This window comes from Pseudodesulfovibrio sp. JC047 (assembly GCF_010468615.1).
Lineage (GTDB): Bacteria > Desulfobacterota > Desulfovibrionia > Desulfovibrionales > Desulfovibrionaceae > Pseudodesulfovibrio.
Genome location: NZ_WUEH01000006.1, coordinates 1 through 184,496, shown reverse-complemented (window position 1 = coordinate 184,496; position 184,496 = coordinate 1). Strand labels below are relative to the sequence as shown.

162 protein-coding genes, 2 tRNA genes, 1 other RNA gene and 1 riboswitch are annotated in these 184,496 nt (G+C 52.3%); of the genes, 82 read left to right on the top strand and 83 right to left on the bottom strand.

Translation table 11 applies throughout. The features are described from left to right. On the top strand, window positions 1–498 hold a 498-nt coding region (locus GO013_RS05890), incomplete at its 5' end, for an IS30 family transposase (RefSeq protein ID WP_163809148.1). Window positions 499–675: 177 nt separating this feature from the next. Here the strand turns inward: GO013_RS05890 and GO013_RS05885 are convergent. Together GO013_RS05885 and GO013_RS05880 are read right to left on the bottom strand one after the other, a co-directional pair. Beyond that, entirely contained in the window at window positions 676–3,096 is a 2,421-nt protein-coding gene (locus tag GO013_RS05885; protein WP_343219532.1) for an acetate--CoA ligase family protein, read from the bottom strand. Window positions 3,097–3,254: 158 nt separating this feature from the next. Next, window positions 3,255–4,073, bottom strand: a complete 819-nt coding sequence (locus GO013_RS05880) for a nitroreductase family protein (RefSeq protein WP_163809146.1) — start codon at window positions 4,071–4,073, stop codon at window positions 3,255–3,257. A 152-nt stretch (window positions 4,074–4,225) separates the two neighbouring features. Between GO013_RS05880 and GO013_RS17370 the strand changes: the two genes are divergently transcribed. The 10 genes from GO013_RS17370 (at window position 4,226) to GO013_RS05835 (ending at window position 15,869) form a co-directional block, all read left to right on the top strand. Continuing rightward, window positions 4,226–4,354: a hypothetical protein gene (locus GO013_RS17370; RefSeq protein ID WP_275406326.1), complete on the top strand. Its 129-nt coding sequence runs from the start codon at window positions 4,226–4,228 to the stop codon at window positions 4,352–4,354. A gap of 6 nt (window positions 4,355–4,360) precedes the next feature. After that, window positions 4,361–5,017 carry a transporter substrate-binding domain-containing protein gene (locus tag GO013_RS05875; protein ID WP_163809144.1) on the top strand — a complete coding sequence of 219 codons (657 nt, stop codon included), beginning with the start codon at window positions 4,361–4,363 and terminating at the stop codon, window positions 5,015–5,017. A 147-nt stretch (window positions 5,018–5,164) separates the two neighbouring features. Next, window positions 5,165–6,940, top strand: a complete 1,776-nt coding sequence (locus GO013_RS05870) for a glutamine--tRNA ligase/YqeY domain fusion protein (protein ID WP_163809142.1) — start codon at window positions 5,165–5,167, stop codon at window positions 6,938–6,940. A 240-nt stretch (window positions 6,941–7,180) separates the two neighbouring features. Continuing rightward, the gene (locus GO013_RS05865) at window positions 7,181–7,771 is read left to right on the top strand and encodes a TetR/AcrR family transcriptional regulator (protein ID WP_163809140.1); all 591 of its coding nucleotides are present in this window, start codon (window positions 7,181–7,183) and stop codon (window positions 7,769–7,771) included. A gap of 563 nt (window positions 7,772–8,334) precedes the next feature. Continuing rightward, complete coding sequence (locus GO013_RS05860; protein WP_163809138.1) at window positions 8,335–8,583, top strand: phage regulatory CII family protein; 249 nt, start codon at window positions 8,335–8,337, stop codon at window positions 8,581–8,583. A gap of 290 nt (window positions 8,584–8,873) precedes the next feature. After that, the gene (locus tag GO013_RS05855; RefSeq protein WP_163809136.1) at window positions 8,874–10,892 is read left to right on the top strand and encodes an ATP-binding protein; all 2,019 of its coding nucleotides are present in this window, start codon (window positions 8,874–8,876) and stop codon (window positions 10,890–10,892) included. Window positions 10,893–10,993: 101 nt separating this feature from the next. Next, the gene (locus tag GO013_RS05850) at window positions 10,994–11,995 is read left to right on the top strand and encodes an ABC transporter substrate-binding protein (RefSeq protein ID WP_163809134.1); all 1,002 of its coding nucleotides are present in this window, start codon (window positions 10,994–10,996) and stop codon (window positions 11,993–11,995) included. Further along, window positions 11,992–13,926 carry a SpoIIE family protein phosphatase gene (locus tag GO013_RS05845; RefSeq protein WP_163809132.1) on the top strand — a complete coding sequence of 645 codons (1,935 nt, stop codon included), beginning with the start codon at window positions 11,992–11,994 and terminating at the stop codon, window positions 13,924–13,926. Before GO013_RS05850 ends, GO013_RS05845 begins: the two co-directional genes overlap by 4 nt. Before the next feature lie 215 nt (window positions 13,927–14,141). Further along, a complete protein-coding gene (locus GO013_RS05840) occupies window positions 14,142–14,447 on the top strand; it encodes a phage regulatory CII family protein (RefSeq protein WP_163809130.1) in 306 nt (101 codons plus the stop codon). A gap of 156 nt (window positions 14,448–14,603) precedes the next feature. Then, window positions 14,604–15,869, top strand: coding sequence for a class II fructose-bisphosphate aldolase (locus GO013_RS05835; RefSeq protein WP_163809128.1), 1,266 nt, complete (start codon window positions 14,604–14,606; stop codon window positions 15,867–15,869). A 61-nt stretch (window positions 15,870–15,930) separates the two neighbouring features. Here GO013_RS05835 and GO013_RS05830 read toward each other — a convergent pair whose 3' ends face one another. From GO013_RS05830 to GO013_RS05810, 5 genes are all read right to left on the bottom strand, one after another. Next, entirely contained in the window at window positions 15,931–16,713 is a 783-nt protein-coding gene (locus GO013_RS05830; RefSeq protein ID WP_163809126.1) for a transporter substrate-binding domain-containing protein, read from the bottom strand. A gap of 233 nt (window positions 16,714–16,946) precedes the next feature. Then, a complete protein-coding gene (gene ychF, locus GO013_RS05825) occupies window positions 16,947–18,044 on the bottom strand; it encodes a redox-regulated ATPase YchF (protein WP_163809124.1) in 1,098 nt (365 codons plus the stop codon). Window positions 18,045–18,220: 176 nt separating this feature from the next. After that, on the bottom strand, window positions 18,221–21,397 hold the full coding sequence (locus tag GO013_RS05820) for a beta-phosphoglucomutase family hydrolase (protein WP_163809123.1): 3,177 nt from the start codon (window positions 21,395–21,397) through the stop codon (window positions 18,221–18,223). 27 nt (window positions 21,398–21,424) lie between these two features. Next, the gene (locus tag GO013_RS05815; RefSeq protein ID WP_163809121.1) at window positions 21,425–22,636 is read right to left on the bottom strand and encodes a trehalose 6-phosphate synthase; all 1,212 of its coding nucleotides are present in this window, start codon (window positions 22,634–22,636) and stop codon (window positions 21,425–21,427) included. Window positions 22,637–22,648: 12 nt separating this feature from the next. Continuing rightward, window positions 22,649–23,965: a DUF4139 domain-containing protein gene (locus tag GO013_RS05810; protein ID WP_239057757.1), complete on the bottom strand. Its 1,317-nt coding sequence runs from the start codon at window positions 23,963–23,965 to the stop codon at window positions 22,649–22,651. A gap of 328 nt (window positions 23,966–24,293) precedes the next feature. Between GO013_RS05810 and GO013_RS05805 the strand changes: the two genes are divergently transcribed. Further along, window positions 24,294–25,259, top strand: a complete 966-nt coding sequence (locus tag GO013_RS05805) for a diguanylate cyclase (protein WP_163809116.1) — start codon at window positions 24,294–24,296, stop codon at window positions 25,257–25,259. Window positions 25,260–25,508: 249 nt separating this feature from the next. Here the strand turns inward: GO013_RS05805 and GO013_RS16975 are convergent, their stop codons facing one another. From GO013_RS16975 to GO013_RS05760, 10 genes are all read right to left on the bottom strand, one after another. Beyond that, complete coding sequence (locus GO013_RS16975) at window positions 25,509–25,673, bottom strand: hypothetical protein (RefSeq protein ID WP_203529399.1); 165 nt, start codon at window positions 25,671–25,673, stop codon at window positions 25,509–25,511. 228 nt (window positions 25,674–25,901) lie between these two features. Beyond that, entirely contained in the window at window positions 25,902–26,564 is a 663-nt protein-coding gene (locus GO013_RS05800; protein ID WP_163809113.1) for a helix-turn-helix transcriptional regulator, read from the bottom strand. 119 nt (window positions 26,565–26,683) lie between these two features. Further along, complete coding sequence (gene rnr / locus GO013_RS05795) at window positions 26,684–28,879, bottom strand: ribonuclease R (RefSeq protein ID WP_163809112.1); 2,196 nt, start codon at window positions 28,877–28,879, stop codon at window positions 26,684–26,686. Between the two features lie 9 nt (window positions 28,880–28,888). Continuing rightward, entirely contained in the window at window positions 28,889–29,983 is a 1,095-nt protein-coding gene (gene lpxK, locus GO013_RS05790; protein ID WP_163809111.1) for a tetraacyldisaccharide 4'-kinase, read from the bottom strand. A 177-nt stretch (window positions 29,984–30,160) separates the two neighbouring features. After that, window positions 30,161–30,892 (bottom strand): Bax inhibitor-1/YccA family protein, encoded by a 732-nt coding sequence (locus GO013_RS05785; protein WP_163809110.1) that lies wholly within the window; start codon window positions 30,890–30,892, stop codon window positions 30,161–30,163. A gap of 118 nt (window positions 30,893–31,010) precedes the next feature. Then, window positions 31,011–31,442 (bottom strand): YccF domain-containing protein, encoded by a 432-nt coding sequence (locus GO013_RS05780; protein WP_163809109.1) that lies wholly within the window; start codon window positions 31,440–31,442, stop codon window positions 31,011–31,013. 64 nt (window positions 31,443–31,506) lie between these two features. Further along, entirely contained in the window at window positions 31,507–32,649 is a 1,143-nt protein-coding gene (locus GO013_RS05775; RefSeq protein ID WP_163809108.1) for a YibE/F family protein, read from the bottom strand. Between the two features lie 64 nt (window positions 32,650–32,713). Continuing rightward, a complete protein-coding gene (locus tag GO013_RS05770) occupies window positions 32,714–34,204 on the bottom strand; it encodes an alkaline phosphatase (protein WP_163809107.1) in 1,491 nt (496 codons plus the stop codon). Between the two features lie 622 nt (window positions 34,205–34,826). After that, window positions 34,827–35,756, bottom strand: coding sequence for a calcium/sodium antiporter (locus GO013_RS05765; RefSeq protein WP_163809106.1), 930 nt, complete (start codon window positions 35,754–35,756; stop codon window positions 34,827–34,829). A gap of 36 nt (window positions 35,757–35,792) precedes the next feature. Continuing rightward, the gene (locus tag GO013_RS05760; RefSeq protein WP_163809159.1) at window positions 35,793–36,857 is read right to left on the bottom strand and encodes a tRNA(5-methylaminomethyl-2-thiouridylate) methyltransferase; all 1,065 of its coding nucleotides are present in this window, start codon (window positions 36,855–36,857) and stop codon (window positions 35,793–35,795) included. Between the two features lie 254 nt (window positions 36,858–37,111). On the opposite strand from GO013_RS05760, the gene recA reads away from it, so the two are divergent. From recA to GO013_RS05730, 6 genes are all read left to right on the top strand, one after another. Further along, the gene (gene recA / locus GO013_RS05755; RefSeq protein ID WP_163809105.1) at window positions 37,112–38,158 is read left to right on the top strand and encodes a recombinase RecA; all 1,047 of its coding nucleotides are present in this window, start codon (window positions 37,112–37,114) and stop codon (window positions 38,156–38,158) included. 85 nt (window positions 38,159–38,243) lie between these two features. Then, entirely contained in the window at window positions 38,244–40,883 is a 2,640-nt protein-coding gene (gene alaS, locus GO013_RS05750; RefSeq protein WP_163809104.1) for an alanine--tRNA ligase, read from the top strand. 342 nt (window positions 40,884–41,225) lie between these two features. Then, the gene (gene rplM / locus GO013_RS05745) at window positions 41,226–41,654 is read left to right on the top strand and encodes a 50S ribosomal protein L13 (RefSeq protein ID WP_163809103.1); all 429 of its coding nucleotides are present in this window, start codon (window positions 41,226–41,228) and stop codon (window positions 41,652–41,654) included. A 9-nt stretch (window positions 41,655–41,663) separates the two neighbouring features. Continuing rightward, window positions 41,664–42,056, top strand: a complete 393-nt coding sequence (gene rpsI, locus GO013_RS05740; RefSeq protein WP_229596931.1) for a 30S ribosomal protein S9 — start codon at window positions 41,664–41,666, stop codon at window positions 42,054–42,056. Between the two features lie 164 nt (window positions 42,057–42,220). Next, window positions 42,221–44,368, top strand: coding sequence for an adenylate/guanylate cyclase domain-containing protein (locus GO013_RS05735; RefSeq protein ID WP_163809101.1), 2,148 nt, complete (start codon window positions 42,221–42,223; stop codon window positions 44,366–44,368). A gap of 221 nt (window positions 44,369–44,589) precedes the next feature. Then, window positions 44,590–45,852, top strand: coding sequence for a radical SAM protein (locus GO013_RS05730; protein ID WP_163809100.1), 1,263 nt, complete (start codon window positions 44,590–44,592; stop codon window positions 45,850–45,852). 416 nt (window positions 45,853–46,268) lie between these two features. On the opposite strand, the gene GO013_RS05720 is transcribed toward GO013_RS05730, so the two are convergent. Further along, window positions 46,269–46,667 carry a rhodanese-related (seleno)protein gene (locus GO013_RS05720; protein ID WP_263577269.1) on the bottom strand — a complete coding sequence of 133 codons (399 nt, stop codon included), beginning with the start codon at window positions 46,665–46,667 and terminating at the stop codon, window positions 46,269–46,271. 957 nt (window positions 46,668–47,624) lie between these two features. Then, window positions 47,625–48,686, bottom strand: a complete 1,062-nt coding sequence (gene purM, locus GO013_RS05715; RefSeq protein ID WP_163809097.1) for a phosphoribosylformylglycinamidine cyclo-ligase — start codon at window positions 48,684–48,686, stop codon at window positions 47,625–47,627. Between the two features lie 157 nt (window positions 48,687–48,843). Here purM and GO013_RS05710 point away from each other — a divergent pair, with 157 nt between their 5' ends. The 7 genes from GO013_RS05710 (at window position 48,844) to GO013_RS05680 (ending at window position 54,131) form a co-directional block, all read left to right on the top strand. Continuing rightward, window positions 48,844–49,221: a hypothetical protein gene (locus GO013_RS05710; protein ID WP_163809096.1), complete on the top strand. Its 378-nt coding sequence runs from the start codon at window positions 48,844–48,846 to the stop codon at window positions 49,219–49,221. A 68-nt stretch (window positions 49,222–49,289) separates the two neighbouring features. Continuing rightward, window positions 49,290–50,309 carry an AmmeMemoRadiSam system radical SAM enzyme gene (amrS, locus tag GO013_RS05705; RefSeq protein ID WP_163809095.1) on the top strand — a complete coding sequence of 340 codons (1,020 nt, stop codon included), beginning with the start codon at window positions 49,290–49,292 and terminating at the stop codon, window positions 50,307–50,309. A 386-nt stretch (window positions 50,310–50,695) separates the two neighbouring features. Then, a tRNA-Pro gene (locus tag GO013_RS05700) sits at window positions 50,696–50,772 on the top strand. A gap of 222 nt (window positions 50,773–50,994) precedes the next feature. Next, window positions 50,995–51,720, top strand: coding sequence for a thioredoxin-dependent peroxiredoxin (gene prxU / locus GO013_RS05695; RefSeq protein ID WP_163809094.1), 726 nt, complete (start codon window positions 50,995–50,997; stop codon window positions 51,718–51,720). An 81-nt stretch (window positions 51,721–51,801) separates the two neighbouring features. Continuing rightward, a complete protein-coding gene (locus GO013_RS05690; RefSeq protein WP_163809093.1) occupies window positions 51,802–52,143 on the top strand; it encodes a DsrE family protein in 342 nt (113 codons plus the stop codon). Between the two features lie 392 nt (window positions 52,144–52,535). Continuing rightward, window positions 52,536–54,020 (top strand): sodium-dependent transporter, encoded by a 1,485-nt coding sequence (locus tag GO013_RS05685; protein ID WP_163809092.1) that lies wholly within the window; start codon window positions 52,536–52,538, stop codon window positions 54,018–54,020. Window positions 54,021–54,029: 9 nt separating this feature from the next. After that, complete coding sequence (locus GO013_RS05680; RefSeq protein WP_163809091.1) at window positions 54,030–54,131, top strand: MetS family NSS transporter small subunit; 102 nt, start codon at window positions 54,030–54,032, stop codon at window positions 54,129–54,131. 1,012 nt (window positions 54,132–55,143) lie between these two features. Here the strand turns inward: GO013_RS05680 and GO013_RS05675 are convergent. The 6 genes from GO013_RS05675 to rlmD all read right to left on the bottom strand — a co-directional run bounded on the left by GO013_RS05675 (window position 55,144) and on the right by rlmD (window position 60,574). Beyond that, window positions 55,144–55,785 (bottom strand): hemolysin III family protein, encoded by a 642-nt coding sequence (locus tag GO013_RS05675; RefSeq protein WP_163809090.1) that lies wholly within the window; start codon window positions 55,783–55,785, stop codon window positions 55,144–55,146. A gap of 105 nt (window positions 55,786–55,890) precedes the next feature. Next, window positions 55,891–56,346: an Rrf2 family transcriptional regulator gene (locus tag GO013_RS05670; protein ID WP_163809089.1), complete on the bottom strand. Its 456-nt coding sequence runs from the start codon at window positions 56,344–56,346 to the stop codon at window positions 55,891–55,893. Window positions 56,347–56,478: 132 nt separating this feature from the next. Then, a complete protein-coding gene (locus GO013_RS05665; protein ID WP_163809088.1) occupies window positions 56,479–57,054 on the bottom strand; it encodes a hypothetical protein in 576 nt (191 codons plus the stop codon). After that, window positions 57,051–57,647 carry a cobalt transporter CbiM gene (gene cbiM, locus GO013_RS05660; RefSeq protein ID WP_163809087.1) on the bottom strand — a complete coding sequence of 199 codons (597 nt, stop codon included), beginning with the start codon at window positions 57,645–57,647 and terminating at the stop codon, window positions 57,051–57,053. The genes GO013_RS05665 and cbiM overlap by 4 nt, the downstream gene beginning before the upstream one ends. Before the next feature lie 144 nt (window positions 57,648–57,791). Beyond that, a complete protein-coding gene (locus GO013_RS05655; protein ID WP_163809086.1) occupies window positions 57,792–59,039 on the bottom strand; it encodes an HD domain-containing protein in 1,248 nt (415 codons plus the stop codon). 164 nt (window positions 59,040–59,203) lie between these two features. Continuing rightward, the gene (gene rlmD / locus GO013_RS05650) at window positions 59,204–60,574 is read right to left on the bottom strand and encodes a 23S rRNA (uracil(1939)-C(5))-methyltransferase RlmD (protein ID WP_163809085.1); all 1,371 of its coding nucleotides are present in this window, start codon (window positions 60,572–60,574) and stop codon (window positions 59,204–59,206) included. Window positions 60,575–60,642: 68 nt separating this feature from the next. Between rlmD and GO013_RS05645 the strand changes: the two genes are divergently transcribed. Together GO013_RS05645 and GO013_RS05640 are read left to right on the top strand one after the other, a co-directional pair. After that, on the top strand, window positions 60,643–60,948 hold the full coding sequence (locus GO013_RS05645; protein ID WP_163809084.1) for a hypothetical protein: 306 nt from the start codon (window positions 60,643–60,645) through the stop codon (window positions 60,946–60,948). Continuing rightward, window positions 60,945–61,214 carry a hypothetical protein gene (locus GO013_RS05640; RefSeq protein ID WP_163809083.1) on the top strand — a complete coding sequence of 90 codons (270 nt, stop codon included), beginning with the start codon at window positions 60,945–60,947 and terminating at the stop codon, window positions 61,212–61,214. Before GO013_RS05645 ends, GO013_RS05640 begins: the two co-directional genes overlap by 4 nt. Here GO013_RS05640 and GO013_RS05635 read toward each other — a convergent pair. Next, window positions 61,211–62,548 (bottom strand): ATP-binding protein, encoded by a 1,338-nt coding sequence (locus GO013_RS05635; protein ID WP_163809082.1) that lies wholly within the window; start codon window positions 62,546–62,548, stop codon window positions 61,211–61,213. The two genes, GO013_RS05640 and GO013_RS05635, sit on opposite strands and share 4 nt — an antisense overlap. Window positions 62,549–62,799: 251 nt before the next feature. Beyond that, window positions 62,800–63,582: a DUF3108 domain-containing protein gene (locus tag GO013_RS05630; protein ID WP_163809081.1), complete on the bottom strand. Its 783-nt coding sequence runs from the start codon at window positions 63,580–63,582 to the stop codon at window positions 62,800–62,802. 146 nt (window positions 63,583–63,728) lie between these two features. On the opposite strand from GO013_RS05630, the gene GO013_RS05625 reads away from it, so the two are divergent. Then, window positions 63,729–64,217: a CBS domain-containing protein gene (locus GO013_RS05625; RefSeq protein ID WP_163809080.1), complete on the top strand. Its 489-nt coding sequence runs from the start codon at window positions 63,729–63,731 to the stop codon at window positions 64,215–64,217. Window positions 64,218–64,772: 555 nt separating this feature from the next. On the opposite strand, the gene GO013_RS05620 is transcribed toward GO013_RS05625, so the two are convergent. Together GO013_RS05620 and pyk are read right to left on the bottom strand one after the other, a co-directional pair. Continuing rightward, entirely contained in the window at window positions 64,773–65,786 is a 1,014-nt protein-coding gene (locus tag GO013_RS05620; RefSeq protein ID WP_163809079.1) for an HD domain-containing phosphohydrolase, read from the bottom strand. Next, entirely contained in the window at window positions 65,786–67,228 is a 1,443-nt protein-coding gene (gene pyk / locus GO013_RS05615) for a pyruvate kinase (protein WP_163809078.1), read from the bottom strand. Before pyk ends, GO013_RS05620 begins: the two co-directional genes overlap by 1 nt. Before the next feature lie 281 nt (window positions 67,229–67,509). Between pyk and GO013_RS05610 the strand changes: the two genes are divergently transcribed. From GO013_RS05610 to GO013_RS05530, 17 genes are all read left to right on the top strand, one after another. Continuing rightward, complete coding sequence (locus tag GO013_RS05610) at window positions 67,510–67,956, top strand: division/cell wall cluster transcriptional repressor MraZ (protein WP_163809077.1); 447 nt, start codon at window positions 67,510–67,512, stop codon at window positions 67,954–67,956. Further along, window positions 67,956–68,936 carry a 16S rRNA (cytosine(1402)-N(4))-methyltransferase RsmH gene (rsmH, locus tag GO013_RS05605; protein ID WP_163809076.1) on the top strand — a complete coding sequence of 327 codons (981 nt, stop codon included), beginning with the start codon at window positions 67,956–67,958 and terminating at the stop codon, window positions 68,934–68,936. Before GO013_RS05610 ends, rsmH begins: the two co-directional genes overlap by 1 nt. Next, window positions 68,933–69,217 (top strand): hypothetical protein, encoded by a 285-nt coding sequence (locus GO013_RS05600; RefSeq protein WP_163809075.1) that lies wholly within the window; start codon window positions 68,933–68,935, stop codon window positions 69,215–69,217. The genes rsmH and GO013_RS05600 overlap by 4 nt, the downstream gene beginning before the upstream one ends. A 51-nt stretch (window positions 69,218–69,268) precedes the next feature. Next, complete coding sequence (locus GO013_RS05595) at window positions 69,269–71,230, top strand: penicillin-binding transpeptidase domain-containing protein (protein WP_163809074.1); 1,962 nt, start codon at window positions 69,269–69,271, stop codon at window positions 71,228–71,230. Then, the gene (locus GO013_RS05590) at window positions 71,202–72,734 is read left to right on the top strand and encodes a UDP-N-acetylmuramoyl-L-alanyl-D-glutamate--2,6-diaminopimelate ligase (protein ID WP_239057756.1); all 1,533 of its coding nucleotides are present in this window, start codon (window positions 71,202–71,204) and stop codon (window positions 72,732–72,734) included. The genes GO013_RS05595 and GO013_RS05590 overlap by 29 nt, the downstream gene beginning before the upstream one ends. Continuing rightward, complete coding sequence (gene murF / locus GO013_RS05585) at window positions 72,731–74,119, top strand: UDP-N-acetylmuramoyl-tripeptide--D-alanyl-D-alanine ligase (protein WP_163809073.1); 1,389 nt, start codon at window positions 72,731–72,733, stop codon at window positions 74,117–74,119. Before GO013_RS05590 ends, murF begins: the two co-directional genes overlap by 4 nt. After that, entirely contained in the window at window positions 74,116–75,192 is a 1,077-nt protein-coding gene (gene mraY / locus GO013_RS05580) for a phospho-N-acetylmuramoyl-pentapeptide-transferase (RefSeq protein WP_163809072.1), read from the top strand. The genes murF and mraY overlap by 4 nt, the downstream gene beginning before the upstream one ends. A 13-nt stretch (window positions 75,193–75,205) precedes the next feature. Beyond that, window positions 75,206–76,510, top strand: a complete 1,305-nt coding sequence (gene murD / locus GO013_RS05575; RefSeq protein ID WP_163809071.1) for a UDP-N-acetylmuramoyl-L-alanine--D-glutamate ligase — start codon at window positions 75,206–75,208, stop codon at window positions 76,508–76,510. After that, complete coding sequence (gene ftsW / locus GO013_RS05570; protein WP_163809070.1) at window positions 76,503–77,627, top strand: putative lipid II flippase FtsW; 1,125 nt, start codon at window positions 76,503–76,505, stop codon at window positions 77,625–77,627. Before murD ends, ftsW begins: the two co-directional genes overlap by 8 nt. Then, complete coding sequence (gene murG, locus GO013_RS05565) at window positions 77,624–78,703, top strand: undecaprenyldiphospho-muramoylpentapeptide beta-N-acetylglucosaminyltransferase (RefSeq protein ID WP_163809069.1); 1,080 nt, start codon at window positions 77,624–77,626, stop codon at window positions 78,701–78,703. Before ftsW ends, murG begins: the two co-directional genes overlap by 4 nt. 61 nt (window positions 78,704–78,764) lie before the next feature. Beyond that, window positions 78,765–80,153, top strand: a complete 1,389-nt coding sequence (gene murC, locus GO013_RS05560; protein ID WP_163809155.1) for a UDP-N-acetylmuramate--L-alanine ligase — start codon at window positions 78,765–78,767, stop codon at window positions 80,151–80,153. 9 nt (window positions 80,154–80,162) lie between these two features. Continuing rightward, on the top strand, window positions 80,163–81,044 hold the full coding sequence (murB, locus tag GO013_RS05555) for a UDP-N-acetylmuramate dehydrogenase (protein ID WP_163809068.1): 882 nt from the start codon (window positions 80,163–80,165) through the stop codon (window positions 81,042–81,044). Continuing rightward, window positions 81,041–81,907: an FtsQ-type POTRA domain-containing protein gene (locus GO013_RS05550; protein WP_163809067.1), complete on the top strand. Its 867-nt coding sequence runs from the start codon at window positions 81,041–81,043 to the stop codon at window positions 81,905–81,907. Before murB ends, GO013_RS05550 begins: the two co-directional genes overlap by 4 nt. A 46-nt stretch (window positions 81,908–81,953) precedes the next feature. Beyond that, on the top strand, window positions 81,954–83,189 hold the full coding sequence (gene ftsA, locus GO013_RS05545) for a cell division protein FtsA (RefSeq protein WP_163809066.1): 1,236 nt from the start codon (window positions 81,954–81,956) through the stop codon (window positions 83,187–83,189). 64 nt (window positions 83,190–83,253) lie between these two features. Beyond that, a complete protein-coding gene (gene ftsZ / locus GO013_RS05540; RefSeq protein ID WP_163809065.1) occupies window positions 83,254–84,513 on the top strand; it encodes a cell division protein FtsZ in 1,260 nt (419 codons plus the stop codon). Between the two features lie 31 nt (window positions 84,514–84,544). Then, window positions 84,545–86,206, top strand: coding sequence for a radical SAM protein (locus GO013_RS05535; protein ID WP_163809154.1), 1,662 nt, complete (start codon window positions 84,545–84,547; stop codon window positions 86,204–86,206). Window positions 86,207–86,431: 225 nt separating this feature from the next. Then, a complete protein-coding gene (locus tag GO013_RS05530; protein WP_163809064.1) occupies window positions 86,432–87,223 on the top strand; it encodes a transporter substrate-binding domain-containing protein in 792 nt (263 codons plus the stop codon). A gap of 62 nt (window positions 87,224–87,285) precedes the next feature. Here GO013_RS05530 and glyA read toward each other — a convergent pair whose 3' ends face one another. From glyA to GO013_RS05490, 8 genes are all read right to left on the bottom strand, one after another. Then, a complete protein-coding gene (gene glyA / locus GO013_RS05525) occupies window positions 87,286–88,524 on the bottom strand; it encodes a serine hydroxymethyltransferase (RefSeq protein WP_163809063.1) in 1,239 nt (412 codons plus the stop codon). 307 nt (window positions 88,525–88,831) lie between these two features. Beyond that, the gene (gene fabF / locus GO013_RS05520; RefSeq protein WP_163809062.1) at window positions 88,832–90,070 is read right to left on the bottom strand and encodes a beta-ketoacyl-ACP synthase II; all 1,239 of its coding nucleotides are present in this window, start codon (window positions 90,068–90,070) and stop codon (window positions 88,832–88,834) included. Window positions 90,071–90,172: 102 nt separating this feature from the next. Next, the gene (locus GO013_RS05515; protein WP_163809061.1) at window positions 90,173–90,406 is read right to left on the bottom strand and encodes an acyl carrier protein; all 234 of its coding nucleotides are present in this window, start codon (window positions 90,404–90,406) and stop codon (window positions 90,173–90,175) included. A gap of 31 nt (window positions 90,407–90,437) precedes the next feature. Next, window positions 90,438–91,181 (bottom strand): 3-oxoacyl-[acyl-carrier-protein] reductase, encoded by a 744-nt coding sequence (gene fabG, locus GO013_RS05510; RefSeq protein ID WP_163809060.1) that lies wholly within the window; start codon window positions 91,179–91,181, stop codon window positions 90,438–90,440. Between the two features lie 138 nt (window positions 91,182–91,319). Next, entirely contained in the window at window positions 91,320–92,306 is a 987-nt protein-coding gene (locus GO013_RS05505; RefSeq protein WP_163809059.1) for a beta-ketoacyl-ACP synthase III, read from the bottom strand. Between the two features lie 79 nt (window positions 92,307–92,385). Next, entirely contained in the window at window positions 92,386–93,426 is a 1,041-nt protein-coding gene (plsX, locus tag GO013_RS05500) for a phosphate acyltransferase PlsX (RefSeq protein WP_343219533.1), read from the bottom strand. Between the two features lie 10 nt (window positions 93,427–93,436). Further along, window positions 93,437–93,616: a 50S ribosomal protein L32 gene (gene rpmF, locus GO013_RS05495; protein WP_163809057.1), complete on the bottom strand. Its 180-nt coding sequence runs from the start codon at window positions 93,614–93,616 to the stop codon at window positions 93,437–93,439. Between the two features lie 73 nt (window positions 93,617–93,689). Next, on the bottom strand, window positions 93,690–94,208 hold the full coding sequence (locus tag GO013_RS05490) for a DUF177 domain-containing protein (RefSeq protein ID WP_163809056.1): 519 nt from the start codon (window positions 94,206–94,208) through the stop codon (window positions 93,690–93,692). Window positions 94,209–94,417: 209 nt separating this feature from the next. Between GO013_RS05490 and rpmB the strand changes: the two genes are divergently transcribed. Continuing rightward, window positions 94,418–94,633, top strand: a complete 216-nt coding sequence (gene rpmB / locus GO013_RS05485) for a 50S ribosomal protein L28 (protein ID WP_163809055.1) — start codon at window positions 94,418–94,420, stop codon at window positions 94,631–94,633. A 263-nt stretch (window positions 94,634–94,896) separates the two neighbouring features. After that, complete coding sequence (locus GO013_RS05480; RefSeq protein WP_163809054.1) at window positions 94,897–95,166, top strand: SHOCT domain-containing protein; 270 nt, start codon at window positions 94,897–94,899, stop codon at window positions 95,164–95,166. A gap of 132 nt (window positions 95,167–95,298) precedes the next feature. Here the strand turns inward: GO013_RS05480 and cysS are convergent, their stop codons facing one another. The 16 genes from cysS to GO013_RS05400 form a co-directional block, all read right to left on the bottom strand. Beyond that, a complete protein-coding gene (gene cysS / locus GO013_RS05475; protein ID WP_163809053.1) occupies window positions 95,299–96,756 on the bottom strand; it encodes a cysteine--tRNA ligase in 1,458 nt (485 codons plus the stop codon). A 43-nt stretch (window positions 96,757–96,799) separates the two neighbouring features. Further along, the gene (locus GO013_RS05470) at window positions 96,800–97,681 is read right to left on the bottom strand and encodes a hypothetical protein (protein WP_163809052.1); all 882 of its coding nucleotides are present in this window, start codon (window positions 97,679–97,681) and stop codon (window positions 96,800–96,802) included. A gap of 2 nt (window positions 97,682–97,683) precedes the next feature. Continuing rightward, window positions 97,684–98,880 carry a 2-C-methyl-D-erythritol 4-phosphate cytidylyltransferase gene (gene ispD, locus GO013_RS05465; RefSeq protein ID WP_163809051.1) on the bottom strand — a complete coding sequence of 399 codons (1,197 nt, stop codon included), beginning with the start codon at window positions 98,878–98,880 and terminating at the stop codon, window positions 97,684–97,686. 75 nt (window positions 98,881–98,955) lie between these two features. Then, window positions 98,956–99,313, bottom strand: an RNA gene (rnpB, locus tag GO013_RS05460) — RNase P RNA component class A. A gap of 52 nt (window positions 99,314–99,365) precedes the next feature. Further along, complete coding sequence (locus GO013_RS05455) at window positions 99,366–100,091, bottom strand: C4-type zinc ribbon domain-containing protein (protein ID WP_163809050.1); 726 nt, start codon at window positions 100,089–100,091, stop codon at window positions 99,366–99,368. A 57-nt stretch (window positions 100,092–100,148) separates the two neighbouring features. Beyond that, window positions 100,149–101,147, bottom strand: a complete 999-nt coding sequence (locus tag GO013_RS05450; RefSeq protein ID WP_163809049.1) for a Nif3-like dinuclear metal center hexameric protein — start codon at window positions 101,145–101,147, stop codon at window positions 100,149–100,151. 175 nt (window positions 101,148–101,322) lie between these two features. Next, window positions 101,323–101,398, bottom strand: a tRNA-Ile gene (locus GO013_RS05445). 123 nt (window positions 101,399–101,521) lie between these two features. Beyond that, window positions 101,522–102,919, bottom strand: coding sequence for a glutamate--tRNA ligase (gene gltX, locus GO013_RS05440; protein WP_163809048.1), 1,398 nt, complete (start codon window positions 102,917–102,919; stop codon window positions 101,522–101,524). 234 nt (window positions 102,920–103,153) lie between these two features. Next, the gene (locus GO013_RS05435; protein ID WP_163809047.1) at window positions 103,154–103,375 is read right to left on the bottom strand and encodes a NifU family protein; all 222 of its coding nucleotides are present in this window, start codon (window positions 103,373–103,375) and stop codon (window positions 103,154–103,156) included. Window positions 103,376–103,475: 100 nt separating this feature from the next. Beyond that, window positions 103,476–104,543 (bottom strand): HDOD domain-containing protein, encoded by a 1,068-nt coding sequence (locus GO013_RS05430; RefSeq protein WP_163809046.1) that lies wholly within the window; start codon window positions 104,541–104,543, stop codon window positions 103,476–103,478. A gap of 125 nt (window positions 104,544–104,668) precedes the next feature. Next, complete coding sequence (locus tag GO013_RS05425; RefSeq protein ID WP_163809045.1) at window positions 104,669–105,910, bottom strand: OprD family outer membrane porin; 1,242 nt, start codon at window positions 105,908–105,910, stop codon at window positions 104,669–104,671. 202 nt (window positions 105,911–106,112) lie between these two features. Continuing rightward, the gene (locus tag GO013_RS05420; protein ID WP_163809044.1) at window positions 106,113–106,739 is read right to left on the bottom strand and encodes an MBL fold metallo-hydrolase; all 627 of its coding nucleotides are present in this window, start codon (window positions 106,737–106,739) and stop codon (window positions 106,113–106,115) included. Between the two features lie 157 nt (window positions 106,740–106,896). Next, complete coding sequence (locus GO013_RS05415; RefSeq protein ID WP_163809043.1) at window positions 106,897–108,288, bottom strand: sigma-54 dependent transcriptional regulator; 1,392 nt, start codon at window positions 108,286–108,288, stop codon at window positions 106,897–106,899. A gap of 11 nt (window positions 108,289–108,299) precedes the next feature. Beyond that, window positions 108,300–110,111 carry an ATP-binding protein gene (locus GO013_RS05410; RefSeq protein ID WP_163809042.1) on the bottom strand — a complete coding sequence of 604 codons (1,812 nt, stop codon included), beginning with the start codon at window positions 110,109–110,111 and terminating at the stop codon, window positions 108,300–108,302. A gap of 4 nt (window positions 110,112–110,115) precedes the next feature. Continuing rightward, window positions 110,116–110,934 carry a DUF4405 domain-containing protein gene (locus GO013_RS05405; RefSeq protein WP_163809041.1) on the bottom strand — a complete coding sequence of 273 codons (819 nt, stop codon included), beginning with the start codon at window positions 110,932–110,934 and terminating at the stop codon, window positions 110,116–110,118. A 147-nt stretch (window positions 110,935–111,081) separates the two neighbouring features. Then, window positions 111,082–111,594, bottom strand: a complete 513-nt coding sequence (locus GO013_RS05400; RefSeq protein ID WP_163809040.1) for a periplasmic heavy metal sensor — start codon at window positions 111,592–111,594, stop codon at window positions 111,082–111,084. 272 nt (window positions 111,595–111,866) lie between these two features. On the opposite strand from GO013_RS05400, the gene GO013_RS05395 reads away from it, so the two are divergent. From GO013_RS05395 to GO013_RS05375, 5 genes are all read left to right on the top strand, one after another. Next, the gene (locus GO013_RS05395) at window positions 111,867–112,070 is read left to right on the top strand and encodes a zinc ribbon domain-containing protein (protein ID WP_163809039.1); all 204 of its coding nucleotides are present in this window, start codon (window positions 111,867–111,869) and stop codon (window positions 112,068–112,070) included. A gap of 166 nt (window positions 112,071–112,236) precedes the next feature. Beyond that, complete coding sequence (locus GO013_RS05390; RefSeq protein ID WP_163809038.1) at window positions 112,237–112,695, top strand: cytidine/deoxycytidylate deaminase family protein; 459 nt, start codon at window positions 112,237–112,239, stop codon at window positions 112,693–112,695. After that, window positions 112,667–113,803, top strand: a complete 1,137-nt coding sequence (gene ribD / locus GO013_RS05385) for a bifunctional diaminohydroxyphosphoribosylaminopyrimidine deaminase/5-amino-6-(5-phosphoribosylamino)uracil reductase RibD (protein ID WP_163809037.1) — start codon at window positions 112,667–112,669, stop codon at window positions 113,801–113,803. Before GO013_RS05390 ends, ribD begins: the two co-directional genes overlap by 29 nt. Before the next feature lie 96 nt (window positions 113,804–113,899). After that, window positions 113,900–114,469, top strand: a complete 570-nt coding sequence (locus GO013_RS05380; protein WP_163809036.1) for a class I SAM-dependent methyltransferase — start codon at window positions 113,900–113,902, stop codon at window positions 114,467–114,469. Window positions 114,470–114,496: 27 nt separating this feature from the next. Beyond that, complete coding sequence (locus GO013_RS05375) at window positions 114,497–115,192, top strand: TetR/AcrR family transcriptional regulator (protein ID WP_163809035.1); 696 nt, start codon at window positions 114,497–114,499, stop codon at window positions 115,190–115,192. Between the two features lie 698 nt (window positions 115,193–115,890). On the opposite strand, the gene GO013_RS05370 is transcribed toward GO013_RS05375, so the two are convergent. The 4 genes from GO013_RS05370 to GO013_RS05355 form a co-directional block, all read right to left on the bottom strand. Beyond that, complete coding sequence (locus GO013_RS05370) at window positions 115,891–116,547, bottom strand: CBS domain-containing protein (RefSeq protein WP_163809034.1); 657 nt, start codon at window positions 116,545–116,547, stop codon at window positions 115,891–115,893. A gap of 295 nt (window positions 116,548–116,842) precedes the next feature. After that, window positions 116,843–117,565, bottom strand: coding sequence for a pentapeptide repeat-containing protein (locus tag GO013_RS05365; protein ID WP_163809033.1), 723 nt, complete (start codon window positions 117,563–117,565; stop codon window positions 116,843–116,845). A 101-nt stretch (window positions 117,566–117,666) separates the two neighbouring features. Then, entirely contained in the window at window positions 117,667–120,360 is a 2,694-nt protein-coding gene (locus GO013_RS05360; protein WP_163809032.1) for a cobyric acid synthase, read from the bottom strand. 154 nt (window positions 120,361–120,514) lie between these two features. Next, window positions 120,515–121,480, bottom strand: coding sequence for an MBL fold metallo-hydrolase (locus GO013_RS05355; protein ID WP_163809031.1), 966 nt, complete (start codon window positions 121,478–121,480; stop codon window positions 120,515–120,517). 247 nt (window positions 121,481–121,727) lie between these two features. Between GO013_RS05355 and GO013_RS17515 the strand changes: the two genes are divergently transcribed. Next, entirely contained in the window at window positions 121,728–122,753 is a 1,026-nt protein-coding gene (locus GO013_RS17515; protein WP_163809030.1) for a D-alanyl-lipoteichoic acid biosynthesis protein DltD, read from the top strand. Window positions 122,754–122,859: 106 nt separating this feature from the next. Here GO013_RS17515 and lepB read toward each other — a convergent pair whose 3' ends face one another. From lepB to GO013_RS05335, 3 genes are all read right to left on the bottom strand, one after another. Further along, on the bottom strand, window positions 122,860–123,480 hold the full coding sequence (gene lepB / locus GO013_RS05345; RefSeq protein WP_163809029.1) for a signal peptidase I: 621 nt from the start codon (window positions 123,478–123,480) through the stop codon (window positions 122,860–122,862). Between the two features lie 147 nt (window positions 123,481–123,627). After that, the gene (gene lepA, locus GO013_RS05340) at window positions 123,628–125,433 is read right to left on the bottom strand and encodes a translation elongation factor 4 (RefSeq protein WP_163809028.1); all 1,806 of its coding nucleotides are present in this window, start codon (window positions 125,431–125,433) and stop codon (window positions 123,628–123,630) included. Between the two features lie 534 nt (window positions 125,434–125,967). After that, window positions 125,968–126,459 (bottom strand): PocR ligand-binding domain-containing protein, encoded by a 492-nt coding sequence (locus GO013_RS05335; RefSeq protein ID WP_163809027.1) that lies wholly within the window; start codon window positions 126,457–126,459, stop codon window positions 125,968–125,970. Window positions 126,460–126,618: 159 nt separating this feature from the next. Here GO013_RS05335 and GO013_RS05330 point away from each other — a divergent pair, with 159 nt between their 5' ends. Genes GO013_RS05330 through GO013_RS05320 form a run of 3 tightly spaced genes read left to right on the top strand, consistent with a single transcriptional unit; the run spans window position 126,619 to window position 129,050 of the window. Beyond that, window positions 126,619–127,494: a YitT family protein gene (locus tag GO013_RS05330; RefSeq protein ID WP_163809026.1), complete on the top strand. Its 876-nt coding sequence runs from the start codon at window positions 126,619–126,621 to the stop codon at window positions 127,492–127,494. Between the two features lie 3 nt (window positions 127,495–127,497). Further along, the gene (locus GO013_RS05325; protein ID WP_163809025.1) at window positions 127,498–128,316 is read left to right on the top strand and encodes an SAM-dependent chlorinase/fluorinase; all 819 of its coding nucleotides are present in this window, start codon (window positions 127,498–127,500) and stop codon (window positions 128,314–128,316) included. 2 nt (window positions 128,317–128,318) lie between these two features. After that, window positions 128,319–129,050: an adenosylcobinamide-GDP ribazoletransferase gene (locus tag GO013_RS05320; protein ID WP_163809024.1), complete on the top strand. Its 732-nt coding sequence runs from the start codon at window positions 128,319–128,321 to the stop codon at window positions 129,048–129,050. 80 nt (window positions 129,051–129,130) lie between these two features. Here GO013_RS05320 and serS read toward each other — a convergent pair whose 3' ends face one another. From serS to GO013_RS05300, 4 genes are all read right to left on the bottom strand, one after another. Further along, entirely contained in the window at window positions 129,131–130,408 is a 1,278-nt protein-coding gene (serS, locus tag GO013_RS05315) for a serine--tRNA ligase (RefSeq protein ID WP_163809023.1), read from the bottom strand. A 31-nt stretch (window positions 130,409–130,439) separates the two neighbouring features. Continuing rightward, window positions 130,440–131,099 (bottom strand): (d)CMP kinase, encoded by a 660-nt coding sequence (gene cmk, locus GO013_RS05310; RefSeq protein ID WP_163809022.1) that lies wholly within the window; start codon window positions 131,097–131,099, stop codon window positions 130,440–130,442. Then, window positions 131,092–132,192: a histidinol-phosphate transaminase gene (gene hisC, locus GO013_RS05305; protein ID WP_163809021.1), complete on the bottom strand. Its 1,101-nt coding sequence runs from the start codon at window positions 132,190–132,192 to the stop codon at window positions 131,092–131,094. Before hisC ends, cmk begins: the two co-directional genes overlap by 8 nt. 78 nt (window positions 132,193–132,270) lie before the next feature. Next, window positions 132,271–132,711, bottom strand: coding sequence for a universal stress protein (locus GO013_RS05300; RefSeq protein WP_163809020.1), 441 nt, complete (start codon window positions 132,709–132,711; stop codon window positions 132,271–132,273). A gap of 276 nt (window positions 132,712–132,987) precedes the next feature. Here GO013_RS05300 and GO013_RS05295 point away from each other — a divergent pair, with 276 nt between their 5' ends. Continuing rightward, the gene (locus tag GO013_RS05295; protein WP_163809019.1) at window positions 132,988–133,452 is read left to right on the top strand and encodes a hypothetical protein; all 465 of its coding nucleotides are present in this window, start codon (window positions 132,988–132,990) and stop codon (window positions 133,450–133,452) included. 145 nt (window positions 133,453–133,597) lie between these two features. Here the strand turns inward: GO013_RS05295 and rimO are convergent, their stop codons facing one another. Beyond that, window positions 133,598–134,926, bottom strand: coding sequence for a 30S ribosomal protein S12 methylthiotransferase RimO (gene rimO / locus GO013_RS05290; RefSeq protein ID WP_163809018.1), 1,329 nt, complete (start codon window positions 134,924–134,926; stop codon window positions 133,598–133,600). 97 nt (window positions 134,927–135,023) lie between these two features. Between rimO and GO013_RS05285 the strand changes: the two genes are divergently transcribed. Then, window positions 135,024–136,505, top strand: a complete 1,482-nt coding sequence (locus GO013_RS05285) for an ATP-binding protein (RefSeq protein WP_239057755.1) — start codon at window positions 135,024–135,026, stop codon at window positions 136,503–136,505. 80 nt (window positions 136,506–136,585) lie between these two features. After that, the gene (gene rdgB / locus GO013_RS05280; protein WP_163809017.1) at window positions 136,586–137,194 is read left to right on the top strand and encodes an RdgB/HAM1 family non-canonical purine NTP pyrophosphatase; all 609 of its coding nucleotides are present in this window, start codon (window positions 136,586–136,588) and stop codon (window positions 137,192–137,194) included. A gap of 65 nt (window positions 137,195–137,259) precedes the next feature. On the opposite strand, the gene GO013_RS05275 is transcribed toward rdgB, so the two are convergent. Next, window positions 137,260–138,429 carry an aminoacetone oxidase family FAD-binding enzyme gene (locus GO013_RS05275; RefSeq protein WP_163809016.1) on the bottom strand — a complete coding sequence of 390 codons (1,170 nt, stop codon included), beginning with the start codon at window positions 138,427–138,429 and terminating at the stop codon, window positions 137,260–137,262. Window positions 138,430–139,116: 687 nt separating this feature from the next. Between GO013_RS05275 and GO013_RS05270 the strand changes: the two genes are divergently transcribed. Further along, entirely contained in the window at window positions 139,117–139,884 is a 768-nt protein-coding gene (locus tag GO013_RS05270) for an exodeoxyribonuclease III (protein WP_163809015.1), read from the top strand. A 93-nt stretch (window positions 139,885–139,977) separates the two neighbouring features. Here GO013_RS05270 and GO013_RS05265 read toward each other — a convergent pair whose 3' ends face one another. Both GO013_RS05265 and GO013_RS05260 read right to left on the bottom strand, forming a co-directional pair. Further along, window positions 139,978–140,157, bottom strand: coding sequence for a hypothetical protein (locus GO013_RS05265; RefSeq protein WP_163809014.1), 180 nt, complete (start codon window positions 140,155–140,157; stop codon window positions 139,978–139,980). A 101-nt stretch (window positions 140,158–140,258) separates the two neighbouring features. After that, window positions 140,259–141,578, bottom strand: a complete 1,320-nt coding sequence (locus tag GO013_RS05260) for a malic enzyme-like NAD(P)-binding protein (protein WP_163809013.1) — start codon at window positions 141,576–141,578, stop codon at window positions 140,259–140,261. A 305-nt stretch (window positions 141,579–141,883) separates the two neighbouring features. On the opposite strand from GO013_RS05260, the gene GO013_RS05255 reads away from it, so the two are divergent. The 5 genes from GO013_RS05255 (at window position 141,884) to GO013_RS05230 (ending at window position 146,779) form a co-directional block, all read left to right on the top strand. Further along, entirely contained in the window at window positions 141,884–142,639 is a 756-nt protein-coding gene (locus GO013_RS05255; protein WP_163809012.1) for an RNA methyltransferase, read from the top strand. A gap of 193 nt (window positions 142,640–142,832) precedes the next feature. Further along, window positions 142,833–145,241, top strand: coding sequence for an ATP-binding protein (locus GO013_RS05245; RefSeq protein ID WP_163809010.1), 2,409 nt, complete (start codon window positions 142,833–142,835; stop codon window positions 145,239–145,241). Between the two features lie 133 nt (window positions 145,242–145,374). Beyond that, window positions 145,375–146,034: a metallophosphoesterase gene (locus GO013_RS05240; RefSeq protein ID WP_163809009.1), complete on the top strand. Its 660-nt coding sequence runs from the start codon at window positions 145,375–145,377 to the stop codon at window positions 146,032–146,034. After that, entirely contained in the window at window positions 146,031–146,501 is a 471-nt protein-coding gene (locus GO013_RS05235) for a 23S rRNA (pseudouridine(1915)-N(3))-methyltransferase RlmH (protein ID WP_163809008.1), read from the top strand. Before GO013_RS05240 ends, GO013_RS05235 begins: the two co-directional genes overlap by 4 nt. Before the next feature lie 14 nt (window positions 146,502–146,515). Then, window positions 146,516–146,779: a hypothetical protein gene (locus GO013_RS05230; protein ID WP_163809007.1), complete on the top strand. Its 264-nt coding sequence runs from the start codon at window positions 146,516–146,518 to the stop codon at window positions 146,777–146,779. 402 nt (window positions 146,780–147,181) lie between these two features. On the opposite strand, the gene GO013_RS05225 is transcribed toward GO013_RS05230, so the two are convergent. After that, entirely contained in the window at window positions 147,182–147,865 is a 684-nt protein-coding gene (locus tag GO013_RS05225) for an RsmG family class I SAM-dependent methyltransferase (RefSeq protein WP_163809006.1), read from the bottom strand. Window positions 147,866–148,032: 167 nt separating this feature from the next. Next, window positions 148,033–150,444, bottom strand: a complete 2,412-nt coding sequence (gene topA / locus GO013_RS05220; protein WP_163809005.1) for a type I DNA topoisomerase — start codon at window positions 150,442–150,444, stop codon at window positions 148,033–148,035. A gap of 554 nt (window positions 150,445–150,998) precedes the next feature. On the opposite strand from topA, the gene GO013_RS05215 reads away from it, so the two are divergent. The 9 genes from GO013_RS05215 (at window position 150,999) to fliQ (ending at window position 156,736) form a co-directional block, all read left to right on the top strand. Then, entirely contained in the window at window positions 150,999–151,706 is a 708-nt protein-coding gene (locus tag GO013_RS05215) for a YggS family pyridoxal phosphate-dependent enzyme (RefSeq protein ID WP_163809004.1), read from the top strand. Window positions 151,707–151,728: 22 nt separating this feature from the next. Then, window positions 151,729–152,490, top strand: a complete 762-nt coding sequence (locus GO013_RS05210) for a MotA/TolQ/ExbB proton channel family protein (protein ID WP_163809003.1) — start codon at window positions 151,729–151,731, stop codon at window positions 152,488–152,490. A 32-nt stretch (window positions 152,491–152,522) separates the two neighbouring features. Continuing rightward, on the top strand, window positions 152,523–153,344 hold the full coding sequence (locus GO013_RS05205) for a flagellar motor protein MotB (RefSeq protein WP_163809002.1): 822 nt from the start codon (window positions 152,523–152,525) through the stop codon (window positions 153,342–153,344). 2 nt (window positions 153,345–153,346) lie between these two features. After that, window positions 153,347–154,075, top strand: a complete 729-nt coding sequence (locus tag GO013_RS05200; RefSeq protein WP_163809001.1) for an OmpA family protein — start codon at window positions 153,347–153,349, stop codon at window positions 154,073–154,075. Window positions 154,076–154,149: 74 nt separating this feature from the next. Continuing rightward, window positions 154,150–154,647: a flagellar basal body-associated FliL family protein gene (locus GO013_RS05195; RefSeq protein WP_163809000.1), complete on the top strand. Its 498-nt coding sequence runs from the start codon at window positions 154,150–154,152 to the stop codon at window positions 154,645–154,647. 84 nt (window positions 154,648–154,731) lie between these two features. Next, window positions 154,732–155,295: a flagellar motor switch protein FliN gene (gene fliN / locus GO013_RS05190; RefSeq protein WP_163808999.1), complete on the top strand. Its 564-nt coding sequence runs from the start codon at window positions 154,732–154,734 to the stop codon at window positions 155,293–155,295. Beyond that, window positions 155,288–155,665, top strand: coding sequence for a flagellar biosynthetic protein FliO (gene fliO / locus GO013_RS05185; protein ID WP_239057753.1), 378 nt, complete (start codon window positions 155,288–155,290; stop codon window positions 155,663–155,665). The genes fliN and fliO overlap by 8 nt, the downstream gene beginning before the upstream one ends. After that, the gene (gene fliP / locus GO013_RS05180) at window positions 155,662–156,429 is read left to right on the top strand and encodes a flagellar type III secretion system pore protein FliP (protein ID WP_163808998.1); all 768 of its coding nucleotides are present in this window, start codon (window positions 155,662–155,664) and stop codon (window positions 156,427–156,429) included. Before fliO ends, fliP begins: the two co-directional genes overlap by 4 nt. Before the next feature lie 37 nt (window positions 156,430–156,466). Then, a complete protein-coding gene (gene fliQ, locus GO013_RS05175; RefSeq protein ID WP_163808997.1) occupies window positions 156,467–156,736 on the top strand; it encodes a flagellar biosynthesis protein FliQ in 270 nt (89 codons plus the stop codon). 507 nt (window positions 156,737–157,243) lie between these two features. Here fliQ and GO013_RS05170 read toward each other — a convergent pair. The 3 genes from GO013_RS05170 to GO013_RS05160 all read right to left on the bottom strand — a co-directional run bounded on the left by GO013_RS05170 (window position 157,244) and on the right by GO013_RS05160 (window position 161,873). After that, window positions 157,244–158,002 carry a transporter substrate-binding domain-containing protein gene (locus GO013_RS05170; protein WP_163808996.1) on the bottom strand — a complete coding sequence of 253 codons (759 nt, stop codon included), beginning with the start codon at window positions 158,000–158,002 and terminating at the stop codon, window positions 157,244–157,246. A 156-nt stretch (window positions 158,003–158,158) separates the two neighbouring features. Then, window positions 158,159–159,820 carry a dihydroxy-acid dehydratase gene (gene ilvD, locus GO013_RS05165; protein WP_163808995.1) on the bottom strand — a complete coding sequence of 554 codons (1,662 nt, stop codon included), beginning with the start codon at window positions 159,818–159,820 and terminating at the stop codon, window positions 158,159–158,161. 679 nt (window positions 159,821–160,499) lie between these two features. Further along, entirely contained in the window at window positions 160,500–161,873 is a 1,374-nt protein-coding gene (locus GO013_RS05160) for a M48 family metalloprotease (RefSeq protein WP_163808994.1), read from the bottom strand. A 111-nt stretch (window positions 161,874–161,984) separates the two neighbouring features. Between GO013_RS05160 and GO013_RS05155 the strand changes: the two genes are divergently transcribed. Beyond that, window positions 161,985–162,377, top strand: coding sequence for a 3D domain-containing protein (locus GO013_RS05155; protein ID WP_163808993.1), 393 nt, complete (start codon window positions 161,985–161,987; stop codon window positions 162,375–162,377). 87 nt (window positions 162,378–162,464) lie between these two features. Here the strand turns inward: GO013_RS05155 and GO013_RS05150 are convergent, their stop codons facing one another. From GO013_RS05150 to GO013_RS05115, 8 genes are all read right to left on the bottom strand, one after another. Continuing rightward, window positions 162,465–162,980: an AAA family ATPase gene (locus GO013_RS05150; protein WP_203529401.1), complete on the bottom strand. Its 516-nt coding sequence runs from the start codon at window positions 162,978–162,980 to the stop codon at window positions 162,465–162,467. Between the two features lie 169 nt (window positions 162,981–163,149). Further along, on the bottom strand, window positions 163,150–164,718 hold the full coding sequence (locus tag GO013_RS05145) for an AMP-binding protein (RefSeq protein WP_163808991.1): 1,569 nt from the start codon (window positions 164,716–164,718) through the stop codon (window positions 163,150–163,152). Between the two features lie 122 nt (window positions 164,719–164,840). Next, window positions 164,841–165,755 carry an electron transfer flavoprotein subunit alpha/FixB family protein gene (locus tag GO013_RS05140; protein WP_163808990.1) on the bottom strand — a complete coding sequence of 305 codons (915 nt, stop codon included), beginning with the start codon at window positions 165,753–165,755 and terminating at the stop codon, window positions 164,841–164,843. Window positions 165,756–165,908: 153 nt separating this feature from the next. Next, window positions 165,909–166,658 carry a putative electron transfer flavoprotein FixA gene (fixA, locus tag GO013_RS05135; RefSeq protein ID WP_163808989.1) on the bottom strand — a complete coding sequence of 250 codons (750 nt, stop codon included), beginning with the start codon at window positions 166,656–166,658 and terminating at the stop codon, window positions 165,909–165,911. Window positions 166,659–166,908: 250 nt separating this feature from the next. Continuing rightward, window positions 166,909–167,334, bottom strand: a complete 426-nt coding sequence (locus GO013_RS05130) for a MaoC family dehydratase (RefSeq protein WP_163808988.1) — start codon at window positions 167,332–167,334, stop codon at window positions 166,909–166,911. A gap of 77 nt (window positions 167,335–167,411) precedes the next feature. Then, window positions 167,412–168,029, bottom strand: a complete 618-nt coding sequence (locus GO013_RS05125) for an MBL fold metallo-hydrolase (protein WP_163808987.1) — start codon at window positions 168,027–168,029, stop codon at window positions 167,412–167,414. Window positions 168,030–168,107: 78 nt separating this feature from the next. Beyond that, entirely contained in the window at window positions 168,108–169,634 is a 1,527-nt protein-coding gene (locus tag GO013_RS05120) for a BCCT family transporter (protein ID WP_163808986.1), read from the bottom strand. A 571-nt stretch (window positions 169,635–170,205) separates the two neighbouring features. Beyond that, a complete protein-coding gene (locus GO013_RS05115; RefSeq protein ID WP_163808985.1) occupies window positions 170,206–171,756 on the bottom strand; it encodes a BCCT family transporter in 1,551 nt (516 codons plus the stop codon). A 1,211-nt stretch (window positions 171,757–172,967) separates the two neighbouring features. Between GO013_RS05115 and GO013_RS05110 the strand changes: the two genes are divergently transcribed. The 5 genes from GO013_RS05110 to GO013_RS05090 all read left to right on the top strand — a co-directional run bounded on the left by GO013_RS05110 (window position 172,968) and on the right by GO013_RS05090 (window position 177,952). Then, window positions 172,968–174,107: an acyl-CoA dehydrogenase family protein gene (locus tag GO013_RS05110; RefSeq protein WP_163808984.1), complete on the top strand. Its 1,140-nt coding sequence runs from the start codon at window positions 172,968–172,970 to the stop codon at window positions 174,105–174,107. Window positions 174,108–174,260: 153 nt separating this feature from the next. Then, window positions 174,261–175,514: an L-carnitine CoA-transferase gene (caiB, locus tag GO013_RS05105; protein WP_163808983.1), complete on the top strand. Its 1,254-nt coding sequence runs from the start codon at window positions 174,261–174,263 to the stop codon at window positions 175,512–175,514. Between the two features lie 9 nt (window positions 175,515–175,523). Beyond that, window positions 175,524–176,309 carry an enoyl-CoA hydratase-related protein gene (locus tag GO013_RS05100; protein WP_163808982.1) on the top strand — a complete coding sequence of 262 codons (786 nt, stop codon included), beginning with the start codon at window positions 175,524–175,526 and terminating at the stop codon, window positions 176,307–176,309. A gap of 72 nt (window positions 176,310–176,381) precedes the next feature. After that, entirely contained in the window at window positions 176,382–177,668 is a 1,287-nt protein-coding gene (locus GO013_RS05095; RefSeq protein WP_163808981.1) for an FAD-dependent oxidoreductase, read from the top strand. Next, the gene (locus tag GO013_RS05090; RefSeq protein WP_163808980.1) at window positions 177,665–177,952 is read left to right on the top strand and encodes a 4Fe-4S dicluster domain-containing protein; all 288 of its coding nucleotides are present in this window, start codon (window positions 177,665–177,667) and stop codon (window positions 177,950–177,952) included. Before GO013_RS05095 ends, GO013_RS05090 begins: the two co-directional genes overlap by 4 nt. Before the next feature lie 52 nt (window positions 177,953–178,004). On the opposite strand, the gene GO013_RS05085 is transcribed toward GO013_RS05090, so the two are convergent. Next, on the bottom strand, window positions 178,005–179,477 hold the full coding sequence (locus GO013_RS05085) for a sigma 54-interacting transcriptional regulator (protein WP_163808979.1): 1,473 nt from the start codon (window positions 179,475–179,477) through the stop codon (window positions 178,005–178,007). A 343-nt stretch (window positions 179,478–179,820) separates the two neighbouring features. Next, entirely contained in the window at window positions 179,821–182,586 is a 2,766-nt protein-coding gene (gene uvrA / locus GO013_RS05080; RefSeq protein ID WP_163808978.1) for an excinuclease ABC subunit UvrA, read from the bottom strand. A gap of 162 nt (window positions 182,587–182,748) precedes the next feature. Then, a riboswitch (cyclic di-GMP riboswitch) is annotated at window positions 182,749–182,823 on the top strand. 73 nt (window positions 182,824–182,896) lie between these two features. Here uvrA and GO013_RS05075 point away from each other — a divergent pair. After that, on the top strand, window positions 182,897–183,904 hold the full coding sequence (locus GO013_RS05075; RefSeq protein ID WP_163808977.1) for an HD domain-containing phosphohydrolase: 1,008 nt from the start codon (window positions 182,897–182,899) through the stop codon (window positions 183,902–183,904). A gap of 41 nt (window positions 183,905–183,945) precedes the next feature. Further along, window positions 183,946–184,245, top strand: coding sequence for a DUF4911 domain-containing protein (locus GO013_RS05070; RefSeq protein WP_163808976.1), 300 nt, complete (start codon window positions 183,946–183,948; stop codon window positions 184,243–184,245). Window positions 184,246–184,496 lie beyond the last annotated feature (251 nt).

The following is a 184,496-nucleotide window of genomic DNA, read 5'->3' as shown; positions in this document are numbered from 1 at the left end:
ATTGCAGAAAAGAAAATTGAGTTTGGACATTGGGAAGGCGACTTGGTCCTTGGGTATAAGGGCATTGATAATGCTCTGACTCTGGTAGAAATGTCTACAGGTTTTTTGCTTGCAACAAACTGTAAAAACAGGAAGATGGACACTGTTTCCAAGGCAATCAATACAACTTTTCGCCGATTACCCAAAGAGCTAATCAAAACGCTGACACTTGATCGCGGATCAGAATTTTCAGGCTATAAAGCGGTGCAAAAGAGCTTGGGTTGCAAGGTGTATTTTTGCCATCCGCAGACCCCAAACGAAAGAGCGCTAAACGAACAAACAAACGGTCTGTTGAGGCAATTTTATCCCAAACGCAAACGGTCCGTCTTTTCAGATCCTGAGCGACTGGCCTCGTCCGTTGACCTCATAAACCATCGACCAAGGAAGAAATTCGGATACAGGACAACCTGGGAAATCATTGAGGAGCAGGGACTTGCCGGGGTGTTAAGTTTGGTTTGACAATTTGCCCCAACAAAAAAGGCCCCCGCCGGGAGGGCATGGAAGTGGTTCGGGTGCGCAGCACCCACCCTGGCTCTGCGCCAAGGGCGCATTCTTCCTCTTCCTCTTACTCTTCTCTTTTTCTTTTTCTTTTCTTCTCTTTACTCCCAAAAAGCACCGCCGCTGCAAGCGGCATCCTCACTTCTTCAAAAAAGACTCTCGCAAAAAATGACTATTCAACCGCCCTTCAATATATTGGGCGAGCGTCGCAACCGCCTGATCCGACGTCCGAAACGTACACAACCCCGAGGCCTTGAGCCGATCGGCAAGCGGATCGTATTGCCGCCCCCCATCCACAACACCAATCACCGGCGTCTCAAGCGTGGGTAACACATCCGCCAGCAAAGAGGCAATGGACCGCTCGTCGTCCATGGTCAACGGCGTGTCCGGATCGGCCAAAGTCCGCATCACCGGCGACATGGGGTCCAGTCCGGCAACCACGGCATCCACGTTATCCCCTTCCGCCAAAAGACGAATGGCCTTGACGTGAACCTGATCGTTCGCTCCGGGCGTGATATCAAGCGGATTGGTCACCGAAACCAGGGCATCCAACCCGTTGGCCACAAAAAGCGTTTCCAAAGCCTGTGTCGTTTTCGTCGATAACGGTGCCAATTCCATCCGATAGTCGTCTGATTGAATGGAATCAGCCATGCCCACGGCCTCGAATCCGGCCCCGGACATGGCGGCCAGCCGATTGCCTCGAATCACCTTGCCCTGCAACCGTTCCGCCACCATGAAAAGATTCTGGAACTGGGTAAACGATTGGGCCACAATCGCCCCAGCCTGACGCACACAGGACTCGCAAACCGGGTACTCTCCGGCCAACGACGCGGTATGCCCACTGGTCGCAGACTTGCCTTCTGGGGTCCGCCCTGCCTTGTAAAAAATCACATCCTTCCCGGCCAAGATGGCCCGACGAACAGACTGACAAAAGACCAATCCATCCATATTGTTAAACCCTTCAGCATAAACCGCGATCACATCAACGGTCTCGGAATCGGCAAAATGAGCCACCATATCCCCAAGAGTCAGATCAGTCTGATTGCCCATGGACACCATGTATGACGGATTCAACTCGGGGCACTGGGATAATCGGGTCAACATGAAGGCCCCGGACTGGGAAATGAATGCGGACCGATGTGGGTCGCCAGACAATTCAGGCAGTTTTTCTTCAGGAATGAACCAGGTGTCATATCTGCCGGGCCGGGACACGACGCCCATGCAGTTACCACCGAGAAAAACCGGGCCGGTTCCTCGGGCATGAGCCGCACGAATCTTTGCCACCACTTCAGCGGCTCGCTCCTTGCTGTCTTCGGTTTCACCCAAACCACCCGGAATGAGCATCACTCCCTTGGCCGCGTCCAGCTCCACCAAACTATCCACAAGAGCCGGGACCTGCTGCGCTCCCACCGCCACCACAAACAAATCGAGCGGACAATCAAGAGATGCGAGATCAGGCACACAGGCGACCCCGTCGATACTCGTTTCACCAGCCCGAATAATACGCACATTTTCAGACGGAAAACCCGCTCCAAGAATGTTGCGCACAATAATCCGACCGAAATTCATCCGTGAAGCAGAAACCCCTATGATGCCGATGGTCTTCGGATGCAACAGCGCGTCGATCTGGTCAACAGGCCGAGAGACAGGCACTGATCCGGGCCGGGAAAAACGGCACATCCCGTCCAACGGCACCATCAGATAGTCCGCGTAGGCAAAGGGATTGATTTCCAATTCCTCAATATGAAACGGAGCGTCCGGGTTGAGCGGTGAATAATAATTGGCCATGTCGATGAACGAGGAAAAACACTCGATCAACTGCTCATCGGTCACGATACGCCGTTGGCCGCGCGTCAACCCGGCCAATTTCTTATATGACAGGGTTCTCTTGAAAAGTTCGAAAAACTGCGCTCCATCGGTCATGGCCGTGGAACACAACGTGACAGCCTGCCCCTTCCTGAACCGTTCAGCATAAATTTCGGTGTCGGTTCCGCCGAGTCCCGCCCCCAAGACCATGCCAAACTCACGGGTCTTTCTGATGCCGACAATCAGTTCATTGCCGAACTCCTTTGAATCCGGCTCCATGAACTCCACGAGCAACACCCCACGAATATCCCGGGCAATGGCCTCCTTGAGAGCGTCACCGTCAAGGTCTTGATAGGGAAGTGGTGCAGCTTCGGGATTTTTTTCCAGAAAAGCCGCGTAGTTTTCCGGGACATCGTAGAGCATCCGTCGCCAGGCCGATCGAATGGCGTCAGGGGTATTGCGTGCCACCCGCACACCGCCAACATCCGACTTGTGGACAATGGTCGGCGAAACAATCTTGAGCACGACCGAATCTCCGGGAAAACTCGACAAAACCGCGTCATCAGGCCGTGTTCCCCGCTCCAACAGCATGCAGGTCGGCGGCGTTTCCGCTCCCGATTCCCTCAGCAAATCATAGACTTCAAATTCGAAAAGTGTTGCTCGACCTTGGCTGTCCGCCCGGGTCAACAACGCGGTGATCGCGTCATAATTGATCGACACCTGCACAGATCCGAAAGCAAAATGCGTCTGCACCGTTCTCCTCCCTGAAATCCATTGAGGGCCATTGGCTGAACCAAATCATTTCACACACTATCCCGCCCCGGACAGGGACGCAGTGCCTTGTCCGGGACAAAAAGCCGCTCCGCCCGTTCAGACGAGAGCAGCCGAAACGTCATATCCATACTCCAGAATTACAACCACCGCACCCCTGGCTCGGCACGGGGCGGCACTGCCGGATATGCCCTGACCGGCCAGCCCAGCAGAATCGAACCGTACACCATTTGATCGTCCGACACCCCAAACATGGCTCGCAATTCGGGATCGTGCATGGCTGCGGTCGTCACATATCCGCACCAGCATCCGCCAAGCCCGGCAGCCGTTGCCGCCAAATCCAGATAGGAAACCGCAAGCACCCCATCTTCACGCGGGGTAATGCCTTTTTTCGGTCCAAAGGCCACGGCCAGAGCCGGTGCATTTCGACACACCAGATCCCGCCCCGAATCCCACACCCGAACAATACCGGGCAAGTGAAGCGAGCGTGCCAAATCAGTCTCCTGTTCGGCTTCCCGACGCATCCACTGCACCACGATATTCGCCACACGGTTCACCGCTTCGGAAGAATCAGCCACGGCCCACCGGGTCTTTCTGGCATTGTGCCCGGACGGCGCATATTCAGCGGTTTGCAGCAGGGACGCCAGCGTTTCACGCGGTATCGGTTTGTCACGAAATGTACGCACCGACCGGCGTGACCGCAAGAACTGCTCACCCTGGGCATTCGATACCCGCAAGGCCGTCTCCTTGCGCACACCCGGTTCAGGCAACGCATTCAACGTAATTGCCCCAGAAGGACACACGGCCACGCAATGCCCACATTGCAGACAATACGCCTGTTTTTTTTCATGCGGGACCGGGATTTTCCCGGCTTCAAAAACAAGACACCCCACCGGGCAGTCCGCAGCACACGCTCCATCCTTGAGACACTTCTTCGAATCTATTGAAAATAATGACATATACTCTCCTTAAATATGACATGACGTACGCGATATCATGACAACCATGAAGCCCTGATCGTATCGAAACATTTTTAAACATCGTTGAAATGCGTTTTTGCACACGAACACGCACCCTTTACAACAAATATTTTTTTCAGGTACTATTCACCATGAAACAGTGTATCTGGTGCGTCCTCATCGGCTTCATGCTTCTGTGTCCCCCCTCGGTGTGTCTGGCCGAAGAGCCTGCCACCGATCCGAGGGAGGCTGTGGTTGTGGCCGACCATTATCCACCCTGAAAGATCGTGGATGGCACATCCATTGACGGGATAGACATCCGACTCGTGACCGCCTTGTTACAGGAAATCGGATACACCCCCCGCTTTGTCCCATGCCCCTGGATACGAGGTGTTGCCATGATCGAAACCGGTGACGCTGATATCATTAGCGGCATCCTCAAACGGCAGGATCGAGAAAACACCATGATTTTTCTTGAACCGCCGTACAAGACACGATCCGCCAAGGTTTTTTATCTCCGCAACAACACACCAGATATCATCCACTATACTGACCTGTCACATCGTTCCATCGGCACGCAGCGAGGTGCACAATATTTCGAACAGTTCGATTCGGACACGTCATTGAACAAACAGCCAATTCACAACAACGCATTAAATTTCAAAAAACTTATTTCAGGTCGAATCAATACGATTATCGTCACCGAAAGTATTGGAGACTATCTGATCGCGGAATTGCACATCGCCGACAAAGTGAAAAAAGCGACATTCAGATATGACAGTGTCATCCCGGTTTACTTCGCCTTGTCCAAAAAATCTTCATTGGTCCAATGCCTGCCGCAATTATTGAAAGCGAACAGACTCCTCAAGGAATCCGGTGCATTCGATCGAATTATCGACACATTTTTCGAAAGGCTGCACCAACCGGCCACGCCCGATCAATAATACGGTAAAATCCACCCCACGCCGGAGCGTTGACCACCCTGACGATTTCCCGTATTTCCAGAATCCGTCAGGATAATTACTGACAATTCCGTTCAGCATACGATATATATTCCGATTACGGATCACGCTATACAACGAGGATTTTTCATGAGCACTAAGCCCGATGCCCCGGAAAAAGGCAAAGACTTCATTCGTCAGATCATCGACAAGGACAACGAAACCGACAAATACGGCCAGCGGGTCCATACGCGGTTTCCCCCAGAACCCAACGGCTATCTGCACATAGGACATGCCAAATCCATCTGCCTGAACTTTGGACTGGCACGCGAATACGGCGGCAAATGCAACCTCCGTTTCGATGACACCAATCCAGTGAAGGAAGAGATGGAATACGTGGACTCCATTCGTCAAGATGTGGAGTGGCTCGGCTTTGAGTGGGATGCCAATCCCTTTGCTTCAAATTACTTTGAACGCCTGTATTTCATCGCCGAACTTTTCATCAAAATGGGCATGGCATATGTGGACCATCAGTCTGCGGACAAAATCCGCGAAAACCGTGGCACGCTCAAAGAACCCGGTATCAATTCGCCCTACCGTGATCGGACTGTGGACGAAAACCTCTCCCTCTTCCGCGCCATGAAAGCCGGAGAAATGGCTGACGGCGAATGTATCCTGCGTGGCAAGATCGACATGACAGCCCCCAACCTGATGCTTCGTGACCCGGCCCTGTATCGCATCAAACACGCGACCCATCACCGCACTGGCGATACATGGTGCATCTATCCCATGTACGATTTCACCCATGGGCTGTCCGATGCCATGGAAGGCATCACCCATTCGATCTGCACCATGGAATTCGAAAACAACCGTCCTGTCTACGACTGGTGCGTCAACACCCTCATGAAAGGACTGAAACAGCCCGAACTCTTCGGTGAAAACGCAACCATCTATGAAGAATTGGCCGCCCTGCCCGGATTCAACCAACGCCCCTGGCAGTATGAATTCGCCCGACTGAACATCACCGGCACGGTCCTGTCCAAACGCAAGCTGATTCAGCTCGTGCAGGAAGGACATGTTTCGGGCTGGGATGACCCCCGGATGCCGACCATTTCCGGTTTTCGCCGCCGTGGCTTCACCCCGGAATCCATTCGTGACTTCTGCGACCGTATTGGCGTGGCAAAGGCCGCCTCCACCGTGGAATATGCCCTGCTTGAACACTGCGTGCGCCAGGACTTGAACGATCGGGCAGCGCGGTACATGGGCGTTGTTGATCCAGTCAAACTGGTTATCGAAAATTACCCGGACGATCAGGTGGACGAATTCGAAATGGCCCTGCACCCCGAATATGAATCCTACGGCACCCGCACCGTTCCTTTCACCAAGGAACTCTGGATCGAACGCGCGGACTTCATGGAAAATCCGCCGAAAAAATTCTTCCGCATGGGACCGGACAGAGAAGTCCGGCTGCGTGGCGCATATTATGTTTTGTGTACTGGCTACGACACAGACGAAAACGGTACCATTACCGAAATCCGTGCAACCTATGACCCCGAAACCAAGGGCGGCTGGCTCGAAGGTGGACGCAAGGTCAAAGGCACCATGCACTGGGTCTCCGCAACCAAGGGAATCAAGGCGGAAGTCCGCAATTACACCAACCTGTTCAGTATCGACAATCCCAATGCACCGGAAGAAGGCAAGACCTTCGTGGATTATATCGATCCCAATTCTCAGGAAATCCTGACAGAATGCTATGTCGAACCAGCCCTCGCCACCATGGCACCGGGCACCAACTTCCAGTTCGAACGGACCGGCTATTTCTGCGCGGACTCAAAAGACCACAAGCCGGGCGAAAAATTGGTCTTCAACCGAACCGCAACCCTCCGCGATTCTTGGGCCAAAATTCAAAAACAGATGAAAAAATAAGGAACCATCGTTTCCTTTACGCCGATGGTCAAAACCTCGGCTCAAAAAAAATAAAGCCCCGATCCTGGGGCTTTTTTATGAGCAATTTCAGATTCTTATCTTTTTTTGTTCCACTAAAACCCATCTGATTTCATAAAATCATGCACTGATATATCCGAATCTGCTTGACTTTGATTGCACAATCAATCTATATCTCTTTCAGACACTGATTGCACAATCAATCGATACAGAGAAAACCACATGTCAAAAAAAGAAGCCATACTCAAAGCCGCCCAGGAAGCCTTTGCACAAAAAGGATTCAGCGGAGCAACCGTCAAAGACGTTGCCAATCGGGCCGATGTCTCTTTCGGACTGGTTTCTCATTATTTCGGCAGCAAACAGGATTTATTCCTGGCCGCTGGATTTGACATGGCAGACAGACTGATTGTGCAACTGGCCGAAGCAACCGCCCATGAGACCAATGGCCTTGAAGCGATTAGCCGGTACATGACTGCCTATTTCGATTTTACCGAAGAGCACAGAAACCGTTTTTCCATCCTGCTGCGGTGTTCCCCGTTCAGCCACATGGAAACCGGACTCGATGCCGAAAAAGTGGCGGAAAAATTCAGCGTCTTCATTGACGAACTCAAACGGTGCGTGTCTCTGGGGATCGCCGACGGTTCAATCCGGAACCTCCCCCTCGAAGAAACCGCATTGATTATTTACGGAAACATTGTTGGCTCAGTTCGGACCAGTCTGCTGACCCCGTATGAATCCGGCAACATTTTTACTGAAACAATCAAACACGTCATGCGCAGTCTCAAATACAATCCGAAATCGGACAACCAATAAAGCAACTCGGCAGCACGACACGCCCCCGCATCTGACATGGAGGCAACTGACATTTTTTACGGAGAAAATACATGCTTTCCAAACTCGCATCGACCAAACGCATAAAGAACATGACTGAAAGCCGAAATTGGCTTCAGGATATGATTCCCATGCGAACCTGGACGAAAGAACGGAAGCACATACATAATTCTTAGTCCCGAACGAATCACCTCCTATGGGCATCGGAATGGACCGCAACCCACACCTGAAAGCCTGATAGATACGTTTCGGACCCTCGGTTTAACCGGGGAATTCAGGGAGTCGCCTTGGCGACTCCCTTTTTTTGTGCACGATTCACACCCGAAAACGTCGCATTGCGACAGTTTTTGCTGCTAAATGTCGCATATGTCGCAAAAGTGCCACTCGTGCGACACACTTCTTACCGTCGGCCAAGCAGGAATAATTACTCTAACCCATAGAAATTTTATGATATAATGTGAAATATATTTGCATGGCACGGCTGTTGCTACATGTATTCCACTAGGGGAGAACGTAAACGACATACAAACATGTGGGAGGGATCTATGTTCGAAAAAAATGTGACCAAAGTCGTGCAGGATTGCATTCTCGACAGTGGCATTCAAGCCAAGGTCGTGGCGCAAAAAATCAACAAGCCTTACTCCACGCTCATGCGTGAAATCAATCCCTTTGACGTGAGTGCAAAACTCGGGGCAGAAACGTTATTGGATATCATGAAGGTCACGCATGACGTTCGACCACTCAAATACATGGCCGTTGAAATGGGGTATAATCTGGACAGCTGCACCGCGTGATCCATATTTTCAATTTTTCCAGGGCTGGACACGCTGTCCGGCCTTTTTTTGTCTGCTATCCGTCCCCTACACCTGTTCCTTCTGAAGACCTGAGACAACACGCAGACCGCACCCTCAACTGTCCCAACCCAAACGACCAACAAGGGCTTTCCCAATATCAACACGCCGTCGACACGATACGATTCGCGTTTTCTCAACGAGTCTCCACATAAATCGATCTGTCATCTTGCGAAAATATCGTGAACATCATATGGATTCCGTGATGTGAACACATAAAAAGAGACTGATAGATGACCCCGGACACACGCACGTTGACCAAAGCATATTCTCTCAGCCGTCGATCCGCTCTCCTGCAAATGGGATTGATCGGTATTATTGTGCTGTGTTTTTCTGCGGCGATCATCGGTTTCAATGCCTACCGTCTCAAATTGCATCTTGGTGAACACACCGACAACCTTTCACACTTAGCCAGAATCAGTCTGGCTTCCGCCGTGTGGCAGGTGGACCACGCCTCTGCCAAAGATTTCATTGACGCGGTTTTTCAGGATGAAGCAGTCGTATTCGCGGAAGTCGTGACCGGCCGGGAAGTCATGGCCGTCAAAGTTCGCCCACACTATGCGGACAAGCCATACTCCTTTTTTCAAAACAATCGCCATTTCCTGACCAAATCCGTTGAAATCAAAAAATACGGTGACTGGATCGGAACCTTCAGGGTAGCGATCACCACGGAAAAATTTCATGAAGAAATCGGCCTGTACGCCGTTGCAACCTTAATTCTCGCCGTCCTGCTTATCGCAGCGATATCCTTGTCGGCCTTTCTATTTACCCGAAAAAAGTTCTTTGCCCCACTCAAACAACTTGAAACGTCGGCCTCCTTCATCGCAGACGGGAATCTCGATGCCGCCATCGACACTTCTGCCCCCAACGAACTTGGCAACCTTGCCCGAGCCATTGACGACATGCGAGAATCCGTCCGCCATCTCATTGATGACCTTCAAGAGGCCAACTCCAAACTCCAGAACCATCAGAACATACTTGAAATGACGGTCAAGGAACGGACCGAGGAACTGGAGGCCAAAAACCAATCCCTCAACACCGCCCTTCAAGAACTCAGCACATCCAAAAAGGCCGCAGAAGTGGCAAATAAGGCAAAAAGCAATTTTCTGGCGAGCATGAGCCATGAGATCCGCACTCCAATGAATGCCATTCTCGGCATGGCCGACATTCTCTGGGAAACAGACCTTTCAAAAGCGCAAGCTAAGTACGTCAGTGTCTTTCGCACAGCCGGAGAAAGTCTGCTGGAAATTCTGGATGACATTCTGGACCTGTCAAAAATCGAAGCCGGGCACCTCACACTTGAATCAACCTGGTTTTCCCTGAAAAAACTCACCGAAAAAATCTGCACCATCATCGAGACAAAAAGCGATCAAAAGGGGTTGGAGCTGACCTATTCGGTCTCCTCGCAGATTCCGGACCGCCTTCAGGGTGACCCGACCCGACTGCAACAAATACTCCTCAACCTGCTGGGCAATGCCGTCAAATTCACCGACTCCGGTTCTGTGGACATGACGGTTCAGCCGACACCAGGACCGGCCGGGAAAATTACCATTCAATTTTCCATCACAGACACGGGTGTGGGGATATCCGGCGACAAACTCTCTACAATTTTCGATTCATTCACCCAGGCCGACAGCTCCACCACCCGGGAATTCGGCGGCACCGGACTGGGACTGGCGATCAGCAAACAACTCACCCAACTCATGAATGGTCGTATCTGGGCGGAAAGCACGCCGGGACGCGGCAGTACATTCCATTTCACAGCCAGTTTCAACGCGGATACCAACACGAAAACTCCATCCGGCGAAGGCCGTGTTTCAAAAGAGGAAAAACCGCTGCCCAAAGCGTCCATCCTGATGATGGAAGATTCCAAATACAACGCATTTGTCATTCAAACCTATCTTAAGGGGACTCCGTGCTCCCTCACCGTTATCGAAAACGGTCTCGAAGGTGTCGAGGTCTTCAAACAGGGCGGCTGGGACCTGATTCTCATGGACATTCAAATGCCACTCATGGACGGCTACTCTGCGATACAGGCCATCCGTTCATGGGAGGCAACACACGATCTCGCACGGACACCGATAGCGGCGATGACAGCCCATGCACTGGATGAAGACGCCAAACGGTGTCTCAAGGCGGGAGCCGATATACACATCCCCAAACCCGTCAAGAAAAGCACACTTTTCAACACCATTCGACACATGACCGACACGGCCTTTTCCCACAAGAACACGGAACCGGATCACACCTGATGCGGCGGAAAGCTCTCCCCTGTACCGATGAACATTCTCACCTGAGACAGCCACGTCAGACCCAAAAGGCGTGCCAACCGTCACTTGGACGAAGGAAATCAATGCCTTTATTGCAAAAAAAACCATGGAAAGTCTGGTGGAACCAGAGTCACCGGGCACTCCTTGCCCTGGTCATTATCGGTGTATTGGTACCGACACAGGCCCACTCAATGGACTCGGTTCGGCTGGCGTTGCAATGGGTGCCACAAGCCCAGTTTGCCGGATATATTGTTGCCAAGGAAAAAGGATTCTATGCGGCCGAAGGGATTGATCTCACGCTACTCCCGGGTGGTCCCGATGTACTGGCCAGCGAACAACTGGCGACTGGCAACGCGGAATTCGCCACCTTGTTTCTCACAACAGGACTGCAACGACGAACAACGCTCCCCGTCGTAAACATTGGTCAATTCGTTCAACAGTCCGCACTCCTGCTCATTGCCAAAACCTCTTCGGGAATACGCGCTTTCTCGGACCTGGATGGCAAGCGAGTCGGGTTGTGGAATAATGAATTCCAGATTCAAGCCCGCGCGCTTTTTCACCAAATGGGCCTTGATGTCACCGTCATCCCCCAGTCTTCGTCGCTGGACCTTTTCCTCAGAGACGGTGTGCAAGCGGCATCAGGCATGTGGTATAACGAATATCACACACTCTTGTCCTATGGGCTGGACACCGAGGATCTACAACCGCTTTTCTTCAGTGAAATCGGACTCAACTTTCCGGAGGACGGCATCTATTGTCTGGAAGAAACCGCAACACACCACCCGGAGCTCTGCCGCAAACTGGTCAAGGCCACCATCAGAGGGTGGCAATACGCCTTTGCCCACACAGACGAAACTCTGGATATCATTTTACGACACATGCAGGCCGCCAAAGTCCCGGCCAACCGGCCGCACCAACGTTGGATGTTAAAACGTATGGAAGACATCATCATAGCTGACACAACCACCCCGCTCGGCGTTCTTCGGGAAGAAGATTTCAAACGCGTCTGCCAGGTCCTGCTGGAGACAGGGTTTCTCAAGAACGCACCAACATTCACTGAATTTTACAAGGGAGCAGCCCGATGAAGCGGTGGCCCATCACATTCAAACTCACCTTTTTCATCTTGTCTTGCGCTTTTATCATCGTAGGAGCCATTGTTGGATACAACGCCTATTATTCCAGCGACATCATCCTGCGCCAGACCCGGGAAAACTCCCGTCTTCTGGCTCGAGAAACAGCGGGCAGCATCGACGCAACCCTGTATAACGTCCAAAAAGTAGTGGAAAACATCGCCTTTTCACTCGAAGATGCCACATTGTCTTCAGAGGAAATATTGGAGCTGAACCGCCGAGTTCTGGCCAACAATCCTGAGATCTACGGTATGGCCATTGCTTTTGAACCCTATTCGATCAAACCCGATACCCTCTATTTTTCACCCTATTATTACCGATCCGGCGGCCGCATCGGTTTCACCATGCTCGGCAACGCCAAATATCGATATTTCTTCATGGACTGGTATCAAATTCCCAAGGAATTAGGCCGCCCGATCTGGACTGAACCCTATTTTGATGACGGTGGCGGCGGCGTGGTCATGGCGACCTATGCGGTACCTTTTTTCCAAAAAAGGAATGGACAAACGACCTTCACCGGCGTTGTCACTGCCGATATTTCCCTGACAAAACTTCAGGAAAAAGTGGCGAAAATACATATTTTCGATTCAGGATACGCGTTTCTGCTATCCAGACATGGGACATTCATCACGCATCCGGACAAACGGCTCATCATGAACCAGACTATTTTCTCACTGGCCGAAGAACGTGGTTCTGACACCATGCGCACCCTGGGCAAGACCATGATGTCTGGAAAACCCTCGTTCAAGGCAGTGGGCACAGCCCTCAGTGATACAGACAGCTATCTGTATTCCAAAGGCCTCGAATATGGTGGTTGGTCGCTGGGCATTCTCTTTCCCAAGGCGGAAATGCTGGCCGATGTCAAAAATCTTTCGATAACCATGGCCTTGATCGGACTGACGGGATTCATCATTTTGGCAGGTATCACGATCGGCATTGCCAGACGCATCACCCACCCGCTCCGCCAACTGTCCGGGGCCGCACGAAATATCGCTTCGGGCGATTTGGACAGTCAGCTTCCGGCAATCACCAGCCGCGACGAAGTAGGGGACCTCGCTCACTCTTTCGAATACATGAAAACCTCACTCAAGAAATTCATTCAGGATTTGACGACCACCACGGCGGCCAAAGAACGGATAGAATCGGAACTCCGCATCGCGAGGGATATCCAAATGGGCATCCTGCCCAAGCTGTTCCCGGCCTTTCCTGATCGAAAGGAATTCGAGATATTCGCCTCCATTGAACCGGCCAAGGAGGTCGGAGGCGATCTCTATGATTTCTTCTTTATCGATGAGAAACATTTCTGTTTTCTCGTGGGCGATGTCTCTGGTAAAGGCGTTCCAGCGGCCTTTTTCATGGCCGTGACCAAAACGCTCCTCAAAGTCGTCTCTGAAAAAGGGATTTCACCCGGTGACGTCCTGACCAAGGTCAACGCCGACCTTTCGACAGACAATGAGTCCTGCATGTTCGTCACCCTGTTCCTTGCAGTGATGAATATCGAGACCGGCGACATCGAATACGCCAACGCAGGGCACAATCCCCCGATCTTCATGCCGTGCGGCGGTACTCCGGAATGGATTCCGCCACTGGGTGAACCCGTGGCAGGTATTCTGGACACCATGGAGTACTCCACGAAGACCATGCACATGAACGCCGGAGACATCATATTCATGTACACCGACGGCGTGACCGAAGCCATGAACCCTGAAAAAGAACTCTACTCCGATGACCGGCTCATGGACCTGCTATCGGCCATGAAAGAACCGTTCGCCCCCCACCTCGTGCGGGATGTCAACGACTCCATCAAGGCCTTCACCCTCGGAGCAAAGCGGTCTGACGATATCACCATGCTGGCCATGCAATTCACTGGTAAGTGTGAAAAATAAAAGACTATCCGCCTCTCATCCTCGTCACAAACGGCTCCCTCTTCTTTTGCAAAAAAGGAGAGGGAGTAACATATTGACGTTACTTCACAAAAAATCAATTTCCGTGCCAATTTTTCAAAAAGTTCCCCCTTTTTTTATTTTTCGTTAGCACAAAACCCCAAAATGAAGTAACATTCAAAACAAGGCAGAAAAATCCAACATGTGGGGGGTTAAGCATGTTCGAGAAGAATCTGACCAAAAAAATGCAGGATGTTGTTCTTGAAGGACGCATTCCTGCAAAGGACGTGTCTCGGGCCATCTCAAAGCCCTATTCAACACTGCTTCGAGAGTTGAACCCGTTTGACACACACGCCAAACTCGGCGCCGAAACCATGTTCGAGATCGTGAAGGCGACGCACAACGTCGCCATCCTCGAATTCATGGCTCGGGAAATGGGGTATACGCTCATGCCTTTGGAAGGCGTGGTCAAGGAAAAGCCCCGAACGAGCAACCGTATGCGCGGTCGGGAAGCGACCATGTAGCACCCGCCATGCACATCTCCGAGTGCCCTGGGGTGTCATCGCATTCCAGGGCTTCGGTGTGTGCGCTCCTCTCGACGACCTGCCGTTTCATTTTGACTTTATGATTCGTTTGGTTTTAACTGGCTGTTGTACACAAACGCTCCAAGGAGGAAGGGCATGTCCCAGGATACTTTCAAAAAAGCACTCGCCGTCGGTCGTCCGCCGAACGTCGTTCAAAATTTTCCCGGCTCACAGGCGCTGCTCGTCAGCGGTAAGGTGATTGACCGGGCCATGACCGCCAAAGGCGGTGCCATGACCATCGCGGCCAACGGCCGCAACATCTTCATCATCGAGGGTGCGCTCAAGGCAGCCCAACGAGCCAACGCGGCCATCATCATCGAAATCGCGCGCTCGGAATCGACGTACTGCCCCACCACCGTGTGGAACATTGCGCGCCGGGTCGATTATCTCTGCAACAAGCTCGGCATCACCGTGCCGGTCGCTGTTCATGCAGACCATTATTTCATCAAGTCATGGGACGGTGTGGCCGAAGCCAAGGCAGAGATTCCCTCTCTGTTCGACACTGGTGTCACGTCCATCGCCATTGACGCCTCGCACATGACCGACGATCTCAACCTGCTGGCCAACCTCGCCGTGGCATCTGCCATTCCGAACTGGGCTGGATATGAAACAGAAATCGGTGAAATCAAGGGTGAATTCGGCCTGTCCAGCCCGGTAGAGGCAAAATTCCTCTGTCAGGGTCTCAACGCTCACAACCTGTGCCCGGACTGGATCGCGCTTAACAACGGCACCACACACGGCATCGAGGCTTCCGGTGAAGGCATTCAGGTTGACCTGACTGCTGAGATTCACGAAGCCCTCAAGCCCTACGGTACCTCCGGCGCACAGCACGGCACATCCGGCAACGATTCTGATCGACTTCGCGCCATTGCAGCCAAGACCGCCACGACCAAAGCCAATGTGGCCACCGCCCTGCAAATGGTCGGCTGGGGTGTCAAAGTCAATGACTTCGGCAACGCCATCATGGACGGAGACCACTTTGCCAAAGTGCCGGACACCGGCGTGGACGATGCTCTGTGGGAAGAAATGGTCGCGTATGCTGACGAAAACGGCATTTCCGGCGGCAATTACAAGAAGCTCAACCTGGTCTTTGAACGCCGTTGGCAGGGCCAGGCCCAATCAATCCGTCAACGCATGGCAGACAATGTAGAGACGTTTGTTTACGACCTGCTCGTCAATGTCTTCAACGCACAAGACACCGCGCCCATCGCCTACGACCTGATCCTCGAAGCCGGTTCGTATGACCTTGGTCCCAAGGCCGAACAATTCGAAGATCCCGCAGAATGGACCGAAGACAAAATCAAGGCCATGGCAGCTGCCATGGATACGGACAAAGGGCCTGAAGGCGACTTTGACGACTAGAAGCAATCACACGAAAAAGCCCGCATCATACAAACGATGCGGGCTTTTTTTATCTGAAAATTCAGCGAAGACAACTTTGAGAAGCTGAAGGACGAACTCTCTCCCAGGAAGGGATATTATACGACTTCAAAATTTCTTCATACGCCGGACTCTCAAAAAACATTTTCAAAGCTACAGAAAATCTGTCAGCCAAATCCTTATGCCCAGGTTTCCGACTCAAAGCGATATAAAAATATTTCGGCAAAACGGGATGAGAAGGGACAACCTTTTCTTCAAATCCCAACTCTTTGACATGTTCAAATGTTGCTTCGAAAGAATTTCCGAAAGCGTCAATTCTACCCATCAAAAGACTTTGCAACGCCGCTTCGAACGTTTTAAACCGGACAACTGTCGGCACTCCATTATTGGCAAAACAAGTACTCCAATCATCAGCGTGCATCAAACCAAGCCGCAAGGACTTGTCCCAGTGCCCTTTATATGAAAAATCACTTTCTTGTTTCACCCAAAACACAACAGTATCCTGACTCAATGGAGTTCGCACAAAATGCATATGGGACTCCCGCTGTGGAGTTAGAACAAGATCGAAGACCCCATCCAACTGTTGATCTTCAACCATCATGGTTACTCGTTTCCACGGCAGAGGTACAAACTCGATTTCATAACCAGCCTCACTTGCAACAGTCCGAAAAATATCTGCATCAATCCCCACGAGAGTCCCGTCAATCCATTGATAATGCCCCGGCCAATCTCTATCCTCCACCCCAATGGCAAGCAATCTTTCCGCACAAGCTGTCCCAATCATTAAAAAAAAAGCAAAACAGGTATAGAGAAAACAGTTCATCATTTGAAAATCCTTTGACAGCATTCAGTCATTTTTTATGGTGAAATCCCCTGTGTTCTCGAAAAAGATGGCCTCCGGCACGCAGCCAAAAAGTCCTATATTTGGTCTCAATAAATTCAACAGCTCATACACAAAAACAATATACTATGCTATAAAAAAATAAAAAAATTGCACCCAAAAAGGCCCCTCCGAAAACGGAGGGGCCTTAAAAAAAACCGTCAAAAGACTCTGCAAAATTAAACGTTAAACAGGAAGTGTGTGACGTCGCCATCCTTCATTACGTAATCCTTGCCTTCAACCCGCAGCACGCCTTCACTCCGACATTTTGATTCAGAACCAAATTTTACATAGTGGTCATAACTGATGATCTCGGCCCGAATGAATCCGCGTTCAAAATCCGTGTGAATGACACCAGCGGCCTGAGGAGCCTTATCCCCGTCATGAATGGTCCAAGCTCGGACTTCCTGAACACCTGCCGTAAAATAACTAATCAGACCGAGGGAATGAAATCCTGTCCGAATGATCTGGTGCAGTCCGGACTCCTTGATCCCGTAGGATTCAAGAAATTCCTGATATTCCTCGTCTTCAAGGCCCACCAGTTCCTCTTCCATCCGTGCTGAAATCTTGACGAACTCAGCACCACGTTCTTTAGCCAAAGCCTGGACTGACTGGATATACGCGTTATCCGCAACCAATCCTTCTTCATCCACATTGGCGCAGTAAATGACATTCTTGGCCGTTATCAACCGCAATTCCGTCAACAACTCATCGAGAACCGTGCTTTCTTCCGCAAAAGTGCTGGCCGGTTGCCCCTGATCCATATGTGCCATAAGGCTCTTGGCCATGGCGATTTTCGGGGCCAATCCTTTGTCTCCCTTGAGCTGCTTTTCCATCCGCTCAAGGCGATTTTCCAGCACCTGCACATCAGCCAAAATCAGTTCGGTTTCGATCACTTCGATATCCCGAAGCGGATCGACGGAATTAGCCACATGAATGACATCGTCGTTGTCAAAGCATCGGACGACATGCAAAATGGCCTGTGTTTCCCGAATGTTGCCAAGAAATTTATTACCCAGGCCCTCGCCTTTGCTCGCGCCAGCCACCAGACCGGCGATATCCACAAAATCCACCGTGGAACTCTGGACCCTTTCCGGGTTCACCAAATCTGCGAGAACGTCAAGACGACTGTCCGGGACCGGAACAACCGCCTTATTCGGTTCAATGGTACAAAACGCATAGTTTGCGCTTTCCGCGTTCTGCGCTTTGGTCAAGGCATTAAACAAGGTAGATTTGCCAACGTTTGGCAGGCCAACGATTCCGATACTGACTGACATGGACGCTCCTGAAAAAAAAAATTGCCGAAAACACTCTCGGCGCCGGACTCACTACCTTTCTTCTTTCCCGGATGCAAGCGGATTCGCTCGGCACACCGCAAAACGCCCCACCAGATACAGGAAACCCGCTTTTCAGCGGGCTTCCGGGGTCTTCCAAAACACCAGTATCCAGAGAATTATCGGGACTCGCCAGACCGCCTGGCCTCCACGGTCATCCCGGGCTTGAGCTTATACAGCTTGCCAAAAATTTCCACAGGCACAACCTTGTCGCCCTTGTGGTAGGCGGTCATGTTGACCCGATCAGGTTCGATCACCAAATCAAACCAGATTGATCGCCAAATGAAACTGAACCGCATTTCTCCCCAATGCGGGGGCAGATCTGGATCAACCCGCATGGGAGAACTCGACATGTTCAATCCGGCGAAGTCCTGTTTGAGCACTTCCAATGTCCCGGCCATGACCCCGGTATGCACCCCTTCAATCGTGGTGCCTCCCTGGGTATCCCGGATATCACTTTCCATGGCTTCCATGAACCAATCCCAAGATATTTCACTTGAATAAATGTACCGAGAAATAACCGCGTGAACCACTTTCGACAGGGTGGAACCATGGCTGGTCCGTTGCTCGTAGAAATCGTAATTGTCTTTGAGCAGCTTCATGGGATCGTCCACGGAATGCCCGAGTTGTTGCAGGATACGAACCACTTCTTCGGGTTCAAGCAGGTACCACGTCATCAAGGTATCGGCCTGTTTGGCGACCTTGTAATGATCCGGGTTATCCCCTTCCGCTTTCAGGATACGGTCCATCCGATGAATGGAATAAAACCGTTTGCGGTAACTGTCCCAATCCAATTCATCCAAATCCATATACCCGTCGAACTGACTGATAATGCCATCTTCCGTCAAAATGACGTTGAGTTGCGTGGTCATGGCCCGCCATTTGTCAATCTCTTCCGGGGTCAAACCGATTTTCCCAACCAGTGTATCCCGTGTCTTTTGCGGCAACGTCTCCAATATCTCAAGGGACTTCTCAAGCAGCCACACAACCATGATATTGGTATAGGCGTTGTCCCGGACCCCCGGAGAATCGTTGCCGGGCAAGGCTTCATGAAATTCATCAGGTCCCATGATTCCGTCGATATGATATTTACCCGTACTTTCTTCATAGGAAGCGATGCCGCCCCAGAACCGGGCGATATCAAGCATCATCTCCGCACCATACTCCGCGAGGAATCGTCGATCACCCGTGCAGTACACGTACCGCCAGGCATTGACGAACACGGCAATGGACACATGTCGTTGCCGCCGGGACAAATCCGGTCCCCATTTCTTGGATTCGGGATTGTAATGGACTTCCTGCGTTTCCTCGGACCCATCGTCTGCGGTCTGCCATGGATACATGGCCCCGATATACCCGTTTTCCCGAGCATACTCACGGGCAGCGTCCAATCGGTTGTACCGATACATGAGCAACGCCTTGGAAATCTCCGGGAAATTGGTGTCGTAAAATGGCTGAATATAGACTTCATCCCAGAAAATATGTCCTCGATACGCTTCACCGTGCAGTCCTCTGGCCGGCATCCCGGCATCCCGATTCACATTGTGCGGGCTGGCCGTGACCAAAAGATGATAGAGGTGTAATCGAAGCACCCGTTGCACAAACCGATCCCCAGTGACTCGAATGTCCGCCTTCTGCCAGAGGGCCTTCCAACTCTTGGCATGAGGACCGAACACGCCCTTGAACGTTTTCACGCTCTTCAAACCATCAAGGCACATCTCCTTGAGATTGCCGGGTTCCCGATCAAGCGAGGTCCGGACATAGACGAATTTCTCCAATGAATACCGGTGATTTTCATGGACATATATCTGCATTTCTTCGGATATTTTGGAACGATCCTGAAGAATGTCCTTACGCACATCCAACAATTTACCGTCTTCCATGACCTTGGATTTGGCGGCCATGACGATTTGATACCGTGAGTGGGATGTTTCAGTATGCAGGAAAATGCCGTCCCCGGCCTTGCCCCCGGCGACCCGATTCAGATGCAGGGTGTTCAGACTCGAATACCTGGCCACACCGTCATTCTTGACATTCCCGTTCAACGAACATCGAACCGTGGCCTTGGCCGAATAGTTCAACGGGGTAAAATCGAATTTTAACGCCAACAAATGCGGATCGGCCATGGACGCGACCCGTCGGGAAGAAATCCGTGAAATACGGCCCACCTGATCCTTGACCACCAAGTGCCGTTCCATCACGCCTTCACGCATATTCAACCGATGGGAGTAACTCAACATTTCCATGGACAACGGACTGACAAACTCGCCGGCTCCGATCTTGAAGGAAACCGGGAGCCAGTTGGGACAATTGACAAAATCATTATTCCAAATTTCGCGCCCCTGCACCTCGCTCGGCGTCTTGTTGAACACACCTGATATGTAGGTTCCCGGATAAAAATAATAGGATGAGCATTCGCACTCGTAGGCACCACGCGTGCCCAAATAGCCGTTACCTACCGTGGTCAGGGTCTCACGCAATTTCTCGTCGCCCGGATCAAACCCGTTGTAGCTGAGATACCACTCATCCGTGGCCATCCCGCTTTCAAACCACTCCATCAGGTCGTCTACCGTGATCTCGCCAAGATCGGAAACCACCCAATCCGCGCCAAACCGTTTAAGCATTTCACCCTGAACGTTCCGCGCCACACCAAGCGTCATGCCAAAATTGCCTGCGCATCCGGCCTGAACGCCTGAAATAGCATCTTCGACCACCACGCACTCGCCAGGATGCAATCCCATATTTTTGGCTGCCGTGACAAAAATATCCGGCTCCGGCTTTCCTTTCAATTCCATTTCCGCAGAAACAATACCGTCCACAATGGTCTCGAAAACACCTTCCAAACCAGCCAATTCAAGAACCAATTGTCCATTGCGGCTGGAGGTGGCAAGTCCCACCCGAATGCCCTGCTGCTTGAGTTCTCCGATCAAATCAACAGACGACTGAAAGACCTCAGGGCCTTCTTCCTGAAGAATGCTTTGAAACAATTCATTCTTTCGATTGCCGATGCCGCACACCGAATCCAAACTCGGAGGGTCTTCGGGATCGCCCGGTGCGATGCGGATATTCCTCGATTTGAGAAAACTCATCACCCCTTCGAATCGGGGTTTTCCATCAACATAATTGTGATAATCACCAGTTCGATCGAACGGTTCGAAGGGGATATTTGTTTCTTCCGCATGGTGTTTCAAAAACTCGTTGAATGCGGTCTCCCATGCCTCGCCATGAACCCGTGCGGTTCTGGTGATAACTCCATCCAAATCAAACACGACACCTTTAAGAGTGATAGCAGACACAAATCGCTCCTTCAAAGCTGAGTTTTCTTAACGCATAGTAGTATTCAACGTCCCCAAAATCGTCACCAACATATCCGGCTCAGGCACGATCAACGCGTGATCGGTCAGGTCGGTCACCCGCTTTGCCAGCCCATCATCCCGGGTCACATAAATGGCCCGAACATCTGGCGTCAGTTCCAGGGCCACTTCGAGCATCGGCACATCCGACCCAGTATCGCCGCAAATCAGATGCGGTCCCCGAGCCATGTCCAGATCGAGTTCGGTATTCAGGAACCGAACCCCGTCACCCTTGTCAAAATCCTTCAACCCACTGTCGGATGTCGCAACGGTCAAGATGATCTCCACATCCAACCCGGTATCCTCAATACGGAAGTGGCGTGCATCCGGGTCCAATTCCGTGACCAAAGTCTCAAGCGTCGCGAGCAACGCCGTTGATTCATCAGGATCAATGGACCGCCCGATATCCTGCCGGGCGATGGTGGACTGCCCGAATTTGAATTGAAGACCGGACCCGATAAAAGTGAATTTCTCGTATTCGGGCCGACTGGTCAGGGCCGTCAACCTCGCATTGAGCCGATCCATGGCCGCCTGTTTTTCCGCAGAAATTGGTAAACGACGGATGCGCTTTTCCAAATCCAGACATTCACGCCCCTTGGACGCCGCATAATACATTTCGTTTTCCGGATTCACGCTGATCGTCATCAGGCCATCCAGCGGCGCGGACGTCAAGATGACGGGTTTACGAACCGCTCCCTGCGCAAAACGCGTCAGGAAAACCGCGTTGTAAATGGACTGGATGGACGTCAGGTACCGGGCGCAGTAATTGTTGATCGTGCCATCCCGGTCCGTGATGAAGCTGTTGAATTTCACCCCGTCCAGCAGATCGTGTCCGGCCCGTACCGCTGCTTCAAAACCGGGATGATAGTCGTCCAGAAGCTCCAGAAAGGTTGTTTCGCCCTCTTCCAGGTAGAAGATATCCTTCCGAAGTTCATTCATCTCGTAGTCCATGTCTAAAGCGATGGTTCGAGAACCATCAAGAGACAGCACCTTCTTGCCGTCCGTTTCCGGCACCCCCTCCAGAGACTCCAACGCCCGGGCCAACAAGAACACGGTTTCCCGGTCCACAGTATCTCCATCAAGAATTTGAGCAACAGCCTTGAAACGGACCGCCCGAGTCGAGGCCATCAGATCATAAAAATCCTTGAGTGTTTCCAATGAAACAGGCGTGATATCAGGCATGAACCAGCTCCTTTAGTAGTCGATACGCACCGTGTAGTTGATGGATTTTCCTTCAGTTCCCTGCATCGGCGCCACCGAGGTCAACGAGAATTCGATGGTCCCCGCATCCACGTCGGTGTACTCGGCATCAGCGGACAGAAGTGTCCATGATCCGGGAAAGGATTCGCGAAGAGCGATATCCTGCGGAGCGGATGAACCGTTTTTGACCGTCACTTTCCATCCGATTTCATAGCTTTTCTTGCCCACCTTCTTGAACGCTGTCTGCGTCCGCTCAACCGTCACATCAAATGACCGGCCAAGCGTGAGATCGAGGGCATTCCCGACAGCGGTGTGATTGATTCGCGTTTCCCCGGCCAAAAGCTGCGCTCCATCCGCAGAAGGCATGAATATCCGCACCAGTCCGGCTGGCATGGGCTGTCCCAGTTTGGCCGATTCCGTATTTTCAAAGACCACCGCCAATTCAACGGGTTGAGAAATTGTCCCCTGCCGATGCCCGGACCCGCTTCTATACCGGCTGGTCAATGTCTGTTTCACGGGAATGGCTTTTGCGGAAAACAGGCCGACCTGTTTGGAGCCGCGAGCAGGCAGGGATATGGGACGACCTATCGAATAGACGTGATACTGGGAAAAGGGTGTTTCTGAAGCAGTGGCACTGACACTTTCCGCTCCTGCGTCCATGGCAACCATGGCCATGTTCCGCATCATCTTGGGAGCCTGAACACGCTGCACGTCTCCAGCAACCAGTCGAAGGTCCGCATTCTTGAAAGCGTGCCCGGCGTTGTTCGTTACCGTGGCCCAGGAGTCCAGATCCGCCGTGGTCCCGGATTTCCCCAAGGTTAGGGTATAGTCTGCCTGCCAATTGATCCCGCCCATGAGATAACTCAACGAGACATCTTTTTTCCCTTGATCCACACAATTGGTGGTCAGGGTCAATGTTGGCTCTGTGTCGAAATCCTGAGGCATTTTCGGCAGCATGACCGCTTCGAAATTACCGATATACACTTCGTCACCCACCATAAAAACGGGCTGGCCGACGTTGGACAGCAAGGTGGCCTTACGCACAATCCGCGAATTGCCATCAGCCGGGTCCGGCAAAATGACAGACACCTCTGTGCCTACAGCAGCATCAAGCAGGCTGCCCGAAGTGATTTGCTGAAAACTGTATTCCACATCCAGAACCGTCATGCCATCGGCGGCGGCCCGGACAGACGTGGGTTCCACCGTGTTCGGAATATCCGAAAAAACAACTGCCGCAGGACCGGCCGGAAGGGTGACGACACGCGTATCCCGAACAAGAGCCTGTCCGGAATTGTACACCGCTAAGAACAAGCCGCTCCCGTTGGCTTGTCCATTTATAGGAAAAAAGAACAAAGAACATACAAAAACACCAAAAAGAACTGTCAGTTTCAACCGGGTCATGAGGCCTCCGCGCAGACGAATATATTTCACAGTATACGTATCTTTTCGCCTATAGAGATACACCGCCATATCGTTTTTTGCAAAATATTAACAAAGATTCTCTGGTCTGAATACTTGGGGATTGCTAAAATACATAAAAGTTATTATTACTATGGGCAACAAATTCACAACTCGTCATAAAAATCAAGGACTTTTCTCTTCAACGCTTTGACTTGCTCTATGAGAATCTAAACATCGCATGAAAATTCTTCTTATTGACGACTCGGCCGACTTTATCAAAAAAATCAGCACACTGCTGGATGGGGCTGGCCACAGTGACCTTGTCGCCGCGCCCTGTTTACTGGATGCCGAACACGCACTGCTCGATGCGACCTCAACAAAAAACCCCATTGATCTGATTCTTCTTGATCTGGATATTGCCGAATCAAACGGCATTGAAGCTATCCGATTTCTTAAGGGTCGCAACGAATTCAAAGATATTCCGCTTATTGCAATTACCAGTGACGTCAGTCCGATCAACCTTGACCGGGCTTTTGCCGCAGGCGCTTTCGATTATCTGACGAAACCACTGGGAGTAACAGAATTGCGGGCACGCGTTCGCACGGCATTACACCTTCGCCGAGAAATGTTGCAACGCATGATGCGAGAACAGGAATTGCAATGTCTGGCCCGTAAGCTGGAACGCATGTCCAATCAGGACGGACTGACAGGACTGGCCAACCGGCGATGTTTTGACAACACTCTGGTGTGCGAATGGATGCGCAATGGCCGGGAAGACAGTCCTCTATCCCTCTTGATGATTGATATCGACCACTTCAAACGCTATAATGACGCACTCGGTCATCTCCGTGGTGACGAATGCCTCTGTTCCGTGGGACATATCCTGTCACGATCAGCACGCCGCCCGAGTGATCTTGTCGCTCGATTCGGGGGTGAAGAATTCGTCATCGTCCTGCCGAACACCGGCTCTCTCGGGGCCAAAAAAGTGGCAGACACCATCCACGACACTCTTGCCCGCAGGCACCTCGATCATCCGAATTCCACCGTCAGGCCATGGGTCACGGTTTCCATCGGCATTGCAGCAAGCATACCGACCTGTACCAATGCGCCCGAGGCACTCCTTCAAGCCGCAGACACCGCACTGTATTCGGCCAAGAAAGCGGGCCGAAACAGAACATCTGTCATCCAATTTTCCTGTTCCTAAAAAATCACCGCCCCACACTTCATTCATTTTATTGAATACAAATCCCACCTTGAGGCTCACGCCGCCGTGCTGGTGGGAAAAAAGAGACCAAGACAGCTTCCTGCCATTTCATCGCACAACGTCCACCAAGGCACACTTCGAACAAACCATACAGAACGAGGGCCACACGCTCCGGGGAGTCGCACATGGCCCTCATTCAACAGGGATTGAAGCCAGAGGCCGCACACTTCGGCTCACTGACAAGAAATATTATCGAAGGAAATGAATGGAGAGATAGCTCCCGCAACAGGGGCAGACCTTGACCGGGATCACAACTGCCTCATCATCGACGATGACAGCCTCCCAGGGAAGAAAACCATCAAGAGAATATTGAACCATCAGCCTGTGCCCACACTTGCAATACCGTTCCTGCATGTCGCGCTCCTTGAACCATATCGCCCTTCCGCGAATGGTGTTCTTTTTGACTCAACGTGATTCTTTAATAAACAACCCCCACTCTTTTTGTCAACTATTTATTTACATTTTGTATAGCTTTATAACACAAAACAAATTCGCATTATCTTGTCCAATAATTCCAAGCTAATAAAAAACCCCGCACTGAAATTTCAGTACGGGGAACTCTTTTTTCAACGCGTGATCGGTTCAACGATATTCTCTAGAAGCCCACAAGACCTGACCGATAACCCGGACATTATTCAATTCGTCGCCAGATAAATGAATCGGCGAATAATCCACATTGTCACTTCTGAGAACCAAGGTGCCGGGCAGACGTTCCACCCGCTTGACCATCACGGTATCCTCGACGCCCACAGCATAGATCCCCCCGGACAAGACATCGGACCGCGCCTGATCGATAAGCACCATGTCCCCTTCCTTGATCTCTGGCTCCATGGAATTGCCAACCACTTCCATCAGCACCATATTCGCCGGATTTCCACGACTTTTCAGCCAATCGGCCCGAAAGGAGTAATATCCTTCAACCATGCCGTCGGTCTCGAATGACCCTCCACCAGCGCACAGTCTAGCCCGAACCTTGGGGACCTCTTCATACAAAACGCCGTCTTCTTCCGCTGCTGCGATGGCTGCTTCAGGCCGAGGAAGTCCCCTGCCCATTTCCAGCCATAATGGATTCAAACCGAACCGGGCCGACAGATCGAGAATCCATCGGGCCGGAACATTTTCCTTCTTTTTGGCAAGGGAAACAGCCGCTCGCCCAACGCCGAGTTCACGGGCGAGTTGCGATTGATTTTTGACATCGGTTTCCGAACAGAGTCGGCCAAAAAAAGCTTCGAATCCGTGACTCATACTGGCGCCTTGGGGTGAAAATGTTGATCTTTGTCAATTTTGTTTACACAAAATAAACTATTTTGTCAACAAAGACACACCGTCCGGCACCGAAAGCCACCACCACAAGAAACCACGGCCTATTCAATCAAATCCTTGTAATCCATGGCGGAGTCGGCCACCGATTTGAGGCTGAAGTTCAGCTCCAGCCGTTCCAGACGCACGTCATCAAGCACCACTTCCACAGCCTGGCCCAGTGTAAAGGCGCGTCCGGTTCGTTCTCCAACCAACATTTCCCGTTGGGGCCAATAGGTATAGTAGTCATCATCCATGGATGAGAGGCGCACCATTCCTTCGGCCATGACGCTCTTCAATTCCACGTAAAAGCCGAAGTCCGTGATATGCGAAATCACTCCGTCAAACGTCTGGCCGACCTTATCTCGCAGGAACAGGACCATCACCCGTTTGAGAATTTCCCGTTCCGCGACCATGGCGATCCGTTCCCGACTGGAGATATGGTTGGCGATCGTCTGCAATCGTTCCTTGCCCGGCACGGCCCCGCGTTTTGCCCCATCATCCTTGGCCAGGGTCTTTTTGAGCAATCGATGCACCACCAGATCGGCATATCGACGAATGGGCGAGGTGAAATGCGCATACGCTTCACTGGCCAGCCCGAAATGGCCTTCGTTATCCGGCGAATATTTGGCCTGCTTCATGGACCGAAGCAACATCCGATTGACCACGTATTCCTTGTCCGTCCCTCGCATGGAGGCCACCAGCATCTGCAATTTCTTGGGCGTCATTTCCTTGGGCATGACAATGGATTTGTCTGTGCGGGACAGCATTCTGAACAAATTTTTCAGTTTGTCCTCATCTGCCGGTGGATGGATGCGGAACAGGCAGGGCATGTCCTGCTCAATAAGATATTCCGCCACCGCCTCGTTGGCTGCGACCATGAATTCCTCAATGAGCTGATTGGCAAAGGTCCGCTGCTTGGGTCGGATATCAACCACGGTCCCCGCATCGTCGAAAACCACTTCCGGTTCCGGCAACTCGAACTCAAGGGACCCGCGACGGCTTCGCAAGGTGTTGATCTTCCTGGCCAGTTCTTCCGCGACTTCAAGCATGGGCACCACCGAAACAATCTCCTGTCGGGTCGCTTCGTCATGATCCAACAAAGCACGCTTCACCTGCGAATAGGTCAACCGGGCCTGACTCTTGATAACGGCCTGATAAAATGCGGTGGATCGCGTCACACCGGAGGCGTCCGTATCCATACGCACGACCATGGTCAGCCGTTTCACATCAGGATTCAACGAACACAATCCATTTGACAGCCGTTCGGGAAACATGGGCACCACGGATTGCGGGAAATAGTAGGAATTGCCGCGTTCAAGCGCTTCCTTGTCAAGCGGGGTACCCTCGCCCACATAGTGGGCCACGTCGGCGATGGCGACCCACAGGCGATACCCAATTCCCTTGCGCTCGACCAGAATGGCGTCGTCAAAATCCTTGGCCGTGGAACCGTCGATGGTCACGAACTGTTTGTCCGTCAGATCGCGCCGCCCCACAAAATCCTTGGCCGAAGGTTCGCGAGGCAGGGCCTCTGCCTGATGCGTCGAACCGGACGGGAACCGGGTACGGATACTGTGATTTGACTGAACCAAAGTCTCCTGCACGGAAATGTCACTTTCCAGCCCGAGGCGTTCGATGATCTCCCCCTGCCACATGGTCGGGTCCATCTTTTCACCGGGCACACAGATGGCAATATCACCGGGTTTCAATGCGATCGACGCATCCTTGAGCGTGGCGATAATGCCAAAAGCCAACTTGGGATCGCTCGGCCGACACAGCCATTCATCCCCCATTTTCTTGAAAATTTTCACGGGCAGGGTTTTCCGACCTCGTTCCAGAACTCGAACGATACGGCCCTCGGCATTCCGTCCCTTTTTCGCTTCACCCACAATGGACACGACCACCCGATCCCCATGCCAAGCCTCACCGATGTCCCGCTGATTGATGAAGACATCATTGCCGCTGGCATCTTCCGGAATCACGAAACCGAATCCCTGCCGTTGTATTTCCAGTCGTCCGGTCAGACAATGCATGGATTCTGCCAGACCGTATCCCCGTCGGATACGGATAAGTTTTCCCTTCTGAACCAGCTCTTTGAGCATATCCTTGACCCGGTATTTATCTTTTTTCTTGAGCTTGAGATACCGGATCACCTCGGCTCGGGACAAAGGACGTTGTACATCCTTAAATAGTGCGAGCAGTTCCCCTACGGAAAGCGGCGGAGTGCTTGAACGCGGTTGTTTTCGTTTTTTCTGGGCCATGACAGCCTCCTATGAGTGGGCCTTGTTCACAAGGCGTGTTGAAATATCATTGAACTGCCGGGTCCACCATGCTTCGAAATCGACACCGTCAGTGAACAGCGACGGACCAAATGCCAGCTGAAGATCGAATTCCCAGAATGCTTCAGAACAGAGTGGCCCGAGTTTGACCGCATCCTTGGGCGTACACAGCACGGCCTCGCACCCGGCCTTTCGGGCCGAATCGGCAATGGCCAGCGCATCCTTTTGCGAATACGGATGGTGATCCTTGAAGATCATGTGTTCCGTGGGCGGATACCCTAAATATCGCGTGGCGGTTTCTTTGACCTGAGCAGGATCGCCCACCCCGGACACGAGCAGGTATGAGGCCGAATCAAAATCAGGGACAGCCTCTCCACCACGCACGGGACGCACCCCGGTCGGCTTGATCTGAAAACTGAACACCGGCTTTCCGAACGCGCCAAGCCGCTGACGCAGGGCTGGTGTCAGTGTCTCGAATTCCGACGGGCTGATCTTGAGCATGAACGCATCGGCACGGGCCAGAGCGGACGCTGGCTCACGCCATGAACCGGCAGGAATGAGCTGATTCCACCCGCTTCCCACATCCTCGGGTTTCAAAAGCACAAGATTGCAATGCCGAGCCACGGCCATATGCTGAAACCCGTCATCCAAAATCATCACATCCGGAGAGAATCGTTTCATGGCGAGTTTTCCGGCCCGAATACGTTGCGGGTCCACCAGAATATGTGCCCGGGCATGAGACCGGGCCAGCATGAGCGGTTCATCACCGGCTGATTCAGCCAGGGATTCCGGCCGCACCAGATACGGCACGGATGGAGGATGCGCGCCATACCCTCGTGTCAACAAAACGCTTTTCAGCCGATGGATTTCAGCCCACCCAAGCAGCCAGTCGGCCACCGGGGTCTTGCCGGTCCCGCCCCAACCAATATTTCCCACAGACACCGTGGGTACAGGCGGCTCCCAGTGACGCAGCATCCCGCGAGCATACATTGCTTCGCGCACCCGCATGACACGCCCGTACACACTCGCGGCCGGTTTGAGCACAGGGGCACATTTCTTTTGTATATCAATGACAGATTCAGACATGGTCCTCCAAAGGGAAAAAGCAGAGTGAATCATACGTCTGACAGCCGCTCGTGACAAGACGCAACTCCCTGCCCCAAAAAAGTTCACCCATTTGTGACACTGGAATCATCCCAAAAAAATGGCCGCATCCGACGTTTCGGATACGGCCAGTGACAGATGGTTTCAATTCCCGCGAAATTATTCGCGGTTCCCCAGCAACCGAAGCAGCATGAGGAAAAGGTTGATGAAATCAAGGTACAGGGTGAGCGCACCCAGAATGGTTCCACGGCGAATGGCGGCGGAATCGTTCATGGGAACGGATTCTCCCATAGTCTTGAGCTTCTGCGTGTCATAGGCTGTCAGACCGAGGAAAATGATCACACCGATCACCGAGATGGCAAAGGCCATTGCGGAACTTTGCAGAAAGATATTCACGACCATGGCGATGATGATACCGATCAGGCCCATGAACAGCAGGCTGCCCCAACTGGTCAGGTCCTTTTTGGTGAGCAGTCCGTAAATGGACATGGTCCCGAACATTCCCGCAGTGATGACAAAGGTCGAAGCCACGGATTCAGCGGTATACGCCAAAAGGATCGGGGTCAGGGTCAGGCCGTTCAGCCCGGAATAGAGCATGAACAAAGCCGTTGCCGTGGACGGTGCCATGGTCCTGATTTTCGCACTCAGGTAGAAAACGATACCCAACTCAGCGAAAAGCAGGATGAAAACCAATGTGGACATACCCACTGCGCCAGTGGCCGGGTCCACGACAAAAAACATCTGCAACAATGTCTGGGACTGGGTCACGGCAAAGGCAATCAGAGCGGTCAGCCCGAGGCCCGCGCTCATCCAGCCATACACGCCGCGCATAAAGGCATTGACAACATCGGCACGCGAGCCGGTCTGTTGCATACTAGGATATTGAGCCATTGAAATTCCTCCGAATTACTCCCAAATATTCGCCGAGGTTATCCCGGCTGTTCCTGTGTATGTAAGCAGGATTTCCCCCTCTGGCAAGAGGCGTGCACGCTTTTGCACAATTCTCATACTACGGTCTGACGCCGTACACTCTTTCCGCCTCTTCCACGGTCACGGACGTCATGCCAATGGGGGCCAGGGTGGCTCCGGCCAGCTTGAGATGCTGCCATCCCCACGGAATGCCGATAATGGTGATGAAGCAACCGAGCGAGGCCATGATATGTCCCACGCACAGCCACCATCCTGCAAAAATGAACCAGATGATATTGCCCACGATACCCCAGTCCGATGTTCCGACGTCTTTTTGCCCTGTCAGGACATCCCGTCGAATCAAGGTGCGACCAAAAGGAATCAGAGCGAATTTGGCGATGACAAACGCAGACCGCGCCCAAGGCAGGCCGATAATCGAGATGGCCATCAGGCATCCCGCCAAGAACCATCCCAAAGCCATGAACAACCCACCGATAACCCACCAAATGATATTTCCGAGCACTGACAACATTGCGACTCCTTGCACTGTAAGATTCATTCATGGTGTGGCCTATACCGCGTCATTCGTCAATGCTTCAGTGCCCTGCATCAGGGCTTTTTTTCACCAGCAAGACGCCGCCCACGATGGCGGTGAACGGTGCGACCATGACCAATCCGAAACTGCCGATCAGGGTTTTGAGTACCTCGGCGGCTACGTAAATGAAATTGAACGTGGACCCCAGCGGGATACCCTGTGCCATGAAGGCCATGAGCAGCGTCACATACCCCCCGGAATAGGCGAGCAACAACGTGGTGGTCATGGTTCCGACCACGGCACGTCCCACGCGAATCCCGGACCACACGGCCTCCACCCTGGTGATATCGGGTTTCTTGGCAACGACTTCACCCATGGATGCCGCCACGTCCATGGACAAATCCATGACCGCGCCGCTGGATGCCAGAAACACCCCGGCCATGAAGATCCGCGTCAGATCCAGATGGCCGTATCCGGCATACAACAGGGTTTCGGCAAAGGGCATGACCGCACCGTGCACATGAAATTTTTCGGTAAAGAACACGGCCAAGACACAACTGGAAATCACGCCCAAAAACGCGCCGAGAAAGGCGGTCAGACCAAGACGATTGATCCCGGCGACCATGAAGATAATGACCGCACTGAGCAAAGCGACCACGCACAGCGCAAGCCAGACCGGGTCCGCCCCCTTGAGGAGCAACGGAACCAGGACCTTCCACAGTGCCATGCCGGTAAACACAAAAGACAACAGGGCCTTCAGTCCTGTCATTCCGCCAAAAAGAATAAGCAATCCCGCGAACAACCCGAGTAAAAGCAATTCCAGCCCCAATCGATAATGGGCCTGCGGATTCACGAAAATGACTTCGCCCCCCTCCCCGATGGTCAGCACCACATAGGCGGTATCCCCGACCCGAAATTCCTTGTCCCGGTCCATCTGACCGAGCAACTGGTTGTGTCCATCATGCACCTGCCCGGCGTATGGACCGTCCAACAACTTGAGGGTCACCGCCTGTTCCCCGGTCCGAATCATGCCGAGTTCCTGAAGATTCGCATTGTCCACGGCCATGACTTCAGCCGTACACCGAACCGCTTCCGTATCCGTATGCGTCTCGAATCCCGTTGGGACACAATACAAGGCAATGGCAAGCAGGGTAAAAAGGGAGACAAGCAACCAATCACGCGATTTTCTCTGAGGTGAATCCATGGACTTTCCTTGAAAAACGGGCGAACCGGTCACCCGATTCGCCCGAGAATGACAGATAATTGATCTAGTTGACAGCGAGACGCACAGCCCCCGAATCCACATATTTGGCTTCGGGTTTCAGTCCCATGATCTTCATGAGTTTGGTGGCGATATCGATATTGTCATAGCTGCCGTTAAACGCAGCAGCCCTCACACCAATGGCGGATGTGGACACCGGCACCCCCGTGTGTTTGTACGAAGTCCATCCCAAACCGGCCTTCTGATTGAGCACATGGGTAATGGCGACAGACACCGGCTCATATTCACCGTACATCAGGTATTCGGACGCGTTGAGCTTTTCGCTTCCCTGCATGGACCGTTCAAACGCGGCCCGAATTTCAGTCTGCTGAAAATCAGCCAGAACCAGCGCGTCCTTTTTGGGGTTCCCGGAAAATTTCAAGCCAAAATTTTCGGTGACAACCGGCTTGAACGCCTCAAAACCGCCGCCCGTCTTTTTGAACTCAGCAAAGATTTCATCCGTGAATTTTTGGAACGAAACTTTCTGCTGGCTGAGAATATCGAAATGTGACCCGTATTTGGTCCCGGCGAAGCCAAGTGTCAGTCCGCCACACTCATGGTCACCTGTCACCACGATCACGGTTTCATCAGGATGCTTTTCATAAAAAGCCAATGCCTGTTGCACAGAGGCATCAAACGCAATGGTGTTCAAGATCGATGCGGTGGCATCATTGGCGTGACACGCCCAGTCGATTTTACCGCCCTCGACCATCAGGAAAAACCCATCATCATTGTCCAGCATTTCAATGGCTTTGCCCGTGAACTCGGCCAACGTGATATCTGCATCCGTCATATCCATGGCATAGGGAAGGGCCTTGCCGTCCTGCAACCATTCATTCCAGGCCAAGACCTTTCCATCGCCCGGCTTGAGAGCCATGAAATCCTTTTTCGTGTTCACAATGGTATACCCGTTCTCCCGGGCCATATTCAGAGCATTGCCCAACGGCTTCTTGGACTTCACTCCAGCAGGGTCCTTGAGTCCGCCACCAGCAAAGAAATCAAACCCGGATTGCGCCAAAGCCACATCAATTTCATGGTACATTTTACGGGTCTTGACGTGTGCATAAAAAGCCGCTGGCGTAGCATGGTCAATGGACACCGACGACACAATGCCGACTTTCCTACCTTGATCACGCGCCATCTCAGCGATGGTCTTGACCGGCTTGAAATCAGGATCAACCCCGATATAGTTGATATTGGTCTTGATACCCGACGCCAAGGCCGTTGCAGATGCCGCAGATCCGGTGATGAACCGATCGGCTGCAAAAGTCGTGGTGATTCCCTGTGCGGGCATGGCATCAATGGCAAGCTGTTTCCCGGTATAGGCCGAAGTCGCCGCCCGTTGCGGCAATCCCATGCCGTCACCAATGAAAAGGAACACATATTTGGCGGTTATCTCGCCAGCCTCGGCCTTTGCCAGCCCTCCACCAACCACGCACGCCATGGCGAGCAGCAGTGTACAAACACCTTTCATCCATTTTTTTCCAAAATCCATCATCACTTCGACCTCCTTAAGGACGGTATTTCTTTCTGATGGATTCATTTCTACGCCCTCAATGTGACACTCCCGTGCTGCCATGCGAAGACCAGGTGACCAAACGCCACCAACTCTGTGACAACACAGGCAGATGATTCGAGGTATGGAATGTCTCCGACGGCCAGAGGGGAACCTCTTGGAAGAGGTTCCCCTCTGGACTCCCCTCCAGAACTTTTTGTCGCGCCTTCGGCGAGGGCATTCGTTCTCGATTGAGTGGGATTGAAGACGTCAGAGTAATAAAAGAGGGATTAGCTTAAGAAATGAGAAAATTTCGCAAAAAGAATGCGTTTTAAGTTTTTTACAACGCTTTTCCCAAAAGCCGCACGAACAGTTGCTGCCGACAGCTTCGAACGAAGTGAGCGACACAAAGTTTAGGAAAGTCCAGAGAACCCTTCTCAAAGGGTTCTTTGGTCGCCGAAGGCATTCCCAAACGCCTTTCTTTCCCAAGACCCGCACAACCGCACGCTGCCGACAGCTTCGAACGAAGCGAGCGACACAAAGTTTTGGAGAGTCCAGAGAACCTTTTTCAAAAGGTTCTCTGGTGGGTCCGGGCAAAGCCCGGGTATAAAAGACTCACACCCATCTAGGCCATGAAATCATGTGTCCAACGAATGAGGTTGATGGCGATAAGCAACGCGCCTTCCCAGCGGGAAACACGCCAGCCGGTGCGCAGCAGGATCAAGACCAGACCGACCATCCCAACCAGAACAATCAATCCGCTTGAGGCCTCGGGCGAGACGGGCAGCGGTTTGAGCAGACAAGTCAGACCAAGGACTCCGGCGAAGTTGAAGAAATCCGACCCGATCAGGTTGCCGAGGAGCATTTCGTTCTTGCCTTTGACCGATGCGGCCAGACAGGTCACCAATTCGGGCAAACTGGTACCGGCGGCAACAACAGTCACCCCGATCACCCAGGATGAAACACCCAACGAGGTCGCGATGGACGTAGCGGCAGAAACCATGAGATGCCCACCAGCGGCAATAGACACGAATCCGCCGAGAAGCAGCACCACATCCAACCATGAAAAGGTCTTTCCCTTGAGTTCTTCCAGCTCGTCTTCACCGGGAGATTCACGCTTCATGCCGAGATAGATGAGATAGCCGATAAGCAGAGACATCAGCCCGGCACCGAACCATCGACCGAGTTCACCCACAAAGGACACGGCCAGAATACCGGCGGTGGTGAGGAACAGGAGCAGACCGTCCCGATAGACAATGGTCCGATTGGAAACCAATGGTTTGATAATGGCCATCAGCCCGAGAATAAACCCGAGGTTGAAAATATTCGAACCGACCACGTTGGACAGGGAAATGTCGTTGTGGCCACGAAAGGCGGCATTGACCGTCACCAGAAATTCCGGGGCCGACGTGCCGAGAGCCACGATGGTCAACCCGATAACCAGTTCGGAAACATTGAATTTACGGGCGATAAGCGCAGCCGAAGTCACAATCCAGTTGGCACCGAACCACAGCAGAACCGCAGCAGCGCAAAAGGTGATAATATCGATAGTCATTGTATATGTATATGCTATGTGAAAAGAGGGAGCAAGTTAGGCTTCAGATTCGATCTGTAACTTTTTCCATTCCTTCACGAGTTCAGGCTTGGGTTCTGTCCAGGCAAAAACAGTTTCACGGGTCGGAATGACCCTGAGAGTTTCAGTGGAAGTGCCTCGATCGACTGTGACCTCGACCTTTTCCCCCGTGGCTTGAAAATGCTTTCGGGCCTTGCCGGAATAAGACGCCATGAGCGCGGCCGCATCCTGAAGGGCCTCGGGACTCCACTCCCCGGCAACAGGCCGTCCCACGGCCAGCGGTCCCGGGAAATTCGCCACTTTGAAGATATAATCAGTCGACTCCACGCACGATTCGATCTGCTGATTGTCCTCCGCAGTTCGACCAAAGGTCAACCAATGGGACCCGGCCCAGTATTGACGACCGGCCCGCGCCAAGGAAAAATCCGTGGCCGTCGGGCGTGGACGGTGAATCAAGACCTGAACAAATCGGGCGGCACCAGAGGCTTCGGTCAAGCAACAGCCACCGCCAGGGGTGGGAATTTCGGTAAAACCATAGGCTTCTGCCAAAGCGTATTGCGGCTTGCGTCCCCGTCCCGACCAATCGAGAAGCTGGTCACGATCCACCAACCCCGATGTTTCCATGGGCGTCGGTTTCAAATTCTTGGCACTGAGTGGGCGAAGCAACACGTCCCGGACATGCGCCCGCTTCGTGATAAGGTTCAAGGCATCGGCCCGCTGACTCATTGGCCGCTGGCCCACGACTTCACCGGAAACAAGAAATTTCGCCCCGTATTCCGGCAAAAGTTTCACCGCGTGCGAAAGCATGGTGATCTTGCAGTCGATACAGGGATTGAGCCACTTGCCAAACCCCTGCGAGGGACCGTCCAACATCATATCAACATACTGTTGTCGAATGTCCACGGCCACCGCTTCGATACCATAGTGCTCCCGCCAGAACGGGATCAGATGCGGTTTGCCAAAAAAGGGCGTGACAAAGTGCAAACCGAGCACCGTCAATCCCTGGTCCATCACAGTCCGTATGGCCAGAATCGAATCCAGACCACCGGACAACAACGCAAGCGCGTCATAGTTCTTTTTCATATCCACCATGGGGCGACCACTATGTCAGTTCGCGGACAAGGGCAAGAATTTTGCAGCCTCTCACCCCGAGCAACAAAAAACAGAAAAAGAAATATCACGCGCCACAACAGAGGACGAATGCCTTTAAATACAATAACTCACTGCATACACACAGCATTTTATCTCTCCATATGAGTGTTGCCCACCTCTCGTGTATCTGGTATTTGAACATGTTGCTCAAGTATTGCAGCTCGTAAATCCCGGAGGATGAATATATGGCACGAAAAGCCGTTGACCCCAAGACACTGCGCAAAGAGGCGCTTGGTACCGCTCTCACCACCATTGAACGCAAATTCGGCAAAGGCTCGATCATGCGTATGGATGACGAAGCGTCCCATTCCATACCCGCCATTCCGACTGGCTCGATCGGTCTGGACATTGCGCTGGGCATTGGCGGGGTCCCCCGAGGCCGCGTCATCGAAATTTATGGACCAGAATCATCTGGTAAGACCACCCTGGCCCTGCACATCATTGCCCAGGCTCAAAAAGCTGGTGGCAACGCCGCCTTCATCGACGCGGAACACGCACTTGATCCAGGCTATGCGAAACGGTTGGGCGTCAAGACTGACGACCTACTCATTTCTCAGCCTGACTACGGTGAACAGGCGCTGGAAATCGCGGACTTGCTCGTTCGTTCCGGCGCACTGGACGTTGTGGTTATCGACTCGGTCGCCGCACTGATCCCCCAGGCCGAACTCGAAGGGCAGATGGGCGAGACCCAGGTTGGCGGTCAGGCCCGACTCATGTCCCACGCGCTCAGGAAATTGACCGGCACCATCCACAAATCCCATTGCGTGGTCATCTTCATCAACCAGATCCGCATGAAGATCGGCATGACCGGGTATGGCAATCCGGAAACCACGTCTGGCGGTAACGCCCTCAAATTCTACGCATCCTGCCGTCTCGATATCCGCCGTATCCAGACATTGAAAGACAAGGATGAGGCCTACGGCATTCGCGCCCGTATCAAGGTGGTCAAAAACAAGGTCGCCCCGCCCTTCCGTCAGGCATTGGTTGATGTACTGTACGGACAAGGTATCAGTCGCATGGGAGAACTCATCGACATGGGAGTGGAGCACGGCATTATCGAAAAATCCGGTTCCTGGTTCGCTTATGGGTCTGAAAAACTGGGCCAGGGCAAGGAAAATGTCCGCCAGCTTTTGCAGGACAACCCGGACATGGCCAATTCCATCGAAGAAAAACTGATGACACATCTCGGATTCCGAGACGAGGCCGACCCAGCCGCAGATGCTGAAAAGTAGTAAATTTTAAGCCCGGATACAACGCCTCGGGACATGGACCCGGGGCGTTTTTGTCTGGAAATCATCTTTTTGGAGAACTTGCACAATGAAAGCCAATGAAATCCGTCAACGGTTCCTTGAATACTTTCAGAAGAACGGCCACACCATTGTGGATTCTTCGCCGTTGACCCCCAAGGACGATCCGACCCTGCTCTTTACCAACGCGGGCATGGTTCAATTCAAGAAACTTTTCCTGGGACAGGAAAAACGGGACTATATCCGCGCTACCACGTCACAAAAATGTCTGCGGGTGGGCGGCAAGCACAACGATTTGGAAAACGTGGGGCGCACCGCACGGCACCATACCTTTTTCGAAATGCTCGGCAACTTCTCCTTTGGCGACTACTTCAAGGAAGACGCCATCCGATTCTGTTGGGGATTCCTGACCGAAGAATTGAAACTCGACAAGGAACGTCTTTATATTACTATATATAAAGATGACGACGAAGCCGGTGAATTGTGGAAGAAAATCGCTGGCGTTCCCGAAGAACGAATTTACAGACTGGGTGAAAAGGACAACTTCTGGTCCATGGGTGATACCGGCCCTTGCGGTCCCTGCTCCGAAGTCCACTTCGACCAGGGCGAAGAAGTCGGCTGCGGCCCGAACTGCGGCATCGGCAAATGTGACTGTGATCGCTATCTGGAAATCTGGAACCTCGTGTTCATGCAGTATGACCAGGCCGAAGACGGCACCCGCACCGACCTGCCCCGTCCGTCCATTGACACGGGCATGGGACTCGAACGCATCGCCGCCGTTTCTCAAGGTGTGGCCTCCAACTACGAAACCGACCTGTTTCAATCCATCATCCAGTACACCGCTGAACTGGCCGGGGTCCAATACCGTCAGTCCGAAGAAATCGACACCGCACTTCAGGTCATTGCCGACCACTCCCGCGCCATCGCATTTCTGATCCCGGATCAGGTACTCCCCTCCAACGAAGGCCGTGGTTACATCCTGCGCCGCCTCATCCGTCGGGCCTATCGTTTCGGCAAGCTCATGGGCCTTGAAGGCTCATTCCTGTGGAAAACCGCATCCAAGGTCATTGATGACATGGGCGGCCATTACAAGGAATTGGAAGAGACCCGCGACTTCATGATCGAAGTCGTCAAAGGTGAAGAAGAAGGGTTTGCCAAGACGCTGGACAAAGGTCTTGAGATGCTCGAACAGGAACTCGCCGAGCTTGAAAAAGCCAAGGCCACCATTGTTCCGGGCGAAACCACCTTTACTCTGTACGACACATATGGATTTCCCATCGACATCGTGCGGGACGTGGCCGAACAGCGCGGCATGGGTGTTGACGAAACCGAATTCGACAAATGTATGCAGGAACAGAAGCAACGCTCCAAGGCCGCATGGAAAGGCTCTGGCGAAAAAGATATCGCCTCCACCTTCCAGACCCTGCTCGAACACGACGTGATCTCTGAATTTACCGGCTATGAATCCATGGCCGACCAGTCGGACATCGCATATCTGCTCACCCCTGAAGGCACCGTCATTGACTCTCTGCCCGAAGGCGCATCCGGATGGATCGTGGCCACTTCGACCCCGTTTTACGGAGAATCCGGCGGACAGACCGGCGACACTGGCACCATCGCCGCATCCGGCGGCAAGGCCAACGTGTTGGACACGGTCAAACCCTCGCAAAAACTGACCGCTCACAAGGTCACGGTCACCGAAGGGTCCTTCTCCACCGGCGATTCTGCATTCTTCAATGTTGATCGGTCCAGACGACTGGCCACCATGCGCAATCATACCGTGACTCACCTGTTGCACGCCGCCTTGCAAAAAGTGCTGGGCGATCATGCCAAACAGGCCGGTTCCCTAGTCGGACCCGACCGGCTGCGGTTCGATTTTACGCACATCAAGGGACTGTCCGACGACGAGCTGGCTCAGGTCGAAGCCATCGTCAACCAGAATATTCTCGACGCCATTCCCGTAACCCGGGAAGTGATGTCCATCACCGACGCACAGTCCAAGGGCGCAACCGCCCTGTTCGGAGAAAAATACGGCGACACGGTCTCAGTCATCGAGGTTCCCGGCGTTTCCATGGAATTCTGCGGCGGCATTCATTTGGACAATACCGGCATTGCCGGAGCCTTTGTCATTACCTCGGAAGCCGGTGTTGCTGCCGGTATCCGGCGTATCGAAGCCGCGACCGGACACAATGCCGTGGCGTATCTCAATGAACGTCGCAACGCCGTGGCCGAGGCCGGGGCCATGCTCAAGGCCACACCAGCCGAACTGCCCAAGAAGGTCAAAGATCTTCAAAAGCAGGTCAAGGACATGGCCAAGGAGATGAAATCCCTCCAGACCAAACTGGCATCCGGCGCCGGACGCGACATGATGAACGACATTGAGGAAATCAACGGCGTCAAGGTGCTGGCCACCGAGCTAGAAGCCCCGAACATGGGTGTGATGCTGGAACAAATGGACGCCCTGCGCCCCAAAATGAAATCCGGAATCATCTGCCTGATCGCCAAACACGACGGTGACAAGGTTTCCGTAGCCCTGGCCGTGACCAAAGACCTGCACCAGACCTTCAAGGCCGGAGACCTCATCAAATCGGTTGCCGGAGAAGTCGGTGGTGGTGGAGGCGGACGTCCCGACCTGGCCCGAGCCGGAGGTTCGAACCCAGCCGGAATCCCGAACGCCCTTGCAAAACTCAAGGAATTGATTGCGGGATAACGAATCCGACATCGCCAATTCGATACCACACACGCCTCGAAAGTCATGACTTTTGAGGCGTGTCTTTTTTCTCCATGGCCTGTCGAATGTTCCGAAACGTCGCATTGGCCCGATTTCACCGTCCCACAGCCAAAAAAACCTTGTCACCTGTCGAGATCTGTGGCACAAGCATCCTCCCGGTTAGAAGAATCGGCGTTCTCCGTGACTCCCCCGTTACACTTGTCACGGTCCACGCATCACCTTCTGATCGCGCGATTATAAATTATACGTTGCATGAGGGTTGACATGCGTATTTCATATGCGTAGAAGTCCCCCTCTCAGTTTGCGCAAGGAGCAATTTTTATGAAGACATATAGCCCGAAGCCGGAAGACGCGAACCGCGAATGGTTCATCGTCGACGCCACGGACAAAATCCTGGGCCGTCTGTGCACAGAGATCACCAATCGTCTGCGCGGAAAGCACAAGCCGGAATTCTCCCATCATATGGATATGGGCGATTTCGTGATTGTCATCAACGCCGACAAGATCAAAGTCACCGGTCAGAAGCTGGACAAGAAGATGTACTACAAGCACACCAACCATCCCGGTGGTCTGAAAGAAAAGACCCTCCGCGAAATGTTGGCCCTCAAGCCTGAGAACGTCATCACCGCCGCTGTCAAAGGTATGCTGCCCAAGAACCGCATTGCCGCTCAGCAGATCAAGAAGCTGAAAGTCTATGCAGGTTCCGAGCATCCGCACGCAGCCCAGGCTCCCAAAACTTTGGATATTTAATCGGGGATTATCATGAGCGATTTCACTTACAGCACTGGTAAAAGAAAAAACGCCATCTCCCGTACCCGCCTGTATGCCGGTACCGGGCAGATCACCGTTAATGGTCGTCCTTTCGAGGACTACTTCCCCCGCAAGACCCTGCAAATGGTCGTGCAGCAGCCCCTGAAGCTGGTCAAGATGCTCGATAAATTCGACATCAAGGCCAACTGCTCCGGCGGCGGCGTATCCGGTCAGGCCGAGGCTCTGCGCCACGGCATTTCCCGCGCCCTCTGCGAAATCGACCCTGAATTGCGCGCCGTTCTGAAGCCCGCCGGTCTCCTGACCCGCGATGCTCGTAAGAAAGAGCGTAAAAAATACGGTCTTCGCGGTGCACGCGCCAGCTTCCAGTTCTCCAAGCGTTAAGCCGAGAATCGGAACACAGAAGATATCAAGGATCGGTACCCATTGGGTGCCGATCTTTTTTTGGATTCATCCCCCGCCATCCCCTTTCTTCCCGCTCTTCCTAGCCCCTCTCAACGAGACTCTTTTGTGGCGCACAGGCCCTATTGTATGCTATGCGCTTTTTTATGAAGAAAGAAAGCATATCCACCAAGCGGTACACGTTGGTCTTTACCATCCAGTCCCTCTTTCTTTTCATCTGTATCCTTCTGGCCGGACTGCTTATTACGTTCAACTTTGTCAAAGGCCGGGAGTCAGCGGTTTCCAACGCAAAAAAACTCCTCGAAGAAATCAGTCATAAAAGTGTCATCGAATTGCGGGATACGCTTGATAGACCTGCCCGCATCGTCAAATTCCTTCCGTCTGTCGATCACCTGCGCGACAAGCCGAACGGGTTGGAACACCCGGTCAGAACGCTTTTCTCCACCCTGCTCAACAACAACGACAAAATCCACTCCATCTACATCGGCTGGGATGATGGCGACATGTATCAGATGATTCGTCTCGTCAAAGGTGAATCATTCACTCAGGAGCTCGGCGCTCCCGAAGGAGCCGAATACTATCTCCGATACGTCCACGAACGTCAGGGACACCGAACCACCTTGTACGGTTTTTTCAACAAAGATCATGTCCAACTCGCTCCGGCGCGCACAAAACCATCGACATACGATCCGAGGACCCGGCCTTGGTACATTGAAGCCCGCCAGTTCCCCGACGCCATTCACACCCTTTTTCTGTACAGATTCAACACGCCAGCCGTCCTTGGCACAACGTTCATGAGCGCCTTTGACACCGGCGTTGTCGGTGTGGACATTCGACTGGATACGCTTGTCCAATTTCTCGAAGAACACGCCCCCGGCTCCGAAGGACGACTGATTGTCTATGATACCAACGGGGTAGTCACTGCCCACGACGAAATCGATCCTGAATCACTCAAACCCGGTTCAAACCCGTCGAATACCACCTTCAAAGCACTCGCTTCCGCAACAGCGGATACACCACTCTTTTCCACGATATTTGCCCAGTTCACCAAGCTCAACACCCCGGGCAAGGCATTTACGTTCGAATTTGACACGACGAGGTACATCGCCAGTGTGAGTGTCGAATCACTTATCGATGAGGAAAAAATCGTGGCTGTTGTTGCCCCGGAAGAATATTTTACCCAAGAAATACGAAAACTGCGGATGCACAATCTGCTCTATACCGGCACCATTTTTTGTCTTTCACTCTTCATGGTCATTCTCATTTCTCGGCGAATTGCCAAACCACTCAACACGCTTGCCCATAAAGCCGATGAAATCAAAAATTTCAATCTGGACACGCCCATCGACATCCATTCACGGATCAAAGAGGTCGCGGATCTCTCACTGGCCATTTCAAACATGAAACAAGGTATCCAGACCTTTTCTCAATATATTCCCAGCGACCTCGTGCGACGCTACATCGCATCAGGAGCATCCCCGGTCATCGGCGGCGATCGCCGAACCCTAACCGTCCTCTTTTCAGATATCGCAGATTTCACCACAACAGCCGAAACCCTCCCGCCCGAGGCGGTCATCTTCATGCTCTCCGACTATTTCAGCCAACTGGGACAGGAAGTCACGGCTCAGGGGGGAACCATCGACAAATACATCGGCGATGCCTTGATGGCCTTCTGGAATGCCCCCAAACAGACCACGAACCATACCCTCTCAGCCTGTGAAGCAACACTCCGGTGCGCGCGATCAGTCAAAGGATACACCCACTCCATGCCCCACAATCGAACCATCCATCTGCACACCCGATTCGGACTGCATCGAGGCGAGGCCGTGGTCGGCAATATGGGATCATCCGATCGTCTGAATTTCACCGCACTCGGCTCCACCATCAATATCGCCTCACGAATCGAAGGTCTCAACAAGCACTATGGGACAACCATACTGGCCAGTGACCCCGTCCAGGCACACAGCAAGGCCTACTTCGTCTTCCGATCAGTGGACACAGTCCTGCCAAAAGGCGCACGGACGCCATTTCGAATCCATGAACTCATCGGTGCCCGTCCAGAAAGCGGATTGACCGATTTGGTCCCATCTCCCGAGACCATGGGCTGTCTCGACATCTGGGAAAAGGCGTACACAGCTTACCACGCCCGGAAATGGCAAACTGCGCTGGAGCTGCTCCAATCCATTGAATCTCCGGATGCGCTTGCGACCCTGTACATCAAACGGACACAGGCCAATCTGGACAACAATCCGCCGGAAGACTGGGACGGCATTGAACGATTCACAGAAAAATAGCGATGTTTCGCCCTATACGATCGGCTTTACTTCATGCTATCGCCACGCAGTCGTTTTCAATTTTCCTACACAGGAATTTTCATCGGCGCGCCAATCGTACACACGTTTTCACGAGTGTTTGAACAAACGCTCTCTGCAATCAGTCAATGAAGGATTCCCAAATTATAATGTATAATAGCCCCTTGCCCAACACCGGTCTTTCCCTTTAGGATACACACATTATGTCATCGAAAAAGAAACCCCAGCCAAGAATGCTTTTTTCCAACGCGGAAGGTGAAATCTTCGACCATCCGGACTTGCTTCTCATGGTCCGTCGCGGCGAAGAATTCGGCCTGCCACGACCAGATGAAATCACCCCCCTGCCTGCCGAATCAGAATTTTTCATGCTCCCTGGCAGACATGCCATGGGCTACAATCCGGAAACCGGCCAGGCCGAAGTCATGGAAGATTTGGCCGTTGCCGCCTTTGCCTGTCCCGGCCACACTGTCACCGGCATCGCCGCCTACGAACAAGACGACGATGCACAGGTGCTTCCCCTGCTTTCATACGGTGCTATCGGATTTGCCGACGGCAAATTCTGGGTCTGTGCCAAAAAAGTGGATGAAGACAAACGACAGGTTTTCAAGCACATCCCGCCCGACCGGGTTGAGGCCGGAGCGCATCAGCTCCTTTCGGAAATGCCCAACAACCGGCTCGTCAACCATTTGGCAGGCTGTGCCCTGACCAGTGGATGTCCCGCTGCCAAAAATCTCGCACTGGGACGTTTTGAATGTCCTCTGCCCACAGCACAGGCGTGCAACGCCCAATGCGTCGGCTGCATTTCCCACCAGCCCGAAGAGTCCGGTTTCCCGTCTCCTCAATGCCGCATCAGTTTTACCCCCACGGTCGAAGAGATCGTTCAGGTCATGCGTCGGCACGAATCCCGTGAACGCCGTCCCATCTTCTCTTTCGGCCAAGGTTGCGAAGGAGAACCGCTCACCGAAGCCGAGCTGATTTGTGATGCCATCAAGGAATATCGCTCCGACGGCGGATCCGGAACGGTCAATATAAACACCAACGGTTCCCGACACATGGTCATCCCCGCACTCAAAGTCGCCGGGGTCAACTCCATTCGTGTCAGTCTGAACTCGGCTCGCAAAGGCCCATACGAAGCCTATTATCGACCCAAGAGCTACACCTTTGAAGACGTTCGCGAGACCATTGCCAAGGCCCACGAGGTCGGCATGTTCGTCTCCCTCAACCTGCTCTTCTTCCCCGGCATCACCGACACCGAAGAAGAATTCGCCGCACTCGTCGAACTCGGCGAATGCTGCAAGTACGATTTCATCCAATTACGCAATCTCAATCTCGATCCCGCCCTGTACATGAAACTCATGGAACCCTTTGGGCATTCCCCGTGCATGGGATTCATGAATTTCAAGAAACGGCTCAAAAAAGCCCTGCCCTGGATCGATTACGGCTACTTCAACCCGTATCTCGGATAACAACGCACTCAGCCGCCTTCCATCTACGGAAGGCGGCTTTTTTTTGGCCATATTTCATCGAGAACGAGAAAGACTCCGGCGGCCCCTCGCCGGGGTGGCGTCTTCGACGACCAAAGACCCCTTTGAAAAGGGGTCTCTGGACTCTCCTAAACTTTTTGGGTCGCTTCGCGAAGGCTGTCGGTAGCAAAAGTTCGTGCGACTCTTGAAAAAACGTTGTCAAAAATTGTATTTTTACAGACTCTATGGGAAAAATGTAAAACAGGGTTTTTCTGTAAAGCACTCTTACTTTTTCAACCCCACTCAATAGATATCGCAGGGCCTCGCCGAAAGCGCGACAAAAAGTTCTGGAAAGGGAGTCCAAAGAGAAAACCTCTTCCAAAAGGTTTTCCCTCTGGCCGTCGGAGACATTCTTTATTTTATTTATTTTGTGTTGGGTAGCCCATTTTTTTCCAGGCAGCCCAGCCGCCTTCCAATGCGTAGACGTTTTCATGACCGGCCTTCATCAATGCCTGTGCCGCACGGGCACTGGTATATTCATTGTGTCAGGCGCAATACACGACAATGGTCTTGTCTTTTGGAACCACCGCCATCCATGCATCGTCATCATATGGTTTACGGACAGCATTTTTTATCATGCTTTCCGATCCTTCCCAGTCCCTGCTCCGTCGAACATCAACCACCATGACATTATCAGAATCGATCATCTCAACCAATTCACCGACCTGCATACGGGGCACAGAATCCCCGGCACATGCCACCAGAGTCGTCCCGGCAACACATAAAAGACCTACGACAAAAGCCACTACAATCCGCATCATTCCTCGCTCAATCATGGTCCCTTCCTTGTTGACTGTCATCGATCTCAAGCACAAAGACACCCGTCCACTATAAAAAACACACACCCAAACTCAAGACAAACACCACATCTCTAACGTCACAAACAACCATTTTTCTGCCCTTTGACAATTTTACACGATGTCTCCGACGGCCAGAGGGGAACCTCTTGAAAGAGGTTCCCCTCTGGCCTCCCCTCCAGAACTTTTTAGCGCGCCTTCGGCGAGGCTCCACGACATTTATTGAGTGAGATTGAAGAAATAGAAGAGGATGAGTAAAAAAAGAGAGACCCTTGCAGAAAAAACCCCTTGTATTATTTTCCAAAAAAGTCTGTAAAAGTATGATTTTACATCGTTCTCTCAAAATCGCACGAACTCGCGCTGCCGACAGCTTTCGCGAAGCGACCCAAAAAGTTTAGGAAAGTCCAGAGAACCCTTTTCAAAGGGTTCTTTGGCAGGTCCAGGACAGCGTCCTGGTCTCGCTGAAGGCGACGCGGGGAATGTCTCCGACGGCCAGAGGGGAACCTCTTGAAAGAGGTTCCCCTCTGGACTCCCCTCCAGAACTTTTTAGCGCGCCTTCGGCGAGGCTCCACGACATCCATTGAGTGAGATTGAAGAAATAGAAGAGGATGAGTAAAAAAAGAGAGACCCTTGCAGAAAACACCCCTTGTATAATTTTACATCGTTCTCTCAAAATCGCACGTACTCGCGCTACCGACAGCTTTCGCGAAGCGACCCAAAAAGTTTAGGAAAGTCCAGAGACCCCTTTTCAAAGGGTTCTTTGGCAGGTCCAGGACAGCGTCCTGGTCCCGCTGAAGGCGACCCCCGGTAGGGCTGGTCTCGCTGAAGGCGACCCCTGGTAGGGCTGGTCACGCTGGGTAGAAAGGGCAAAAAAAAGGCCGCTTTGGAAAGCGGCCTTGGGAGGGGCATTTTTATGAACTAGGGAAAGGTTATTTCCACTTGTTCGTCAGCACCTTGGCGTTCGATTATTTCTCCAATGCGGTAGGCGTTGACGTCGTCACGAGCATCGAGCATTTCCATGGCCTTGTCGGCACTTACCGGGTCAAGGATGAGGATATAGCCGATCCCGCAGTTGAAAATCTGGAGCATTTCGGGCCAAGAGAGTCCGCCTTGATTTTTGAGCCAGTCAAAAATTGGCAACATATCCCATGAACCAAATTCAATGGCAGCAGTCACATTTTCTGGCAAAACGCGAGGAATGTTGTCGTAAAAACCACCGCCAGTGACATGAACCATACCTTTCACGGTCAAGGATTCAAGCACTTCGAGAACGGACTTGACGTAAATTTTTGTCGGCTCGATCAAAACATCGGCGACGGTCTTGTCTGTTCCGGGGAACGTGTCATCTTTTTTGAGACCGGATTCAGCGAGGATTTTACGAATAAGCGACCAGCCGTTGGAATGGGCACCAGTTGAACCAAGTCCGATGAGCACATCACCGGGCTGAACGGTTTTGCCGGTCACGACCTTGGGCGTATCGACCATGCCGACGGCAAAGCCGGACAAATCATATTCGCCATCGGGATAGAATCCTGGCATTTCGGCAGTTTCACCGCCAAGCAACGCACAACCGGACTGACGACAGCCTTCGCAGACGCCGGAAACGACCTGGGCTGCAACACCGGGTTCGAGTGTGCCGGTTGCAAAATAATCGAGGAAAAAGAGCGGGGTTGCACCCTGAACAAGCACATCATTGACCGACATGGCCACGAGGTCGATCCCCACGGTGTCATGCTTGTCAAACATGAAGGCCAACTTGAGCTTGGTGCCGACACCGTCAGTTCCGGCAACAAGCATGGGGGCTTCCATGCCGGAAATCTCAGGCTTGAATAATCCTCCAAACCCCCCGATGTCCGTTGCCACACCGGGCGTAAAGGTTGATTTCACCATATCCTTGATCCGGCCGACAAATTCGTTGCCTGCCTCAATATTCACACCGGCTGCGGTGTATGCCTGGGAACGTTTCGCGCTGTCGCTCATGTATATCTCCTAACAAGCGTTCAAGATGGAGCTTGTATAGATGGTTGCTCGCCCAAGTTCAAGGGGAGAATGACCGGCTCGGCAATTGCATTGCAAGACACAGTATCTCAGCGTATGAATAAAAAACGAATATCCAGTTTATATCACGGAGGAAACCATGCGTCATTTCAACACCATCGTCGTCGCTTTAGCGACCGTCTTTGTTTTGACAGTGACCCCGGGCTTTGCCGAAAACACCTTCAAAAATGAAGATACGGCGAAAAATCGGCAGGATAGCAGCTTCGGTACCCGTTCGGTAGAAGACGAAGCAGCCACGACGTCGTTCGAGACCAACAAGGATGGTGATAGCACCATCAGCTCCAAACCTCCGAAGAAGGAACAAAAGGATTGGTATGATCGGGAAACCGTCATTTCACCATGGGGAGTGTCATCCAAACCGGCCAATTCAAACACAACAACCACAACGACAGAAGAGTTCATAGACAAGGACGGCAAGAAAACTAAAAAAACCACAACAACGGAAACAAAAAATTGATTGTCCCCCTTGTAGAACAATGACGAACCTGCACCCTTCTGGTAGTGTCCGTTCAGGAGGTTTTTTCAATGATTGAAGCAAGACTGTGGGAACCGGTCGAAAATGGGGCTATATCCTGCCGACTCTGTAACCATTCCTGTACCATAGAGCCTGGTCAAAGAGGCCAATGCGGAGTCCGCGAAAACAGGGATGGGACGCTTTATTCCCTGAATTACGACAAGGTTGCCGCCCACCATCTGGACCCAATAGAAAAGAAACCACTCTATCACTTTCAACCGGGAACGCAAACGTATTCGATAGCAACGATGGGATGCAATCTCCGATGCACATTCTGTCAAAACTGGTCGCTTTCCCAAACACCACATGAAAAAGGAAATATCGAGGGGCAGAAAGTCACACCGACACAATTGGTCGATGAAGCCATTCGACTGGGGGCCACCTCCATTTCCTATACGTATTCCGAACCAACCATTTTCTTTGAACTCATTCAGGACACTGCAACACTCGCCAAGGAACGCGGCCTGAAAAACGTTCTGGTCTCCAATGGATTCATGAGCACTGAATGTCTCGATACCCTGAGACCGCTCATCGATGCCATCAACGTGGATTTGAAATGTTTTAATGAAGATTTCTACAAGGAAATTTCCTGCGCACATCTCAAGCCCGTGCTGGCGAATCTCAAAAAGATCAAACATGACCTCAAATGGTGGCTTGAAATCACGACCCTGCTCATCCCGGGCCGTAACGATTCGCAGGAAGACATCCAGAAATTGACGGAATTCATTGCCCGAGAGTTGGGCACGGACACCCCGTGGCACATTTCCCGTTTTCATCCAGATTACAAAATGGTTGATTCCGGGGTCACACCGGCCGAAGCATTGCAAGAAACGTATGCCATCGGCAAAGCCCAAGGGCTGAAATATGTGTATGTCGGCAACATGCCTGATTTGAACCGACAAAACACCTTCTGCCCTGGATGCGGAACCAAACTCATTGATCGATCTGGTTTCTCGATCAAAATCCTGGGGATTGAAAATGGACATTGCTCGGAATGTGGTGAAGCCATTCAAGGCATCGACATGAATTAAGAGGCTTGCCAAGAGCAAACTTTTGCAGTAGGTATGCATCCCTTCAAGACGACATTGCCACATGAAGAGAACAAGTCCACCGCGTCAACCCGATGCACAGACCAACACTCTTCAAGAAGCAATGAGCCAAAAGCTCAAGCGACGTGTCAAATTCACAAATGAATTTCTGACATGCCGCACGAAGAGAACAAGTCTTTCGCGTACAGAGTACGCACAGACCAATACTCTTCAAGGAGCAATGAGCCAAAAGCTCAAGCGACTTGTCAGATTCGTGAGGTTTTTCTCTGACAAGGCGCAAGAAGATGACAGGGCCGCCGCGTAGTCCTCTACGCAAGGATCGGTCATCTTCGCAGCAACGAAGCCAGAGGGAAACCTCACGAATCTGACGGGGCGTGGCGCAGTCTGGTAGCGCGCCTGCTTTGGGAGCAGGATGCCGGGAGTTCAAATCTCTTCGCCCCGACCAGCTTATATCAAGGCTCCGAGTCATTGACTCGGAGCCTTTTTTATTTCCCTTATGTCAGCCTCACCCCCCCTCTCAGCTTTCTTCATGATCGAATTCCATAGAATTCCACATTTTTTTTGTAAAATGCCCCTTGCATTTATAAAAGTAGTAGATATTATTAGTTTCATCGAATATACCAATACTCGATGAAAAAATTTCACTCATAAACCAATGGAGACTGCCATGCCTACACAGCAAGCAGCAGGGTGCAACCGACCCGGCCCCAAGGTCGAGGCAGTTGAACAGCCCGACGACACCATCACTTCGCACAAAGCGAACATCACCCAAGGAGGTTCCATGATTCGCGTCGGCCAAAAAGCTCCCAATTTCACTGCTTCCGCCTATATCGACGGCGGATTTGATTCCGTCACACTGTCCGACTATCTGGGACAGTGGGTCGTTCTCTGCTTCTACCCCGGTGACTTCACCTTTGTCTGAGCAACCGAAATTTCTGCGGTCGCAGAAAAAAACGAAGAATTTGAAAAGCTCGGCGTTCAGGTCCTGTCCATGTCCACGGATTCCATGTTTGTCCACAAGATGTGGGAGCAAACCGAACTCTCAAAAATGGTCACCAAGGGCAAAATCCCCTTCCCCATGCTGTCTGATGGCGGCGGTGCTGTCGGGTCCACCTATGGCGTGTACGACGAAGACGGTGGCGTGGATGTTCGAGGCCGTTTCCTCATCGACCCGGACGGCAATGTCCAGGCATTTGAAGTGCTGACACCACCTGTTGGACGCAACGTGTCGGAAACACTGCGCCAGATTCAAGCATTCCAACTCGTACGAAAAACCGGAGGCGCGGAGGTCACCCCCTCAGGATGGCGACCGGGCAAACCCGTGTTGAATCCAGGCCCCGACCTTGTGGGCAAAGTCTGGGAAGCCTGGAAAGTCGAACAGGCTTTCGACTAATCACGACAAGCCCTGCTTCACAGGCCCTTTGATCTGCGTCGAAGGGCCTTTTTCATACACACGAACCACGGAGTTTTTTTCATGAATTGCCTCTTTGCTTTCAATGGTGATCCCATGTGCTTTGTCCACGTCCTCCTGAACGCGCTGGATATGGAAAAGAAAGGCCACGATCCCATCATCGTCTTCGAAGGCTCGTCCGTCACGCTGATCCCGAAATTGGAAAAAAAGGAACATCCTTTCCACAGCCTGTACATCACCGCCAAAGAAGCAGGATTGATCGAAGGAGCCTGCCAGGCTTGTTCTTCAAAACTGGGCGTCCTGAATGCCATAAAAACAGCAAATATTCCGCTTATTGGGGACATGGCAGGGCATCCCGCAATCGCCAATTATCAGGCAAAAGGATATACTGTTATCACATTTTGACCCAATCATTGATCATGCCCTGAAAAAATTCTGCTTTTCAGGGCGTTTACCTTTTTTGTTAAAGCAATAGAATTTAGCTCTCAAGGACTGTCTAGATTTTAACAAAAATATTTTCTCCCCAACTTGCTCCTCTTAAAAAGCCATATTCTTTGGCAAATTCGACACATCACCGATTTTTATTCGTCCATAAGCAATTTTTATCAGTGGACAGTCTGCATATTATACCATATTTGAATGGAGCTTTTTCGGAGAAAAGCACCGAAAACGACCTCGGGCCGTACTGTACGTGTCCGGGTTTGCTTTCGTTTCAGGACAAGGACGTACATGCCCATCAGCTTTTCTCCAACCCGCCAGAGGGGCGGGAGAGAATCTCAAACTTTATAGGTGATCACATGGCTCAACGTGAACAATGGGGCTCCCGTGCCGGTTTTGTACTGGCAGCGGTCGGTTCCGCAATCGGTCTGGGAAACATCTGGCGTTTTCCCTACATGGCGTATGAGAATGGCGGCGGCGCATTCATCATCCCCTACATCTTCGCTCTTCTCACAGCCGGTATTCCTTTCATGATTCTGGAATTCGGCATGGGACACAAATATCGCGGCTCCGCACCCAAGGTATTCCGGTCCATCAGTGAAAAATGGGAATTCCTCGGCTGGATGCAGGTTCTGATCGCCTTTGTCATTTCAGTGTATTATATTGCAGTCATCGGCTGGAGCATCAACTACACTGGCTTTGCCCTGAATCAATCCTGGGGATCAGATCCCAAAGGATTCTTCTTTGGCGAATATCTCGGTCTGTCCGGCTCTCCGTTTGAATTGAACGGCATCCGCTGGCAAATTCTCGGGGCATGTACCCTGGCATGGGGCATCACCTGGCTCGCCATCACATCCGGCGTTCGCAAGGGTATTGAGCGCGCCTGCAAGATCCTCATCCCACTGCTCTTCTTCCTGGTCCTCGTCCTGATTGCCCGCGTTGTGACCCTGCCCGGCGCTATGACCGGCCTGAGCTATCTGTTCACTCCGGACTTTTCCAGGCTGACCGATTTCTCGGTCTGGGCTGATGCCTATGGTCAGATTTTCTTCTCCCTGTCCATCGCCTTTGCCATCATGTTGGCATACTCCAGCTATCTGCCAAAAAAATCCGACATCAACAACAACGCGGCCATGACCGTCTTCATCAACTGTGGATTCTCCATGCTTGCCGGTGTCATGATTTTTGGCGTTCTCGGGCACATGGCAGAAGCCACGGGCCAAAGCGTCACTGACGTGGCTGGCGCTGGCGTTGGATTGGCTTTTGTCACCATCCCGGCTGCTATCAACACCATGCCGGCAGCAACCTTCATCGGTACCCTGTTCTTCCTGTGTCTGACCATGGCAGGAATCAGTTCGCACATTTCCATCGTGGAAGCAGTGTCCTCCTCCTTCATCGACAAGTTCGGTTGGAGCCGGAGAAAAACCGCGTCCACCATCTGTGCAATCGGTTTCGGTCTGACCGTGGTCTTCACCACGGGCGGCGGCCTGCTTATCCTCGACATCGTGGACCACTTCATCAACAACCTCTGCATCCTCGGAGTTGCGTTGGTCGAAATCATTCTGATGAGCTACATCATCGGTCTGGATGAAATTCAAAAGCATGTAAACAGGACTTCCGATTTCAGCGTCGGCAACGCTTGGAGATTCTGTCTCAAGATCGTCACGGTCGTCGTGCTCGGATATTCCTTCATCATGATCGTGTACACCGATATGGGCACACCCTACGGCGGATACGCCAACAAGGACCTGATCCTGCTCGGTTGGGCATTGCTCCCCGCAACCTTCATTCTGGGGCTGATCCTCAACATGCAGAAGGCTGCCCGCAGCTTCTTGAACAACGACTAGGAGAACACAATGAACACTTCCGCGATTATCATGATGATTGTCGGTCTCGGCGTGACTTGGGGAGGGGCTGCATACTGTATGTGCCTCGCCATGCGTACAAAAAAAGACTAAATATCACACCATACTCAAACAAGGGTGCCATCAACCGATGGCACCCTCTTTTTTTGACCAAAATTCATACCGTTGTCTTCGCCGCGACCAGCCCTACCGGGTGGCGCTTTCAGCGAGACCAGGACGCTGTCCTGGACCTGCCAAAGCCCCCTTTGAAAAGGGGGCTCTGGACTCTCCTAAACTTTTTGGGTCGCTTCGCGAAGGCTGCCGGCAGCATTTGTTCGTGCGGCTCTGACAAAAATCAAAATTCATGAATGCCTTCGGCGACCAAAGACCCCTTTGAAAAGGGGGCTCTGGACTCTCCTAAACCTTTTGGGTCGCTTCGCGAAGGCTGCCGGCAGCATTTGTTCGTGCAGCTCTGGCAAAAATCAAAATTCATGAATGCCTTCGGCGACCAAAGACCCCTTTGAAAAGGGGGCTTTGGACTCTCCTAAACCTTTTGGGTCGCTTCGCGAAGGCTGCCGGCAGCATTTGTTCGTGCGGCTCTGGCAAAAATCAAAATTCATGAATGCCTTCGGCGACCAAAGCCCCCTTTGAAAAGGGGTCTCTGGACTCTCCTAAACTTTTTAGGTCGCTTCGCGAGAGCTGCCGGCAGCATTTGTTCGTGTGGCTCTTGAAAAGACGTTGTAAAGATTGCTTTTTTTTACAAACTCTTTTGAAAAATTTGGACAAGAATATTTTCTGCAAGGGCCTTTTATTTCTTTACCCATCCCCTTTTTTATCCCTCATATTTCTTCAATCCCACTCAATGAATGTCGTGAGGCCTCGCCGAAGGCGCGATAAAAAGTTCTGGAGGGGAGTCCAGAGGGGAACCTCTTCCAAGAGGTTCCCCTCTGGCCGTCGGAGACATCCCCCAACATGACCCAGCATCACGCGGACGTATACACCTGCCGAAGACACATAAAAAATTTAGGAAAAAAGAGGAGATGGGGGCCTGAGAAAAGAGGAGAGAAAAGCCCTTTTCAAAGGATTTTTCTCTCCTCTTCCCCCAGCCGCCCGAGGCATTTGCACATCAAATATACCAATACATCACCACGAAATGACAGGCACTCCCGCCAATGACGAAAAGATGGAATATTTCATGGAAACCAAAAATAGTGGGAATAGGATCAGGCCATTTCACGGCATAAACAACGGCACCGATGGAATACACCAGACCGCCAGCCACGAGCCAGGCCAAGGCCGGACCGGAAAGGGACTGATAGAGCGGATAAATCCCCACCAAGACCAGCCAACCCATGGCGAGATAGATTCCGGTAGAGAGCCAACGCGGGGCGGTCAGCCAAAAGATCTTCATGACAATACCAGCCACGGCCAGTCCCCAAATCACGCCAAAAAGGGACCATCCCCATGGACCTCTGAGCGGGATGAGACAAATTGGCGTGTAGGTCGCGGCGATATAAAAAAAGATCATGGAATGATCCACTCGCCGTAAAAATCGAATCCAATATTCGGAAACAGGCAGCCAGTGGTATAAGGTACTGGCCGTATACAAGAGAATCATGCCTCCGCCAAAGATGGAAAAGGTCACGATATGCCATGGCATGGCAGGGTTCACCGATCGCAAAATAAGCAAAACGGTTCCCAATACGGCCAAGAAGGCCGCAATACAATGGGTCAATCCACTGAGAGGATCACGCAACGAACAGCTCACATTTCACACTCCATGAAAGAGGGTTGTCAGATATACTGACTACACCACTTCCAGTGCGCAAACAAGTGTTTGAAAGGGAACAGACGTATTCCCCCTCTCTCTGCATTAACTGGCGTGCCGCATATCCAAAGGATTCAACTGCGGCTGAGCGCATTCGTCGGCATCCCGAAGCAAATCCGCCAGGGTCACTGTGTTGAGATGATTGTACATGGCATCCGCGGCTTCCTGCCACAAGCGACGAGTCAAACAGATATCCATACGGTGACATTCTTCCTTACCGGACCGACATTCCACAAGAGATCCGTCACCTTCCAAGGCATGAACCACTTCACCAATAGGAATCTTATGCGCAGGCACAGCCAAAGAATGACCGCCTCGAGGTCCCCGCTTAGATTTCACGAACCCGACTTCCTTGAGTTTTCGGATCAATTTTTCAAGATACTTTGCCGATACGCCTTGCCGTTCGGCGATATCCTGAATTCGGACAGGGCCATCCTGGCAGTTCTGTGCGATGTCAAGCATCATCCGCGTTCCGTAACGACTCCGTGTTGTCAGTTTCATTGCTGGTTCCTTGTGTGAGTTATCAGTAGCTTGGAATAATCAGATATGTTTCATGCGGGAATTATCATAAAAAAAAAGCCACGACAATGGAATCGCGACCTTTGTAGTCTGTTTCAAACCAAAAAATAGACATTATTTTCGACTTTTCATGTACGCGACCACACCGAATAGTCCAAAAATATAGCCGATGCCCCCCAGAATTTCGGTCACAGACGGTCCAGCGTCGTGCATTTCGGCCAGCATTCGTTTGATCGGTTCCAACTCTCGCCGCAGCAGCGTCTCCACATCCTGCGAAGACGAACTGGTTACTTGAACGGCCGTATGTACGTGATCGGACGTTGTGTCGGAAAATATGCCCGGTGTATGGCTGAATTCGGCATAGGTAACGGTCCATTCGGCCTGATGTCCGGCCCCGGCCTTGAGCAACAATCGCAGATCAGCCTGATTTTCCCGAACCTCGGCGGGAATCTCGAAATCAAACCGCCCGGTCGTATCGGTCGTGCCCGAGAGCAACAACTTCCCGGTCGAACCGTCTCGAACCTCGACCACACCACCCTGCACCCTCTTAGACCGACTGTAGCCACTGTCCGTGACCACGGTATTTCCTTCAACATACGCAAAAATATTGACTTTGTGCGCCTCGGAAACAGCGGCCAAAAACAGTGTGGCGACCATGGCCAGACAGACAGAAAGAAGAAGACGGGTCATGCAGCAAGCACCTCCGGTTTGACTTTGGCAAGAAAAGTATAGGCAAATCCGGTGATCACCCCTTCGATGACCATAATCGGCAAATGCGCATAAAACAGCAGCGATGCAGCTTCTTTGAAGGCATCACCAGACACAGCCAACGCCGAAGCTGTCAAAATGGTACTGAGAAGCATGGCTGAAAAACCGCACATGAAAGCGGCGGCAAAACGACTGCCAGTCCCCTTAATAAGTAAGGGCCGAAACACATAAAAACTCAACACGGCTGGTGCGGCCATGGTGAATGTATTCACACCGAGCACGGTCAGCCCGCCGAATTGGAACAACACAGCCTGAAGGACCAGTGCCACGAGAATGGACGGAAAGGCCGCCCAGCCAAGAACCACACCAAGAAGGCCATTCAAAATCAGATGGCCGTTTGCCGGGCCGATCGGAACATGAATAAGTGATGCAATGAAAAATGCCGCTGACAAAATGGCCACCGGCATGATCTCGTCATAATCAATCTTCTTCAACCCAATGGCCGTGCCGACAAAAGCCAGCCCGGCCCCGCTCAAAAGCACGGGAGCAGAAAGAACGCCTTCGGAAATGTGCATGGAATCCGCCTTGATTCATACTGCCACAACAAGCTTGAATACTTGCTGAATCAACAGATCGTGTTAACAAATTAAAATTTGTATACACCCTGTACCTCATCATATCAAGCGGTGTTTGCCCATGACAGGAGAAAAAGGACACGCTCAATCAAAATCTGCAAGCAACGCACTGACCTGGACTCCGGCAATAACGGGACGCTCAGTGTAGGTCTGCTGAATACGGTAGAGGGCGTGATGCAACTGTCCGGAAGAAATACCATTTTTCAAAGCAGTATGGGCCTCGATGTACGCGGCCAAGGAATCCGAAACCTTGAGGAGCGGTCCATCTTTTGGGTCCAAGATATCGAGATTATATTCCCCGGCGAGATCTGCGTCCGAGGCTTCCTCGACAACCCCATCCCGACGGATGGTGGCCTTGAATTCAGACCCGACTTCAAGCCCGAGAAAGTATTCCAACCGGTCCGCAATATCCTTGTATCCGCCATCCTTCAGCGGTTTCAGAACCACCCGATCCAATTCGAGCGTCTCATAATCATGAATCAGATCCCCGATCTCCTGCGACGCTCCCTTGACCGGAGAAATGATATCCCTGGTCAGCAACTCGGGCAAATCGTGGAACAGTCCGGAAAAGAAATTATTCTGACAGCGGGCACGACACGCCCCCACTTCCATACTGAAAAACCAGGAATACACCGCCACGATGAACATGTGCCCCAGCACCGATGTTTCCGGCACGCGTGGAGTTTGCGACCATCTTTTCTGATATCGCAGTCGGCCACACATGCGCGCAAATCGGCCAAGCACATTGCCATCCTCGTTCAGCAATTCAGACACTCCGGTCAGGTCTTGCAAATGCTCCAGACGAGACACGAAACTTGCTTCGATCTCGATGAGTTCAGGGTCCATGGTATTGATGGATTTCAGCAACTTGAATTCGGAATAACTCGCATACAGGTGGGCCGCATTCAAAATGCGCCGGGCAAGCCCTTTGTCTTCCGGCTCCATAAGATATTCGTGCATCCCCTGCATAAAGTCTTCGCCCAACGGCATGATCCGGGGTTTGAGCTGATCCAGCACCCAATTGGACAGGGTTCGATAGTCTTCGGCATTTTCCTTGATCCGATAGAACACCGGCGGCTTGATGTCCGTGATGACCAGCCGATACAGGTAATCGTAGATGCCACCCTTGATGATGGATTCACCGAGCGCGCGTTTCCGGGCCACATCCATGGTCTTCGAGTTCAACAAAAAAAGCAGCCAGGCCACAATCATCTTGTGCCCCTGTTTATCCACTTCTACCAACTCCATGGGCCGCAACTTATCGTTCCACCGTTTCATGAATGCGCCGGAGAAAACGAGTTCAAGCAAGCTCTTCCTGATGATGACAGACATGATCGCTCCCTGTTTCGGATGAAAAAAAACTGTGCCGAAAATACGAAACAAAGGCAAGGGACGAAAAAACAAACGTCAGACCAATCGCAACATCACAAAAAGGCCCTGATGCACCGTGGCATCAGGGCCTGAATGAATGCTAAAATCCACTCAACGGGAAGAAATTACTTTCTGACCAGCAAGGCCACGGTTTCAATATGATGGGTATGCGGGAACATATCCACGGCACGCGCTCGAACAATATCGTACTTGTCAGACAGTCGTTTCACGTCTCTGGCCAATGTGGCGGGATCGCAGGACACGGCCACAATCTTGGGCGGTGCGAGAATAAGCAGGGCCTTGGCCATGTTTTCATGCATCCCTGAACGGGGCGGATCGACCACCACCATATCGAATTTCGGAAACTTCTTGAGGTTGCCAAGTCCGTCATCCAGCGAACCGACCGCAAAATCACAGTTCTCAAACTCATTGAGCTTTGCCGATGAAAAGGCCTTGGCAATGGATTCTTCACTTATTTCGAAGCCCACGACACGCTCGACCGAATCGGCCATGTACAGCCCGATGGCTCCTGCGCCGCAATACAGATCAAGGAGGCTCTCCGAGCCATCAAATTCCCCGTATTCTCGAATGGTATTAAAGAGGACCTCGGCTCCGGCGGAGTTGGTCTGGAAAAACATATTGGGAGAAACATGATATCGAGTATGTCCGACCTTTTCCTCGATGGCTTTTGTTCCAAGTCGAAACTCGACATATTCACCCACTGCCTGCGTGCTCCGCTTTGAACGGGACGAATGGACAAAGGAAGTCAATTCGGAAAACCGCTCGACCAGGGCCGCACCCAAAGCTTCCACCGACGAATACTTCCGCGAATCAGAAGAAGTTATGACATGAACCAGCATCTCACCGAGCGCGGTGTGCCGGATCACGAGATGTCGCCAAAACCCGTTTTGTGTTTTCGGGTCATATGCCTGAATACCGGATTCACGACAAAATTCGCGGACCATGCGTACAATTTCGATATCCCGTTCCGCGCACAGATGGCATTCCTCGATGTCGAGCACCGGGGGCAACCCCTTTTCTCCGGCCGGGAGTCGGCTTCGCAAACCGAGATGCAGGCTGCCGTCCTGTTGTTCAAAGGCGAATTCCATCTTGTTGCGATATGTCCAGAGAGACGGAGACGGGGCCGGAGCATCCATGGCGATGTCCGCCTGACCGATCCGGGAAAGAGCATTCTGGACCTGATTCGCCTTTTCTTCGAGCTGGCGAGAATAGTCCAGATTCTGGAGAGCACATCCGCCGCACTGTCCGAAATGCGCACATTTCGGCGCAACCCGAAACGAAGACGGCGTGACCACGGTTTCTGCCACACCCTCGGCAAAGCGTTTCTTGGCACGGACAATACGGACTTTGACCGTATCACCGGGCAGTGCGTCCGCCACAAAGACGGCCATACCGTCCACATGGGCCACCCCTCTGCCACCAAAGGCAAGGGATTCAATAGTACATTCGACGAGATCTTCTTTTTTCAAGGGCATGGTTCCTCCGATTAGTTGCCGGAGAGGTCGTTTGACATGCTTTTCTCCGGCTGTCTATTGTATTCGACATGATCGACAAGGCCACAGCCCTGCAAACCGTATTGCGCACCCTCAAAAAACTGCCCGAAGGGCACGCCATCGACCTGCGGACCTACAAACGAAACAGATCCGTTGTCATCAAGCGTCTCGTCGACGACCAATTTGAGGTCAAAGAAAAAGGCTTTCACGAAGAACGATTTCTCATTCCGTCCACTCGCATGAAGAAGTTGCTGAAGACATTACTGAAACGAGAATTTCCCAGATCGACAAAAATCCGACTTTACGACCTTGGTCCCGCTGAGACCGACACCCACATCGCCCGGAAAAAGATATGATGCTCGACCTGTCAAATGTCATTCCGCACACCCTCACCCGGCTGAAAAAGCTCACTCCCGGGCAGGGCCTTGTCCTGTTGACCTACAAACGAGACCGATTCGTGCGCATTGTCAAAGATACGGACACGACCTGCACAGTCACGGAATCAGGATTTTACCATACAACGGTTCAAACCGATATATCTCAGATAAAAAAGCAGCTCAAGACACTGCTGAAACGAGAATTCCCCCGCAGCCGAAAAGTCCGGATACACCCGGTGGATTAGGCTCTGGCCACAGCCCCGGGCAGGGACACGGTCACGGTTGTGCCATCCGCTTCATTGCTCGTGAAATCAATGGACCCATTCATGAATTCCGCCATGAGCTTCGCGCCATAGGTCCCCAATCCGAACCCATTGGTTTTTCCCCACGACACCGATTTCTCGAAAAAACGGCTTCGCATCTCCTGCGGCACCACCGCCGGATTGGAAACCTTGACCCGGACGCCCGAGCCATTCTCTAACCGAACCTGCACGGTATCCCCCGCACCAGACGCTTCCATGGCATTGGTCATCAGGTTACTCAACAGCCGCATGGTCAAACCGCTATCCGCCCTGGCCCAGACCCGATCCTCACTCGCCAGGGGCCGACCATTCACAGACAAGGAAAGGTCAACACCCCGAAACCGTTCGCCAGCGGTAAACCCTTTTGCCAACAAACAAATCAGCTCCCCCACGTTCACCGTGCCCGGTGTGTACGGCAACTGCCCGTTTTCAATCAGTTGCATATCCAAAGCCCCGGACACCTGCGTCAACAATTCCTCTGCCGCCCGCTCCATCATCGCAAGGTCGGCAACCTGCATACTGGTCAAATTGGTATCATACTGCATGGTCCGAATCATGCCGATCAGGCCAGCCAGCGGCGACCGGATATCGTGCAACATCATCGCCTCAGCCTCCCGGCGAACGTGTTCCCTTTTTTTCCCGCTGGATACATCCACCGCAAAATTGATCGCACCAGTTACCTGTGCACCTCGTCCAAGTGGCGTGCTGCCCACCAAACGCACATCCCCATTGGGCAAACGGATCTCTCCGCCTGCGTATTCCCCTTTTTGCAAGGCTTCCAACGTTGGACACCCTGCACATGGCTCTCCTGAATCATACAGAAATTCATAGCACTTTCGCCCTTCCATGCACCGGGAACACGTTCCATCCGTCTTGGCCCAGACAATCCGCATGGACGAATCCATCTGCACCACACTCATATCTCGCAAACTCCGCAAGACAGCCAACTCGCACTGCCCGGCATCGGGCCGGGGTGACGACTTGATATGACGCACAAAACAGGGAAACAATTCCGGGACATCAAAAATCGCCCGGCGAATCTCTTCGGAAATCTTTCCGTTCATGGCCATCAGCAAATCAGGATCCTCCTCCAGTTCCTTTGCCAACGCCTTCACAGTCCGCTCGGAAAACGATGCAGGCTCCCCCCGCTCGACCTTACTCAAATATGAATGATGGATGCCTATCCGCTTGGCAACGCGCCGGATGGAATACTCGGGATTGTCTTTTCGTAACGATTCACGTCGCCCTCGGATGTAATTTCCAAAAAGTATGCTCATTACCGCCTCATCATTGCTCTATAGTGTGCCAAAAACAGCCTGTGTCTACCATACAGTAGCCAGCAAACTACTGACAAGATTGACAATCCAGCATTTGCACACAATTATACGAGAACGAATCAATGATTATTACAACATACTGAAAACATTCAAGTTTAGCAACAAAAACTCACACCGCTCCATTCGCAAAAGTCATGGAGCGATGCAAAGAACGTGTTGTCGTTCGCAATAAGGACTTGAAAAGGATGAAATTAACGAGCTGTCTCTTTCTTTGAAGACGAAGGAGGCTGATACCCGACCAGCTCCATGGTGAAATGCCCCACCTTGACCTTGGATTTGACTTTCACCGGAATTCGTCTGGCATCTGCCGAGAACCAGACAAGCAATTCGGCGTCGCGGGATTTCTTGAACACCCCGGACAGGTGTTTGATATCCAGCCGAACCCGGAAGCACTGTATCGGTCCGATCCCGGTCTTGATGGTTTCCATGGCTTCTACCGTGGATTCACCAACAACGGTTTTCTTGCCGTCAGAAACATTGGCGCCAAACTGCATGGATTTGTACAAAATCTGTTTGCGAAAACTAAAAAGGACAGACATGGGGTCAAAAACGTCCACGGGCTGGTCCAAAGTGTGTTGCAAAATGCCCCGCGTATATCGTCTGGACTGATTGGTCTCCTTATCGAACACCAGATCGACCTTCTTGTGGTACGTCCCTTCATTCTGGTCTTTCGTGTACCGCAAAGAATGCGTCACTTCCAGATCCGTCCACGCTTCAAGCACGTCACGCACTTTATAAAACGCATCCACCCACGGCACGGTCGAGGCCGTGGCCTTGAAATATCGGGCAGGGGTACCGTTGATCTCCGTATCCGGCATGACCTCCAGCACGGCATCACCCGCATGGATAAACGTCCAATATATTTCGTAGGAAAGTTTTTCTCCCGGCCCAAAAGGGACGGTTTCTACGGCATGGGCCAAGGGTGCGGCCAGAAGCACCCAAACAAGACTCACGAGGATGACAGGTTTTCGCATAAGAGCACTTTTGCCATCTTTTCCCTCCAAGTCAAGCCACGCCTCGCTTTGCCTGTTGTTAGTATGGACAAAAAAAAGGACAACAGATACGAGTGAAGCAGGTAAGCCCCTGACGAACACCATGTTGACCAAGGAGAGATACTCATATGATGCTGAGAAAACGCGCCTGGGACATGATGCGCGACGAATATCCCACTGTTCAGGACGACGCGAGTCTGGCCGAAGCCATTCGAGTCATGCGGAAAGCCATGGTCGATGCCCCTGATTCCCAAGTCGTGGTGGTCAAGACCAAGAGTGGCAAACTCGCCGGAACCATCAATCTGTGGAAACTCTTCAAAGCAGTCAAGAAGTCAGTCCTCAAGGATGACAATCTCAAAGCCGACGGCGAAGTGGATTGGGATCAGCAATTCGCCAACGCCTGTCTCATCTGCACCCAGCTCAGACTGGATGAATATCTCATTACCAACCCGCCAATCCTCAAGCCCAACGATCCCATCCTCGTCGTGCTCGATATCTTTCTCAAATCTCGCCGAGACTGGGCACTGGTCGTTGAAGGTGATCGCGTGATGGGGGTGGTCTATGTGACTGACGTCTACCGAGAAATGACCAGAGACATGATCCCAATATTCAAATAATTTTCGCTAGAAGATGGCGGAAAGGAATGCCTCCGGCGGCTCAAGAACCTTTTGAAAAAGGTTCTTGAGAATCTCCAAAACTTTTTGGTGCGCCTTCGGCGGGTTCGGCATCAGTCATTCGTCAGCAAAGGGATTGATTCTCCATGACATTTTGTCCCGATATCGAAGAGCCTCGAGCGAAGCGAGCGATAAAAAGTTGAGGAGAGTCCAGAGAACCCTTTTCAAAGGGTTCTTTGGTGGGTCCGGGCAAAGCCCGGGAAGGAAGAAGAAAGGAATGCCTCCGGCGGCTCAAGAACCTTTTGAAAAAGGTTCTTGAGAATCTCCAAAACTTTTTGATGCGCCTTCGGCGGGTTCGGCATCAGCCATTCGTCAGCAAAGAGACTGATTTCCCATGATATTTTGTCCCGATATCGAAAAGCCTCGAGCGAAGCGAGCGATAAAAAGTTTGGGAGAGTCCAGAGAACCCTTTTCAAAGGGTTCTCTGGTGGGTCCGGGCAAAGCCCGGGAATAAAAAAGTTATCTCTGTCAAATATCGAACTTTTCACCACGAATGAATCACGGCTTCATTTTGAGATCCATCATGAGATACATTTGCAAGGCTTTGGTGATTGCCCGGTCATACTTTGTATCTTGCAGCAAAGACATAGAGGCCTGCACAAATCCCATGGACTTGGCATAAGGCCGCCGGGATATCATGGCGCAAAAGGAATCCGCGACCGCACAGAGTCGTCCGGGGAAATCCTGCTCGGTGCTCTTGAGCGGATAGCCAGCCCCGTTGATCCGTTCATGATGTTGCGTGACACACTGATCGATTTCGGCAAAACGCACCCCGAGCTTGCCGAGCATCTCATAGCCAGTCTTTGTGTGCGCATTCACCTTGGTCCGTTCATCGCCGGTCAGCGGCTTGTCCTTGGATCGAATAAAAGCCGGGACCTTGGCCATGCCGAGATCATGGAGGAACAATCCGGCCAGCACCCGGTCAAAGGTCTTTCGCTTGACGGCCTCGTGAAAATCTTTTTCCTTGAGCTTTCCCCACAAGGCAAGCCCCAAAAAGCCCGTATTCACGGAATGATTTTCCAGGGAATGTTCGGTGTGCAACCGCCGGACCAGGGCACGAGACCGACTCATGTCCGCATAGAGATATTCGGACAGGACCATGAGATCGACCCACAGTTTCTCAAAAACATTCTTCACGGGTTGGGCAAAAAACTCCGCCAGCCTTCGGGTGAGGGCCTGCGTAAAAATGTCCGCGATTTCCTTTTCCTTGAGGTTCCTGTCCACAAGCACCAGATCAAGCTGATAACTGATATGTTCGACATAGACAGGGTGATCGTCACGAGAGACAAAAATCACTCCCTGTCGGGTCAAAGCGAGCAATTCATCGATCTGCTCGTTGCTCAACCGGCCCCCAACCTTATAATAGGGAAGAATCCGCGCCACATCCTCCTTGAACAAGAAGATGTTCAAGGGTGGACGATATTTGTTGAAACTGCCCAGAATGTCGGCACTGATCTGGTAGTATTCCTCGTTGAGACCGTCAGGGATATCGTGTTTCTGAGCAGCAGCCATCAAATCTCTTCTTTTTTGAGCTTTTCGTACAGCTTGACCACATTGGTCTGGGTCACGGTCTTGCCCTTTTCCGGCTGTCCGGCCGTCACCACGACAACATCCCCTTCCTTGAACGAGGGGCATTGCCTGACAAAGACTTCGGCCCGCTCCTGATGGTCGTCAATGACATCCAGAGGTTCCGCAGGAATAACCCCCAATGAAAGATTTGTGAAGTGCCTGACCGAAGAATCCGTGCTCAAGGCGTAAATGGACTGCTTGGGGCGACAGGATGACAGGATACGGGCCGTGGCACCCGAGGTGGAATGACAGATGATCGCCTTGGCATCGACTTTCCCGGCCAGCATGGCAGCGGCGTGCGCCAAAAAGGTGGACGGGTGTTCCTTGACTCCATCCACGGCCACATTCCCCAAACCGGTCTCGAACATGTACGCCTCGATCTCATAGGCAATCTTGCGCATGAACTTGACCGCCTCGCTCGGATATTGCCCTACAGCCGTTTCTTCAGACAGCATGACGCAATCCGCACCGTCCAGAATGGCATTGGCCACATCCGTTGTCTCCGCGCGGGTCGCCATGGGCGAATTGACCATGGACAATAACATCTGGGTCGCCACGATCACCGGCTTGCCGAGCTTGTTACAAGCCCGGATGATCCGTTTCTGCGCGGTGGGCAATTCTGCCAGATCAAGCTCCAGACCAAGGTCACCACGCGCCACCATGATACCATCGGCTTCATCGATAATTTCATCAAGACAGTCCAAAGCCGCTGTCCGTTCGATCTTGGCAATAATGGGAACCCGCCGTCCATATTGCACCATTTTATCCCGTAAATTTCTGATGTCCTGCGCCTTCTGGACAAAACTCATGGCAACCACGTCCACTCCCAAATCCATGCCGATGGCGAGGTCCGCCTTGTCCTTGTCGGTCAATGGAGCCAACGGGGTCGTGGTTCCGGGAAACGTGATGCCCTTTCTGGGCGGACAGATACCGGAGTTGGTCGCAACCAGCCGGATCAGATGCTTCCGCTCAATCTTCGCCACTTTGAACCGGATCACGCCATCTCCCAAAGCGACTTGATCCCCTTCCTTCACCCCGGCAAACATCTCCGGGATATCGAGACAAATGAATGGGCTCCCATCTTCCTTATATTCATCGGGCGTGCCCAACAGAACTTCCGTGCCCTTGTTCACTTCAAACGCACCAAGCCCCACATCGCAGGTCCTGATTTTCGGACCCGACAAATCCTGAAGCACCGTCAGGGTGTAGCCGGTCTCCACTTCCAACCGCCGGATGATCTCCACCATCCTCGCAAAAAATTCCCGACCGCCATGGGAAAAGTTCAACCGAAATATCTTGGCACCGGATGCCACCAGATTTTTCACAGCTTCATATGTTTCGGTTCCCGGTCCCAGTGTCGCAATGATCTTAATATGCCTATCCATGACAGCCTCCTTGCTCTGTTTCCTCCTGTTGGCGGTTAAGGCCAAAAAGGAAACATCCTCTGCGCTGATTTTCTTCGACTTTTCAACAGGTCACCCTCTCGGATGTATGCGAAGTCTAGGCCGCGCACCTGAAAAAAGCAATAAGCCCGGGTTATTTTTACCAATGATTCTCAACAGGAGAGGTTGACTTTCCCTTGATTTTCAAGCACAGGTGGGAAGAAGTGGAAATCAGTGTAAAACTAGTGTAAGAATGTGGAAGACACAGATCTCCCGGGGGAAAAATGAAGTTTAAAGGTCATGCACACCGAAGCCTTGACGATAAGGGACGGCTCATATTGCCGCCCGAGTTCAAGGATTTGATACGCGCCGAGTCATCGGACGCGGTCATGGTGCTGACCATCTATGACAAGCATGTCATCGGCATCACCCCCGAGCAATGGACGCAACTTGAAAGTGAACTGGACGGGATCAAGGCTCCGAGCCGGGCACTCCAGAACATCATTCGACTTTTCAACCTCGGCTATACAGAAGTCAAGGTTGGCAAGCAGGGACGCATCGCCATTCCCGCGCATCTGCGCAAATCAGGCAAATTGGAAAAGGACGTAGTGGTCATGGGAGCTGGTAAACGGTTTGAAATCTGGTCGGCAGAGAGCTTCGACCAATTGCTCGAAGAGGACAATGACGTGTCCGGCGAGCTGGCTGAAAACAACGTCGCCCTTCCTTTCTGATGAAACAGGGCACCCAAGATCCCGCATCACTGCACACGACTGTTCTTTTACATGAAGTTGTCGAGTGGCTTCGGCCCAAGCCAGGAGGCCGTTACATGGACGGCACATTGGGCATGGGAGGTCACAGTCTGGCGCTTTTACAGGCGGCAGGAGGCACGGCCGAACTTTTAGGGCTTGACCGGGACGAAAAGGCTTTGACGCTGGCAAGACAGCGTCTCGTGGATTTCGAAAACAGTATTCATCTGTACCACGCCCCTTTTTCCCGGTTTGAGGAAGCCCTGGACGATATCGGCTGGGACACGATTGACGGCGCGGTCTTGGACCTCGGCGTCTCGTCCATGCAGCTGGATGTTGCTGAAAGAGGATTCAGCTTTATCCACGACGGTCCTTTGGACATGCGCATGGACCCCGACTCCGGGGCTTCGGCCGAAGAGTTGGTCAATACACTGAAACACGGTGATCTGGCGCGGATCATCAGGGTCTATGGGGAAGATCCCCTGGCCGGGAAAATAGCGTCGGCAATATTGAAGGCTCGGGACAAGGAACGGATCACACGAACGCTCCGATTGGCCGAAATTGTGCGTCTGGCATACCCGCCAAAAATGCGGCACACCGCGCGGAATCATCCGGCGACCCGAACTTTTCAGGGACTGCGTATCGCAGTCAACAGAGAGACTGAGGAACTTGAGTACTACCTTAAAACCATCATCGGACGCCTGAAACCAGGCGCGAGAGTGGCCATCATTTCGTTTCACTCCCTGGAAGACAGGGCGGTGAAGCACGCATTTCGGGATGCAGCCAAGGGGTGCAAATGCCCCCCGCAACAACTTCACTGCACCTGCGGAGGTATCCCCGAAATGAAAGTGCTCACCAAGAAACCGTTGGGCGCCTCGGACACTGAAAGGGACGGAAACCCCCGCGCCAGGAGTGCAAAACTCAGGGTAGCGGAGAAACTCGGACCGAACGGGGAAACCGTATGAGCAAAACCGACAAAACACTCCTCTGGATGACGTTAAGCCTTTTCGGCATGGCGCTTACTCTGGGTTTGGGAGCTGTTTGGTTGAACATCGAGCGTATCGATCTGGCATATGATCTGCGCAAGATGGAGCTGCAACTGAGCCAGAAAGAGGATCTGGCTGTGAAACTGACGGTTGAGAGGAACAACCTGGTTTCACCGTATCAGCTCAAGAAGCTTGCAAGTCAACTCGGCTTGGGAGTGGCCGCGCCGGGGCAGATTCGGCGGATAACGGACACAAGGTAGCGACGCGTACTGCCATAAACGCGCCGCACAGTGGGAACAACAGGGATAACAATGGCAAAGGATAGTAAAAGGCGCACCGATTTAAGCGGCATCAAGATAGGGCTCGTCATAGCCTTGTTTACAGTTGCGCTTACTGGTCTGTGGGCACGAGCCGGATGGGTTCAACTCCATGACGGTGATTATCTGGCTGCCAAAGCCGCAAAACAGAGCCTCGCCGCCGAATGTGAATATGGCGAACGGGGCCGCATCTTTGATCGCAACGGTCAGATGCTCGCCACCTCTGTCGAAGCCAAATCAATTTTCGCCCGTCCGTATGCCATCGACAACATCGACGTTGCCGCAGACACCCTCTCTCGCGATCTCAAAATGTCTCGCCGTACAGTCTACAAGAAACTCAAGTCCAAACGAAAATTTGTCTGGATAAAACGGCAGGTCACGGATCGCGAAGCCGCCGCAATCTCCAAGGCTGCGCTTCCCGGCGTTCGCCTGACCAGTGAGTTCAATCGCATTTATCCTAACGGACATCTTGGCGGCCAACTCCTTGGATTCGTGGATATCGATGGCCAGGGCCGGGAAGGCATTGAGCTGATTTTCAACAAGCAGATGACGCCCAGCAAGGCGGAATTCGTCGTGCCCCGCGACGCCACAGGGCACCGCATGTATCTTGATGCCCATGGTCGTAAAGTGGATATCAACGGTCAAGACGTCCAACTTACCATTGACACCCACATTCAACACGCAGCCGAACAATCGCTGGCAAAATCCATCGCCAAAAACGAAGCCCGTGCCGGAATCGTTCTGGTGGTTGACGTGGACTCCGGCGACATTCTGGCCATTGCCAACCAGCCATTTTTCAATCCGAATATGGTCAGGACGTCAAACGCTGCCCAACGCCGATTGCGCGCCATCACCGATATTTATGAACCCGGCTCAACCATGAAGCCGTTTTTGTTCGCCGCAGCCCTGGAAGAAGGTGTGATCGAGCCTGAGACTCTCATCGACTGCGAAAACGGCCGGTGGCGTGTGGCACGCAAGGTCATTCGGGACACCCACCCCGCCAAATGGCTGCCCGCTCATAAAGTCCTCCGGTATTCGTCCAATATCGGCACCGCAAAAATAGGCATGGATATGGGGGCGAGTGTCTACCATTCCTACCTGACCAAACTCGGTTTCGGGGCAAAAACCAACCTCGGCCTGCCCGGCGAATCATCCGGCATTCTCATGCCCGCCAAAAAGTGGACATCTGTCGATCTGGCGGCCATCAGCTTCGGACAGGGCATTGGCACCACGGCTGTCCAATTGGCCAAGGCCTTTCTGTGTCTCGCCAATCAGGGAATCACCAAGGACCTCAATCTGGTCAAGAATCCTGTTGTGCAACGAAAACACACCGCCACACAAATTTTCAGCCCGAAAACAACGGCTCAGGTGCTGTCCATGATGAAAGAAGTTGTCCACGAAGACGGCACCGGACGCAGTGCCCGCATCCAGGGCATTTCCATGGCCGGTAAAACAGGCACCGCGCAAAAAGCCTCACCCAAGGGCGGGTATGGCGATCAATATCTTTCTTCATTTGTGGCACTGGTTCCGGCAGACGAACCGGAATTATTGGTCATCACCATGATCGATGAACCACAAAAATCCAACTACGGCTCCACAGTGGCGGCACCGGTCTGTCGTGAAATCACTGTCAGAACGTTGGCCTATCACGGCAAACTGTCCGAAACACTCGACAGCGTCATCACGGAAAACGTGTCCGTGGACGAACTGGCCGAGCAGCCCCTGCCACAAGCGGTGCCGAGTCCCTCGGTCCAGGCGGTCACCGAAACAGTCCCCGACATTACCGGAATGCCCGTTCGCAGGGCATTGGAGCTGTTGACGAAAATGGGAATAGTCCCTGTGCTCAAAGGCCAGGGAATGACGGTCAAAAGCCAGAAGCCCGGAGCTGGGCGACCCTGGCCCAAAGGCCACAACACGGAGGGTGCGGATGATGTTTTTGTTCTCTGGCTCTCATAGCGGCAAGGAAAAAGACGAGGAACGAGGCGTGATGGAATTTGAAACCCTGCTCAAAGAAGCAAAAAAAGGGCTTGTTGTGCGCACGGATTCGCGCAAGATCCAGGAAGGCGAATGCTTTGTCGCCATGCCCGGAACTGCGGTCCGAGGTCTCGACTACATCCCCAATGCATTGGACAACGGAGCACGATACATCGTGGCGCCAAAAGAAGCCCGTGACCTCGTGGCCCCGGTTGTGGAGAAAAAGGCCCTTGCCGTGTACGTGGACAATCCGGCAATCGCCTTGGGCGAACTGGCTCGGACTCATTTTCATCGCATGGACCGAAATGTGAAGCTGGTCGGCATCACCGGCACCAACGGCAAGACCACCACAACGTACATCATCGAGCACCTGCTCGCTTCGGCCGGGTTGAAGGTCGGCGTGCTCGGCACGGTCAATTATCGCTGGCCCGGCTTTCAGATCGAAGCGTCCCTGACCACCCCGGACTGCTGGATGATCCACGAACTCATTTTCAACATGAAAAAGGATGACGTGGACGTGGTGCTCATGGAAGTGTCTTCCCACGCCCTCGAACAATACCGCGTGGCTGGTCTCGATTTCAACGCCGGAGTCTTCACCAATCTCACTCAGGACCACCTCGACTACCATGGCGACATGGAAACATATTTCAAGGCCAAGGCCAAACTGTTCACAGACTATCCGCTCGACTCCAAGGTCAACATCACCAACTACAACGACCCGCATGGCCGCAGACTCTTGTCAGAATGCCCCGGAGCCATCGGATACGGCATCGGCGATATCGCGGCGGTCCAGAACGAAGTCGGCGATCATCCCATGATTCAGGGCCGTATCGTGTCCATGGACGGCCAAGGCATCGAGTTGGAAACCGCGTACAAGGGCAAAAGCTGGACCATCCATTCTCCCTTGATCGGCTCGTTCAACGCCATGAACCTCATGGCGGCACAGGCCGTTGCCCTGCAACTCGGGCTGAATTGCAAACAGATGCGCGCGCTCAAGGATTTTCCAGGCGTGCCCGGTCGGCTGGAACGGGTCATCAATGATCACGGTCTCGACGTATTCGTGGATTTCGCCCACACCCCGGATGCGTTGGAAAATGTGCAACGCACCCTCAAATCATTGGATTTCAAACGGCTCATCACCCTGTTTGGCTGCGGTGGCGATCGCGATCGGACCAAACGCCCGATCATGGGACAGGCCGTGGCACGATACGCAGACGTCGCCGTGCTCACCTCGGACAACCCCCGATCCGAAGACCCGGTCGCCATTCTGGACGACATCCGTCCCGGACTCGCTGGGGTTCCCAAAATCATCGAGCATCCTGATCGACGCACCGCCATAGCCATGGCCCTTGAAGAAATGGAACCGGGCGACGTCCTGCTTATTGCCGGACGCGGCCATGAACCAAACCAAAAAATCAACGGTGAAATGATTCCGTTTCTCGACACCCATGTCACCGCTGAACTGCTTGAGGAAATGTATTCGTGAATCTAACACTGGCTGACGTTGTACGCTGCCTCGGCGGCTTGGCTGAAGAGAGCCACTCCCAAACCATCATCGCCTCGGTGAAGACGGACTCTCGTACCGTGGAAAAAGGCGATCTGTTCTTCTGCGTCAGCGGAGATAATTTCGACGGGCACGAATTCGCGGCTCAAGCCGTCAAGCAGGGAGCCGTCGCAGTGGTGGCATCCCGCATGATCGACGATGTGGACGCACCGATTCTCATGGTTCGCGACACGGTCAACGCCTTGGGGAGACTGGCCGCGTGCTGGCGAGACATATGCGGGGCAAAGCTCGTTGCCGTCACCGGCACAGCGGGCAAAACCACGGTCAAGGAAATGCTCTACGCCGTGGCCTCAGAAAAATTCGAAACAGCCAAGAATTATCGGAATTTCAACAACCAGATCGGCCTGCCCCTGTCCATGCTCAAGGCGACGGTGGATCAGGAACTCTGGATCATGGAACTGGGTATTTCCCACCGGGGCGACATGGAAGAATTGGCCCCCATCGCCAGCCCGGACATCGCAGTCATCACCAATGTCGGTCCCGGCCATCTTGAAGGACTGGGCAACGAAGCCGGTGTGGCGCAGGCCAAATCCGTTTTGCTCAGATATCTGCGGCAACCGGGTTCAGCCATTATTTCAAAAGACTACCCGCTCCTTTGGGATGCAGCCCGTGAACTCGTTGACATGCCGGTCGGATTTTCCACGAATCTCGATGCAAAGACCGACTTTGTCGCCACATTCCTCGGCCCCGGAACCGAGGGCAATGGTCGTTTCCGGCTGACAACGCCCGACGGCGACGGAGAATTCGAAGCCCCGTTCTGTGGCGAACATTACGCCGAGAACCTCGCCTGCGTAGCCGCTGTGGCTCACGCCCTTGGTCTGAATCGCGATGCCGTCATTCGCGGCGTTCAATCGCTTGAACCCGATACCCAACGGTTCTGCTGCAAGCGCAACGGCAACCTGATGGTCATTGACGACACGTACAACGCCAACCCGTTGTCCATGCAGCGGTCCATTCAGACAGCGGCCGACATGGCCGACGGAAAGCCCCTGGCCCTCATTCTTGGCGATATGCGGGAACTCGGGGACGAAACTCGCAAACACCATGAAGCATTGGGACGCACTCTCAGGGAAATCGAACCAACGATTGTCTTCTACAAAGGGGACCATTTCAATGCCGTTGCACAGGCTTACGGCAAAAAAATGCACAAGATCGACACGCGTGAAGATTTCGTCCATGCGTGGCAGTCCTTTGGCGCGGCCAAAGGTGTGGCTCTGGTCAAAGGGTCACGATCGCTTGAAATGGAACACTTCGTGTCTGCACTCTGTGCCGGACGCACTGAAGACGCCCAAGGAGGCAATCAGTGATATATAATCTTCTCGTCCCGCTCTCGACAGACCTCGGGATTCTCAACGTTTTTCGATACATCACCTTCCGATCTGTGTGGGCCTTGCTGACTGCGCTCATCATTTCCATCATGTTTGGCCCGGCCATGATCCGCTGGCTCAAACGGATCAAATGCGGACAATACATCCGTGAAGACGGACCACACCATCAAGCCAAGGAAGGCACCCCCACCATGGGCGGCATCATGATCCTCATCAGCGTCGGCATTTCGACTCTGCTCTGGGCCGATCTGTCCAACGTCTATATCTGGCTGACCCTGCTGGTCTACGTCGGATTCAGTGCCATCGGGTTCGCCGATGACTATATCAAGGTCGTCAAGAAACAGAATCAGGGATTGTCTGCCAAGGCCAAATTCACCCTGCAATGTCTGGTCACGGCTTCAGCCATTGCACTGCTTATCAATGAACCGGCGTATTCCACCCAATTATCCGTGCCGTTCTTCAAGAATTTCAACCCGGACCTCGGCTGGTTCTACCTGCCCTTTGCCATGGTGGTCATGGTCGGTGCCAGTAATGCCGTCAACCTGACCGACGGACTGGACGGGCTGGCCATCGGTCCCATGGTCGTGGCCATGGCCTGCTTCGCCATCTTCATCTACGTGTCAGGACACGCAACCATGGCCGACTATCTGCAAGTCCACAACATTCAGGGCATCGGTGAAGTCACCATCTTCTGCGGTGCCATGGTGGGTGCCGGACTCGGCTTTCTCTGGTTCAATGCACACCCGGCCCAGGTCTTCATGGGTGATGTCGGATCGCTCGGCCTCGGCGGTGCGCTCGGCTTCGTGGCCGTCCTGGCCAAGCAGGAACTCCTGCTCGCCATTGTCGGCGGCGTGTTCGTCTTTGAAACCCTCTCGGTGATCCTGCAAGTGGGCTATTTCAAACTCACCGGCGGCAAACGGATTTTCAAGATGGCCCCACTCCATCACCATTTCGAACTCAAAGGTATCCCGGAATCCAAGATCATCGTTCGATTCTGGATTTTATCGATTCTCATGGCCCTCATGGCCCTTTCAACCCTGAAACTGCGGTAATAGAGGCTTCATTGTGAAAAATTCTGTCCACACCTTCATCGAACAACGCACCTTCACCGGCAAACAGGCCGTGGTGGTCGGGTGCGGCAAATCCGGTCTGGCCGCCGCTCGTCTCCTTGACGTGCTCGGGGCCACAGTCCGTGTGGTGGACAGCAATGCCGATCTGACCGAAACCATTTTGGGACCGCTCAAGGGAACCGTGGAACTCGTTGCCGGGCCGCATGAAAAACGCCATTTCGCAGACGCGGACCTCGTGGTGTTCTCACCGGGTGTGCCAGTCAAAAAGCTTGCACCAGTCCTCGAAGGACTCGCACCGAGCACCCTGATATCTGAACTGGAATTCGCGTCATGGTTCATTGAAGCCCCCATGCTGGCGGTGACCGGTTCCAACGGCAAGACCACGACCACCACACTCATTACCGAAATACTGGAACAGGCCGGTCACACGGTCTTTACCGGCGGCAACATCGGCGTCCCGCTGTGTGATTACGTGCTGGATTCGGAACCAGCGGATATCATCGTGTTGGAAGTCTCCAGTTTCCAGCTTCAGAATTGCCGCCAGTTCAAACCCCATGTGGGCGTGTTCCTGAATTTCTCGGCCAATCATTTGGATTATCATGAAAACATGGACGAATATCTGGACGCCAAGTTGGCATTATTCCGGCGCATGACCGGCGAAGATACCGCGCTTTTGCACGAATCCCTGCGCCCTGTCCTGACCGACCGCTCCTTTACCAACGCCCATATACAGTGGTTCGACGGCACTGACCGCTTCGAGGCACCATATCTTCCCGGTAAACACAATCGGTCCAACGTGGAAGCCGCATGGCAAGCGGTCAAACACTTCGGCGTCACCGAAACACAGGCCGCCAAAGCCATCAGTACATTCAAACCGTTGGCCCACCGTATCGAGCCGGTTGGAGAGAAAAAGGGCGTCCTGTACGTCAATGATTCCAAGGCCACGACACTGGACGCGGCACTGGCTGCGGTTCGCTCCTTTGATCGCCCAGTCCGCATCCTCATGGGTGGCGTCTGGAAAGGCGGCGACGTGACCGCATTTGCCAAGAATATCGCCGGGGCAGTCATCCATGTCGGTTTGTATGGCGGTGCCCGCGAGCATCTGGAACCCGTCCTGGCCGAATCATTTCCCGTGACCTGGGATACCACGCTTGAACTGGCGGTCAAACGACAGGCTGCCCAGGCCGACGCAGGTGACGTGATTTTATTGTCTCCGGCCACATCCAGCTTTGACCAGTATACCGGCATGGCTCAACGTGGAGCGGATTTCAAACGCGTGGTGGGAGGGCTTGATGACTAATCGCCTCAACGCCAAAAAACATTCCGGCGGCACTGGCCGCATCGATCCGTGGCTGCTCACCGCAACCATGATCCTCGGCGGTTTCGGACTGATTATGGTCCTGTCCTCGTCCGGTATCATGGCCGAACGGGTCTACGGCGACACCTACTACTTTTTCAAACGCCAGCTCATCTTCACCGGCGTGGGGCTGGTGACCATGGTCTGTTGTATGCGAATGCCCCGCCAACTTCTCTACGCATTGACCTACGTCTGGGTGACCATTGCCATCATCCTGCTCGGCCTGTGCATCTCGCCGCTGGGAATCTCTGTGAACGGAGCGAGTCGCTGGATCGATATCGGCCCGTTCAATCTGCAACCGCTTGAATACGCCAAAGTCGCCCTGGTGCTGTATCTCGCATACTTTTTCGCCCATAAACAAGAAATGGTCCGCACTTTTTCCGTGGGGGTTCTGCCGCCCTTCCTGGTCACGGGATTCCTGTGCGGCCTGCTGCTGCTCCAGCCGGACTTCGGCGGGGCCGTGGTCATGTGCGGTCTCCTCTTTTTCATGTGTCTGGTAGGTGGCACCCGCTTCAGCTACCTGTTCATTTCACTGATTTTTGCTGGCGGTGCGGGCTGGTTGCTCATTTCATCCTCACCCTACCGTTTCAAACGATGGACCGCATTTCTGGACCCGTTCGCCTCGGCCCAAAACGAAGGCTATCAACTGGTCCAATCCCTCTATGCCTTCGGGTCCGGCAAACTCTTTGGGACCGGCATTGGCGCGGGACAACGCAAACTCTTTTTCCTCCCCGAAGCCCATAACGACTTCATCATGGCCGTGGTCGGCGAAGAACTCGGCTTTGTCGGCATGTCCCTTTTCTTCATCGCCATCGGCTTTTTCCTATTCCGGGCTTTCCGCGTCACGCTCAAGCTCGAAGACCTGCAAGACCGATTCACGGCATTTGGCGTGACCTGTATCCTGGCCCTCGGCATGATCCTGAACCTCGCCGTGGTCCTGGGGACTGTCCCTCCCAAGGGCGTGGCCATGCCATTCATCAGCTATGGAGGGTCCAGCCTCACGGTGTCCTTCATCTGCGCTGGCATTCTGCTTAACCTCTCCCGGAGGGTGAAAGCATGACATTAAACAGAGTCGTTCTCACCACTGGCGGAACAGGCGGCCACATCTTTCCGGCCCTGGCCGTGGCGACAGAACTCACCCTACGCAACAAGGGTGTGGACATCCTTTTCATGGGTGGTCCCGGCCCGGAAGGCGACATGGCGCGCAAACACGGCCTCCGATTCCTGGAGCTGCCTGCTTCGGGTATCATGGGACGCGGCATTCCCGGCATCATTTCCGGACTCGGCTGGCTGGGCACCGGACTGCCCAAAGCCATCGCAGCGGTCTGGGGATTCAAGCCTGACGCGGTCATTGGTTTCGGTGGCTATGCGGGATTCTGCCCCGTGCTCGCGGCCAAAATCCTCGGTATCCCCACGGCCATTCACGAACAGAATTCTGTCCCGGGCATGGCCAACAAAGTACTGGGCAAAATGGTCAAACGAATTTTCCTGAGCTTCCCGGACGCCTTGCGGGTCTTCCCGGCCCACAAGACGTATCTGACCGGCAATCCGGTGCGGCTGGACATCATCAAGGCCGCGGCCAAACGCCGCAACAGACCGGATGGCAAACGGCTGCTCGTCCTCGGCGGCAGCCAGGGTGCCCGCCCCATCAACGATGCGGTCATCGACGCACTCCCGGCACTGCAACAGGCCGGAGTCACACTGGTTCACCAGACAGGTCCAATAGATTTCAACAGAGTTCGCGCAGCCTATGAAACTGCCGGGGCAGACCCGGCACAGGTCCACGAATTCATCGAGGATATGGGGACCGAATATGCCCTCTGTGATCTGGCACTGTGCCGATCCGGGGCGACCACGGTCTTTGAAATCGCGGCGGCAGGGGTTCCGGCCATTTTCGTGCCCTTCCCCCAGGCCACCCATAACCATCAAACAATGAACGCCAAAGCCATGTCGGACATCGGCGCGGCCCGGTTGCTTCCCCAGTCGGAATTGACAGGAACAACCGTGACCACTGTCATTCTCGATCTGCTCAACACCCCGAAGCAATTGACTGACATGGAAACAGCGGCCCGCGAATTCGCCACGGTGAAAGCGGCCGCAGATATAGCGTCCGGGCTTGAAGCCCTGACGGCGTAGGAGTGATAACATGACAGCACAAGGACCATATTTAACCGTTGGCGGCGAAACCTGCCCGGCCATGCGCGCCCGAGTCAACACCATCCACATGGTGGGTATCGGCGGGTCCGGCATGAACGGCATCGCGGAAGTTCTCATCAACATGGGATTCACCATCACCGGCTCTGACCTGTCCGCATCTGCGGCAGTCAGACGGCTGGAAAAACTCGGCGCAACGGTGTTCATCGGCCATGGTGCGGACAATGTGGGCGAAGCGGATGTGCTCATCAAATCCACAGCCATCCCGTCCAAGAACCCGGAACTCGTGGAAGCGCGGGAACGCGGTATTCCAATCATTCCCCGTGCCGAAATGCTGGCCGAGCTGATGCGGTTACGCACTGGCATCGCCATTGCCGGAACCCATGGCAAAACGACCACAACGTCACTTATGGCGACAATTTTCACGGAAGCGGGACTCGATCCCACGGTCATCATCGGTGGCAAGCTGAACACCTATGGTGCCAACGCCCGGCTTGGCGACGGAGATTATCTCATTGCCGAAGCCGACGAATCCGATGGGTCCTTCCTGCGTCTGTCCCCGATCATCACGGTCGTGACGAATGTGGACAAGGATCACATGGATTTCTATGACAATCAGGATGCCATTGATCTCTCGTTCATCCGATTCATGAACTCCACACCATTTTACGGCATGAATGTGGTCTGTGGCGATGATGAAGGTGTCCACCGACTGCTTCCCCTGATCAAACGCCCATACATGACCTATGGACTCGGCCAGCACAACCGCTTGCGCGGCGAAATCATCAGTTCGCACCTGCGCTCGTTGTTCAAGGTCTATCTGGATGGCGAGGAATGGGGCGAAGTCACGGTGGCCCAGCCAGGAACCCACAATGTGCTCAATGCGCTGGCCTGCATCGGCGTGGCGCTCGAAGCCGGATTATCCAAGGAATCCATCATCAATGGTCTTGGCAACTTTGGTGGTGTGGGACGTCGGTTCGACCGCAAGGGCGAGCACAAAGGCGTCATGGTGGTGGATGACTATGGACATCATCCCGCAGAAATCCGAGCCAATCTCAGAACCGCCAAGGAATGTTATCCCGACAGACGGCTGGTCGTGGTCTTTCAACCACACCGTTTTTCACGGACAAAAGCCCTGTTCGGAGAGTTCTGCAAGGCCTTTACCGACGCGGACCTGCTGTTGCTCACGGAAATCTATCCGGCATCGGAATCTCCCATTCCGGGTGTTTCCGGCCTTTCGCTGGCACAGGGAATCAAACAGGTCTCTGAAACCAAAGTCCAATTTTACCCGGACTTCGATTCCATTGAAAAACGCCTCAGAGATATTCTCAAACCCGGCGACCTGTTCATGACACAGGGCGCAGGCTCCATCTGGCGCATCGGAGAAAACTGGCTCAACCAAACCGAAGAAACAGACGACACCAAGGAATAGGAAATACGCATGGGTCTCGAATTCATCTCCAATCCGTCGCTTTCAAAGCGGACGAGCTTACGCCTCGGCGGCACTGCCGAAGTGGAGGTCGTGGTGCGCGACAAACAGGACCTTGAAGCCCTGTCCCATTTCCTTTCGAAACACCCAATGCGTTCGTTTGTCATCGGTGAAGGCTCCAACCTCCTGGCACGGGACGGGCAGCTCGATTTGGCTCTCATCCGAGCGGAGACTCCCCCCGGCCCTGAACGTGTGGAAAAAATCGACGACACCCTCATTGTGCGTTGCGGCGCGGGCCAACGGCTTCCCGGCCTGCTCGGCTGGGCACAGATGGCCGGCCTGTCCGGACTGGAAGGGTTGACCGGCATTCCCGGTTCCGTGGGCGGAGGCGTGGCCATGAACGCCGGTTCCTATGGCACGGAAGTCGGCAGCCTCGTGACCCGAGTCCGCCTCTGGACACCGACACACGGACTGGTCTGGCTGGATCGCGAGCAGTGCGAATTCGCCTATCGTCATTTTTCAACCACGGTCTCCATGCCTGACAGCCTGATCTGGGAAGTGGAATTGGCCCTGAAGGAGGCCGATCCCAAAAAGATCCGCACGACCATGCAAACCAATTATGTCAAGAAAAAGGCCACGCAGCCAGTCACGGCCAAAACCGCAGGATGCGTTTTCAAAAATCCCGAAAATGACAGTGCCGGACGGTTGCTGGACACGGCCGGAATGAAGGGCGTGCGGCTTGGGGATATGCTTTTTTCCGACATTCATGCCAATTTCCTGGTCAATAAAGGACATGGAACCTGCTCGGATGCCTTGGAGCTGATCGAGCTGGCCCAGACAACGGTCAAGGACAAATTTGGCGTCACCCTTGAATTGGAGGTCATCACCCTATGAGTACCATGACCTTGGGCACACAAAGCCGTCTTTCCCTGAAGACCAACCGAAGCAAACGGGGCAATTCGCTCAAGCGCAAGCCAAAATCGCCCCGCAAGTTGACCAATGCAGGACAACTGCTGGTTCGAATCATCATGGGACTGCTCACCCTTTCCCTGATCGCCGTACTCGGCGTGGGTCTGCTGTACGGCTACCGGCTCATTACGTCTCATCCGTATTTTGAACTCAAGGAAATCAATATTTCCGGGAACAAACGATTGAGTCATGGCGAAATTTTGCGTACCGCAGACGTGAGTCTGGGGCTCAACTGCATGGAAATGAACATAGGAGAAGTCGAACAGAAACTTTCGGCCAATCCGTGGATCGAATCAACGACAGTACGACGGGATTTTCCCAACCGCCTGTACATCGATATTGAAGAAAAAATCCCGGCATTCTGGATGCGTCAGGGAGACGCTCTCTATTTTGCGGATGCCAGAGGGACCATCATCGCTCCCATGAATCCGGGAGAACTGGCTTCATTGCCCATTCTGAGCGTCGCGGATGGCGTGACGGAAGGGCCTCGGGTGCTGACCGGCATCCTTGAAAAGATCAAGGAAGGACAGACCCCATTTACCCAATCTCAGACGGCCTGGATCAAGCTGACCAGCGCACATGAGCTGGAAATATTCCTGGATGGCCACGATATGGGCAAAGGGCTGACCGTCAAACTGTCCACCGACAGATGGGAAATGCAGTTGGAACGGCTCAAAATCGTGTGGCGGGACCTCATGCGCAGAAATGAATTTATGGACGCTGCGATTATCGCAGCCAGCGGCGACAAGATTTGGATAAAGAAGCGGCAATCCCCTTCAATGGGATAACGCATCAAATATTACAGGATTACCGGGAATAACAGAGGAGTTATTTATGGCTAGTAATGATTTAATCGTCGGATTGGATGTCGGCACCACCAAGATTTGCACTGTGGTGGGCGAGGCTTCCGAGAACGGCGTCGATATCATCGGCATCGGCACGGCTCCCAGCACAGGCCTGCGCCGTGGCGTGGTCGTCAACATCGAAAAGACCGTTCAGTGCATCAAGAAATCACTTGAAGATGCAGAGCTCATGGCCGGATGCGACATCCGCACCGTTTACGCCGGTATAGCAGGAAGCCATATTCAGGGCTTCAATTCTCACGGCGTGATCGCGGTCAAGGGCGGCGAAGTCACACAACGGGACGTGGACCGCGTCATTGAAGCGGCCAAGGCCATCGCCATCCCCATGGATCGCGAAGTGCTCCACACCCTGCCCCAGGAATTTATCGTGGACGACCAGCGCGGCATTGCCGACCCGCTCGGCATGGCCGGCGTTCGCCTTGAAGTCAAAGTCCACATTGTCACAGGCGCGGTCACATCCGCCCAAAATATCATTCGCTCGTGCAACCGTTCCGGTCTGGACGTCTCCAATATCGTCCTGGAATCACTCGCTTCCAGCAAGGCTGTATTGTCTCCAGAAGAACGTGAAATCGGCGTGGCTCTGGTGGATATCGGCGGTGGCACCACGGATATCGCGGTCTTTTCCAAAGATTCCATCAAACACACCAGCGTGCTCGCACTCGGTGGTCACAACCTGACCAACGATATTGCTTACGGACTACGCACGCCCATGATGTCCGCCGAAAAAATCAAGATGCACTTTGGGTGCGCCATGGCCGATCTGGTCACGCAGGAAGAGATTATCGAGGTACCCAGTGTCGGTGGACGAGAGTCCAGAAAAATGAGCAAACGCGTGCTTTCCGAGATTTGTGAACCGCGTTGCGAGGAAATTCTCGCCCTGGTTGACCAGGAACTCATCAAATCCGGCTTTAAAAACCGAATTGCTGCCGGTGTGGTCTTGACCGGAGGCACTGTAATGATTGAAGGTATGCAGGAACTTGCTGAACAAATTTTCGACCTGCCGGTTCGTATAGGGATACCGGGCGAAGGAATTGGCGGTCTCACTGCCGAAGTCCGCAGCCCCCAATACGCCACCGCAGTCGGTCTGCTGCTCCATGGGGCCGAAGAGGAAGGCCTTCACAAGGTCCGGCCCTTCAAGATTCGCGACGATTCCGGGTTCGACCGAATTGTATCGCGGATGAAAAAATGGTTCACGGACATTGCTTGAGGAATGAGCAATTACTGAGGATACAGGGAACATTCAACAGGGAATATTCTGAGGAGGACACACAATGGAATACTTTGAAATCGAACACGAAAGTAATGCCAAAATCAAAGTCGTCGGTTGCGGCGGCGGTGGTGGCAATGCGGTCAACAACATGATCCAATCCGCGCTCAAGGGCGTGAAATTCATTGTTGCGAACACCGACCACCAGGACATCGACAAATCTCTGGCCGAACACAAGATTCAGATCGGTGAAAAACTGACCAAGGGTCTGGGCGCGGGTGCCAACCCGGAAATCGGCCGTTCTGCGGCCATGGAATCCATGGACCAGATTCGCGAAGCACTTGACGGAGCGGACATGGTCTTCATCACCGCAGGCATGGGCGGCGGCACCGGCACCGGCTCTGCCCCAGTCGTTGCACAGGTCGCCAAGGAACTCGGCGCGCTCACCGTTGGTGTCGTGACCAAACCATTTTATTTCGAAGGCAAACGTCGTCTGGAACAGGCTGACGAAGGTGCCAGGGCCTTGTCCGAGGTCGTGGATTCCATCATCACCATCCCCAACGACCGCCTGCTTCAATTGGCCGCCAAAAAAGCCTCGTTCTCCGACATGCTGAAAAAGGCCGATGAAGTACTGTACTACGCCGTCAAGGGTATTGCCGACCTCATCACGGTCCACGGTCTCATCAACCTTGACTTCGCTGACGTCAAAGCCGCCATGTCCAGCTCAGGTATGGCACTGATGGGTACGGGCATCGCCTCTGGCGAAACCCGTGCGAAAGAAGCCGCCATGAAAGCCATCACCAGCCCGCTGCTGGAAGATGTGTCCATCGAAGGTGCCAAAGGCGTGCTCATCAACATCACCTGTGGTCCGGACATGCTCATTGACGAAGTCTCCGAAGCCGCAGACATCATTTACAAAGAAGCCCACGACGATGCCGAAATATTCTTCGGAACGGTCTTTGATCCCGATGCGGGCGACGAAATGCGCATCACTGTCATCGCCACCGGCATCGAAACAATTCTGGAAGAAACCGAACCAGTCCTGAGCAAGGCGGAGCAGCAAAAGCTCCTGTTGCTCGGCAAACCGCGCGGCATGGAACAATCCGCACCGTCTCAGTCTCGCCGGTCCGGGCACCAAAAAGTGCTGAATACCGACAGAAACATCCCCGCGTATCTGCGCAAGGCCGGAGGCGAGTTGAACACGACAGAAGCCCCGTCCATGCAGCAACGTCGTCGGGTTGTCGCCGGTCCCGGAGAAGAAGAATTCATTTTCGAGGAAGACAATCTCGAAGTCCCAGCCTTCATTCGCAAGAATGTAGACTAGGTCATACATACTCACGTGAAAGGAAAACGCTATCTCTAAGCGAACCCTGTATTATGGCGTCAGCGAACCTGACGCACCCGTCCTCGGTGGCCGACTGCCAGTCGCACTGGCCGTCCCCGGAGGCGATAAAGCAGCCATATCCACCCTTGGGTGGCAGGCTGTCTATCGCACACTCACCGAGGAACCCGGCTTGGCCGTAGAACGTGTCTTCCCCGACAAGCTGGGATTGACCGATGGCGCGGAACCGAAAACACGTGAATCACAAAGCCCACTATCCTCATTCCCTGTAATCGCCTGGAGCATCACGTTCGAAGAGGACTTCCTCAGTCTTCCTCGAACGCTCCGGGCAGCGGGCGTTCCGCCTCTTGCGGCGGAACGCCCTTCTCTTCCACTGGTCATCGCCGGTGGCCCTATCGCCTTTCTCAACCCAGCCCCGATCGCCCCATTCATCGATCTTTTCTGGGTAGGAGAAGCCGATACGAAATTTCTGCAATTCATGGACACCCTGAAACGGCTTATTTTTGACGGCAAGGACAAGGAAGCAATCCTTGAAACGGTCAAGGACATGCCGGGTATCTATGCACCAGGCCGATCAAAAACCCCGGTCAAACGTCTCACTTCCGGCCCGACCGGTACGCTGAACGACCCTGCGTTCTCCTGCTTCATCTCGGGCCATGCCGCCTTTCGCGATACCATGTTGCTGGAAGTCAATCGGGGATGCCCGTATGGATGCCGCTTCTGTGCCGCCGGGTATATTTACCGCCCACCCCGCTTGGCCAAAATGGATGAGCTGAAACGGATCGTGGAACTCGCTGACCCACCAAAGGTCGGCCTTGTCGGAACCGCCTTGACCGATTGGCCCGACCTGGTTCCGTTCCTCAAATGGCTGCACAGCAAAAAAAAGAAATTTTCGCTCTCGTCCATGCGTGCCGACGGCATCACCGAAGAATTGCTGGTCTATCTCCGAGAACGCGGTATCCGCACCATCACCCTCGCGCTGGAAGGTGCGTCGGAACGACTGCGGCGCATGATGAGCAAAAAACTCGACACGCAGGATTTTCTTGACGCGGTCCGACTCTGTGCCCGATATGGCGTCAACCATCTGAAAATTTACCTCATCGTTGGCTGGCCCGGCGAAACCGATGCGGACTATGACGAACTCGAAGCCTTTCTCCATGAAATCGTCCGAATCCGCTCCGAAGAACCCGGTGGCCGGAAAAAACATCTCATGCGCATCACTGTCGGAATCAGTTCACTGGTCCCGAAGCCGTTCACTCCGTTCCAATGGGCACCGATGATGGACACAGCGTCTCTTGATGCCCGCATGAAACAACTCACCCACATGGCCAAACCATTCAAGGGATTGACTTTGCAACATGACTCTCCCTTTCAGGCACGCCTGCAAGGACTGCTCGCCCGAGGTGGCGAAGAGTTAGCCGAGTTCATCCAACTCGCCGCAGATCATGGTGGATGGAAAAAAGCCCTGAAACGGTGGAATGGTGACCCGAGCCAAATTCTCGATCGAGAACGCGGAAAAGATGAACCGTTTCCCTGGGAGGTCGTCGATATTGGCGTCAAACGGGAATTCCTTTACAAAGAATGGGAAAAAGCGAAAATCGCCAAAGTCTCCCCCAAATGTCCGTCAAAACCGTGCGCCCAATGCGGCATGTGCGGCATGGAACGAAGCACGTAAATACTCACATCCCCCTTGTCGGGACACGAACGACCATTCCTTTTTCCTTGTCAAACAGTCTGTCATATTCACAAAATATAGATGGGTCGATATACTTTTTCAGAAATTCATTGAATTTCCTATCGTCCTCCCGTATACAAAGACCGACGGAATTGAAGTCAACGACACCTGAAGCAGCATCTGCCATCCGGTTCAGACGACGATTCAGGGAGAACAAGGATATTCATGCGTTTGTCATTCATTGTCATCATGACCATCTGTCTTGCCTTGGCCGCAACTCCATGTACGGCACGGCATCACGTCATCCTGTTCGGGACCGATGCCAAGCCGCCCCAATCATGGAGCAAAGACTGCAAGCCCAAAGGAATCTTCATTGACATACTGCACGCAATTGAAATGCGGACTGACCTGATCTTCGACATCCACTTATGCCCATGGAAACGGGCATACCTGTACGCGAAAGAGGGTCGCGGCGGCATTTTCGGATTGTCAAAAACAGCGGCTCGATTGCTCCTTTTCGACTATTCCGCCCCAGTCTTCACCGATGAAATCTGCCTGGTCACGCTCAAGGGAAAAGAACTTCCGTATCACTCCATACAGGATCTCAAGGGGAAAACCATTGGGATCACCCGAGGCGCGACCTATGGAAAAGCGTTCGACAAGGCCGCTGGAACGCTTTTTTCTTGTTGTTGTGACGCTGACCCGACCATCCGACTCAGAATGCTTCTGGCAGGCCGCACTGACGCTGCAATGATAGGCCCGGGCTACGCCGCCTTGCATCATCTCACACAAAATGATCCTTGCCTCAAGGCCCATACAAACAAATTCGTCCTCTTGGACACCCCATTCAGCCACGATCTCAATTACATCGGTTTTCATAAAAGCATGCATCAGGATGCCGTCCTTTCCATCATCAATCAAACCATACGTGTCCTGCATGATGATGGGACCATCGCCCAAATCATCCAAAAATATCAAAATTTCGAGACGTCCCCGCAACCCACGCCTCATTTTTGAACCTAAAAAAAGCCCGATCCAACATCAGTTGGACCGGGCATAGTCTGTACTATTCGACGGCTCTACCAAGCAAAAATCGGGAATTCGCGAGCGAATTCTTCCACTTCTTCGGAAATGGCCTTGAGTGCCTTGTCGTCGTTCATGTTATTCAGTGCCGCAACAATCGCCTCCGACACCACGATCATGTCTTCTTCGATCATGCCGCGAGTGGTCAGAGCCGGAGTACCGAGACGGATACCCGAGGTCTGGAACGGAGACTTGGTCTCAAAGGGAATCGTATTCTTGTTGGCGGTAATACCGGCCTTGTCCAGAGCAATCTGAGCATCTTTGCCAGTGTAGTCCTTTTCGGACAAATCCATCAGCATCATGTGGTTGTCAGTTCCACCGGACACCAGCTTGTACCCTGCTTCCTGCAAGGACACAGCGAGCTGTTTGGCATTTCGGACCACCTGCTGCTGATATTCCACGAATCCGGGAGACAACGCTTCACCAAAGGCAACGGCCTTGGCACCAATGACGTGCATGAGCGGGCCACCTTGGATGCCAGGGAAAATGTTGGAATTCAATTCCTGCTCAAGGTCTTCACTCGCCAAAATCATGCCGCCACGAGGACCACGCAGGGTCTTGTGTGTCGTGGTGGTCGTGTAGTGCGCGTGCTCGATGCAGCTCGGATGCTCTCCAGCTGCGATCAAACCGGCGATGTGGGCCATGTCTACCATGAGCTTGGCACCGACTTCATCGGCGATCTGGCGGAACCGGGCAAAATCAATGATCCGCGGATAGGCGGAGGAACCAGCAATAATCATGGTAGGCCTGTGCTCTTTGGCAAGGGCTTCAACCGCATCATAATCAATGGTCTGGGTTTCCTTGGACACGCCATAATGAACCATGTTGAACAGCTTGCCGGAAAAATTGACCGGAGAGCCGTGCGTCAGATGGCCACCATGAGACAGGTCCATGCCCATCACGGTGTCACCGGGTTTGCACGCGGCAAAATACACGGCCATGTTGGCCTGTGATCCGGAATGAGGCTGCACGTTGGCATAGGTGGCACCGAACAATTCCTTGGCACGATCACGGGCCAAATCTTCAATCTCGTCCACAAACTCACAGCCGCCGTACCACCGTTTACCAGGGTAGCCTTCAGCATATTTGTGGGTCAAAACCGACCCCTGTGCCTGGCGCACGGCCGTTGACACGAAATTTTCACTTGCGATCAGTTCAAGTTTGGAAACCTGACGATCGACCTCGTCGGCAATGGCAGCTGCAACTGCCGGATCCTGGATAAGCAGCTCTTCCATGAAGATACCCTCGTGTTGAATGTGGATGCGAATGGCTTCCCATGCCGATCATTCCTCAATACGGTCATAACGTCAGTGCCCGAAGATCAACTTTTTCATCGACTCCGTTTACTAGCTGCCGTTTGCGGATGCGGTATGGAGATCCGTCCTTATATCGTCACGAAAAGGTTGTTCAACCCTTCCGATTAAGCCTGTACGACTGTGTCTTTGTAAAGTGTTCGGGACCGAGGCGCAAGAAAAAGGGAGAGATTGAAATGAAGGACCGAAAACCCACAAAAAAAGGGAGGCTGTTCGGCCTCCCTTTTTGCTATCGTGTGAATCGTTTGAAAAGCATACAGGCGTTTGTGCCGCCAAAGCCGAACGAGTTCGACAAGACGTAATTGGCCTGAACCTTTCGCGGTCCGTCAGCGCAAACATCCAGATCACATTCCGGGTCCGGATTGTCCTGGTTGATGGTGCCGGGGATAATCCCCTCATGCAATGTCTTGACGGAAAAGACCGCCTCCACACCACCGGCCGCTCCGAGCAAATGCCCGGTCTGCGACTTGTTTGCGGTAATATTGATATTGTACGCATGATCACCGAAAACCTTTTTGATGGCTCGGGTCTCACACAAATCATTCAATTTGGTCGAGGTGCCGTGTGCGTTGATATGATCGACCTCAGAGGGATCGATACCCGCTTCGCGAATGGCTGCTTCCATGGCATAGGCCATGCCTGCGCCATCTTCCGGCGGTGCGGTCATGTGATGGGCGTCACCCGACGCGCCAAAACCGACCACCTCTGCCAAAATCTCGGCACCACGCGCTTCGGCGTGTTCCAGGGATTCAAGCAACAACAGGCCACAGCCTTCACTCATGATGAAACCTGTCCGGTCCACAGCAAAGGGACGAGACGCAAGTTCCGGTTCGTCGTTGCGCACGGACAAAGCCCGCATCGCATTGAACCCAGCCACCCCAAGCGGGGTGATGGTGGATTCAGATCCACCGCAGATCATGGCATCGACTCGACCCATGGCGATATCCGTATAGGCAACGCCAATCCCATGCGTCCCGGACGCACAAGCCGTGGTTGTACAAATATTGGGTCCCATGGCTCCGGCTTCGATAGAAACCTGCCCCGCGGCCATGTTTGCAATAAGAATGGGAATGAAGAACGGGGAGATGCGACCCGGCCCCTTTTTCAGAAGCTTGGTATGCATTTCTTCAATGGAATGCAGTCCCCCCAGTCCGACACCAATGACGGTTCCGACCCGAGCGCGTTCAGACTCGGGAACGGTCCATCCGGCGGATTCCAGCAACATTTTCGAACAACACACCGCATATTGCGTAAAAAGCTCCATGCGACGCGCTTCTTTCTTGCCGATAAATCCTGTCGGATCGAAACCTCTTACCTCACCCGCGATCTGCGTAGCGAAGTCCGAGGCGTCAAATTTGGTTATCGTGCCGACGCCGGACTTACCGGCCAGCAGATTGTTCCAACTGGTATCAACATCATTGCCAAGTGGGGTAATGGCGGAAACGCTGGTAACAACAACCCTGTTCATAATAACTTTCCGTAGTGTCTACGTATTGAAATGAAAAGGAGCGTCTTCCACCACGTGGGTGCATAAGACGCTCGCAATAAATACCTTTTCGGTCGAGCGAATTTACTGGGCTTTCTCGATATGAGAAATGGCATCGCTGACTTTGAGAATCTTCTGAGCATCCTCATCATCGATTTCCAGATCAAATTCTTCTTCCATGGCCATGATCAGTTCGGTCAGATCCAGAGAATCTGCACCCAAATCTTCAACAAAGGCTGCACCTTCGACAACTTCGTCTTCGGACACACCCAGTTGCTCGACAATAATCTCTTTCACTTTTGCTGCTACATCGGACATAACTTCCTCCAATATCGGTGTTTTTCTTAAATTACATATACATGCCGCCATTGACTCCCAACACCTGACCGGTGATGTACCCGGCACCGGATGATGCCAGGAAGGAGACTGCGGCTGCGATATCCTCGGACTGCCCGAGGGATTTTAATGGGATTTGTGCGAGCATGGCGTCAACCACCTTTTCAGGCAATTCCGCTGTCATGTCGGTTTCAATAAAACCGGGAGCCACGGCATTGACCGTGATTCCACGTCCGGCCAGTTCTCTGGCCGCAGACTTGGTCAGCCCGAGAAGGCCAGCCTTGGCTGCGCAATAGTTGGCCTGTCCAGCATTTCCCATCTGGCCAACGATACTTGAAATATTGATAATACGACCACGACGTTGTTTGCCCATGATCTTGGACGCTTCCTTGAGGAAGACAAAACACCCGGTCAAATTGATGTGGAGGACTTTATCCCAGTCATCGTTCTTCATGCGCATCATCAGACCATCACGAGTGATTCCCGCGTTGTTGACAAGCACTTCAAGCGAGACTTTGCCCTTAATTTCCTCTTTGAAAAAAGAGGCGACAGCGTCACGGTCACCGGAGTCCAATTGAAAAGCCCTGGCCTTGCCGCCGCTCTTTTGAATAGCGGCAACGACCTCTTCAGCAGATTCGGGTCGGCTGACATACGTCAGGTACACTTCAAATCCGTCAGCGGCCAACCTTTCGGCGACCGTCCGGCCTATGCCACGGGAACCGCCCGTTACCAGGGCGACGTTGCTCATATCGCTCATCAATTGTCCTCATGATGCTCGTGTTGATCCGCATCCAATATACCAATTGGTCCCGGACTGCAAATTCGTACTTCGAATAGATTGCACAAGTCTATTCACCATTCCTAAAGAAAAAGCAAATAAACGGATGTTTGAATTCTAAAATTGTATCAATGCAGCACCCCAAGTGAAACCGCCACCAAAAGTGGGAGTCAACACCAGATTGCCTTTCTTGATAAAACCGGACTTGACGGCCTCGTCCAACGCCACAGGCACGGACGCGGCCGAAGTGTTGCCGTATTTCTGAATATTCACGAAAACGCGTTCTTCCGGAATATTGAACCGGCGACCCACTGCGTCAATGATACGCATGTTGGCCTGATGAGTAATCAAGACATCCACATCAGACTTGGCCAGCCCGTTGCGTTCCAGAATGGCTTCACACATGGTCGTCATGTTGCGCACCGCGTGTTTGAAGACTTCGCGTCCTTGAAATTCAACAAAATATTCTGGCCCAACCGTATCGCCCAAGGCGTATGAATAGGCCGAACCGCCACCATTGACTGTCAACAGATCGCCAAGCGATCCATCCGCAGCCAACATAACATCCAGCACCTGGGGACCATCTGCCACTTCGCCGCCGGTCAACACGGTCGCACCGGACGCATCACCGAACAGCACACAGGTCGCACGGTCTTCCCAGTTCATTCTGCGAGACAGAATTTCACTGGTGACCACCAACACCTTGCTCTCCGGCTCCAGGCACAAATACCCTCGCGCAGACTGCAATGCGTACAGGAAACCGGAACAGGCGGCCTGGACGTCCACGCACATCTGTCCTTTGATACCCAGTTTTTCCTGCAAGCGACACGCGGCTGAAGGAATGACCGAATCAGGGGTAAAAGTTCCGAAAACGATATGGGTCAATTCGGCAGGTTCGATACCCGCGTCGGCCAACGCTTTTTTCGAGGCTTCAAACGCCATTGCGGACGTTGTCTCACCATCGGCAGCGATATGCCGTTCCTTGATGCCAGTACGGGTGGTTATCCACTCGTCTGTGGTATCGACGATTTTTTCGAGATCAGCGTTGGTCAGTATACGCTCGGGAGCGTAACTGCCAAAGCCGCGTAGGATGAAGTTCATCATGGGTTGGGTCTGTATGCCACTGGGGCAAGTGTGGTCAAGCAGTGCGACATTTTGCACAAACCTGGTTTTTTGAGACGGTTTAAGCGGCAGATTTGTCGCTTGTACCTGCCTTGCTGGCCAAGGCGGCATGTGCAGCCAACCCTTCAGCCAGATGGGCGTTTGCATTGTTGCGAACAAAAGTCGCGGCCATACGGATACAATTTATTACCGCCAACTCATTGGATTTTCCATGAGCAACGATGACAATATCCTTCAACCCAAGCAATGGCGCACCACCGTATTCCGCATAATCAACGACTTTCTTGAATCGCTTAAATGCACGAAAAGACAGGAGTGTTCCGAGTTTGGAGAGCCAACTCGACTTCAACTCATCCTTGAGAATATGGCTCAGAGACCGGGCCAATCCTTCGGACAATTTCAGGGCCACGTTGCCAACAAATCCATCACAGACAACGACATCGACTTCGCCGGTGAAAATATCACGGCCTTCGACATTTCCGATGAAACGAAGTTCGGATTTCCGTAACAGGTCAAAGGCTTCACGCACAGCAGCGTTTCCTTTGCCCTCTTCCTCGCCGATGGACAAAATGCCAACAGACGGGTCCTTCATTTCCAGAACATATCGAGCAAAGACGTCGGCCATCAGACCGAATTGTGCAAGGTGTTGCGGTTTGGAATCGACATTGGCTCCCACATCAATGAGAATCACAGGATCCTTCTCCGTGGGGAGTATCCCGGCAAGAGCCGGACGCAAAACCCCTTTGATACGGCCAAGGATAAACATGCCACAGGCAACAGAAGCACCTGAATTTCCAGCAGAAACAACGCCATCAGCTTCGCCATTCTTAACCAGGCGGCATGCCACCTGAATGGACGAATCTTTTTTGCGTCGCAACGCATCCGCAGGCTTATCGTCCATTTCCACAACTTGTGAAGCATGGACGATTGAAATATCCAGCCCGGCGGTATTCAAATCGGCAAGCTCCCGCTCAATGAGCGGCTGATCGCCAACAAGGACAACAGCAACACCTTCGCGTGCGGCTTCAACCGCAGCGGGTACAACAATTCGAGGGCCATAATCGCCCCCCATGGCATCCACGGCTATCCGTGGAGCCTTGATGGAATCAATGCTAGGCATCGTCGTTGCTGACTACCTGACGGCCCTTATAGGTGCCACAGGCGGCGCAAACGCGATGGGGCAGAGTGGGCTCGCCGCACTCGCAGTAAATAACGTTCGGAGCGGCGACCTTATCATGGGAACGACGCATACCCTTACGGGACTTGGATGTCTTTTTCTTGGGGACTGCCATGGTGTATACCTCTTACTCTTTATTTTTGATCTGCTCCTCACTTCGGATAGCCTGGCTATCCAAGCAAGGGGGGTTACTTTATCTTCAAGTTGCGGAAAACCGCAAGTCTTTCGTCGCCTTCTTCCGGCTCACATTCGCATTCGGACGTATTCAAGTCCTTGCCACAACCAGGACAAATACCCTTACAATCCTTTGAACACAGCGGTTTAAACGGCAGTGCAACGGCGAATTCTTCCCAGAGCACGGAGCCTAAATCAAGCTGCAATTGACCATTTTCCTCACGAATGCGTGGCTCTTCGTCATATTCCTCATCGGGAAGCTGCTCGAAGGCATCAAACGTTGCGTCAATGGGCAATTCGAAAAAAGCGGCACAACGATCACAGCGAATATTCACGGACCCTTTCAAGGTTCCACGAACAAGCACGCCCTTATCGGATTGCGGCAAAAGGGAATACATCGCCACCAGATCCTTCCCTGGCTTGACAGGCATGGAAAACTCTTTCCACCCCGCACGCCACAGCGTCTGGTCGTCATAGGTGAACTCTCTGCCGTCATCGGCACTATCACTTATTGGTATCCATAATTCAAACATAATATTCTCCATCCGAAGGCATTATGGCCCACTGGACAACCGCTGCTTCCTATATGGTAACAAATTCCCCTGTCAAGGAAAAAAAACCTTGCCATTTGCCTGAAGGCTCGGTAATGAATCTCTCCCGCTGCTTGGGGAAGCTACCAACTCCGAGCTATGAGCAACGAACTAAATTGAACTATTTCATTTGAATACATTAGGAGGTCGCAATGTCACAGGTTTGCGATATTTGTGGAAAAGGCCCTCAGAGCGGCAACAACGTCAGTCACTCACACATTAAAACAAAACGTCGCTTCATGCCCAACCTGCAGAAGGTTCGTCATCAGCTCGAGTCCGGACAGGTCGTCAGCATCAAAGTCTGCACCCGCTGCATCCGTAACGGTGCGGTGGTCAAGCCTGTTGCTCGCAAAAAAACCGACGCCTAAGTCCGTTTAGATTTTTTAGCTAGTAAAAGCTATGCTGCCACCGAATTGCCGGTGGCAGCTTTTTTGCGTTCATTGACTGAGCACTGCATCCTCTCATTCCCAGGTGCTGACCAGTGCAAAAGAATGCGCACTCCACTGCACAAAGCACTGAAACTTGCACATATTTTTACGTTGGAATTCCATTAACCCACTGTTTTTTCGACATATATATTTTTGGCACGGTATGTGCTTTGCTTTTTAAAAAGCACGAACGAGGTACTCACATGGAATTTTTCAGCACAATAGGGAATTGGTGTAGCAACGCAGGGTTCTGGCACAGCGGCGGACACGGTGCCGGAGGATGGATGCCCTTCCATTTTGGCGGCATCCTCCCGCTCATCATTATCGGACTTATCATCTATTTCACGGTCCGCATGTTTCGAAAACCTGCCACACACACCGGTCCAGATGATCCCGAGACTATTCTGAAACGCCGTTACGCAGCCGGAGAAATCTCTGTGACAGATTATGAGACCATGAAAAAGAATCTGTAAAGTTCACCACGACAATACTCCTCCTCCCCATAACAAAGCCCCCACCGTTCTCTCTCCCGGTGGGGGCTTTTCTCATGCCATTGTCAGCCCCCGACGGGGCTAGTCTCGCGGGAAGCGGTTCAATGTGACCGCTTATTGAACGTCCCAGGTTGCACCTTGCGGGGTATCCTTGACTTCAACATTCATTGCGGCGAGTTCGTCGCGGATGGCGTCGGATTTTTCGAAATCCTTGTCCTTACGGGCCTGTTGCCGGGCATCCAAGAGGGCGTTCACCTTCATCGGATCAATGCCGGTACGGGCGGCGCGGTTATCACGCAACTCGGTCAAAAATTCAACGGGTTCCCGTTCGAGAATTCCAAGGACCTGACCCCAATTGGCCACGTCGGTCTTGATACGGGTAAAAAACTCGCGTCCACCTTCGGATTTACGAAGCGTCTTGTCCTCGATGACACGGCCAGCCAGACGGATGGCGGAAAAGATATGGCCCATCGCACCAGCAGTGTTCAGATCGTCTTCCATGGCCTCGTCAAAGTGGGTTTCGATCTGGGCAAGCTCGCTGACAAGCTCTTCAGGGAACGGCGATTTTTTCCACTTGGATTTGGTCAATTCCGTATCGACCTGCGCAAGCGCGGAATAAATGCGCTTGATGCCTTTCTCGGCTTCTTCCAAAGCCTCAAAAGAGAAATCAAGCGGGCTGCGATAGTGCATGGTCAGCAGGAAATAACGCAGTGTTTCCGCAAGAAATTTATCGAGAATATCACGAATGGTGAAAAAATTGCCAAGAGATTTGGACATCTTTTCCGAATTGATTTGGACAAACCCATTATGCACCCAATAATTGGCAAAGGGTTTGCCGGTATCGGCCTCGGACTGCGCCACTTCATTCTCATGGTGGGGAAACGACAAATCCTGACCACCACCATGAATATCAAGCGGCAGCGGGGAATATTTTTCGGACATGGCGGAACATTCCAGATGCCAACCGGGTCGGCCCAGCCCCCATGGGGATTCCCAGGACGGCTCGCCGGGTTTTGCGCTCTTCCACAAAGCAAAATCGAGCGGATCAAGCTTTTCGTCACCCGGATCAATACGTGCGCCGGATTCGAGTTCGTCGATATTACGACCGGACAGCTTGCCGTATCCTTCAAAGGAACGGACCTTGAAATACACATCCCCGGACGGCGTGGCATAGGCATGTCCCTTGCTGATGAGCCGTTCGGTCAAGGCGATCATCTCGGGAATATGCTCAGTGCATTTGGGTTCCACATCAGGACGCAACACCGACAATTTGTCCATGTCCACGTAAAATTCGCCAATGAACTTTTCCGCAATCTCAGCCGCTTCCTTTCCGACCTCATTCGCACGCTTGATGATTTTGTCATCAATATCCGTAAAGTTGCGAATGAAATTGACGGAATATCCCTTCCGCTTGAGATACCGATACAACACGTCGAAAACCACGCTGGAGCGGGCGTGACCGATGTGACAGAGATCATATGCCGTGATGCCGCAGACGTACATATTGACGTCATTGCCGTTCGCCGGGATGAATTCCTCTTTCTGTCGTTTCAGCGTATTGTACAGTCTCATTGAATTACTCCATTCTTATTCATTTGAAATAATTTATATTTTATTAAATCCCATCGCTGGAATTTGTCACGATCTTCATATTCAAAAGTTGCATGGTCTCAAAAATATCCCGTCCCATGAAAAAATAAAGAACTGGAACAGGTTTGTTCGGGGCAAGAGAAACTGTCATGGACGCCGGGTCACCCATGAACCGTCTCAGGCCGAGCATGACATCCTCAGCCACCATGTTTTCCTGTTTGGCAGCGATTTCAGCCAGGCCCGCCAATTCTCGACGGATAAGCGAGACGGTCTGCGTTTCGGATGTCTTCATGACATGGGACCAATGTGCGACCACGGTATGAGTCAATGACCGATCAGTAAGCTGCAATGTCGCATTTTTCAAGCTGAATCCAATCAACTGTTCCAAACGAATCGCATTGAGATCAATGCCGGTCACCGCACAATTCAATGTCGCCCGTCCCAATTTCTGATCATCCAGAGACAAGGTCTTTAATGTAAAAATTTTGGTATCAGGATCATAGATGTAATCAACGACCCCATGACCAACAATTGACTCGATGCCGGATTTACGCATGATGTCAGCCCATGCTCCAAAATTCGCGGTGGTCACGTCGCACGAAAGGCGAGAAGCCGTGGCCCGGGCATGATGCGGAATCGGATTGCGCTGGTCGAAATCACTGATGCACAGGGCATCAGCAGTAAAGGTCTGCCCTGAAGGTAGGGTGACGGCAACGTCTTCCAACGTCACGGCATGGTCATAAATATCCACGGAAAGATCGGTGTATGAAACCTGCAAGCCCGGCGTTTCAGCGACGGTTCGGTCCAATTCCTTGCGGACCTCGGAATGCACAAACCAATTGAGTGCCACCGCACAGATAACCACGAAGACACCAAATGAAATGAGAAATTTAGCGACTTTATTCATGCTTAAAGATCTCGTAATCCGGTCACTGACGCCACGGCCTTAATGCCTTTTTTGGCACCGGTGAAACCCATTTTTTCTTCCGTGGTGGCCTTGAAATTCACCTGATGCCGTTCCAATCCGAGCAAACGGCACACATTTTTGGTGATCTGATCTGCGTGCGGTGCCAATTTTGGACTTTGCGTAATAATCGTCAGATCCGTGTGAACAAAGTGAACACCGGCCTCTTCGGCCATGCTCAGCACCTCGCGAAGCAGAACAGAACTGTCTGCCCCTTTGAATGCAGGGTCGGTATCCGGAAAATGACGACCGATATCACCGCCACCAAATGTCCCCAACATGGCATCCATAAGGGCATGAAGCAGAACATCGCCATCGGAATGGGCGACAATGGTTGTACTGCCCGCGATGGGTACACCACCAAGGACCAACGGCCTGTCGTTACTGCCGCCGAATCGGTGGACATCATAGCCCCATCCGACGCACGGGACAGTGGTCTTCGTTGTCTCAAGATATTTCAAATCGTCAGGGACGGTAATCTTGATATTTCTGGCTTCTCCGGGAATGACGGAAACAGTTGTGAGTCGTTCCACCATGCTGGCATCGTCAGTGACATCCCACCCTTCGGCTTCCGCCTGTTCGTGGGCCTGTTTGAGCAATACCGTCTCAAATGCCTGAGGGGTTTGGACCGCAACAAGTTCACTTCGATCCAAGGTCTCAGCCACGGTCCCGGCGGTCACCTGTTTGACCGTATCCGTCACGGGAATGGCCGGGATGACGCCACGAGCCCCCGTATCGAGGGAAGCGATGAGGTCCGTGATAATCCGTGGAGCAACGAATGGTCGGGCCGAGTCATGGACTAAAACGCCACCGCAGTCCTTGGGCAGGGCGGTCAGTCCGTGTCGGACAGAATCCTGACGCCGTGCGCCACCTGCCACGATGGTCCATTTCAGACCGAGATCTTCGGACTTGAAATACTGACGAAGTCGTTTTTCCATGGTCGGCACATCTTCGGGGGGAAAGACAAACACGAGTCCCTTGACGCGGGCCACGCGGGAAAAGGTCCGGGCACAATGCCAGAAAAGCGGTGCGGACTTATATTCGAGGTATTGCTTTCGCTCACCCTGTGTCGCCTCGGCCAACCGTGTGCCCGAGCCTGCGGCAAGCACTATGCCCCAGATGGTATTCAATGCGCGCGTCATGCAAAATCCTGTGCCGTTGGAGGCAATATTGGTCGCGCGGGAAAAGGATTGCGCCAATTCCCGCACGATATAGCAAGTTGGAGCCGGTCATAAGCCGGGTTTTGTCCCCCTTTCGGGGTGAGTATCATTCATCTAGACCGACTGTTACCAGCCGGTTCGAGCAACCTACCCGACAGCTCGATCGGGTCGATCTACAGCGCTGTCCTATTTGGTTTTGCTTCGGACGGAGTACACCTGGCCTGCCGTGTCACCACGACAGCCGGTAGGCTCTTACCCCACCGTTTCACCCTTACCGCCGGCAATGCCGGAGGCGGTCTACTTTCTGTTGCACGTGACGGGGATCGCTCCCCCTGGGAGTTACCCAGCGTCCTACCCTGTGAAGCCCGGACTTTCCTCCCCGATCAAAGACCGCGGCGATACCCTGTCCGACTCCAAACTTGTTTCAATTTCAGCGAGGTTTTTTCACCTCGACATCCTTTCTCGTCCTAAGCTTCCGGCTCAATGTGCGCCTTCCAATAAATCAGGCGCTGGCAATTGGGGCAGCTCAAAATCTGATGGCCCTTTTGCAAATCATTGAAAGCCTGCGGCGGAATCATGATATTACAACCGGAACACACACCTTTGGATACAGGCACGATCACCGGATTCTTCATCCGTTCGCGAATAAATTCATACCGGCCCAAAATCGGCGGCGGAACAGCCTTGCACGATTTCTTCCGTTTGCGGCCCAAAGAGTCAAGCTTCTTTTGCGCTTTGGCAAGACGCTCTTCCAAGGTGGTCTTGAGTGCATCGTACTGTTCCTGAACACCACTCATTTCTTCAGTAAGGGCCGTGGTCGCCTCATCCTGACGAACCAGTTCCTCTCGAACGGCTTCCTGCTCGTCTCCGCGCATCCGATTGAGTTTTTCCAAGGAATCCATCTCACGCATCATGGCATGATATTCCTTGGTGTTCCCAACCATCATCAACTTGTTTTTGGACTTTTTGATTTTCCCTGCGTCCTCGTCGATTTCAAAAGTCAGCTTTTTCTGCTGCTCTTTGAGGATACCGGTTTTTTCATCAATCTGGCTGCGACGCTCGGCGAACTCACTCATCTGCGCTTCGAGATCGGACAGCTCCTTGGGAGCTTGCTCGATGATATCCTTGAGGGTGAGGATTTCATCGTCAACCTGCTGGAGAACGATCAGCTGCTCAATTTGTTTCTGATACATAGTTAACCTCTCTATCTATTTGAAATTTTGCCACATTGATTCAATGGGCTTGTTTCGCTATTTTTTGACGTGAACCCGGAAAGGGTCTTCGCCCTCGAAAAACCGCACGTTGACGTCCGTCAATTCACCGGCCAATTCGTCGGCAAATCGACGCATCATTTCCTCTTCCAATGAAAAATGTCCCGCATCGATCACGCAGATCGGCGTTTCAACTGCCGGATGATATTTCATGTCACCAGTAATGAACACATCCGCCCCGGACCGTGCGGCCGTCTCAATAAGTCCCGCCCCTGATCCTCCACAATATGCCACAGAAGCAACCGTGGTCGGCTGCGGTCCAGAAATCATCAGCACATCACGTTGAATCCGATCATCCAACATCGCCACGAACGCGTCCCACGACATCGGTTCAGGCAATCTGCCGACTTCGCCAAAACCGACTTCATCTCGGGGAGCGGTCAGCGAACGGATGTAAAACAAGGGACGTTTTCCCAAAGAAAATTCTATTTTATTGGCAACTTCATTCCAATGCGCTTCATCGCACACCAATCTGACTTCGCCAGTCCGACTCTGGGAAACAGAGTGAATTCCATCATTATTCGCCCAGATATCAGCGGCCTCTCTCGAAACAGGATCTTCCGAATAAAAGGATACTTCAATAGGCGTGTACCCTTTTTCGACTTCAAGCAATTTCCGATCTTTCAGGCCAAGATCATCACCCAGCCAGAATGCAGGACCGCCGGGCCGGGTATCCAGAGACGTGTGGGCACTATACAGCCATGCGCCCTTTTTGAGAACACGCCGGACCACATCCATATACATGGACTCCCTGTTCAATGCCTTGGGTTTCATGGACAATGGATGGTGCGTGATAACGACCCCGGCACCCCAGTTCAAACACCGCTCCAACGTCGCCGGAGTCGGCTCCAACGCCACGGCAACAGAGTCGGTTTCCACTGTCTCCCCGACAATCTGTACACCCGAATTATCCCAGGAACTCTGGTTTTCCTCCGGAGCCAAAACGCGAAAAATCGATAAAATATCCTGAATTTTCATATGGTTACGACCACCTTGCGTAAAGAAGATGCTCCCGTAGGGTTTCCCCCTCGGGAGCATCGATTTCTTCTTCAATAACCCAGCCATCGGCCTTTACGGGATACTTCAAGATATATGCGTTGAACTGTCTTCCAGCGTCAAACTTCTTCAAACACGTCTCCCGTTTGGAGGTCGTTGGTGGGCCAGCCAGGATTCGAACCTGGGACCGACCGGTTATGAGCCGGTGGCTCTGCCAACTGAGCTACTGGCCCGTTGTTGAGTCCGGGAAGATAGCTCCCACCATACCTATTGTCAAGAGAATCGACTCGCCATCCTGCAAAGAATATCTCTATGAAACGAGGAAGACGCTCTCTTCCTGCTGGCGATCTTTTATCCTACAATTCGACAGCGCGTTTCATACGCGCCAAAGTTTGCTCCTTGCCAAGGACCATCATGGTTTCAAACAGGCCGGGCGATTGTGTTTTTCCCATGATTGCCACGCGAATAGGTTGGGCAATCACCTTGAACTTGATATCCTTGTCTTCAAGAAATTTCCGATGGACATCTTCCAGGGCTTTCTCGGAAAATTCGTCGAGAGCTTCAAGCCGTTCGGCAATATCCTGCAACAACAGTTTGCTTTCTGCGGTCAAGAATTTCTTCACGGCTTTTTCATCATACGGCAAAAAACCGGCATCTACAATGAAAGGCCGCGCCTGTTCAAGCATGTCCACAAGCGATTTGGCTCGGGGCTGAAGCAACGGTGCAACCGCAGCGAAATCGGCTTTGGAAACCGTGGCCGCCTCTTCCTCTCCGACTTCACGGGCCAGAAAATCGCACAGCAACTCGGCCAACCGTTCGGGGTCGGCTTTCTGCATGTACTGACCATTGACCCATTCAAATTTTTTCAGATCAAAAACGGACGGTGAATTGCCAAGATGCTCCGTAGAAAACAGCTCCACCATTTCGTCCATGGTGAAAAGCTCCTGGTCGCCATGAGACCACCCGAGACGAGCGAGATAGTTGGTCACGGCTTCGGGCAGATAGCCCATCTTTTCGTACTCCATGACAGACAACGCACCGTGGCGTTTGGATAATTTTTTCTTGTCCGGACCGAGAATCATGGGCACATGGCCGAATTGCGGTACATCCCACCCCATGGCCCGATAAATCAGAATCTGACGCGGGGTGTTGTTCACATGATCATCGCCACGCAACACACGATTGACGCCCATGTCATGGTCATCGACAACAACCGCGAGATTGTAGGTCGGCGTGCCATCCGAACGACGAAGAATCATGTCATCCATTTCGATATTCTCGATATTGATCGGTCCCTTGACCATATCGATAAACCCGGTGGTCCCCTGCTGGGGGGCCTTGAGACGGACCACGCCTTCGGTCAGACCTTTCTCACGACAGGTACCGTCATATTTGGGTTTCCGGCCTTCTTTCATGGCCTTTTCACGCATGGCGTCAACATCCTCTTTGGAACACTGACAGTAATAGGCGTGCCCATTTTCGAGCAACTGGTCGATGACTTCGTTATGCCGATCCACACGCGAGGACTGAAAAACGATTTCGCCATCGTGCTCCAGGCCAAGCCATTTCATGGAATCAATAATGGCATCAGTGGCTTCCTGCGTAGACCGCTCGCGGTCCGTATCTTCAATACGCAGCCGAAATTCTCCGCCAGCCGCCCGGGCAAGCAGCCAGGAGAACAATGCGGTCCGGGCACCACCAATGTGGAGAAACCCAGTCGGGCTAGGAGCAAAACGAGAAATAATCTTGGTCATAAAAACACGCCTCCGACGACTCGAAAACCGCGCAAAAACGCTCTCCGAGAAGAAAAATTTTAGACCGCGCTCCACGAAAACCAACGAACGCAGCGGTTGATATCATCTAAAAAACAGTCCATCCACGACACACGAAACCGTCTTGAAAAAAGGGCAGCGTTCCAGAGCCGTCCATGCGGTACGGAAACGCACTCCACTCTTTCAAGAGATAGTGAATTAGATGGTCACTCCGAATTACACGGCTTCGACAGACTTGACTTCAGGGACTTCCTTGAGAACGATCCGCTCGATGCCGTTCTTGAGTGTCATCTGGGACATGGGGCACCCTTTGCAGGCTCCGGTCAATCGAACCTGAACCACACCGGAATCAGTAACGTCCACCAATTCCACATCGCCACCATCAGCCTGTAACATGGGCCGGACCTTATCGAGAATAGCTTCAACTTTTTCACGCATGATATATGTCTCCGTCAATGTGTATTCGAATGTTGAGAAATACGGCTTTGCGCATGACCTGTCAATGAGACCACGCCGTGCCGCCCGTATGCGACGCTTTTTACCGCTTCATGAGCACATGAAAAGATTCTTCAAGCTCTTCATCCAGGTCCTCGACCATCTCGTCGATACGGCCCGGTGTCAGCCCCATAGCATCCCAAGCATCCGAGTCCGGCGGCTGCACAAGAAATTCGCCACTCGAACCGATTCCAAGCCCGGTTGCAATGGTTTCGGCACAATGAACCAGCGCAGGTTCAACCGCTTTCTGATCCGCCTTGAGATGATGATGTTCCAACACTGCGGCCACAAGGACAAAAGGGAAGTTCCATTTTCGCAGCAACATGCCGCCCAGTGTGGCATGATCAAATCCGAGCAAGGCCTTTTCTTCTTCGAACAACAAGAGCTGCTTGCTCCGAGCATGAGCGTGAACCGCCGCCGCACGTTCCGGCTCAACCTGCAACAAAATGAGCTGACCGATGTCGTGCAGCAACCCGGCGACAAATGCCCGCTCAGGGTCGCCCTGCCGAGTGATGCGACACAGTCGTCGGGCAATGAGACCACAGGCCACGGAGTGTTTCCAGAACTGCTCCATGTCGAGCACTTCTTCGGGGATATTCTTGAACACGCTGATCACGGACGTCCCGACAGCCAATGTAGACAACTGGTTGAAACCAACCACGGTCACGGCGCGGGAAATCGTGTCAATCTGCATGGGCAGGCTGTAAAAGGCCGAATTGACCATCCGCAAAAGAAACGCGGTCAATCCCGGGTCCTGACTGATAATATCGGCAAGATCATCCGCCGAGGTGGACGGGCTGGCGATCGCACGCTGCAATTCAAGAAAGAATTGTGGCAAAGCCGGAAGTTGCCGATCCTGCCGCAAAATATCCAATGGATTCAATGGACGAACATCGGGTAAGGCCGAACATGAAGCCACATCCGTATATTTTTCAGGATAACGGACCATGTCACGAGCCACAGACTTGACACCCAACAGCGCAAGTCGCTTCAACGATTCGTCTGGGTTTTTTATATATTCGAAACGTTTGACAAGAAGTTTTTTTGCAGCCTCAAGTATTTCGGGCGAAGTCTCGATGTCCGTGCCACTCTCGACGATATCGTCTGCCATGAAGTATCCCTCAGGTTTTGAAAAACAAGCCAAGTATGCACTTTAAAAGAAAAACCCAAGAAGAAAAAGCCATTTCTATTTCGTGTCAACAAGGCACAAATTGATATACTTTCCTGCTATTTTTCTCAAAGCAACTGGAAGTCATATTGGAACCGCAGACGGACCTGAAAGCCATCCCGACCACCGAGATCTTCGTCAGTATCCTGATAGGACCACCGATTGAGAACGGAAAGCCCCTTGAGCTCCCCGCCAAATGCGTAATTCAAGTTCAGGTTGTACTCATTGCGATCAAAGGACGCGTTATCTCCGGAGTCCGGAGTATCGCCGAAACCGGTCTTGATATTAGCGGTGAATCCGTCAGCTCCAAGACGGCCAAAATCATAACCAGCACCCAGATACAACGCCTTTTCACCGGCCCGATTGAAGGCGTAGCTCATGAGATTGTTGAAGAAGGGATACACACCCCATGAATTACGGATACCCGCAGAATTGCCGACAATGGTTCCACCCACGTCAAAAGTGAAGCCGTTATAGGCAATGGCACCTTTGAGACCGCCCTCTGCCGTGCCATACTGACCGGCCCGCTGATCGCCGACACTACGCTGATCCACCCCCTGAAACTGAAGTTTGAAGACCAGATCGTCAGGATCACCAAACGCGTAATCCGCTTGCAGGAAAAAGGTATTATCTAAATCAGGCGCGTAGTAATTCCAAAATCGCAGAGGCAGTTTCTTCGTGGGAGTCCAATCCGCACCGGCCATGACCACACCGGACCGAGTTCCGTCCAAACCGGCCAACTCGGACATGGATTTAAACAGATCGGTATCACGCGCCTTTTCCTTGTCCACCCAATACAAACTCCACGTCAGATTTTCGATATCCTTGGACTGCACACCATAGGCTTCAAAAGTCTGTGCCAGCATCCGGCTGTCGTTACCGTTGATAAACGGGGTATTGAGGCGTTGCCGCCACAGCCGCATTTCGGTCTTGTCATATTTCGCCTTAAGATAGGCTTCACCGAGAACAGCAAAACCTTCGTTTTTATTTGTCAAAAGCCCAGTACCACCCTGATCGCGCTGATTCAACTCGCCGGTCACAGGGGCTGTGCCATAGACCGCAGCTCCAAATCCGAAGATGTCGGCCAGCCACGGCGTCTCGTATTTGAGGAAACCACCCAAGGCCAATGATTCACGAACGTTGTCAAAATCATCGCCAGTTGTCTTGTTGCGCTGGGTAAAATAATACATCCGGGCCTGCCCGGTCACCGTCCCGTAATGTGACACCTCTTTTCCCTGGGCAAAGGCTGAAGGCACGGACAGGCACATCAAAAACGCAACACACAGGCTAAGACACAACGAACGAATCATGACAACTCCACATGCTCAGACACTTGATTTTCTGTCGCCGACGCCCCCAGTCCCCTCGGACCACGGCAGGCACACAACTTTCCATTTGGTGAAACCCGATACCCATGCAGACGGATCAATCCAACGGAGCGCAATGGGCTAAACGGTATCTCTCATACGATAATCGTATATAATACAAAATGTAAAGAAATGAAAAATGGCTTCAGCGAATACAATAAGGATTATGTCTTTTTTCGTGGGCCACGGTTGTCACGGGGCCATGACCGGGATACACACTGGTGGTATCAGGCAGAGTAAAAATGCGGGAACGAATGGACTGAAACAGTTCGGACGAACTCCCGCGCGGCAGATCGGTCCGGCCCACCGCCCCTTTAAAAAGCACGTCACCAACAAAAACACTGTTCGCGGCTGGAAAGAAAAAAGACAGACTCCCCGGCGTATGCCCGGGAGTGTCGAGAACATGCATCTCCTGCCCAAGGACACGAAACGGTCCTGGGGCAATTATTTCCACCGGAAATTCGAGAAAATTGGCAATTTCCCGATACCCTCCAGCTTCAATGGATAATTCCTTGAAAAACGCATCCAGTCCACTGGCGTAAACTGGCACGGAAAAGGCTTCGAGCACCTCCTGAACCCCGCCGACATGATCCACATGAAAATGGGTAATATACACCCCGACCAACGCCAGCCCCTGTTCCCTGATGCGTGCAATCACGGGTTGGGGTTCGGTCCCCACATCAACAAGGACAGCATTCTTGCCCTCTGTGAGCAGATAACAATTAGTTTCTTCCATCCCAAGGACAAAACGTTCAATGGTCACTGTACTCATATTTGACAAACGGCTCCGGTACGCAATCAGTTAAAATATCGGACACACAATGAAGGATACGACTCATGAAAAACCGCTGAACGGATGACGAACAGCGGTCTTTTTTCTCTGAGACCGATCATGAACGCAATGCGCCGTTCACAACCTCACTCACGAATTAACGTCGCGTCAATCCGTATTTTTTCAATTTGTATTGCAAAGTTCGCCGACTGATTCCCAAGGCTTCTGCCGTGCGTTCACGATGGTTGCCATTTTCTTCCAAGGCCTGGATGATCGCCTGCTTTTCAGCTTCTTCAAGATTGGCTGGAGCGGCTGGGGATGATCCCAACCGGGGACCAAAATCGATCTGAATCGCGGCCTCGCGTGCGCCAGTGATCTGCGGTGGCAACAAGTCCGGTCCCAAGGCATCGGCTCGGGACAAAATCAGCGCACGTTCCAACACATTTTCCAATTCACGCACATTGCCGGGCCAATCATACCCAGACAACGCGTCCAGAAAAGCGGGCGTAACCGTCCGAATAATCTTATTGTTCTTGTTCCCGAGACGACGCAACAAGAAACTGACCAAAAGCGGCAGGTCTTCCTTGCGTTCCTCCAACGGAGGAATACGGATTTCCAACACGGCCAGCCGATAGTACAAGTCTTCCCGGAATCGCCCGGCATCCACTTCCTTTTTCAAATTCCGATTGGTCGCCGCGATGATGCGCGTATCCACAAGAATCGGCTTGACCGAACCCAACGGTTCGATGGTCTTTTCCTGCAAAGCCCGAAGCAATTTTGCCTGAAGCGCGGCCGGCATCTCACCTATTTCATCGAGAAACAACGTCCCGCTGTCCGCCAATTGGAATCGACCGGGCTTGTCCTTGACCGCCCCGGTGAATGCGCCTTTTTCGTATCCGAACAATTCTGATTCGAGCAAATCGTCAGGCAATGCCGCGCAGTTGACCTTGATAAGCGGTCGATCAGCCCGATTGCTGGCCCGATGCAGTCCTTCCGCGACCAGTTCCTTACCAGTGCCGGACGGGCCGAGAATCAAGACCGTGGCTTCAGTGGGACCGGCTTGTCCGATCAGATCGCGCACCCGCTCGATGCCGGGGCTGGCTCCGATGAAATCCACCTCACCACTGACCTCGGCCTTGAGCCGAGCATTTTCCTTGAGCAATTTATGATAGCCAAAGGCCTTGCCAACCACTGCGGTCAATTCATCGTTATCTGCCGGTTTGGTCAAATAATCGAAAGCCCCTTTTTTCATGGCATCAACAGCACTCCCCACACTCCCAAATGCCGTGAGCAGCACCACCGGCATACTCGGTCGCCGGACCTGCAATTCCTTGAGAAGTTGCATCCCGTTCATACCTGGCATCTTCATGTCCACCATGGCCACATCTGGATAAACATGCGACTCCGCTTCTTCGGCAAGCACTTGCAAGGCCTGTTCTCCGGAGTCTGCTTCGAGGACCGTCCAGTTATCATCTTCAAGAACCGCCCGGACCATCATTCGATGCCCCGGCTCATCGTCCACTATGAGGACTCTGCGTTCTTCCATCATATATCACTTCCTTAGCTGTCGCTTTCAGGATTTTTCGGGAAAAAAAGTTTCAATTCAGTACCGTGCCCCTGTTCGGAATGAATAACGACCTCGCCTCGATGCGCACGCATAAAATTCTGGACAATAGCCAATCCAAGGCCGGTCCCCGTCTTCTTGCCGGTAATGAACGGCTTGAACACATCCCCTTCCAATTCAGGGTCCATGCCCGGTCCATTGTCCGCCACGATCAGCCACACCCCATCCTTACCCTGTACCGATGTCAGGAGGATATGGCCGGGTTTGTCGCAATCAGCACATCCTTCAATGGCATCAAGACTGTTTGTTATCAGATTAAGCAAAATCTGTCTGAGGGCATCCTGATCCGCAAACACCGTTGTCGGACCAAATTCGAATTCCGCTGTGGTCAGCTTGTCCTGAAAGTCGAACCGCATGAGCTGCTTGATGGAATCTCCCAAAGACAACAAATCGATTTCAACAGGATCAAGCTCCCTGGGTCGGGCCAGATACAATAGGTCCGTGACCACCCGATTCAATCGGTCGGCCTCCTGCACCATGGCCCCCGCATACTGATCGAGCGGGGCCTGCCCTTTAAGCTTGGTGGCGAACAACTGGGCAAATCCTCGCAACGAACTCAGCGGGTTACGGACTTCATGGGCCACACCGGCGGCCAACGACCCGATTTCAGCCAACCGTTTGGCCTCGTTCAAGTCTTCTTCCAATGACCGAAGCTGTGTCCGGTCACGAATAAGCACAAGCCGATGTCCCAAATCAGAATCAGGGGCCGCTTCATCCTCCTGAAATGGCAATGTCAAAATTTCAAGCAGTCGTCCCTGATAATCGAATTGTTCCCATTCGTAGGGAACGACCAACCCGGACTCTCCTTGGATCAGACCGAAATCAAAATCGTGCCAATTGGTCCCGATAATTTCAGGAGCACCATCCGTCCCTTTTGGCGCAAGCAATTTCTTGGCCGAATAATTGGCAGCCAGTACTTCTCCGCTTTCCGCCAACGTCACCAGCCCATCAGGCATATTGTCGAGCAACTTGCTTTGAAACCGTTCCAACCGAACCAGTTGGCGACTCGCGCCACGACGACGCAAATAGGCAAAGACCAATGACCACAACACCACGGCGGCGAGAAACACATACCCGGTCTGATAGGTGGCGGCCCGACGATATTGTCGAAACTGGGCCATATGTTTTTCCGCATTGAGACCAACCACAAGAAACGCCGGTGGTTCATTACCATCCTTGCCCAAACCACGCATCATCCCTTGCCCACGGTGCGACATGTGGTTCCCACCAGGTCGCGTCCCGTCCGGCAGCGGATGCAGTCCACACAACGTCGAAATTCCAGGCTGGGTACGGACACCGGAAATGAGCACACTCTTTTTACCAATCTGCGTGACCACATGCCAGGCCCGCCCTGGTTCAATATCACTCGTCACGGAGTCGGGCAGGCTGAACACTGGTGGCTCTTCTTCGCCCGAAGAGACCAAAGACCGGCCATCCTCACCAAAAAGTGTGATAAAGACGATATCTTCGGATTTCACCAACTCGGCGAACAATTCTTCCGACATGGCCTGAAAAAGCTCCGGAGCCTGTGGGGAAATGCGCAAATTCCTGGCAATGCGCAAGATATTGTTGTCCACACCGCGAAGAATCGAATTGCCGGTCATTATCATGTGATCCTCGACAATCTTGCGCTGCTGCGCAATGGATCGCCATGTCAGATACAGACTTCCCACACCCAGCACGATAAGTGCCAGGACAAGGGCGACCAACGGTCCTTTTTCTTTTTCATCGGAATGAACAACTTCCATACGATTACCGACCCTTGATACTCAAATAAATGTCCTTGGGCGATCCCCCGTGCTTTGCAGCCAGAGCCTTGAAAGAACTCTCAGGCGTGGCATCCATGCCCGCCGCTTTCAATTTCGCCAAAACATCGTGAACGTCAAGCCCGTAGGTGGCGCACACGGTCGCGATCGTGAATTTCCCAGTGCCCACGGGAGGCAGATCCGGCATGGAGGCATACGGATCCACGACCTGACCCTGCCGAATGGTATCATATACTTGTTGAGGACTGACACCTTTTGAACGAGCAATATCCTTGATGACAGAATATTCATTCAATGTGGGATCATATCCGGCGGCATGAAGCGTTTTCACGGCCTGATGCGCGTCGAGGCCGAGGAATCCACAAAATTTCATAAGCGGACTCGTTTCTGCATGACCATACGGAGGATTGCCATATATTACGGTGGCCTCTTCCTTTATTTCAGCTGACCAGTCGAGAATCTGCTGCATGGGCGGAAGGCCAAGCAACGTGCCAACAAGAACAAACAGCGTCAGGAGCAGGCTGACGAACATCGGTCCGGTCAGGACAACCAGCTCCCGCGCACGATTTTTCATCGCACTCATAAGCGGTTTCCAATTGAGCCAGATATGCACAACCATGGACACCAGAAAAAGTGCCCCGATGGTCACATGAATGTCGCCCCATTGGTGTTTGGTCAGACCGATCAAGTGCCAATCCGCCCAATAGGCAACACGTCCCTCGGGCACAATGTACAAAATCACGCTGGTCAACAGCGTGACAAGAAAGGACAGCAGTCCGGTCAGCGAAACAATTTTCCTCACCATAAAAAAACCCCCGACGCAAAGGACAAATCATTGTAACAAGTCCTCCGCGTGAAGTCATACGTTGTTTTTCAACTTTTTGCGGGACGGCCACCACCATGGTAGACCGTCCCACAAGCATCCTGTTTTCCTGATTAAAGGAAATATTTTCTACTGAACCTGGTTGCCCTGTCCCTGATGGTACCCATGACCACCCTGACCATGACCGCCATAACCGTGTCCGGCTCCACGCCCCTGACCATAACAGTCTCCGGCATACCCGCGACCACGTTCGTTAAAAGCGACGATACCTGTTTCCTTTTCCAATTCCGCGTGCATGGCGTCACGGGTATCACGCATCTGATCACGCAGGGAACTGATGTCCTTGGTCAGCGCAGTGATCTTCTGCTCATCGGCGTTGCCGCCATTGACCATGGCCTGCAACGTCGTGTGCTTAGCTCGAATCTGGTCGCGCATTGCCGTCATCTTAGGCTGATATTTGTCAACGATCGTATCGACCGCCGCCTGCTTCTCCGGGGTCAACTGGTTATACATGCCATAAACGGCACACCCGTTCCCGCTCCGCTTGCCGTGCCCATATCCGTGCCCGGCCATGGCCACTGCGGCCATGCTCAAAACCAAAACCGCGGCCAGAGCCGTGATGGTGATATTTCTTTTCTTCATTGTTCCTCCGATACGTTAAAATGTTGGTGCAAACAGGAAGAAGGGATTTCCCTCTTGTGCCCTAGGTAAAGCACATGCCGTGCCAACTTTGCAATGCATCGATTTCAATGATATTTCAAAAAAGCAAACAACACCTGACTCAATACCCTGTGCAGCCATATGCACTTTTTTTGCACAAATTCGGTGCAAAGTGCAAGTGACTTTCCTTGACATCAGCCCCAAAAGTTTCACATTGGAAACAGCACAGCAATCATGTTACCCGAGGTTTCTCCATGCCCATATATGAATATACCTGTCAGGACTGTGGCACGAATTTCGAAGAACTGGTCTTTTCTCAAGACGCCGCAGTTCCCTGTCCAAACTGTGGTTCTGAAAAAACAGAAAAACAACTCAGCGTTTGCGCGATTCAAACCGACGGCCCAAGCTTGAACCTCGATGCAGTACAGGATTCCGGCTGCGGTTCTGGAGGCGGCTGAGGCATCTAATATTCGCGCCCCGGGACGGGCGCTTCCCTTTCTCTCACACATCCACCGGCTCACCCCACAATGGAACAAGCCGGTTCACGCCTGTTTTCTTTCAGTGCAAGACCTGATAAATACGGCATACCATCTTTTACTTTTTTCGACTGTTTGAGGAGCTTTCATGCCAAACCGATTACCCTGGCCCGAATATTTCATGCGCATTGCCCACCTGGTGGCCCAGCGCTCCACCTGTATCCGCCGCGCTGTCGGGGCCATCGCCGTCCGCGACAAACGTATTCTGGCGACAGGATACAACGGCGTTCCCACCAACATCCCACACTGCGAAGATGTCGGCTGCCTCCGCGACAAACTGGGGATTCCCTCTGGAGAACGGCATGAACTCTGCCGAGGCCTTCACGCCGAACAAAACGTCATCATCCAGGCAGCCACACATAGTGTCGACCTCAAGGGATGCGACATCTATTGCACGACAAAACCCTGCATTCTCTGTACAAAAATGCTTATTAACTGCGAAGTGCAGAACATCTACTTTGCAGAGAACTACCCAGACGAACTGTCCGAAGAAATGCTGACCGAAGCAGGAGTGAACTATGTGTTCATGGAAGGCGAATTCATCTAACGACGAACGTTTCATGGCCGAAGCCATTAGACTGGCCACGCAAGGACGAGGTGCGACCGCGCCCAATCCCTGCGTCGGCGCGGTCCTCGTTGACGACGGGCGTATCGTTGCTCGTGGATGGCACACCAGATGTGGACAGCTCCATGCCGAACGGGAATGTCTGGCCAATGCCCGGGAACTCGGCATTGACCCGACCGGGATGACCATGTTTGTCACGCTCGAACCGTGCAACCATCACGGAAAAACACCGCCATGCACCGACGCCATCATCGAGGCCGGTATCGCCAAAGTCTGCGTCGGGACCCGCGACCCCAACCCTGTTGCCGCCGGTGGTGTCGAAAAGCTGAAGCACCACGGCATCCAAGTGACTGTCGGTATTCTCGAACAGCAATGCACCGACCTCATTGCCGATTTTCTCCTGTGGCAACGCTCCCACTCGCCATTCAACATCGTCAAGATGGCCGCCACACTGGATGGCAAAATCGCTTCCCGTGAACGAAAACCAGAACCTGTTTCCAGCCCGGAATCTTTTGCTCGGGTCCATGCTCTTCGTGGAATGGTCGGTGCCGTCGTTGTCGGGGGAACCACTTTTTACGCCGATAATCCCAGCCTGACCTGTCGTCTTGACACCCTGCCCGACGATTTCATTCAGCCCTTTGGCGTGGTAGTGACCTCTCGACTGCCGGAAGACCCGGCGTCACACACCCTGCTCAGGGACCGCCCAGAACAGGCTATCTTCATGACCACAGAATCAGCGGCCCGAAGCACAGCCGCCGACCGACTCCGCAGCCGGGGTTCCTCGGTCTGGCCCCTGCCCGGCTCCCCCGGCAACCTGACACTTGCCTACGGCTTCGAACGACTCCGGTACGAAAAAGGATGTCACTACACCCTGTGCGAAGGCGGTGGTACATTCGCCATGACCCTTATCGAACAAGGGCTGGCTGATGAACTCATTCATTTTGTCACCCCCCGCATACTTGGTGACAATCTCGCCCCCGCCGCCTACTCCGGTCGGGCCTCCGTCTCCATGGCGGACGCTGTCAACTTCCGCATCATCAACACGGAAATGACCGGAACAGACATCATGCTGACCATGCGCCACGCATAACCACCCCTCCTCTCCTTGTGCGATAGTTGAGTTTTGTGCTTGACAATATGAACATGAGTTCATATTTATATTTCACACACAACAAAGGAGACACCCATGAATTCAACTGACACCAGCCGAGAAATCCATGTCATGTCCTGGCGCAAGCAATGGACACTCAACAACCCTGTCCGCGGGATGTTGCAATCCCCCAACAAAATGTTCGGTCATTTGGTCGAACCAGGGATGCAGGTTGTGGACACGGGGTGCGGCACCGGATTCTTTTCTCTGGCCCTAGCGCGCATGGTGGGCCGAACCGGCACGGTCACAGCGGTCGATCTTCAAGCCGAGGCGTTGGAGGTTCTTCAAGATAAAGCACGACAGGCCGGGTTGAACCACATCATCAAGACACGGCATTGTGAAGCGCACGACATTGGCGATCTGCCCAAGGCGGACTTTGCACTTGCCGCGTATATGGTGCATGAAGTTCCTGATGTCACACGGTATTTCGAACGCATGGCGGCATGCGTCAAACAGCATTGTCTCATGGTGGTTGTGGAACCGAAATTCCATGTTTCCACAGCGGATTTCCAAAAAGAAATAGATGTGGCCATCAAGGCCGGATTCGAACTGGAAGCCCTCCCGGCCATATTCATGAGTCGAGCCGCCGTGCTCACCAAGAATTAAACGACCGAAATGTATCTGGAGTCAGATATGACCACGCAGCTCACCACACGCATCCCCCAGCAGGCTCGAAGCATTGAAAAACGGAACCGTCTCATGGATGCCGCCATGCTCGAATTCGAAGCACAGGGATTTCATGGGACCAATGCCAAAAAAATCGCCGCAGCCGCAGGGGTATCCATCGGGACATTCTACGCGTATTTTCCCGACAAGAAAGCCATTCTGCTCGAAATCATCAATCACCACCTGTTTGAAGTGGATCAGTCCATTTTCCCGTTGTTGGCACAAAAAATCCAGAAAGGCATCACTGGCCGAGAAATAGTCCAGCACATCATTCGACTCGGGCATGAATCACACTCCATGTCATCCAACCTGCTCCGAGTGATGCTCTCCATGCGCTATATTGATGAGGATTTTCAAGAACTCGCAACCAAAGAACGCGAAGACATCATCCAAAAACTGAGTCAATTTTTCACGTCAATCAACGACCATTTACGCGTGACCGATATGGATGCCGCCGCCGCGATTGTCGCCAATGCCTTTGAGGAGACCCTTCATTCCGTGGCTCTCGACACGCCATCAATCGAGCAAGGCAGGTTGTACGCGGCACTGGCCGATATGACATCTCGCTACCTGTTCATCAATCCGGATGAGCTGATTTCCTTTGAGAATCAAAAAAAAAGAATGCCTCCGGCGGCTCAGGAACCTTTTGAAAAAGGTTCTTGAGAATCTCCAAAACTTTTTAGTGCGCCTTCGGCGAGACTCCACGACATTCATTGAGTGGGATTGAAGAAGTCAGAAAAATAAAAAAGGGAATAGTTCAAAAAAAAGAGGGTATTGTAGAAATGGTATGTTTTACGTCTTTTTTATAGAGTCTGTAAAAAATACAATTTTTTACAACGGACTCTCAAGAGCCGCACGAACTCGTGCCGTCGACAGCTTCGAGCGAAGCGAGCGATAAAAAGTTTCGGGAAGAACAAAATGAATGCCTCCGGCGGCTCAGGAACCTTTTGAAAAAGGTTCTTGAGAATCTCCAAAACTTTTTAGTGCGCCTTCGGCGAGACTCCACGACATTCATCGAATAAGATTAAAGAAGTCAGAAAAATAAATAAGGGAATAGTTCAAAAAAAGAGGGTATTGTACAAATAGTGTGTTTTACATCTTTTTTATAGAATATGTAAAAAATACAATTTTTTACAACGTACTCTCAAGAGCCGCACGAATTCGTGCCGTCGACAGCTTCGAGCGAAGCGAGCGACAAAAAGTTTCGGGGAGTCCAGAGGCCCCTTTTCAAAAGGGCCTTTGGCAGGTCCAGGACAGCGTCCTGGTCGCACCGAAGGTGACCCCCGGTAGGAAGACAGAAAAAAGCCTGACACTCCAATGAATGCAGAGTCAGGCCGAGATTGACGTATGAGCTGGAAGAATTATGCCCAAGCTTCCTTGAAGTCGTTGGGAACGACGAGTTTGTATCCTCGTTCCTTGAGCACGGCTTCGACGGGTGAGGGATCTTCGGTATCGATTCTGACAACGACAACGCGCCTGCCGTTAAAAAAGAATGTGCCAGTGGAGATAATGGACATTTTCATGTTTGCGATCACACCGGCGACTTCGTAGAGAACACCGGACCGATCTTCGACTTCGATGGTCAATCGGCTTCCACCTTCGCGGTAGCCCATTTCTTCGGCGAGCACGTCAAGCATGACATTCCGATTGATATACCCGATGAGATTCCCTGCATCATCGACCACGGCCAGTCCGGCAAGATTCATTTCGTACATCATGTCGGCGGCACCTTCGATTTCCGTTTCCGGTGCCACGGTCTTGATATCGGTCCGATAAATCTGCTCGATGGTGAGCTGACTCATCAGATAATTGATCTCGTGTTTTTCCAGAGAGGTCACAATGCTGGGCATGGCGGCGGAGATGTCTTCCTTGCGCACGTAGCCGAGCAGCTTGCCATCTTCGTCCACCACCAATGCCATCCAGAGCTTGCTTTCCTCAAGCTGCTTCTGGGCGTCCTTGACCAGAGTCTGGGGGGTGGTTTTTACGAAGTCGCGAAGCATTTTCAGTCCGACGTACATGGTTTCTCCTCCTTGGGTGACCGCTTTGGGTCTCTGTTGGGCCTCAATGGCGTATGATAATTATGGATGGATACACGTTTTCATTGAGCGGTGCAATTCCATCACCCGGCGACGGGCCGCTGGTTCGTCACTCTCAAACCTGTTTTCACTCGACAAGTCAAGGGAATGCCGCTGTTTTGCATATGAAGCGAGACAGGAGGCTTTCACGCGTATCAAAAAACGTCAATCAGCCTTCGACAGGACCAAAAGCAAAACGACGACTCGAAAGTCGCCGTTTATTCGTGTGGCTGCTCTTTTATGGTCCTTTAGGGACCATCCCCTTTCGAGGGTATGACACGGGATCATAAAAGGTGTCTGATAATGACGCGGCAGGCTTGGGAGACTCTTCAGACCCAATCCACTGATTGTTGACCAATCGCACCCCGGCATCACGGAGAGAGGATCTGGCCGAGACATCAAGCAGGCAATCCTGAAAACAGGTTTGATCGCTGAACTCAGCATGATCCCAATGAACGCCGGTCAAATCGCACCGATAAAAAAAGACCTTTCGCAAGACGGCATCCTGAAAATTCGCTCCGACCAAAGACGTCCGTCTGAACTGGGTCAAGGCGTCCATCGGACTCGTATCCATGCCAGAAAAATCACAGTGCTGCATGGTAGAGCCGCTAATAAGCACCCCCGGAAACACGGCGTTGACAAACGTAGCTCTGGTAAAATCACAGAACTGCCCGTGGAAATTCCACAAATACATGTTGTTAAAGTTGGTTGATTTGAAATTGCTGTACACATACATCCGGCCATCGGCATCGACAGCCGGGAAATCGGCACATTCACACTGCATCGTTTTATAGCGATGCGTCTCCATTTTGGAACATGGTACTGTCACATACTTGAAATCCGCGCCAAGCGATTGCGGTATACTGGCCGCATTCTGCTCATTTTCAGACAGATTCAAGGCCTGAACAGGCGTGGCACACAAAAGACACACGGCCCACCACACTCCGATACTCCGTTTCATGACACTCGCTCCTTTGAAGCCGTCACCAACACATATGAGGACACTGTTCGAAAACAATGCCCTCATACCATGAATTCAAATATCCGGTAAAGAAAGAACTATTAATCTGTGGACAACCTACCGATTCGGTAGAACAAACTCGCCTGAGAGCATCCCCCGCCCAGACCAAGGGATCGATAGAGCGCGTCCATGTCCACGGCTTCCCGAACAACACTGGCCAGGTTGTCGATGGCATCTTCCAGATCAAACCGGGTCTGGACCTGTTCAAGCGGCGACAAGCCCTTATCCATACGCAACTGGTCAATGAACCAACGCCGGAATTCATCGGCATCGAACAGGCCATGAAGATACGTGCCGAAAACCCGACCGTCAGCCAAACCATATCCCAACGGGTCACCGTCGTTATTGCGGAGGGCCACACGAAGCCCGTCAGAAAGCGGCTTGGTCTGACCATGATGGATCTCATAGCCATGCACTTTCTGACCAGAAGCGGAATGGACACCATGTGTCCGAGTCAGGGTCTTTTCCGGGGCAAGCGTGGTCTGGATCGGCAACAGGCCAAAACCTTCCACACGGGTCGTCTCGGATTCAAGACCATACGGGTCGTCCACGATCTCGCCAAGCATCTGGAAACCACCACAGATACCCACAATACGCGTCCTGTGCGGGCCGCGAACCAACTCGCGCAGCACGGCGGCCATGCCGGTTCCCCGAAGTGCCTTCATGTCCGGCACGGTGGATTTCGATCCGGGGAGAATCACGGCATCCGGCGTGCCCACGTCTCGAGCGTCGGTCACCACCCGAATCCGCACATCCGGTTCGGCAAAGAGTGGATCGATATCATTGAAATTCGAGATGCGAGGCAGGTCCACCACCACGATATCCACGCACTCTGATTCAGGACGCTTCTCGCCATCAGGCCGCAACCCTTCCTTGAAAGACACGGAATCCTCTTCCGGCAGACCAAGAGAATGAATGTAGGGGATGGTGCCGAGCACCGGCTTGCCCGTGTGTTCGAACATCTGACCGAACGCGGGTTCGAGCAGACTCGCGTCACCCCGGAATCGGTTGATGAGAAATCCTTCGACCAATGACCGCTCCATGGGCGTAAGCAAACTCATGGTCCCGACCATAGAGGCGAACACGCCGCCCCGATCGATATCACCAGCCAACAGCACACGGGCATCCGCGTAGCGCGCCATGGCCATGTTCACGATGTCGTGATGCTTCAAATTCACTTCTGCGGGACTACCGGCACCTTCCAGCACCATGATGTCATATTCGTTGGCCAATGAATCATACGCAGCCTTGACCGCCTTCCAGGCACGGGGCTTGTATTCGACGTACTCCCGCACCGCCATGTTGCCCACGGGCTGGCCCATGACAATGACCTGCGACCCCACATCGGAACCGGGCTTGAGCAACACGGGATTCATGCGCACATCCGGTTTCAGGCGACAGGCCATGGCCTGCGTGACCTGAGCTCGGCCCATTTCTCCGCCCTGATCCGTGACAAAGGAATTCAAGGACATGTTTTGCGCCTTGAACGGAGCCACGTTGAACCCGTCTTGCAGAAGGATTCGGCAGAACGCCGCCGCCAACACGGATTTACCCGCATTGGAGCTGGTCCCCTGAAGCATCAGGGCCGGTGTGTGTTTGGTCCGTTTCACGACCGGAGGACGCGCAGTCCCATTCACGGCCTGCATGGCCCGCACAAGCCGATCATTCTCTTCCTGACCGCGCACCGCGACCCGAAACCAATGGTTGTCCAAACCCGTATAGTTGCCACACAGTCGGATGGCGATACGGTGATCTGCCAAAAGCCGTTCACTGAGCATGGCCGCGTCCTGTCCCACGCGTTCCACACGGCACAACAGATAATTTGCGGCCCCCGGCAGGACCTTCAACCCCGGCACACTCCGCAATCCGGACGCGAGCGCGTCCCGCAACAGAGCGGTCTGTTCCCGGGTCTTGGCAGCATACCCAACGTCGTGCAGGCATTTGATCCCCACCCGTTGGGCCACGGTATTCACGGACCACGTTGGCAACCGCTGTTTAAGCCGCACGATCACATCAGGATCGGCAAAGGCCAAGCCAAGCCGAATACCCGGAATGGCGTAAAATTTAGTCAGGGACAGGACGGTAATGACATTCGAGGGCCGATTTCGAATGAGTCTGTCCGCATCCTCGGGCAGGAAATCGCTAAAGGACGAATCCACCACAAACAACGATTGCGGGAACATGGCCGCCACTTCACGCAGATCATCCGGAGAAAACATGGTTCCGGTAGGATTGTTCGGACGGCACAGGTACACGATTGACGGCGTCGTCAACAGCGTTCCCATGGCCGGAAAATCCACCTGAAACGCATCTGTCATAGGCACTTCGACAACCGAAAGATGATGCGCCTTGCACGCCCGGGCATAGTCCACATACGTGGGTGTGGGGATGATGGCCTGTCGGTGCTGCCCCATACCCGCGATACCGAACAACAATTCGGACGCGCCATTGCCAGCCAAAACTTGCGAGGGCCAGACTTTGAACTTTTCCGACGCGGCCATCACCAAATCGTGACACTCCGGGTCGGGATAAGCATCCACATCCTGCAACGCCTGCCCCACGACCTGCCCCAACCACGGCGGCGGACCAAGCGGGTTCACATTGACCGAAAAATCAAGAATATCCTCGGGCGAACATCCAAGAGTTTCGGCAAGGCGCCGAGTATTGCCACCATGCGCGTATTTCTGTTCATCAAGTATATCGGGAATTCCCGCAAAAACCGTTTGCTTTTCCATGAATCATCTCTCAAGCGTTGAAAGTCTAGATAATGTTAAGACTTGGAAATGAATACGCTGAAAGACGCCATGTGTCCACCGATGCCCACGCAAGAGAGCCCGCCCATGGCAACGGGTTTTCCGACAACAAACACTCGAATGCACGGCGAAAGACTCAGGAAAAAGCAAGCGTTGTACCGACCATGTTGACAATGAATTCCTCGGGCATGGCTTTTTCGATGGCGAGCGTGGCCGCTCGTCCCGTGCAATGCGCCGGAACCACATACTGCGGGGAAAACTTTTGAAAAGCCGCAATGGTCGGTTCAATGGCATGAACAAACGCCGGGCCGGTCAAATGAAATCCACCCATGATCGTGTGAACCTGTTCCACCCCTGTCACGGCCTGCGCGTGGGCGACGGTATTGACGATTCCGGCATGGGCGCAGCCGGACAGCACGACCAACCCCTTGCCGCGAAGATGAAACACCATGGACGAGTCATCTTCGATCATATCCTTGGAAACCGTGCCATCCCGCTCTTCATAGGCGTTGGGCATTCCCTGTTCAAAGGCACACGTTCTCGGAATTTCTCCGAGGAAAAGCGCGGTCCCGTCCAGCATTGGTCGGGGAGTCGTTGTTTCGCACACTGTCACCCCCAAGGCCCCCACGTCAGCACGGGCCAATGGCGGAAAATCTATTTCATACGCTGTCGGCGTCTTCACGAACCGACGTTTTTTGAACACCTCGGGATGAACGACCAGATCCAAATCCGTTCGGCCAATCTTTTCCACGATCTGTTCCATGCCACCGAAGTGGTCCATGTGCCCATGAGAAAGGGCCAAGGCCTCAACCTGCGTCAAATCCACGGACAACAAATCCGCATTGAAGGCCGCGCCGTGCGGAGAGCACCCGAAATCGAACACCATGCTTCGACTCTGCCCGTCAACAGACACGGTGATATATGTGGAAAAACCATGCTCGGCCAATGGACTGAACGACAATGTGGCCCCGGTGTTGGTCGGATTTTTCACCAAAATAGGCCGCTTGACAACCGCATTTCCATCCATGGCAAGCACATCGATATAATTATCCTGGAGTGTCAAGATCGTCACCGCATCGACTTCCGCAAGCACTTTTCGCATACTGCCTCCGTATGGCATAAAGAGTTTAGTAACTAAACAGTATACCAGCTATACACTACAGATTTGGCAATGAAAAGCGTTTGTTCCCTCTGCCTAAATAACACCGTCAAAACCAGTGTTTTCAAAATCAGACAAAAAAATCGACCGACCACACGCAAAACATGGTTGAAGAAAACACCCTCGCAGTATACGTCATTTTATACATAGAACGGAACATCAATTCATACAACAAAACACGAGTTGTCACGTGCAGACAAAATCCATCTACTTATGGGGAGCCGGGGGAAACGGCAGAGCGCACATGCACGCGTTGAGACCCCACGTCAAACTGGCCGGATTCATCGACAACGATCCCCAAAAACAGGACACGCACCTGTGCGGACATCCCGTACACGGCCTTCCCGACATACTTGACTCCGCCCCGGCAGCCATCTTCATCGCATCCAGCTGGGCATTGGACATCACCTCCCAACTGCTCCGGGAAAAGGCCCTTGATCCCACCAGAGTCATCGACTTCACATTGAGCTTGCTGCTTGAGCTGGAACACGCGCAACGGCAATCCGGCCAGACCATTCTCATCACCGGGAATTCATATGCGTTCAACGGGTTCAATGCGGACGTGTTCGACCACGAAATGCTCAATCTCGCCTTGAGCAGTCAGGACCTGGCGACAGATTACGCGCTGGTTCGCGAAGCTGTTCACCGGCTTTCGGCCAGCCGCATCGACGCGGTTTTCATCACCCTGTATCATTACATCTTTGATTATGAAGCGGCCAAACGTCCGGGTATCGACACCAGTCACATCTATTCCTTTCTCGACTCCCCGAATATCACGGCCAGTGCCTACGCCGACATTTTTCACCACGACCTGAACACCAAGGTCAGAGACTCTTTTTCGCAGACCATCACGCCAACCATGGTCCGAAATGCACCGGCCAGCGCACACAGCAGATCAAACAAGGTGTACCCGGCCAGCCAGAAACGAAATGTCAGCACATTGAACGCCATGCTGGCATTTCTTCACGAAAAGGCCATCCGTCCGATTTTTCTCATCATGCCCATGCATGATTCCTACATCGCAGGGATATCGCCCACACAAGCAACCGCTTTTTATGCAATGGTGTCAGAACTTTCAAAAACATATGATGTTCCAGTCTTGGATGCCTTGAAAAACCAGTACCCGGACACCGCGTATGGCGACCCCACCCATCTGAACCGATATGGCAGCCGCCTGTTCAGTCAGGATGTCCGTGCATTCATGGACAATCTCTGACCTCGACGGCTCGGCAGCGTCCTGCCAGCCGCATTTTTCCCGTCAACCACACACAAAAAGGCCACCCATGACAGGTGGCCTTTACTTTTTTTGTGTAAATTCAACGCTAGTTGAACAAAGTCCCGATCCGATTGAAACGGATATCGGTCAATGATCCCCAGGACCAATAGATGACCAGGGCCTTGCCCACGATCTTCTCGCGTTTCACCGGTCCCCACCATCTGGAATCATACGAGCCTTCCCGGTTGTCACCCATGACAAAATACTGTCCCTCCGGCACGGTATACGGACCGAAATCATCCCGAATCGGGACTCGGGACGTCTTGATGTGTTGGGTATACGGCTCGTCAAGCGGTTGGCCATTGATATACACGACCTTGTTCCGCACTTCGAGGGTCTCGCCGGGCAAACCGATCACTCGTTTGATAAAGTCCTTGGATTCATCCTCGGGGAATTTGAAAACAATGATATCGCCGCGTTCGGGATCACCGACCGAGGCCAGCACCTTGCCGTCTGCGGTTTCAAGCCAGAGATTGGATGGCAGCCGGACATCGTAGGCAAATTTGGTCACCAGCAGGTGGTCACCAATCTGCAAGGTTTGCAGCATGGAGCCGGACGGGATCTTGAATGCCTGAACAATAAAAGTACGAATAAACAACGCAAGCAACAAGGCCACGACAATGGCCTCAAGGGTATCGCGAAAAGATTTCAGAGAACTTTGAGTCATGGTGATTATTCCAATTTTTGAGACGTCTAAAAATCGTAAAAAAACGGCGCGTGACACCGTGGCCCATTGGGCACTTCCATCAGCAAAGGCATTCTTTCATGTAAAAAGACCGACGGGATACAACCATCTCGGCTGATCCGCAAGCCATTAATCGTCATCTGACTTGAGAACGGAAAGGAATGCTTCCTGCGGGATTTCAACGTTGCCCATGCGGCGCATCCGTTTCTTTCCCTCTTTCTGTTTCTCAAGCAATTTGCGCTTCCGCGTAATATCGCCGCCGTAGCATTTGGCAGTGACGTCCTTGCGAAACGGTGCATTGCGTTCCTTGGCGACAATCTTGTTCCCGATGGCGGCCTGAATGACCACCTCAAACATCTGCCGAGGAATCGATCGTTTCAACTTCAAGGCCAATGACCGACCAATCCGGGCCGCGTTCTCGCGATGCACGATGCAGGAAAACGCATCCACCGGGTCGCCATTGATGAGAATATCGAGACGAACCAGATCGGCCTCCCGATAATCAATAATCTCGTAATCCAGGCTCGCATATCCTTTGGTGGACGATTTGAGCTTGTCAAAGAAATCGTACATGACTTCGGCGAATGGCATTTCATAGGTGATGACCACCCGTTTTTCCGTCAGGTACGCCATATTCTTCTGAATGCCCCGTTTTTCCTCGCACAACGCCAAAACCGCACCCACATATTCATTGGGCACATGGACTTCAAGCCGCACGAACGGTTCACGGATACCGCCAATTTTTGACGGATCAGGCAACTTGGATGGATTATCGATACTCATGATCTCGCCATGAATATCCGCCACTTCATAGATAACGGACGGGGCCGTGGTGATGAGCTTGGCCTCAAACTCCCGTTCCAGCCGTTCCTGAATGATCTCGATATGCAGCAGCCCGAGGAATCCACATCTGAACCCGAATCCCAAAGCCTGCGAGGTTTCCGGCTCATAGCTGAACGCCGCGTCATTGAGCTGCAATTTTTCCAGTGCGGCCTTGAGCGTTTCATATTCAGCCGGTTCCACCGGATACAGACCGGAAAAAACCATGGGTTTGACCGGCTTGAACCCGGGATAGGGTTCCCCAACAGGATTTTCCGCCTTGGTGATGGTATCGCCAACCGGCGCATCGCCAAGCTCCTTCATTGACGCACACAGGAATCCGACCTCGCCGGGTCCCATGGCCTTGATATCCACGGCTTCAGGCATGAACGCACCCACCCGGGTCACCTCAAATTCCTTGCCCGTGGAAAAAATCTTGATTGTATCGCCCTTTTTCAACGTGCCGTCGAGAATTCTGAACAGCACGACAACCCCTTGATACGAATCGTACCAGGAATCGAAAATCAACGCCTTGAGCGGAGCGTCCGGGTCTCCCTGAGGCGAAGGCAGCAAATTGATAACGGCATCGATGACTTCCTGCACGTTCTTTCCCGTCTTGGCCGAAACCATGATCGGATTGGAACAATCCAGCCCGATCACCTCTTCGATCTCATGACTGATCGCGTCCGGGTCCGCGCTGGGCAAATCGATCTTGTTCAGCACCGGAATCACTTCAAGATCATTGTCCATGGCAAGATACACGTTGGCCAACGTCTGCGCCTCGACGCCCTGCGTGGAATCAACCACCAGCAAAGCCCCTTCACAAGCCGACAAGGACCGCGACACTTCATAACTGAAATCAACGTGCCCAGGTGTATCAATGAGGTTCAAAATATACTTTTCGCCGTCCGTATCCGTATACGGAATCCGCACGGTCTGCGCCTTGATGGTGATTCCGCGTTCGCGTTCCAGTTCCATTTTATCAAGGTACTGGTCTTTTTTCTCGCGATCGCCAACCATACCTGTCAACTCGAGAATCCGGTCCGCCAACGTGGATTTCCCATGATCGATATGGGCGATGATACTGAAATTTCTAATCTTATCTATTTTGCTCATAATGCCTTTTAGGGGAACGCTTTTTATGCCGCCCACACACAAAGACCCGTGGTTGACGGCGTTTCGGAACAGTCTTGTAAAGGATTTGAAGGGCCTTGTCTAATATATATGGGCCAGCCAATACCCAATCAGAGCAGTTGACGAATGCCTTCGGCGACCCCTCGCCGGGGTGGCGTGGGATGTCTCCGACGGCCAGAGGGGAACCTCTTGGAAGAGGTTCCCCTCTGGACTCCCTTCCAGAACTTTTTGTCGCGCCTTCGGCGAGGTCCCACGACATCCGTTGCGTGAGATTGAAGAAGTGGGAAAGAGGGGAAAATAAAAGGAATAAGAGTATCTATCAGAATACACACGTTGTACAATTCATAAAAAAGTCTGTAAAAAATACATTTTTTTACAACGCTCTCCCAAGAGCCGCACGAACTCACGCTGCCGACAGCTTCGAACGAAGCTCGCGACACAAAGTTTAGAGAGTCCAGAGAACCTTTTCAAAGGTTCTCTGGTGGGTCCGGGCAAAGCCCGGGAAAAGTATCGACACTACCCGATAAGCTCTTCGACCCGTCGAGTGATATATGATTGAATTTCTTTTATTTTATCTTGAGAACCGACAGCGACGGTCTTGGCTTTTTCTGTAAGAACGGCTTCATCGAGATCGCTCATCATGCCGATGGTGAAGGTATCCACCTCGTCATCGTCGGGGGCAAGTCCACAGCCGCCCACGGCGCCGATGTACTCTCCGTCGTGCAGGACCGGCACAGCCACCCGCATCATACCGCCGTCACAAAATTCGGCAATGGGTTCTTTGGTTGTGCTCAACACATGGTGAAACATCTGCCCGGCTGGCGCGCAGATAGAACCGAAACCTTTGGCATCGTCACGAATGGTGGAACAAAGTTCGTTCCCCCAGGTGTGTCCAACCACTTTTTTCCCTTCGGCATCCATGATGTCAGCATTCAAACCAAAGGCATCACGCAGTTCATTCTGCAAAGCGATGAGATCATCTTTTCCGATGAGGTCCGTCAAATTCATACAGGCCTTCCTTGCTGTGAATGATATTCCGTCCAAGACGGACTGATCGATTTACTCCCATTTACGCAGTCGTGCAAGTCCGTAATGACACCCGTTCGCAACACGATTTTGGTTTTCAGCAGCTTCAAAACCGGCTAGAAGCATGGGCGGAGACACAGTATGAAGTATGATTTCAAACAAACATTGCGCGGCATGACCTTCGGGATTCCCTGGAATCTCGCTCTGCTCACGTTCGGTTCATTCCTTGTGGCATTTTCCGTCAAGTCCATTGCGGTCCCACATGGACTGCTGACCGGCGGCATGTCCGGCATCGCCCTGCTCTGCTATTACGCTTTTGAGGGGCTTTCCACCGGACAATGGTATTTCCTGCTCAACCTGCCGGTCTTTGTGCTGGGATGGGTCTTTGTCAGCAAACGTTTCTTTTTCTACTCGCTGTACGGCATGGTCATTTCATCGGTGTTCATCGATATCATCCCGTGGACGCTGCACTTCAACGACATCTGGCTGGCCGTCATCACAGGCGGCGGCATCATGGGTGCGGGCGTGGGCGTGGCACTGCGTTCTTTGGGATCCACCGGCGGGTCTGATATTCTCGCTGTGATCTGCAAGGAAAAATTCAACATGTCCCTCGGGGCATTTGAATTCTGGTTTAACATGATCGGTTTCCTGGGCGGATTTCTCTTCCTTTCGATAGACATAGTGCTCTATTCCATTATCATGACATTTGTCATTGCGTTCGGCATCGAATATGTTCTGGGCATGTTCTCGGAACGAAAAATGATCCTCATTGTCTCCGACCACGTGGCCGCCATCAACGCGGCCATCCTCAATGATCTCGACCGAGGCGTCACGATCCTCGATGGAACGGGCGGATACACGGGCGATCCCAAAAAAGTTCTGTTGACCATGATCTCTTCAATACAGCTCAAGGAACTGGAGGGACTGGTCTACTCCATTGACCCAGACGCATTTTTCATCATGGGGTCCGGTTTTCACGTTCAAGGACAGGGGTTTTCGTCAAGAAAGGTGTATTAAATAATGTTCTCCACCCATCCTAATAATGCCAACCTTCGCAGTATCGGCCTGATTACCGACTTCGGTCTGACCGATCCGTATGTCGGCCAACTCAAAGGCGTCATCGCCAAGAAAGCCCCGGCGTGTCAGGTGGTGGACATCTCGCACGACGTCGAGCCCTTCAACGTGGCACAGGCCGGTTTTTTCCTGGCAGCAAGTTACGAACATTTCCCGGACGATGCCGTCATACTAGCCGTGGTCGATCCCGGTGTGGGCACGGATCGACGGATTGTCTGCGTCCAGATCGATGACAGACTGCTGGTCGCCCCGGACAACGGGCTGCTTTCACTGGCCATGACACACACTTGGACCGATGTGCGTGCATTTGATCTTTCTCGGGCCAAGGCCGCACCCAAGAAAGTGTCGCACACCTTTCACGGACGAGACATCTTCGCCCCACTGGTCGCATGGCTGGCTCTCGGCGGATCACCCGGCGACCTGGGACAGGAAATCGATCCCGCCAGCCTGCTTTCGCGAGCCTGGAGTCATCCGACCCTTTCCCCGGGACAGGCGCAGGGCCATGTGCTGCATATCGACCGATTCGGCAACTGCGTCCTCAACCTTGAAGCGGGCTGCCTCGGCTCGCCCCAAACCGTCCACATGATATCTCCCGCCGGAGGCGAATTGGCCTATGTCACGACATACGCCGACATGCCCGAAGGCGCACCCGGACTACTGGAAGGCAGTCAGGGCTTTCTCGAAATCGCCGTCAACCAACGATCTGCCGCCAAACGATTTGGCCTGTCCATGGGCGACGCAATAGATCTTACATGGGAGGATTGACCATGTTCCGTACCTTTATCGACACCCTCGGTTTTCTGACACGACTCGCCCCTGCGCGCGTCATCCCGGAAAAAGCCATGAACCAATGTATGAAATTCATGCCTCCTGTCGGTCTGCTGATCGGCGCAGTCATTGTCCTGCCATTCTGGCTCGGACTGTTTGGCAAAACCCCGTGGATTCAGGCCTGGCTCATGGTGCTGCTCAACATCTTCATCACCCGAGGACTGCACTACGACGGACTGTCGGACGTGTGCGACGCAGTCACCACCCACACCAATCCGACTCGATTCTGGGAAGTCATCAAAGACAGTCGGGCCGGGGCCTTTGGCATCATCGGTCTCATCATGCTCATTCTGGGACAGGTGCTCCTGATTCACGAAATGGCATCCGTCAAAGCATATGGGGCGATTCTGTGGACCTTCATTCTTGGACGGGCCGCATCGGTCTGGCTCGGATACCATGTCCGTCATCTGACCAGACCAGGTCTGGGCAAACTGTATATTGACGGCGCCACACTCGGCACGGCCCTGTTCGCCGCCGGATTTGCCTTCATTCTCGGGCTATTGCTGACCGGACTCGTCACCACCGTGGCCGGAACCGTCATCGTCTCGCTCATGCTGATTCCCATCTACCGGCTGGCCGTCAAGGTTGGCGGTGCCAATGGCGACTTTCTCGGATGCGCGACCATGGTGGGTGAAATCGCTGCGGGACTAGGATTCGTCCTCGTCATGTAACGATCATCCAAATCTAAAAAATAAAAGGCCGGGAACGCATCCACGTTCCCGGCCTTTTTTATGTCAGATTGAAAAGGAAACTACGCCTTCACGATCTCCAATCCGCCCATGTAGGGCTTGAGGACATCGGGAATCACGATGGACCCGTCGGCCTGCTGGTAGTTTTCCAGCACAGCGACCAGGCACCGTCCCACGGCAAGCCCGGAACCGTTCAAGGTGTGAACGAACTGTTTCTTCTTGGAATCCTTGGGCTGGAACTTGATGTTTGCCCGACGGCCCTGAAAGTCGCCGCAGTTGGAACAGGAAGAAATCTCGCGATATGCGTTCTGACCCGGCAGCCAGACTTCGATGTCATAGGTCTTGGTCGCGCCGAATCCAAGATCAGCAGTACACAACTCGATGACCCGATACGGAATTTCGAGCAACTGGAGAATCTTCTCCGCTGCACCGGTCATGTCTTCGAGTGCCTCAAATGACGTGTCCGGGTGCGAGAAATTGACCATCTCCACCTTGTAGAACTGATGCTGTCGAATCAGGCCTTTCGTATCCTTGCCATAGGAACCGGCCTCGGACCGGAAACACGGAGTCTGGGCACAGACCTTAATGGGAAGCTGTTCTTCATCAATGACTTCACCGGCATAAATATTGGTCAGCGGGACCTCGGCCGTGGGAATCAGGTATAATTCCCGATCGTCGGTCAGCTTGAACAGGTCTTCCTCGAACTTGGGCAACTGGCCGGTGCCGGTCATGGTCGCCTTGTTCACGATGAACGGCGGCAACACCTCGGTGTACCCATGCTGTTCGGTCTGAGTATTCAACATCAACTGAGCCAGTGCGCGTTCCAACCGGGCGCACCAGCCGAAACTGATGGAAAACCGGGAACCAGCCAACTTGGCCGCACATTCAAAGTCGAGTCCACCCAATTCAGTGCCGAGTTCCCAATGTTCCTTGGGCGTAAAATCAAACGTCGGCGTTTCACCCCAATACCGGACCACAGGATTGTCATCTTCGGACGCGCCCACGGGCACGGATTCGTGCGGAATGTTGGGAACGGCCATCATCCACGCGGTCTGAGCGGCCTGAACCTCGGTGAGTTCCTTGTCCAATTCCTTGGTCCGAGCGGACACGTCACCCATCTTCTTGAGCAGATCGGACGCATCTTCACCGGCCTTCTTGCGCTTGGCAATCTCCGGGCCGACCGAATTCTTCTCCGCCTTGAGCGACTCGACCTCGGCGATCAACGCCCGACGTCGGGTATCAAGGTCGATAAATTCCTGAACATCTATCTTTGAACCACGTTTCTTCAAGCTCTCCCGAACACGCTCGGGGTTCTTCTGCATCATCTTCAAATCAAGCATGGGTCACTCCTCGTTCGCTCCCCGTGATATCTCAGGCCACGCCGTCTTTCAAGGCGGCGAGAACCTGTGTCTTGTCCATTGTCGTCGTATCGATCGTCACGGCACTCTGTGCGGCCACAAGCGGGGCCACGGCACGATTGCGATCCTGGTGATCCCGTTTGGCGATCTGCTCCGTCAACACGACCAAATCGGCGGGGGCACCCATTTCCTTGAGCTGCCTGTACCGACGGTTGGCTCGTTCCTCCACGGAGGCGTCCAAAAAAAACTTGTATGGTGCGTCGGGGAAAATCACGGTTCCCATGTCTCGCCCTTCCGCCACCAAAGAAAACCGGGTGCCCAATTCCTGCTGGGCTGCCTTCAAGAACGTCCGAACCACAGGCAATGTCGCGAAATTCGACGCCCACATGCCCACTTCTTCGGTCCGTATTTCCTCACCGATGGGGACCGAATTCAGGCTCAGGACCGAGTCCTCGCCAATGCCGGACAACCCGAAATGCATCTCGTCCAGTCGAGCCTGTATCTGCGCCGTATCCCACTCCCAGGCACCCGCTCCAAGGGTCCAGGCAATAGCCCGAAACATGGCACCGGTGTCGAGATAGGGAATGGAGAGATGCCGGGCCAACTGTTTGGCCATGGTGGATTTGCCCACACCGGCAGGACCATCAATAGTGACGATCAAAGGATTATCCATGCAGAATGTCCTCCAGTACCGTGATGAACGTCGTATTTTCCGCATCGGTTCCCACATTCACACGAATGCATTTGCCCATGCCGAAACTGGCCAATGGCCGCACGATGATGCCCTTGCCCAGCAGTGCCTTGAACACGGCCTGCGCGGGTTTGACTGGCTCGAACATGACAAAATTCGACTGACTCGGCCAGACCTTGCACCCAAGTCGGGTCAATTCCTTCGTGAAATATTCTCGACCACGAAGCACAAGTTGCAGGGTCTCATGAAAAAAGACCTCGTCATCCAGCGCGGCCAGAGCGGCTTCTTCGGCCAGCAGGTTGACCGTAAACGGAATCCGGGCGTTTTGCATCACCGCAGCCAGCGAAGGAGGCAAAATACCATATCCCACACGCAATCCGGCCAGACCATAGGCCTTGGAAAATGTCCGCAGGACGACCATATTCTCGAACCGGTCAAAGGCCTGCACCGGGGAATATGATTCGGGCGGCCAGGCGAATTCGATATACGCCTCGTCCACCACCAGCAGGCAATCCTTTGGCAAAACGCCCGCCAACACGGACAGATCATCCACCGTGGCGGTCAGTCCCGTGGGATTATCCGGGCTGGTCACGATGACCATGGCCGTGTTTTCATCCGCTGCCTCGGCCATGGCAGCCAAGGGCAACTCGAAATCGTCACCGCGCGGGACTTCACGATATTCCAGCCCCGTGAGTTTGGCACACATCCGGTACATGGCAAAGGAATTGCCGTAGCACACCACATTGGACTGCCCGGGAATCCCCTTCATGCGGAACAACATGTCGATGATCTCGTCCGATCCGTTGCCCACGAGAATGGATTCCTCGGCGACCCCCGCTGTCCGGGCAATGGCCTTGACCAAACGGGGCGAATGATTCTGCGGATACCGAAAAGCACGAGCCGCGTGTGCGGCAATGGTCTTCTGCACCACCGGAGATGTCCCCAGCGGATTTTCATTGCTGGCGAGCTTGATGACCGTATCAAGGCCATACTTCTCCTGAATCTGCTCAATGGTCAGCCCCGGTACATACGGAGCAAAATCCCTGATTTCCGGACGGACGGTAAAATCTCTCATATTTCCCTCATCTCAAATAAAAAAAAGAACGGCCGAAGCCGTTCCTTGTATATATTTTATGCTCGTCAGTAAAGGGTTCTAGTCCGGCCGCACGGTCAACACGGGAGCTGCGGAATTCTTGACCACCTTTTCGGCCACCGAGCCGAACAGGATACGATCAATTCCCTTGCGCCCATGGGTTCCCATCACCACCATATCAATGTCTTCGGCCTCGGAAAGAGTCAAAATTTCCTCGGCGGGATACCCGGTAACAACCCGGCCTTCCACCTTCAAATCATTGAAATTCTCGGCGACAAAGGTGTTCATGGTATCCTCGGCACCGGTCACGATCTCTCCGACAAAGCTTTCAATGGAACTCGGTGGAACATGGAACCCCACATATTGGCTCAAAGACGGGGCCACATACAACACCACCACCTGTGCATCCGAGCATCTGGCGATCATGCTCGCATACTCGGCAACCATCGGGCTATAATCGGAAAAGTCCACTGCACACAAAATCTTCTTGACGTCAGCCATGGTTTTCCTCCTTGCTGTATTTCCATTCCCCGCTCAAGACTTTCATGAAAGAACGGGTTTTTTCCTATTGTTTTTATGCCTCTCCACGCTCGAATAGACAACCTTTTTCTTCTTCTTTATACTTGATATCGTCATGACGTGACAAGATCGGGCATGTGGCAATTTTTGCCGGGTCATTCTCTTAAAAAGATACTATTTTTCAACAGCTTATCAAGTTAAGCCTCTTGGCAGGATTATTGCAATTTCTCAAGCAAACCACAGGATAGGAGTAAAACCATGATGATCCGTCCTGATCAGATCGAGGGTGTCCGCCCGGAGCAAACGCAACGGAAGGACAAGGTACACCAGACCGGAAACGCCTTCGGGGATATTCTCAACCAGGAAGTGGCTCGGGAAGATTCTCCTGCAAAAACGCAGGGGGCTGCGCCGCCTCCAATCATGAATCCCCTGATTGCAGCGGGGTCTGTCGGGGCTGTCCAACCGACGCCCGATACAGCCACGCATGTGACCGGAAAAGTGGAATCCATTCTCGACAAATGGGAACAGTATACAGCGACACTCGCAGGCCCGGAAGGAGGACTCAAGTCCGCCTACTCCGCCCTTGACGAAATCGCCGGAGACGTGGCCGCACTCAAGAACGGTCAGACCGAACTCGCCCCAGGACTCAAGTCCATTGTCGATGAATTGGAGACACTGACGGCGACCGAACAGTTCAAATTCAACCGAGGCGACTACGTGTAGTCATCACACAAAAACAGGCCACCAACACATGGTGGCCTGTTTTCAGTCTGTGCCCCGAAAAACCGTTTCCCGGTCCTGAACACGCCGTTCTCCTCAAATCTGACAACGATGCCCAAAAGATTCCTTTTCAAGGCACCGTATCGAACTAGATCAACCCTGACAGGTCATAGGTATCCGCCTTCTCTATTTCCACATCCACAATGGTCCCGAGGGGGATATCCACATCTGGCGGCGCACTGACATAGGTGATGCCATCCACGTCCGGGGCCTGAAACCAGGTTCGACCTTCATACAATCCGGGCCATTCATCCGAAGGACGTTCAATGAGGACCGGCAGGGTTTCCCCCACATACTGCGAAAGAATATCTTCACTGATTCCGGCCTGAAGTTCCATAAGTGCGTCCCGACGGGCCATCTTGATCTCGTCCGGCACCTGATTGTCCATGGCTGCGGCAGGCGTTCCGTCCTCCGGCCAATAGGGAAACACACCAAGATGATGGAACCGGGTGGTGCGCACAAACTCCATCAACCGCTCGAAGTGGGCATCGGTCTCACCGGGGTAGCCCACGATAAAGGTCGTGCGCAGGGCCGCATCCGGAAAAACGGACCGGACCCGATCAATCACTTTCTCCGGATTCCTGGCAAACGGACGTCCCATTGACGCGAGCACATCCGGGTGCGCGTGTTGCAATGGAATATCGAAATACGGCAAGAACGGTGGGACATGTTCCTTGAGCACCGAAAGCAGGGATTCGGTCAGCCCGGCCGGATACAAGTACATGATGCGCAACCATTCAAGCTTGGGAATGGCTGCCACTCCACGAATCAAAGTCTGGATGTCATGCCCGGGTCCGAGATCCGAACCGTAGGCCGTGGAATCCTGTCCCACCACGATGAGTTCCGGCACGGATTCGGCAAGCTGGGTGGCCTCATCAACCAGAAACTCCACCGGCCAGCTTTTGTGTGGGCCGCGAATGGACGGGATGGTACAGAATCGACAGTTATGCGAACACCCTTCAGACACTTTCAAATAGGCATATGCCGGGCTGGTCGAAACATTGCGCGGCGTCTCTCGGTCCACGGGCACATCCAACGCCTTGGCAGCCATGGCCGGCCACAGGTGAATTTCCTCGGTCGTCAGCCACAAGTCCACTTCAGGCAATTCGGTCTTCAAATCCTGACCATATCGAGACACCAGACACCCCGCCACGCACAGCAGCGGTTTTTTCCCGGTTTCCCCGGACACCTCGGCAATCTCCCGGACCGCGTCCAGAATCGTTGTCACGGATTCTTCGGTAGCGGGTTGGATGAAACCACAGGTATTGATGAGGACAAGATCGGCCTCGGCGACCGATTCCACAGGGGTCATGGCTGATCCCAACGTGCCGAGAAGCCGCTCGGTATCCACACGATTTTTGGGACATCCCAGACTTATTGTATACACATTGACTTTCTTGTCAGATGGTTGTGACATTTCATTTCCTTTGATCTGGCTCTACAAATACGATAGTATAAAACTGAAATTCAAATCGGTTCGGGCAAGTGTGCACAGGTACGGTGAGGAGGTCAAATTGCAAGAGACTTCACAGATACACCACAGGCGCCATGTCATAGGCGTTATCGGCGATATTCCAGCCCTTCTGACGTTCTGGCAAATGTTCAAGGACCAGAGCAACGACGAGGCCCTCAAGGAAATCGGTGTGGTCGCTGCCGCCCTTCCAGGCGAAACAGTCCTGCCCGAAGCCGACGATTCCGGTCGAAGCATCCCTACCTATGCAGGGTACAAAACCATGCTGGACCAGCACCCAGAAATCAACATGATTATCGAGGCGACAGGTCGTCCGGGCCTGGTCCACGAACTTCGCAACTACCTCCCGCCAAGCATCACCCTTGTCGAACGCAACGCGGCCAGTTTCTTCATCAATCTCCTGACATCCGACAAGGTCTGGGTGGCCTGTAAACTCGATCTGCTCCACACCCAGAACATGCTCAAGACCATCATCGACCAGATCGATCAGGAAGTCCTGTTTCTGGACCACACCGGAGCAGTGGTCGGCATGAATCAGGTGGTCGTCAAACGGCTCGCCTTGCCCAAACAGGATCTACTAGGCCGGTCCTATTGCGAAATATTCACGGACTCCAGCAACGGCGAATGTGAATTCACCCCCGACCCGTTCGAACGCGCCATGAGCACCAAGGCCCCGGCCGAAGCCATGACCAGCCAGGTGGACAAGGATGGTCGGGTTCATTACTTCCGCGTCTACATCACCCCGATTTTCGACGAAGACGGAACCGTCAACCACGTGGTGGCATCCAGACGGGATATCACCCTGCGAACATCCATGGAAAATCGACTCCAGCAAGCGGAGAAACTGGCCTCCATCGGCGAATTGTCCACTTACATGGCCCATGAAATCCGCAACCCCCTCTTTTCGATCAGCGGGTTCGCCAACTCCCTGATGCGCAATCCGGCAATGGACGAAAAGGCCCGCGAAAAATTGGGCATCATTCTCGATGAATCCAAGCGTCTGGACAAAATTCTCAAGAGCCTGCTCAATTTCACCCGACCAACCGCCGCCGAAGTCCGGGAAGTGGACCTCAATGAGTTGGTGCAGACCACCATGAATGTCATGAGTCTGCCATGCGCCAACCAGAACGTGACTTTGCAGGTGAATCTTGATCCGTCCATGGCCAAGGTCAAGGCCAATCCTGACCTCATCAAGCAATGTCTCATCAATCTGGTCAAAAATGCCCTCGAAGCCATGCATGACGGCGGCAAGCTCTTTGTGACCACATCCATGAATCAGGACCACGCCGTGCTTACTGTCGAAGACACCGGCGAAGGCATACCGCTGGACATCCGCGAAAAGATTTTCAACCCGTTCTTTTCCACGCGGGACAAGGGAGCCGGACTGGGGTTGGCCCAAACGCAAAAAATTATCAATGAAATAGGTGGGCAGGTGGACTTGATTTCCGTGGAAAAGGTCGGGACCAAACTCACCTTGCAACTCCCACCCATTCTGGCGGTTGCAGAAGACGACAACTCCGGGTAAACCACTCCACACACTGTTCTGAGGTCCATTCTTCAAAATGCGCCGCACCGTTCAACCGTCAGCCACACAAGGGATCAGCCATGGACACCATCGTTCTCGCGACCAACAACGCCGGTAAAATCAAGGAACTCTCCGCCATGCTGAAACCGTTCGGCGTCGAGGTGAAGAGCCTGTCCGAATTCCCGGAGATCGGCGATATCCCTGAAACCGGCGACACCTTTCTCGAAAATGCGTTCATCAAGGCCCGGACTGTTTCCCAAAAGACCGGACTCATTGCCGTTGCCGACGATTCAGGCATTGAAATCGATGCCTTGGACGGTCGCCCCGGCGTCTATTCCGCCCGGTATGCCGGAGAAGCATGTGACGATCACGCCAACAACGAAAAGATGCTGGCCGAGATGAAAGATATTCCTGAGGAGAAGCGCACTGGCCGATATCGATGCGTCATGGCCGCCACCGCGCCCAACGGCACGGAAATCCACACCGACGGTGCCTACGAGATTCAGGTTGGACACGGATACAAAGGTGACGGAGGATTCGGATACGACGTCATCGTGATCGACCCGGAACTCGGTTGCCATGTCGCCGAATTGGACGCCGCCACCAAAAACGCTCGATCCCATCGGGGCACGGCCATGCAAAAGCTGCTCGCTCTCTGGCCGGAATTCTGGAAAAAAGCCCAAGCTTAACCGTTTTTACCCCACGCACTCACTTGAGCCAGTCGCCTGCCATCAAGGCGCGCCCTTGTGTCGTGTCAGATATTTGATCCGCAGGCCGCGCCGGATGCAAAGGCCCAATGCAGATTGAACCCGCCAAGATGGCCGGTCACATCCAGGGCTTCACCGATCACGTACAGACCCGGAACCGAAGTACATTCCATCGTTTTTGACGAAATCTGATCGGTATCGACACCGCCCACGCACACCTCGGCCTTGCCATACCCTTCGGTCGATGCCGGAACCACGGTGAACCGATGAATCCGGTTCGATGCGGCCTCGATCTGTTTCAAGGAAAGCTGGCTCACGGATGTTTCCCCGAGTTCTCCCGACACCAACAGGCCGGGCAGTCGTTTGGGAAGCACATGGCCAAGCATATTCCGAAATTGGATATTCGAACGCCGGTGGTCTTCCACAAGCGTTTCCACGGAATGACCCGGCAAAAAATCGATCGTCACGGATTGCCCCGGTCGCCAGTATGACGATGCCTGCAATGTCGCTGGCCCAGAAACTCCCTTATGCGTAAACAGCAACGGGTCAGTGAACTGAACACCGTCAACGCTCACCGTGGCCTCCAGCGCATTGCCAGCCATTTCACGACAAAATCCCTGAAGATGTTTCGGAAAGACCAGTGGGACCAGTCCCGGATGTGGCGCAACAACACGCAACCCGAACTGTTTTGCCAGCCGAAAGCCCAGATCCGTCGCCCCGACCTGGGGCCACGAAGGTCCACCCAAGGCGATCACCAAGGCATCTGCCGTCACCACATCATCATCTGTCGTCACGGAAAACGGTCCAGTCCCTGAAACGTCCTGAATCGCACTGCCCAACCGGACATCCACTCCGGCACGCGTGCATCGCGTCAACAGCGATCCCGCGACCTTACCAGCTCCCTGATCCGTAAAAAGCTGGCCATGCTCCCGCTCTTCATACGAGATGCCCTCTTCCGCCAACAACGACACCACGTCCCATGGCGAAAGACGCGCAACAGCCGATTTCACGAAATGCGGATTGCCACAAATATAGTTGGCATGAGTCACCTGCAAATTCGTGAAGTTGCATTTGCCACCACCCGAAACGCGAACCTTGCGAGCCGCCTTGGCACCATGGTCCAAAACAACAACCCCCAAACCACGCGCCACAGCTGTCATGGCACAATACAAACCAGATGCCCCGGCCCCAAGAATAAGTACGTCAGTGTGTGTCATGCACCGCTTCTACGGCAGACCGCCCCGAGAAGCAAGCCTCCCCCGGGGACGCGTTCTTTTATGCCTTCGGCGACCCCTCGCCGGGGTGGCGTCTTCGACGACCAAAGAACCTTTGAAAAGGTTCTCTGGACTCTCTAAACTTTTTGTCGCTCGCTTCGCTCGAAGCTGTCGACATCCGCGTTCGTGCAGCCCTTGGGAGGACGTTGTTAAAAATTGCATTTTTTAGAGGCTCTATAAAAAAATTTCAAACGTCTTCTTTTTGCAAAACCATCGTATTTCTTGCCCCATCCCCTCTTTCATATCCCTCCCCCTTCTTCAATCCCACTCAATGAATGTCGTGGGACCTCGCCGAAGGCGCGCCAAAAAGTTCTGGATGCCGGAGGCATCTAATGCCACCCCGGCGAGGGGGGACGGAGACATTTTTTCATTTTTGGCAAGCTGCCAGAAAAGGGGAAGACTCTTTTCATTGGGTGAACTTTCTGATACAAGCGGCTGACGTATTAGTTTTTTACGGAGGATGTGCGTATGATGGGTTATTTCTGGTTTTTCCTGGGGCTGGCTTTGACCATTGCTGCTTTGGTGATGATTAAGATCAGTTCTCCGAACGAACAGTAGTTTTCGGCCGCGCGGCGGCCTTTTCAGGGGAATCGGTGAAGACCGGTTCCCTTCATTTTTTGGGAGGCGCAGGTGATACTGTATTCTTGGAATGTCAATGGGTATCGAGCGGTGATGAAGAAGAACTTTCGTGACTGGTTGGACGGTTGCGGTGGTGATATTATCATGGTGCAGGAGACCAAGGCGCATCCAGACCAGTTGGGCGAAGAAGACCGCGAACCGGATTCCTATTCCAATCATTACTGGAACTGGTCCAAGAAAAAGAAAGGATACTCTGGTGTCGCCTGCTTCGCCAATCCAGAACCCCTGGCCGTAACGACCGGGCTGCCGGACCCGCGTTTCCAAGATGAAGGCCGTGTGCTGCATTTGGAATACCCGGATTTTCATCTTTTCAACATTTATTTCCCCAATGGGCAGATGTCGGATGAACGGCTTGAATTCAAGATGGGATTTTATGACTGCTTTCTTGAATACGCCGAAGAACTTCGCAAAGAAAAACCCATTGTGGTGGGCGGCGATTTCAACACCGCTCATACGGAAATTGACCTGAAAAACCCCAAACCCAATGCAGACAGGTCCGGTTTTTTACCGATTGAACGAGCTTGGCTCGATAAATTTGTCGCTGCGGGGTATGTGGATACGTTCCGTCTGTTTGAGAAAGGACCACATCAGTATTCATGGTGGTCCTATCGGTTCAATGCCCGGAAAAACAATGCGGGATGGCGAATCGATTACTTTTTCGTGTCTGAAGAATTGAAAGATAAAGTCGTGGGCGCATGGATCGAATCTGATGTCATGGGGTCCGACCATTGTCCCGTGGCGGTCGAAATCGACATTTAAGGAATACGTCCGTGGCGTGGGGATGTCGCGGAAAAAGACAGAGACGGTATTCGTTGGCACAGTCCTTCCTCTGCGAGAAAAAACGTGATGTGATTAGGTGTCCAAAGAGTCCAGCGCGTGTCCGAAGAGTGTTATGTCCCCCAGGATGGTGGCGATGGTATCTCGGACATCGTCCGGGAGGGCGTCAGCCTCAAGAGCCGTCAGGAGTTGGTCTAGGTCAATGTCGTTCTTTTCGGCCAGCGCACGCAGTTCTTCGCGTTTGTGTGTTTCCATGATTCAGCTATAAAGGACAATAGCCCGTCAGGCAATGACGCAAAAAAAGGCCCTGCTTCGGAATCCGAAACAGGGCTATGTTTTATTGAGGACGACGATGGTTAGTCTTCGTAACCAAATGAATCAACCACCAGTTTGGTCCGGGTCTTGGAAGCAGCCATGCGGGTTTCGAGATCGTGTGCATATTGATCCAGGTCGAGCTGGATCTGGGCAACACCGGTCTCCATGGCGGCCTTAGCAACAGCCGGAGCAAGCCATGTCAGAACACGCGGATCAAGCGGTTTCGGAATGATATAATCAATACCGAATTCCAGCGTGTCCACCCCGTAGGCATCACACAGATCTTGCGCAACGGGTTCCTTGGCCAGTTGAGCCAGGGCATTGGCAGCCGCTATCTTCATCGCTTCATTGATGGTTGTGGCCCGACAATCGAGCGCGCCACGGAAAATGAACGGGAATCCAAGCACATTGTTTACCTGATTGGGGAAATCGGATCGACCGGTGCCCATGATGATGTCGGGGCGTATATCCTTGACATCGTGGTAGGGAATTTCGGGGTCGGGATTGGCGCAGGCAAAAATGATGGCATTGTCAGCCATGGTTTTGACCATTTCCTGAGTGATGGCGTCCTTGACGGACAGCCCTAAGAACATGTCGGCACCGACCATGCAGTCGGCCAGGGAACCATGATCGGTCGCCTGGGCAAAATTCTTTTTGAATGTATTCAACCCATCGCGCCCGGCATGAATCAACCCACGGGAATCGAACATGAAGATATTTTCACGTTTGACACCCATGTGAACATACAGATTCGAGCAGGCAATGGCTGCGGCTCCGGCACCGGACACCACTATCTTGATTTCTTCAATTTTTTTGCCGGAAATTTCAAGGGCGTTGATAATGCCGGCTGCGGAAATGATGGCGGTTCCGTGCTGATCGTCATGAAAAACGGGAATATTCAGGATTTCCTTGAGTCGAGTTTCAATTTCAAAACATTCGGGAGCCTTGATGTCTTCGAGATTGATACCGCCGAACGTGGGTTCGAGCATGGTGCAAAAGGAAACGATCTCATCTGGTGTCGTGGCGTTGATATTGAGATCATAGACATCGATATCGGAAAAGATCTTAAACAGGACACCCTTGCCTTCCATCACAGGCTTTCCGGCTTCGGGACCGATATTGCCAAGACCAAGAACCGCGGTTCCGTTCGAGACAACAGCCACCAGATTGCCCTTGTTGGTATAGTCGTACACGGCGTCTGTGTCTGTGGCGATTTCACGACACGCTTCGGCAACGCCCGGGCTGTAGGCCATGGACAAGTGTTTGAGTGTCTCGCACGGTTTGATGGACATGACTTCCAACTTTCCTGTGCGGTTTCCCGAATGATAATCCAGAGCCTCATTTTTCGTGAACAATGCCATTTTTTCTCCTTCCATGAAGTTAAGTGGCGTTGATACGGGTGTTCCTGGATGCGCGTCAAGAGAATTTCCCCTTATACACCAGTCTGTTGAGATTCTTTAGGTCAAGGGAAAGAGGCTTTGAATATTCCTTTTATGTGCATTTCCCTGAGGCAAAAAAATCTGTCTCTCGTCCATTTTCCTGTATGAATGAGGCCTTGAGAATGAGACGACAATGGGCACCGGAGTACGACAGTGGTCCGCATTGCTTTTGACATCCGTGCAGCCTGTGGTACATGGCTTTTCGTCGCTTGACCGTGGAGGTACACATGCTTGAACAATTGAGAGTGATCCTTTTTCGACCGAAATATCCTGAAAATATCGGGTCCGTTGCCCGGGCCTGCTTGAATATGGGCGTGTCGGACCTTGTGGTGGTTGACCCGTACAATTTCAATATGGAAAAGGCACTCCCTCTGGCAACGGTCCATGCGAAACACGTGTTGGAATCCGCACGCATCGTCGAGACATTGGCACAGGCCGTGGATGGCTGCACCGCAGTGTTTGGCACCACGGCACGGACAGGCGGGTGGCGCAAAGGCATCATGAATCCGGAAACGCTGACGAATGTGGTGGATGAACGCTTGCGGAGCAACGGCACAGTGGCTTTGGTCTTCGGTCCCGAGGACAAGGGATTGACCAATGAGGAAACGTCCGTGTGTTCCGGGTTGATGACCATTCCGACCAGTCGTGAAGGAACATCGTTGAACCTGGCGCAATCGGTTGTCGTGACCTTGTACGAATGTTTCAAGAAATCGTTAAATGGACCTTTTATTCCGGACGGTCCGCCAGAGGAACGCCCTGCCACGGTGCAGGAGCAGGAAACCATGTTTCACAATTTTCAGGACACCCTGTTGGCCATCGATTTTCTCAAGGATGATAACCCGGAGTACTGGATGTTGCCTGTGCGGCGGTTCTTTTCCAAGATCAATTTGAAACGCAATGAGTTCAATTTACTCATGGGCGTGTGCCGACAGGTACAGTGGTTTATCAAAAAGAATGAACCGGATTCCCTATCCCGAAAATAGCAGCATCTGATTTTCCCCGTTGAACCAAACGGAAACTTTCTGCATTCGGTTGGTTTTCATGGCTAAAATCAGTGCTTTCAAAAATGCCTTGTCACCCCTGAACCGTCGAGAATGAATGGTGACATCCGAAGAAAAACACCGTAGATTCGTAAAGTGCCACTCCTTGGCACGAAAACTACAGCATGAGCATTCAATGAAGAAGACTTCCGCCCTGAAAGGGCTCCCCGGCTCCAAGCTTCGGGCCACATTGGACCCGACCCGTATCCCGTATGAAACCAGTGAGGACATTCCGAACAAGAATGTCTATCCCAAGTTGCAGCCCCGGGCAATTCAAGCCCTGTCACTGGCCCTTGAGATCAGTGGCAACGAGCATAATTTGTATGTTTCCGGCGAACCGAACATGGGCCGAACCTATTTCGTGAAATCCTTTCTCAAGCCCACGGCCGAGAAAAGGAATCCGCCATGCGACTGGGTTTATCTGTACAATTTTGAAGATTCGGATCGCCCGATTGCCGTGTCGCTTCCCGCTGGCATGGGACGGAAATTGAAAGTGGCCCAACATAAGGCCATGACACATATTCGACAGGAAATCCCTGCCCGTTTCGAAAAGGACACCTTTCAGAAAAAGCATGAAAGGCTGGTCAAGAAGTTCAATGCCAAACGAGAAAAGTTGTTCAGTGAAATGGATGCCACTGCGGAAAAAGAAAATTTTTCGCTCAGTCTTGATGAAGAAGGAGTTTTGACCCTTTCGCCTATCGTGGACGGAGAAGTGATTTCCGACAAGGATTTCGAAACGATCAAATCCGCCGACCGTAAAAAGTTCAAGGCCAAAGGCGAGGAACTTTTGGCTGAAGTGAGTACGCTTCTCCGCCAGATCAATCAAAACGAAATTGATATGCGTGACGCGGAAAAAGAACTGCATCGCGAGACTGCCAAGGCCGTGATGAGTGAATGTTTTTCGCCGGTTTCGAAAAAATTTGAAACCGTTGAACGGTTGTCGGAATATTTTGAAGCCCTAGTCAATGAAGTCGTGGAAAACGTGGACCAATTCACGCCCAAAGATTCATCCCTGGCCGGACTCTTACCCGACGGACTGCCTTCCGGCGAAGATTTCTTCACCCGGTTCGAAGTCAATCTCTTTGTGGATAATGGCAAGACAAAGGGTGCACCTGTGGTCGTGGAAGACCATCCCACCGCCTTCAATTTGCTCGGTTCCATTGAGCGTGAAGCCGAAATGGGTGCGCTCTACACGGATTTCACCCTTATCAAGGCCGGAAGTCTGCACAAGGCAAACGGTGGATTCCTGTTGTTGAACATGGAAGACCTGTTGTCCAACCACGTTTCGTGGGAAGGATTGCTCCGAGCTTTGAGAGCGGGCCAATCTCGCATCGAGGACCCGGTCGATCAAGAACAGGTTCGCGCCCGGACCATTCAGCCGGACCCGATCGATCTGGACATAAAGATCGTGCTCATTGGTTCTGACGAGCATTACGAAGTCTTGCTGTACAATGACGATCGATTCGCCAAGTACTTCAAACTCAAAGCGCATCTGCAACACGCGACCGCCCGGAATGCCGCCAATATCAAAAATTATATTTCCATTATCGGCCAAACGGCTCGGGAATCGAATATTCTGCCGTTGACCCGGGAGGCCATCGCCGGGTTGGTGGACTTCGCCTCCCGACTGGTCGAAGATCAGAAGCGGCTTTCGCTCTATATCCCGCTTGTCCGCGAACGGATGATAGAGGCGTCCGCCTTTGCCCGCATGGCCGGGAAGGAGACCGTGGACCTTGCCGCCTTGAATGAAGCGGTTGCGGCCAAGGACTACCGGGTCAATCTCTACGAAGAGGAATTCATGACCGACTATGATCGTCAGGTCATCAAGGTCGCGACCGAGGGACAGGCCGTGGGGCGGGCCAACGGGTTGTCCGTCACTCTTTTTGGCGATTACGAATTCGGTCTGCCGCATCAGATTTCCTGCACTGCGGGAGTCGGACACGGCGGAATTCTCGACCTGGAACGGGAAGCCCAGATGGGTGGCCCCATCCACACCAAGGGCATGATGATCATCAAGTCCTATCTGGTCCGGTTGTTTGCACAAGATAAACCGATTGTCATGACTGGTTCGCTCTGTTTTGAACAATCGTATGCCGGTATCGAAGGGGATTCGGCCTCGGGTGCGGAACTGGCATCTCTGCTTTCCGCCCTGTCCGGTGCGCCTATCAACTTGTCATACGCCTTTACCGGTGCGGTTTCGCAAAGCGGCGCGGTTATGGCCGTGGGTGGTGTCAATCGCAAGATCGAAGGATTTTTCGAGGTCTGCCGTCGACGCAAGCTCACCGGCAAACAAGGTGTCATTCTGCCCGCGGACAACGTGGTCAACCTGATGCTCAAGGACGAAGTCGTGCAGGCGGTCGAAGACGGCATGTTCCACATCTTCCCGGTCAAGACCATTGAAGAGGCCATGTTCATTCTCACCGGGTTGCGTTGTGGGACGCCGAGTCGAACCGGAAAATATCCGGCTGGCACCTTGTACAGGATGGTTGACGATCGACTCGCCGAACTCGTCAAGCTCGCCGTCCCTGGAGACCCTCAGAAATAAAACGATATCCATTCGGGGAGCTGCCGAGATCGAGCTGGCTCCCCTTTTTTTTATGTCCTCCTTTCCTGGTCCGTTGACGGGACCGTCGACCCGAGGATACAGTTTTTTCACTTTTCTTCAGGAGCACTCGATCATGCATTGGATAGCTTTTGGCGACATACACGAATCAACCGACCGGCTGGCCGCCATTCCAGATCTGGCTGACGCGGAGGCGGTCATCATCACTGGCGACCTGACGAACTGCGGCAATCGTCGCACGGCACAGTCCGTGATCGATGCCGTAGCCGCCATCAATCCGACCATTTTCGCCCAGCCGGGCAACATGGACACCGACGCGGTCCAGACCGTTTTGCGGCAGCAGGACATGGATCTTCACCTGCGAGTCAGGGAATTGGCTCCGAATCTCGCTATCATGGGTGTCGGCATGTCCTCACCGACACCTTTCGGCACGCCCAGCGAAGTGCCGGAAGCCACCCTCGTCGAATGGTTGCACCAGACCCATGCGGATGCCACTGATTTTGCGCATCTGATCGTGGCGATTCACGAACCGCCCCACAATACCTTGGTGGATCGGATCGACAACGATCTGCATGTGGGCAGTGAAGGTGTTCGTCAATTTATCGAACAGACCCAGCCTGTGCTCGTCCTGACCGGGCACATCCATGAGTCCAAAGCTGTGGACCACATTGGCACCACTCCGGTTATCAATCCCGGTATGCTGGCTGATGGCGGGTATGTGCGTATCGATTTTGACGGCGAAAATATCACAGCGCAATTGTTGAGTGTCTCATGAGCAAGATAGGATTCATCTGGGTCGGGAAGCTCAAGGAATCATTTTCCAAGGATGGGTGTGCCCTATATTGGAAAAAGTTGTCCCGTTTTTTTTCACTGGACGAATCGGTCATCAAGGATGCACCCGGCAAATTGCCCACCCAGGAAAAGAATCGAAAGGAAGGCCAAGCCATTCTTTCCAAGGTCAAAAAAGGCGATGTGCTCATTATTCTCGACGAGTATGGCGACCGATTGACTTCACGCGAATTGGCCAAACGCCTAAGGACATGGACAGAAGCCCCTAATCAACGGCCCGTTTTTGTGATCGGCGGTCCGTTTGGTTTATCCGATGACATCAAGAAAGCGGCTCGTCATTCCATTCGACTGAGTGACATGACATTGCCGCACGAACTGGCTCGATTGGTTCTTCTTGAACAATTGTACCGGGCCGGAACTATCCACAAGAACATGCCTTATCATCACGATTAATGGAGATTATACGTATGCTCGACATCGATTATCTGGAACGCGTGGCCAACTATTTTGATTCCGGCGATTGTAAATTCGAATTTGAAAACGGCGAAGAAGATCGGCGTTTGCTCATTCTTGATTTTCTCGAACATCTTATGGAATTGGGCGAAAAAGCCGACGAACTTGCAACGAAACTCATCTTCAAGGATGCCTACGCCTCACTCCTCACCGAAGATGGCGTTGCCGCTGCCGAAGCAAACGAAGACGAAGAACCCGAAACAAACAACCCGCAATGATTTTTTTTAGGGGCAAATGCCTTCGGCGACCAGAGGGGAACCTCTTGGAAGAGGTTTCCCTCTGGACTCCCTTCCAGAACTTTTTATCGCGCCTTTGGCGAGGCCCCACGACATCCGTTGAGTGGGATTCAAGAAATGTGAGGAAGAGGAAATGGGGCAAGAAATACGATGGTTTTGCAAAAAGAAGACGTTTGAAATCTTTTTATAGAGCCTCTAAAAAATGCAATTTTTAACAACGCCCTCCCAAGGGCTGCACGAACGCGGATGCCGACAGCTTCGAGCGAAGCGAGCGACAAAAAGTTTCGGGGAGTCCAGAGGCCCCTTTTCAAAGGGGCCTTTGGCAGGTCCAGGACAGCGTCCTGGTCGCACCGAAGGTGACCGCCGAAGGCATTTCTCCGCTTCTTATTCCCCTTGAACACGGACCGCCCAGAAGAAACGCTCTCCGCCTGCGGCGGGGTATTGAGTACTCTTTTCAAGCACCCAGCCATCTGACAATTTCTCGGGAGGCGGTGGCGGATCATTCGACAAAATGACGGCCATACCGGGCTGATCGGACGTTTTGCGCAGCATGGGATGAATGAATTCGAGCAACTTGGGCCACGGCATGAAGGCCCGACTCAGGATAAGATCGGCAACCGGTGGGGCACCGTCTGTGTCGAAATGATCCAAAACATTTTCGGCCCGACCATGAAAAACATTGGTGTGGGAAAGCTTGAGCCGACTGAGCGCGGAACGCATGAACAAGGCCCGCTTTTCCCGCAACTCGACAAGCCAATAGTCTCCCGTATGCCATAGGGTCCGAAGCGGGATACCCGGCAGTCCGGCTCCGGCACCAAAATCGAGACACAACGAAGATTCTGTCAGGGGCAGGCCATTGAGGAAATCGGCCAGATAAAGAGAATCGACAACGAGCGTGTCAAACACGGTTCGCCAGTCGGACTTACCCACAAGGTTCATTTTTTTATTCCACTTGATGAGCTGGCCCAAATAGAGTGCCAGGAGTTCGGCCTGGTCCGCATCGACAGGCCGTCCAAGACGCGTGGACGCGGTCAAAATATCGTGTTGAGATGGAAACATGTGTGCCATACGTGATCCTCTGCATTGCCAATCGGGAAATGCCTGCCAGTCAACCCGACAGCATTGATCCCGATCTGCGTAAACGGTTGGGGAAACGCAGCGCACCGAATGAGGTCATCCCTGTGAAGGGAAAACCGCATTCGGCACACGAAAAAAGTCGCGCTTGGAAACCGGAACTATTCCTCAATCGGACGGGTATATCCACAGCCCTTCTTGGGACACGCGATGTGTTCGCCTTTGTCCTTGGTGGTCTTGCGGGTCAAAATAGGATGACCGCATTTCGGGCATTCCTCGGCAATGGGCCAATTCCAGACCGCGTAGTCGCACTTGGGATAGGTGGAGCAAGAATAAAAGAGCTTGCCCCGCCGTGAAGATTTTTCCACAAGTTCCCCCTCACATCCCTCTTTGGGACAAGGAACGCCAGTGGAAAAGGGTGCCGCGTAGGTACAATCCGGGTAATTTGAACAGGCGATAAACCGGGAACCAGTGCGGGCCTTTTTCAGAAGCAGCTCGCCGCCGCAATCCGGGCAGGTGCCCACCACTTCGGGTTTTTCCGATTCGATAACCTGAATCTTGCCGTTCTCGTCACGCTTGAAATTGACAATGGATTTGCAATCCGGATAGCCGGTACAACCCAGGAATTCACCTCGACGCGACTGCTTGATCGCCATGGGGCGACCGCATTTTTCACACAAAACGCCGGTTTCTTCAGGTTTTTCGCGTTCAACGACCTGAATGACTCCGTGCTCGTCCCGGGTGAAATTCTTGATAGTCCGACAGCCGGGAAATCCGGTACAGCCCAGGAATTCACCGGTTTTACCGAATTTGATCGCCATGGGCTTGCCGCATTTTTCGCACTTGATGTCCGTGACCTGCTGGCTACGGGCCATTTCTGTCCGGGCCTTTTCAAGAGTCGGATAAAAATCGTCACCAAAATGCTTGAGCAAATCCTTCCAGTCCTTTTTCCCTTCAGCAACGGCGTCAAGCATTCCTTCCATCTGGGCAGTAAACCCGACATCCATAAGGGCCTTGAAATGTTCGCCAAGCTTGTCGGATACCGTGAAGCCCAATTCGGTAGGAACAAACCGCTTTTCTTCCTGACGGGCGTATTCCCGATCAAGCAATGTTGAAATAATCGCCGCATAGGTGGACGGACGGCCAATACCGAGTTCTTCCAGCGTCTTGACCAACGAGGCTTCCGAATATCTCGGCGGTGGCTGGGTGAACTTCTGTTCCTTTTTCAATTCATTCAGAGTCAGAATGTCGCCTTCGCTGAGTTTGGGCAACTCCGTGTCATCATCCTTTTTGGCCTTGTCCATGGCGGCAAGAAAACCGGCAAAGAGCAAGCGTTCTCCCTTGGCTCGCCAGATGGTTTCCGGGGCGGACACGAGGACTGTGGTATCCCAGAAGGTAGCGACGGCCATTTGCGAGGCCACGAAACGCTGCCAGATCAACCGATACAATTTATGCTGTTCGGCAGGCAAATAGGGCTTCACCTCTTCGGGGGTGATAGTCACGTCAACCGGGCGGATGGCTTCATGCGCGTCCTGTGCACCGCCCTTGGTTTTAAAATGTCGGGTCTTGGGCGGGTAATAGTCATCGCCAAACCGTTCGAGAATCAATTCCTTGGCCGCATCCTGCGCATCCTTGGCGATACGGACAGAGTCGGTACGCATATAGGTGATGAGCGCGGTGGTTCCTCGTTTGCCAAGCTCCACACCTTCGTACAACCGCTGGGCGATGGACATGGTCCGCTTGGCGGAATAGCCCATGCGGCGGTTGGCGTCCTGCTGCAAAGTCGAGGTGATATATGGGGGCAACGGATTGCGTTTGCGCTGTTTTTCCTGCACGGAATCGATCTTGAAAGCACCTTTTTCCAAAGCGTCTTGCAACTTCTCTGCATCGGCCTGCGTGCCGATATGATTGACGCCAGGCTTCACGGCCTTGCCGGACAACTTGTACAAGTCCATCCAGAATGGCGGGGGATTCGTGCCTTCAAGCAACACCTTGAACGGCCAGTATTCGTCGGCCCGAAAGGCTCGGCGTTCCTTTTCGCGTTCCACCAAAATCTTGAGCGCAACCGATTGGACACGCCCGGCGGAAATGCCGCGTTTCACGTTTTTCCACAGGATGGGCGAAATCTTGTAGCCCACCAGCCGGTCGAGAATACGCCGCGCCTGCTGAGAGTCGAACAGGTCCTCATTGAGTTCCTGCGCATTTTCCAGGGCCTCTTTAACGGCACGGGAGGTGATTTCGTTGAACTGAATGCGGCGAATTTTGTCATTGACAGGCTTCAACAGCTCGGCAACATGCCAGGCAATGGCCTCACCTTCGCGGTCGGGGTCAGGCGCGAGGAAGACGGTGTCCGCCTTCTTTGCTGCGGCCTGAAGCCGTTTCACCACGTCTTCCTTGCCTTGAATGATTTCATACCGAGGAGCAAAATCGTGCTCTTCATCCACGCCGAGATCACGGGTGGGCAAATCACGAACATGCCCCACTGAGGCGTCAACAATGAAATGCTTTCCCAAAAACTTGGAAATAGTCTTCACCTTGGCAGGGGACTCAACAATAATAAGATCTTTTGTCATATTCGGCTCTCATATCAGGCTCTTCAAAAACGCACGATTGCATCATTTTCACAGCAAATCCACTGGCCGGCACTCGCGCATTCTTGAACAGACTGTTAGAATTTTCCGGTTTCCCATCCGACACATCTGCTCATCGGGCAATCCGAATCACATTTCGGGTGGTCAGATTGCGGTGTATGCACGTTTATCCGGCATATCGTCAACCCTTCTTATATAGATAATGGGCAAATTCCCATTTTTCTTTCGATATTCTCAAAAAAAATGACAGCCCCTGACGGCTGTATCCAGGGAATGACCCCTGATTCCAAACAGCGTCTGATCGGCATGAATCCGCACTTTTCAGGACAAAACAACCGTTTACCATGCCGAAAAGATTGCACTTTTCAGTAGAATTGAATTTTCAGTAAAATATCGGGTGTTTACAGAAGGAAGAGGTGTGCTATAGCATGGGGTGTCAGACAGATTGAAAAAAAAATCATTAATTTATTAAACTCAATGAAGATTGGGCCGATACAGTAAGATGACGTATGTGGCCCGGGACTCTTCGAGACGCTATGAACACTCGAAAAAATGAATTGGCTGATGCAGTCGCTCAGGTAAAGGAAGATTTGGCAGAAGCTGCCAAAAAAGCTGGCCGTACCCCTGATGATGTCTCGCTGGTTGCGGTATCCAAACTGCACCCGGCTTCCGACATCAGAGATTTGGTCGAAAGTGGGCACATGGATTTCGGCGAAAACTATGTGCAGGAAGTCCAAAAGAAACAGGAAACATTGGCCGACCTTGACGTCAATTGGCACTTCATCGGTGGCCTGCAATCCAACAAGGCCAAGTTCGTGGCGGGGAAATTCGCGTTGATTCACAGCGTTGATTCTCTCAAATTGGCCCAGGCATTGCATAAAAAAGCTGTCAGCCTTGACGTTGTGCAGGACATCCTGCTCCAGGTCAACATTGCGGAAGAAACGCAAAAGTCCGGAATCGCGGTTGATTCGCTTCAGGAATTGGCTGATGAAGTCATGAAAATGGACAATATCAGGCTTGTCGGTTTGATGACGATGCCGCCATTTTTCAATGAACCGGAACTGGCACGACCTGTTTTTTCCCGCTTGCGAGAGCTGCGGGACGGGTTGGAAACACATGTGGGAAGACCATTACCGCACCTGTCCATGGGCATGACCGGCGATTTTATCCCGGCTGTCGAGGAAGGGGCAACACTAGTGCGCATCGGGACACGGATATTCGGAGCACGACCTCCAAGAGGATAAGAACCAAGGCAGAGGATACGGTATGGATCTCGGGACCATCATTGGCATAGTACTCTCATTCGGACTGGTGCTGTCGGCGATCATGACAGGCTCCAGCCTGATTATTTTCATTTCCGTTCCATCCCTGCTTATTGTCGTAGGGGGCACTATTGGTGCCGGACTGGTCAACTATCCTATCAGCTATGTCATTGGTGTTATTGGTGTTATCAAAAACACCTTTTTTTCCAGTCTGGAAGCTCCGGCCGAGGTGATCGAACGGTTCAAGGACTACGCCAACCGCGCCCGACGTGAGGGAATTCTGTCGCTGGAACCGCTCATCAAGGAAATCGACGACGATTACATGCGTAAAGGGTTGCAGCTCACGGTAGATGGTCTGGAGCCGCAAACCATCCAGGAAATTCTGGAAACAGAAATTTCCTATCTGGCCGAACGACACGCCACCGGCGCGGACGTCGTCGCCGCTCTGGGCACGCTGGCTCCGGCCATGGGCATGATCGGAACGGTCATCGGGCTGGTCCAGATGCTCCAAACCATGTCGGACCCGTCATCCATCGGCCCTGCCATGGCCGTAGCCCTGTTGACGACCCTGTACGGCGCGATCATTGCCAACCTCATCCTGAATCCCATGGCAGGCAAACTCAAGGCACGGAGCAAGGAGGAAGTCCTGCTGCGTGAAATGATAATGGAAGGAATTCTCTCCATATCCAAAGGCGAAAACCCGCGCATCATCGAAGAAAAACTGAACAGCTATCTGCCGCCAAAGGATAGGATCATTTCGGATTAGCGGCATGATCCCGCACGACCCGAGGACCAATCATGGCCAAAAAGAAAAAGAAACTCGACTGCGATGAGATAGCCCCATGGATGGTGACGTTCGCGGATGTCATGACCCTGATGCTGACCTTTTTCATTCTGCTCGTGTCCATGTCCACGGTTGACCAACGGCGCAAACTCGTTGCTCTCGGGTCCATCATCGGCACCTTCGGATTCAATGACGCGAGCTATGAAGTCTTTTCCCGAGAAGATACCCGGCAGACCGTGGAACCCGGTCCCATGGATACCGGCGACCTTGCACCGCTCAAGGACCTCAAATGGGAAAACGTGGACAAGGACATCAATTTCCGGTCAAATCGATTCGTCCAGATTCTGAGCATCAACGCCCAGCTCCTGTTCGGGCCTGACGGCTCCACCTTATCACCTGAAGGCATCACCACGCTGGAATCGTTTCTGCCCCTGTTGAAACAGGTCCGCTATCCACTGTTACTGGCCGGACACACCTCGGAAATTCGTGACGAACTGGGCCTCAATTATCAGGCTGGCGACAACTCGAAGAACCCGGATCTTTCCTGGCGGTTGTCATTGAATCGCACCCTCACCATCTATCAATTCCTGTTGAATAATGGATTAAGCCCGGACATGCTCAAGGTGGAAGCCTTTGGCAAATTCCGCCCCCATTATCCACAAAAAACGGCCAAGAATCGCAGTCGAAACCGTCGGGTGGATATAGTGCTCGACAAACGATCAAACCAATTGGGTGAACAACTCATTCAGTCGGCACCAGTCCGCACCAAACGGGCCGACACGCTCACCGTGGACGGCTTTGAGTTTGATGTGTCCACCCCGCAGGAATTGGAATAGCCATGGCCAGAAAGAAAAAAGAAGAAGCCTGTCCACCGCTGGCACTCTGGCTTATCACCTTTTCGGACCTGATGACCCTGCTGCTCACTTTTTTCGTGCTGCTGCTGACCATGGCGTCCATGGACAATGCCATTCTGACCACCGTGACCCTGACGACAGCCGACCTTGGTCTCCTCGACAAACGCGGGTCAGGACAAATTTCGGTCAAGGAACGCATGGTGGTTGATCTCATGGAAAAACCCTGGGAAGTGCTGGACAAGAAGGATCGTATCAAAGACCTGCTGTTCCCGGATGACACGTTGCCCGAAGAGATTGAAAAAAACGATCTCGATGCCAATCTTGACATTCTGGCCAAATCGGACGGCGTGGCCCTGGTTTTCACGGACGATATCCTTTTTTCTCCGGGGACAAGCACCCTCTCTTCAAAAGGGCAGTTCATCATCTCGAAGCTGGTTCCCATGTTGACGCATACCGAGGCTCCCATCAATGTGGCCGGATATACCGATACCAGCGACACCACCCAAACCCCACTGCAACTCTCGGGAGACCGCGCCTTGACCGTCCTCACGTACCTTGTTGAACAAGGAGTCCCGAACAAACGATTTTCCCTGTCTGCCTACGGCGGCAATTTCCCGGTTCTGGATGAACGAGGCCTTCCAATCAACTCCGCCAAGAACCGACGTGTGGAAATCGAACTCAAGACAGCCCGGCCCATCGGCGGCTATCAGTAGTCTAAACTTTGTCTGGAAAGATGGACCATTTGGCGATATAGAAATAACACAACACGAAAAGAAAGGTGGCCGATATGGCTGATGAAGAAATCTCGAAAGATGCAGGGAAAAAGAAGGGTGGCAAACTCAAATGGATCATCATCCTCGTGGTGCTGATCGCATTGGGTGTGGGGGCGTACTTTGCCTACACCATGTTTTTTGCCTCGTCTGATACGACATCGACCGCCAGTGAAAACGCACCCCAATCCCAAGCGCCTCTGGAAGATCTTGAGGGACAACTCGTTCCGTTGCCCACATTTCTGGTCAATCTGGCTGATCCATTGGGACGGCGGTATCTCAAACTCGGCATAGAAGTGGAAGTCCGCGATGCCGATGCACAGACCGCCCTGACCAAGTATGAAGCCAAGGTCAAAGACACCTTGCTGCTGCTCCTTTCGAGCAAGACGTATGAAGGACTTTCAACCATGAAAGCCAAGGTCGAACTCAAACAGGAAATAGCAGACAGGCTCAATCAGATTCTCGGGAACGGCAGTGTACTCAGGGTCTACATCACGGAAATGGTCATTCAGTAGCACGCTTTTTGCATTTCTCAATCGGGACCGTCGTTTTTTTGGATGCGCCACACTGGTTAACCCCTTTTTCACGAGGTAAGTGATATGTCTGAAGACCAAGATAAACTCGCACAGGAATGGGCCGACGCCCTGCTGGATGGAGACGATACCTCCATCGAGTCCAATCCGCTTGACGGACTGGATACTGTCACAGACCCATCAAATGCCGCCAGCGCAGAAGTTGGCCAGGACGATGAAGCATTGGCCGATGAATGGGCGGCGGCATTGGCCGAAACCGAACAGGAAGAAGTCAGGCACGAGAAAGAACAGGCTTTTCTTTCCACGCAGACCCATGACTACGCGCTCAAGGACATGCGAGCAGATGCCAAGGCCGGACACACTTCGGGCAAACGGGATCTGGATTTCATTCTGGACATCCCGCTTGAAGTCTCCGCAGAATTAGGGCGGACCAAACTGCTTATCAATGAGTTACTCCAGCTCGGTCAGGGTTCAGTGGTCGAACTGAATAAATTGGCTGGCGAACCGCTTGAAATATATGTCAACGGCAAATTGGTCGCCCGGGGCGAAGCCGTGGTCATCAACGAAAAATTCGGCATCCGTCTGACAGACATCATCAGTCCGATCGAACGAGTGAAACAACTTGGCTAATCCAATTGGAACAGCAACAGTGGCCCAACCAATGGCCCTTCCCGCGGTGGATTCCGGCGCAACCCTGCTGACCACTGCCGGATATCTCTTTCTGTTGCTCGGTGTCATTTTTCTGGCGTATTACCTGCTCAAACGTTTCGGAGTGCCTACGGCCTTCATGGCAGGACAAAACGGTCCACGCCTCATCAGCCGACTGATGCTCGGCAATCGCCAGTCCGTGGCGGTCGTCCGATATCGCAACAAGGACCTCTTGCTCGGCGTGACAGAGAACACCATCTCCCTGCTCGGGGAAGAAGACGCCGACGACACACAGGAGCCAGTCACTCCCAAGACAAATTTTGCCTCATTCTTGAAAAGGGCCAAACAATGAGATGCGGCAGCCGTCATACGCTTATCGCCCTCCTGATCGTTCTGGCAGGCGTTCTGATCCCGGCCCTGGCCTGTGCTCAGTCACCAACCATTCCCAAGCTGACGATGGAACTGGCCGCCGGACAGGCCGATCCTCAGGAAGTGTCCACGCTCCTCGAAATTCTGTTCCTGCTGACCATTCTTTCCATGGCACCAGCCATCCTGCTGACCATGACGTCATTCACCCGTATCATCATCGTTTTTCACTTCATTCGTCAGGCCATGGGCACCCAGCAGATGCCCCCGAACCAGATTTTGGCAGGGTTGGCAATCTTCATGACCATGGTCATCATGATGCCTGTGGGCAAGGCGATCAATAACACGGCCCTCCAGCCGTACATGAATGAACAAATCAACTTTACCGAAGCCCTGGACCGAGCACAGATTCCCATCCGCGAATTCATGTTCAAACACACTCGCGAAAAGGACTTGTCCATCTTCTATTCCATCACCAAGGAAGACCGGCCCCAAACCAAGGAAGACGTCAACACCCTGATGCTGACCGCCGCATATTCCATTTCAGAACTGAAGACTGGATTTACCATCGGCTTCCTGATCTATATTCCGTTCCTCATTCTGGATATGGTGGTCGCCTCCATTCTCCTCGCCATGGGAATGATGATGCTGCCGCCTGTCATGATCTCCTTACCTTTCAAGATTTTGCTGTTTATCCTCATTGACGGCTGGAACCTGCTCGTAGGATCTCTGGTCAACACGTTCCAGTGACGGAACACCCAAATTTTCCCAGGGAGTAGTGCGTCGAATGACCCCGGAATTCGTGGTCGGTTTTGCCCGACAAGCCATTGAGATGACCCTCATCATTTCTTTGCCCATGCTGGGAATCGGCATGGTAGTCGGCATTATCATTTCCATTCTCCAGGCCGCCACCCAGATTCAGGAAATGACATTGACCATGGTTCCCAAAATCGTGGCCATCTTTCTCGCGCTCCTCATCGCCTTTCCATGGATCATGGACAAGATGATGTCTTATACGATCAATCTCTTTCTTAACCTCCCGAATTATATCAAATAATTATTTTCAAGACTCGCTCTCAAGAAGTCCGACCTGTTCATCCCGACCGAAATTCGCTGCACTTCAGGACCAATTTTCCTCTTCACTCTCGTGCCTTTTGAAAGGCTCTGTCACAAGAACGGACCACCTTCCCACTCAGTGTTCACTCTGTACTGTCCGACACGATTCCACCACGGATAACCATCCAGATTCATTTTATTTCCCGAATCAATAATCCGTACTCTGCGCGTTAAAAAATTTTGTCAGCATTCCCGGCATTCCACACAAAGTTTAAATTATTGTACCTGCTCTCCTCTTCATCTCGACTGACAGGCAACAGCGTAAATCTTTCAACCTCTTGATATACAAGCATTTTAAAACTATTTTTCGTATCTGGAAAAGTTTGGCACGTCACATGCTACATAGAAAGCATCTTCCTTTTTTGCACTGAGAAAAAACAAGCCTCCATACGGAGGCTTTTCTCATTTCAAGGGGCACGATCCCGTCGAGTTGTTGAAAAAGGAAATGTTATTCGAACAAGCGCCAATAGGCTTCCACGATCGTGTCCAATCGACCTTCATCATATATGTCAGTAAACGCCCGTTCAACGATTTCGACGACGGCATCAGAAGTTTGCTGGCCAAAGGCCATATAAAAATCCTCTTGAAAAAGCGGCACTCTGGGCACCCAGTAATCGACAGGGCGGCCCGAATGTTTCAACCAATAGGCCAAAGACAGGGCATCGCCGGTTGTCAGGTCAATTCGGGCCACATCAGGTGATGATTTCAATTCATTTTGCTGTTCACAATTCACAGGGAACAGGTTGACGCCTTCCCGAAAGCCCCGAGACAAAAGGAAATGGTGCGTGGATGTTTCACGAGTCACGCCAATTCGGTATTTCCGGGCCTCGTCCAGACTGGTCAGGGTAATATCCGTGCGATACTTCGGGCTGAAAAGATACATTTCCACCGACAAGCCCTGAATCTTGATCCATTTGAAGTGTTCGGCTCGCTTCGGCATTTTGAAAATAGGATAAATCAGGACATTTTTTTGCGTGCGGGCCATGTCATATGCCCGTGCCCACGGGTACACATCCAACGAATAGGCCAAACCGGCTCGGTCAAGCGTGGCCCGAACAATTTCCGTCACCACACCGCTCGTTTTTCCATCACAGCTCTGCGTATACGGTGGCCATTCCTCAGTGACGACATGGAGACGTTCACTCAAAGCAGAGACAGGTTGAAACAGGACAAGAACAACAACGAACAGACAGCACCGCAGAATCATCTTCTCCCCTCTTCCAATGGTGGCAAAGTGTCCACAAGGTATTCCTTTTTTTAGCCTACACAAAGAATATCAGAATAGGCAACACCTGAGAGGAAAAGACAAAAAAAAGCCGGCTGGGATGTTCCCAACCGGCTCACAATCAATTCGGACTTGTGTCTATTTTTCGTACACCGCACCACGAGAGGCCGATGTCACCAGTTTGGCATACCGGCGCAGGAAAGGTGATTTCACCTCTTTGGTCACGGGCGTATGATTTTTTCGCCGTTCTTCCAATTCCGTCTCGCTGACCAACAGTTTGATTGCCCGGGCCGGGATATCAATCTCGATACGATCACCATTACGGATCAATCCGCATGGACCGCCAGCGGCCGCTTCCGGGGAAATATGACCAATGGCCGCCCCTCGAGTCCCGCCGGAGAACCGGCCATCCGTCAGCAAAGCCACGGATTCGCCCAATCCCATGCCGGAAATGGCCGAGGTCGGCGTGAGCATTTCCCGCATTCCCGGACCGCCTTTCGGTCCTTCATACAGAATCACCACGACATCACCCGACACAATATGTCCACCAAGAATCGCTTCAACAGCATCTTCTTCACAGGTGTACACTTTGGCGGTCCCTGAACTCTGCATCATTTCAGGAGCAACTGCGGACTGTTTCACACAGCACCCTTCCGGAGCGATATTCCCGTACAGAATGGCAATACCACCTTCTTCGGCATACGGATTATCAATCGAACGGACCACGGTATTATTCGTGACCTTGGCATCCAGATCCTTGAGATTTTCACCCAATGTCTTGCCAGTGACGGTCATGACATCCAGATTCAACAGATCGCGTTTGACCAATTCGGACATGACACCCGGGATACCACCCGACTCGTTCAAGTCCTCCATGTAATGCGGCCCCGCCGGAGACAATTTGCACAGATTTGGCGTTTTCTTGCTGATCTCATTGAACATTTCGAGACTCAAATCCAGTCCGGCCTCGGCAAACAATGCGGGCAGATGCAATGTGGTATTGGTAGAACATCCCAAGGCCATATCCATGGTCACTGCATTATGGACCGCTTTTTCCGTTACGATATCACGTGGACGGATATCCCGTTCCAGCATCTCCATGACCTGCATTCCTGCCTGTTTGGCCAAACGGACACGAGCCGACATGACTGCGGGAATAGTTCCATTCCCCGGCAAAGCCAGGCCAATGGATTCGGACAGACAGTTCATGGAATTGGCCGTGAACATGCCCGCACACGACCCGCAGGTCGGACACGCGGATTGTTCAAATTCAACCAGTTCTTCCTCGGTCATCGATCCGGTCTTGACCCGACCAACACCTTCAAAAACATTGATGAGATCAGCCGTTTTCTTGCGTCCGGCCAGCATGGGACCGCCCGAAACGACAACTGCCGGAATATTCAATCGGAGAATGGCCATGAGCATTCCCGGAACAATCTTGTCACAGTTGGGAATACAGACAATGGCGTCAAACGGATGGGCCGTCGCCATGATCTCCACAGAATCAGCGATGATCTCACGACTCGGCAGGGACATGCGCATACCTTCATGGTTCATCGCCAACCCATCACACACACCAATGGCCGGGAATTCCATGGGGGTGCCACCCGCCAACATAATGCCCCTTTTCACGGCCTCGGTAATGGTATCTAGATGGACATGACCGGGAATAATTTCATTGGCAGCGTTACAAACGCCAATCAACGGCCTGTCCATTTCTTCCTTGGACATCCCGGTCGCGTACAACAGCGAACGGTGCGGTGCCTTTTCTAATCCACCAGTCATTTTCTTACTACGCATGTACTACTCCTCTCTATAAAATTCGGACAATCAGTTCACACCGGATTGGAACCCGCTGTCAATCATTTTGCCACCAACAACACCTTTGTATTGCCTCCTCCCTCCGGGGGGCACCTTCGGTGAGACCAGCCCTGCCGGGGGCCGCCTTCAGCGAGACCAGGGCTTTGCCCTGGACCCACCAGAGAACCTTTTGGAAAAGGTTCTCTGGACTCTCCAAAACTTTTTATCGCTCGCTTCGCTCGAGGCTGTCGGCAGCGGAAGTCTGTACGATTTTTGGAAAAAACGTTGTTAAAAATTGTATTTTTTACAACGTTTGTTGAGAGGTCTCAAAATGATTCTTTTCTCTAAAGGCTTCTTAATTCTTCCCCCAAGGCCTCTTTTCTCCCTCTTGTTTCTTCAATCCCACTCAATGGATAACAGATGCCCTCGCCGAAGGCGCGATAAAAAGTTCTGGAAGGAAGTCCAAAGGGAAACCTCTTCCAAGAGGTTCCCCTCTGGCCGCCGGAGGCACTCCACACCCCATACGACAGCCGTGCCCACATGCGGACGTACACACCTGCCGAAGGCACATAAAAAGTTTAGGAAAAAAGAGGAGATGGGGGTCTGGGGAAAGAGGAAAAAAAAGCCCTTTTCAAAGGGTTTTTCTCTCCTCTTCCCCCAGTCGCCGGAGGCAGTTCTTCTACCCCAAATAGGCCATTGGATCGCGCGCGGGCTTGGCTTCGCCTTTGATATAGCCCCAATCGACAAGACGTTGATAGGCGTGCCCGGCCTGATCGCCTTGCCGGACCTGTTGCAGGAACTGATAATATTCCCGGGCGGCTTCTTCACGATTACCCAAACCTTCCTGACTGTACCCCTTGAAAAACTTCGTATACGGATTGCCGGGCATGGCCTTGTCGTAGGATTCGAAACTGTCATACGCCTTGGCATATTGTTTGGACTGCACCAACAACACCCCGCTGAGCTGACTGGCCTGCGCTTCATCCGGGTATACCCGCTTGGCTTCCATGGCATAGGGCAAAGCGTCGTCATATTTTTTCTGCGCCATCTGCATTTTCGCCATCAACAAGAGCCCGGTGTAATCATGCGGAACTTTCTTCAAAGCCGACTCAATTTTCTCTTCGGCTTCACCATACTTCTTTTGGCCTCCGAGCTTTTCCGCATCCTGCAATTCCCTGATCGCCGGACCGATCTTGCGCAATTCCACGGTATTATCCATATATCGTTCGCGATAGATGGCATACTCCCCGGCCCCCATGTATTTGTTCGCAGCCTGTTTCCGCGCCGTGGCCAACCGTTCGGCACTCATGGGGTGGGTGGCAAACATGATTTCGACCGCGCTGGGTTGCCGGTCGTGCTGCTCGTTCAACATTTCCATCAAGCCGATCATACCATCCGGATTATATGCTGCACGGGTCATGTATTCCATACCGAGACCATCCGCCTGCCGTTCGTCATCACGACTGTAGGACGCCAGCAACAATCCCGCACCAAGGCCGCCGAGACCACCGGCTAACGATCCCCAGGTTCCGCCGTACACCGCACCAACAGCCGCACCGCCAACACCAGCCAACGTACCGATCACTGTCTGAGAACTCATGCGAGACGCCGTGTGCCGAGCATTGACGTGACCGATCTCATGGCCGAGCAACGCGGACAATTCAGCCTCGTTGTCGATTTCGAGCATGATCCCGCGCGTGCAGGCAATGGTCCCGCCCGGAAAGGCGTAGGCATTGACATAGTTGGCGTTGACCACCCGATATGAATACGGCATCTGTGGCCGATGCGAGGTGTTTGAAAGAGAGGTCCCCACACCGCTGACATAGTCATTCAAGGCGCTGTCTTGTGTCGCACCGTAATCATTGGATAACTGTTGCGGAGACGCCTTCTTATCCATTTCAATTTCCTGCGCTTCACTGACAAGCATGAATTGACTTTCGCCGGTCACCGGATTTTTAGCGCACCCGCCAAAGGCCAGAGCAAGGGCGGTCATTCCTCCCGCTTTCATGAAATTTCGACGATTCAAATGGCTGAAATCTTCCAGACGTTGCATGCTGTTCTCCCGTGCTTGCCACACAATACCGCAAAAAAGAGCCACAATTCAAGTCCGCAACAGCACCTGAATCTTGCTGAAAGCACGCTGATCCCGTACCGTGGTGAACATATGAAACAATTTTCGCTCCTGATTATGGTCACAGGCCTGCTCATTCTGGTGGGAATCGGCCTCCGTGTGCCCAACCCGATCTTCTGGGAAAGCCTTGAAGTCACGGTGACGGCATACAATTCCACGCCCAACCAAACCGACGGAACCCCATTCATGGCGGCTTGGGGAAACAGGCTCACCCCGGGCATAAAAAGCGTGGCAGTCTCCCGCGACCTCCTCGACCTTGGTTTGGGTAACGGCAAAGAGCTGTATATCACGGGATTCGATGGTCCCTATGTGGTCCTTGATAAAATGAATAAACGCTTCAAACGAAGAATCGATCTGTATTTCGGAATGGATGTCAAAAAAGCACAGAAATTCGGGAAACGAACGGCAACGATTTACTGGCGATGAGAAACGCACTGGACTCAGCCCGAAAAAAGGGCACGCCTCCACCCGGACACGTCTTTTCCCTCACCGGACAGAACCTCTACGCCCAGCTCACACGTCTTTGTCATGCACGGCGGCACACACCATTCGGACACTCTCTTCAACGGAGTGACCAGCGGTATCAATGACAATGCGTGGAGCAGCCCATGGATGATACTCCCGATCCAGCACCTCCGACCATGTGGGTAACGAAAACCCCGGGATATCCGACACACGCCCCTCGACGCGACGGCGATGTTCGTCTGTGTCAGAACACACCACTTCGATATTGATGAACGCGGCACCGGATGCCAAGGCCACATCCTGCCATTCATCCCGGGTCAACTGGATCGGGTTGCATGAATCAGCCACAACAGACATGCCAAGCCGCAAATTGTCTGCCGCGATTCGATACGACAGGCGATACCCTTCACCCTCGACCGCCACATCACACAACTCTCCGAGGGCGTGCTCGACCGTATCAATCCGCAAGTAGACAGCGTGCATTTCCGAAGCGAGCTTCTGAGCCAATGTGGATTTTCCGGAACCCGGCAAACCCGAGAGAATATACAATCGAGGTCCATTCATGGTCACGACACGTCTTGTTACTTTTTTTGCTGGTGCGTCATGCAGGCACTATGAACAGTGCATAATTCGAAAAGCCCCATGAATCAATCATGCTTTCGAGAAAAACGCTTCGAAAAAGCCATAAGAAAAGCCCCCCGATTCAATCGAGGGGCTTGAGACACGAATTCAATTATCCCCGGCAGGGACAAACAACCGATTTGCTCAAATTCTTTTTCTTGATTTTCCCGGTACACGTATGGGGGAAATCATCAACCACCTCAAAAAATGAGGGGACCTTGAAGCTCGCCAAATGCTCCGAACAAAAATCATCCAACTCTTGGATGCTCAGTTCCTGCCCCGGATAAAACTTGACGTATGCCTTGACGGCCTGATCCCTGATTGGATCGGGAACACCAATAACGGCGGCTTCTTCAATGGCCTCATGAGAAGTCAAAACATTTTCAACCTCACTGGCCGAGATATTCTCACCAGCTCGTTTAATCAGATTGGCCCCTCTGTCCACAAAATACAGCCACCCCTCCTCATCAAGAAAGCCCTTGTCCCCGGTATGCATCCAATCATCTTCATCATACAGTTTATTGGTCTGCTCTTCATTCTTGTAGTACCCGGAAATAAGCGTCTTCCCTCGTTCTCCCTTGATACAGATCTCTCCAATTTCAAGGGTGGGAACAGGCTGATTCCGGTCATCGACAATCCGAAGCTGAAATGGATCATAAATCTTGCCGACTGACGGCCAATTGGCTTCGCCGTTCTTGAAATCAGCGACATTGCACACAACCGTCTCGGTCATGCCGTAGCAATTGAACAACGGCACATTGAACCGCTCTTCAAAAGCGTTCTTTTCTTCTGTAGACAGACACAGGGAAAAATAGGCACGACGGACATGATGGTCTTTTTCTTCAGCAACTTTCGGCTGCAACATCGTGGTCCGAACAATCATGGGAATCATTTCGATCAGGGTCGCATCATGGCGACGAATCTTCTCCCAAAAAGAGCTCGCACTATATCGTTCCTGGACAATGATAGTCGCTTTTTGGGTAATGGTCGGCAAAATGGCAATTGCCTGCCAATCGATATGAAAACAGGGGAAAACCGTAAAAAACCGGTCATCATGCTGCAACCCTATCTGCTCGGCATGAAACTGCCCGGCAAAAACAAGGTTGTAATGATTGAAAATTGCCCCTTTGGGGGATGATGTTGTTCCCGAGGTGAAAAGGATTTCAGCCGGATCATCAGAAAAGACGGCCCGTTTTTCCTTCAGCTCGGTCGGTTGACGCTCTATACATTCTGCAAAGTTCAGATAGCCTTCCAAAGGTGCATCCGAACGAGTCAGAATTTTCGTCACCGAGGCAAAGAATGCATCTTCATAAAGAGACACAAAATCAGACTCTGTCAGCAAACACTGCACATCACACTGATCGAGGATAAAACGACATTCTCTCTGTGTGTAATTACAGTTCAGCGGCACCATGACAGCGCCTATTCTCAGCAAGGCAAACCAGATGACCAAAAATTCTGGCGAGCTATGCATATGGACGGCGACTTTGTCACCTTTCCGAATATTGAGATCAATAAAAAAATTCGAGGCCCTCATTATGTTTTGATACAGTTCACCATAGGTAAATTGGGATGTCTGGCCATCTTTGGATTCATAGACGATACATACTTTGTCCTCATCCTTCACCAAGCAATCATCCCACAGTGCGTTGATGCTTTCATGACATATTTGCGAGTTCATTATCCCACCCAATACATTGTTAACATTTTGCAACATTCAACGAAAAAAGGCACTGTAAAAAACAGGTTTAACCATACAGAGATAGGCCTGAATCTCGATGGTTAAACCTGTATTTTATCCGTTTATTTCAACTTTTCGATAAGCATGGGAAGGATCTGATAGACATCGCCAACCAGTCCCAAATCGCAGGAAGCGAAGATGGGAGCGCGCTCGTCCTTGTTGATCGCGATAATCTTTTTCGCCTGGTTGATACCGACCATGTGCTGGACCTGTCCGGAGATACACAGGGAAACAATCATCTCAGGTTTCAAGATAATGCCGGTCACACCGATGTACACGGATTTCGGCAACCAGCCGTTATTTTCGGCAACAGGCCTGGAACAACCAAGTTCTGCTCCCAGCAGGCTTGCCAATTCACGGCACATTTCAACGTCTTTTTCCTCTTTGAAGCCACGGCCCATATCAACGACTTTCTTGGCGATGGCGATATTTGAGGACACACCCTCTTTGGGCTGTGTTTCAATTTTCTTGATTTTCACGTCAGAAGCAGCGCTTCCAGCTTCAACGGCAGCGTCGCCGGATGCCTGTCCTTCACTGACCTCGAACACACCAGCATTACAGGTCACAACAGCTGTTTGAGCGGTTGCTTTCTGTGTTCTGAAAGCGGCACCACCATAGACCATTCTTTTGGTGCCTTCTTCGGTCAGTTCGGTCACACCGGCAATGACGCATGTGTCCAGATACGCGCCGATCTTACCAGCCAGCAGGCGTCCACGAGTGGTGTTGCTCAGCAAGACCATCTCGGGGCTTGCGGCCTGGACCATGTCGGCAATCACACGGGCGTTGTCTTCAATGATACCTGATTCGGGAGCCTGGAAATGATAAATCTTTTCCGGACCATAGGAAGCGGCAACAGACTGAAGCTGCTCATCAAAAATAACCGTGGAAAATTTGGAACCCAATGTGGAAGCCCCGCAGGACAATTCCTTGAGGTTCGCCTCGGTATCGGCAATTATAAAAACATTTGTATATGACATAATAATCTCCGTCTGAATTTAGAGTTTCTTCAAGTTTCGTGTACTTTTCAGCACACACACTCAAAAAAGTACTGCACTGAAGCCAGTTCAGCTTCACCTCGCCAGCAAAACTGGCAAGCGTAACGCATGGTGCTTGCGAACAATGAAAAGCTTTTAGCTATTCAGGAACTGAATAAGGGCATCAACCATTTCTTCAGTTTCGCCTTTCAGGACTTTCAACTGTCTGTCCTTCTGGACCGGAGCCAAATCGCTCACAACTTCACTGTATTCTGTGAGTGAGGAGATATCGGCGGAAAGTTCATTCACCGGTTTTTTACCAGCGGCCATGATGTCTCTCATTCCGGGAATGGTGGGGGTATTGATCTCGGACGTCACGGAAAGCACTGCCGGTACGGGCAATTCGAGGACTTCGACCTCGTTCTCCAGCATACGCTCGACCTTGAGTCCGGCTCCGCCTTCTTCGATGGCGTTGACTTCATTCAGGACAGGCATATCGAGCAGGGCACCGACCTGGTTGCCTGTTTGCTGCGAGTAGATATCCGAGGACCCTGTACCGAACAGCAGCAGATCAAAGGACCCCATCTCTTTCAGGGCCTCGACGATCGCTTTTGCGGTCATGAGGGAATCATCCAATTTCTGGTCAGTGACAACGATGTTCAGCTCATCAGCACCACGCGAAAGGATGTCCTTGCGGATTTTCGTCTTGGAAAGAGCGTCGCCGCCGATGGTCAAGACTTTCAGCGAACCACCTGTCTGCTTTGCCAACTGCTTGCCAGCTTCCACGGCATTCAGATCGTACTGACCGATTTTCCACTGGACCTTATCGAAAGACAGCTCATTATTGGGCAAAGTCACAATATCTTGTTCCTCTGGGACCACTTTTATACAAGCAATAATATCCATCGTATTCTCCTTAACCTATTGAGGGTTTATATTCATGCATCTGAACTTCCGCGAACATCATTCCGAGCGACTGCACTCAAAAAAGACGTTGGCTATACATCGAAAAAATCAAATGCAGCACATTGTGGGGTTGGGCTTTGAATGCTGTGTATGAGACAGTATATGCTCCGATACATCATGGCCGATCATTGGCACATGTACATTTCAATGCTCATCGCTTCACATTGCACAGAAATTCCGTGCGGTGTCTTTAGTCGTCTGTCCGAGCCAGGCAAACAGCATCGCCGACAGCAACAGTTTCGCCATTCTGATTGACGCATTTTGTATCAATAAAAAGCCTATTTCTGTCTGTCTTGATTTCCTTGACTGTCCCTGTTGCTGTAATTGTATCGCCAGCAAAAACCGGGGCGGTGTATTTTATGCTCAATTTCGCATCAATCCCACCACTGACAAGCTCGGACAACATTCCGGAAATCATGCAATCGAGGTACACACCGTGGGCAATGCATTTGCCGTAAATGGTGGTTTTGGCGTATTCGGGATCAGTATGAATCGGGTCATGGTCATCAATGACATCGGCAAAAGCGGCCAACTTCTCGGCGGTGATGTCCTTTGTGATGCTTGCACTGTCATTGACCTTGAATTCTTCAATGGTTTTTCCCAGTTCTTCTGACATGTCGTATTCCTTCTTTTTATGATTGAGATCTTCACAGTTCACATGCTGTTACACACCCATGCTCACGGTGAAAAATACTATCGAATAAATGGATTAAACTGCTTTTCGCTCCCCACAGTCGTCGTCGGGCCATGGCCGGTATACAGCGTTGTCGAATCCGGCAATGGCAAAATAACATTGTGAATCGAGGCCATGAGGGTCTGATAGTCCCCACCAGGCAAATCGTGCCTGCCGACTGACCGTTGAAAAATGACATCCCCGACAAAAACGAGCGACAACTCCGGGAAATACAAGGTCACGCTTCCGGGAGTATGCCCAGGCGTCAGCATGACTTCACATTTTTCTTCCAGGAAATGGTACGTTCCACACGGCAGAGGCTCATGGTCGATCGGACCGCAGGACTCCGAGTACATGCACTCTTTCCATGTACTGATCTCCTGATCGATAAGCACTTCATCGTCGGGATGAATGTAAATTTTGGCACCCGTACTCTGTGAAAGTCGCATTGCACCGTAAAAATGATCGAGGTGCGTATGGGTGATAATAATATGGGTGACGTGCAACTGTTCTTTGGCAATGGTCTCAACCAACGCCGGGCAGTCGTCACCAGGATCTATGACAATGGCCTCAGTCCCTTTGGACACAAGGTAACAATTCGTCTCGTAGGCACTGACTTGAAATGATCGAATATGCATCTGGGATTCCTTTCTTCAATGCACAGAGTCTACGGAGGGATCAATCTCCGTAGACTCTGTGTTTAATTGGGGTGGAGGTTAAGACAAATGCTTATCCCAATTCTTGATATCCTTGAGAAAGGCGAACAAGATGAGCAGTGAAATCACAAAGGTTGGGTATCCTGCCCACACCATTGCATTTTTAACTGTCTGCAAGCCGCCAATGTACAGGAATGCTATGGACAAAACGCAGGTAACGACACACCAGAACAAACGGGTGAATTTTGATGGGTCCTCGTCCGCGGGAAGGTTCGGCTGAGAAACCAGTGCATTACCGTACACAGCGCTTTGGATAAAGGTCCATCCGGAGATAAAGGCATAGATCAACAGAAGGACCATAATCACGTTAGAGAAAGGCAACTTGGAAATCACGTAGGTGATAGCCATGTAAGGATCCTGATCGATCATGGCCTTATATTGGGCCGGATCACCAAGATAGGTTTCCAAGGCATAGTTACCCATTGACCAGAAGAAGATTGCGCAACCTATGGCACTCGCAATAACGATACCCAGGACGCATTCACGGACTGTCCGGCCCTTGCAGAGCTTGCTGTAGAACTGCGCAGCTCCCAGCACGGACGCGATGAAGAACATGGCGTAGAAGATTGTCCAGGACTGTGACCAGGCGCTCGTGTTCAAGCTCATGACCACGAAGTTCTGCATCCACAAGGCCGTGGAGGAAACAATGTTGTTGCAGTACTGGCCGGTATCGCCAACCAGGAAGATGAACAACGCAATGCCGAAGAACATGTACAGTCTGGCGTTACTGATGAAGGTCATGCCTTTTTTCAGGCCGGTGTACATGGCCACGGTCATGCACGCCACAACCACGAGAAGGATGCCGGTATCAAGAGCCAACGTATGCTCGACACCAAAGATTTTACTGAAGAAGGTACTGATGATGGGAACACTGACGGCCAAGGAATATCCGGCGTTGGAGAAAATGATTCCAACGAGGAAAATGCAGTCAATGACTTTGCCCACAGGACCGTTTGCGTGTTTTTCACCGATCAGGCTCGAACAGGCGGCACTGACTCGGGAGGTGTCTTCGTTTCTGACAAAGAGCAAAAAGGCGAAAGCAATACCCATAATGGCGTATGGAGCAAATCCGAGAACTCCCCAGTGGAAGATCGGATAGGCAACGCCCCACTGAATGGCTTCTTGGGAAAAAGCCTCAATGCCAAACGGCGGACCAGCAATGTAGTAATAGAATTCAATGAAGACCCAGTACACGATACTTGCGGAAGAACTGTAGGCAAACAGCATCGCATAAAATGAAAAAGTGCTGGAGTCAGGCTTTTCGTTGCCGAAACGCTTGTTCGCATATTTTCCAAAAATAAAATACAGACACAACAGAACACAAGCAAATTCAAAAACCAGCAACATCCAACCGAAATTCTGGTTCATGAAATGAAAAGAATCCGTCATGAAGACATTCATGCCTTCAGGGTCCATGAAAATTGCCAGTGCAAAACCTAATACTATAAGAATTGCAGGGACACTCACCCAGTAATCGATACTGCGATCGATCACTTCTCCTGAAGTTTCTGAGACTTTTTTAGCCATCTCGCTTTCCTTTTTTGTAACCTAGCCAGGGTAAAACCCCGTAACAAATTCCCCTACTGCCCTCTGACAAGCCCCTACGCATCGAACTCCGTATTTATTGATTCCAACAAACACCATAGGGACAAATTTCACATACTCTTAGCAACAACCAGGCCAACTGCATTTTATACCATAAAAACAGATGTTTAACGGTTTTTTAAGAACAATATTGAGACGAAAACAGCCCATAAAAAGCCCTTTTGTCTTCTCCGAGTTTACGCTTTAAAAAGGCTGTCGTGCGCTCGCTTTCAGCCGCGACACCGGGGATTCGGTCCAAACGAGAAAAGCGCCCTGGACACGCCGGGACGCTTCTAAAAACGCAAGATTCATCTGAAGACACCAAAAAAGGACTCATCCACCGTTCATTGACACAGTTATCATGCATCAATGGCGCGTTGAATGAGTCCTGTCGGCGTCCCTGTCGAAACAGTGGAACGCCGTCTATCAGGCATTTTCAGTGTGCACGATCTTGAATCAGATTCGTTTCAGCCTCTCTATGTTCATCATCTCGACAGTGCAGACACGGGTTCACTTAAAGCTGTTCTGACTTGAGAAACTTAAACAACGAAAACAACATGAGCAGCATCAGGAAGGAAATGGGGAATCCACCAATCACCGCAGCCGTCTGGCAGGCCTTCAATCCTCCAACGAGAATGAGCGTGACCGCCAACACCGCAATGGAGATTCCCGAAGCCATTCTGATCGTTCTGCTCGGTTCAGCCGAACCATTCGTCAACTGCATGGAGCAGAAATAGGCAGACGAGTCAGCCGAAGTGACCATGAAGACCATCAACATGAACATAGTCATGATGGAAATGAAAAATCCCATGGGCCACTGGCTCACCATCACGTAAAAACCAGCCCCGATATCTTTTTGAATTTCTGTCCAAAGCGGGACCGTTCCACTCATTTCGGTATACACGGCGGAAATGCCAAACGTGGTGTACCAGATAATACAGGTCACCGTGGGAATGAGCGTACATGCCAGCAACACTTCCCGCAGCGTGCGGCCCTTGGAAATTCTGGCAAGAAAGCCACCCACAAACGGCACAAAAGAGAACCACCAGCCCCAGTAAAAGACCTTCCAGTATCCCATCCACTTGCCGCCAAGTGCCTGTTCCGTGGCATCGGTATGGAACGTCAGGTAGACGATGTTCCCGAAATATTCACCAAACACCTGCACGATCCAATTCATGATATGCAAAGTCGGCCCGGCAAGGAGCACATAGCAAAACACAGCCATGGCGATATACGCATTGAAATTGCTCAATGTCTTGATTCCCGAATCGATTCCCCGCCACACGGACCAGCAAAAACCCGCGCTGACCACGGCTGTCAGACAGATCATCCTGAACGTATCAAGTTCAATTCCGAAAACATAATGCAAACCGAACTTCAATGAAATCAATCCTAAACCGATTGATGTGGCAATGCCAAGAAAGTTGACGATCATCGCAATCAGTTCAACCACGGCAGAAAAGGGTCGAGAATAGGCCTTATCGCCAAGCAAACCATAAAATGCCGTCGAAAAAGTCAGTGGCAACCCTCTTCTGAAGGCTGGCAGGCCAATGCATACGCCTGCAACGGCAAAGACACCGAACCCACCGATTCCCGTGTGCATGATCGTAATTTGGAATGACTGTTTCAAAGCTTCCATACTCCCAGCCACAGCCCCCAAAGGAGGTTGTTTCCAATGGAAAAGCGGCTCTGCCACGGCCCAAACAACGACTGAAACGGCGAATGAGCAGCCAATCAACATGGCGATCCATGAAAAAGTGGAAAAACTCGGGACATCATCCGCCTTTCCGAGCTTGAGAGAACCATACTTGGTCAAAGGAATAATAAAAACCGGCAAGCAAAAAAAACCATTCAACCCAATATACCACCAGCCGAAATAATGACTGATAAAATCTTTGACCACTCCCATCTGCTGTCCCATAAGGTCAGGATTCAGAGCGGCATATCCGACGATCAGACCTAAAGCCAAAAGGCTTGTTATGACCAAAAGATAATTAATATTCGCAGGCTCTTTCTGGGAATTCTCAAACTCTTCCTGGCTAAGATCGACTAACTCTTTTTGCATATCTGTACCTAGTGTATTTGAAATTGCTATTTCCCATAAATAGCAAAAAGCACACCACCATCACTGGGTTGCAGCAGGACCACAGCAGAGTAACACATGACAGAATATTGGGAAATACACGGGAAAAGCACACAATCTTCGTCTATATCGAATACTATGAGCAGCGAGGCGTTTTTCAAAATATTGAGACCGATTTTCACGAAACACTTCGATGCTCTAATGAATCACAATGAGTAGAGATATTGATTAATATCCTGTAAATTCTGGATAAAATATTTTCACGGCATTGGTTAATACAAACAGAAAAAAAACAGACGACGAGTGAATCCTTTCACACCCGCAAAATTGCAACACAGCGACAATCTTGCTTACTTCGAAATCACAATTACTTCATAAAAAACAGTCTATTGTGAAAAGTATCACATTAAAATCCCTCCTTTGTACGCCCGTCAAACCAAAAATGACACACTCGAAATATGCATCAAAAGTGCAAAACAGTTTGTGAAAAAAAGCCTTATAATCGGGAACTTGTTCTATTTTGAACATTTTTGACGTGCTCAAATATCGATTCATGGATGAAAACCGAAACAAAATCACTTAATCCACCCGATGATTTTTTTTAAAACCGATTGAGGAGCACGGACTTTGAGATATTTGAATTTTTATTGTGATTCATGCAGGAAAATTACCACTCAATACCGCTCAATCCGCTTTCATACACACAAATTTCACAAGCTGGCAGCATATATTGACCAAAATTTCTCAAAGGACGCGTCTGGCAGCGATTTGAGACCTCTGTCACCCCCAACCCGACAAAAAGTGTCAACCGCCAGTTGACCATTTCCTCTGAAGCGCAAAGTTGCACTTTACAATCGAGTGTTTTTTTCACTGCAATTTTGTGCACACTTTCACGTCCGACGACTCTTTCGTCTGTGTTTTTTTCAAAAACCATTTCAACTTTGGCTTTGGCATACTGATTGCTTAATGTGTGTGACTCTCGGTAGCTCAAGCATCATACAAGAATATGAGACAATGCTTTTCTTTGAATTTCATTGTTCAACACCATCGAAGATTCTTTGTATGCTTCGACCTTCTCAAGAGTTGTTGTATAATTTAGGTGCGAAAGTTTCATCTTAATACAAAAAATAGTGGACGATCATATACATTACTAAATGTATGCGAAGTACACCACACAAAGGAAGGAGTCATTCATGGCTAACGCATTGACAGAAGAACAAAAACTGATTGTTGCAAGTATGAAAGAACTGATGACCCGGGAAAACTGGGATGATTATTTCAAGGAATGCGACAATGAGCACAAGTTCCCTGAAAGATTTTGTAAGGCACTTGCAGAACTTGGCCTTCACCAGATCGTCAACCCTGTTGAATACGGTGGACTGGAAGAAGATGCCATGGTGACTTTCGTGGCTGCATGGGAAGAAGTACTGCGCCTTGGCGGTAACGCTGCAAGCATCTGGTTCTCCACCACCTACCCTGTCTTGTTCCGGGAAGGCACCGAAGAGCAAATCAAACTCGCTGAAGAGATGATGGCAACCGGCCTGACCAAAATTGGTAATGCTGCCACCGAGCCTGGTGCAGGTTCCGACCTCGGCGCCATGAAGACCAACTACGTCCGCAAAGACGGCAAAGTCTACATCAACGGCCAGAAGACTTTCTGCACAGACGCCACATACAGCGACTACATCATCGTGACGGCCCTGGATGCCGAAACCATGACCAATTACACCAACTGGTTGGTTCCCACCAACGCTCCCGGCGTGACCATCTCCGGTCTGGAAAAACTGGGCCTGAAGACCAACAGCGCCGGTGAAATCTACCTCGATAACGTCGAAGTGGAAGAAAAAGACATGATCGGTGCAGAAGGTGCTGGTTTCTCCATGCAAAAAGATGACTTCAACCAGGAACGCATCATTTCCGGTCTCTACTGCTACGGCTATGCCCTGTGTGCATTCGAAGACGCTGCCAAGTATGCCAACCAGCGCATCCAGTTCGGCGAAGCCATTGGTCGTACTGAACTGATCCAGCTGAAGCTTGCCAACATGAAGACCAAGCTGACCAACATGAAGCACATGGTCTACACCGGTGCTGAAATGGTCGATGCAGGCACTCTGGATAAAGGCTACGCCGCCATGTGCAAATACTACTGCGTCACCGCTGCTCAGGAAGTCACTGACGACGCCCTCCAGATCCTCGCCGGTGTCGGCATCTGCGGCGATCACAGAGCCAGCCGCGCCTGGAGAGACATCCGTGCCTCCCGCGTTTCCGGTGGTACCGACGAAATGATGATCCTGACCCTCGGCCGCAGTGTTCTCAAGGAATACAGAGGCTAGTCGTTGTGATTGAGCGGTACGCACCGCTCAAGAAACGAATCTTCAAAAAGAGCAGAGATTCTGACGATCTCGACGGAATCTCTGCTCTCGAAGTGACACACGAGACTGTTCTCAGAAAAAGACTGAATCAAACAGACGATAAGTGAGTACGCAATGAAAAATAATGTGAAGGAATTCTTCGATAACTCAAATCACCGCCCGCCAAAATTTGGCGTGTTGCAAGATGTCAAAGTCGTCTTTTCCGCTGTTGAAGTTGCCGGTCCCCTGGGTCCCCACTTCATGGCAGAATGGGGTGCTGATGTTATCTGGCTCGAAAACGTGAATGGTGGAGACACCAACCGCAACTACCGCCCTTCCGAGCATGAGCACAGAAACGACCGTTCCATGTCTCTCGACATCTTTGCCGATGAAGGAATGGAAGTTTTCAAAAAACTCATCAAGGAAGCCGATGTCTTTCTGGTTGCAGGTAAAGGCCCGAACTTCATCAAGAAGGGCATCACTGACGAATTCCTGTGGGACATCAACCCCAAACTCGTCATCACCAGAATTTCCGGCTACGGCCAAGAAGACGCCGATCCCAATTTCATCGATCGCCCCTGCTATGACGGTATTGCCCAGGCAATGTCCGGCTACATGAGCCAGAACGGTACCCCGGAATCTCCGATGCCTGCATACCCGTATGTCGGCGACCTCTTCACCGCCATGTTCGGCCTGTCTTCCACCCTTGCCGCACTGATTCGCGCTCGCGACACAGGAAAAGGCGAAAGCATCGACATCGCCATGACTGAAGTCCTGATGCGTCTCTCGACCTACAACCTGGTCGATTACCTGAACGATGGCAGATTGTACCCCCGTCCGGGCGCAAAAGACCCCATCCAGGGTGCCACCGGCATTTACAAGACCAAAGACGGTTTCCTGTTTACCAACATTCTCGGTCGCAAGCAGATGAAGACCCTGTTCTCCATGATCGGTTGCGACGATATCTACGGCACCGGCGACTTCAAGGAAGGCTTCTCGTTCATCAACATGAACTGGGACAAGGCCGACTATGTGGAATCAAAGGTCGAAGAGTATTTCACCACCAAAACCAACGAAGAACATATCGCCATTTTCGACGGTATGCGGGTTGCTGCCGCTCCTGTCCTCGGCTTCCAGGACATCGTCAAGCATCCCCAGTATCAGGCCCGCGACTGCTGGCTGAACTGGGAAACCATGACGACTGAGGAAGAGTACAAGGGCGTCAACATTGTTCCCAGATTCAAGGTGAACCAGCCGAAGATTTGGCGTTCCATGCCCCATGTCGGCTATGACAACGACGCCATTCTCGAAGACCTTGGATATGGTCAGGAACAGATCGATCAGTTGTACGACAAGGGTGTCATCTTCCGCGATGACAAAGAAAAATAAGAGGATACCATGGCATATTCATACGAAACGATTAAGTGCGAACTCAGCGAAAACATTGCTGTCATCACACTGAATCAGCCGAAATACAATATCTTGAGCGGACAGATGCTCCGTGATCTCCGCGACGTCATGAACGAATTGGCCGAAGAGTCCGATCTGCGCTGCGTTGTCGTAACCGGTGAAGGCGAAAAAGCCTTTTGCGCTGGTGCCGATGTTGGCGAATTGACCGATCCCACGGTTGACGATCTCGAAGAGACCGATGTCTGGGCTCGTGGCATTTTGACCAAAGTCGCCAACTTCCCGATTCCCATGATTGCCGCAATCAATGGCTACGCACTGGGTGGCGGTCTTGAACTGGCTCTTTCCTGCGACATCCGTATCGCCAGCGAAACCGCCAGGGTTGGCCTCGTGGAAACCTCCCTCGGTCTGATTGCCGGATGGGGCGGAAGCCAGCGTCTGGTCAGAAACATCGGTGCCGGACAGGCCAAAAAGATGATGTTCACAGCAGAGAAACTCACTGCTGCCAAAGCATTGGAAATCGGTCTTGTCCAGGACGTCTTCCCCGCAGAAAAGCTGATGGACGAGGCAATGGATCTGGCTCGCAAGATCAGCGCCAATGCACCCATCTCGAACCGGTTGACCAAAAAAGCCCTGAACTACTACCTGAACATGGGTATTCAGGAAGGTCTGGATCTGGAACGTCAGTTTGACAGAATGACCTACGAATCCACCGATTCCCAAGAGGGCATGAAGGCTTTCGAAGAAAGACGGAAGCCCGTTTTTACCAATAAATAATATGACGGGATGGTACCTGAATCGGGTACCATCCCTATCCGAAATTTTTTGTAGGAGTTCAGGGCGTTCACGATGTCTGAAGATAAATTTGATGCTCTCATAGTTGGTGCCGGTCTGGCGGGGTCTACCTGTGCGTATTTGCTCGCCAAAGCCGGTTTGGAAGTCGTCGTTGTCGAACGAGGCAATTTCCCTGGTGCAAAGAACATGACTGGTGGACGGTTATATGCCCACAGTCTGGAAAAAATCATTCCCGACTTTGCCGAGGAAGCCCCTGTGGAACGATGTATTGTTCATGAAAAAATATCTTTCATGAATGAAGATGGTTGCACCACCATGGACCATTCGAACGTCATGTCCGAAGACCCTGCCGAGCGGTCATACACAGTCCTTCGCTCAAAATTCGACCCATGGCTGGCCGAAAAAGCGGAAGATGAAGGGGCCAACTACATTTCCGGCATTCGTGTCGATGATTTGATCATACGCGACGGCGTGGTCTGTGGTGTCGTTGCCGGAGAAGACGAACTCGAAGCCAATGTCGTCATTCTGGCTGACGGTGTCAACTCGCTCCTCGGCCAGAAGGCCGGGCTGGTGAACAAGCTGAGCCCGCACCATTGCGCTGTTGGTGTGAAGGAAATCATTCAACTGTCCAAGCAGCAGATCAATGACCGTTTTGGCTGCACCGACAAGGAAGGCGCAGCATGGCTGGTGGCCGGAACACCGTCTGACAATCAAATGGGTGGCGGCTTCCTGTATACCAATGAAGAAAGTATCTCATTGGGTCTTGTCTTTGGCCTGCACAACATTGACTCGGTCACCAAGAGCGTTCCGCAAATGCTGGAAGATTTCAAACAGCATCCGATGATCGCACCCCTGATCGAAGGCGGAAAACTCATGGAATATTCCGCTCACGTCGTGCCCGAAGGTGGACGTGCAATGATCCCCAAAATGGTTGATGATGGCATCCTTATTGCCGGAGATGCCGCTGGATTGTGCCTGAACGTGGGATACACCGTTCGCGGAATGGATCTGGCCATCGCATCCGGTGAAGCTGCTGCCAAGGCCGTTCTCAAAGCCAAGGAAGCGGATAATTTCACCGCAGATTCCTTGTCCAGCTACACGAAACTGTTGGAAGACAGCTTTGTGATGAAGGACTTGAACCTGTACAGCAAAATGCCGGAATTCCTCGATAACAATCGCATGTACAACGAATATCCAGAGATGGTGAATTCCATGATGCATGACTTGTTTACCGTGAAAGGGGCATCCACCCCCCTGCGCAAATCGTTCATGGGCCACTTGAAAAAGGCCGGATTCATGAATTTGCTCAAAGATGGCTGGAAAGGAGTACGATCAATATGAGTAATGAAGTCAATACCGATATAAAACTTGGGGTCAACAAATTTTTCGTTGACGAAGATGGCGCACACATCAAGCTGAAAGAAAATGCTGATCGTGCCGAAGTGAAAAAGCTGATCGCTGCCTGTCCTGCCGGGCTGTACAAGATCGACGACGAGGACAACCTCCAGTTCGACTATGCAGGCTGTCTCGAGTGTGGCACATGCCGCATCCTGTGTGGCGACACCATCCTCGAAAGCTGGGAATACCCGCAGGGAACATTTGGCGTCGAATTCAGATTTGGCTAGCCTGAAAAAAAGAACACCCATTGAATCCAATGGGTGTTCTCCATCTCACATTTTATTCATCAACATATTTTGTAATCAGCCCATGCAGATGCTGCCGAGAAATATGAATCGCCTTCGCTGTCTTTGTGACATTCCCATTGAAATGCTCCAAGGCATGTTTCAAAAACCCTTCGTTGAATGACGTGTTAAATTCATCCAGAGCCTTTTGATGCGCCGCCTTATAATCACCAATTTTATAAACAGGACTCGGCTGGCGTTTGGCACTGTCAAGCGCATCCTGCGCACAATGACATCGCAAAATTTCATTGATGTAGTACGGCAGATGACGGGGCTGAATAATTGTTTCATTACCCTCGATCATATTCCCCGCATGTTCGATGATATGAGACAGCTCTCTGCAATTGCCCGGGAATCCATACTGCCCAAAAATCGCATATGTCTCTTCCGAACACCCAGATATATTTGTCGAAAGCTTCGCATTGATAAGACTGATGAAATGATTGGTAAGCAATCGTACTTCATCCAGACCACGCTCTCTGAGTGGCGGAACCCGGATACCGATCACAGCGATTCTGTAAAACAAGTCAGGCTTCAAAAGCCCTTTGTCCATGGCCTCGAGAGGGTTGCAGTTCATGGAAGAAAGCACTCTGACATTGACAGACGTCCGTTTGTTGCCACCGACTTTTCGGACCGTTTTCGTCTCTAGCACTCGCAGAATCTTGCTCTGCGTTTCAATGTTCAACGTATGCAATTCGTCCAGGAAAAGCGTTCCTCCATCAGCCTCTTCAAACAATCCCCGCTTATCGAGCGCATCGGTGTAGGACCCTTTTGTCGTCCCGAAAAGCGTACTTTCCATGAGATTTTCTGGAATTTCAGCGCAGTTCACAGCGACAAAGGGACGTTGCTCGTTTCCATAAAAAGAATGAATACTCTGTGCAAACAGTTCCTTACCTGTGCCGGTTTCCCCAATGATGAGAATAGAGGAATCCGTCTTTGCCACTCGTTTTGAAAGCTTGATAGCTTCGTCCATTGCCGGGCAAGAGCAAATGATATCACTAAAGGAAAACAGGTCGCCATGCTGCTTGACGATGGACTTGCTGGTATCAAGAAACTGCGTTTCAGATGTATCGACATACCGGACCGCCTTCTTCACATCATCGAGATAGCGATAAATTGTGATGGCTCCGACTGGCGAATTATTTTCTATGATGGGAAAAGAATTATAGAGAAATTCGATCGCCCGCTCAGCCTTGGTCGATTTGTATTTTAAGAGGAGATCCCTATACGGCTTTCCGGAAGAAAGCGTGTTGAGCAGGATGCTCGAATCTTTGGTCAGTTCAAAGGCTTCGGTGACATGCAACCCGATAAGCTCATCCGCAGTTGTCAAATCATACGTGCAGTTTGGAGAGATATAGATGTAAAAACCCCTCTCATCTATGACCTCAATGAAATTCCCAAGCGCAGCAAGACAATCAAGCAAATTTCGGGTTTGACGCGAAAGTTTGAATTTTTCTTTGATCTTCATAGTGACCCCCACAACAAGTAAGAAAAACAAAAAAACACCGACTGAAGCAGTCGCAAATTCAGGATGGTCTTCGTATTCCGAATTCACACTTTTAGCAATATGGAAATTTTACGCCATACAAAAATATGTTTTTCCATGGTGTGGAGTATGTTTTTTTTAAAAGAAACAAAGAAAAGACCGCAGAATCAACCGTCGGGCACTCGCTCAAAGACACAGATAAACTGCGTTCATTTTTCGAGGAATATGGACGATGTCAACAGCCTTATACACAGCCAAACAGGAACTCAGCCACAGCACGGAAAGTACCGCCTGACACCCGCAGCCGTCTTTCAAATTTTCTCCATTATTTCAAGAACAAGCCTGTAGCACTCTCGGGATTCTCAAGAATTTCCTCGGGCGTTCCGCTGGCCACGATCTGACCACCATGTTCGCCGCCACCTGGACCAAGATCAATAACATGATCGGAGGCCATGATGACATCGGTATTGTGCTCGATAACAATGACCGTGGCATTTTTATCAACCAACGCGTGCAGGACACGGATGAGCTTGCCCACCTCGTGCATGTGCAAGCCAGTGGTCGGCTCATCAAGGATATATAACGCTCCCGGAAGCTTCCGCTTGCCCAATTCGCGCGAGATCTTGATCCGCTGGGCCTCACCGCCTGACAATGTCGTGGCCGGCTGCCCAAGCCGCAGATAGTCAAGCCCTACCTGAGAAAGTACCTCCAACTTGCGCATCAATGATGGATGATTGGCAAAAAACTCCTTGGCCTGACGCACGGTCATATTCAAGACATCCGCAATGCTCTTTCCCTTGTATTCCACCTCAAGGGTCTGGGTGTTATACCGCTTGCCCTTGCACGCTTCACACGTGACATACACATCCGGAAGAAAGTGCATCTCCACCCGAATTTGTCCGTCACCCTTGCATGCTTCACAGCGGCCACCCTTGACGTTGAACGAGAATCGACCGGGCTTGTACCCCCGTTTACGGGCCTCTTTTGATCCGGCGAAGATCTTCCGAATCTCGTCAAATATTTTGGTATATGTCGCGGGGTTCGATCGCGGTGTCCGACCAATGGGCGTCTGGTCGATGGAAATGACCTTCTCGATTTTTTCCAGTCCATCTATACCACCGATCTTTCCGGGATTATTCGCTTTTTGCCCACGATGCAACAACAGATGCTTGTACATGGAATCCATGACCAACGACGATTTACCCGAACCGGACACACCAGTCACACAGGTCATGACTCCGAGCGGGATATCCACATCGAGATTCTTGAGATTGTTGGTCTGCACGTTTCGAAGAGTGATGTGTTCCTTGGCCGTGCGCCGCGATTTTGGCGGCTCAATGCACATGTCTCCCCGCAAATACTTGCCGGTCAGGGAATCCGCCGTCAGCAGGGAGTCCACGGGGCCTTGATACACGATTTCTCCACCGAGCCATCCGGAACTGGGACCTATTTCAATGATATGATCTGCCTCGCGAATGGTTTCCTCGTCATGCTCGACAACGAGCACGGTGTTGCCACGGCGTTGCAATGATCGAAGCGTGTTCAAAAGTCGCTGATTGTCACGGGGATGCAGCCCGATGGACGGCTCATCAAGGACATAGGTCACCCCGACCAGCCCGGAACCGAGCTGTGAGGCCAACCGGATACGTTGGGCCTCTCCACCGGACAAGGTGCCCATATTCCGCCCCAAAGACAGATATTCCAGCCCCACATTCACCATGAAGCCCAGTTTGTGGGTCAATTCCTTGAGCAGCGGCTCGGAAATCAAGGTGTCATGACCGTTGAATTTCAGCTCGTTCAACCAATCAAGCGCACGCTGGATGGACATGGATGCGAATTCAAACAAATTCTTGTCCGCCACCCGCACAGCCAATGCTTCTGGTTTGAGCCGCGCGCCCTGACACTCTGGACATGGCCGTGACTGCTGAAACCGGGCCGTCCAATGGTCCCACACGCCGGACTGCATCTGTCCATATTCCAAAATAGGGACAATCCCCTGCCAATCCACTTTGGGATTGCCAAAAAACAGATCGTCCCACGCCTCGGCAGAGAAATCAGACAGCGGCGTATCAAGCGTCACCCCATGCAACGAGCACAGGGCCTTGAGTTTCGGGCCATATTGTTCCTGCCGATACGCTGACTTCCACGGAATGACGCCACCTTCATTCAAGGACAGTCCCTTGTTGGGCGCAATGAGATCCGGCTCAAAATATTCAACGGTCCCAATACCATTACAAGTAGGACAGGCTCCCTGCGGCGAGTTGAAGGAAAACAACTGTGGTGTCAGGCGCGGCATGGAAATTTTGCAGGATGGGCAGGTGGACAGCGTGGACATAAATATATCACCCGGGGTTTCCCCTCCGACCACGGTCACGATCAGTCGCTCATCGCCCCGTTCCAACGCCAGCTCCACGGAATCCGTGAGCCGTTTCTTGATACCATCCTTGAGCACCAGCCGATCCACGACCAGTTCAATGGTATGTTTTTTATGTCTTTCGAGATCAGGAACATCATCGAGAGAGGTCATTTGACCATTCACCCGAACACGCACAAACCCCTCTTTCTTGAGTTTGGCGAACAGGTCTTTGTGTGTGCCTTTCTGATGTTCAATCAGCGGCGCCAAGAGCATGAACTTGGTCCCCTGCTCCAGATCAAGAATACGTTGCACGATCTCATCCGTGGTCTGCGCGGCAATGGGTTTGCCGCACTTGGGGCAATAGAATTTGCCGAGCCGGGCATAAAAGACACGCAAGAAGTCATAAACCTCAGTTACCGTACCGACTGTGGATCGCGGATTGCGCGTGGCTGTCTGCTGCTCCAATGAAATAGCCGGAGACAGCCCTTCGACCTTGTCCACATCCGGCTTGTCCATCTGTGGCAGGAACTGTCGGGCATAGGCGGACAGGGATTCGACGTATCGTCGCTGTCCTTCTGCGTACACAATGTCGAATGCAAGCGTGGATTTACCCGACCCTGACGGGCCACACACCACGACCAGTTGATCGCGGGGGATATCCAAGGTCAAATCCTTGAGATTGTGATGCCGAGCGCCTTCTATATGGATGAATTTTTTATCTGGAGTATGCGTCATTGACCGAGAGTAACCATTCCTGAAAGGAAGGCAAGCGATCCACTAAAAATGCCACTGCGCTGTGCGCCAAAAACGACGATTCACCACACAGGGAGCATGGTTTCAGCCATGACCTTCACGCAAAGGTTTACAGCAAACCGATTGCTGTGTATTTCTTCTCGTCCAAGACAAAGCCAAACCCGTTGTGAAACGGGGACGGAAAGCCACGGATCTCATCGAGACCGCCGGGTTGCCAAAGCCACAATTCCACCATCCACTTGACATGGTCTCCGACCTCTTTGGCAATCCCGGCTTTCCGAAGGAAAAATACATGCGGGACGCAGCAACGCTCGGAATCGATTCTACCGATTCCCAAAAAATAACGGCGAACAATGTTTTCAAGGTTTCGCCCTACATGGTCATCCCCTCCCGGGTTGGCGGATTTTCCCTGTATCTGAAACAGGAGAACAATTTCGTCTTATATGCGGAAAAAGGTGTTTTATTCACCGAAGAGCATACCAAACGGCTTGCCGCACTTGATGTGGAGCATCTCTACGTCAAGGCCTCGGACTACATTTTTTACACCAGCTATCTCCAGGACAACATCATGGACGTTCTGGAAGACGAGACCATCCCCTTGTCCGAACGGGCCAGGGCCTGGAATGACGCGACGGTCGCCATCGCCAAATCCGCCTTTGATCGATCCCTGCCCGCGCCGGTGGACAAACGGCAATTCAAGCGGATCAAATCCCTCATTTCCAATTCCCTCACCTTCCTGACACGGGACGACGCCCTGCGAGAACTCGCCCGGTTCATCCGGGAAGGTGATGATTTGTACCGCCACGGCATTGCGGTCATGGTGTTGACTATCGTCACACTCGCCACCTTCATGAAAGACGAGCATGACACGCTCGTCGCTGTCGGATTGGGGGCCATGCTGCACGACATCGGCAAGCTCGAATTGCCGCAAAACATTTTCATCAACAAGTACGAGAATCTCAACCGGGAAGGCAAAGAGCTGGTCCGTTCCCACCCCGCCCTTGGTGTGGGATATTGTTCATCGCTCCCCCTGCCGCAAGAAACGCTTCAGTGTATTCTGTTTCACCACGAGCGGGAAGACGGCACAGGCTATCCATCTGGTTCAACGGGGAATTTCCTTCCAGACTATGTGAAGGCCCTGACCATGTGCAATCTGTACGACAATCTGGTGTCCGGCAAGGATGGTCGCAAGAAGACGCCATTCGAGGCATTGACCCACATCCGTTCAAAACGGAGTGCCTTTGATCAGAAGATGCTCAAACGCCTGATTTCAGTCCTTGCCCAAGCTGACATGGCATAGATGGAGTTGCCTTTTTCACTGGCTGACGCTAAACAGCGGGCATGAAGAAAAATTCGCGCAGACGACCTCGCAAGAGGATTTGTCCCCCACCGCCGAAGACTTCGGCTCGGACCTACATCCGCATCGACACCGCTGATATTGGTGTATTTCGTTTCCTTTTGGAAGGATACGACAATCTCGGTATTTTTACTGTCGTCAACAAATTCAAAGGAATTTTGGTCTTGCGGTATAGTCCGCACCTCAAGCGAGAGGTACAGGTCTTTTTGAAGGCGGTTGCCACCGAAATGAAGATGGAAGTTATTCCAACACCTTTGGGGCGGTGCTTCGAGCAACGCGCCTAAATGAGAACGCTTGCAGCGGGCTGTTGGGATGCCGCTTGCAGCGGGCTTACAAAAGGACGCTTGCAGCAGTGATGCTTTTCTTGGAGTGAAGAGAAGAAAAAGAATGCGCCTTTGGCGCGGAGCCAGGGTGGGTGCTGCGCACCCGAACCACTTCCATGCCCTCCCGGCGGGGGCCGTTTTTTTGTTGGGGCAAATTGTCAAACCAAACTTAACACCCCGGCAAGTCCCTGCTCCTCAATGATTTCCCAGGT

Bases quoted from the DNA above. Each gene is read 5' to 3' on its own strand.
- GO013_RS05880 (WP_163809146.1), bottom strand. From the start codon at position 4,073: ATGTCATTATTTTCAATAGATTCGAAGAAGTGTCTCAAGGATGGAGCG.
- GO013_RS17370 (WP_275406326.1), top strand. From the start codon at position 4,226: ATGAAACAGTGTATCTGGTGCGTCCTCATCGGCTTCATGCTTCTGTGT.
- GO013_RS05870 (WP_163809142.1), top strand. From the start codon at position 5,165: ATGAGCACTAAGCCCGATGCCCCGGAAAAAGGCAAAGACTTCATTCGT.
- GO013_RS05865 (WP_163809140.1), top strand. From the start codon at position 7,181: ATGTCAAAAAAAGAAGCCATACTCAAAGCCGCCCAGGAAGCCTTTGCA.
- GO013_RS05860 (WP_163809138.1), top strand. From the start codon at position 8,335: ATGTTCGAAAAAAATGTGACCAAAGTCGTGCAGGATTGCATTCTCGAC.
- GO013_RS05855 (WP_163809136.1), top strand. From the start codon at position 8,874: ATGACCCCGGACACACGCACGTTGACCAAAGCATATTCTCTCAGCCGT.
- GO013_RS05850 (WP_163809134.1), top strand. From the start codon at position 10,994: ATGCCTTTATTGCAAAAAAAACCATGGAAAGTCTGGTGGAACCAGAGT.
- GO013_RS05845 (WP_163809132.1), top strand. From the start codon at position 11,992: ATGAAGCGGTGGCCCATCACATTCAAACTCACCTTTTTCATCTTGTCT.
- GO013_RS05840 (WP_163809130.1), top strand. From the start codon at position 14,142: ATGTTCGAGAAGAATCTGACCAAAAAAATGCAGGATGTTGTTCTTGAA.
- GO013_RS05835 (WP_163809128.1), top strand. From the start codon at position 14,604: ATGTCCCAGGATACTTTCAAAAAAGCACTCGCCGTCGGTCGTCCGCCG.
- GO013_RS05830 (WP_163809126.1), bottom strand. From the start codon at position 16,713: ATGATGAACTGTTTTCTCTATACCTGTTTTGCTTTTTTTTTAATGATT.
- ychF (WP_163809124.1), bottom strand. From the start codon at position 18,044: ATGTCAGTCAGTATCGGAATCGTTGGCCTGCCAAACGTTGGCAAATCT.
- GO013_RS05815 (WP_163809121.1), bottom strand. From the start codon at position 22,636: ATGCCTGATATCACGCCTGTTTCATTGGAAACACTCAAGGATTTTTAT.
- GO013_RS05805 (WP_163809116.1), top strand. From the start codon at position 24,294: ATGAAAATTCTTCTTATTGACGACTCGGCCGACTTTATCAAAAAAATC.
- GO013_RS16975 (WP_203529399.1), bottom strand. From the start codon at position 25,673: ATGCAGGAACGGTATTGCAAGTGTGGGCACAGGCTGATGGTTCAATAT.
- GO013_RS05800 (WP_163809113.1), bottom strand. From the start codon at position 26,564: ATGAGTCACGGATTCGAAGCTTTTTTTGGCCGACTCTGTTCGGAAACC.
- rnr (WP_163809112.1), bottom strand. From the start codon at position 28,879: ATGGCCCAGAAAAAACGAAAACAACCGCGTTCAAGCACTCCGCCGCTT.
- lpxK (WP_163809111.1), bottom strand. From the start codon at position 29,983: ATGTCTGAATCTGTCATTGATATACAAAAGAAATGTGCCCCTGTGCTC.
- GO013_RS05785 (WP_163809110.1), bottom strand. From the start codon at position 30,892: ATGGCTCAATATCCTAGTATGCAACAGACCGGCTCGCGTGCCGATGTT.
- GO013_RS05780 (WP_163809109.1), bottom strand. From the start codon at position 31,442: ATGTTGTCAGTGCTCGGAAATATCATTTGGTGGGTTATCGGTGGGTTG.
- GO013_RS05775 (WP_163809108.1), bottom strand. From the start codon at position 32,649: ATGGATTCACCTCAGAGAAAATCGCGTGATTGGTTGCTTGTCTCCCTT.
- GO013_RS05770 (WP_163809107.1), bottom strand. From the start codon at position 34,204: ATGATGGATTTTGGAAAAAAATGGATGAAAGGTGTTTGTACACTGCTG.
- GO013_RS05765 (WP_163809106.1), bottom strand. From the start codon at position 35,756: ATGACTATCGATATTATCACCTTTTGCGCTGCTGCGGTTCTGCTGTGG.
- GO013_RS05760 (WP_163809159.1), bottom strand. From the start codon at position 36,857: ATGAAAAAGAACTATGACGCGCTTGCGTTGTTGTCCGGTGGTCTGGAT.
- recA (WP_163809105.1), top strand. From the start codon at position 37,112: ATGGCACGAAAAGCCGTTGACCCCAAGACACTGCGCAAAGAGGCGCTT.
- alaS (WP_163809104.1), top strand. From the start codon at position 38,244: ATGAAAGCCAATGAAATCCGTCAACGGTTCCTTGAATACTTTCAGAAG.
- rplM (WP_163809103.1), top strand. From the start codon at position 41,226: ATGAAGACATATAGCCCGAAGCCGGAAGACGCGAACCGCGAATGGTTC.
- GO013_RS05735 (WP_163809101.1), top strand. From the start codon at position 42,221: ATGAAGAAAGAAAGCATATCCACCAAGCGGTACACGTTGGTCTTTACC.
- GO013_RS05730 (WP_163809100.1), top strand. From the start codon at position 44,590: ATGTCATCGAAAAAGAAACCCCAGCCAAGAATGCTTTTTTCCAACGCG.
- purM (WP_163809097.1), bottom strand. From the start codon at position 48,686: ATGAGCGACAGCGCGAAACGTTCCCAGGCATACACCGCAGCCGGTGTG.
- GO013_RS05710 (WP_163809096.1), top strand. From the start codon at position 48,844: ATGCGTCATTTCAACACCATCGTCGTCGCTTTAGCGACCGTCTTTGTT.
- amrS (WP_163809095.1), top strand. From the start codon at position 49,290: ATGATTGAAGCAAGACTGTGGGAACCGGTCGAAAATGGGGCTATATCC.
- GO013_RS05690 (WP_163809093.1), top strand. From the start codon at position 51,802: ATGAATTGCCTCTTTGCTTTCAATGGTGATCCCATGTGCTTTGTCCAC.
- GO013_RS05685 (WP_163809092.1), top strand. From the start codon at position 52,536: ATGGCTCAACGTGAACAATGGGGCTCCCGTGCCGGTTTTGTACTGGCA.
- GO013_RS05680 (WP_163809091.1), top strand. From the start codon at position 54,030: ATGAACACTTCCGCGATTATCATGATGATTGTCGGTCTCGGCGTGACT.
- GO013_RS05670 (WP_163809089.1), bottom strand. From the start codon at position 56,346: ATGAAACTGACAACACGGAGTCGTTACGGAACGCGGATGATGCTTGAC.
- GO013_RS05665 (WP_163809088.1), bottom strand. From the start codon at position 57,054: ATGACCCGTCTTCTTCTTTCTGTCTGTCTGGCCATGGTCGCCACACTG.
- cbiM (WP_163809087.1), bottom strand. From the start codon at position 57,647: ATGCACATTTCCGAAGGCGTTCTTTCTGCTCCCGTGCTTTTGAGCGGG.
- GO013_RS05655 (WP_163809086.1), bottom strand. From the start codon at position 59,039: ATGTCTGTCATCATCAGGAAGAGCTTGCTTGAACTCGTTTTCTCCGGC.
- rlmD (WP_163809085.1), bottom strand. From the start codon at position 60,574: ATGCCCTTGAAAAAAGAAGATCTCGTCGAATGTACTATTGAATCCCTT.
- GO013_RS05645 (WP_163809084.1), top strand. From the start codon at position 60,643: ATGATCGACAAGGCCACAGCCCTGCAAACCGTATTGCGCACCCTCAAA.
- GO013_RS05640 (WP_163809083.1), top strand. From the start codon at position 60,945: ATGATGCTCGACCTGTCAAATGTCATTCCGCACACCCTCACCCGGCTG.
- GO013_RS05635 (WP_163809082.1), bottom strand. From the start codon at position 62,548: ATGAGCATACTTTTTGGAAATTACATCCGAGGGCGACGTGAATCGTTA.
- GO013_RS05630 (WP_163809081.1), bottom strand. From the start codon at position 63,582: ATGCGAAAACCTGTCATCCTCGTGAGTCTTGTTTGGGTGCTTCTGGCC.
- GO013_RS05625 (WP_163809080.1), top strand. From the start codon at position 63,729: ATGATGCTGAGAAAACGCGCCTGGGACATGATGCGCGACGAATATCCC.
- GO013_RS05620 (WP_163809079.1), bottom strand. From the start codon at position 65,786: ATGGCTGCTGCTCAGAAACACGATATCCCTGACGGTCTCAACGAGGAA.
- pyk (WP_163809078.1), bottom strand. From the start codon at position 67,228: ATGGATAGGCATATTAAGATCATTGCGACACTGGGACCGGGAACCGAA.
- GO013_RS05610 (WP_163809077.1), top strand. From the start codon at position 67,510: ATGAAGTTTAAAGGTCATGCACACCGAAGCCTTGACGATAAGGGACGG.
- rsmH (WP_163809076.1), top strand. From the start codon at position 67,956: ATGAAACAGGGCACCCAAGATCCCGCATCACTGCACACGACTGTTCTT.
- GO013_RS05600 (WP_163809075.1), top strand. From the start codon at position 68,933: ATGAGCAAAACCGACAAAACACTCCTCTGGATGACGTTAAGCCTTTTC.
- GO013_RS05595 (WP_163809074.1), top strand. From the start codon at position 69,269: ATGGCAAAGGATAGTAAAAGGCGCACCGATTTAAGCGGCATCAAGATA.
- GO013_RS05590 (WP_239057756.1), top strand. From the start codon at position 71,202: ATGATGTTTTTGTTCTCTGGCTCTCATAGCGGCAAGGAAAAAGACGAG.
- ftsW (WP_163809070.1), top strand. From the start codon at position 76,503: ATGACTAATCGCCTCAACGCCAAAAAACATTCCGGCGGCACTGGCCGC.
- murG (WP_163809069.1), top strand. From the start codon at position 77,624: ATGACATTAAACAGAGTCGTTCTCACCACTGGCGGAACAGGCGGCCAC.
- murC (WP_163809155.1), top strand. From the start codon at position 78,765: ATGCGCGCCCGAGTCAACACCATCCACATGGTGGGTATCGGCGGGTCC.
- murB (WP_163809068.1), top strand. From the start codon at position 80,163: ATGGGTCTCGAATTCATCTCCAATCCGTCGCTTTCAAAGCGGACGAGC.
- GO013_RS05550 (WP_163809067.1), top strand. From the start codon at position 81,041: ATGAGTACCATGACCTTGGGCACACAAAGCCGTCTTTCCCTGAAGACC.
- ftsA (WP_163809066.1), top strand. From the start codon at position 81,954: ATGGCTAGTAATGATTTAATCGTCGGATTGGATGTCGGCACCACCAAG.
- ftsZ (WP_163809065.1), top strand. From the start codon at position 83,254: ATGGAATACTTTGAAATCGAACACGAAAGTAATGCCAAAATCAAAGTC.
- GO013_RS05530 (WP_163809064.1), top strand. From the start codon at position 86,432: ATGCGTTTGTCATTCATTGTCATCATGACCATCTGTCTTGCCTTGGCC.
- glyA (WP_163809063.1), bottom strand. From the start codon at position 88,524: ATGGAAGAGCTGCTTATCCAGGATCCGGCAGTTGCAGCTGCCATTGCC.
- fabF (WP_163809062.1), bottom strand. From the start codon at position 90,070: ATGAACAGGGTTGTTGTTACCAGCGTTTCCGCCATTACCCCACTTGGC.
- GO013_RS05515 (WP_163809061.1), bottom strand. From the start codon at position 90,406: ATGTCCGATGTAGCAGCAAAAGTGAAAGAGATTATTGTCGAGCAACTG.
- fabG (WP_163809060.1), bottom strand. From the start codon at position 91,181: ATGAGCGATATGAGCAACGTCGCCCTGGTAACGGGCGGTTCCCGTGGC.
- GO013_RS05505 (WP_163809059.1), bottom strand. From the start codon at position 92,306: ATGATGAACTTCATCCTACGCGGCTTTGGCAGTTACGCTCCCGAGCGT.
- rpmF (WP_163809057.1), bottom strand. From the start codon at position 93,616: ATGGCAGTCCCCAAGAAAAAGACATCCAAGTCCCGTAAGGGTATGCGT.
- GO013_RS05490 (WP_163809056.1), bottom strand. From the start codon at position 94,208: ATGTTTGAATTATGGATACCAATAAGTGATAGTGCCGATGACGGCAGA.
- rpmB (WP_163809055.1), top strand. From the start codon at position 94,418: ATGTCACAGGTTTGCGATATTTGTGGAAAAGGCCCTCAGAGCGGCAAC.
- GO013_RS05480 (WP_163809054.1), top strand. From the start codon at position 94,897: ATGGAATTTTTCAGCACAATAGGGAATTGGTGTAGCAACGCAGGGTTC.
- cysS (WP_163809053.1), bottom strand. From the start codon at position 96,756: ATGAGACTGTACAATACGCTGAAACGACAGAAAGAGGAATTCATCCCG.
- GO013_RS05470 (WP_163809052.1), bottom strand. From the start codon at position 97,681: ATGAATAAAGTCGCTAAATTTCTCATTTCATTTGGTGTCTTCGTGGTT.
- ispD (WP_163809051.1), bottom strand. From the start codon at position 98,880: ATGACGCGCGCATTGAATACCATCTGGGGCATAGTGCTTGCCGCAGGC.
- GO013_RS05455 (WP_163809050.1), bottom strand. From the start codon at position 100,091: ATGTATCAGAAACAAATTGAGCAGCTGATCGTTCTCCAGCAGGTTGAC.
- GO013_RS05450 (WP_163809049.1), bottom strand. From the start codon at position 101,147: ATGAAAATTCAGGATATTTTATCGATTTTTCGCGTTTTGGCTCCGGAG.
- gltX (WP_163809048.1), bottom strand. From the start codon at position 102,919: ATGACCAAGATTATTTCTCGTTTTGCTCCTAGCCCGACTGGGTTTCTC.
- GO013_RS05435 (WP_163809047.1), bottom strand. From the start codon at position 103,375: ATGCGTGAAAAAGTTGAAGCTATTCTCGATAAGGTCCGGCCCATGTTA.
- GO013_RS05430 (WP_163809046.1), bottom strand. From the start codon at position 104,543: ATGGCAGACGATATCGTCGAGAGTGGCACGGACATCGAGACTTCGCCC.
- GO013_RS05425 (WP_163809045.1), bottom strand. From the start codon at position 105,910: ATGATTCGTTCGTTGTGTCTTAGCCTGTGTGTTGCGTTTTTGATGTGC.
- GO013_RS05420 (WP_163809044.1), bottom strand. From the start codon at position 106,739: ATGAGTACAGTGACCATTGAACGTTTTGTCCTTGGGATGGAAGAAACT.
- GO013_RS05415 (WP_163809043.1), bottom strand. From the start codon at position 108,288: ATGATGGAAGAACGCAGAGTCCTCATAGTGGACGATGAGCCGGGGCAT.
- GO013_RS05410 (WP_163809042.1), bottom strand. From the start codon at position 110,111: ATGGAAGTTGTTCATTCCGATGAAAAAGAAAAAGGACCGTTGGTCGCC.
- GO013_RS05405 (WP_163809041.1), bottom strand. From the start codon at position 110,934: ATGGTGAGGAAAATTGTTTCGCTGACCGGACTGCTGTCCTTTCTTGTC.
- GO013_RS05400 (WP_163809040.1), bottom strand. From the start codon at position 111,594: ATGAAGAAAAGAAATATCACCATCACGGCTCTGGCCGCGGTTTTGGTT.
- GO013_RS05395 (WP_163809039.1), top strand. From the start codon at position 111,867: ATGCCCATATATGAATATACCTGTCAGGACTGTGGCACGAATTTCGAA.
- GO013_RS05390 (WP_163809038.1), top strand. From the start codon at position 112,237: ATGCCAAACCGATTACCCTGGCCCGAATATTTCATGCGCATTGCCCAC.
- ribD (WP_163809037.1), top strand. From the start codon at position 112,667: ATGTGTTCATGGAAGGCGAATTCATCTAACGACGAACGTTTCATGGCC.
- GO013_RS05380 (WP_163809036.1), top strand. From the start codon at position 113,900: ATGAATTCAACTGACACCAGCCGAGAAATCCATGTCATGTCCTGGCGC.
- GO013_RS05375 (WP_163809035.1), top strand. From the start codon at position 114,497: ATGACCACGCAGCTCACCACACGCATCCCCCAGCAGGCTCGAAGCATT.
- GO013_RS05370 (WP_163809034.1), bottom strand. From the start codon at position 116,547: ATGTACGTCGGACTGAAAATGCTTCGCGACTTCGTAAAAACCACCCCC.
- GO013_RS05365 (WP_163809033.1), bottom strand. From the start codon at position 117,565: ATGAAACGGAGTATCGGAGTGTGGTGGGCCGTGTGTCTTTTGTGTGCC.
- GO013_RS05360 (WP_163809032.1), bottom strand. From the start codon at position 120,360: ATGGAAAAGCAAACGGTTTTTGCGGGAATTCCCGATATACTTGATGAA.
- GO013_RS05355 (WP_163809031.1), bottom strand. From the start codon at position 121,480: ATGCGAAAAGTGCTTGCGGAAGTCGATGCGGTGACGATCTTGACACTC.
- lepB (WP_163809029.1), bottom strand. From the start codon at position 123,480: ATGACTCAAAGTTCTCTGAAATCTTTTCGCGATACCCTTGAGGCCATT.
- lepA (WP_163809028.1), bottom strand. From the start codon at position 125,433: ATGAGCAAAATAGATAAGATTAGAAATTTCAGTATCATCGCCCATATC.
- GO013_RS05335 (WP_163809027.1), bottom strand. From the start codon at position 126,459: ATGAATTTGACGGACCTCATCGGAAAAGATGATCTCATCGCTTTGCAG.
- GO013_RS05330 (WP_163809026.1), top strand. From the start codon at position 126,619: ATGAAGTATGATTTCAAACAAACATTGCGCGGCATGACCTTCGGGATT.
- GO013_RS05325 (WP_163809025.1), top strand. From the start codon at position 127,498: ATGTTCTCCACCCATCCTAATAATGCCAACCTTCGCAGTATCGGCCTG.
- GO013_RS05320 (WP_163809024.1), top strand. From the start codon at position 128,319: ATGTTCCGTACCTTTATCGACACCCTCGGTTTTCTGACACGACTCGCC.
- serS (WP_163809023.1), bottom strand. From the start codon at position 130,408: ATGCTTGATTTGAAGATGATGCAGAAGAACCCCGAGCGTGTTCGGGAG.
- cmk (WP_163809022.1), bottom strand. From the start codon at position 131,099: ATGGATAATCCTTTGATCGTCACTATTGATGGTCCTGCCGGTGTGGGC.
- hisC (WP_163809021.1), bottom strand. From the start codon at position 132,192: ATGAGAGATTTTACCGTCCGTCCGGAAATCAGGGATTTTGCTCCGTAT.
- GO013_RS05300 (WP_163809020.1), bottom strand. From the start codon at position 132,711: ATGGCTGACGTCAAGAAGATTTTGTGTGCAGTGGACTTTTCCGATTAT.
- GO013_RS05295 (WP_163809019.1), top strand. From the start codon at position 132,988: ATGATGATCCGTCCTGATCAGATCGAGGGTGTCCGCCCGGAGCAAACG.
- rimO (WP_163809018.1), bottom strand. From the start codon at position 134,926: ATGTCACAACCATCTGACAAGAAAGTCAATGTGTATACAATAAGTCTG.
- rdgB (WP_163809017.1), top strand. From the start codon at position 136,586: ATGGACACCATCGTTCTCGCGACCAACAACGCCGGTAAAATCAAGGAA.
- GO013_RS05275 (WP_163809016.1), bottom strand. From the start codon at position 138,429: ATGACACACACTGACGTACTTATTCTTGGGGCCGGGGCATCTGGTTTG.
- GO013_RS05265 (WP_163809014.1), bottom strand. From the start codon at position 140,157: ATGGAAACACACAAACGCGAAGAACTGCGTGCGCTGGCCGAAAAGAAC.
- GO013_RS05260 (WP_163809013.1), bottom strand. From the start codon at position 141,578: ATGGCATTGTTCACGAAAAATGAGGCTCTGGATTATCATTCGGGAAAC.
- GO013_RS05255 (WP_163809012.1), top strand. From the start codon at position 141,884: ATGCTTGAACAATTGAGAGTGATCCTTTTTCGACCGAAATATCCTGAA.
- GO013_RS05245 (WP_163809010.1), top strand. From the start codon at position 142,833: ATGAAGAAGACTTCCGCCCTGAAAGGGCTCCCCGGCTCCAAGCTTCGG.
- GO013_RS05240 (WP_163809009.1), top strand. From the start codon at position 145,375: ATGCATTGGATAGCTTTTGGCGACATACACGAATCAACCGACCGGCTG.
- GO013_RS05235 (WP_163809008.1), top strand. From the start codon at position 146,031: ATGAGCAAGATAGGATTCATCTGGGTCGGGAAGCTCAAGGAATCATTT.
- GO013_RS05230 (WP_163809007.1), top strand. From the start codon at position 146,516: ATGCTCGACATCGATTATCTGGAACGCGTGGCCAACTATTTTGATTCC.
- GO013_RS05225 (WP_163809006.1), bottom strand. From the start codon at position 147,865: ATGGCACACATGTTTCCATCTCAACACGATATTTTGACCGCGTCCACG.
- topA (WP_163809005.1), bottom strand. From the start codon at position 150,444: ATGACAAAAGATCTTATTATTGTTGAGTCCCCTGCCAAGGTGAAGACT.
- GO013_RS05215 (WP_163809004.1), top strand. From the start codon at position 150,999: ATGAACACTCGAAAAAATGAATTGGCTGATGCAGTCGCTCAGGTAAAG.
- GO013_RS05210 (WP_163809003.1), top strand. From the start codon at position 151,729: ATGGATCTCGGGACCATCATTGGCATAGTACTCTCATTCGGACTGGTG.
- GO013_RS05205 (WP_163809002.1), top strand. From the start codon at position 152,523: ATGGCCAAAAAGAAAAAGAAACTCGACTGCGATGAGATAGCCCCATGG.
- GO013_RS05200 (WP_163809001.1), top strand. From the start codon at position 153,347: ATGGCCAGAAAGAAAAAAGAAGAAGCCTGTCCACCGCTGGCACTCTGG.
- GO013_RS05195 (WP_163809000.1), top strand. From the start codon at position 154,150: ATGGCTGATGAAGAAATCTCGAAAGATGCAGGGAAAAAGAAGGGTGGC.
- fliN (WP_163808999.1), top strand. From the start codon at position 154,732: ATGTCTGAAGACCAAGATAAACTCGCACAGGAATGGGCCGACGCCCTG.
- fliP (WP_163808998.1), top strand. From the start codon at position 155,662: ATGAGATGCGGCAGCCGTCATACGCTTATCGCCCTCCTGATCGTTCTG.
- fliQ (WP_163808997.1), top strand. From the start codon at position 156,467: ATGACCCCGGAATTCGTGGTCGGTTTTGCCCGACAAGCCATTGAGATG.
- GO013_RS05170 (WP_163808996.1), bottom strand. From the start codon at position 158,002: ATGATTCTGCGGTGCTGTCTGTTCGTTGTTGTTCTTGTCCTGTTTCAA.
- ilvD (WP_163808995.1), bottom strand. From the start codon at position 159,820: ATGCGTAGTAAGAAAATGACTGGTGGATTAGAAAAGGCACCGCACCGT.
- GO013_RS05160 (WP_163808994.1), bottom strand. From the start codon at position 161,873: ATGCAACGTCTGGAAGATTTCAGCCATTTGAATCGTCGAAATTTCATG.
- GO013_RS05155 (WP_163808993.1), top strand. From the start codon at position 161,985: ATGAAACAATTTTCGCTCCTGATTATGGTCACAGGCCTGCTCATTCTG.
- GO013_RS05150 (WP_203529401.1), bottom strand. From the start codon at position 162,980: ATGAATGGACCTCGATTGTATATTCTCTCGGGTTTGCCGGGTTCCGGA.
- GO013_RS05145 (WP_163808991.1), bottom strand. From the start codon at position 164,718: ATGAACTCGCAAATATGTCATGAAAGCATCAACGCACTGTGGGATGAT.
- GO013_RS05140 (WP_163808990.1), bottom strand. From the start codon at position 165,755: ATGTCATATACAAATGTTTTTATAATTGCCGATACCGAGGCGAACCTC.
- fixA (WP_163808989.1), bottom strand. From the start codon at position 166,658: ATGGATATTATTGCTTGTATAAAAGTGGTCCCAGAGGAACAAGATATT.
- GO013_RS05130 (WP_163808988.1), bottom strand. From the start codon at position 167,334: ATGTCAGAAGAACTGGGAAAAACCATTGAAGAATTCAAGGTCAATGAC.
- GO013_RS05125 (WP_163808987.1), bottom strand. From the start codon at position 168,029: ATGCATATTCGATCATTTCAAGTCAGTGCCTACGAGACGAATTGTTAC.
- GO013_RS05120 (WP_163808986.1), bottom strand. From the start codon at position 169,634: ATGGCTAAAAAAGTCTCAGAAACTTCAGGAGAAGTGATCGATCGCAGT.
- GO013_RS05115 (WP_163808985.1), bottom strand. From the start codon at position 171,756: ATGCAAAAAGAGTTAGTCGATCTTAGCCAGGAAGAGTTTGAGAATTCC.
- GO013_RS05110 (WP_163808984.1), top strand. From the start codon at position 172,968: ATGGCTAACGCATTGACAGAAGAACAAAAACTGATTGTTGCAAGTATG.
- caiB (WP_163808983.1), top strand. From the start codon at position 174,261: ATGAAAAATAATGTGAAGGAATTCTTCGATAACTCAAATCACCGCCCG.
- GO013_RS05100 (WP_163808982.1), top strand. From the start codon at position 175,524: ATGGCATATTCATACGAAACGATTAAGTGCGAACTCAGCGAAAACATT.
- GO013_RS05095 (WP_163808981.1), top strand. From the start codon at position 176,382: ATGTCTGAAGATAAATTTGATGCTCTCATAGTTGGTGCCGGTCTGGCG.
- GO013_RS05090 (WP_163808980.1), top strand. From the start codon at position 177,665: ATGAGTAATGAAGTCAATACCGATATAAAACTTGGGGTCAACAAATTT.
- GO013_RS05085 (WP_163808979.1), bottom strand. From the start codon at position 179,477: ATGAAGATCAAAGAAAAATTCAAACTTTCGCGTCAAACCCGAAATTTG.
- uvrA (WP_163808978.1), bottom strand. From the start codon at position 182,586: ATGACGCATACTCCAGATAAAAAATTCATCCATATAGAAGGCGCTCGG.
- GO013_RS05075 (WP_163808977.1), top strand. From the start codon at position 182,897: ATGCGGGACGCAGCAACGCTCGGAATCGATTCTACCGATTCCCAAAAA.
- GO013_RS05070 (WP_163808976.1), top strand. From the start codon at position 183,946: ATGAAGAAAAATTCGCGCAGACGACCTCGCAAGAGGATTTGTCCCCCA.